This is a genomic window from Ochrobactrum sp. BTU1 (assembly GCA_018798825.1).
Classification (GTDB): domain Bacteria; phylum Pseudomonadota; class Alphaproteobacteria; order Rhizobiales; family Rhizobiaceae; genus Brucella.
Window position 1 is genome coordinate 115344 of sequence record CP076354.1, and the last position, 230686, is coordinate 346029.

A 230686-nucleotide genomic window follows, 5' to 3' on the forward strand; every position below is an offset into this window, starting at 1 on the left:
GCCTGCTGCACAGTGGCTTCTCGACAACCACTATCAGATTGACAAAACCGTCCAGCAGACCCGCCGGGATTTGCCACGCAAGTTTATCCGCCAGCTGCCGACTTACGCAGCCATGAAGGACATGCCGCGTATTTTCGCGCTCGCCTGGCTTTATGTGGCGCATACAGACAGCAACTTTTCTCTTAAGTCTCTGACTGCGCTTGTGCAGGGTTTCCAGACCGTCGAGCCGCTGAAGATTGGTGAATTGTGGGCGCTGCCATCAGCTGTGCGCTATTTTCTAATTGAAAATGCGCGTCGTCTGGCGCTGCGCGTTGATCGCGCACGCAACATGCGCAATCTCGCTAACACTGCGGCCGACCGCATTGTGATTGCTGCAAATGAGGCAGAACTGGAAACGGTTCTCGCGCAATACAATCAAGCCGCGCGCGACAGCACCTTTGCCACGCATCTGCTTTATCGCCTGCGCAGCGCCTCAACCGATACGTCGGCAGCTTCAAGCTGGCTTGAACGTATTCTCGATCAGGAAGGCAGCAACGCAGAAGACGCCATCGTAGAAGAACATGCCCGCCAGTCCACTGGCGGCGTGACGATGGGCAATGTCATCACCAGCCTCAAGAGAATTGACGATATCGACTGGGAGACCTGGTTTGAAACCGTCAACGAGGTCGATGCGATCCTGCGCGATCATAGCGATTTCGAGCTGCTCGATTTCCGCTCGCGCAATGCGTATCGCGTGACGATTGAAAAGCTCGCTCGTTTCTCGAATATGAGCGAAATCGATATCACATGGGCCGCACTCAAGCTTGCAGAAGACAGCAAGGTTGGTGAGGCTCAGGCGGAAGGCAAAGGCTCGATTGCCTATTACCTTTCCGGCGACGGTCGGAAGGAACTCGAACAGCTTTGTGGATATAAAGCGCCCTTTGGCGTGAAAGCCCTGCGTTGCTATCGTGGTCTTGGCTTGCTCGGTCTTTTCATTCCGACCGCCATCTTCACGATCCTGATCCTGACAATCGTCAATTACTGCATGATGAAGGCGGGGCTTTCTGCGGATCTGCGCACGCTGTTCACGCTGCTTGCGCTTTTCCCGGCAATGGATGCTTCCTATTCACTGTTCAACGCGCTTGTGCCGTGGTTCGTGCAGCCAACACGTCTGATCGGATTTGAATATAAGGAAGGCTTGCCAGCCGAAGCACGGACACTGGTTGCCGTGCCGACCTTGATCACGTCTCGAGATTCTATCGACGAGCAGATCCGCAATCTGGAAGTCCATTATCTGACCAATCCGCGCGGCGAGATCTATTTCTCGCTTGTCAGCGACTGGACGGATGCCAAGCAGGAAATCACGCCTGCTGACATGGAAATCTATGAATATGCGCGTGAAGAAATCGCCAAGCTCAATGAGCACTATACCGGCAATGACCAGCCTCGTTTCTTCCTGCTTCACCGCCGCCGCCTTTATAATGAAAAGCAGGGCTGCTGGATGGGCTGGGAGCGCAAGCGCGGTAAGCTGCATGAGCTGAATCTGCTGCTGCGCGGCGATCAGGATACGAGTTATTTCCCTGCCGACGCTCGCCTGCCGAAAGACATCAAATATGTGATGACGCTCGACGCTGATACGCGTCTGACGCCGGAATCCGTCACCCATCTTGTGGGTAAGCTCAGCCATCCGCTGAACCGCCCTGTTTTCGATGACAAGACTGGTCGCGTTGTTCGTGGTTATGGCATTTTGCAGCCACGCGTTACGCCATCGCTGACCACTGGCGACGAAGCTTCGTTCCTGCAGCGCGTCTTCTCGGTCAATCGCGGTATCGATCCTTACGTCTTTGCCGTTTCTGACACCTATCAGGACTTGCTGGGCGAAGGCACATTCACCGGCAAGGGCCTTTACGATATCGATGCCTTTGAAGCAGCGCTGAAAGATCGCGTGGCTGAAAACACGCTGCTCAGCCACGACCTTCTCGAAGGCGGCTATGCGCGTGCAGCGCTTGTCAGCGATGTTGAAGTCGTTGAAGATTACCCGACCGGATACAATGTCGACGTATCGCGCCATCATCGTTGGGCGCGTGGTGACTGGCAGCTTCTGCCGTGGCTGTTCTCGGCAAGCCGCGGCGTCAGCACCATTACGCGCTGGAAGATGATCGACAATCTGCGTCGCTCGCTCAATCCGATCATGTGGCTGCTCGCTTCGGTGATCGGCTGGAGCATTCTGCCGCTTGGTGTGGCTGCCGTCTGGCAGGCCTTCCTGATCGTGAGCATGTTCGTGGCGCCGACTTTCGGTATCGTCACCAATCTCATTCCGTCGAATATGGACTATTCGCTGAAGGGCCATGCGCAATCGGTTCTGACTGATATCGCACTTGGCACGGCTGATGTCGCGCTGCGCACAACCTTCATCGCCCATTCGGCATTCCTTATGGCCGATGCAATCGTACGCACGATTTATCGTCTGTTCGTATCGCATCGCGATCTGCTCGAATGGAAAACAGCAGCGCAGGCAAAATCGTCGCCTGATACGCTCCTCTATTATTTCCAGCTCATGTGGCCTGCTATGGTCATCGCCGGCCTTGCGGTCTTTATCCCGCTCGGTGCCGACAGCCATGCAGCGCTGATTGCAGCACCGTTTGCTGTGATCTGGTTTGCCTCGCCACTGATTGCCTGGCTCGTCAGCCGGTCGGCCAAGCCGCAGGATACGCTGGAAGTGCTGTCTTCCGACAAGTCGGATCTGCGCCGCTATGCGCGCCGCACATGGCGCTACTTCGCCGAATTTGCGAATGATGAGAATAACCATCTGCCACCGGACAACTTCCAGGAAGACCCGGCACCTATTGTGGCGCAGCGCACCTCGCCAACCAATATCGGTGTCTATGTTCTGTCTGTTGTTGCTGCGCGCGATTTCGGCTGGATCGGCTTTGACGAAACGCTGAACCGCATTGAATCCACCGTCACCACGCTTGAAAAGATGGAGAAGTATCAGGGCCATCTCTACAACTGGTATGAAACAAACACGCTGACGCCGATGCGTCCGCTCTATGTTTCTGCGGTCGATAGCGGCAATCTTGCCGGTCATCTCGTGACACTATCTTCGGCATTGGAAGAATGGGCGGAAGCGCCGAGCGTCTATGTTCAGGGCGATCTCGATGGCATCCTCGATGTCAACGATATCCTTGAAGAATGCATCGCGCAGATTCCGGATGATCGCCGAATCCTGCGTCCGCTTCGTCGTCGCCTGGAAGAGCGGATTGCCAATTTCCGCCGTGCGGTCCGCACCATCAAGGAAGAGCCGGAAACAGCATCTTTCCGCACAATCAATCTGTCGCTGTTTGCGACCGACATTGTGCGCCTGATGGAAGAACTCGACAGCGAGATCGAAACACCGGCAAGCGCCGAGGCCAAGGAATGGGCCAATATTCTGGTCGATACTTGCAAGGCGCATACCGACGATTCCGTTGGTGAACACAACACGGACGATCTGCGTGAACGTCTGCGCAATCTGGCAGGACGTTCGCGTCAGCTGGCGTTCGACATGCAGTTCGGCTTCCTTGAACGCAAAGAGCGTCGCCTTCTCTCCATCGGCTTCCGCGTGCAGGAAAACGAGCTGGATGAAAGCTGCTACGACCTTCTGGCTTCCGAAGCCCGTCTTGCCAGCTTGTTTGCAATTGCCAAGGGCGATGTGCCGGTCGAACATTGGTTCAAGCTCGGTCGCCTTCTGGTGCCTGTGGGCTGGAAGGGCGCTCTGCTCTCCTGGTCCGGCTCGATGTTTGAATATCTGATGCCGCCGCTGGTCATGTCCGAGCCGCTTGGCTCGCTGCTTGACCAGACCAACAAGCTCGTTGTGCAGCGCCAGATCGATTATGCCACCTCGCGCGGTCTGCCATGGGGTATCTCGGAAGCTGCCTTCAATGCGCGCGACGCGCATATGAATTACCAATATTCCAACTTTGGCGTGCCAAATCTGGGCCTTCAGCGCGGCCTGTCGCGTAATGCTGTTATCGCGCCTTATGCAAGCTTGCTTGCAGCGCAGTACCAGCCAGCAGCAGCCGTCGCGAATTTGAAGCGTCTGGCAAAGCTCGGTGCGCTTGGCCGCTATGGCTTCCACGATTCGGTAGACTTCACACCATCGCGTGTTCGCGAAGGCGAAACCTGCGCAGTCGTGAAAAACTACTATGCTCACCACCATGGCATGGCGATCATCGCGGTCAACAACGTGATTTTCGAAGGCCGTATGCGTGAGCGTTTCCATTCCGATCCGGTGATCGAAGCGGCCGAGCTTCTGCTGCAGGAAAAGGCACCACGCGAAATCCCGATGATCTACGCCAAGACGGAAAATCCGATGCGTGTGGATTCGGGCGGCTTCGACGATGCACCAATGCGCATCATCGATGTGCCTTTCAAGGCACCGCGCACAACGCATATGATGTCCAATGGTCAATATGCGCTGATGGTCACGGCCAACGGTTCCGGTTACAGCCGCTGGCATAATTGGGACATCACGCGTTTCCACGCCGATGCGTCGGAAGACCTTCAGGGCAGCTTCCTGTTCCTGCGCGATATGGAAAGCGGTTACTGGTGGTCGGCGACCGGCGAGCCGGTGCGCAATCCGGAAGAAGAAACCAAGACCGTCTTCACTGAAGACAAGGCCGAGTTCTACAAGACTGCCGGCGACTTCAAGACAGTCGTGGAAGTGATCGTGTCATCGGAATCCGATGGTGAAGGCCGCAGGCTCGATATCATCAACACCTCTGCGCGTGATCGCGTCATTGAAGTGACGTCCTATTCCGAACTGGTGCTGACTGACAGCGACAGCGATGCCGCACATCCAGCCTTCGCTAAGATGTTCGTCGAAACGGAAATCGCGGATAATGGCTCAACCATCTATGCGAAGCGTCGCAAGCGCGCACCGTCCGATCCGGATATTCATATCGCACATTTCGTTACCGATCTGTCCGGTTCGATCCGCGAAACGGAAGTCGAAACCGATCGTCGCGCATTCATCGGTCGCGGCCGTTCGCTGCGCGATGCGGCGGCCTTTGATGAAGGTGCAACTTTCACCGGCAGCCAGGGCTGTGTGCTTGATCCGATTGCATCGGTGCGCACGCGTGTCCGCGTTCCGGCTCATAAAAAGGTAAGCCTTGTTTTCTGGACCTTCGCAGGCGGTAGCCGCGATGCGGTGGAGCATGCTGTTGCAACTCATCGTCATCCGGAAACCTTCGTCCGCGAATACTCGCTGTCATGGACGAGCTCGCAGGTGCAGCTCTACCATATCGGCATCAAGCCAGCGGAAGCAGCCGACTATCAGAAGGTTGCCGCCTATCTGCTCTATCCGGAGCGGACCATGCGTCAGCCGCCGGAAACTATTGCGGCAGGTCTTGGCAAACAATCCGACCTCTGGCCGATGTCGATCTCGGGTGATTATCCGATCTTTGCCTTGCGCATCGACAATGAAGCCGATCTCGACGTGCTTCGTGGCGTCTTGCGCGCGCAGGAATACTGGCGCAGCAAGGGGCTCACCGTGGATGTGGTGGCGGTAAACGAACGCGCCTTCTCCTATGCGCAGGATACCCAGCGCGCGATTGACTGGATCATCGAGGGCTTCCGTGCCCGCGGTGGCGGTCAGCCGCATATCTTTGCGGTTCGTCGCGATCAGATGAGCGAGGAAAGCTACAACACCCTGCTTGCTTCCGCTCGTATCGTCATGCACGCCCAGAACGGCTCGCTTGCCGAACAGCTTCGTCGCAGTGAAGAACTCACCGTCGATTTGGCTGCACGTAGCGACGCTAAGACACCGGCCACCGCACAGCAGGGGCTGGGTGCTGCCGGTCTCGCGCCTGTAACAATCGAACGAGGTACGGAAGAACGTCGTCTGGTGACGAAGCCAAAACCAGTCGCACGTCCGCTCCCAACCGGCGACGATCTCCAGTTCTGGAATGGTTACGGTGGTTTTGCTCAGGATGGCAGCTATGTGGTGCGCATCAACAACCGCACGACCACGCCGCATCCTTGGATCAACGTCATCGCCAATCCGAATTTCGGCTTCCATGTTTCGGCAGAAGGTTCGGCCTTCACATGGGCGGGCAACAGTCGCGATTATCAGCTCACCCCTTGGGCGAATGATCCGGTCACAAACCGTCCGGGTGAAGCGATCTATATTCTCGACCGCGAAACCGGACGCAGCTTTGCCCCAACAGCAAGCGTACTCCGTGACGAGGCCGTGACATATGAAGCACGCCACAGCCACGGCTACAGCACTTTTGCGGCTCAGCATGGCGAACTGGCACTCGAACTCACCCATATCGTCGATGCTGAAAAGCCTGTTCGTCTTTCACGCCTGACGATCACCAATAAGGGACGTTCGAAGCGTAAGCTGCGTGCCTATGGTTATGTCGAATGGGTGCTGGGCAATGCCCGCTCCAAGAATGTGCCGTTCATCGTGCCATCGCAGGATGAAGAACTGGGCGCGCTCTTTGCAGGCAATCCATATCATCCGGACAAGTCCGGTCAGGTGGCCTTCTTTGCGGCAACGGAAAAGCCGCAATCGGTAACGGCTGACCGTGGCGAGTTTATCGGCTCGACGGGCTCGGTCGACCGTCCTGAAATCGTGCTGGCTGGCAAGGCGCTTTCCAACACGGTTGAAGCTGGGCGTGACCCGTGTGCCGCTCTCGCTATCGACGTGGAAGTGGGACCGGGTGAAAGCCGCGAAGTGGTCTTCCTGCTTGGCAATGCTGCCGATCAGCAGCAGGCAAAAGCGTTTGTCGCGGAAAGCCGCAAGGCTTCGTTTGAAGAAAAGCTCAATGCTGCACGCCAACATTGGGAAGGTCTCTTCAACCGCGTACAGGTCAAGACACCCGATCCGGCATTTGATCTCTTGATCAATGGCTGGTTGCCATATCAGGCGATTGCCTGCCGCATCTGGGCCCGTGCTGCCTTCTATCAGGCCAGCGGTGCCTTCGGCTTCCGCGACCAGTTGCAGGATACGCTGTCGCTTCTGCTGATTGATTCATCGTTGGCTCGTGCGCAGATCCTTAATGCCGCTTCGCGTCAGTTCCCGGAAGGTGATGTTCAGCATTGGTGGTTGCCAGCAACGGGTGCAGGTGTCCGCACGCTGATCTCCGACGATGTGGTCTGGCTCGGCTATGGCACCTCGCTTTATGTTCAAACGACTGGCGATCATGCAATTCTCGACGAAAAGCTGGCTTTCCTGAAGGGACGCACGCTTGAAGAGGGTGAACATGATGCATTCTTTGAGCCGGAGATTTCCGACCAAACTGTGAGCCTCTACGAGCATTGCGCGCTGGCGCTTGATCTTGCGATTGAGCGTACCGGCAAGCATGGCCTGCCACTGATCCTCGGTGGTGACTGGAACGACGGCATGAATCTTGTCGGCGTGAAGGGTGAGGGCGAAAGCGTGTGGCTCGGCTGGTTCCTCGCCTACACATTGCGTCAGTTCATCCCGATTGCTGAATCCCGCAAGGATGCAAAGCGTGCAAAAGCATGGGCCGCGCATCTTGAAAGCCTGACCAAAGCGCTTGATCGCGATGGTTGGGACGGCGAATGGTATCGCCGTGGCTTCTTCGACAATGGCGCGCCGCTTGGCTCAAAAGACAGCGACGAATGCCAGATCGATGCGATTGCGCAGTCGTGGAGCGTGTTGTCTGGCGTTGCCGATCCAAAGCGTTCGGAACAGGCCATGGCTTCGCTCGAGAAATATCTGCTCGATGATCAGGGCGAATTGCTGCGCCTCTTCACACCGCCTTTTGACAAGACGGTTCAGGAGCCGGGTTACATCAAGGGCTATCCGCCGGGCGTTCGTGAGAACGGCGGCCAATACACCCATGGTGCAACATGGGCCATTCTGGCGCTCGCCCGCATGGGTAAGGCCGAAGAAGCATGGCGCTTGTTCTCGCTGATCAGCCCGGTCAGTCATGGCCGCAATCCGGATGTCTATCGCGTTGAACCTTATGTGATCGCAGCCGACATCTACTCCGTAGAGCCGCGTCGCGGACAGGGTGGCTGGACCTGGTACACGGGTTCTGCTGGCTGGTTCTATCGTGTTGCAACGGAAGGCATTCTGGGCGTCACCAAACGCGGCGACCGTCTGCATCTTGATCCGGCCCTGCCGCCGGAATGGGATGGTTATGAAGCGGAACTTCGTTTCGGCGAAGCACTCTATCGTGTGAAGGTCGTAGTGGGTGCCAAAGACAAGGTAGTCAAGCTCAATGGCCGCAAGGTGGGCAAGCCGGATGAAGGCGTGCCGATCAAGCCCGATGGTGAACACGACATCATAGTAGAGCTTCCCAAATCTGAATGAAGCATTTAAAAAGGCGGGTGAAAACCCGCCTTTCTTTTTGCTGCAGTCGCTTTGGGGTGATTGCAGAACATGCTCATGCAATGGAGGCCGTGATGGCCAAAACCGATATCGCGCGGCGCGTCTTTAACCACGCATGGAAGCTCGATCCGATTGTCCGCAGTTTGCTGGATACGGATTTCTACAAACTTCTGATGTTGCAGATGATCTGGGGGCTCTACCCCAAGGTGGATGCAACCTTCGCGCTAATCAACCGCACGACGTCTGTGCGCCTTGCCGATGAGATTGATGAAGGCGAATTGCGCGCGCAGCTCGATCATGCACGCACGCTGCGCTTCACCAAAAAAGAGATGATCTGGCTGGCGGGTAACAGTTTTTATGGCCGCAAGCAGATTTTCCAGCCGGAGTTTCTCAACTGGCTGCATGATTTCCAGCTTCCTGAATATGATCTGCGCCGGAAGGACGGCCAGTATGAACTGCATTTCCATGGTCCGTGGTCGCACACGACCATGTGGGAAATTCCAGCACTGGCCATCATCAATGAGCTTCGCTCGCGTGCAGCGATGAAAAACCTCGGGCCTTTCTCGCTCGATGTTCTTTATGCCCGCGCCAAAGCCAAGATGTGGAGCAAGGTCGAGCGACTGCGCGAACTGCCTGACCTCAAGATTTCAGATTTCGGCACACGTCGTCGCCATTCATTCCTGTGGCAGCGCTGGTGCGTGGAAGCACTGAAGGAAGGTATCGGCGATGCCTTTACCGGAACCAGCAATGTACTTTTGGCCATGGACAATGACCTCGAAGCGCTTGGCACCAATGCGCATGAATTGCCGATGGTGCTGGCAGCGCTTGCCAACACCGATGATGAACTGCGCACTGCACCTTATCGCGTGTTGCAGGACTGGAACCGCTATTATGGCGGCAATCTTCTCATCGTTCTGCCGGATGCCTTTGGCACGGCTGCTTTTCTGCGCAACGCACCGGATTGGGTTGCCGACTGGACCGGTTTCCGTCCAGACAGCGCCCCACCCATTGAAGGTGGCGAACGCATCATTGAATGGTGGAAATCGCGCGGCAAAGATCCGCGTGAAAAGCTACTGATTTTCTCGGATGCGCTCGACGTCGATACGATTGAGGAAACCTATCGCCATTTTGAAGGCCGCGTCCGCATGAGCTTTGGCTGGGGCACGAACCTCACCAATGACTTTGCCGGTTGCGCGCCGACAACGATCCATGGCCTCAAGGCAATATCGCTCGTTTGTAAGGTGATTGACGCCAACGGACGCCCGGCGGTTAAACTTTCGGACAATCCGCAAAAGGCAACCGGAGATCCAAAAGAAGTCGAGCGTTATCTGAAATTCTTCGGAAACGAAGAGCGGGTGGAGCAGCTCGTTCGCGTGTAACGAGCTGCGGTTTCACTATTCCATCAGGCGTGCTGTACCCGAAAGGCGGATTGAGCCGCCGCGTTCATTTCCGATATCTGCGCGCAGATGCGATGGCGAACCCATATCCTCGCCCTGAATGACTTCAATAGAGCCACCATGCGGCCAGCCGAGATCGCGTAAATAAGCCGCGAAAGCGGCAGTTGAAGCACCCGTTGCCGGGTCTTCATAAACCCCGCCCGAGGCAAAAGGATTGCGGCTGTGGAAGCGCGTCGGCGTTTCGGAATTGATCAGCAGGATTGTCGTCCAGCCCTGACGGTTCATCAGCACGCGACCGCGCGAAAGATCGTAATGCATCGAGGCGAGCTTTTCGCGTGAGCGCAAAGGCAGCACGATGTGGTCGGCTCCGGCATGGATCAGCGCCGGCGCAATGCCCGGCGCAAGATCATCCTTCTCATAATTGAAAAGGGCCAGTGCCTGCTCGATTTCGACTTCCGTGGCAGCCCTGTTGCGCGTACCCGGCGATTGCAGGCTGGCGGCAAACAGCTCGCCTTCCTTGCGGCCTTCGACGCTGATTTCGGCGTGGTTAAGCTTTAAGGAAAAGCGTCCGTCACCCTCGCGCATGGCGAGCGCTGCACCCAGTGCAATCGTGGCATGGCCGCAGAAGGGTATTTCTGTTTCAGGCGCAAAATAGCGCACACGCCAGTTACCGGCTTCGGGCATGGCAAAGGCCGTTTCCGAAAAGCCAACATCCTTGGCAATTTTTTGCATTTCCTCGGCTGAGGGAAGTTTTTCAGAAATCAGGACACCGGCAGGATTGCCGCCCTGATTGCCTTGCGAGAAGGCTGCTATGCGCAAGACGTCCAATGAATTGTCCTTCGCCTATATTCGATTCGCTCCCGCCCCTGTCCAATAGAAGACGCTAAATGCGTCCGGTCAAGGGCAGGGGAGCCTTGAGTTGTTTCCTTGCCCGGCTATTTATTTGCCGAGACGATGAGTAGCATCGGTCTTTCCAGCTCGTCTACTAATGCGGGCCAGGCTGCGATCTGCTCTTCGCTCGGGCGCCATTCTTCAAGGTTGGCGATTGCAAAGCCAGCCTTTATCAAGGCATTGACGGTCGTGCTAAGGCGACGGTGATATTTAATGACGCCATCAGCAAGCCAATCCGTGCGCCGTTCACCTTCAACGGCATAGTGATCGATGGGCCAGTGTTTCTGCCCATTTTCGCCTTCCATCCAACCGGGTTTAGCGGGTGCCATGAAAATCGGATGTTCTATTGTGAAAATGAATTGGCCGTTTGCACGCAAGGCGCGGCTGATCGTGGTCAGGAGACGCGGAAAATCCCGGATATAGTGAAAGGCCAGCGAGCTATAAACAAGATCGAAACGGCCTTCCGGCAGTTCCAAAGCTTCCATATCCGCCTGCACGTAGCGGATAGCCTCGTCTCGCGTTTCCTTGCGCGCACGTTCAAGCATATTCTCTGAAAGATCATATCCGGTGACAGACGCGGCACCCTGTTCACGGGCAAAACGTGAAAACCAGCCGAAGCCACAGCCGAGATCGGCAATGTCCAGGCCATTAAGATCTGGCAGGATTGATCGCACATAGGGCCATTCGGGCGCGCCATCCAGACCATACACAGAGCGCGGCAGCTCGCTATAGGCGGTGAAAAAGTCCGCACGATCATAAATGTTCTGAGCCATGTTGTGCCTTCCTGTTATGGAAATGCAGAATCGGCCCCTAACATCGGGAAATCAATCCCGCATTTCCGCCGCCCACGGTGGATTGGCACCTGCGCGAGAAACCGTAACCGCGGCTGCTCGCACACCAAGCGCAACGGCTGCATGAATCTGATCTTCGTCGAGTTTTGCGATTGCTTGCTTGTTCAACAAGCCCTGATCGTTGAGGCTTGCGAGAATACCCGCATTGACCGTGTCGCCAGCGCCAACCGTATCCACCACATCCACTTTAACGCCGGGCACGCGAACAGTCGCGTTTGCCGTGTAGGCATCCGCACCATGGGCACCTTTGGTGATGACGATCAGTTTGGGCCCAAGCTCAAGCCAACGCGACGCAATCTCGTCATGGCTGCCTTTTTCGCCAAACCAGTCGAGATCTTCATCCGAAAGCTTCACGATATCGGAAAGGGCAATCATTCGTTTCATGCGAGCAAGATGCTTTTCACGGTCCGTGATAAAGCCGGAGCGGATATTCGGATCGAGGAACATCACACGGTTCTTGGCTTCCCGCGTCATCAGCGCTTCATAAACGCTGCCGCACGGCTCTGAAATCAGACTGATACAGCCGAACAGCATGGCGTTGATATTGTCGTCGATCAGCGGGATGTCGCCCTCGGAAAGCATCCGCAGCGCCGTGTTTTCATCATAAAAGGCGTAGCGGGCCTGTCCGTCCACCAGTCGTACGAAAGCGAGTGTCGTCGGACGGTCTGAAATGGCGGAATAGGAATAATCAACGTTGGAGCGCGCAAGCGTGTCGCGCAGCACTTCACCGAAAAAATCCGACGAAAGCCCGGAAAAGAAACCCGTCGGGACATTCAATCGACCGAGCGCGATGGCTGAGTTGAAAACAGAGCCACCCGCGAGTGGTAAAAAGGCTGTCTCTCCCGCCGCAGTTTCGCGTGGCAGCATGTCAATCAGGGCTTCACCGCAGCATAGGATCATGGGTCAACTCAGCTGTTAAATCGATTGAAGAGAAAATAAGCACAAAAGCGCGGTGTTATTCAACGCCGCGCTTTTGAAAAATCATCAGACGTGCTGGCCGCCATTGATATGGATTTCCGATCCTGTCACATAAGACGAGGCTTCGGAGCAAAGATAGTAGATTGTCTCGGCCACTTCTGACGTCTTGCCAAGACGACGCATCGGCAATTGTTCGACAAGTTTATCCGTACCGGGTGATAGAATGGCGGTATCGATCTCACCCGGAGCAATCGCATTGACGCGAATGCCATGCGGACCGAAATCCGACGCCATTTCACGCGTGAGCGCTGCAAGAGCTGCCTTCGAGGTCGCATAAGCCGTGCCAGCAAAAGGATGAACGCGACTTCCGGCAATCGACGTCACGTTGACCACCGAGCCTTGCGCAGCTTCAAGCTCCTTGAACAGGCCACGCGCCAGCATGATGGGCGCCATGAAGTTCACCTGAAACACGTCGCGCCACACAGCCATCGGCGTTTCAATCGAGTTCAGGCGCTTTCCACCCTCTGCCTTTGGCGAAATACCTGCATTGTTGACGAGCGCGTGCAGCTTGCTGCCATTGGCCTCAAGGCGGCGGCGGATTTCAGCAATGGCTTTGCCCACGTCTTCCTGATCGGCAAGGTCAACCTTGATGTGATCTTCCGGTCCCGCTGGCCATGGACAATTCTCAGCGAAATCCTGACGCGAGCAGGTGATGACGCGCCAGCCAGCGCGCGAAAAACGTTTGACCGTCGCATGACCAATGCCACGGCTTGCCCCTGTCAGAACAAGGGTTTTACGTTCCGCATCTGCCTTGGGAGTATCAGACCGGGACGTATCGGTTGGGGAAACTGTAGACATGACAACCTCACTCTCAATCTTTGAATAGACTAAGCCGCTCAGGATTTCGAGCGGATTTAAACAATCAGACTGTCGGCTGCTTCACTTGATCGCGATGAGGGCCGGTTACAGTTAAGCCGGCCCTACAGCATAATTCCTTAAACCTGGATCAGTTTAAGGTAAAATTATGCTGTAAATATAAAGTTTTAGAGCGACCATTGTGCGCCCGGAAGGGCGCACGGCTCTCTAAGAATATACTACTGCGAATTGCCCATGATGATATCGAGAAGCGTGGTTGAATCACGGTTCTGTTGTGGCTGCTGTCCGCCAACATCGCCCGGAGGCAATGGTGCGCCATTGTCATTGACCGGATAATTGGCCGGTGTGCCGGGCTGCTGACCTTGCTGAACCGTGTTTCGGGCAGGGGAGTCGGGTGCTGGTGGCCAATAGCCATCATCGCCATTGCCAGCCATTGGCTGGTCGCCATAGCCACCCTGCGGAATCATACCCGGTTCATATGGGTTGTTCGGATCGATGCCGTCGCTGCCACCCGGTACGATGTTCTGAATGTCGTAATGGCCGGGCAGTTCTGCAACAGGCACGCCCTTATGGGCTTCCTTCATAAAGGTTTTCCATGCGGCGACAGGCAATGTCGAGCCGAAGACGCGCTTCATGCCCTTGCCGTCATCATTGCCGAACCAGACACCTGTGGTGAGATTGGCGGTATAGCCGACAAACCAAGCATCGCGGAAATTCTGGCTTGTCCCGGTTTTGCCTGCAGCTGGCCAGCCGAAAGCTGCGCGTTTTGCGGTGCCATCTTCCACTGTCTTGCGCAGCATTGCATTCATCATGCCGACATTGCGCTCATCAATCACACGCGGGCCGACGCCATCCTGTCTTTGATAGAGAACCTTACCTTCCGAATCCGTGATCTTGGTGATGAAATAGACCGGCGCACGATAGCCACCATTGGCGAACGGCACATAGGCATCGGCCAGCTCAAGCAAAGAGACTTCCGAAGTACCGAGTGCGAGCGAGGCATTGGGTTCGAGCTTCGACAGCACGCCGAGGCGATGGGCAGTGTCGATCACGGTCTGTGGGCCGACTTCCATCACGAGCTGTGCTGAAACGGAATTAAGCGAGTGGGACAATGCGGTCGCCAGTGTCACTTCGCCCATATATTTGCCGTTGTCGTTGCTCGGCGTCCATTTACCAATACGCACTGGCGCATCATTGCGCACGGAATCCGGTGTGCGGCCCTGCTCCAGAGCGGTTAGATAGACGAAAGGCTTGAAGGAAGAGGCGGGCTGACGACGCGCATCGGTAACGCGGTCGAACTGGCTGGCGGCATAATCATAGCCACCAACCAATGCGCGCACTGCACCCGTACCATCGATGGAAACGAGCGCTCCCTGGCTCACATTCATCTTCTTGCCGTTTGCAGTAATTTGATCCTTGATTGCTTCTTCACCGGCGCGTTGCAGATTGAGATCAACGGTGGTTTCAACGGTGATGTCGGTTTTAGTCTCGCCGATGAGCGCTGGAATTTCGGCTACAACGCGGTCGGCAAAATAGTTTTCAGAACCCTGCCAGTAAGAGGCGGCGCGCGCCAGTGGCTCGCTTTCCGCAATTGCCACCTGACGGTCATCGATCATGCCTTCTTCACGCATGGCACCAAGCACAAGCTTGGCACGAGCGCTTGCTGCTTCCGGGTCGCGTGCGGGCGAGAGGCGTGAAGGCGCCTTGAGAAGACCGGCAAGGGTTGCCGCTTCCATTAGATTTACGTCCTTGGCGGACTTTCCGAAATAGCGGCGTGACGCAGCATCGACGCCATAGGCTCCAGAACCGAGATAAACCCGGTTCAGATACATCTCCAAGATCTGCTCTTTGGTATATTTATGCTCAAGCCAGAGAGCGAGCATCACTTCCTGCACCTTACGTTCCAGTGTGCGGTCCGGTGAAAGGAACAGGTTCTTGGCAAGCTGCTGGGTCAGTGTCGAGCCACCCTGAACCGCGCGGCCGGAGGTCACGTTGGTTACAATTGCACGCGCCAGACCGATTGGATCGATACCGAAATGTGACATGAAACGGCGATCTTCGATCGCCATGACGGCTTGCGGAATAAATGGCGACATTTCATGCAGGCCGACGGCTTCACCGCCGGTGGTGCCACGATTGGCAATCAGATTGCCTCCGACATCAACGATACGCACATTCGGCGGACGATCCGGAATAGTCCAGTCGGTTGTCGGTGGCATCTTGGCCGCAAAATAGACAAGCATACCGGCGAATGCGATGCCACCCCATAGGCCGAGCACCAGACACCAGTAGAAAGCGCGGCGAACAAAGCCGAAAAAGCCGCCACGCTTTTTTGGCTTGCGGCTTGACCCGCGTGGTTCGCGATCTTTCGATGGCTTGCTTTTCCGTTGCGGGCGGGCCATGCGCTCCTCCTCGTCGACGCGAAACACGTCCTCTTCCTTTTCCTCCGGCTTGCCGAAGGAAGGTTCGATGCGTCCGTTTCTGCCGTCTCGCGATGCCATATCGTTCTTGATCCGCCCACCTGTTCGTCGGGTACTGGTTTGTAACCCGCTTAAATCATCAACCCGTATATATCGAGGACGTTTATCGCCTGAAGGGTAAATGCGGCAGTTTAAAGGGGGGTAAATTTGTCATTAACAAAAAAGCACTGAATTGAGCGCAAAAAGAAAAGGCCCCGCATTGCGGAGCCTTTCCAGAAAAGTCGATCTGAATAAATCAGATTAGAACTTGTATGCGACGCCGAGACGAACTTCGTTGGTCTTGAACTTGTCGCGAGCCGAAAATTCATAAACATCGTTGCTTGCGCTGAAATCCTTATGACCGTAATCGGTATAACGATATTCAAGACGTACAATCACGTTATCGGTGGCAGCGTAGTCAATACCAGCACCAGCGGTCCAACCGGTAAGGGTCTTGCTCTGTGATGCTTCAAACGAGTCGCCGCCGATATTAGCTGATACGGAGTTCTTAACGCTGCCGAATGCTACACCGCCAGCAATGTAAGGCAGGAAGCGATCAACTGCATAACCTGCACGAGCACGGACAGCACCCGACCAACGAAGCTTGCTTTCCAAGCCGAAGGTATCACCGTTCAGTGCGGTTTCGGAGTAGCTATCCTTGAGGTTGTTGTAGGTTACGTCGCCGTCGATACCCAGGACAACGCTGTTGCCGAGATCAAAGTTGTAGCCTGCATAAAGACCGCCGAGGAAGCCATCTGGCTTAACCTTGATATAGGAATCAGCGTCGCTAAATTCCGACTTACCCCAGCCATAACCAATCTGGCCACCAATATATGCACCGTTCCAGGTAAAGGTCGGAGCGACGATAACCGGAGCTGGTTCTTCGGCGATGATAGCGTCAGCTGCCTTTGCGCCAGTTGCAGCAAGCAGAGCAACAGTTGATGCGAGAAGAAGAGACTTGAGCTTCATAATAAACCTCCAATGGAGAACGGGGAGTTCTAACATCTGTTGAATTTAATATAAGCCATTGCTCACAAGAGTCTGTAGCAAGAAGGCCACAGTCGCTTAATTGTCGCAAAAGTTGCGCACATAAACGTGATTGCTATGAAAAGCTGCGTATTAAGGTTATCAAAATCTTACGGCTCGCAACTGTGTTTAAAGTCGTGATATCTGATTATCGGCTGCAGCATTCCGGGGCGCAGAGAATAGAATGGGTGGGGCTATGGGTGCAGGGCAGCGGATCGATTGGGTCGATATAGCCAAGGGCATATGCATCATCTTCGTTGTCATGATGCATTCAACGCTGGGTGTTGAAAAGGCAGCAGCGGAGCAGGGCTGGATGCATTACGTCGTAGCATTCGCTAAGCCGTTCAGAATGCCCGACTTTTTCATGATATCCGGTTTGTTTCTGAGCCTCGTCATCGACAGACCATGGATGCGCTATCTTGACCGCAAGGTCGTGCATTTCCTTTATTTCTATGTTCTTTGGCTCTCGATCCAGTTTGCATTCAAGGCACCAGCTATTGCGAGTGAGGCGGGGGCTTCCGGCGTCATCGAAGCCTATCTGATGGCTTTCATCGAGCCGTTCGGAACGCTTTGGTTCATTTATATTCTGCCAGTGTTCTTCATCGCAACGCGTCTGTTAAAGCGGGTCCCTATCGGCGTGACATTTGCAATTCTGGCGGTCTTGGAGATTTTACCAATTCACACTGGCTGGGTGATGATTGACGAGTTTTGCTCTCGATTTGTCTATTTTTTTGCGGGCTATGCTTTCGCACCTTGGATTTTTCGCATTGCCGACTGGCTGCGTCAGCGCCCCCTCGTGGGCGTAGTTGGGCTGCTGATCTGGGCGCTCATAGAATATAAGCTGGTCTTCATGCCTGTGCCGGAAAGCCTCGCATCGCTTATCACACCTGCTGGTGATCTTTTGAACGAGCGAGGAGCGGTCAGTGATCTTCCCATTGTTTCGCTCCTGCTTGGTTTGATAGGAGCGCTGGCGATTATTTCGACTTCATCGCTTCTAAGCCTGCTTTCCGGTCAAAACTGGCTGCATCGTGGATTGAGCTGGCTCGGAGCGCATTCAATTGTCGTTTACCTGGCCTTCTTCTTGCCTATGGCGATTGCGCGCACTGTTCTTCTGAAGATCGGCTTTCTTGATGTGGGAACCGTTTCGCTGCTGACAACGGCAAGCGGTGTGATTGGCCCGGTTATTCTTTATGGGCTCATTCAATGGACTGGCTACGGTCAGTTCCTGTTCCGGCGTCCGGCATGGGCTTATATTGATCGCGCCCCGCAGAAGAAAACGGCGGCTCAAGCGCATCCCGAAAAGTGTGAAACGGCTTTCGGGCAGGATGCGCGTTAAAGAAAATGGCATGAGAGAGCTATCTCTCATGCCACTGTCTGATGCTTTATGAGTGAGCGAAGATATCCTGCTCTGGCCAGCCCATCAGATCGAGTTCGGCCCGCGTTGGCAGGAATTTGAAACAGGCTTCAGCCTGCTTTGCACGCCCATCGCGTTCCAGACGCTTTTCAAAGACGGCTTTTAATCGATGCAGATAAAGCACGTCAGAGGCTGCATAATCCAGTTGAGCCTGCGAAAGCATTTCCGCTGCCCAGTCGGATGATTGTTGCTGCTTGGAAATCGAAACATCGAGAAGTTCGTTGCAGATTTCTTTCAGACCATGGCGATCCGTATAGGTGCGTGTCAGTTTCGACGCGATCTTCGTGCAGAAAACCGGCTGCGGCATCGTTCCAAACGCATGCGCCAGCACCGCCAGATCAAAGCGTCCATAGTGAAAGATCTTGGTGATCGAGCGATCTTTCAGAAGCTTGACCAGATTAGATGCCTTCTTCTGACCAGCTTCAATTTGGATCACGTCTGCCGTGCCGTCACCGGGTGAAATCTGAACCACGCAAAGTCTGTCGCGATGCGGATTAAGACCGAGCGTTTCAGTGTCGATAGCAACAGCATCAACCTGATAATTATCTAGATTGGGCAGGTCGTGCTTGTGAAAACGGATGGTCATTTGGTCTTCCTTATTTGGCGGCTTTCGCCGCCATAAGCATCTGTCTTACTTGGCAGCGATAGCCGCCATAATTCTTGCCCACGAGCGCTGGCCCTTATGGAAAGAATTCAGCTCATATTTTTCGTTCGGCGAATGAATACGGTCATCTTCAAGACCAAAGCCAACGAGCAGGGATTCCATGCCGAGGAACTTATCGAAGTCACCGACAATCGGGATCGATCCGCCCATGGCGATCAGCACTGCTGGCTTCGGCCATTCATCGGAAAGCGCATCCTTGGCTTTGGAAACCAGTGGCGAGTCATAAGGCAGCTGAATGGCTGGCGAGCCACCATGCGGGTGGAACTCGACCGAGCAATCGGCTGGCAGACGTTCCTGCACGAAAGCTCGGAACGCTTCGCGGATTTTCACCGGATCCTGCTTGTGGACGAGACGGAACGAAACCTTGGCCGAAGCCTCTGCCGCGATTACCGTCTTGAAACCTTCGCCGGTATAGCCGCCGGTGATGCCGTTGACTTCCGCAGTTGGGCGCGCCCAGGTCAGTTCGAGAACGCTGCGGCCTTTTTCGCCCGAAGGGACCGAAAGACCAATTGGGCCAAGGAAGTTTTCAGCCGTGCGGCCAAGGCTTTCCCATGACTGCAAAATCTGCGATGGCGTTTCTTCAACGCCTTCATAGAAACCAGGCACCGTGACACGGCCGTTTTCATCATGCAGATCAGCAAGGATTTTTGCGAGAATATGGATCGGGTTGGCAGCAGCGCCGCCAAAGAAGCCCGAATGCAGATCGCGGTCAGCAGCCTTGATGACGATTTCCTCGCCAACCAGACCGCGAAGGCCGACGCTGATTGCGGGTGTTTCTTCGTTCCACATGGCGGTGTCGCAGACCAGTGCCACGTCGGCTTTTAACTCTTCTTTGTGAGCGTCGAGGAACGGCTTGAGCGAAGGCGAACCGGATTCTTCTTCGCCTTCAAACAGCAAGGTCACTTTGACAGGCAGGTTGCCGTTGACGGCCTTATAGGCGCGGCAGGCTTCAACAAAGGTCATCAACTGACCCTTGTCGTCGGATGTGCCACGGCCGGTCAGGATTTTGCGACCATTACCGACATCTTTGATGGCTGGCTCAAACGGATCGTTTTCCCAAAGGTTTAGCGGATCAACCGGCTGCACATCATAATGACCGTAAAAGAGCACATGTGGCGCATCAGCCGTAGCACCGTCATGATGAGCAACGACCATCGGGTGGCCCGGCGTGTCGCGTACACTCGCATCAAAACCAATGGACTTGAGGTCCTCGACCAGCCATTCGGCAGCCTTACGGCAATCGGCCTTGTAAGCCGGATCGGTCGAAATCGACTTGATACGCAGAAGATCGAACAGATGATCGATGCTTTTGTCGAGATTTGTGTCGAGATAATTGAGGACTTTATCGAGTGATTGCGCGGACATGGATACTTCCTGACGAGTCGTAAAACTGATCGCACACTACAACCAGCAACCCGAAGAAGAAACCCAATTTGAACGCAAAACTGAGAGCTGAAAATGAATTGGCCGTTGTGGTGAGGGGGTTACCACAACGGCCATATCACTACACTCAGAAGCTACAGCCCGGAGAGGGGAATGAGGCTGTAGCCAACAACCGGTATCCAACGGGGGACGGGTCAGAAAACCGGCGACCGACGTACTGTCGATGAGTGAGATTTGGCCCTTCAACTGTGGCTATTCAAGGGCATTAAAGATTACAAATTCGTAACATAAACGTTACCTTGTCGTGTGTAATCCGTTATCCGTATTAATCGGAAATTGCGTGAGGATGGAGACACTTATGACCAAGATTACAATGCTCAGCAAGAAGGACTGGGAGAAGACGCCGGGCAAGTGGCACGGCGAGTTTGAAGGCAATGTGTTCGGTGCAGGCGCTTCGGTCATGTTCTATGCGACAGAAGAGGCAGGACGAGGACCAAGACTGCATCGTCATCCCTATGATGAGATTTTTATCGTCCGCAAAGGCCGGGCTCTATTTACGGTTGGCGAAGAGCAATTCGAGGCCGATGAAGGCAGTGTCGTATTTGGCGGAGCCAATATTCCGCACAAATATGTGAATGTCGGTCCCGGTCTGCTGGAGATGATAGACATTCATGTGTCTGGCACGTTCATTCAGGAAGATTTGGAATAGCTTCGTGCAAGAAAACCGGCTTGTCAGCAATCCAACGGTGGACACTTGTTTCTCCTGACACAAGGCCGGTTTTCATTACGCTTGGTTTCCTTTAATTCTAAGCCATGAAAAAAGGCGATCATCTCTTCCTCGTTGACGGCTCGGGCTATATTTTCCGCGCCTATCATGCCCTGCCACCGCTGACCCGTAAGACGGACGGCTTGCCGGTCGGGGCCGTGTCTGGTTTCTGCAACATGCTGTGGAAGCTGTTGAAGGATGCGCGCAGCACCGATGTCGGTGTGGTGCCAACGCATTTTGCGGTCATTTTCGATTATTCGTCGCAGACCTTCCGCAAGGAAATCTACCCCGAATATAAGGCCAACCGCACCGCGCCGCCGGAAGATCTGATCCCGCAATTCGGCCTGATCCGTCAGGCAACGCGTGCCTTCAATCTGCCTTGCATCGAAAAGGAAGGTTTTGAGGCCGACGATCTGATCGCGACCTATGCCCGTATTGCTGAGAAAGCAGGCGGCGATGTTACAATCATTTCGTCCGACAAGGACCTCATGCAGCTCGTCACACCGAGCGTGTCCATGTATGACAGCATGAAGGATAAGCAGATTTCGATCCCGGAAGTGATCGAAAAATGGGGTGTCCCGCCGGAAAAAATGATCGACCTGCAATCGCTGACCGGCGACAGTACCGATAATGTTCCGGGCATTCCGGGCATCGGCCCGAAGACCGCTGCGCAATTGCTGGAAGAGTTTGGCGATCTTGATACGTTGCTCGCGCGCGCTTCCGAGATCAAGCAGAACAAACGCCGCGAAAACATCATCGCCTTTGCCGATCAAACCAAGATCGCGCGTGAGCTTGTCACGCTCAAGACTGACGTGCCGCTCGATGTCGATCTCAGTGGTCTCGTGCTTGAACCACAGAATGGTCCCAAGCTTATTGGCTTCCTGAAAGCCATGGAGTTTACAACACTCACCCGTCGCGTGGCTGAAGCAACGGATACGGATGCGTCGGCTGTTGAACCGTGCCATATCGAAACCGAGTGGGGTTCTGGGGCACATGGTCCGGATGTCGATGTACCGGCAAAATCAGAAGCCAAGCTGTCTGAAAACTCTTCCACCACCGCTGCGGTTGAGACGCAAGATGCAAGTGGCTACACGCCGAAAGCGCTGGCTGTAAGCCGAGCAGCGACGGCGCTTGCACAGAAGATCGACACCACGGCCTATACCTGCATTCGCGATCTTCCGACGCTGAATAAGTGGCTCGCAGAGGCTGTCGAGACTGGCCTTGTCGCTTTCGATACCGAAACCAATTCGCTTGATCCGATGCAGGCCGAACTGATCGGTTTCTCGCTGGCGCTTGCGCCCGGTAAAGCCGCCTATATCCCGCTCCAGCACAAATCCGGCGCAGGCGATCTGCTTGGTGGCGGCATGGTTGAAGGTCAGATACCGCTCGATAAGGCGCTGGCAGCTTTGAAGACCGTTCTTGAGGACAAATCCGTTCTCAAAATCGCACAGAACATGAAATATGACTGGCTGGTCATGCGCCGTCACGGCATCAACACCGTGTCTTTTGATGATACGATGCTGATTTCCTATGTGTTGGATGCGGGCACCGGCGGTCATGGCATGGACCCGTTGTCCGAGCGTTGGTTGGGCCATACGCCAATCGCTTATAAGGATGTGGCGGGCAGCGGCAAAAGCGCTGTTACCTTTGATATGGTCGATATTGATCGTGCGACAGCCTATGCTGCAGAAGACGCTGATGTCACGTTGCGTCTATGGCAGGTGCTGAAGCCGCGTCTGGCCGCAGAAGGATTGGCCTCGGTTTATGAGCGTCTTGAACGTCCGTTGGTCGATGTGCTTGCCCGCATGGAAGAGCGCGGCATCTCGGTTGACCGTCAGGTTCTCTCGCGCCTGTCGGGTGATCTCGCACAATCTGCTGCACGCTATGAAGACGAAATTTACGAACTTGCCGGTGAAAAATTCAATATCGGCTCGCCCAAGCAGCTTGGCGATATTCTTTTTGGCAAGATGGGTTTGCCGGGTGCATCCAAGACTAAAACCGGTCAATGGTCGACCTCTGCGCAAGTGCTGGAAGATCTGGCTGCTGAAGGTCTGCCTTTGCCGCGCAAGATTGTTGACTGGCGCCAGCTGACGAAGCTCAAATCCACCTACACGGATGCGCTGCCGGGATATATTCACCCGCAGACAAAGCGCGTGCATACGTCTTATGCAATGGCGTCCACCTCGACCGGACGCTTGTCTTCATCTGAGCCGAACCTGCAGAATATTCCGGTTCGTACAGCCGAAGGCCGCAAGATCAGAACGGCTTTTATTGCAGAACCGGGCAACAAGCTTATCTCTGCCGATTACAGCCAGATCGAATTGCGTGTGCTGGCACATGTCGCCGATATTCCGCAGCTGAAACAAGCTTTTGCCGATGGCATTGATATTCATGCCATGACCGCTTCTGAAATGTTCGGTGTGCCGGTTGAAGGTATGCCGTCCGAAGTGCGCCGCCGTGCCAAGGCGATCAATTTCGGTATCATCTACGGCATTTCGGCTTTTGGTCTTGCCAACCAGCTTTCCATTCCGCGTGAAGAAGCAGGGCAATATATCCGCACCTATTTCGAACGCTTCCCCGGCATCAAAGACTATATGGAAGCGACCAAGGCTTTCGCGCGCGAACATGGCTATGTCGAAACGATTTTCGGCCGTCGGGCGCACTATCCTGATATTCGGGCTTCCAATCCGCAGGTGCGCGCCTTCAATGAACGGGCGGCAATCAATGCACCTATTCAGGGTTCGGCTGCCGATGTCATTCGCCGGGCCATGATCCGTATGGAAAATGCACTGGCAGATGAGAAGCTTGCAGCCCGTATGCTTTTGCAAGTCCACGATGAATTGATCTTTGAAGTACCTGAAAACGAGGTCGAAAAGACAATTCCTATCGTGCGCCATGTTATGGAAAATGCGGCCATGCCTGCAGTGGCGCTTTCTGTGCCATTACAGGTGGATGCAAGGGCTGCACATAACTGGGATGAGGCGCATTAAAAGCGCATTCCGAAAAGTGTGAAACTGTTTTCGGGTCAAATGCGCGTCAAAAAAGACTAGAGCGCCGTTCCGGTTTGATCGGATCGAATTGCGCTCTAGAGCGCTCACCCTGTTGACCTGAGAGGCGCAAGCCTATAGGTAAGCGCTAATTATGGTGCTTCGTTAGTCGTCAGGAGAGTTGTGGACAGATAGGTTCACGACCGTTGGGTATGCGGCTTGAGAAGCTTTTTTCGTGAAAGTTATTCATGTCCCTGCCTGATACAATCGCTCCGGCTCTTTCCGGAGCATTAGCCGCTCGTGGTTACACTACACTCACTGCTGTTCAGGAAGCCGTTCTGGCTCCAGAAACGCTGGATGCAGATCTTCTCGTTTCCGCACAGACCGGATCGGGCAAGACGGTAGCGTTTGGCCTTGCTATGGCCAATACGCTTCTCGAAGGTGAACTGCGCTTTAGCCGTCCAGAAGCACCTCTTGCCATGATTATTGCACCTACGCGTGAACTGGCATTGCAGGTTCGTCGCGAACTGGAATGGCTTTATGCAGACACCGGCGCAACCATCGCATCCTGCGTTGGTGGCATGGATATCCGTTCCGAACGCCGTGTGCTTGAACGCGGATCGCACATCGTTGTCGGCACCCCAGGTCGCCTTCGCGACCATATCACTCGCAATGCGCTTGATATGTCGCAACTGCGCGTCGTCGTGCTCGATGAAGCTGACGAAATGCTCGACATGGGTTTCCGTGAAGACCTTGAATTTATTCTCGGTGAAGCACCGGAAGATCGTCGTACATTGATGTTCTCGGCAACGGTGCCTAAGCCAATTGCCCAGCTTGCCAAGCGCTTCCAGAATGACGCTCTGCGTCTGACTGTTCAGAGCGAAACCAGCCAGCACGCTGACATCGACTATGTCGCTATGCCGGTGCCGCCACATGAGCGCGACCACGCGATCATCAACGCGCTACTCTATTACGATTCACAGAATTCGATCATCTTCTGCTCGACCCGCGAAGCGGTAAAGCACATGGCAAGCCGCCTTTCCAATCGCGGTTTTGCGGTTGTGGCGCTGTCGGGTGAACTGAGCCAGGCAGAACGCAACAATGCATTGCAGGCAATGCGTGATGGCCGTGCCCGTGTTTGCGTTGCTACCGACGTTGCTGCACGCGGTATTGATCTGCCGAACCTTGATCTGGTTATCCATGCCGATCTTCCGAATAACCCGGAAACCATGCTGCACCGTTCGGGCCGTACCGGTCGTGCAGGCCGTAAGGGCACCTGTGTTCTGGTTGTTCCGTTCTCGCGTCGCCGCACTGCAGAACGTCTTCTGCATATGGCCAAGCTTGATGCGCAGACCATTTCTGCACCAAGCATCGCTGCGGTTCAGGCGAAGACCAATGAACGCATTTTGAATGCAGACGTTTTCAGCCAGCCGGTTGAAGAAGAATATCAGGATCTGCTGAAAGCGCTCACCGAGCGTTACACGCCGGAACAGATCGCAGCTGCGTTCTTGAACCGCGAAGTCGCTTCCTATCCGGCAGCAGAAGAAGTTTCCGATGCACCTGTGCATCCGGTTGGCGGCAAGAAGCCACGCGAACGTTCTGATCGTGGTGATCGTGGCGACCGCTTTGAACGCAGTGATCGCCGTGAACGTGGCGAACCAGGTGAACGCTTTGACCGTAATTCGTCGTTTGATGGCGTGTGGTTCTCCGTTTCCGCCGGTCGCAAGCATCGCGCCGATCCAAAATGGCTTCTGCCGCTCATCTGCAAGGCAGGTGACGTATCGAAGCGTGATGTCGGTTCGATCAAGATTTTCGACAACGAAACCCGTTTCGAAATCACAGCAGCCAAGGCTGATGAGTTCCGCCGCTCGGTCGAAGAACGCGGCACTGGCGAAAAGGGTCTTGTGATCCGTAACGCTGTTGCAGGCGCTGGTGGCGATGCTTCTCCACGCGAAGGCAAGGGCAACTTCAAGCCACGCGGCGACAAGTTCAAGAGCGATTTCCGTGATGGCCCGCGCGATGGCAACCGTGATAATGCCCGTGACGGCGCAAAGGGCAGCTGGTCGAAGCCGAAGGGCGACTTCAAGAAAGATGGTTTCAAGAAGGACGGCAAGAAGTTTGGTGACGGCGGCTTCAGCAAGAAACGTCGCGGCGAATAAACACGCCAACTAGTCAGAAATTCTTTGGAAGGGCCGGGTTGCAAGCAACTACGGCCCTTTCTCTTATATGATCGGTGGTATGTGATAAACGACCGAGCGATACTTTGGATTTTCCCGCCGCTCAGCGATATGTCCACCAAGCGCCTCGGCAATCCGCCTGCTGGGAAGGTTCTCTTCCGCAACCGGATATTCGAAATACTCGACCGGGACGTTTTGGCTTGCCCATGCGGCTACCGCTCCAACAAATTCCCGGCCAAATCCGTTTCCATGAACTTCGCTTCGGAGCCATATTCCAAGCTCCGGCTTGCCTGATTTCATCGCGTGCAGGCCGACGATTCCAAGAAACCTGCCATTAGCTCGGTCTCGCGCCACCAGATGAAGCTCTGAGCGCTCCTCAATAGCGGGCAGCCAAGCCCGCCATATTTCTGCAAAGTCGGCTGCAGTTGATGGCGGCTCCCACGACATAAACCGCGTAATCTCGAGAGAGATACAGGAAAACACTTCGCTCGCATCACTAGGCTGAAACGGCACGATGATCGCACGAGCGGACAAAATACGAATGTCTGGCACTGGGTGGTCCTGCAGTGATGGTTTGTCAGAGTTGAACGTCATAACCAGACTGGGTGGATGGCGGTCAGCCACTTTTATATACTTCTAAAAAAGCCCCGGATTTCCGGGGCTTTTTTATTAGAGCGCATCCCAAAAAGCGCGAAGCGGTTTTCGGAACAAGATGCGCGTAAAAACAAATGGATAGAGCACTTCGATTGACTCAATCAAAACGGGAAATGCTCTAAACGTCCAGATTGGCGACGCTCAGTGCGTTTTCCTGAATGAACTCGCGGCGCGGTTCCACTTCATCACCCATCAGGCGTGAGAATAGCGAATCTGCGTCGGTCGCGTCATTGACCTTAACCTGCAGCAGCGAACGCACATTCGGATCGAGCGTGGTTTCCCAAAGCTGTTCGGCGTTCATTTCGCCCAAGCCTTTGTAACGCTGCAGCGTCAGACCCTTGCGGCCTGTTGCGAAAATCGCATCAAGCAGCGCCATCGGTCCGGAAAGCGTTTCGACCTTGTCCTTGCGGCGCAGAACCGGTGGTTCGGCGAAAACTTCCGTCAGGCGCGAAGCCACACGGTCGATCTGGCGCGCATCGGCAGAGCCGAGCAGGGCCATGTCGAGAATGGCAACGTCCTTCACGCCACGCACCATGCGCTCGAAGCGATAGCCACCGTCTTCCGTCACATGGGAGGTCCAGCCACGCTCGGTTTCTTCCGAGATCATGTCGAGACGCTTGGCAACGATATCGGCGGAAGCCTGCGATGCAGCGTCGTTGGCGGTCGCATTCGGGTTGAGCAGGCCTGCAATCGCAGCCTGTTCAACAACGCGACGATCGTAGCGCGTATGAAGGCCGGAAAGAAGCTGACGCAGCGTGCGTGCATCATCGACGACCGACCGAAGGTCAGGACCGGCGCGCACTTCACCGCTGCCCATTTCAAGGGCGGCTTCTTCAAGACCGGTTTCGATAAGGAAGTCTTCGAAAGCAGCTTCGTTCTTGATGTATTGCGAGGACTTGCCGCGCGATACCTTATAGAGCGGCGGCTGCGCGATATAGATATGGCCGCGTTCAATCAGTTCCGGCATCTGGCGGAAGAAGAAGGTCAACAGCAATGTGCGAATATGCGCGCCGTCGACGTCAGCATCCGTCATGATGATGATCTTGTGGTAGCGCAGCTTGTCAGGATTGAAGCCGTGTGACTCATCCTTGCCGATCGACGTTCCAAGAGCAGTGATCAGCGTTCCGACCTGATCAGACGAGATCATGCGGTCAAAGCGGACGCGTTCCACGTTGAGGATCTTACCGCGCAGCGGCAGAATAGCCTGGTTCTGGCGCGAACGACCGCTTTTGGCCGAGCCACCTGCAGAGTCACCCTCGACGATGAAGATTTCTGACTTCGCCGGATCGCGTTCCTGACAGTCAGCCAGCTTGCCGGGAAGCGACGTCACGCTCAGATTGCTCTTGCGGGTGATATCGCGCGCCTTGCGGGCTGCTTCGCGGGCTGCGGCTGCCTGAATGACCTTTTCGACAATGGTCTTGCCGCCAGCAGGATGTTCTTCCAGCCAGGTCGAAAGCGCTTCATTGACGAGGCTTTCAACGACAGGGCGGACTTCCGAGGAAACCAGCTTGTCCTTGGTCTGCGACGAGAACTTGGGATCAGGAACCTTGACCGAGAGAACAGCAGTCAGACCTTCGCGGCAATCATCGCCGGTCAGGCTGACCTTTTCCTTCTTGGTCATGCCGGATGCATCGGCATAGCCCGTCACCTGACGCGTTAGCGCGCCACGGAAACCGGCCAGATGCGTGCCACCATCGCGCTGTGGAATGTTGTTGGTGAAGCACAGCACTTTCTCGTGGTAGGAATCGTTCCACCACATCGCGACTTCAACGGTCATACCGTCTTTTTCGCTCTTGATATAAATCGGTGTTTCCAGAAGCGACTTCTTGCTCTGGTCGATATACTTCACGAATTCGACAACGCCGCCATCATAGTGGAGTTCCTGTTCGCGAATATCGGCATGGCGACGGTCTGTAAGCTTGATGCGGACGCCTGAATTCAGGAACGCCAGTTCGCGCAGGCGACGTTCCAGCGTGTCGTAATCAAATTCGACCATAGAGAAAGTTTCAGGCGAAGGCAGGAAGCTGACTTCTGTGCCCGTATCGCTGCCTGCATCGCCGGTTATAACCAGCGGAGCGTCGGCCACGCCGTGCGTGAAGGCCATTTCATGGATTTTGCCGGCGCGACGGATCTTCAGCTTCAGCCAGATCGACAACGCGTTCACAACCGACACGCCCACGCCGTGCAGACCACCGGAAACCTTATAGGAGTTCTGGTCGAACTTACCGCCGGCATGGAGCTGGGTCATGATGACCTCAGCCGCCGAGACGCCTTCTTCCTTGTGGATGTCGGTCGGGATGCCACGACCATTATCGGTCACGGTGCAGGAGCCGTCGGCGTTAAGCGTAACAGTGACAAGCGTTGCATGTCCGGCCAGCGCTTCGTCGATGGCATTGTCCACGACTTCGTAGACCATATGATGCAGGCCCGAGCCGTCATCCGTGTCACCGATATACATGCCCGGACGCTTGCGAACTGCGTCGAGGCCTTTCAGAACACGAATGGAATCCGCGCCATATTCGGCGGCGGCTGCGGAATTCATCTCTGGTGTCTCGCTCATGAAAATCTTTCGAAAATGCGCCGCGAAGGCAACCTTAAAGTCTGCCGCAATTGCAGCAATAAAAACCCTGTCGAATCACACGACAAACATGGCTTTAATATAGGCGTTAACGGCGATTTTTCCAAATTTTGGGGCCAAATTTACCGGGGATTCAGCTCTTTTGGCACCAGTTGAAGAATTGGGGTGGCGTGCAATCTCTGGAACCGCCACAATTGAAGCTTATATCTTGTTTGACGGGGGTGTTCTCGATCAAAAGGAGCACTTGATGGAAACCACAATTGCCATGAAAGATGCAGCTCAACCCTTTGTGCCGCCTGCACCGCGTCCGCGCGAAAAGCCGGTTGGACGCTTCGAGATGATGCGGGTGGTTTACAAGAACCCGCTCGAATTGTGGGGCGAGCCTTCCTATAACGAGCGCTGGGTTTCTGTAAGCTGGCTTGGCATCAAAACCATCATTGCCAATGATCCGGGCCTTATCCGTCATGTGCTGGTCGATAATGCCGCCAACTATCCCATGTCCGCCATCCGTCAGCGCGTGCTGCGCCCCATTCTGCGTGATGGATTGTTGACCGCTGAGGGCCAAGTCTGGAAGCGTTCACGCAAGGCGATGGCGCCGGTCTTCACTCCACGCCATATCGGTGGCTTTGCGAATGCCATGCGAAACCGGTCGCTGCAGTTTGTCGAGCGATACAAGACCAATGGCATCATCACCGATGTCGCCCATGACATGACGCTGCTCACCTATGACATTCTGGCTGAAACGCTGTTCTCTGGCGAAATTGCCGGTGATCCCAATGATTTTGCGCATCAGATCGACAAGCTTTTTGAAACCATGGGTCGCGTCGATCCATTTGATCTTCTTGGCTTGCCCGAATGGCTTCCGCGCTTCACGCGCCTTCGCGGCAACCAGTCTCTCGGCTTCTTTCGCGAGCTGGTGTCGAACACGATTGCTCTGCGCAAGGAACGGATGGAGAAGGGCGAAGACGTCCCCAACGATTTCCTGACCCTGCTTTTGCGCGCCGAAGGACCGGATGGTTTGAGCCGTGCCGAGATTGAAGATAACATCATCACCTTCATCGGTGCGGGGCATGAAACAACGGCTCGTGCGCTTGGCTGGACGCTCTATCTGCTTGCCAAGGCACCGCAGGAACGCGAGCGTGTTGAAGCTGAGATCGATGCGTTCTTTGCTGATGGCGGCAATGACCTGCCGCCGCAGGAATGGCTGGCAAAACTACCCTTCACGCGTGCAGCTTTTGAAGAAGCCATGCGGCTTTATCCGCCAGCACCGTCAATCAATCGCGAGGCCGCGACGGATGATACCTATGGCGATCTGAAAATTGCCAAGGGAACGGCTGTTCTGGTCATGCCGTGGGTGATTCATCGTCACAGGCTTTATTGGGATCAGCCGGATGCCTTCATGCCTGAACGCTTCTGGCCCGAAAATCGCGACAAGCTCGACCGCTTCCAATATCTGCCATTTGGCGCCGGTCCGCGTGTCTGCATCGGTGCGAGCTTCGCGCTTCAGGAAGCGGTGATTGCACTTGCAACCTTGCTTGATGGCCGTCGCTTCGACGTGTTGGAAACCACAAAGCCATGGCCTGTGCAGAAACTCACCACCCAGCCGCAGGGCGGTCTGCCGATGAAGGTTGTCAGGCGCTAATTAGTTGGTGCACCAATGGCGATCCGGGCAAGATGCGGATATTCGGGGTCGGCCAGATTGCTGATGCTTTCAAGGTCTTCGGGGCTGTACCATGCAAGCTCAGAATGTTCATCGCAGACATTGCGCGGCTCGCCGCCGCTCCATGAAGTGACCTGAAAAATATGGCAGATGGAATCGCCATAGAGATCCGGCTTTTTCTCATCGATTGCGCCGATCTCACGAAACTTGATCGGGCGAATGCCGAGTTCTTCGCCCATCTCCCGCACCAACGCATCTTCAAGTGTTTCACCACGCTCGACATGGCCACCGGGCGTGTCCCAATGATTGGGCCACGCCTTTTTCCATGGTGAGCGCAGTCCCATCAGAACTTTCTTGTCACCGCTCACCAGTAAGGCGCCGACGGTGACAACTTTCTTTTTCTTGGCCATGGCGTTCCTGTTATAGCGCTATCTATGAACTCAGATTACTGGCTAAATCACAAACGCACATCACCATTTTTTAGTGGGTAAGGCTTCTACTTAGCAAGACGTTCTGAATGCCATTTGAGATGGTCATCCATGAAGGTCGAGATGAAGAAATAGGAATGGTCATAGCCTTCACGCATATTGAGCGTGAGCGGGATTCCAGCTTTGTGGCAGGCCTCATCCAGCAACCAAGGACATAATCCTTCATCAAGGAAAACATCGGCTTCTCCCTGATCGGCCAGAAATTCTGGAAAGCGGTAGCCGTCTTCAATGAGCAGCGTCGCATCATAAGCACGCCATGCGCGTTCTTCTGTGCCCAGATATTTTTCCAGTGCAGGCTTCGACCAGTCGGCTGTTGAAGGCTGCACAATCGGTGCGAAAGCCGATGCCGATTTGAAGCGGTCGGGATTTTTGAGCGCAATCGTAAGTGCGCCATGTCCGCCCATCGAATGGCCGGTGATGCCCTGACGTGACATATCAAGCGGAAACTCAGCCGCCACCAGATCAGTCAGTTCCTTTGTGATGTAGCTATACATCTGGTAGTTCTTAGCAAATGGTTCCTGTGTAGCGTCGACATAGAAGCCCGCACCCTTGCCGAATTTCCAGTTATCCGGTTCATCCGGCACGTCATCACCGCGTGGGCTTGTATCCGGGCAAATAACGGCAATCCCTAGTTCTGCGGCCATTTGCCGATATTCGCCTTTATCCATCACATTCTGATGAGTGCAGGTGAGGCCGGAAAGATACCAGAGTACCGGCACAGGACCATCTTTTGCCTGTGGTGGCAGGAAAACGGCAAAGGTCATATCGCACTGGTTGGTCTCGCTCTTATGGCGATAGACGCCCTGGGTTCCACCAAAGCATTTTGCAGTCGAAATCGTTTCCATGAGAGTTCCTGATTTTTATCCGCTTCCGAGTGCGACCACGACATTCACTGTCGCCGCAACAAGGACCGTATTGAAAAAGAATGACACGACGCTGTGCAGAAGCGTAACTTTTCGCATCGCAGTGGTCGTGACATTGGTATCGGACGTCTGCGCCGTCATGCCGATGATGAAGGCGTAATAGGCGAAATCCCAGCCGGAGGGCTGTGGCGTTTCAGGAAAATTGAAGCCGCCTCTATATCTGCTGGCATGGGCTGAATCGTCGCCTGCGGGTTCGCGTGGCTGCCAATACATGTGTGCGTAATGGATCGCCGTCATCATGTGGATCGTAAACCAGCCGAGAGGCACAGCCGCAAGCGTCATGACGAGCGAAAACAGGTCGGCTTTGGGTTGCTGGTTTATCAGGATGAACAGCGACACCACAGCCACAACAACGGTGGCAAATGTCACCAGAAAGATGATCCAGATCGGCTCATCTGCCGTTGCCGCATGTTTTCTGAGATAGGGCGCGGTGAGTTTGGGTAAAGCCGCAAGCGCCAGAACGAGATACAGCACAAAAAAGCAGTTTGCCCCGATGACCGGGGCAAGCGGGCTTTTAAGAAGCCATGCGATAATGAAGGTTGCAGCGCCACCAATGGCTGCCAGATAAAAGGACATATGGCGGCGCAGCAGAAACATCAGGCCGCACTTTCCTGTGGTGTCAGCCGCATATCGACATGCGGAATGCCATCTTCGAGATATTCTTCCGAAATCGCGACGAAGCCGAACGAGCCATAGAATTTCTGCAAATGGCTCTGTCCCCCAAGCTCAATCGCGATGCCCGGAAAACGTGTCTGAGCAAAGGCGACAGCCTCTTTCATGAGACGCTGACCAAGCTTGTAACCACGATAATCGGCTGCCACGACAACGCGACCGATCTTCACCGGCTTACCATCCTGTTCCGGTGGCAGAACCCGCAGACTTGCTGCAAGTTCTTCACCATCAAGAATGCGTAGGTGAAATGCGTCATAATCCTTGCCGTCGATTTCGGGGTAAGGGCAATTCTGCTCCACCACGAAAACATCCACGCGCAGCTTCAGCATCGCATAAAGCGCGCGCGGGGTCAGGTTATCGATTTCATCCCAATGGGAGGTGAAAAGTTTCTCACTCATCAGTAGACAATCACCGAGCGGATCGACTTGCCTTCATGCATCAGATCGAAAGCTGTGTTGATTTCATCAAGCGGCATGGTGTGGGTGATGAGGCTGTCGATATCGATCTTGCCTTCCATGTACCAGTCCACGATCTTCGGCACATCGGTACGACCGCGCGCGCCGCCAAAGGCTGTACCCTTCCAGACGCGTCCGGTGACGAGCTGGAATGGGCGTGTGGCGATTTCCTTGCCGGCTTCGGCAACGCCGATGATGATCGATTCACCCCAGCCGCGATGGCAGCATTCCAGCGCCTGACGCATGACATCGGTATTGCCGGTGGCATCGAACGAATAATCTGCGCCGCCATCGGTCAGGTCCTGAATGGCCTGCACCACCTTGTCATTGCCGATTTCACGCGGATTGATGAAGTCGGTCATGCCGAACTTCTTCGCCATTTCCACCTTGGATGGATTGATATCGACGCCGATGATCTTGTCCGCACCAACCATGCGTGCGCCCTGAATGACATTGAGGCCAATGCCGCCAAGACCAAACACAACAACATTGGAACCCGGACGCACCTTAGCCGTGTAAATAACCGCGCCAATGCCGGTGGTTACGCCGCAGCCGATATAGCAGATCTTGTCGAAAGGTGCGTCTTCTCGCACCTTGGCGACTGCGATTTCCGGCAGGACGGTGAAGTTCGAGAAGGTCGAGCAGCCCATATAATGGAACACTTCGCCGCCATCGCACGAAAAGCGCGAGGTTTTGTCCGGCATCAGGCCTTGACCCTGCGTTGAGCGGATCGAGGTGCAGAGGTTTGAACGCTGCGACAGGCAGGTTTTGCACTGGCGGCATTCCGGCGTGTAAAGCGGGATCACATGATCGCCCGGCTTCACGGAAGTAACTCCAGCGCCCACTTCGCGCACGATGCCTGCGCCTTCATGGCCGAGAATGGCTGGGAACTTGCCTTCTGAATCAAGGCCGGAAAGCGTGTAGGCATCGGTGTGGCAAACGCCGGTCGCCATGATTTCGACCAGCACTTCGCCAGCGCGTGGGCCGCCGATTTCAACGGTTTCGATGGTGAGCGGCTTTTTTGCCTCCCAGGCAACGGCTGCGCGTGACTTCATGACGATATTCCCTTCAATTTCAGTGTTCGTTTATGCGCCTATTTCAGATAGGTACGCAAAATCCGCATGATTTCGTCGATCTCTGCATCGGGATCTGCCACAGCATCGCGCGCTATCGTCTCACGAGCCTGGCCAAATGTCTCGCGGAAATGGCTTTCCAGCACTTCCGCCATCAATCCGTTGGCAGCCCCGCGCAACGCCGCAATCTGCTGCAAGAGTGCAGCACATTCCGTGCCTGCTTCCACCGCGCGCTCCAAGCCTTCGGCCTGGCCTTTGATGCGGCGCAGGCGCGTCAAAGCGCGCTTTTTGTCTTCCGGTGAATGCGGCATGGAATCTCCCGATTTTCATGAAGCCTATATACTATAGGGGAGTATGTCAATTGCTCCGGAAATGCCTTTTGCGAGAATGGTTTTCTCCGCAATTGGCATGGCCAAGATTTTAAGCCTCAAGCTTGAGATGCAGCAGCGGATAAGGGCGTCCCTGATCATCGGTTTCCGAGCGACCTGTCTCGACAAAACCGACATGGCGATAAAAGCCCACGCCTTGCGTGTTCTGCTCATTCACATCCACGGTCAGAGTGCCCCGCTTTTTCGCGTGCGCAATCATATGTTTGCCAATACCCTTGCCGCGTTGATCAGGCGAAATGAACAGGCTGTCGATATTGTTATCGGTCATGCCCATGAAGCCGACCGGCTTGCCGTCATCCTCAATGACATCGACTTCCACATTCGGCAGATATTGCTCACCGACCAGCTTTTCGATTTCAGCGAAATCTTCGCGGCTTAGAAAGTCATGCGTTGCCAGCACGCTTGCGCGCCAGATGGCAGTGAGGGCGGGGGCATCCGCCGGTTTAGATTTTCGGATATGGATCATAATCGTTCCTTGTGTGATAAGCACCAAAGCAACGCCTTTATAATACGGAATTTCATTTGACGAGTCTGCCCGATCTTCCCGTTACCCGCATTCTGCCGCAACTTGACGCCGCGTTTGCCACCCATGCAAGCGCAGTTCTTGTGGCACCTCCCGGCGCGGGTAAGACGACGCTGGTGCCGCTGCATTTTTTGAATGCAAGCTGGCGCGGTGACGGGATGATTGTGCTGCTCGAACCGCGTCGTCTCGCAGCCCGCGCTGCCGCGCGCCGCATGGCGCAGTTGCTCGGTGAAGAGCCGGGCGAGACGGTCGGCTATCGTATGCGCCTTGAAAGCAAGGTTTCGGCCAAGACCAAAATCCTCGTCGTCACTGAGGGCGTTTTTGCACGCATGATCCTCGACGATCCCGACCTAAAGGGCATTGCCGCTGTTCTGTTCGATGAGTTTCACGAGCGAAGCCTCGATGCGGATTTTGGTCTGGCGCTGGCGCTCGATGTGCAGGCCGCTTTGCGAGACGATTTAAAAATTCTCGTCATGTCGGCAACGCTGGATGGTGCGCGGGTGGCCTCACTTTTGGGCGATGCACCCATCATTGAGAGCGAAGGTCGAGCTTTCCCCGTTGATATTCGCCACCGCGACCGCAAGCCAGACGAACGCATTGAAGATGCGATGGTGAAAGCCATTCGCGAAGCGCTGGTCGATGAAACGGGCAGCATTCTTGCCTTTCTTCCTGGTCAGGGCGAGATCGAACGCACGGCAGGAACTCTGGAAAAGTTTCTGCCTGCCAATATCATTCTGGCCCCGCTTTATGGCGCGATGGAAGGCCGTGATCAGGATGCGGCAATCAAGCCAGCTCCCGCAGGACATCGCAAGGTAGTGCTGGCGACATCGATTGCCGAAACCTCCATCACAATCGACGGCGTTCGGGTGGTGATTGATTCTGGCCTTGCCCGCCTGCCAAAATACGAACCCGCCACCGGCCTGACCCGCCTTGAAACCGTGCGTACTTCGCGTGCGAGTGCTGATCAGCGCGCTGGTCGTGCCGGTCGTACCGAGCCGGGCATTGCCATCCGCCTCTGGCATCAGGGGCAAACGGCGTCACTCCCTGCTTTCTCTCCGCCTGAAATTCTGGAGGCTGACCTCTCCGGCCTTGTGCTTGATGCGGCCGCTTGGGGCGTGACCGATCCGGTAACGCTTTCGCTGCTCGACAAGCCGCCGCTACCGGCGCTCAAAGAAGCCAAAGCATTGCTTAGCCGGCTTGGTGCGCTTGATGAGGCTGGACGTCTGACCGCAGACGGCGAGGCCATGCGCTCGCTGGCACTCCCTGCACGCCTTGCACATATGGTGGCGGAAGCGGGCAAACGCGGCGAGGCTTTGCGGGCGGCGGAACTCGCCATGCTTTTGACCGAGCGTGGCCTTGGCGGCAATGAAACCGACCTCGACACGCGCATGTCGCGGTTCCGCAATGATCGTTCTGATCGCGCTCAGCGCGCCAAAGGTTTGGCGAAACGTCTGGCTGCAAATGTGCCCAGCAAAGGCGAAGCAGCAGGTTCAAGCGTTGGCCGCATACTGATCGATGCCTATCCAGACCGTATCGCCAAGGCGCGCGGCCAAACCGGGCAGTTCCTGCTGGCCAATGGCCGTGGCGGTGAGGTCGATCCCGCCATCAGCCTCAGCCGTGCGCAATGGCTGGTTGTGGCCGATATGTCGGGCAAGGCAGGTCGCGCACGCGTGCTTTCTGCGGCTGAAGTCTCTGAAACAGAAATCCGCACTGCTCTTGGCAACAAGATCGAAAGCGGCCGCCAAGTCGTCTATGACGCGGAAAAGAATGCATTGCGTGCCCGCGAGGCGGTGCGCATTGGCGCCATTGCCCTGTCGGAAAAGCCGCTTGCCGCTCCTTCCGGCGTGAGCGCCGATGAAGGCGTGATCGCTGCGGTGCGCGAGCACGGACTGCAAATCCTGCCTTGGGGCAAAGAGGCTGAAATCCTGCGTCGTCGTCTGGGCTGGCTCTATCGCGGCCTTGGCGATCCTTGGCCGTCTATGGATGACGACAATCTTATTGAGCGTCTTGATGAGTGGCTTTTGCCTTTCCTCACAGGCGAAGCGCAACTTGATCGTATCCCGGCGCATGTGTTGAAAAACGGTTTGATGAGCCTTGTGCCGTTCGATCTGCAACGCCTTGTCGATCAACTAGCACCCACGCATTTTGAAGTTCCGACTGGCTCAAGTATCCCGATCCGCTATGACACGGAGGAGCCGGTTCTCGCCGTCCGCGTGCAAGAGCTGTTCGGCCTTGGCATTCATCCGGCCATTGCCAATGGCAAAGTACCGCTTTTGCTGGAATTGCTTTCCCCCGCTCATCGCCCGATCCAGATCACGCGGGATCTGCCGGGTTTTTGGCAGGGCTCATGGGCCGATGTGCGCTCTGATATGCGTGGCCGCTATCCGCGCCATGTCTGGCCGGAAGATCCAGCCAATGCAGAAGCCACCCGCAGGGCAAAACCACGCGGCACCTGATACCGATCAGGAATGCAGAACGACGTGGACCTCATCCTGATCGCGGATGTTGAGATTTTCACGGATGCGCTTGTCCGAGATCAGCTCAATGCAGTCGTGCATATGTGATCCGATACGTCGGAAAATCCATACATTCATGGAACGGGAATGCGCATAAAGCGTCGCCCGCCATGCCTGGCCAATGCCGCGGCGTGGCTTGAAGAATTTGCGACGCAGACTGTTGTTCAGAATTTCGTGCTGCGGGATAGTGATGCTCGGTGGAACGAGGCCGCGATCCAGCGCCTTTAGCTGCTTGCGACGACTTTTCAGAATGGATGGGTATTCCATGATCTGCACATTCAGCGAGCCGGATGCAAAGTGATCCGGCCAGTCCTTTGGTGAATTATCCAGATGTTGTTTTCCAGGAATGACGAGCTCGGAATGTTTTCCAAGCCCGGACGATATCTTCCCCCTGAAGACAATCACGCGGCGCCCTCCATCGCTTTGCAGACAGTCCTGTTATAATTCCTTCACAAAATTGACACAATTGCTGATTGGCAGGTTTTGCCCATGAGGGGAAACTTGAAAATTCCCCACATAATAGGGCGTTGCGTGTCATGCACGCCAAAGCCTGCGACTGGATGACACAGTTCTGCTTGCGTGAATATGCGCCTTGCCGCATAAGGGGCGGATAGGGGTGATCATGCACGCAGAATTCGACAATCGGGCTTCAAATCTTTCGCGAAAGCCGCGCCTGACCACGTTGGTGCGTCTGCGCTGGCTGGCAATTGCTGGGCAAACCGCGACAGTCATGTTCGTGGCGCTCTATCTGCAATTCAATTTTGCAGTCGGTATCTGCTTCGCGCTGATTGCATGTTCCGCATGGCTCAATCTCTATCTGGCATTTCGCTTTCCCACCAATCACCGTTTAAGCCCGACGGCGGCAAGTATCGTGCTGGCGTTCGATATTCTGCAACTGGCAGGATTGCTTTATCTGACGGGCGGCGTTCAGAATCCCTTCGTTATCCTGATGATTGCTCCAGTCATCATTTCAGCAACGTCGCTTTCCGTGCGTCATACGCTGGCACTCGCATTGCTGGTTGTGCTCAGCACCTCTGTGTTGATGCTCTATTACAGGCCTCTGCCTTGGTATCCGGGCGAACATCTCGATTTGCCGATTTTGTTTGTCTCAGGCATCTGGTGCGCGATCATTGCTGCACTGGGCTTTACCGGTGTCTATGCCTATCGCATTGCGGAAGAAACACGCCAGCTGGGCGATGCTCTTGCTGCCACCGAACTCATCCTGCAACGCGAGCAGCACCTGACGGCACTTGATGGGCTGGCCGCCGCCGCCGCGCACGAACTCGGTACGCCCCTTGCCACCATCACTTTGGTCGTCAAGGAAATGCAGCGTACCTATGCCAAAAAACCGGACAGCGATCCGGGCCTTGCTGAAGACATTGCCCTGCTGCAATCGCAGGCTGCGCGCTGCCGTGAAATCCTCCAGCGGCTCACCAGCCTCTCTTCCGAAAACGAAGAGCATATGTCGAGGCTGCCGTTCTCATCGCTGATTGAGGAAGTGATCGAGCCGCATCGTGATTTCGGCATTTTGCTTGAAGTGGAAAAGCAGGAAGGTCCGAAGCCTGAGCCAGTGGTGCGTCGCAATCCGGGTCTTCTTTATGGTCTCGGCAACCTGGTGGAGAATGCTGTCGACTTTGCGCGCGATAAGGTCAGCGTCACTTGGGGCTGGACTGAAAACACCGTCAGCGTGACGATTCAGGATGACGGTGAAGGATTCAAACCAGAAATTCTGGACCGAATCGGTGAGCCCTATATGACCAGTCGTGACAGTGCACATAACGGTGGCGGCGGTCTTGGATTGGGACTTTTTATCGCGAAAACACTGCTGGAACGCTCTGGAGCGCAGATTAGCTTTAAAAATCGCAAGAATCCGGGGCAGGGTGCTGAAGTAAAAGTCACATGGCCTCGATCCGCTTTCATTGTAAGCTAATGAATATATTGCACAATTAATCTTGGGTTGAAGTGCTGTCGCTTTACGCACGGCGCTTCAATTTCATCAAATTTTCGTGCGCGCGATTAGAAATTGCATTTAATCACAATGCTTTACGCTCTGTTGCAATTTAAATTTTGCTGAGATTGCTTCAATAATTCAATGGCTATTTGACTTTTTGCCGCAGGGATATCAATAAGGAAACAAAAATACAGGCAGGAAGAATCCCGATGGACGACTTGAAGCAGGAAGACACCGAAGCCATAGGCAACGATCCGACCCTCCTTCTGGTTGATGACGATAAGCCGTTCTTGCAGCGCCTTGCACGCGCAATGGAAGGAAGGGGCTTTCAAGTGACCACGGCTGAATCAGTCGAGGAAGGCATCGCTGCCGCAAAAGCTTCCGCACCCGCTTATGCCGTTGTCGATATGCGCCTTGGCGATGGAAATGGCCTCGACGTCATTGAAGCCATCCGCACCCGCCGCACCGATACGCGTGCGATTGTGCTCACCGGCTATGGCAACATCGCTACTGCGGTGAATGCTGTGAAGCTTGGCGCGATTGATTATCTTTCCAAGCCAGCTGATGCTGATGAGGTTTTTGCAGCTCTGACCCGTCGTCCGGGCGAAAAGGTTGCACCGCCGGAAAATCCGATGTCCGCTGATCGTGTTCGCTGGGAGCATATTCAGCGCGTTTACGAGATGTGCGAGCGCAATGTTTCCGAAACGGCGCGTCGTCTCAACATGCATCGCCGTACTTTGCAGCGCATTCTGGCCAAGCGCGCACCGCGCTAAAACTAAGCCTCACAAGCATTTTAGGCTTTAATCTATATCGGTCTCGGGTACATCGAGACCTGCAAGCTCTGCAATCGTCAGACGAGCAGCACCTGCTCTTGCAAAACGCAGCATCAGCGCTTTGCGTGTAGCGCCTGAGAGCTTGTGTTCTGGCGCATCGCGCAGAATTTCCGCGCCATAACCATCCGATAAAATGAAGCCGCAATCTTCCGGAAAGATTTCGCGCGGCACGCTCGGATGCGTTGCAAAAAACAGCCGATCACAAAACGCGCGATAGTCTGGCCATTTCCGATCAGCCTTCCAGTCTTCGATAGAAGATTTGATCTCCACGATCCAGATTTCGCTCTTGCGGCTGACGGCGATCAGATCGGCGCGCCTGCCAGATGCCAGTGGCAGCTCCGGCAAAGTCGCCAGCCCCATTTCCAGGAATAGACGCTGAACACCACGACGCACCAGCATCGCGTTTTCGGATTGTCGTCCGTCAGAAAGTGGGTGTGTTTTGTTGGGAATCACGATCGGCATTTACGCATTTTGCGCCCTCAAATCGCGTTGAGCAATCGAAGAACGCTGATTTCCGACGGCATTCGAGTGGCGAAAATTTGTAAAAGATGGCAAGAAAATGGCTAAAACAGGATTTTTCAATTTACGGTTAACGGCTGGTTAACAATACTGACGCAACTTTGCACATGAATGAGCGATTCGCTCCTGATGATGGAAAATCTCAATCTGGGGGAAATTCATGAAGTCTCGTGTTTTGAAGCTGGCCGCAGCACTTCTTCTTGGTGGTGCACTTGCGGGCTGCTCCACGGTGGGTGGCACTTTTTATACTGCGTCCTATTCGTCGATCAGTGATGCTGGTTATACTATTCCAGCCATCCCGAACGAAAAGATCCCACAGCAATATCGCCGCCAGATCGTGAAGTATCAGACCGATGAAGCTCCGGGCACGATCATTGTCGAGACGCGCGAGAAGTTCCTTTATCTGGTGCAGCCAGACGGCAAGGCCATGCGTTATGGCATTGGTGTGGGCCGTGAAGGCTTCGGTTGGTCAGGAACGGCGCGTGTTGCAATGAAACGCGAATGGCCAACCTGGACCCCTCCATCAGCTATGATCAAGCGCCAGCCTGAACTGGCAAAATACCGCAATGGTATGGAACCGGGCCTTAGAAACCCGCTTGGTGCGCGCGCGCTTTATCTCTTCAACAAGGGCGGCGATACCGGCTACCGCATCCACGGCACGCCAGAATGGTGGTCGATCGGTAAAGCCATGTCTTCAGGCTGCGTTCGCATGATGAATCAGGACATCATCGATCTTTATGAGCGCGCAGAGCAGGGCGCAAAGGTTATCGTGAGGCAGTAATATCAAGGCGCGAAGATGCTGACGCATCACGCCTTGAAAAAGTTCAATCGCCACTCGGGCTTAACCAAAACTCCATGAGTCATACTCATGGAGTTTTAGTATAAAGCCTCCACAAACAAAAAGGCCGCTGAAAAGCGGCCTTTTTGTTAGGAATTATAAAAGCTTAGATTTGCTCGACCTGCTGAACTTCCGGCACGAAGTGGCGCAGAAGGTTCTGGATGCCATGCTTGAGCGTCGCTGTCGACGAAGGGCAGCCCGAGCAGGCGCCTTTCATGTGCAGGAACACGGTGCCGTTTTCAAAACCGCGGAAGGTGATGTCGCCGCCGTCCTGAGCAACTGCAGGGCGCACGCGGGTTTCGATCAGTTCCTTGATGGTTTCAACGATCTCAACATCGGCTTCATCGAAGAATTCTTCTTCGCCATGATCGTCACCGGCATTGGCGGCCGCGTTGCCAGTCATTGCTGGCGCACCGGACATGAAATGTTCCATGATCGTGCCGAGGATTGCCGGCTTCAAGTGCTGCCACTCGCCATCTTCCTTGGTAACGGTGATGAAATCATAGCCGAAGAAAACGCCGGTCACGCCAGGAACTGCAAAGAGCTTGGCAGCAAGCTGCGATGTATTGCCAGCACTTGCCGCATCGCGGAAATCCGCTGTGCCTTCAGGCATCACGACTTTGCCGGGCAGAAACTTCAGGGTCGCCGGGTTTGGCGTGGTCTCGGTCTGGATGAACATATCAGTTCTCCGCTTTCAATATCAGAAGCTTTTCGTAAGCATGGATGCGCATTAAGGCAAGCCTCATCTCAAAGGGCGCATGCGCGTTACGATCAATATAGGGTGATTATGTCACCGCATCAATGTCTTCATCCGAAAGACCGGCTGGAATGACGGTGACGGGAATTTGGAATTGGGCGCGATTGGCCAGAGACTGCACGAGAGGACCGGGGCCTTCATTACCTGATCCAGCTGCCAGCACCAGAATTGCAATGTCCTGATCTTCTTCGATGAGGTTCGGCAGCTCGTCGGAGATGCGACCTTCACGGATGATTAGCTCAGGCTCGATGCCCTGTTCTTCACGCACTTTGGCGGCGAATTTTTCCAGCGTTGAACGCGCGCGCTCTTCAGCTTCGGCGCGCATGATTTCACCCACGCCCAGGATTTGCTGAAAATCTGAATTGTCGATGACGAAAAGCATAACAAGCGCGCCGTTTGAGTTTTTCGCGCGGCGCGCAGCATAGGCAACGGCACGCCCGCATTCGGGCGTCTCGTCAATCACGGCAAGAAACTTGCGGCGGTGGCCGGCTTCCCGGCTAAGTCGTTTTGATACCATGGCGATAATGTGGCATTGCAAAGCGCCGCCCGCAAGCAGGCAGCGCCAGAATATTACAACCGGTTATTATCAGTTCTGCAGCCAGCCGATGATGTCCCGAACATTGCGCATGTTTGCTTCAGCAATCACGCTCGCACGTTCTCCGCCATCTTTCAGAACGCTGTCGATATAGGCAGGGTCAGCCACCAGACGACGCATTTCATGGGTGATTGGCGATAGTTTCGCAACGGCCAGATCAGCAAGTGCTGCCTTGAATTCGGAGAACTGACGCCCACCAAACTCGCCCAGAATATCTTGCTTCGATTTCGATGAAAGCGCTGCATAGATGCCGACGAGATTATCTGCTTCAGGGCGACCGCTCAGACCATCCAGTTCCGAAGGCAGACCGTCGGAATCGGTCTTGGCCTTACGGATCTTCTTATTGATGGTTTCTTCGTCATCAATCAGGTTGATGCGCGACAGATCCGACGGGTCGGATTTCGACATTTTCTTGGTGCCGTCACGCAGCGACATGATGCGCATGGCCGGACCCGAAATCATCGGTTCGGTCAGCGGGAAGAAGCCTGAAACCTGTTCGTCACCAACCTGCATGTCCACTCCGATGCCGAGCGAAGCAATGCGGTCGGAATAGTCGTTGTTGAACTTCTGCGCGATGTCGCGGGTGAGTTCCAGATGCTGCTTCTGGTCTTCGCCAACAGGCACATGGGTCGCGCGATAAAGCAGAATGTCGGCAGCCATCAGGCTTGGATAAGCGAAGAGACCAAGCGACGCATTTTCACGGTCCTTGCCAGCCTTGTCCTTGAACTGCGTCATGCGGCTCATCCAGCCGATGCGCGCCACACAGTTGAACACCCATGCCAGTTCGGCGTGCTGCATCACGCGGCTCTGGTTGAAGACGATGCTTCGCTTGGGGTCGATACCGGAGGCGAGGAAGGCGGCCGTCACTTCACGGGTTGACTGGATCAACTCGGCTGGATCGGGCGAGACGGTCAAGGCATGCATGTCTACCACACAGTAGATGCATTCCTGCGTCTCCTGAACCTCTACCCACCGCTTGATGGCACCCAGATAATTACCAAGGTGAAGGTTTCCGGTCGGTTGAACGCCGGAGAAGACAAGCGGTTTGAACGTGCTCATGATGTAATCCTGATGTTGGCCTTCGCCGGTGGAGAGCGAAGGTGTTTTTAATGGACGTCTTTTCGCAGAGGCATAGCGGCCTTTCAAGAGTGAATTATACTTCGCTCTCAGGCTCTTTCTTCACAGCGCCACGCTTGATGTTGCGGCGGATCATGCCGGTATTTGCACCACCCAGACCAAAGGCCAGCCCGAAATAGACGACCATTGCTGCCACAACCATGGCCGTGACGGTTCCAGCACGCACGCCAAAAGACGATGCCGATGAAAGCTCGTGAGCAAAATAGCCGATAGCAAAATGAATGCCGATGGCCATGACACCGGCTGCAATCAGCAGACGCGGAATACGGGTGAGCAAAGGAATATCGTTGCCCCAATGACCGCGCTTCACCAGCGTGGCAAAAAGCAACGCCGCATTGACCCAGCCAGCGGTGATTTCTGCAATCGCAATACCGCTTGGTCCCATGCGCTGAAACAGTGTTATGGCCAGTGAGACATTCACAACCACGGAAATTGCAGCGAAAATCATCGGTGTGCGTGTGTCTTCGCGCGCGAAGAAACCCGGAATGAAGGCTTTGATCAGCACGAAAGCTGGCAGGCCGATGCCGTAGATCGCCAGAATGTTTGAAACCACAAGTGTTGACTCGGCACTGAACTGGCCGCGTTCAAACAGAAGCCGCACAATCGGTTCCGACATCACCAGAAGGGCCGCGGCTGCAGGAAGCGTGAGGAACAGCGTGAACTCGACCGAGCGGTTTTGCAGGTTTGAGGCTTCCTTCATATGCCCACCGCGCAGTGCGCGCGACAATTCCGGCAGAAGCACGGTTGCAACAGCAATACCCACGACGCCAAGTGGCAGCTGGTAGATGCGGTCGGCATAAACGAGCGAGGAAACCGCGCCCTCCATGCCCGATGCGATGTTGGTGTTGATCAGCAGGTTGATCTGCGTGATGCCGCCGGTGATTGCCGCAGGCAGCGCCAGTATCAGCAGGCGTTTGACATTGGTAGTGAGACGCGGACGGCGAAAGCCGATTTTGATGCCTGCATTGCGCACGGCGATCCAGACGATTGCCAGTTGCACAAGACCCGCAGCCATCACACCCCAGGATAGCCCATAGCCAACTGCCAGCGCGTCATAACCCTTCCACCATGCAAAGGCCAGAACGCCGATCAGGATGATGTTGAGAAAGATCGGTGCGATGGCTGCCGCAAAATAGCGATGCAGGGAATTCAGCATCCCGCCCATCATGGCCGCAAGCGACATACAAGCCAGATAGGGGAACATGATGATCGCGAGCCGCACCGTATTGTCGAACTTCACCGGATCGTCGGTGAAGCCCGGAGCAATGACCGTGCGCACGATAAACGGCATGGAGAGTTCCATCGCGATGGTGATGAAAAGCAGCACCGTGAAAAGAACGCCAAACACCTCTTCAGAAAAGCGACGAGCGCCTTCCATACCGTTCTTTTCAATTTCCTTGGCGAAAAGTGGCACGAAGGCTGCGTTGAACGCGCCTTCGGCAAACAATCTGCGGAACGTGTTCGGGAAACGGAAAGCGGCATTGAACGCATCGGCAACCGGGCCGGTGCCAAGTGCCGCCGCCATGAACATTTCGCGCGTGAAGCCGAAAATGCGGCTCATCAGCGTTCCAGACGCAACGGTTGCGAACTTTTTGACCAAACTCATTTACTGAAAAACCTATGCTGCTGCGCGACCGTTGGTTTTGGCGCCGTTTTCACCGCCCAGCACGGCAAGAAGCTTACGCCTGATATTGCCCTGTCGGGTTGCATTTGAAATCTTGTGTCCCACCAGATCGGTTACATAAAAACTGTCGATCACCTTCTCGCCGAAGGTTGTGATATGCGCCGAAGCAATATCCAGCGAAAGGTCAGAAATAAGGCCGGTCAGTTCCGACAAAAGGCCGGGCCGATCAAGACCTTCCACTTCAATCACCGTAAACTTGTCGGAAAGCGCGTTGTTGATCTCGACACGCGGCTCGACTTTGAAAGCCTTTGCACCGCGCTTGGGCTTTGTCCGCTTGGCAAGTACATCCGGCAGATGCGCTTTGCCTGACAGCACGTCTTCGATCACCTTGCCCACGCGTTCTGCACGGCGGCGCTCGTCTTCATCTGTGTCGAATTCGCGGCTGATCAGGATCGTATCGAGCGCACGCCCGTCGCCGGTGGTGAAGATCTGAGCGTCAACAATGTTGCCGCCAGCCGCCGCACAGGCGCCTGTGATGATCGACAACAGGCGCGGATGGTCGGGCGCAAGCACGGTGATTTCCGTCACTGCTTCAAATGTATGCGGCTTTGCAAGCGTCGCCAGCGCGCGGCCATTCTGGTCGGCATCGCGGATGAAATGCGCATGACGCACCTGATCGTCAAGGCTGACGGTGAGGAAGTAATTGGTGTAATGCAGGCCGAGATAAGCTTCGCGCTCTGCTTCCGGCCAATCGGCAAGCTTTTCGGCAAGGGCTGCGCGTGCCTGCCGGTCGCGATCGGCGCGTGGCAGTTTGGAGAAGCCGCCTGTGAGAACCAGCTCGGTTTCATAGAAAAGCGTGCGCAGCAGCTGGCCTTTCCAGCCGTTCCACACGCCGGGACCGACGCCCTTGATATCGCAGACCGTCAGGATCAGCAGAAGCTTCAGCCGCTCCATCGTCTGCACGGTATCGGCGAAATCGACGATTGTTTTACGGTCGTTGAGATCGCGTGACTGTGCAACCATGCTCATGGTCAGGTGTTCGCGTACCAGCCATTCGACGGTTTCCGTTTCCGACGGCGAAAGGCCGAAACGCGGGCAAAGTTTTTTGGCAATGCGCGCGCCTGCAACCGAATGATCTTCCGGTCGTCCCTTGGCGATGTCGTGCAAAAGCATCGCCACATAAAGCAGATTGCGATCACGTTTGATGGTGGTGATCAAATGGTTTGAAAGCGGGTGCTCATTTTCCAGCTCACCATGCTCAATCTCGGAAAGCACGGCAATGCAACGCAGCAGATGCTCGTCCACCGTGTAGTGATGGTACATGTTGAACTGCATCATCGCGACGATTTTGCCGAAATCCGGGATGAATTTACCGAGCACGCCGGATTCATTCATGCGACGCAAAATGAGTTCCGGATTGCGGGGTGAGGTCAGCACTTCCAGAAACAGCCTGTTGGCTTCCGGGTTCTCGCGCAGTTCCGAATTGATGAGTTTCAGCGAGCGGGTGAGCTGCTGCATGGCATCGGGATGAAATTCCAGCCCGAGCTTGTCGGCAAGGTGGAAGATGCGGATAATATTGACCGGATCGCGTTTGAACACATCTGCATCGGCAATGTTGATGCGATGGTTTTCGGAAACGAAATCATTGCTTCCGGCAAGCTTGCGCTTGCGGCGCGAGAAGGTGAGGAAGATGCGGTTGAAGCCCGGCACATGCTTTGCCTGTTCTTCTTCCAGCGCCGCACAGAGAATGCGCGTCAGATCGCCGACGTCCTTGGCGACGAGGAAGTAGTGCTTCATGAAGCGTTCGACATAGTTCTGGCCGGGATGCGCCGTATAACCCAGACGCTGAGCAATTTCCGGCTGAATGTCGAAGGAAAGGCGCTCTTCTGCCTTCAGCGTTGCAAAATGCATATGGCAGCGCACGGCCCAGAGAAAATCTTCGGCCTTGTTGAACAGGCGCAATTCGGCTCGTGACAGCACGCCGAGCTTGATCAGCTCTTCCTTGCTTTTGACACGATAGAAATATTTGGCAATCCAGAACAGCGTATGCAGATCGCGCTGGCCGCCTTTGCCTTCCTTGACGTTTGGCTCAACCAGATAGCGGGTTTCGCCCGCCTTCTTGTGGCGATTGTCACGCTCGGCAAGTTTGGCCTGGATAAATTCAGGCCCCGTATCCTTGACCACTTCTTCGTCAAAACGAGTGACGAGAGAGCTGAACAGATCGCGATTGCCGATAATAAAACGCGCATCCAGAATGGCGGTGCGGATTGTCATATCTTCGCGCGAAAGACGAATGCATTCGTCGATATTGCGGGTGGAGTGGCCGACTTTCAGCCCCATATCCCAGAGCATGTAAAGCATATATTCGGCGACCTGCTCACCCCACGGCGTCTGCTTATAGGGAAGCAGAAACAGCAGATCGATGTCCGAACCGGGCGCAAGCCCACCACGACCATAGCCACCAACAGCCACAACCGCCATGTTCTCGGCTTTCGACGGATTAAGCATCGGATAGGCTTTGGTGCTGGCAAATTCGAACAATACGCTGATCAGCGTATCCATCAGATAAGACAGGCGCCGCGCGCAAAGCGTGCCGCCGCCATCCTTCATCAGCAGATTTTCGGCATTGGCGCGACCGCGCACCAGAGCATCCTTGAGCGCCTGCAGCACAACCTTGCGAACGGGCATACTTGTGTAGTTTTCGTCGGCCGAATCCGCGAGCTCATTGATCTTGCGGCGGAGTGTTTCGGGATTGACGATTTCATCGAGCTTCAGGTCGTGTGCGCTCATGCGGCTTGTATGTCCGGCTTGCCATAGCGCCGTGCGTCCGTTTGGACGCACAAAGGACGCTATGCATTGTTGAACCTACCTCTCGTGCTTTGCAAAGCACGAGAGGTAGAAGAGAACTGACGGAACTATCCTATAGCCGGTTTTAAATATGGTGAACATTGAAAAGAAAAGGCCGGGCATTGCCCGGCCTTTATCACATTGTCATGCGTCTTTTCAGTTGCCAGCGTTATAAGCTGCAATAGCCGCCATATTGACGATATCGGTATCTTTCGCGCCAATGCTGACAATCTGTGCTGGCTTGTCGAGGCCAACCAGCAGCGGACCGATGATCGTTGCACCGCCCAGCTCCTGAAGCATATTGGCTGCGATCGATGCCGAGTGATTGTCGGGCGTAACGATGACATTGGCCGGGCCCGACAGACGGATGAACGGATAACGCTCCATCAGCTTCGGGTTCAGCGCTACGTCAGCGCTCATTTCGCCGTCAAACTCGAAATCGACGTGACGCGTGTTGAGAATGCGCACGGCTTCCTGAATACGCGTTGCGCTTTCGCCGCCCATATGGCCGAAGGTCGAAAATGCGGTGAGTGCAACACGCGGCACATAGCCCATGCGGCGTGCCATGCCAGCGGCTTCAACAGCGATATCGGCAAGTTCTTCGGCGGTTGGCTTTTCATGGACTGCGGTGTCGGCGATGAACACGGTGCGGCCACGGCAGAGCGCAATGGAAACACCGACGAGACGATGGCCCGGCTTCGAATCGATCACGCGGCGCACATCTTCGAGGCCAGTCGCATAGTTGCGGGTGATCCCCGTTACCATGCCGTCAGCATCGCCAAGGGCAACCATACAGGCCGCAAAATGATTGCGATCATTGTTGATCAGGCGATGGCAATCGCGCGTCAGATAGCCTTTGCGCTGAAGCTTCTCATAGAGATAGTCGGCATAGGCCGAGTTGCGGCTCGACAGTCGCGCATTGATAACTTCAATGCCCGGACGGTTAAGATCGAGACCGGCTTCCTTGGCGGTTTCTGCAACACGCTCTTCGCGGCCAACCAGAATAGCGGTGCCAAGACCCTGATTGACGTAAGAGACAGCGGCGCGCATGACCTGTTCTTCTTCGCCTTCGGCAAAGACGATGCGCTTTGGCTGACGACGCACGCGCTCATAGATGCCGCGTAGTGTGGAGGCAATCGGATCGCGACGGGCGAGCAGTTCCTGCTTGTAGCCCTCAATGTCTTCAATCACACGTCCGGCAACACCGGTTTCAATTGCAGCTTTTGCGACAGCTGCCGAAACGGTTGCCAGCAGGCGCGGATCGAACGGCACCGGAATGATATATTGCGGACCAAAACGCGGGCGGCTGCCCTGATAGGCAGCAACCACATCATCCGGCACGTCCTCGCGTGCCAATTCCGCGATTGCATAGACGGCTGCAATCTTCATCTCGTCATTGATCGTGGTGGCCCGAACATCGAGTGCGCCACGGAAAATATACGGGAAGCCGAGAACGTTGTTGACCTGGTTCGGATAGTCCGAACGGCCGGTTGCAACGATCGCATCGCTGCGCACTTCGGCGACATCTTCCGGCGTGACTTCCGGGTCCGGATTGGCCATTGCAAAGATGATCGGATTTGGCGCCATCGAACGCACCATTTCCTTGGTCAGCGCGCCCTTTGCCGAAACGCCGAAGAAGATGTCGGCATCTTTCATAGCGTCTTCGAGCGTGCGCTTGGAAGTCTTGATGGCATGAGCCGACTTCCACTGGTTCATGCCTTCTCCGCGGCCCTGATAGACAACGCCCTTGGTGTCGCAGAGCGTGACGTTTTCAGATGGGAAGCCGATAGCCTTGATCAGTTCGATACAGGCAATGCCTGCCGAGCCTGCGCCATTACAGACGAGCTTGGTATTCTTGATGTCGCGGCCAGTCAGTTGCAGCGCGTTGATCATGCCGGCTGCGGCGATAATTGCCGTGCCATGCTGGTCATCGTGGAAAACCGGAATATCCATCACTTCGCGCAAGCGCTGTTCGATGATGAAGCAATCCGGTGCCTTGATGTCTTCGAGATTGATGCCGCCGAAGGATGGGCCGAGATAGCGCACAGCGTTGATGAATTCATCAATGTTTGTGGTATCGACTTCCAAATCGATGGAATCCACGTCCGCAAAGCGCTTGAAGAGGACGGCCTTGCCTTCCATGACGGGCTTGGAGGCCAGCGCGCCGAGATTGCCGAGACCCAGAATGGCGGTGCCGTTGGAAATGACCGCAACCAGATTGCCCTTGGCCGTATAATCATAGGCGGTGGCAGGGTTTTCTGCGATTGCCTTGACCGGCACGGCGACGCCTGGCGAATAGGCCAGCGACAGGTCGCGCTGCGTGGTCATTGGCTTGGTGGGATTGATTTCCAGCTTACCTGGGCGGCCCTGAGCGTGAAAGTCGAGCGCTTCCTTCTCACTGGCTGTGGGTGTGCGTTCTGGCGTGTTGCCCTTCGGCGTCGAGACTGGCATGTTCCCTCCGGTTTCTTCTGCGGGACGAATTCGATAGCGTCAGTCTGTGGGAGTGTAAACAGCGCATTTTGGAATAGATATTCATCCAAAAAAGCATGATATCGATATTATTATGTCTTTAAATGGATTTAAATCGCAATAAATGAAGGTTTAGCATGGAAGCGAAGGTCGAAGAGAAACAGTTGGAAGCGGGGGAAAATACCACGCAGGAAACCGCTGTTCGCCTCACGCCCATGATGGAACAGTATATTGAGATCAAAGCCGCGAATGTTGATTCGCTGCTTTTCTATCGTATGGGCGACTTTTACGAGCTGTTCTTCGACGATGCGGTAGAAGCTTCCAGAGCGCTGGGCATCACGCTCACCAAGCGTGGCAAGCACCTGGGCGAAGATATTCCGATGTGCGGTGTGCCGGTTCATGCTTCCGATGATTACCTCCAGCGACTGATCGCTAAAGGTTATCGCGTTGCGGTTTGCGAGCAGATTGAAGACCCGGCGGAAGCCAAGAAGCGTGGCTCCAAATCGGTGGTCCGCCGTGATGTGATCCGGCTTGTAACCCCGGGCACAATCACAGAAGAAAAGCTGCTCGATCCGTCCGAAGCCAATTATCTGATGGCGCTTGGCCGCACCAAGGGCGACGGCGCGCTGGCGCTTGCGTGGATTGATATTTCGACCGGCACATTCCGCGTGTCAGAAACAACTGACGACCGGCTTTTTGCCGATGTTGCACGCATTGATCCGCGTGAATTGGTCGTCGCTGACACGGCGTTTCACGATGCCGATCTGCGTCCGACTTTTGATCTCATTGGCAAGTCTGTCATTCCGCAGCCAGCAACCCTGTTTGACAGTGCGGCGGCTGAGAACCGTATCCAGCGCTACTTCAATGTGGCGACACTGGATGGTTTCGGACAGTTCAGCCGTTCCGAGCTTTCCGCCATTTCCGGTGCGATTGCCTATATCGAAAAGACGCAGATTGCCGAGCGCCCTCCGTTGATGCGGCCTGAACGCGAGCAGGAAGGCGGTACGATTTTCATCGATCCCGCCACCCGCGCAAGCCTCGAACTCGCCCGCACTATGTCGGGCAATCGTGAGGGCAGTCTGCTCAAGGCCATCGACCGCACGGTAACGGGTGGGGGTGCACGGCTTCTGGCAGAACGTTTGACGGCACCCTTGACCGATCCCAAAGCGATTGCGCTGCGCCTTGATGCCGTTTCGTGGTTTCTGAGCGAACAAGCGCTTTGCGAAGGGCTGCGACTGGAACTTAAAGGCGTGCCGGATATGCCGCGTGCCTTGTCGCGTCTGGCGGTGGGTCGTGGTGGTCCGCGTGATCTTGGTGCCTTGCAGCGGGGTTTTGAGGCCGCAAACGGCATTGGCTCGCTTCTCGAAGGCGCACTTCTGCCTGATGAACTGGCTCAGGCACGCGAAGCGATTGAGACCTTGCCTGTCAGCTTTGCTGCCCATATCGACCGCGCACTTGCCGAGGAAATGCCGCTTTTGAAGCGCGACGGCGGCTTCGTGCGTCAGGGCTATAATGCCGAGCTTGATGAAATGCGCGCGCTGCGTGATCAGTCGCGCCGTGTCATTGCCGGGCTTCAGGCCGATTACATCGAGGAAACCGGCATTAAAACGTTGAAAATTAAGCATAACAACGTGCTTGGTTACTTCATCGAAGTCACAGCTAATAATTCAGGCACCATGACCGATACGGTTGAAGCCAAGGGCCGCTTCATCCATCGTCAGACCATGGCCAATGCCATGCGTTTCACCACCACGGAACTGGCAGAGCTGGAAAGCAAGATCGCCAATGCAGCCGATCGTGCGCTCTCCATTGAGCTGGCAATCTTTGAAGAATTGACTGCGGAAGCGGTCAGCCATGCCGATAGTATTCGTGCGGCGGCTGTAGCCCTTTCGGTATTCGACGTTTCAGCTTCGCTGGCAGTTCTTGCGGAAGAGCAGGGCTATTGCCGTCCGCTGGTTGATGACAGCTTGTCTTTCAACATCGTCGCTGGCCGTCATCCGGTGGTTGAGCAGGCATTGCGTCGGCAGGCGGCCAATCCGTTTGTGGCCAATGATTGTGATCTTTCACCGCAAAACGACGGTGGAAATGGTGCGATCTGGTTGCTGACTGGCCCGAATATGGGCGGTAAATCGACCTTCTTGCGCCAAAATGCGCTGATCGCGATCATGGCGCAGATGGGTTCGTTTGTGCCAGCGGGCTCCGCACAAATCGGTGTTGTGGACAGGCTTTTCAGCCGTGTTGGCGCGTCGGATGATCTGGCACGGGGCCGTTCGACCTTCATGGTGGAAATGGTTGAAACTGCCGCCATTCTTAATCAGGCGGGTGAGCGTTCGCTGGTCATTCTCGATGAAATTGGTCGTGGCACGGCAACCTTTGACGGGCTTTCGATTGCCTGGGCGGCAGTGGAATATCTGCATGAGAAGAACCGCTGTCGCGCACTCTTTGCGACCCACTTCCATGAAATGACGGCACTCTCTGAAAAGCTCGATCGGCTGTTCAACGTCACCATGCGGGTCAAGGAATGGGACAATGATGTCGTCTTCCTGCATGAAGTGGCAAAGGGTGCGGCTGATCGCTCATATGGCGTGCAGGTTGCGCGCCTTGCAGGTCTACCGGAAGCTGTCGTTAATCGCGCGCGCGATGTGCTGCATCAGCTGGAAGCCGGTGAAACCTCTGGTAAGGCCGACAAGCTGATTGATGATCTGCCGCTGTTTTCCGTTGTGTTGCAACAGGAAAAGCCCAAGCCACAGGCTGCCGCAAAGGACAGCGAATTGGCAAAGGCTGTGGCAGCGATCAGCCCCGATGAGCTGACGCCGCGTGAAGCGCTTGAACTGGTTTATAAGCTGAAGGAATTGGCTGGCAGGGCGTGAAATTAGAAAAGGCGAAGCTGAGCTTCGCCTTTTCTTTTATACAAACCTGTTAGCGTCCGCGCCGTAATACGTAATGTAGCGGCTGGAAATGCGCTCAATCGGCAGGATGATGAAAACATCGGTCGTGCCGAAAGCTTCATCGATCACTGCGCCATCACCAATCATGGCACCAAGACGCAAGTAACCCTTCACCAGTGGCGGCATTGAGAACAACGCAACCTTGGTGTTGATCGCTTCCTTCGGCATCAAATCCATAGGCTGATAGCGATGTGGCAGCGCGCGCACATCCCAGTCAGGCGTTGCACGGCAGTTCTGATGCAGGAACGACAGTCCCAGCGCATGTGCGGCTGGCACGGCACCATGGAACGATGCACAGCCAAACATCACGTCAATCGAATGACGACGGCAATAAGCCCATGCACCCTGCCACAACAGCTCGACCGTGCGCTTGGAGCGATATTCAGCCTTCACACAGGAACGGCCAAGCTCAAGAAGTTTGAGGTTTGGGCGTGAAAGTGCGAGACGCTGCACATCATATTCGTCTGCTGAATAGAAACCGAGTGCCTTTTCGGCCTGATCACTACGCATCAAGCGATAGGTGCCGACGATCTGCTGATGTTCAGGCACGGGCAATGCAGTATCATAAACAAGAAGATGGTCGCAGATGGCGTCGAAACGGTCGGCGTCTCTTAATTCAACTTCTTCGATGGTTTCCTTGCGGGCGCCCATTTCTTCGAAGAAGACGCGAAAGCGCAATTCCTGCGCCGCTTCGATTGCGTCGCGGGAGTTTGCTAGTCTTACTTCCAGCGATCCGATGCGTCCCAGAATGATAGGGTCGCTTCCAGATGCGAAAAGCGATGGTTGTGCTTCTATGCCCGACATGATCGTATCATCAATGATTTGCTGGTCCATTCCAAGCAGTACTGACATGATGATTCGCTCCTGATCCTGTTGTTCACGCAATCCTGAACGGTGTGCTTGCTGGTATTTCAGCAAATGCTAACCGTTTCCGCTTTTTCCACGGCCTGGTTGCGTGGACATGACGTCCATTCTAACCGAAGCAGTACAGATTCAGTGCTACGCGACGATGACAGAACCGTGTCACCAATGTGTCAATTCAGGCTGTCGAACCTTATCCCCTTAAAATCGCTTTTAAATTCTCAGCTACAAATTATGCGAAAGGCCGAAACTGTTCAAGCCGCCTATCGGCGAGCAGGAAATAGTGACGGCTTCGACGCGCATCCCAATAATGATTGGCGATTTAGCGCGCCGCCTTCTTCTCGCGCCGCCAGCCAAGAAACTCTTCCAGAATGATTAGCGCCGCTCCGATGGTGATAAACGTGTCGGCGAGATTGAAGACCGCAAACGACCATGTCGGCAGGTGGAAAAGGATATAATCGACCACATAGCCATGCATCACGCGATCAATCAGATTGCCGATGGCACCACCCACGACAAGCGCAAAACCATAGCGGGCGAAGACGCGATTGGCCGGATTGGTCCACCAGAGGTACAGCACGAAAAGAATAACGGCAGCGGTGATTGCGACCAGTCCCCAATCGTGCAGCCATGCCAACATCGAAAAAGCGATGCCTTCATTATGCGTGCGGAAGAGTGCCAGGAAGGGCAACAGATCAATCTGCTGCCCGTAGCCCATGCGGGTTTCGACCAGATATTTAACGCCCTGATCGATCAGGACTGCGATAATGACAACGAGAAACGACGACAAAACCGCATGACGCTTCATCCGCTGGACCTTTCATCGAGAGTGAGTGCCTCGCGGCGGATTTCATAAAGCATGACACCGGTGGCAATCGCCAGATTAAGCGAATCTGCGCGGCCTGCCTGCGGGATGCGTGCGAGCTTGTCGCAGCTTTCAGCAAGCGTTTCCGGCAGACCCTGCTGCTCATTGCCCATCATCAGAATAACCGGCTTTTTGGCGTAAGGGATCGTGCGATAGTCGACAGCGCCTTTGAGATGCGTGCCAACGAGAAGACCCGAAAAGCCTTTGCGCCAGTTCAGAAACTCGGTTTCCGTTGTCTTATAGAGCGGCATCGAGAACACCGAGCCCATGGTGGCGCGCACGGTTTCCAGCGAATAAGGATCGGTGGTGTCGCCAATCAGGATGATGCCCTTGGCACCAACTGCATCGGCGGTGCGGATAACAGTGCCGAGATTGCCGGGATCACGCACACGATCAAGCGCTATGTAAACATCGTTGCCTTTTGGCTTGAGGTTTGCAAGCTGCTGATATTGCTGCTCGAAAACACCGACTACCATCTGCGGATTATCGCGGCGGGTGATCGCAGCCATGATCTTTTCGGTCACTTCCAGCACCAGTCCGCCCTTGGCGAAAGTGCGTGCTGCAACCTGCTCGACCATCTTGTTGCCTTTACCGGATTTGGCAAAGACCAGCGTCTTGATGCGCCAATCCTGTTCAAAGGCATCGATGACAAGCTTCAGGCCTTCTGCCAGAAACACGCCCTGCTGATCGCGGAACTTCTTCAGCGCCAGCGAGCGCAGATCTTTAACAATCGGATTGGTGAGGCTGGTGACTTCTTTCACCTGGCCCACGCGTGATCCGGTCTGATGATTGCCGCTTCTGGAGAAATCGTCGTTTCGGCTCATTTTGCTACCCAGCGGCTGAACATGGATGTGGAAAGTGCGCGTTGGCTCGCACGTTCGCGAAGAATAAGTTCGCCCGATTCGACTGTTCCGCCAAGACCGGTGAAACGGTCGCGCACCAGCTCGTGAATGGCGAAGAAGGAAGCGCGGATCGAATAGGCGGTCAGAATGACGGCCAGCGCGTTTGGCGTGAGAATGGAACGACAGGTATCGACCATTGCAGGCAGATGTTCGAACAACTGCCAGACTTCGCCGTTCGGACCACGACCATAGGCTGGCGGATCAAGCAGGATGATGTCGTAGAAGCTGCCGCGGCGTTCTTCGCGCTGCACAAACTTCATAGCATCTTCGCAAATCCAGCGGATCGGCTTGTCGGAAAGATCGGCCATCTCCTGATTTTCGCGTGCCCAGACGATCGCCTTTTTGGAAGCGTCAACATGGGTGACTTCGGCACCTGCGCGTGCTGCAACGAGCGATGCAACGCCGGTATAACCAAACAGATTGAGCACTTTCACCGTGCGGCCCGACTTGGCGGCATCGCGGATCAGATTGTCCATGTAGGACCAGTGCGCGGCCTGTTCCGGGAATACGCCAACATGGCGGAATGACGTGAAGCGGCCATGAAACGATATGCCGTCATGCCGCATAGGCCATGTTTCACCCAGAGTTTCACCAAGCGGCAGTTTCGGGAATGCCCAGCGTCCCATGCCTTCTTCATCGGTGTTGCCGGTAAAGACGGCATCGGCCTTGTCCCATTCGCTTTTCGGCAGGCTTGGGAGCCAGATCGCCTGACCTTCCGGGCGCACAATGCGATAAGGACCATACTGCTCAAGCTTGAGGCCATCACCGCTGTCGAGCAATGCATAATCGTTGGACGGTTCTGTTTCGAGGATGACGGGTGCGCGTTCACCCGGGCGCTCGCCCTGATAAGCTTTGATCTCGCGCTGAGGCGCTGCGATGTGCTTTTCTTCAGCAGGCTTTGGTGTGGCTTTTGCAAATTGCGGACGCGGCTTCTTGAAGAACGAAGCCTTGTTGTCCGGCTTGCTCTCATGTTTGGCAGCCGAGCGCGGTTCGTCGTGCTTTGCGCGACCAAAACCGCGCTGCTCTTTACCGCCCGTTGGCTTTTTGCCTTTTCCTTTTGGCGCCTTCACCCGAAACTCCGTGATTTATTTTGGGTTTAGGTAGGGCAAATGACGCCAGAACGAAAGTGAAAAAGAAAAACGGTCGCTATCAGACGTTGGAAACCGTGTTGGCCACATGGCGCTTTTCAGCAGATTCCGCACGTTCCAGAAGCTGTGAGGCTTCTTTTTTGTAGCGTCGCTCGCGACGGCGATGCTTGCCCTGCGTAAGCCAGGTGACGGCAGCGCCGATCAAAGCACCGAGGATAAGCGCACCAAACAGCCAGATAAACAACGGAGCCTGATAGGTCAGTGCTGGATTTCCGGGGTTGAACGGATCAATTGTCAGGCCAATCGTTTCGCGATTGGCCACCGAAAGGGCGATCAGAATGACCGCCAACGGCACCAGAATAACAATCGTTATGACGCGCTTTGCCACCATGATGGATCAGATGGCGCCGTTGAGGCGGTCACGCAGTTCCTTGCCAGTCTTGAAGAATGGCACCCACTTTTCTTCAACATCCACCGTATCGCCGGTACGTGGATTGCGGCCGCTGCGGGCCGGGCGATTTTTTACCGAGAAAGCGCCAAAGCCGCGCAATTCGACGCGGTTGCCATCAGCAAGGGCATTGGTGATCTCTTCAAAAACCGCGCCGACGATGTTTTCGACATCGCGCTGGAAAAGATGCGGATTACGGCTGGCGATAACCTGAACGAGTTCCGATTTGATCACGGCTTTAAACCCCTGTGTTTCTCTTGTCCGGTGAAAGGACTCATTTATTTGCCGGAGTGACACCCGGCGTTCCGTCAACGTGCCAAACCGAAAGAAGTCCGTCAAGGAAGATACGGTCTTTGGCAATTTCCTTTAACATACCATTGGCTTCCTGTGGCACGCCTAGTAGGCGCGCACCGGCATGAATTATCAGATCACGCAGCGAAAAACCGGTGTCATTGCTGACTGCTTTCCATTCAAGCTTGGGCAAATCCTTGGATACGCCCTTGCTGGTGAGCCACGCAACAGCCTCTTCCTCGCCGCCAAGTCCGTCAATCAGCTTCTTGTCCAGTGCCTGACGGCCGGTAAAGACCGCGCCATTGGCCAGAGCCAGCGCTTCCTCATGCGTGAAAGAGCGGCGTTCCTGAACAATTCCGACAAACCAGTCATAAGAATCCATGATCATATTGCGGATCATGTTTTTGGCTTCATCGCTTGCAGGGCTGAAATAATTCGGTTCTGCTTTGAGCGGCGAGGATTTGATTGTCTCGACTTTCACGCCAATTGTATCGAGAAGCTTGGAAAGGTCGGGATATTGGAACAGCACGCCGATTGACCCGACGATGGAGGTCTGGCGCGCAATAATGTGGTCGGACGCGCTGGCAATCATATAGCCAGCCGATGCTGCGAGCGTGCCAACCTGCGTTACAACAGGCTTCTTCTTGGCGATTTTGCGTACGGCTTCATAGATTGATTCGCCGCCAACGGTGGTGCCGCCCGGTGAATCGAGAATAAGGATCACACCTTTGACTGCATCGTCATCGGCAATCTTGTTGAGGCGCTTGATAAGCTCTTCATTCTCAAAAATCGTGCCTTCGATGCGAACCTTTGCAACGTGAGGGGTCGCAAAATTCGGGCCGCGCATGGAGTAGGACGCAATGGCGGCAATGAGTACTGCCAGCAGAAGCAGAAAGGCGATACGCCATACGGTCAGCTTTCTACGCAGCTTGCGTCTTTCGATCAGTGCCTCGGCGTCCTGAGCCATACTCATCCATCCATAATTCAAGCGAAGTGCTGTCGATGTTTTTACTATCTATGTCCCGCAATAGGCAAAGCGACAAGGTCTATCAATAATTTTGTCGCAAGGAGTTTGCTCGCCGGAGAGCGCTGCTGTAATATAAGCTTATTATATGTTAACAATGAAGTGATCGGCTTTTTACCATTGTTAAGAGGCCTGTAAACGCCAGTTTTGCTGCAGTTCCGCAATGTTCATGTCATTTTTGCATGGCAGGTGCGGTGTTTTGTGCCGTGTATTAGTCTTGAGTGACAGGCTAATGCACCCCAAATAAACCGTATTGATCTAAGATAGCATCGGGTGAAAAATTCATTCTCGATGTTTCTGTAAACAGTTGAGCAATAAAGCGGCACTAAAAGCTGCGTTAACAGATTGAGTAATCGAAAAAGACCATGAGCGCCGACACACCACATATTCATGTTTCGCAGGGAGCTGCCACAACAGCACCGAGTGGCGGTGGCATGCATTTTGGAGCGTCTGAAAAGGCAGCTTCGCTGTTTAAGGCTGCCCAGCGTCATTCGATCCGCGTACGCGTGCTCAAAACCGCTCTGCCGGTTGCGGCCATTGCGCTTGCAGCTGTTTTCTCCTGGTACACGTTTCTCGCAACGCCTGCCGCGCCTGTGAAGGTGGAAGTGAACAATGGCGGGGAGAGCGGCAAGCTCGTCATGAGCAATCCACAGCTCAACGGTTATACCAAGGATAATCGTCCTTATTCCATGATTGCGGCCAAGGCCATTCAGGATGCCAAGAATAGCGGCGCAATCGCGCTGGAAGGCATTTCTGCGGAGTTGCCGGTGGGCGATAATGGCAATGCAAAAGTCGAAGCTGCTTCTGGCGTTTACGATAATGCGAACGGTCGTTTGCAACTTGATAAGGATTTTACTGTTACGACAAATGAAGGCCTGCATGCTGTCATGCGATCCGCTGATGTTAATCTCAAAAGCGGTCAGGTGACGACAGACAAGCCGGTTGAAATTCGTAATGGTAGTACGCAGATCAGTGCCGACACCATGCAGATCAAAGAGAGCGGCAAAGTCGTGATCTTTGAAAACAAGGTGCGTGTTGTCATTGACGGCGGTGCAGTTTCGGGCAACAACACGCCTTAAAGTATGTCGCGGAAAAGTGGGAACCGGTTTTCCGTCAGGGCGTGTTGAAGGCAAAGATTTAAAGAGTCTGCGCTTAGCAGATATCGTTTAACGCAGGTTTCTGCGGGTTCTGGTTTCTTTTCTGCGCAGTCAGATATTTCTATCTGGCTGCGTTAAGTTTAAGATCGGGGCTGATTAATTATAGCTTGAGGTGCTGGCCTGAAAGGTTGATACGCTTTTAGGACAGGTTTATGCGTCGAGCAGGGATTTGATACGCTCGGCCTGATTCCAGGGAATGGGATTTGTAGGGGAGCTCGAGAATGATGGAACGCGAGACCGGCAACATGAACAAGAGCATGAAGACCCGCACATTGCGGATGGGATTTGCAGCTTTGGCGCTGGGCCTTGTTGTTGCGCCGGTTTCTGCTCTGGCTCAGGAAGGCCAGCAGGTGCCGTTTGGCAGCCTCCAGCTTTCCGGCGGCAAGAGCCCGATCAAGATCGATGCTGACAAGCTCGAAATGCTCGACAAGGAAGGCAAAGCCATTTTTACCGGCAATGTTTCGGTGGTTCAGGGCGACGCACTTCTGAAGTCCGGCAAAATGATCGTCTTCTATAACAAAGACTCGCAAGGCCAAGGTGGCCAGCCAGCTGGCGGTACCGCTGGTCTGAGCGGTTCAGGCATTGATCGTCTTGAAATCAGCGGCAAGGTTTACCTCAAGTCCGGCACGCAGGTCGCCACTGGCGACACTGGTACTTATGACGGCAAGAGCCAGGTCATGGTGCTTCAGGGCCAGAAAGTCGTGCTGACCGATGGCGACAATGTTGCGACCGGTTGCAAGCTGACGGCCAATATGGGTACGGGCAAGGCTTTCCTGGAAAGCTGCAAGGGCCAGAGCAAGGGTCGTGTATCGATCATCATGGCTCCCAAGGATCAACAGCAGGGCGGTGGCGCGCCCAAGTCCAATTAACCGGAGCGCGCGTGGGATTGTTCTGGAACAAGAAAGCCGACGAGCAGCAGGCCATTTCTGAAAATGCAGCCGCTACTGAGGGTGCGGATGGTGTGATGCCATCTCAGCCTGGCAAGACGACGCGTCTCAAAGGGACGCTGGTCGCTCGTGGACTTTGCAAGAGCTATCGCGGGCGACAGGTCGTCAACGGTGTGTCTTTTGGCGTACGTGCAGGTGAAGCGGTTGGCATTCTCGGCCCTAACGGTGCCGGTAAGACCACATGCTTCTATATGGTGACGGGTCTTGTCCCGGCTGATGCTGGTGCCATTGAAATCGACGGTTACGATGTGACGTCGATGCCGATGTATCGCCGTTCGCGTCTTGGGATTGGCTATCTACCGCAGGAAGCCTCGATTTTCCGTGGCCTGTCGGTCGAAAACAATATCAAGGCCGTGCTGGAAGTGGTCGAGAAGGACCGCAAGAAGCGCGCGACGGAGCTCGACGCTCTGCTCGAAGAGTTTCATATTTCGCATCTGCGCAAGGCGCCTGCCATTTCCCTGTCGGGTGGTGAACGTCGTCGTCTGGAAATTGCGCGCGCCCTTGCTTCACGTCCGAATTTCATGCTGCTCGACGAACCTTTCGCTGGTGTTGACCCGATTGCGGTGTCGGACATCCAGCAGCTCGTGCGTCACCTGACCAGCCGTGGCATCGGCGTGCTCATCACGGACCACAATGTCCGTGAAACGCTTGGTCTTATTGATCGTGCTTATATTATCCATGCCGGTCAGGTGCTGACACATGGTCGTCCTGCTGAAATCGTCGCCAACCCCGACGTGCGCAGGCTCTATCTCGGCGATCAGTTCACGCTGTAAATTACAGTTCCGGTATTGTTTGCCGGAGCATATTCTCATTTTCGAGTGAAGCTTGCCGCGCTGCTTTTGCAAAGCGCGGCATTCTTGCGACTATTTTCCCCTTTTGTCCGAAAAACGCACATTCTGAATTGACAAGCAAGGTTCATACCAGTTTTGATAATTGGAACGCCTTGGTCGAAAACAATTCATATAAAGGCGACTTTGCTAGCGGCTACAGCATAATTCCTCAAACTTGAATCAGTTTGAGGTAAATTATGCTGTAAATATAAAGTGTTAGAGCGAGCTTTGCGCGCCCAAAAGGGCGAGCGGCGGTCTAACAGGCTGGCACGGGCAAAAAACGGGGAAATAAAACAACGAATGGCACTCTCGCCGAAGCTAGATTTTCGTCAATCGCAATCGCTGGTGATGACTCCGCAGTTGATGCAGTCCATCAAGTTGTTGCAGATGACGCATATCGAGCTGGAGCAGTTCATCGATCTGGAGATCGAGAAAAACCCGCTGCTGGACAGAATTGAGGCAGCGAATGATGATTTTGCAGACGCCGAACCTCCTCGGGACAGCGATGACGGAGCTTCGGCGGAAACCTCATCCGATGAAGACTGGTTCAAGACCGATACGGTTGATGACGCGCAAAATCTCTCGTCGACCTTTGACAGTTCGCTCGAAAACATCTTCCCCGATGACCCCGGTCGCAGTGACGACGCGAGCAGTACACTCGACCCGCAATGGAAAACGACCGGTGGCGAAAGCTTCGGCGCTGGCGGCAGCTACGACATTGATCAGGTCACAGCGAGCCGCCCTTCGTTAAGCACCCATGTAGCCGAACAGATCACCTTGTCTTTCGCCACTGCTGCTGATCGTTTCATCGCAACCGCACTTGCCGATGCTTTGGATGAAAGCGGTTATCTGCGTGCCGACACTTCACTGCTTGCGCAAAATCTCGGCGTTGAAACCGCCCATGTTGAGCGCGTGCTTCACGAGATGCAAAGCTTTGATCCTGCGGGGATTTTCGCGCGTGATCTGCGTGAATGCCTGGCGATCCAGCTGCGCCTCAAGGACCGGTTTGATCCGGCCATGGAGGCGCTGATCAATAATCTTGAACTGCTTGCGCGGCGAGATTTTGCAACGCTGAAAAAACTCTGCGGCGTCGATCAGGCTGATCTCCTGGATATGCTTGGCGAGATCCGGGCGCTTGATCCCAAGCCCGGCACACAGTTTGAAGTGTCGGTCGCAGATGTCATCGTTCCTGATGTACTGGTATCACGATCAAGCGACGATGGCTGGGCGATTGAACTCAACCCCGAAGCAATGCCGCGTCTGATCGTCAACAATGAATATTATGCGGAAGTCAGCACCTCGGTAAAAGCTGAGGAAAAGACATTCCTGTCCGATTGCATGCAGTCGGCCAGCTGGTTGGTACGCAGCCTCGATCAGCGCGCTCGCACGATCCTGAAAGTGACACAGGAAATAATTCGCCAGCAGGACGGCTTTCTGCGCCACGGCGTGACCCATCTCAAGCCTTTGAACCTGCGTATCGTCGCTGATGCTGTGGGGATGCATGAATCCACCATCAGCCGTGTCACCGCAAACAAATTCATGGCGACACCGCGCGGCGTGTTTGAATTGCGCTATTTCTTCACCGCTTCCATCGCTTCGTCGGAAGGTGGTGACGCGCATTCATCTGAAAGTGTGCGCCATCGTATCCGTCAGATGATTGATGCGGAGAAGCCCGATGACGTGCTGTCTGACGATGCCATCGTTGATGCCTTGAAAAAGGACGGTGTGGATATCGCGCGAAGAACAGTCGCGAAATATCGTGAATCGATGAATATTGCTTCATCAGTTCAGCGCAGACGCGAAAAGAAAGCTAGATCGTCTGCAGGTTGAAAAAGACTATCCGTAAGATTGCCGCCACGCATTACAAGAATGCCAATCTGAATTAACGTGATGAAACTGTTCTGAATTTTAGTGAATTCTAATTCGCGAAGACAGGATAATTCATTTTCGACTGGAGGGGGATGAGCAACGCGCGAGGATCGGGCTGGTAAAAGCTGCGATTGACAATTTACGTTTCAGTCAATAGAAGCCCCGCTCGCATTGCGATATGCACCCGTAAAGACCGTTAACCGGTGTCCGATTGTTTAAACGAAAGGCAAGGTAATATTTCGGGAAACGCTTCGGCGTTTTCAGCGTTACATAAGAGAACGATGTGCAGCGATCCTTCCGGCATGTGGTTGAAAACATATGACGGAAAATTATTCGACTGGCCGCGTGGATGGCAATGATCGGGAATGGGGCTTTGGCGCTTTTTCAGACTGCAGGAAACGGGGCTAAAATAAGCACAGGACGAAAAGCAGATTTGATGCTGGTTCGCTTTGCGCTTCGCTCGCCTTATGGTTAGACTACGTCCTGTTGTGTAACGCAAATGAGGTGTACCAAATGACTCTGCGTGTATCTGGAAAGCATATGGACGTCGGTGAAGCTTTCACGACCCGGATTATTGATCGGGTTAACGAAGCGGTCGGCAAATATTTTGATCATGGCTTTTCCGGGCAGGTAACGGTCACCAAGTCCGGGTCGCGATTCAGCGCGGATTGTACCTTGCATCTTGATAGCGGTGCCACTTTGCAGAGCACCGGAGATGCGCAGGATCCGCAACTGGCTTTCGATGCGGCTGCAGACAAGATTGAAACACGCTTGCGTCGTTACAAGCGCCGTTTGAAATCGCGCCCTGCGACCGCACCAAATGCGATCTATGATGATGTGGCATATCGTGTTATGGCACCGCTGCCGGAAGAAGAGGAGGACCTTCCGGTTGATTACGCACCGACTATCGTTGCGGAATCGTCTGTTGCCCTTCGCACCCTCTCGGTAGCGTCGGCGGTTGTGGAACTTGACCTGATCGAAAACCCGGTCCTGGTATTCCGCAATGCAGGCAATGATGAAGTGAATATCGTGTACCGTCGTGCGGACGGCAATATCGGCTGGGTGGACCCATCGACGGTTACCCGCCAGGCCGCTCCCCGCGCTTGACGGCAAACCTGAAGCGCACGCAGTTTTCCGCTGTCGTGCGCTTCCCTAAACCGGGCCTTCGATGGCCTGATTGAAGAAGGAACGGAGAGAATGGATCTTAGTGATCTGATTCAGCCAGGGGCGATTATCCCTGCGCTGAAAGCCAGCTCCAAAAAGCAGCTTTTGCAGATTTTGTCTGAAAAGGCCGCGGAACTGACCGGTCTCCCTGAGCGTGAAGTTTTCGAAACAATTCTCCAGCGTGAACGCCTCGGTTCGACCGGGGTTGGCAATGGCGTGGCCATTCCTCACGGCAAGCTGGCAAGCATTGACAAGATTGCAGGAATTTTTGCGCGCCTTGAAACGCCAGTGGATTTTGAAGCACTGGACGATCAGCCCGTCGATCTCGTCTTCTTGCTCCTTGCACCGGAAAATGCTGGCGCCGATCACCTGAAAGCATTGTCGCGTATTGCGCGCATGTTGCGCGATGCAGATACCGTTGCCAAGCTGCGCGGCACCCATGATGCCCAGGCACTTTATTCATTCCTGACAGCACAGCCTGCGACCAACGCTGCCTGATACTGTCCCGTTTAAACAAGCAAGGCCGCCATTCTTTAGAGAACGGCGGCCTTATGCATTTTATCCGACCGAATTTGCTTCGGAGAAAAGCCCGAAATAGCAGCGGTTTCGGTCGCGAAACTTCTTAATGCAGCATCACGGTGCGCAATTCGTGTTCATGCGCGCCCTGCAACGCGGTGGCGCGTACATCGGAAAGAACGATGGGTTCGCCGGTGGCTCCAAACAGCGCCCAGAGTTCAAGACCTGGAGCGATTGGGGGAAGGGCAGGGAAGCTGCGGGTAAGATCGTCGGAACGAATCTTGCGCACGTAAGCCAATTCACCTTCACCCAGATGAGCGAATTCATGTTCAGTGAGAATGTGTCTGTCCATGGTCTTAGCCTCCAATTTCGCAGCACATCATTTGCGATCATACTGCTTAAGAGCTTAACAATTCCATTATAGCGATTTCAGCATGAACCCAGTCTGAACCGGGATCATTCCTTCACTGCTATATTTATACGTTTGATAAGGCGTTCTGGTTCAGGTCTGTCGAGATCAATGGCAAGCAGGCCATTTTTCAGATCACAACCGACGACCCGCATCCCATCTGCCAGAACAAAGACGCGCTGAAACTGACGGGCAGCAATGCCACGGTGCAGAAACTCGCGTTCGGTATCGTCGCTCTGGCGTCCACGGATTACGAGCTGATTGTCTTCAGTCATGACCTCAAGATCGTCACTGGCGAAGCCTGCTACCGCAAGCGTAATGCGCAACCGTTCAGATCCCGTCTCGCCACGCAGACGTTCAATGTTATAGGGCGGGTAGCCGTCGCCGGATTTGGCAATCCGTTCCAGCGTCTTTTCCATTGTGTCGAAGCCCAGCAATAGAGGGCTCGAAAACGGAGTCATTCTTGTCATTGCATCAGTCCTTGGTAAGAAGCGACCGTTATGGAAAGCACCCTTTCGGCGTATCTTTCACTCAACTGATATGGCTTGTGAAAAGCCGGACTTCAAGGGCCGAAAGTGGATTCCCCTCAAAGCATCCTAAAACTGATGCCCTGGAAGCAAAAGCCGTCAACATATGTGGAAAACTGAGTGCCGATGTCAGCGTCGCGCTTCGCTTAACGCATTGCCGAAAGCCGTGGCGAAGCTCTCACGATCATCGGGATTGAGAAAACCACCGACGAGAACACTGTTCTGACGACTTTCAACATGCATCGTCGTGATGCCGATATCCGGTTTTCTGGCGACATTAAATCGTGTCCAGAACGGATGAAACAGATGGCTGGTCATTTTGCCGGAGGCTTCGTATTTTCGGATGGAGAGTTCTGACCGTGAAACGGATATTTCCTCGCGTGCCTTGGCCGCGTGGTAGTTCCAGCGAAAAGCCAGATAGATTGCCAGCACATCGAGGCCAAAAAAGCCGATGATCGGCCAAGCGCCTATTGACCAGAATAATATGCAGACAAACAGCCAGCAGCAGATCATGGCGCCCATCAACACACGAAAACCCGTTCGTCCCAATGAGCGATAAGGCGTCAGCAGAGCTTCAAAAATTGGGGTATCAAATCTGTCTGGATTTGCGCCGTCTGGATGCTGCATGCACATTTGCTCCGGGCTGCGTCAAGCTGTGAACTGTTTTCCGCGGATGGAGCCAAGTATAGAGACAAAATGGAAAACGCCAAAATCAAATCGCCCGTGAATGACGCAGCGACAACTCGGGTTCGTCGCCCGCGTCGGGTTGCAGGCACGCTCTACACGGCTGATGAAATCCACGAGATTTTCCGCCGCTTTTCCATTTTGCGCCCCGAACCAAAGGGTGAGCTCGAACATGTGAATGCCTTCACGCTTCTCGTCGCCGTCGTCTTGTCGGCACAGGCAACAGACGTGGGAGTGAACAAGGCTACCCGTGCGCTTTTTGCGGTTGCCGACACGCCGCAAAAAATGCTGGCGCTGGGCGAAGACACGGTTGGCAATTATATCCGCACCATCGGTCTTTGGCGCAACAAGGCGAAAAACGTCATTCTATTGTCCGAAGCGCTTATCCGCGATTATGGTGGTGAAGTCCCGGATGATCGCGACGAGTTGGTGAAGTTGCCGGGCGTTGGCCGAAAGACCGCCAATGTGGTGTTGAGCATGGCTTTTGGCCACTCAACCATGGCTGTGGACACGCATATCCTGCGCATCGGCAATCGGATTGGTCTTGCACCAGCCAAGACGCCGGATGCGATAGAAGCTATTCTGATGCGGGTTATTCCGAAAGAATATCTGTTTCACGCGCATCACTGGCTCATCCTGCACGGGCGTTACACCTGTAAGGCGCGCAAGCCTGAATGCGAGAATTGCGTGATCGCTGATATCTGCAAATATCCCGGAAAGACCTGTGACGTACCCGCAGCGCTCATTCCGTTACCGCCGCAGTTTTAAAATTTCTCGCTGCGAAATTGCCTTGTGCAGATGAATCATCATCGCAGCCGCAAACAGCGGCGTCAGCAGATTGACGATCGGGATCGCGAGAAATCCCGCAATGACCAACCCCGCGAGGAAGACCGTCACCCCATATTGCGAGCGTAGTGCCTTGGCCTCGCTCTCGGACCGATAACGCATCGCGGCAAATTCAAAGAATTCCCGCCCCAGCAAATAGGCGTTGATCACAAAAAAGGCGATCAGATTGATGCCGGGTACGAAGAGCAGAAAAAGTGCTGCGATATTGCCGAGAATGACCACGCCCAGAAACTTGAGCGACACCACAACGGAACGGCCCAGCGGCAGGGGCGTGCCTGCGGGCTCACCGGGATAGTCTTCACGTTCAACGACGTCCGCAACATCATCAAGGAAGATACCGGCTACAAGTGCGGTGACGGGTGCAATCATTAAAGCGAGAACGAGCGCCAGTCCAAGACCTGCAACAATGGCTGCAGCAATACCGAGCCAGCCAGCCCATTCGGGCATTCCGGGCAACAATTGGGCCATCCACGGCCAGGCTAAAGTAAAAAATAATTGACGAATTCCGACCCAAAGCCCGATCAGCAACAAGAGCGTCAAACCCAGTGTTTTCCACAAAACCGAACGAAACTCCGGCGTTGGAAGGCGTTTAAGGGCTTTTATTGCCGCTTCAATGATCATTCAGGCTCACTTTCGGTGATCTTATGCGATCAAAATAGGAAGGCCGATGGATCGGTACAATATGCGCTACCCACAGGAGGCAGGCTTAACAGGGTGGTCAAAGCACTTGCAAAAGGCTAAACCGGCCCCACATGACTGCCGCCGTACCGTTGCCTGAATGCCTTGGACAGAGGCGGGCAACAGACAAAAAGGGGAGCCCCAGATCAGCTCATGGCTACATTCGACGTTCTTTGCATTGGCAACGCCATTGTCGATATTATCTCGCGCACGGAAGATGCATTCCTTGAAACAAATGGCATCATCAAAGGCGCGATGAACCTGATTGATGGCGACCGGGCAGAACTGCTCTATGGCCGTATTAAAGGTCAGGTCACGGAAATGTCGGGTGGTAGTGCTGGTAATACCGCTGCAGGCGTTGCGAGCCTCGGTGGGCGTTCCGCCTTTTTTGGTAAGGTTGCAACAGACCATCTTGGCCGGGTTTTTTCCCATGATATTCGCGCACAGGGCGTAGCATTCGATACACGCGCACTGGAAAAAGGCTCACCGACTGCCCGTTCCATGATTTTCGTAACCGCGGATGGCGAGCGTTCGATGAACACCTATCTGGGTGCCTGCGTCGAGCTTGGGCCGGAAGATGTCGAAACCTCCAAAGTTGCCGATGCCCGCGTCACCTATTTTGAAGGGTATTTGTGGGACCCGCCACGCGCCAAGGAAGCCATTGTTCTGGCTTCCAAGATTGCGCATGAGCACGGCCGTCAGGTTGCCATGACCCTGTCAGATCCATTCTGCGTTGATCGCTATCGTGATGAGTTTCTTGATCTTATGCGCAGCCGCACGGTCGATATCGTTTTCGCCAATGAAGACGAAGCCAAGTCGCTCTATCAGACCAAGTCGCTTGATGAAGCTGTAGAAGCCATCCGCAAGGATTGCCCGCTGGCAGTCGTCACACGCTCGGAAAAGGGCGCGATCGTCATCACTGCCGATCAGACGCTGCATGTGCCAGCAATTGAGATCGAAGAGCTGATCGATACCACAGGTGCGGGTGATCTTTATGCCGCCGGTTTCCTTTATGGCTACACCAAGGACCGTTCGCTTGAAGATTGCGCGCGCTTAGGTTCGCTTGCAGCCGGTATGATTATTCAGCAGATGGGACCACGTCCGCTGGTCGATCTGAAGGCTGTAGCGACGCAGGCCAAGCTTATTTGATTAGAGTATTTCCAGCAAAAGTGCGAAGCGGTTTTGCGTGGGATAATTCTATAAAAACAAAGAGATAGATCGGTTTCAATGTTCAGTGTGACCTGGAACCGCTCTACTGATCAATCCGGACAATCCGGTCGCGCTTGAGTTCCTCCTCTGTGCGGCCGGGACGGCTTTTATAGACCGGTAGATTCCAGCCGAAATAAAGCGCACCGCCGCGCACGATAAAGGCTGTGAGTGCGGCCGCAAGCGCTGCAAAAATCGGATCAATCCCCAAGCGTTCTAGCACCACATAAAGACATGCACCGGCAAGAGCTGCGCTGACATAGATCTCGCGCCGCATAAGCACGGATGGCTCGCCTGCCACCATGTCGCGCAAAATGCCGCCAAGCGTTGCCGTAAAAATGCCGGTGACGATGGCAACGGATGGTCCAAAGCCGAGTGCCAAGCCTTTGGCCGCACCCACAACCGTATAGGCTGACAAGCCGATGGCATCGAACCACAGCAAAAGCCTGTAGCGTGATTCGACCAGATGTGCGGTGAAATAGACGATGATGGCGGCAGACGTTCCTGCCAGCAGATAAAACGGCTCAACTACCCAGAAAACCGGTGCGCCCAGCACCAGGTCGCGCATCGTACCGCCGCCGATGCCAGTCACATTGGCGAGAAAGATGAAGCCGATAATATCGAGCTGACGGCGTGATGCGGCGAGAGCGCCGGTGGCAGCGAAGACGAAAACCCCTGCAAAGTTTGCAAAATCAAAGATCGTCACGCACGGCCTCCCAGCTGATAAAGCATGTCGCGGAAAAGTGGGGACCGCCTTCGCAGGGAAATCAGTCCACTGGACTGATTTCTGTTCCCGCTACGATCCGATAACGACATGCGCAAAATAAAGAGATAGAGCGGGTGCAGCAGATACAATTAACAACGACACGCTCTAGTGTGTCGATAGTCCAATGGATAGCGGCAAAAAGAAAGAGCGGCGATGAACACGCCGCTCTTTCTCTTTGTTTTTATCGCATTATCCCACGCATCGCAGCAGGAAAAGAAATCAGTCCGGCGAACTGATTTCCCTGCGGAGGCGCTTCGCGCTTTTACTGGAAATGCTAATCAAGCATTGCTTTCAGGTGCCGTCTCGGCGGCAGCCTTTGGACCGCCCTTGGAAACGCCAACCATCGCCGGACGCAACACGCGGTCACCGATGGCGTATCCGGCCTGCATGACCTGCACGACCGTATTGGCTGGCAGATCAGGGTTAGGCACTTCGAAAATAGCCTGATGGAAGTTCGGGTCGAACTTTTCGCCTTCAGGGTTAAGCTTGGTCACGCCGTGACGCTCCAAAGCCTGAAGCATGGCGCGTTCGGTCATTTCCACACCTTCGGCAAGCGACTTGAGGTTGGCGTCGCTTTCCAGCGCGTCGGCAGGAATGGCTTCGTGTGCGCGGCTCAGATTGTCGGAAACCGAGAGCATGTCGCGGGCAAAATTTGTCACAGCATAGGTGCGTGCGTCCTGCACGTCGCGCTGTGTGCGCTTGCGCAGGTTTTCCATCTCTGCAACGAGACGCAGCATCTGATCTTTCAGTTCTGCATTGTCGGCTTCAAGTGCTGCAATGGTGTTTGCAGCCAGGCTCTCGGTGTCAACAGCTTCTTCTTCGACCTCGGCGCGTGCCTCAGCCTTGCGGCTTTTCAGAAAATCGTCGGCAGCACGCTTCAGCGCATCACGATCACGAGGATTGTTGATATCGCGCTGCTCAAGATCGGGGTTTTCGGGTGTATTCTTTTCATCAGCCATAATGCTTCTTCCGTCTTGAATAGTGTTTGGGCCGGATATCGAGTTTCGCGGCGTTAAAATCAAGGTCTAATTTCTTAGCCTTGGCAAGTCTGACACTTCATATCAGAAATTAGCGCAGCAATCGGGAGACAATCTGCGCGGTGTAGTCGACCATCGGCACGATGCGGGCATAGTTGAGCCGGGTTGGTCCAATGACGCCCAGAGCGCCAACAACACGCTGTTCGCTGTCACGATAAGGCGCGACCACCAGCGATGAACCGGAGAGCGAGAACAGCTTGTTCTCCGAGCCGATGAAAATTCGCACACCAGAACCCGATTCAGCCAGATCGAGGAGCTGGATCATGCCGTCCTTGGTTTCGAGGTCGTCGAACAGGTGGCGCAGGCGCTCAATATCTTCCTGTGCATGAATGTTCTCAAGCAGGTTGGCACGACCGCGCACGATGAGGCGTGCAGGCTGGTCAGAACCCGCACCGCTCCACACAGCCAGTCCCTGTGCAACAAGTTCCTGCGAGAGCTGATCAAGTTCCTGTCTGGTTTCTTCCGACAGCTTTTCCAGCTCCGATTTCGCTTCCGACAGTGTGTGGCCATGAATATGCGCGTTGAGAAAGTTGGAAGCCTCCACCAGCTGCGAAGCGGAGATACCAGCAGGCAGGTTCACAACGCGATTCTCGACATCGCCATTCTGCATCACCAGCACGGCAAGCGCGCGGGTCGGTTCAAGACGCACGAATTCGATATGTTTGAGGGCACCTTCGGCCTTGGTTGCAAGCACAAGGCCAGCACCACGCGAAAGGCCCGAAAGAACCTGACTGGCTTCTGTCAGCACGCTCTCTACCGAATTGTTCATGCCTGCCGAACGCACCTGTGCCTCAATGGAGGAGCGTTCATCAGGCGGCAGGTCGCCCACTTCCATGAAAGCATCGACAAAGAAGCGCAGACCGATCTGGGTTGGCAGACGCCCGGCGGAAATATGCGGTGCATAGATGAGGCCAAGATGCTCAAGGTCGCTCATCACATTGCGAATGGTGGCCGGCGAAAGACTATGCGGCAGCAGGCGCGACAGGTTGCGCGACCCGACCGGATCGCCATCATTGAGGTAACTGTCGACGATCAGCCGGAAAATATCGCGCGACCGCTGGTCGAGTGCATTAAGCAGCTGATGTTCCGGTGACTTGATCATGGTCTCAATGCGAACCCTTTGAATTGCAGACTATAAATATAAGCGAGCAACCCGATGCGTCAAAGGGTTTGGGTTTACAGTTTCACCTCTCTCAACACCTCTGTTGTAAGATACTGCGAAATTCCTTTTCATTCGAGCGCGACAAGCCTAAAAAGCCGCAACGAAAAACGAATTGAGGAAATACGATGCGTCCATCCAAGCGCGCTGCTGATGAAATGCGTGCCGTCTCTTTTGAGCGCGGCGTCTCCAAACATGCGGAAGGCTCGTGCCTCGTCAAGTTCGGCGACACCCACGTTCTGTGCACGGCAAGCCTTGAAGAAAAGGTGCCGGGCTGGATGCGCAATTCAGGCAAGGGCTGGGTCACTGCAGAATATGGCATGTTGCCACGTTCGACCGGCGACCGTATGCGCCGTGAAGCAGCCGCTGGAAAGCAGGGTGGTCGTACGCAGGAAATCCAGCGCCTTATCGGTCGTTCGCTGCGCGCAGTGGTTGATCTTCAGGCACTTGGCGAATTCCAGATCACGGTTGACTGCGATGTCATTCAGGCGGATGGCGGCACCCGTACAGCTGCGATCACCGGCGGTTGGGTTGCCCTTTATGATTGCCTGCGCTGGATGGAAGCGCGGCAGATGATCCGCTTTGAGAAGGTGCTTAAAGATCATATTGCGGCCATTTCCTGCGGCATCCACGAAGGTCAGCCTGTGCTTGATCTCGATTATGTCGAGGATTCGGCGGCAGAAACCGACAGCAATTTCGTGATGACCGGCAAGGGCGGCATTGTCGAAATTCAGGGTACAGCTGAAGGCGCACCATTCTCGGAAGAAGAGTTTGCAGCGCTTATGAAGCTTGCACGCGGCGGCATTAATCAGCTCGTCGAGTTGCAGAAGGCAGCACTTGCCTGATAGTTAAGGCCATCTCCATGAAAGAGGTGGCCGAAAATGCAGGCATCCCGCATTCTTGAAACCGCGCTCTATGTCCGTGATGTTGCTGAGGCGATTTCGTTTTATCGCGATATCATCGGGCTTGAGCCGGTGGGCAAGGTCAGTGAACGCAATGCATTCTTCCGCTGTGGCGACGGTATTTTACTGTTGTTTAAGGCGGAAGAAACTTTGAAGCCACCCGCGCCCGGATCGCTGCCGGTGCCACCGCATGGGACGATCGGTGCAGGGCATGTCTGTTTTGCAGCCACACGTCATGAGCTTGACGACTGGTGCAGCTATCTCGAAAAGCACGGGATTGCTATCGAGTCTGATTTCGAATGGCCCAATGGCGCACGTTCGATTTATTTTCGCGATCCCTCCGGCAATTCGCTGGAATTCGCTGAGCCGAAACTTTGGAGTTAAAAAATGCGGGTGCTTGAAAAAGGCAAACTGATCGTTGCATCGCACAATGCAGGCAAATTGCGCGAATTCGATGGGCTGATCGCCCCATTTGGCTTCGAGGTCAGTTCTGTTGCGGCTCTCGGCCTGCCGGAGCCGGAAGAAACCGGAACGACGTTTGAGCAGAATGCCTATATTAAGGCACTGGCCGCAGCAGAAGCCACAGGTTTGCCTTCTCTGTCTGACGATTCTGGCATGATGGTTGACGCGCTTGATGGCAATCCCGGCGTTTACACTGCTGACTGGGCGGAGACCGAAGACGGCACGCGCGATTTCAATATGGCGATGCAGAAGGTTGAAGATCTTCTGCAGGAAAAGGGTGCTCTCACCCCTGCCGAGCGTAAGGCGCGCTTTGTTTCGGTTATCTGCCTTGCATGGCCGGATGGTGAAGCACAATATTACCGCGGTGAAGTGGAAGGCACACTGATCTGGCCTCCGCGCGGCGATATTGGCTTCGGTTATGATCCGGTATTCAAGCCGGAAGGCTATGAAAAGACCTTCGGCGAAATGACTGCTGACGAGAAGCACGGCTGGACGCCGGGCGACGCGTCCGCGCTTTCGCATCGTGCGCGTGCCTTCAAGCTGTTTGCGGAAAAGGCGCTCGGTGTTGTTTCGGATATGCCCGAATGAACCATCATTTTTCTCCACCTGACGCTTCAGCGAATATTCTACCAATTGCGCGCGCAGATGGAGAAACGGCGTTTGGCGTTTATTTGCACTGGCCGTTCTGTCTGGCAAAATGTCCGTATTGCGACTTTAACAGCCATGTACGCCATCAGCCGGTTGACCAGCCACGCTTCGCGGAAGCTTTCAACCGTGAGATGGACACATTGCGCGCCCGCACAGGCCCGCGCACCGTCACCAGCATCTTTCTGGGCGGCGGTACGCCGTCGCTGATGCAGCCCTCGACGGTTGGCAGCCTGCTTGATGGTATTGCGTCGCGCTGGACTGTCGCGCCCGATATTGAAGTGACACTGGAAGCCAATCCGACAAGCGTGGAAGCTGATCGTTTCCGCGGCTATCGTGCAGCCGGCGTCAATCGCGTTTCGCTTGGCATCCAGGCACTGAACGATCCTGATCTGCGCCGTCTTGGGCGAATGCATTCGGTTGAAGAAGCCAAGGCCGCAATCCGGCTTGCGCGTGAAATTTTCCCGCGTCTGTCTTTCGATCTCATCTATGCACGTCCCAATCAGACGATTGAAGCCTGGCGTGAGGAGCTGAAAGAAGCCATCGGTCTTGCTGCCGATCATCTCTCGCTCTACCAGCTGACAATCGAAGAAGGCACACAGTTCTATAATCTCTGGAAGGCGGGCAAGCTCACCACGCCGGATCCGGATCATGCCGCCGCTCTTTATGAAGAAACGCAAAAGATCACCGCGGAACATGGTCTTCCGGCCTATGAGATTTCAAACCATGCGGTGCCGGGACGTGAATCCCAGCATAATCTGGTTTATTGGCGTTATGGGCAATATGTTGGTATCGGCCCCGGCGCGCATGGACGTTTTGTCGAAAACGGCTTGCGCACCGTTACAATGACCGAAAAGCACCCGGAAACATGGCTGGAAAAAGTGGCAAGTCACGGTCACGGTATTATCGAGGAAGAACATCTCGATGGTGAACCGCAGGGCGATGAATTTCTGATGATGGGCTTGCGGTTGCGCGAAGGCATTGATCTTGCGCGTTATCAGCGTCTGACCGGCCACGATATTGATCGCAAGCGTCTTGAAAGGCTGGTCGCATCGGGCATGATCGAAAAAATGGATGGAAGCTTCATCCGTGCAACGCCAGATGGCGCGCTCGTGCTTGATGCGCTGGTGGCTGATCTGGCGGCTTAGCGCATGTCGCGGGAAAGTGGGAACCGGTTTCCCGATAACGACATGCGTAAATAAGGACTGGTGATGAGTGAATTTTTGGACGAACAGAAACGCGAATTTGTTGTCGGTGGCACCGCCCAGCGTGCACGTCCGATCGAACCTGCGCTCTATATCGTCTCGACCCCGATTGGTAATCTCGGCGACATGACGCTGCGCGGGCTGGAAGTGCTTGCGAGTGCCGACATTGTGGCCTGTGAAGATACCCGCGTGACCCGCGTGTTGCTCGATCGCTATGGCATTTCGCGTCGCCCGATCAGCTATCACGAACATAATGCCGCTGAGGCAGGCGCAAAGCTGATCGCAGCCCTTGAAAGCGGCAAGAGTGTTGCGCTCGTTTCAGATGCAGGCACGCCACTTGTGTCCGATCCGGGCTTCCGCCTTGTGGGCGAGGCCCGTGAGGCAGGCATTCGTGTGGTGCCGGTGCCTGGTGCTTCAGCACTCCTTGCGGCACTGGCTGCTTCCGGACTTCCGACTGATGCATTCATGTTTTGCGGCTTTTTGCCGGTCAAACACGGCCAGAAGACATCCAAGCTCGAAAGCCTCAAGAATATCGAAGCAACGCTTGTATTCTATGAATCGCCCAACCGCACGGCGACAACGCTCGCCGATATGGCGGAGGTCTTTGGCGATGGGCGTGAAGCAGCCCTTTGCCGCGAGCTGACCAAAGCCTATGAAACCATCGTGACTGCAACTCTGGGTGAGTTGAAGCAGCAATTTGATGGCGAAGATCGTATTCGCGGTGAAGTCGTGTTGCTGGTTGGTCCGCCAACAGGAGAAGCCGGTCCGCAGAGCGAAGAGGATATCGACAAGCTGTTGCTGTCATTGTCGCAGGAATTGCCGCCATCAAAAGCTGCAGGCGAGGCAGCAAAGATGACTGGTGGGCAGAAATCAGTGCTGTATCAGCGCCTGATGCAATTGAAGGCGCAGGACTGATGAGTGAACTCCGCGAGAAAAAGCGTGTTGCTTTCTTTCGCGGACACAGCGCCGAGCGACTGGCAGCGTTTGCGCTTATGCTCAAAGGTTTTCGCATCGTGGCACGCCGCTACCGCACGCGGCTTGGCGAAATTGATCTGATCGCCCGGCGCGGCAATCTTGTTCTCATTGTTGAAGTCAAAGCACGGACAAGCGTTGAAGCAGCGCAACTTGCCGTCACGCCGCAGGCCATGCGTCGTATCGAGGCGGCTGCCGATATGTGGCTGCAACGCCAAAAAGACTACGCACAATTATCGCTGCGCTTTGACCTCGTAGCTGTTCTGCCACGTCGCTGGCCAAAGCACTTGCCAGCATTTTTTACGTCGGGCAATTATAGCTAGTCACGCATCGGCCCAAAAATCGAAATCGATTTTTGGAAAGCTCGATGCGCATTTTTAGTGTTTGAGCGTCCTTTGTGCGTCCAATAGGGCGCACGGCGCTCAAATGCTAATCCTACAAAAATTATGGGATATAATTTGAGGCAAACAGGAATTAAAATCCTCATAATGCCTTTTCAGAGAAAAAGTGATGCTCCGCGCGATTTGCGCACGCAAGCCCGTTTCTTATAAAATTTCGCCAGCCCGGGGATAATGCCAGCAGTCTTAAAAAGGATACTGCTGTGGCTCTCGCGTCCCAACGACTTCTTGCTGATTTTCCTGCCTTCTTCCGTGTTTCGGAAGAGGTAGTGGTTATTGTTGGCGGCGGCGAAGAAGCGCTCAACAAAGCGCGGCTCGTGGCACAGACGTCCGCTCGTTTGCGCATCATTGCGCAAGAGCTTGAACCAGCCTTGGCGAGCTTCATCGAAAGCCACAGTTCGGAACATGTTTCTCAAGCTTTTAGCGCCGATCTTCTTGAAGGTGCGAAGCTGGTTTTTGTCGCCACGGGTGATGAAGATCAGGATCGCGCCATTGCAGCATCGGCCAAAGCGCTGAAAATTCCAGTCAACGTTGTCGACCGTCCTGCACTCTGCGATTTCCTGACCCCTGCCATTGTGAACCGAGCGCCGATTGCAATTGCGATTGGCACCGAAGGCTCGGCCCCTGTGCTGGCACAGATGGTGCGTGCGCGCATTGATGCGGCCTTCTCGCCACGCCTTGGTGAGCTTGCACATTATGCCGAAAGTTGGCGTCCGCTGGTCGAAAAGCTTTTGCCAAAAGGTTTGGCGCGCCGCAGTTTCTGGCGTGGGTTCTTCTCCGGCTCCGTAGCGCGTGCTGTTGAAAACGGTGATCGCGAAGAAGCATACAAAGCTGCAAATGAATTAATCGAGCAAAGAGAACATGCTGCCGGTTATGTCTGGCTCGTTGGTGCCGGTCCGGGTGCAGAAGATCTGCTGACCCTGCGCGCACATCGCGTTCTGATGGAAGCTGACGTGATTGTGCATGACGCACTGGTGCCGGAAGGCGTGATTGCCATGGGGCGTCGTGATGCGGAGCGTCTTTCGGTCGGCAAGCGCAAGGGATGCCATTCCAAGAGCCAGAACGAGATCAATGATCTGCTCGTCAGCCTTGGTCGCGAGGGCAAGCGTGTGGTGCGTCTGAAAGCGGGCGATCCGCTGGTCTTTGGCCGTGCGGGCGAAGAAATGGCAGCATTGCGTTCAGCTGGTATCGGCTTTGAAATCGTGCCGGGCATCACGTCTGCTTTTGCAGCTGCTGCCGATATGGAACTGCCGCTCACCTTGCGTGGTGTGGCCTCCTCGCTGGTATTCACGACGGGCCACGACATGGCAGGCGATGTGCTGCCGGGCTGGGCCAAGCTTGCCGTCTCCGGGGCAACGATTGCCGTCTATATGGGCTCAAGCGTTGCAGCCTCGGTTGCTAGCCGTTTGATCTCTGCTGGTCTGCATGAAGATACGGCTGTCGCGGTTGTTGAGAATGCCAGCCGCAAGGATAAGCGGCTGTTTCATGGAACATTGAAAGATCTGCCGTCTCTGGAAGAGCGCAAAGAACTCTCCGGTCGGGTCATGGTCATCATCGGCGATGCTGTTGCAGGCGCCGCTATCGACAAAGCGCAGGCGCTGGCGGTTAGACCCGTTGCAGTCGCGGCTTAAATCAGGAGTCGGAAAAATGGTTGTAAAAGTTCTCACTGCAAACCGGCTCATCGATGGACAGGCTGTGTGGCTTGGCGCTGATGGTTCATGGCAGGAAACGATTGATGGCGCGCTCGTTGCCCGTCATGCGGAAGCTGTCAGCGCACTTGAAGAAGCGGGCAAGGTGGCAGCAAAAGCCAATCTGGTTGTCGACGTGAATGTCATCGATGTCGAAGAGCGTGATGAAGGGCTTTATCCCATTCGCCTCCGCGAACGTATCCGACTCTCCGGGCCCACCATCATTACGCTTGGTCAACCAGCGTTAAAGCAAGCCTCCTGATCTGAATATCGGAAGTAAATATGTATCGTTATGATGAATTTGACCGCGACTTTGTTGCGGCCCGCGTTGCACAGTTCAAGGATCAGGTTGGGCGTCGCCTTTCTGGCGAATTGACGGAAGACCAGTTCAAGCCTTTGCGGCTGATGAACGGCCTTTATCTGCAATTACATGCCTATATGCTGCGTGTTGCGATCCCTTATGGCACATTGTCGAGCCGCCAGCTGCGCAGGCTTGGCTCCATTGCGCGGAATTATGATCGTGGCTTCGCACATTTCACGACGCGTCAGAACATCCAGTACAACTGGCCAGCACTGAAAGACGTGCCGCAAATTCTCGAAGAGCTTGCGGGAGTCGAAATGCATGCGATACAGACTTCAGGCAATTGCATTCGCAATGTGACGGCGGATCATTTTGCCGGCGCTGCACATGATGAAGTAGCCGATCCGCGCCCGCTGGCAGAAATTCTGCGGCAGTGGTCGTCGTTGCATCCGGAGTTTTCCTATCTCCCACGCAAGTTCAAGATTGCGATTGTCGGTTCTGAGCATGATCGTGCTGCCATTCAGGTGCACGACATTGGCCTGCAGCTGAAAAAGAACGAAGCAGGCGAACTCGGTCTCGCCGTCTATATCGGTGGTGGTCAGGGGCGCACGCCGATGATTGCCAAGAAAATCCGCGATTTCCTGCCGCTTGAGGACATGCTGACCTATGTGACGGCTATCGTCCGCGTCTATAATCTCTATGGACGCCGCGATAACAAATATAAGGCACGCATCAAAATCCTCGTTCATGAAACTGGGGTCGAGCCGCTGGTGCAAGAGATCGATGCTGAGTGGGAACAGATCCGTTACGGTGATCTGAAACTGCCGCAGCGCGATATTGATGCGATTGAAAGTTACTTCCGGATGCCGGATCTGCCGCAGCGTCCCGAAGGGTGGGAAATTCTGGCGGTCACGCAGAAATCCGACGCTGATTTTGCGGCATGGATCAAGCGCAATGTTACGCCACACAAGAACCCGGATTATGCCGTTGTCACGATTTCGCTGAAACCCATTGGCGGGATCCCGGGTGATGCCAGTGCGGAGCAGATGGAACTGGTGGCGGATATTGCCGAGACCTATTCTTTCGATGAAATCCGCGTCAGCCATGAGCAGAATCTGGTTCTGCCGCATGTGGCCAAGGCCGACCTCCCGGCGGTCTATGATCTGCTTCAATCAGATGGTCTGGTTACGGCCAATGCCGGTCTGATTACCGACATCATCGCATGTCCCGGCCTTGACTATTGCGCGCTTGCCAATGCGCGCTCGATCCCGGTTGCGCAGCGCATTTCTGAGCGTTTCGGTGATCAGCAGCGCCAGCTTGAAATTGGCGATCTCAAGATCAAGATTTCCGGCTGCATCAATGCCTGCGGTCATCACCATGTCGGCCATATCGGTATTCTTGGCGTCGAGAAAAAGGGCGAAGAGCTTTACCAGATCACGCTTGGTGGTTCGGGTGACGAGCATTCGTCGATTGGCGACATCACCGGACGTGGATTTTCTTCTGAAGAAGTGGTCGATGCGATTGAAACCGTGGTCGATACCTATCTCGGTTTGCGCGCAAACAACGAAGAGACTTTCCTTGCTGCCTATCGCCGGGTGGGCATGGATCCGTTTAAACGCGCGCTTTATGGAGAAGTGAGCCGTGCGGCCTGACCTTGATCCCAATTCAGATCTGAGTGCAGATCAGAGGGCGGAGGCGCAAGCCCGTCTTTTGGAGGGAAGCCATGGGGCTTCCTCTCCGCAAGAGGTGATTGCGCTCAGCACGCGCGAACTCTTTGATGGGGGAATTGCAGTCGTTTCATCATTCGGTGCTGAATCGGTTGTGCTGTTACACATGATTTCCGAGATCGATCCGGCAACGCCGGTTCTGTTTCTCGACACGGGCAAGCATTTCCGCGCAACGCTCGATTATCGGCATGATCTCGTGGATCGGTTGGGACTTCTCGATGTGCAGGATATATTGCCGCTTGTGGAAAACGTGAAAGCCGATGATCCTTTCGGCGCTTTGTCGATGACAGACAAGGACCGCTGTTGCTTCATTCGCAAGGTGGAACCGATGGCGCGCGCTGTCGCCCCCTATCGTGCGTGGATGACCGGCCGGAAGCAGTTTCAGGCTTCGACCCGTAATGCTTTGCCGGTTTTTGAATCGGTCGGCCCGCGTATTCGCATCAATCCGCTAGCGCATATGAGTGCGGAAGATTTGCGTGCCTATGCGCGTGTGCACGATCTCCCCGTCCACCCGCTGACAGAGCAGGGCTATCGATCAATCGGCTGTATGCCCTGCACACGACCGGTCGGCGATGACGAAGATCAGCGAGCCGGACGTTGGGCCGGATCGGAAAAGACCGAATGCGGCATCCATCTGACGGGCCTTGCCGATAGCCTAAAGCGCATACCGAAAAGTGTGTAGCGGTTTTCGGGTAAGATGCGCGTGAAAAAAAGTAATATAGGGGTTTAGGACCAGAAATGAGTGAGACAACAGCTGAAACGAAGCTCTGGTCTGAGCAAGGCTTTCGTGAAGACGACTATATTTTTGCCGACGATCTGGAAATCGCGGGGGATGCGCCCGCAATCATCATCCCTTTGGCCGTCTGGCTGGGACTTGATGAGGAGAAACGCCGCTCTTCCAATCGCCGTATCGGTGTGTCGGTAACACCGGGTGAGAAGATCGAGCCACTGCTTGATCATCTGGCAGGCTTGCCGGTCATTGCCTTAGAGTTTCCGGCCTTCAATGATGGCCGCTCTTATTCAAAAGCAGAAGTTCTGCGTCGTGCAGGTTTTGAGGGCGAATTGCGTGCAACGGGCGATGTGCTGATCGATCAGGCGGCTCTTATGCTGCGCACTGGTTTTGACAGCCTTCAGGTGACAAACAAGGTCGCTCAAAGCCGCCTTGGCGAACAGCGTCTCGTGGATACGCCCGGATATTATCAGCCCGGCCGTGGCTCGGTGCAGCAGGAAGGTGGGTTTGCCTGGCGTCGGGTAAAGGCAGGCTAATTCTTAGCAATCACCTTTTTGTGGTTTTGCTTGTTCGCTTGATGGGGTAGATACGCGTCAAAGCATTTCCAGCAAAAGTGCGAAGCGGTTTTGCGTCGGATAATGCGTCACAAAAAAAGATAGAGCGGTCAAAGGTTTCATAGTGACCCGAACCGCTCTGGATTTGGAGACGAGACGTGATCCGCCACATTGTTTTCTTCAGCGTCAAGCCAGATCAGGACATCGATGTCGTCCGCAAGGGCTTGGAGCAGTTGGGCACCATTCCTTATTCTGACGTGTTTGAAGTTCTGCCGAACTCCAAGGTCGACCCGATGGGCAACGCGATTGATCTTGTTGTCTATGCGGAGTTCAAGGATGAAGAAGCGCTTTTCGCTTACAAAAACCATCCGACCTATGACGCATCCACGCAATATGTGCGTCCTATGCGTGAGCTGCGCTTCTCCGCTGATGTCGTGACCGACAAGGGCTGATTATTCAGCCTCTGGTCGTGCCTGCAAAGGCAGGCCGCCGAACAAATCCGGCTCTAGCGATGTTTTCGCGCGTTCGATGTTGAGCAGGCGTAGCTTGGTCGCCGTGCCACCCGCAGCCGAAAAACCGCCAACCTTGCCATTGGAGCCCAAAACCCGATGGCAGGGGACAATGATCGGAAACGGATTTTTGCCAAGCGCGTAGCCCACTGCCTGAGAAAGACTGACATCGCCAAGCCTGCGCGCGATTGCGCCATAAGTGATGGTCTCGCCCGCTTTCAACTCGAGAAGGATTTCATAGACCTGTCTGTTGAGGTCTGGTACCGAATCAAGCGCCAGCGGTGTTTGCGAGAAATCCGGATCGCCACCATCAAGCAGCACGCGAACCTTGTCTATCGCTTCGCTGACATAGGTGGGTGGGTTCAATGCTTCCGTGTCCGAAAAGCGTGACTGAAGCCGATAGCGCGTTTCGTTTTCGTCGGCATCACCAATCTCCACGCCGATAATTTTACCGGCATGCCAGGCGATCCCGCAGGGGCCAATAGCTGTGTCGAAAGTGCTGATGCCGGTCGAATCCATGAGCGGTAATATAGCACCATCTTCGCGGCTTTGCGGCAACGACTCTGTGATCAGTCGCAACAATTGCAGCGAAATGGTTGAAGAACGGCGAAAATAGTGATTGTGTGAGAACAACCCGCCATGGAACATGACAGCTGGTCATGTCTTCAAATGGCCAAATGATTGAGAGATATCTTCCGTCGCGTATTTGATGTGATCGGAACGAGGAAATTTAGATGGACGATTACGAACGCTATGCCACAGGGCTGATGATCGTTTTTGGTGCGCTGATTGTCGGTGCGCTGATGGCGGCCAATCTTTACCACGGCGACAAGCCCGGTTTCCTTTTCGCGCTGGGTGCGGCGGTGGTGGGCTGGTTCTCTGCTTTTGCCGTGCTTTTCGACAAGCCGCGCGTTTATGGCGTGATGATCGCTGTAGCCATCGGCCTGGTCGCAGCTTCGATCGGCGCTTTCGTAACCTGATTTTCGCGACATATCGTTATGAAAAAGCCCCGGATTTCCGGGGCTTTATTATTTTATTGCATGTCTTCATCCCAAAACCGGTATCACCGTTTGGGAGACATGCTTTAAATATAGGGCGAATAGCACTGGCGACGTGGGCCGTAATTGGGCTGGAACGTATTGTCGTAAGCACGATATGACCGATAACGGTTATAGCACCAGCGTACATGCGCATTGCCACCGCCGCGATATATCGGGGCAGGGCGATAACGCGGTGGGTGATGACGATAGCGTGGTGGTGGCCCCCAATTCCGGTAGTGCGGCCTGTAGTGCCTATAGCCATCGCGATATCGTGGATGATGGTGACGCCAGCCACGTCTGTCTCCACGATAGTCGTAATATTGAACATTTTCGACCGGTGCCTGTGCACCATGGCTGACGGCGGGGGCTATCAGTGCTGCCGGTTGCGCTGCATTGGCGCTAGCGGTTATGGCAGGTACGCCTATGCCAAGTGACAGACACGCTGCGAAGAAGGAAGATGCAAATCTCTTCATTGGTTTCTCCCTAAAATAGTGGCTTTGTTATCAACGTCCCTGAGGCGATTTTGATCCCGCATTGTGGCGGGTAGGTGGCTGGGAAAACTCACTTTTTCTTCGCGCTAGCAACAGTTGGGTGAAGGCGCGAACAGCGATCGAAATTACTCTATCAGAATTGACATAAAGATATGTTTATGTCATTAAGCGGGTCTTGTGCGCTACGCGTTCGCTAAGAGCGATCAAACGTGCGCTCAATAAGGCAATCTGCGCATCGCATTATCAGAAAATCCTTTGCGGATTTCGGGCGGTGCTGTAGCGATGAAGCGTATTGGAGCACATCCCGAAAAGTGTGAAACGGTTTTCGGAACAAGATGTGCGTTGAACAAATAGATAGAGCATTTCCAACGACCCGAAATAAACTGGGAATGCTCTATAATACAGGCGGTAATCCCCTATGACGTCTTCCCTCGATAATCTTTTTGGTTCAACGGCAGCAAAGCCGGACGGTTCGGAAGTGCTTGCAGCACTGACCAAAGCCGCAAGTGAGCGCATTCTGATTCTCGACGGGGCCATGGGTACGCAGATTCAGGGCCTGGGCTTTCACGAAGAGCATTTTCGCGGCGAGCGTTTCGGTTCCTGCGATTGCCAGCTTCAGGGCAACAACGACCTTTTGACGCTCACCCAGCCAAAGGCGATTGAAGAAATTCATTATGCCTATGCTATAGCCGGGGCCGACATTCTCGAAACCAACACATTCTCATCGACGACCATCGCGCAGGCCGATTACGGTATGGAAGATGCCGTCTATGAGCTGAACCGTGATGGCGCGCGCCTAGCCCGTCGCGCAGCAATCCGTGCGCAACAGAAAGATGGTCGCCGCCGCTTTGTTGCAGGTGCGTTGGGGCCAACAAACCGTACCGCTTCGCTGTCGCCGGATGTCAACAATCCCGGTTATCGTGCCGTCACTTTTGACGATCTGCGTATTGCCTATGCCGATCAGATCCGTGGGCTGATCGATGGTGGCTCCGACATTATTCTCATTGAGACGATCTTCGATACGCTGAACGCCAAGGCAGCTGTCTTTGCGGCTGAAGAAGTGTTCATTGAGAAGGGCGTGCATCTGCCGGTGATGATTTCCGGCACGATCACCGATCTTTCGGGCCGCACGCTTTCTGGTCAGACGCCAACGGCGTTCTGGTATTCGCTGCGCCATGCCAAGCCTTTCACCATCGGGCTCAATTGCGCGCTCGGTGCCAATGCAATGCGCGAACATCTCGCGGAAATCGCTGGCATTGCCGATACATTTGTCTGCGCCTATCCGAATGCTGGCCTGCCAAACGAGTTCGGCCAGTATGACGAAAGCCCAGAAGCTATGGCAGCCCAAATCGAGGATTTTGCACGCGAAGGCCTCGTTAATGTGGTGGGTGGCTGCTGTGGTTCGACGCCTGATCATATCCGTGCAATAGCCGCTGCTGTCGCCAAGCATCCACCGCGCAAGCCGGTCAAGGTGCCGCCGCTGATGCGTCTGTCGGGCCTCGAGCCATTCACGCTGACCAAGGATATTCCTTTCGTCAATGTCGGCGAGCGGACGAACGTTACCGGCTCCGCCCGTTTCCGTAAGCTCATTAAGGCTGGCGATTATTCGACAGCGCTTGATGTGGCGCGTGATCAGGTGGAAAACGGCGCACAGATCATCGACATCAACATGGATGAAGGTCTGATCGACAGCCAGAAGATCATGGTTGAATATCTCAACCTGATCGCGGCAGAGCCGGATATCGCGCGCGTTCCGGTAATGATCGACAGCTCCAAGTGGGACGTGATCGAAGCTGGCCTGAAATGCGTTCAGGGCAAGCCGATCGTCAACTCGATTTCGCTGAAAGAAGGCGAAGAAGCCTTCCTGCATCATGCGCGTCTGGTGCGTGCCTATGGTGCTGCAGTTGTCATCATGGCATTTGACGAAACGGGACAGGCCGACACGGAAGAGCGCAAGGTCGAAATTTGTACCCGCGCTTACAAGATTCTGACCGAGCAGGTTGGCTTCCCGCCGGAAGACATCATCTTCGATCCGAATGTCTTTGCGGTCGCGACCGGCATTGACGAGCATAATAATTACGGTGTCGATTTCATCGAAGCGACGCGCAAGATCACCGAAACACTGCCGCACGTCCATATTTCGGGCGGGGTATCAAACCTGTCCTTCTCGTTCCGCGGTAATGAGCCGGTGCGCGAAGCGATGCACGCTGTCTTCCTTTATCATGCCATTCAGGTTGGTATGGATATGGGTATCGTCAATGCCGGCCAGCTGGCGGTCTATGACACGATTGATCCAGAACTGCGTGAAGCCTGCGAAGATGTGGTGCTGAACCGTCGCGATGATGCGACCGAACGGCTGCTCGAAATTGCAGAACGTTTCCGTGACAGCGGCACCAAGGAAGCCAAGGCGCAGGATTTGAGCTGGCGCGAATGGCCGGTTGAAAAGCGGCTTTCCCATGCGCTGGTCAACGGCATTACTGAATATATTGAAGCAGATACCGAAGAAGCGCGTCAGGCGGCTGCGCGCCCACTGCATGTTATCGAAGGTCCGCTGATGGCTGGTATGAATGTCGTGGGTGATCTGTTCGGCTCGGGTAAGATGTTTCTGCCGCAGGTGGTCAAGTCCGCCCGCGTGATGAAGCAGGCTGTTGCTGTGCTTCTGCCTTACATGGAAGAAGAAAAGCGCCTGAATGGCGGTGAAGGTCGCCAGAGTGCCGGTAAGGTGCTGATGGCCACTGTGAAGGGCGACGTGCACGACATCGGCAAGAACATTGTCGGCGTGGTTCTCGCCTGTAACAATTACGAGATCATCGATCTTGGCGTGATGGTGCCAACACAGAAAATTCTCGATACGGCTCGCGCTGAAAATGTCGATGTGATTGGTCTTTCAGGACTCATCACGCCATCGCTCGATGAGATGGTGCATGTGGCGGCTGAAATGGAGCGCGAAGGCTTCAACGTGCCGCTGCTGATCGGTGGCGCTACGACCAGCCGCGTGCATACTGCCGTGAAAATCCATCCGCGTTATGAGCAGGGACAGGCGGTCTACGTGATCGATGCCAGCCGTGCGGTAGGTGTTGTTTCCAATCTGTTGTCGCCTGAAAACAAGGGCGCTTATGTCGAGGGCATCCGTGAGGAATATGCCAAAGTTGCGGCAGCTCACGCCCGCAATGAGGCAGAAAAGAAGCGCCTGCCACTGGCACGTGCGCGCGAAAACGCGCACAAGCTCGACTGGGACGCCTACACACCGCCCAAGCCGACATTCCTTGGCACCAAAACATTCGAGAACTACGATCTCGCAGAGATTGCTCGCTATATCGACTGGACGCCATTCTTCCAGACATGGGAGATGAAGGGCCGTTATCCGGCTATTCTCGAAGATGAGAAGCAGGGTGAGGCAGCGCGTCAGCTTTGGGCGGATGCGCAGGCTATGCTCGCAAAGATCATTGACGAGAAGTGGTTTGCACCGCGTGGCATAATCGGTTTCTGGCCTGCCAATACGGTGGGCGACGATATTCGTCTCTTTACCGATGAAAGCCGCAAGGAAGAACTCGCAACCTTCTTCACGCTGCGTCAGCAATTGTCAAAACGTGATGGTCGTCCGAATGTCGCTATGTCCGATTTTGTTGCACCCGCCGATAGCGGCAAGCAGGACTATGTCGGTGGCTTCGTCGTCACGGCGGGTATTGAGGAAGTGGCAATTGCCGAACGTTTCGAGCGGGCCAATGACGATTACTCGTCCATTCTCGTGAAGGCACTGGCTGACCGCTTCGCGGAAGCCTTTGCCGAACTGATGCATCAGCGCGTTCGCAACGAGTTCTGGGGCTATGCGCCGGGTGAAGATCTGTCGAATGATGATCTGATCCACGAGCGTTATGCGGGTATCCGTCCGGCACCGGGTTATCCGGCGCAGCCTGACCACACCGAAAAGAAGACCTTGTTCGAGCTGCTGGATGCCACAGCGCAAACCGGCGTCGAACTGACGGAAAGCTATTCCATGTGGCCGGGTTCGTCCGTGTCGGGCCTCTATATCGGCCATCCGGAAAGCTATTATTTCGGCGTTGCCAAGGTAGAACGTGATCAGGTCGAAGATTACGCGAACCGCAAGGGCATGAGCGTTGAGGAGGTCGAGCGCTGGCTTGGGCCGATCCTCAACTACATTCCCGGTCAGGCACCGGAGCCGGTTGAAGCTGCTGCATAAATAGTTGCTAAATTACGCTCATATAAAAGCCCCGCATTGCGGGGCTTTTATACTTAATTTACTAAAATTATATTCATTATGAATAAGTATGTGTTTTGTAAAAAGGCCGGATTATCCTGAAATCATTATCGGTGGATGCCCCTGGAATCATGTGTTATGTAATACAGGTGGCTCACGGTTTGGTGGTCGATGATTTGAATTCCCGGATTCCGGCGCCATAGAATCCTTCAAAGTTTATATTTGTTTTTCTGGCAATGTACTGATGCCGGAGTGTGCCTGATTGCTGCGTTTTTCAGAGTAAATATTGCTTCATAGGAACAATGTTGGGATTTATGCAATGAAATGGGAAGATTTATACGAAAGAATACAAATATCCGACAACGCAGATAATTCATTTGAACACGTTTGTTCTTATGCGGAAGCAATCGGGTTTCAGTATGTTTCCTACGTTATGTGTGTGCCCTCATTGAACAGTGTCGCGCGGTGGTTGCGTTTTGAAACATTGCCGGAAGGCTGGCGGGAGCATTATGCCGCAAAAAAATATGCCGAAATCGACCCAATTCTCAAGCGCGGGATGAACAGCATAGATCCGCTCGTTTGGTCGGCACGACAGTTTGCCGATGCTCCGCAAATATGGGCGGACGCACAAGGCTTTGGCTTGAGGGCAGGTATTTCTCAGCCGTGCTGGGCCGCGCAGGGCGTCTTTGGCGTACTCACATTCCTTCGCGATAAACCAGCTTTGTCAGATGGCGAAGTTTCGATGCTGCGTCGGCAGATGCAGATTGTAACCAACCTTCTGCATCTTGCTATGTACGAGCATCTTGATGTTCCGAGCATCAATTGTGTAGCAGAGGTCAATCTCACAGCGCGTGAACGCGAAATCCTGCGCTGGACGAGCGAAGGCAAGACTGCCGAGATTATTGGCACAATTCTCAATATCTCGACCCGGACGGTGAATTTCCATATCAGCAACGTCCTCACCAAACTCGTTGCGGTCAACAAGGTGCAGGCCGTCGCCAAGGCGCGTACTTTTGGCCTTCTGTAGCGCCGATCATTTCTTCGACGGTATGGTTCGAAGGATGCTCCAGCCCTTGTTAGACAAAAGTTTTACCCCTGCAAATTTAGCTTAATACCACAATTTTAGTAGTATTTTCCGTAACTTGGGCGAAAATCGGGCTTTTCGATTTGGCGCAAGTTTCTTCCTCCATCTGGCTTAAAACAGGCAAGTTTTCGCTCAAGCGTTTCGCAATACGCGATAGCATACTTTTCCTTTTGCCCTGCCTTTCATGACAATGCGCGTCATAGCAAACCAGCGATTTAGCCAGTTGAGCTGGCCTCCCGGAGATATCGACGTGCATCATGCATCCCTGAACAAGAACCTGACGCATCTTCAGCGTCTGGAAGCAGAAGCAATTCATATTTTCCGCGAAGTTGCCGCGACCTTCTCCAACCCGGTTATGCTGTATTCGGTGGGTAAAGATTCCTCTGTCATGCTGCATCTGGCGATGAAGGCGTTTTATCCGGCTCCTCCGCCATTTCCGTTCCTGCATGTCGATACGACCTGGAAATTCCGCGAGATGATCGAGTTTCGCGATGCGCAAGCCCGCGAAAAGGGCTTTGAGCTGCTGGTTCATATCAATGAAGACGGTGTGCGCGATGGTGTTGGCCCATTCACGCATGGCTCAAACGTCCATACCCATGTCATGAAGACAGTGGGTTTGCGGCAGGCGCTTGATAAATACAAGTTTGATGCCGCCTTTGGCGGTGCGCGTCGCGATGAGGAAAAATCCCGCGCCAAGGAGCGCATTTTTTCATTCCGCAATGCTCAGCACGGCTGGGACCCGAAGAACCAGCGTCCGGAAATGTGGAAGGTCTATAATACCCGTGTTGCAGCCGGTGAATCGATCCGTGTCTTCCCGCTTTCCAACTGGACCGAACTCGATATCTGGCAGTATATCCTGCAGGAAAACATCCCGATTGTGCCGCTTTATTTTGCCGCTCCCCGCCCGGTGGTGGAGCGCGACGGCATGTTGATCAAACTCGATGATGACCGCATGACGTTGCGTCCCGGTGAAAAGGTGGAAGAACGACTGGTGCGCTTCCGCACACTGGGCTGCTATCCGCTGACGGGTGCTATTGAATCAAGCGCCACAAATCTCTCCGATATTGTCGAAGAAATGCTGATCGCCCGCACCTCCGAGCGGCAGGGTCGTGCCATTGACCGTGATGAAGCGGGCTCGATGGAAAAGAAGAAGCGTGAGGGCTATTTCTGATGAACGCTGTATTGAAACCCTCTGTAACAAGTGCAGCCGTCAGCGATTTTCTCGCCGATCAGGAACGCAAGACGCTGCTCCGCTTTCTCACCTGCGGTTCGGTCGACGATGGTAAGTCCACGCTGATCGGGCGACTTCTCTATGACACAAAGCTGATCTTTGAGGACCAGCTGGCGACGCTGAAGAACGACAGCCGTAAATTCGGCACCACGGATGACGATTTCGACTTTGCGCTGCTGGTCGATGGTCTGGAAGCCGAACGCGAACAGGGCATTACTATCGATGTAGCCTATCGCTTTTTCTCAACCCCACGCCGCAAGTTCATCGTGGCCGACACGCCGGGCCATGCGCAATATACGCGCAACATGGCGACAGGTGCTTCGACGGCCGATCTTGCGGTGGTGCTGATCGATGCGCGGCAGGGCGTGCTGACACAGACCCGCCGCCATAGCTTCATCGCTTCGCTATTAGGCATCCGGCACATTGTCGTGGCCGTCAACAAGATCGATCTGGTTGATTTCTCAAAAGATGCTTTTGATCGTATTGTTGCTGATTATATGAGCTTCGCCAAAGATTTGGGCTTTGCCAGCATTCAGGCAATCCCGCTGTCGGCACGCTTTGGCGATAATGTCAGTAGCCCCTCATCGCGCATTGGCTGGTATGAAGGCCCCTATCTGCTGGAACATCTGGAAACAGTGCGTCTTGAAGCGGATAGTATCGGCAAGCCGTTCCGCTTCCCGGTGCAGTATGTGAACCGGCCAAACCTCGATTTCCGCGGTTTTGCAGGCACGGTTGCCTCAGGGTCGATTGCCGAGGGCGATACGGTCGTGGTTGCAAAGTCGGGCAAGCAATCGAAGGTTAAGCGCATCGCTACCTATGATGGCGATTTGGCTCGCGCAACCGAAGGGCAGGCGGTGACGCTGGTTCTCGAAGACGAGATCGAAGTCTCTCGTGGCAACATGCTGGTGGGTGCAGAAGCGCGCCCGGAAGTGGCGGATCGTTTCAGCGCCAATATTGTGTGGTTCGGTGAAGAGGCCTTGCAGCCGGGGCGCTCCTATCTGCTGCGTACCGAAACCGACCAGACGCCGGTGACGATCAGCGAGATTAAATATCGCACTGACGTCAATACTTTTGCGCGGGAAGAAGCGACACGACTTGACCTCAATGAAGTTGGTCTCTGCCATCTTCAGACAGCGGACCAGATCGTTTTCGATCCCTATTCGGACAATCGCGTGACGGGTGCTTTCGTGCTGATTGATCGGCTCACCAATGCAACGGTGGGTGCTGGCATGATCGATCAGGCACTGCGTCAGGCAACGAATGTGCATTTGCAGGCTTTCGATCTCGACAAACAGGCGCGGGCTGCGCAGAAATTCCAGAAACCGGCTGTGCTTTGGTTCACAGGTCTGTCCGCTTCGGGGAAATCCACCATCGCCAATCGGCTTGAACAGCGGCTTCATGCGCTTGGCAAGCACACCTATCTGCTGGATGGCGATAATGTCCGTCATGGCCTTAACAGCGATCTTGGTTTCTCTGATGAAGACCGGGCTGAGAATATCCGCCGCGTTGGCGAGGTAGCGGGTCTTATGGCCGATGCCGGGCTGATTACGCTGGTTTCGTTCATTTCGCCGTTCCGTTCCGAACGCGATCGTGTGCGGTCGCGTTTGCCGGAGGGTGAATTCATCGAAATCTTCGTCGATACGCCGATTGAGGAATGCATGGCGCGTGATCCAAAGGGGCTTTATGCGCAGGCTCTACGTGGTGAGATCAAGGCTTTCACAGGCATAGACTCACCCTATGAAGCACCGCTTTCGCCGGAGCTGCATCTCAACACTGCAGGTCGTGACATTGACGAACTGGTCGCGGAAGTGGAAAAGTATCTGGCCGAGCGTGGTGTTATCGGCAGCTATGGCAGTGATTCCTGGTCGATTTGAGAAATGACAACAGCAGCCTTCCCTAAAGCCGATCCGAACGGCAAAGCTTTGCTGAGCCTTCTCGAGGATGCAGCCCTTGAGGCTGGTCGCGTCATTATCAAACATTACACGGATGGTTGTGCGGTCCATTCCAAGAAGGATCAGTCGCCGGTAACGGAAGCGGATCAGGCGGCAGAAGCTGTAATCCTAACTGCTCTTGCATCGGTTGCACCAAGCATTCCGGTGGTGGCCGAGGAAGAAGCGGCTGCAGGCCGTCTGCCTGCACATCTGGGCCGGAAATTCTTTCTGATCGATCCGCTTGACGGTACGCGCGAGTTTCTGCTGCGTAATGGCGATTTCACGGTGAATATCGCACTTATTGAGGATGGAGTGCCGGTGCTGGGCCTTGTCTATGCGCCTGTGCGCAACCTGCTTTATGTGGGGAGCCGTGAGGGTGCAAAGGAAGCGGCAACATCTGCCGACCATCAGATTATAAGCAGGCGCCCGATTGCCGCTCGCATCGCGCCATCTGAAAAGGTTGTGGTGTGCAGTCGGTCCCATCTGACATCTGAAACCGAGGAGTTCCTGAAACTCAATCACAGTGGCAAATGCATGTCTGTAGGTTCATCGCTCAAATTCTGCATGATCGCACGCGGGGAGGCGGATCTCTACCCACGCTTTGGCCCGACAATGGAGTGGGATACGGCAGCAGGTGACGCAGTTCTGCGTGCAGCCGGTGGCATGACGACGACTTTCGACGGAAAGCCAATGATCTATGGCGCACGTTCTGACGGAACTGTGAAAGGCTTTTCCAACCCGGATTTCGTTGCATTCGGTGCTGGGGAAGCACCTGTTTTTGCCTGAAATAAGACTGCTTTCGCATCGATAAGCCAGCTAAACACACGATCTTACAAAATAGCTTAAAAAAAGCCGCTTGATCCCCTTGCGGCTTGAAAACAGCGGCGCTATAAGCCGCTCACAGCCGGACCACAGAGTCTCGGTTTTGATGGTCACGGAGCGTAGCGCAGCCTGGTAGCGCACCTGATTTGGGATCAGGGGGTCGGAGGTTCGAATCCTCTCGCTCCGACCATTTTCTCCCTTAGAATAATTGCTTAAATGGATTTTTCGAAGACGGACATTCGCATGAATTGGCCGTCATATTCTGCAATTTCGACCAGCCGTTGCCTGTCGAGAATTTCGACCTTGTAAGATCGAAACATCACCAGACCTTCCTCTCGAAGCTCACGCATCATCCGATTAAGGTGAATTGGCGTCAGGCCCAGTGCGTCTGCAAGCTGGTACTGGGTCAGTGGGCAATAAAACGAGTCTGCATCACCCATTCCGCATGATTTAACGCGGTCAGACAGCTCCAGCAAAAGATGTGCAGTACGGACAAAAGCACTTCGGCAGCCAATATTTGTCAGATGTTCAATGAGCATGGAGCGTTGTCGTGAAAGCAGCTCAATGAAAATCATGCTCAGGCGCGGGATTTGCCAGATTGTTTCTTCGAGAGATGACAGTGGTATTTCATAAAGCGACATCGGGGTAATCGATTTGATCGTGTTGTAGCTGTAACCGTCGCCGGTTCTCAGTCCCACGAAATCGCACCGCATGGGAAAGTCTATAATTTGACGTTCCCCGCTCGACAGGTCTCGATAAACACAGCCCCATCCCGAACGAACCAGATGGATGCTCCTGATGGTGGCTCCCTGTTCGATAATCACGGCATCGGCGGGATAGCTACTCTCGGAAAGAACGAGAGATTGTAGGGACTGTTTTTCCTGCGCGTTTAATTTGGCCAGAATTGGAGGGGATTCCAATAAACTAACCAGGCCGTCGATCATCAGGGCGGTGGTGTTCTGATTACCACTATGCATTCGCTGCCTATGCCCAACGAAAGTTATAGACTCTATAACCTTCTGTTCCCGAAGTCGTTCTTATGGCGAGTACATTTTTTTATAAAGTGCTAACATAAGTTAATGACACGTTTATTTGATGATAGCAATATTTAGACCAGTGTTCATCGGGATTAGCAATAAAATTCCTAATAAACTAGCGCAGTTTTTGGCATGACTAGTGTTTTGTGTTGAATACAAACCTGAGTAACAGGGGATACTAAGCAATGTTGGAAATGAGAGAACGGTACTCATGGGCATCACCTAGCGGTGTGAGCGATGGATCTGCCATTGTGGCAAATGAACGGATGCAGGGCGGAGAATATGCAGCCGGATTGCCTTTGCAGGATGAGCCTCATCTTATGCTTGTCTGTAAAAGCAATCTGGAGCGAGAGTGTATCTTTAACGGGCTCATGATGAATGGGCTTAAACTGCCCGTTGTGAGCTTCGCGTCAGTCGATAGAAACATGCCGCTGAATGGCGCTATTGTTGTGCTCATGCATATCGGTTCCAAACGTTTGGCAGATCCCTTCTTCTCGGATGAAGTGGAAGCGGCAATCAAGGCCTGGGCTCCGATCCCGTTGGTATTGCTGGCAGAGCGGGAGGAGTGGTCGCAGGTTTTGCGCGCGATGGAGATCGGTGCGCGTGGCTATATTCCAACATCAGTCGATATCAAGATCTGCGTTGAAGCCATTCATTTGGCACTTGCAGGTGGGATGTATGTGCCAGCGTCCATGCTGATGAAACCTCCTTCGGAGGACATGAGCGACGATGTACTGGGCGAACTGTTGACCATGCGCGAGATCGAAGTGGTTCATGCGATCCGGGTGGGGAAGTCGAACAAGATCATCGCTTTTGAACTTGGCATGAGCGAAGGCACAGTCAAAGCCCATGTTCATAATATTATGAGAAAGATAGGTGCAGCAAATCGCACAGAAGTCGCCTGTAAGCTTCACAAGATGTACGGCAATAAGTTCAGCGGAGAATAACGTAATCAGCATGCATATATGTGATTTTTGGGATCTATGAAGCGTCGGACTGACATGATCAGCCGGCGCTTCATAGTTTTCAAGGCGCATATAATGCACAGCCGGCGGCATATTCAGAAGAAAGGGTAGGGGCAGATTTTCACCTGCCCCTACAGAATGAGAGCGGGTATCCTTTGAGGGGACTCTCATTCTTTTCTGAGCGGAAGAACGCGGCGTAACGGTCTTCCGCTGCTGTCATTTGAGTTGGTTGAATAGTCTGTCGAGCCTTTGGAACGATGGTTTTCGCTCAACAGGTATGTGATCCAACTCCATTCATGGGCGAAGGCTAATGCTGCCGGACGACCCACCAGAGGTGGTGCCAAAGGCGGTGCCCGCTGAGCTGCCACCGAAAAACCCGGTTCCCGACTGCGCCATGGCCGCAGTCTGACCGCCGGAGCCGGAAGTGAAATAGCCCGAACCAATACCGGCGCTTGCGCCGTAATGACCCATCTTGCCGCCAAGCCCGACGACTGTGCCTTTTCCTTCCGCCCAGCCTGTTGTTGCAGCCTGTCCTGCCGCAGTCGAACCTGCACCAAACGCGAAGCCGCCAGTTACGCCAGAACCTGCGCCACTGGCGCCCCCAAAACTACCATTCCAGTTGACCGTTTGTGCTGCAGCGGGCAAGGCGCCAGCCGCGAGAAGTGCAATAGATGCGATGATGATTTTCTTCACGATGAACTCCTCCTGTTCTGACAAAATCGGGTCAAACCCCTTCTGCCAGGCATATCCCGACGATATACCCCGCTACCCATTCGGTGACGGGTCATTGCATATGAGTAAAAGGCTGTATCGGCGATGTGTGTTCGCGTGGAGCAATCATTGGTTCGTGAATAAGCATCGGTTCAAAAAAGCTTCAAACCGATGCTTTAAGTCGCTCCAGATCTACATAATCGGTCCCGGACAATGCCAGGCCCGGCTATTGCCTTCTGTTGTACGCAGAACGCATCCTTTGGCGCGCAGTTGATCGGAACTCAAGCCAAGTGCCTTTGCCGAGTAAGTACGCTTGCGGCTGGCAATTGGTGGTGATGCCGTCGTTCCGGTTGAGCTTGCGGGGATTGCCGCTGGCTCTTCGTTGGAAACAGACGCCAAAAGCGATGCCTGCCGTGTTTGTCGTTGTACCGATGCTGAACGGGCTGCAGCGCCCTGTGATGGACAGTAAACGCCCGTCGCATTCAGGGATGCTCTGACCTCTTTGTTGAGGCAGATCAGGTCCAGTGCGGCAGCATTTTGCCCCATTCCGAGAAGTGCTGCCGCATAGGCCCGCCGGTTGCATTCACGCATTTCATATGTTGTGCCAAAGCCCAGGCCCCAGCCTGTTGCGCCGACGCCGGCACTTGTTGAGCCTGCGCAGGAATGTACACCCGCTGCAACAAGTCCCGGCGCGAAGGCAGGTACCGTCGTTTTAATCTTACTTGGCGAGTCGGAGCCGCCTCCAACGGCGATGGCGGTAGCACCGGCCTGCGATGACGAGTTTGTATTGTTGTCCACATTCACAGTTTGAGCGAACGCACCCCCTCCGAAGAGGATAAATGCGCCAGATAAGCAAAGGATACCCAGTTTAGACATAGCCAACCCCTTCGACTTTTATTTCATTTCACATGCTTTGATTATGATAAGGGCGCCATTATCATTTATTTTGTTATTGCCATTTTGCGTGCAAAAAGGATTATTTCTATATTATTGAAAAATAAGATTCTTGAAATATAAATATTGCATGACCTTTTACGTACAATGTGTAAGGTTTTTGTTGTTGATAATCTATATTGTTATCGTTTGTATATTTCGATCTCTGAAACCATTTCCTTAGTTTTGCTTCTAAACCAAAGTTTATGGCGTCTTGCTCAAGTTGAAGAATCTCGGGCGTTAAATGTGAGATGGTGCAGCGCGCAATCCGGAAGCTATGATGAAAATTGCTACATTGGATCAGCGCTTCTGGCTGTTTTGTCATCAAGCGGTTGCTTTCTCTTGCAAAACAGCGAAATTACGAAATTGTTGTTAGAATAATTCCATTGCCGGGAACAAAATGCAGCTTACCCCTCGTCACAACGCAATTCTGGATATCGCCCGCCGACAGGGGCAGGTTCTCGTCGATGATCTTGCGAGCGCGTTCGATGTAACGCCGCAGACTGTGCGCAAGGATCTCAACGATCTTTGCAAGGCGCGTCTGTTGCGCCGTATTCATGGCGGGGCGCTCTATCCGTCCGGTGTCGAGAACATGGAGTATGAGGCGCGCCGCCGCATTGCTGCGCATGAAAAGGAACTGATCGGTCGGGCTGCGGCTGAAATGATCCCTGACGGTGCATCGCTGTTCATCAATATAGGCACGACAACTGAGGCCGTCAGTCATGCCCTCATCGACCATAACAACCTAATGGTCATCACCAACAACATCAATGTCGCCAATACTTTGCGTGTCTATCCGGAGATCGAGGTCGTCATCGCTGGCGGTGTGGTACGCGCGTCTGATGGCGGTATCGTGGGTGAGGCCGCCGTCGATTTCATCCGGCAGTTCAAGGTCGATTACGCAATCATCGGTGCATCGGCGATGGATGAGGATGGTGCGCTGCTCGATTTCGATTTCCGCGAAGTGAAGGTGGCACAGGCGATCATCGCAAATGCGCGCCACGTCATTCTCGTTACCGACTCAACCAAACTTGAACGGACCGCTCCTGTCCGTCTTGGCCATATCTCGCAGGTTCATACCTTTATTACCGACCGCTGCCCATCGCAGCAATTGCGTGAATTATGCCGCGAAAACGAGGTCGAACTGATTGAGACGGCTGAGGACGAACCGAACGAAAAGAAAGAATCATAGTTTCGTTTCATTTTCGTTTCACTTTCGTATGAAATGACTTATATTCGCTTTGGTGGTTGGAGAGGTCTTCAGGTTTAGCCATGGCGCAGCATAAAATTTTTGATATTTTCGTAATCGGTGGCGGCATCAATGGATGCGGCATTGCAAGAGACGCGGTTGGCCGTGGCTTTTCGGTCGGTCTTGCCGAGATGAACGATCTGGCAAGCGGCACCTCGTCGCGTGCCACTAAGCTTATACATGGCGGATTGCGCTATCTGGAGCATTACGAATTTCGCCTGGTGCGCGAAGCGCTGATGGAACGCGAGGTACTTTGGGCTAATGCCCCGCATCTGATTCATCCGATGCGCTTTGTGCTTCCCTTTCACAAGGGTGGCGTGCGCCCTGCCTGGTTACTGCGCCTTGGCCTGTTCCTTTATGACCATCTCGGTGGCCGCAAGAAGCTGCCAGCCACGCGTACGCTCGATATGCGCACCGATCCTTCGAGCGCACCGCTCAAGCCACTTTTCACAAAGGCTTTCGAATATTCGGATTGCTGGGTGGACGATGCGCGCTTTACTGCGCTGACGGCACGAGATGCTGCTGATCGTGGCGCGATGATCCGCACCCGTACCAAGGTTATCTCTGCCCGCCGTGACCATGAAGCATGGACGGTAACGCTCGAAAACATCGATACAGGTCTGCGCGAAGAGTTTCGCTCGCGTCTCCTGGTCAATGCAGCCGGCCCATGGGCTGATAAGGTGCTGGAGGGTGTCGAAGGCGATCGTCAGTTGCATAATGTGCGTCTGGTGCAAGGCAGCCATATCGTGGTGCGCAAAAAGTTCTCCGATCCGCGCTCCTATTTCTTCCAGAACAATGACGGGCGCATCATCTTCGCTATTCCTTACGAAGATGATTTTACGCTGATTGGCACCACCGACCAGGATTATAAAGGTGATCCCGCCAAGGTTGCGATCAGCGACAAGGAAACCGATTATCTCTGCGCTGCGGCAAGCGAATATTTCCGCGAGCCGGTGCGGATTGAAGATATTGTCTGGACCTATTCTGGCGTGCGTCCGCTCTATGATGACGGTGCAAGCAAGGCGCAGGAAGCAACCCGCGATTATGTGCTCAAAGAAGATGCGCCGCAGGGAGCTGCACCGCTCATCAATGTGTTTGGTGGTAAGCTGACCACCGCGCGCAGGCTGGCCGAGCATATGCTTGAGAAGATCGAGCATCATCTTGGCAAGAAAGGTGCACCATGGACCCATGCCGCGTCTCTGCCAGGTGGTGATTTTGAGGCAACCGCTTTTGATCAGGAACTGGAAAAGCTGAAAGCTGATTATCCGTTCCTGTCGCACGCCCATGCCCGTCGTCTGTTCAAGCTCTACGGAACACGCGCACGCATTTTGCTGGGTAAATCCAAATCTTTGGAAGAGCTTGGACGACATTTGGGCAGTGATCTTTATGAGGCGGAAGTGCGCTATCTTATGGAGCATGAATGGGCACATACGGCAGAAGATATTCTCTGGCGCCGAACCAAGCTCGGCCTGCGGATGAATGCGATTGAAGTCTCTTCGCTTGAGACTTTCGTCCAACCTGCCAAAGTCGCGTAATGGTCCGCTTGCAACCGGTCCGATAAAAAGTCATTATCTTTCCAGTGGGCCGTTTCCAGCCTTTCTGGGAGGAAAACATGGTTGCGCCGCAAGACCGGATACACGCAGATCGTATCCATTCCGAGATTGAGACGGGAGGAGCCGCCCGCTCAGCGCTGGTTGCTTCATGGCGTCGCTCAGCGCGTCTTTATGGACTTGATCCCGCAGAAACAGGCTCTGTTCAAACGCTCTCTGATCATGAACTGCGAACCGCCCGCCAGCGTATGGAACGGGTGGTTAGCATTGCACAAGCCAGCATGGATCGCCTCTATATGGCGGTTGGGGGTGTTGGTTGTTGCGTGCTTTTGGCCGACAGTGAAGGCGTACCAGTCGAGCGTCGGGGGGCAGCAGGTGATGACGATACGTTTTACGATTGGGGTCTGTGGACCGGTGCCGTCTGGAGTGAAGCGGTTGAAGGCACCAATGGCATTGGCACCTGCATTGCCGAACAACGTGCGCTGACCATCCATCGCGACCAGCATTTTCATACACGCAATATTGGGCTTTCCTGCACGGTCGCGCCCATTCATGATCATCAGGGCCGCTTGATGGCGGCACTCGATGTCTCGTCTTGCCGCAGCGATCTGACCGAGGCCTTTGTACAGCTGATTTCGGTCGCGGTGATTGATGCCGCGCGCCGCATTGAGGCTGAGAATTTCCGGCAGGCATTTCCTGATGCGCGTATCGTATTGGCACCAAGTGCCGACCGTACCGGCGGAGCGCTGATTGCTGTCGACAAGGACGACCTTGTGATCGGTGCCACGCGTGCCGCACGCCTTTCGCTCGATCTGACTGATGAAGCACTTCTGACAGCCTTGCCTGCGGCTGATCTTCTCGGCTGGAACGCTGATCCGCGCGAGGATATGGCGGAGTCCGAGCGAGGCGTTATTCTGCGCGCCATTGCGCGCGTGGACGGCAATGTTTCGTCCGCTGCCAAGCTGCTGGGCATCAGCCGGGCCACGCTCCACCGCAAGCTCAACCGCCTCAAGATCATCCGGCCAAATTAAGTATATCTCCCGAATTAGGGGCTAATTTTTGGGAAAAGACACGCGCTGCAAGCAGGCTTAAACTGGGTGGTGCGATAAAATCTGAATTCGGTTTTGCAAACTGTCTCATTATTGAGACACATTGATACTGCATACTATAAAGCGCTGGATGACTCCTCCCAAGAGCCGCGCCAAATTATGTTTGAAACGCCGTAGGAGCGGCGTTGTCTTTGGGAGGAATGTCATGAACAAAGTTGAATTTCATCGCTCCGTAAAGCCGGAGTTTGCCAAACGTTATGGCAATTTCATTGGCGGCAAATGGGTTGAACCCAAGTCTGGCCGCTATTTCGACAACACATCGCCGGTCAATGGTCAGGTACTCTGCGAAGTCGCGCGTTCCGATGCGGCCGATGTCGATGCAGCACTTGATGCAGCCCATGCAGCGAAAGAAGCATGGGGCAAAACCAGCCCGGCAGAACGCGCTGTGATCCTCAACAAGATCGCAGACCGCATTGAAGAAAACCTGCCAAAGCTTGCTGCTGCTGAAACATGGGACAATGGCAAGCCAATCCGCGAAACGACCCATGCCGATCTGCCACTGGCAATCGACCATTTCCGCTACTTTGCGGGTGCAATCCGCGCGCAGGAAGGTGGCATTTCCGAAATCGATCACGACACGGTTGCCTATCACTTCCACGAGCCACTTGGCGTTGTTGGCCAGATCATCCCTTGGAACTTCCCGCTGCTGATGGCTGTGTGGAAGCTGGCACCAGCACTTGCCGCTGGTAACTGCGTGGTGCTGAAGCCTGCAGAACAGACACCTGCTTCCATTCTTGTTCTGATGGAAGTGATTGGCGATCTTTTGCCAGCAGGCGTCATCAACGTGGTCAATGGCTTTGGTCTTGAAGCAGGCAAGCCGCTGGCATCGAGCCCGCGCATTGCCAAGATCGCCTTTACCGGTGAAACGACGACGGGTCGTCTCATCATGCAATATGCCAGCCAAAACCTTATTCCAGTCACGCTGGAACTGGGCGGCAAGTCGCCAAATATCTTCTTCTCCGATGTGACGGCCGAAGATGACGATTTCTTCGACAAGGCTATCGAAGGCTTCGTCATGTTTGCGCTTAATCAGGGCGAAGTCTGTACCTGCCCGAGCCGTGCACTGGTCCATGAAAAGATCTACGACAAGTTTATGGAACGCGCATTGAAGCGCGTTGAGGCTATCGTTCAGGGCGATCCGCTTGATCCGGCAACCATGATCGGTGCGCAGGCATCCAGCGAGCAGCTCGAAAAAATTCTGAGCTATATCGACATCGGCAAGCAGGAAGGCGCGGAAGTGCTGACGGGCGGTGGGCGCAATGAGCTGGCCGGTGATCTGGCAGGCGGCTATTACGTCAAGCCGACTGTGTTCAAGGGCACCAACAAGATGCGAATTTTCCAGGAGGAAATCTTCGGTCCTGTTGTTTCGGTTACAACGTTTAAGGACGATGCCGAAGCGCTCTCGATTGCCAATGACACGCTTTATGGTCTGGGTGCCGGTGTGTGGACGCGTGACGGCACGCGCGCCTACCGCTTCGGTCGCGCCATTCAGGCCGGTCGTGTCTGGACCAATTGCTACCACGCCTATCCGGCCCATGCGGCGTTCGGTGGCTATAAGCAGTCGGGTATCGGTCGTGAAAACCACCTCAAGATGCTCGACCATTACCAGCAGACCAAGAACATGCTGGTGAGCTACAGCCCGAAGAAGCTCGGCTTCTTCTAAAAAACAGGGTGGTCCGTGGCTTTCGAGTCTCGGACTGCCGCTTTCCTTGCAGTTTCATCGATACAGTACGACCTCCATCGCACTTTCGATCAGAGGTCGTTTCCCCCGCTGTTTCCTCCCAGGAAAGGGTCGGGTCGGCAGGACTTCGCGCCTGCCAATCCGGCCCATTACAGCGCATCCCAAAAAGTGCGAAGCGGTTTTTGGGTAAGATGCGCGCAGGAAAAGTGCCGCATCCCAAAAAGTGCGAAGCGGTTTTTGGGTAAGATGCGCGTAAAACAGAAGGATGTTTTCGTAATGGCTAAAACAATGAAGGCTGCCGTGGTTCGCGAATTCGGCAAACCACTGACCATCGACGAAGTGCCGATCCCAGTGCCCGGCGATGGCCAGATTCAGGTAGCAATTCAGGCCTCTGGCGTATGTCACACCGATCTCCACGCCGCCGAAGGCGACTGGCCGGTAAAACCCAATCCTCCATTCATCCCGGGTCACGAAGGCGTCGGTTTCGTTTCGGCAGTCGGTCGCGGCGTCAAGCATGTGAAAGAAGGTGACCGCGTTGGGATTCCTTGGCTCTACACGGCTTGTGGTCATTGCGTGCATTGCCTTGGTGGTTGGGAAACGCTTTGCGAAGAGCAGCAGAACACCGGCTATTCGGTGAACGGCGGTTTTGCCGATTTTGTAGTGGCCGATCCGAATTTCGTTGGCCACCTGCCAAAGAACATCGAGTTCAATGAAATTGCGCCCGTCCTTTGCGCAGGCGTGACGGTCTATAAGGGGCTTAAGGTGACGGACACCAAACCGGGTGACTGGGTGGTGATTTCCGGCATTGGCGGCCTAGGTCATATGGCTGTGCAATATGCCAAGGCCATGGGGCTGAATGTTGCTGCCGTCGATATTGACGACAAGAAACTCGATCTCGCCCGCAAGCTTGGTGCGACAGTCACGGTCAATGCCAAGACGCATAATGATCCGGCAGCCTATATCAAGAAGGAAACTGACGGTGGCGCGCAGGGCGTGCTGGTGACGGCTGTGTCGCCGAAAGCCTTTGAACAGGCGATCGGCATGGCAGCACGCGGCGGGACGATTGCGCTGAACGGTCTTCCGGCTGGCGAGTTTCCGCTGTCGATCTTCAACATGGTGCTGAACGGCGTGACCGTGCGCGGTTCGATTGTCGGCACGCGTCTTGATCTGCAGGAGTCTCTTGATTTCGCAGCGGACGGCAAAGTTAAAGCAACGATCCGCACCGACAAGATCGACAATATCAATGCTATCTTTGACGAAATGCGCGCAGGCCAGATCGAAGGCCGTGTCGTGATGGACCTGACGCAGTAATCGGTCCATACTATTATTAGAGCCGCCGTAGTGATGCGGCGGCTGTTGCGATGGGAGGAGGAACCATGCCGCAAGTCGCTCAACAAGAGCAGGTTACTGCTACCGATGCAGCGCTGGAGCTGATCGCAGAATTGCAGGACGAGTACGGCCCGATTATGTTTCACCAGTCTGGCGGCTGCTGTGATGGCTCATCGCCGATGTGCTATCCTCAGGGAGATCTGCTGTTGTCTGATGCGGATGTGAAGCTGGGTGAAATCGGCGGCGCACCGTTCTATATCAGCGGTTCTCAGTATGAGGCCTGGAAACATACCGAACTCATCATCGATGTCGTGCCGGGGCGCGGCGGTATGTTCTCGCTCGATAATGGCCGCGAGAAGCGCTTTCTCACCCGTTCCAAGATATGTTCCATTTGAAGCATGTTTCCCAAAAGTGGATGCTGGTTTTGGGGATAAAGACAAGCGTAAGAACAATAGCTAAAGCGCATCGCGCTTTAGAGCTTTGCGCTTTAGAGCAAAGCAGCTAGTAAATTATGCATATCACTGGGGAGAGAGTGCATAACGGCCATGGCCGCATCCAATAAGAGAGCGACGATCCATGATGTGGCGCGCCTGGCGGGCGTGTCGATCAAGACAGTTTCACGCGTTTACAATGACGAGCCGAATGTCCGCGATACGATCCGTGAGCGGGTGAAAGAGGCGGGTGCTGAATTACGCTATCGCCCCAATGCCGCGGCGCGCAATCTGGTCGAGCGCCGCTCGCATCTCATCGGATTATTCTTTGAAAATCCAAGCCACAGCTATGTCACGGAATTGCAGGTTGGGGCGCTGGATCGTCTGCGAGGCACGCGTTATCGACTGCTGATATTTCCAGTCGAGAACCGTGCGGATATTCGCGGATCGCTGATCGAAACGGCCCATGCTTCCGGCCTTGATGGCATTATCGTAACACCGCCCATGTCGGATGATCCCGAGATTCTGCAGGAGCTGATTGCGTCAGCCATGCCTTTTGCGCGTGTGGCGGGTGATTTCAATGTGCATCCGACTGACAGCGTTGCCATTGATGATGAGGCGGCCACGCTCGATCTGATGAAGTATCTGCTCGATATGGGGCATCGCCGGATTGCGATTGTGATCGGCGATCTGACCCACCGCTCGGCGCAGCAGCGTCTGGCAGGCTATCGCCGTATGCTTGATGAAGCGGGGATTGATCACAATCCCGATTATGAATTTGAAGGCGGCTTCAGCTTTTCAAGCGGTCTGGCTGCAGGCAGAAAACTGCTATCGCTGCAAAACAGGCCGACTGCCATTTTTGCGTCGAATGACGACATGGCGGCTGCTGTTCTGCAGATTGCCTATGATTACAAGATTGATGTGCCGGCCGAACTAACGGTTGTTGGCTTCGATGACAGTGCGATTGCCAGCATGGTGTCGCCACAGATTACGACGGTGCGTCAGCCAATCCGCGAAATGACGCGTGATGCCGTGGATATGCTGCTCCACCAGATTGATACCAACAACACATCGCCGTCGCGCCATATCGAATATAAGCTGATTATCCGCCAGTCTTCGGGCAAGGTGGCGGAATAAAGCATGTCTCCCAAAAGCGGGAACCCTGTTTTGAGTTAAAGACATGGGTAAAAACATGAGTTTAAAACGGGGCCGGTATTTCCGGCCCCGTTTTATTTCTTACGATGGAAGAACGTCTTCCAGTCCCTTGGTCAGTTCCAACGCCTGACGTTCGAACATGCGGCGATAGATGCCGCCCGGTTTGCGGATGAGCGCATCGTGATCACCTTCTTCAAGGATTTTACCCTTGTCGAAGACCAGCAAGCGGTCAAGCGCACGAACCGTTGAAAGCCGGTGTGCAATGACAAGCGTTGTACGGCCGATCATCAGCCGTTCCATTGCCTGCTGGATCAGCACTTCCGATTCTGAATCAAGGCTCGATGTTGCCTCGTCCAGAATGAGAATTGGCGCATCAGCCAGAAACGCCCGGGCAATCGCTACACGCTGACGCTCGCCACCCGAAAGCTTCACACCGCGTTCACCAACGAGCGTTGCATAACCCTTCGGCAGACGCATGATGAAGTCATGCGCACTGGCAAGCATGGCTGCATGTTCGATCTCTGCCTGTGTCGCACCGGGGCGAGCATAGGCGATGTTTTCGGCCAGCGTCCGGTGAAACAGGATTGGTTCCTGCTGCACGATAGCAATCTGCGATCTGAGCGAAGCCTGTGTGACTTCGGCAATGTTCTGTCCATCAATCTTGATGGCGCCGCCACTCACATCGTAGAGACGCTGGATGAGCTTGATGAAAGTCGTCTTGCCCGAACCCGAATGACCGACCAGACCAACCCGTTCACCGGCTTCAATCCTGACCGAGAAGTCGCGATAGAGAGCCGTGTCGTGACTGCCATAATGGAAGGTGACGTTCTCAAACGTGATCTCGCCATTTCCGATCTTGATCGCGTTCGCACCTTGCCTGTCGGCAATGCCGTAAGGCTCGGCCTCAATCTGAACCAGCTCCTCCATATCGTTGACCGAACGCTGCAGGTTGCGGATATGCATACCTACATCACGCAGATAGCCCTGCAACATGAAGAAGGCCGTCAGAACGAAGGTGATATCACCTGCCGTTGCCTTGCCCTGGCTCCAGAGATAGAGCGCAAAAGCAATGACCACGCCGCGCATCACCAGCAGGTTTACACCCTGAATAAAGCCGTTCAGCGTGCCGATCAGCCATGTGCGGCGCGTACGCGAGCGCCACTTGGTGACGACCTTGGCAAGACGTCCATCTTCCCGACCTTCCGCACCGAATGCCTTGACAACTGCGTTGCACGAAATGGCATCGGCCAAAGCGCCGCCCATACGTGTGTCCCAGCTGTTGGCAAGCGTTGCAGCAGGCGCAACAAAGCCCAGCGAAATCACAATCGTACAGACGATGAAAAGCACCGAGCCGATTGCAACCAGCAGGCCCATCATCGGCCAGTACCATGCGAGAAGTGCTACTGAGCCGAAAAGCATGAGGATAGACGGCAATAACGCAATCAGCAGCGTGTCATTGAGCAGGTCAAGCGCCCACATGCCGCGCGAAACCTTACGCACGGTCGATCCGGCAAAAGCATTTGCATGCCAGTCGGTCGAAAACCGCTGTAGCTTGCGAAACGAACTGGCTGCCATGTCACTCATGATCTTCAGCGTGAAGTCGGTGATGACATAGAAGGTCAGCTGACGCGTGATCAGCGCCAGTGCGCCCAGCGCAAGCAGGATAATCAGCGCGTGAATGGCAGCATCCCATGCGCCATCCTGACCGATCGAAAGCGCATCGACCAGCCGCCCTGAATAGAGTGGTGTGAGGACGTCTGCGGCCGTTGCAAGCAGCATGCTGATAATAATCAGCGTCAGCCGCAGAGGCTGACTTCGCCAGTGGCTGAAGGTGTAGCCGAGGACATTGCGGAAAGCAGGTCCCCGGAAATTGATACGAAACCGAGTCATATGAATAATACCAGGCCGCGCGAAGACGGATTCTGGTTCCTTTAAAATCATTTTCATTAAAAGCACGAAGCGGTTTTGCGTCGAACGATGTTTGAAAACGAAGACAAAACAAACAGCTGCTGAGAGCTGCGGCAAATTTGGAAGTTGTTAGGAATATGCCCTTTTAGGGAGGGCGATCAGGCCTTAGCCTGCAACACGGGCCAAAGACCTAAAGCTTGGATGCGCCCGCGTTAACACCGGGCACCGACGGAAATGGATAGACACGCATCTCATACCTCTTGCCAGTGTTTCAGATGGCTGCACAATAAATGAGCAAATCTATTTGCCAAGTGGCAAAATGCAGAAACTTAATTTCAATCTATTGAGTGTGGCAAAAATGCTGCCTTACAGCTTTCGCGGCCATGCGGCGAGCTTGCGCGAAAAATGCGAGATGGTTGCATGTAAAAGCATGGTGAAGGCCGCCAGCACGAACAGGCTTGCGAACATCAGATCGACCTTGGCGCGACCATTGGCGAGCAGCATCAGATAACCAAGACCTTTTGATGCTCCGACCCATTCGCCCACTACAGCCCCAATTGGGGCGTACACGGCAGCAAGACTTAACCCCGAAGCAAGTGACGGGAAAGCTGCGGGAATGCGCACGCGAAAAAGAATCTGCATTGGCTTGGCGCCAAGGTTTTCGGCGGCATTAATCAGCGTCTGATCCGTCCGTTGCATTCCATCCAGAAAGGTGGAGACGACCGGAAAGAAGATCATCAGAATGGTGACGGCAATTTTCGATGCCGGTCCATAGCCGAGCCAGAGTGTTAAGATCGGAGCGAGTGCAAATATCGGAATCGCCTGGCTGAACACCATCACTGGCATGACCAGCCGTTGTGCAAGCGGCGACATCATCAGCCCTATGGCTGTGAGAACGCCAATGGCAGAGCCGAGAAACAGCCCGCCCAGCACTTCGCCAAATGTCACGACTGCATTATCGGCGATCAACTGTGCATTGGTGATGAGCGATTGCACGACGTCGAGCGGGCCGGGCAGGATGAAGCGCGGCATCTGCCAGATGCTCACCACAGCCTGCCAAAGTGCCAGCACAGCAAACGCCGACAGAAACCCGTCGGCGATGCGTTTTTTGCGCGAGCGAGGAGCGATGCTCGTCATGCTCCTTTGAGACCCATGCTCCAGAAGTTCGCTTCAAGCCTGCTTGCGGTTGCAAAAATCTGGCAGAGCTTTGGCCAGCGCGGGCTGTTTTCGAAATCCGTGCCGATGCGGTCTTTTGCAGCCTGATCAAAAAGCTTGCCAACCGTGTGGCACATCTCCTGATAGTCAGCGCCCGCATAGGTGTCGATCCACTCCTGATAGGGTGTGCCGGTATGGGCGGTGGCTACCAGATTGACCCCGATTTCGCCATAGCCATGCGCGCAGGGAACCAGTGCGGTCAGCAGGTCGAGAAAATCGCCTGCCTGCCCGCAATCGAGTACATAACGCGTATAGGCGAGGTTTTCCGGCTCTTCTTTTGTGTTGTAAAGATCGTCTTCGGTTATGCCTTCGCGTGCGCAGATGCCAACATGCAGCGGCAGTTCTGTGACCGCCAGCCCATGCATAATCTCGGCGCAGAGCCGCGTTTCCTGCAAGCTGCCTGCCTTCACGACACCCAGCGCAAAGGCGCGGGCATAGTGATGCAGATAGACGTAGTCCTGCCTGAGATAATGCAGGAACGCTGATTTCGGCAGCGTGCCATCGCCAAGCCCGCGGACAAATTCATGATCGATATAGGGGTTCCAGTCATCAAGCGTTGCGGCACGCAGGCGGGTGAATAATTCGGATGAATAAAGCGTGTCACTCATGACTTATTTCCTTCCGCGTTGACATCGATTGCAAATTTCTCGACAGGCAGGATCGAAGGCACGAGACCGTTATCCTTGAGATAGGTTTCGTAGCGGCTCCAGCGTCCATAATCGAGGCTTGCGGGTGAGCGCGAGAAACGGGCGACCGTGTCTTTCCAGGCGCGTTGGTTCAGCTCGTCTTTGAGTTCAGAACTATAAGACGCGAACATGTCGTAGCTTTGCTCTGGATGATTGACGATATATTGCGCGGCTTTTTCGGTAGCTGCTAGAAAGCGCGAAATCCGTTCTTTTTCGTTCACATCCAGCTTGTTTGAGTTGGCGACATAAACCAGCTCGTCATAGACCGGCACGCCTTCCTCCTCGACGAAGAAGCATTTGCCCGCAACCCCTTCAACCGCCATCTGGTTGAGTTCAACATTGCGATAGGCACCCATCACCGCATCAACCTGTTTCGACATCAGCGATGGTGCGAGCGAGAAGTTCACATTGATGAGTTCGACATCGGACAGCTTTATGTCGTGGTTTTTGAGAATGGTGCCAAGCACCGTTTCTTCAACACCAGCGACAGAGAAGCCGATCTTCTTGCCCTTGAGATCGGCAATTGAATTGACCGAACCATCGTCACGCACCATCAGGCAATTGAGCGGGGAATCGACCAGAGTGCCGACGCGGATCAGCGGAATATCGGCATGAACATCGAGATGCACCTGCTGCTGATATGAAATTGCCAGATCAGCCTGTCCAGCCGCAACCATTTTGGGCGGCACGGATGCATCCGCAGGGGCGACGATTTCGACATCAAGACCCGCGTCCTTGAAGTAACCGAGCTTGTCGGCCACGATAATCGGCCCGTGATCCGGGTTCACATACCAGTCGAGTATGAGTTTGAATTTATCGTTCGCCTGAGCTGCCTGAGCTGACATCAGGGCGAACGAAGCCGTGGCGCTGAAAAGCGCAGCAAAAATCAGTTTTTTCAATGTTTCCTCCGGTTAGAGCGCATCCCGAAAAGTGTGAAGCGGTTTTCGGACAAGATGCGCGTTAAAGCGAATATTAGGTCTACTTTACATAGGGGCGTGTAACTTCGATCCATTGCCGCACGCGGGCTTCGGGATCGGGGTTGAGAGTGATGTCGGTGACGACGGATACAATGTCAGCTCCGGCTTTAAAGACGCCCGGCGCGCGATCGACATTCATGCCGCCAATGCCAACAAGCGGAATATCACCAAGGGTGGCTTTCCATTGACTGACGCGGTCCAGTCCCTGTTCATGCCATTTCATCTTTTTGAGAATGGTCGGATAGACAGGGCCGAGCGCGATATAGGCTGGCTTTAGCGCTAATGCGCGATCAAGTTCAGCCTCATCATGGCTGGATACACCGAGCTTCACGCCGCTCTCGCGGATTGCATCAAGATCAGCATCATCAAGGTCTTCCTGACCGAGATGTACGAAGTCGCAGCCTTCCTCAATCGCCAGTTTCCAGTAGTCATTGACGATGAGCTGGCAATCATATCGCGCGCAAATTTCGCGGGCTGCGCGGATTTCTGCGCGCAGTTCAGCGTCGTTCTTATCCTTGATGCGCAGCTGCACGAGTTTGATGCCAAGCGGCACCATGCGCTCACACCAGTTGGCGCTGTCAAAGATCGGGTAGAACGGATCAAGGGCCATTACAAAAATGCCTTTCCGAGTAATGGAGTGGAGGGGGCAGCCATGTCGCGGGCTTCAATCGGATCGGCTTCATAGGCGATGCGGCCAGCTTCAACAGCGAGCGCAAAAGCGCGGGCGATAGCGGCTGGATCACCTGCTTTGGCAACCGCAGTGTTGATCAGCACGGCATCAAAGCCAAGTTCCATGGCGGTTGCAGCGTGCGATGGCACGCCAATACCGGCATCCACGACCAGTGGAATATCGGGGAAATGCGCGCGCATGGTTTTAAGCGCATAAGGATTGTTGAGGCCACGACCAGAACCAATCGGCGCGCCCCATGGCATCAACACCTTGCAGCCTGCCTCAATCAGCTTTTCCGCAACCACCAGATCGTCATTCATATAGGGAAAGACCTCAAAGCCTTCATCGCAGAGAATACGGGCTGCTTCGACCAGCCCGAAAGGATCGGGCTGCAACGTGTCGTGATCGCCGATGACTTCAAGCTTGATCCAGTTGGTGCCGAAAACGTCACGCGCCATTTTTGCCGTGGTGATTGCTTCGCGTGCGGTATGGCAACCGGCAGTATTGGGCAAAACCGAAACACCCAGATCTTTGATCAGTGTCCAGAAGTCCTGACCAGCACGCATATTCCCGCTCTCGCGCCGCAGCGAAACCGTCACGATTTCCGACTGTGATGAGCGGACGCTGTCAGCAAGAATAGAGGGGGACGGATATTGCGCCGTGCCCAATAGCAGGCGGCTTTCAAATGTTTTTCCGTAAAATTCCAGCATCTTAGCCTCCCTGCATCGGTGCGAGCACTTCGATGCGGTCACCTTCACCGATGAGAGTTTCCTCGCGTTCATCGCCTGCAATGAATTCGCCATTGAGCGCGGTTGCGACCACCGCTTCATCAAGTTCGATTTCTGCAAGCAGAGCCAAAAGATTGGCGCTTTTGGTCTCAAAGACCTCGCCATTTAAAACGATGGTCATGCCAGGTTCTCCAGAAGTTCAGGTTGTTGTTCGGTCTCGGTTGTTGCCGCAACCGCCATGCGTGCAACCGCAGGCGAGAGCAGAAAGCCGTGCCGGTAAAGCCCGTTGACATAGATTATTTGTCCACGCTTGCGCACACGCGGCAGATTGTCGGGGAAGGCAGGGCGGGCATCGACGCCGGTTTCCAGAATTTCCGCCTCGCCAAATGCCGGATGCAGCGCATAGGCGGCGCTTAACATTTCCAGCGTCGAGCGAACGCTGATGCCGCCTCTCTCATCGCTTTCGATCATGGTTGCGCCGATCATATGAATGCCGTCACCGCGCGGCACGATGTAGAGCGGAATGCGCGGATGCAGCAGGCGCACAGGGCGCGAAAGATTGATGTCGCGGGAGCGAACCACCAGCATTTCGCCCTTTACGCCGCGCAGATCCTGCAATTGATCGCGCGCTGCCAGACCACGCGCATCGACGGTGATATCGGTGTCGATTTTTACATCTTTCGCATCTTGCCCGAGATGAAAGACGACGCCTTTCTTTTGCAGGTTTTCGGCAAGTTCGATCAGTGTATTGCGCGGATTGAGGTGGCCTTCCTCAGTAAAGAAAAGCCCCTGCCGGAAACGGCCTGCAAGGTCCGGCTCCAGTGCATCAATCTGTTCGGAATCAATTGTGTCGAAGGCTTGCGTGCGGCGGGCAAAGCGGCGCAGCTCAGTCGTATCGCGTGTGTGTGAAATGACAAGTGTGCCCTTGCGGTGGACTGTTGAAACATGCCGTTCCCACCAGCTAATCGCTTCTTGCCCCAGCCTTACGACGGGTTCTTCCGCACTCTCGCCTTCGCACCACGGGGCTAGCATTCCCCCCGCAAACCACGAACAGCTGTCGGAGCCGATTGCGGTGCTTTTGGCAATGACGGTGACAGCGTGGCCTTGGTCACTAAATTCTGCGGCACAGGCAAGACCTGCAACACCTGCGCCGATGATGGTGACGCGCATTATGCAATCTCCCACAAGGCGTGGAAGTGATGCACGGGGCCGTGCCCGCTTCCGACCTGCAATGTGTTGGCAGAGCGGATGGCTGCTTGCAGATAGCTGTGCGCTTCACGAAGGGCTTTTTCCAGCGAAAGCCCTTTGCCGAGACCCGCTGCAATTGCTGATGAAAGCGTGCATCCAGTTCCATGGGTGTTTTGCGTGTAGATGCGCTGCGCTTCCAGACGGATTGTCGGTAGATTGGCACGGATGAGAAGGTCGGTGCAGATGTCGCCCTCCGCATGGCCCCCCTTCATCAGCACGGCTTTCGCGCCGAGCTTGAGCAAAGCGCGCCCTTGTTCTTCTGCTTCATCATCATTACGCGCGATGGCACAATCGAGCAGGCAGGCAGCTTCTGGCCGGTTTGGCGTCAGAACGCTGGCAAGCGGGATCAGCTTTTCGCGCAATGTCGAGATTGCGGCTTCGCTTAAAAGTCTGTCGCCGGATTTCGCCACCATCACCGGATCAAGAACCACCGGGCCAGAGAAATGCCTAAGGCCTTTGGCGATTGCCTGAATGGTTTCCGGCACCGACACCATGCCGATCTTGACCGAGGCCACATTGAGATCGCTGAAGACTGCATCGATCTGTGCTGCAACGATTTCAGCCGGAACATCGTGGACTGCTGTGACCGTTAATGTGTTCTGTGCGGTGATCGCTGTAATGACGCTCGCGCCATAGACGTTCAGTGCTGAAAAAGTTTTGAGATCAGCCTGAATGCCAGCACCGCCGCCGCTGTCGGAGCCAGCAATAGTCACGCAAATAGGCACGGACGCACCATTGCTGTTGCTTGCTTTTGTTCGGGAGAGGCTTTGTCTTAAGTCCATCATGTCGTCTCTCATTCCGAACGGAAAATTGAGACGTCATGAACGGGTTTTGGGGCTTTGCCCCACGGAGGATGAAATCCTCCTTGTTCGCGACGCGCCAAACTCCGTTCCCTACGCAGGTATTACCCGGATCAGGTTCAATGGGTTAACGCGGTCAGCGTCTCTCAGCCTTTTGTGTCGCAAGGTCGGATGGAAAACCGTTTAGCGCTTTTCCTGATCTTGCTTCGAAGGCACCCCAACGAATTTTGTGTCTTAGGCATAGGCCGGAACAGCAGGCCGGTCAAGAGACTGTAAAACGACAAATTGCAGGCGCTAAATTAGGGATTTTGATAATTTGTATATAATTTGTTAAAATTCTAGACTGTAAGCTATCCACCGGATTGCATCGTCCTGCTACAGACAGTTTGATCTGATTCTCCGGGTTAACTCTCGCATGAGAGCGGAAAACATCCAGTCAGGATTTGTCTGATGAGGGACCAATGATGAGGAAGCGGGAAGCCGGTGAGGCTCACTCGGGTGATGCGATGGTGCGCACATCCGACGAGGATTTCCGTATTCTTTTTACAACTCATCCGACACCCATGTGGGTCTATGATCCTGAAACGCTAGCATTCATTGTCATGAATGAAGCGGCCCATGCGCTTTACGGCTATTCTGCAGACGAAATCCCCGGCATGACAGTGCTTGATATCCGTCCGCAGACCGAGCGGGAGCGGATGTTTGCAGCCGTGCGCGACAGGAGCGATCTGGAGCGTCCCGAACGCTGGCAGCATCTCAAAGCCAACGGCGAAACCATCGAGGTTCTCACTTACGGACGCCAGGTCGTCTTCGACGGCAAGCAGGTCATTCTGGCAATCGTTCAAGACATGACCGAACTGGCAGAGGCGACACGGCAGGCAAGTCATGTGCAGTCTCTGCTTGATGGACTGGTCAACAACATGCCGCTTGGTGTTTTCGTCAAGGATATGCAGGACGAAGGCCGATATGTTCTCTACAATCAGGCAGCGTCCACGATCAGCGGTCACAATGTCGACCATGTAGTTGGCTCGATCGATGCCGAAATTTTCCCAAGCGAGGAAGCAAAGCTTCTGACGCAGCAGGATCGGCTGGCAATGCGCCGCGGCGATGTGTTGACGATTGAGCGGGATATTCGTTGCGCTGACGGCACACCGCGCCGGATGCGGATCATCAAACGTCCCATTCCACCTGTTGAAGGCGATAAATCGCGTTACCTGATCGGGCTTGTCGAAGATATTACTGAGCGACGCGAGACTGAACAGCGCATGACGCATATCGCCATGCACGACAGTCTGACGGATCTGCCGAACCGTGCCTATTTCTCGCAATATATTGAAAATATTCTGAAAAAGGGCGACAGTGCTCCGGCGTTTGCGCTGTTCTATCTCGACATCGACCACTTCAAGACCATTAATGACAGCAGGGGGCACCAGATAGGTGATCTGCTGCTCAATCAGGTGGCGACGCGTCTTAAGAACATCACGACTTGCGATCAGTTTCTCGCGCGACTTGGTGGCGATGAGTTTGCCATCATCTATCGCAGCGATGCGATTTCGCAGATTGCCATGTTTGCGGACCGCCTTCTTTCAGCCTTTCAGGACCCGTTTGATCTCGGTGATACGACGGAATTCGTGTCTTGCAGTCTTGGCATCGCTCAGGCGCCTCTGCATGGTGAAGATACCGACGTGCTGATGCGCAATGCTGATTTGGCGCTTTATGCCGCCAAGGCGGATGGTCGGCGAACGTTCCGCTTCTACCAACATTCGCTGCGACTGGCTGTTGAGAAACGCCATGCGATGACAACTGATCTGCGGGTGGCCTTGGCCGCGAAGCAGTTCGAGCTGCATTACCAACCGATCTTCAATCTGGAATCAGGTCGTATATCCGGCTTCGAAGCCCTGCTGCGCTGGCGTCATCCATCGCTGGGCATGGTCTCGCCGGTTGAGTTCATTCCGATTGCAGAAGAAGCCGGGCTTATCGGCCCCATCGGCGATTGGGTGCTGAGACAGGCTTGTTGTCAGGCAGCTTCCTGGCCGGATGAGATCAAGGTTTCGGTCAATCTTTCTCCGGTACAGTTCAATCAGACAACGCTGCTCGATTCTGTCACGGAAGCGCTTGAGGAGGCAGCCCTGTCTCCGGACCGTCTCGAACTTGAAATTACGGAATCCGTATTCCTGCAAAACAGCAAACACAATATCGAACTGCTGTTTGAGTTGCGCCGCCTGGGCGTGCGGATTGCCATGGATGATTTCGGCACTGGCTATTCATCGCTCAGCTATCTGCGCTCGTTCCCGTTCGACAAGATCAAGGTTGACCGCAGTTTTGTATCGGGCATCGAAGTCGATACCCGTGATCTTGCGATCATTCAGGCGGTCGCCACGCTGGGCGCTGGTTTCCGGATTGTAACGACTGCTGAAGGCGTGGAAACCACGCAGCAGCTTGAATGCCTGCGCAAGCAGAATTTCGGCGAGGTGCAGGGCTTCCTGATGGGGCGTCCAATGCCTGCAGCTGAGGTGCCAGAATTCATCCAGACCCGCTGCGGATCAATCCTCGCTGCAATGCAGCCGCAGAACGAAATGGCCATCTGAAAATCATTTATGAATAAGGCTTGACCTTCCAACGGTGGGAAGGGTTACTTATGATGCAACTCAGTATCTAGCCCTTTAAAAAGGGGCTGCAGCATCGGCTCAAAAATCGGCAACGATCTTCGGAAAGCACGATGCGCAGAAGAAGGGATTGCCATGAACAAGCCAGTCAAATCCGAAAACACAAGTTTCGCCATTCCCGTCGAGGGCATGAGCTGTGCCTCTTGCGTGTCATCTGTTGAGAAGGCTGTCGCGAAAGTACCGGGCGTTGACAAGGTGTCTGTCAATCTTGCGACCGAGCGCGCCGATGTGACCTTCAAGGCCGCACCCGACATGCCAGCCGTCATCGATGCGATCCGCAAGGCAGGCTATGACGTGCCGTCGGGAAGTGCCGATCTCGCCATTGAAGGCATGAGCTGTGCTTCCTGTGTGAGCAAGGTTGAAAAGGCATTGAATGCCGTACCGGGCGTAACCCGCGCCAGCGTTAATCTCGCGACCGAACGCGCTCATGTCCAATTGGCTGGCCAGGTGCCGCTTGGTGATCTTATCAAGGCGGTTGAAACCGCGGGCTATGAAGCGCGTTCTCTTGAAGAGGCACGCAGCGATGCCAAGCAGGAAACGCAATCTGACAAGCGCGATGCGGAAGCGCTTGAGCTGAAAAAGAACGTCATCCTTGCTGCGGTTCTGACTCTGCCGGTTTTCATTCTTGAAATGGGATCGCATATCGTTCCAGCGGTGCACATGTTCGTCATGGACACGATTGGAATGCAGAACAGCTGGTATTTCCAGTTTGTGCTGACAACACTTGTCCTCTTCGGCCCGGGTATGCGCTTTTTCAAGAAAGGCATTCCGGCCCTTCTGCGTGCCGCACCCGACATGAACTCGCTGGTGGTTGTCGGAACAGCCGCCGCATGGGGCTTTTCGGTCGTTGCAACCTTCTGGCCGGATATTCTGCCGGCAGGAACAGTCAACGTCTATTTTGAGGCCGCTGCTGTCATTGTCACGCTGATCCTGATTGGCCGTTATCTGGAAGCTCGTGCCAAGGGCCGAACCTCGGCTGCGATCAGCCGTCTCGTTGGCTTGCAGGCCAAGTCGGCCCGCGTGCTGCGCAATGACGACGCGATCGATGTGCCGCTTGAAGATGTGCGCGTTGGCGATATCGTTCAGGTGCGTCCGGGCGAGAAAGTTCCCGTCGATGGCGAGGTGATCGAAGGCTCGTCCTTTGTGGATGAATCGATGATTACCGGCGAACCCGTACCCGTTGCCAAGGAAGAGGGCGCGGAAGTCGTCGGCGGCACGATCAACAAAACCGGCGCCTTCACATTCCGTGCAACCAAGGTTGGCCGTGATATGGTCATCTCGCAGATCGTGCGGATGGTTGAGGACGCGCAGGCTGACAAGCTGCCCATTCAGGCCAAGGTTGATAAGGTCACTGGCTGGTTCGTGCCTGCAGTTATGGCTGCTGCGGTCCTTACTTTCATTGCATGGCTGGTTATCGGCGGCACAGCCATGATGGGCTACGCGCTGGTCAATGCTATTGCGGTTGTCATTATCGCCTGCCCATGTGCCATGGGGCTTGCAACGCCGACCTCGATTATGGTGGGCACGGGTCGCGCTGCAGAATTTGGCGTTCTGTTCCGTCGTGGCGACGCGCTGCAAACCCTGCGTGATGCATCAGTGATTGCAGTCGACAAAACCGGCACGCTGACACAAGGTAAGCCGGCTTTGGCGCATTTCGCTGTTGTCGATGGCATCGATAAGGATGAAGCCCTGGCGCTGGTTGCAGCGGTGGAAGCACGTTCCGAGCATCCAATTGCTGATGCGATTGTGACGGCTGCAAAGGAAAAGGGACTGAAACTTGCCGATGTTTCGGCCTTTGAATCCGTTCCCGGTTTCGGGCTTAAGGCCAGCGTTTCAGGCCGTGAAGTTGCCATTGGTGCTGATCGCTATATGGCGAAGCTCGGTCTGGATGTAGCGGTGTTTGCGGATGATGCGAGCCGTCTTGGCGATGAAGGCCAGACCCCACTTTATGCAGCAATCGACGGCAAGCTCGCTGCCATTATCACGGTTGCCGACCCGATGAAGGAAACCACGCCCGCCGCCATTGCTGCCATGCATGAGCAGGGTCTCAAAGTCGCGATGATTACCGGCGACAACCGCCGCACTGCTCAGGCGATTGCCAAGCGCCTTGGCATTGATGAAGTGGTTGCGGAAGTGCTGCCGGACGGCAAGGTCGAAGCTTTGAAGCGCCTTTCGGCTGGGGGCAAGCGCATTGCCTTTGTGGGTGACGGCATCAATGATGCACCAGCTTTGGCTTCCGCCGATGTGGGTATTGCGATTGGCACAGGCACGGATATTGCGATTGAAAGCGCTGATGTTGTGCTGATGTCAGGTGATCTGCGTGGCGTGGTCAATGCGATTGCAATCTCAAAGGCCACAATCCGCAACATCAGCGAAAACCTGTTCTGGGCTTTTGCCTATAACGTGGCGTTGATTCCGGTTGCCGCTGGTATTCTTTATCCGTTTACCGGCACGCTTCTTTCGCCGGTGCTGGCAGCAGGTGCGATGGCGCTTTCGAGCATCTTCGTGCTGAGCAATGCTTTGCGCCTGCGCAGTTTCAAAAGCCCGATGGCCTGATTATTGGGTTATCCTGTCGGCAGTCTTCTCGCTGCCGACAGGCGATATTGCTTTTAAACATTTGCCACTGGATTTTTTATTTTGCCGCCTATGTGGATGAGCAGGCAAGCCGTGTTGCGCAGCAATCAATTTGCTGCGACACTTCTACCAATATGAGGCCTACCCAAATCAGAAATGCATCGAATTCGGTTTAATCCGTGCATCTTTGTTTCAAGTAACAGTCATGCACGGCGGGACTGCAGTCACTACTTGAAGGGGGTAATGTCTTGCTTGTTTCTCTGACGTCTATTCTGTTTTTACTGATTGGTCTTGCGCTCGGCGCAGCCGGTATCTACCTCGCCACATTGGGTGGCAGCTGGGCCTTCATAGCGATTGCTGTAGGCTTTCTGCTGACCGGCTTCTTTCTTCTCAAACGAAGCTCTCTGGCGCTCTGGATTTACGCGCTGGTCATCCTTGGAGCGCTCGGCTGGGCGGTTTATGAAGTTGGCTTCGATTGGTGGCGGCTTGGCTCAACCGGCGGCATCATTGTTCTGCTTGGCCTTTGGCTGCTCACGCCATGGGTCAGAAAGCCGCTGAACGGCGGTGGCTTGCCACTCACGATAGCGACGCTCGCAGCACTTGTTGTTGCCGGCTATTCGATGACGCAGGACCCAACCAGCATCAATGGCAACCTACCAACGGAAAAGGTTGCCGCAACGCCTGATCTCGGTGGCAATGTGCCTGATGGTGAATGGCACCAATATGGGCGCACACCTTACGGACAGCGCTACTCGCCGCTTGCACAGATAACGCCTGAAAATGTCTCCAAACTTCAGGTCGCCTGGCAATACCAGACCGGTGATGTGAAGCAGCCGGAAGATGTGGGTGAAACCACCTATCAGGTGACGCCACTCAAAATCGGCGACTCGCTCTTCCTTTGCACGCCGCATAACTGGGCTATCGCCCTTGATGCTGCGACCGGCAAGGAAAAGTGGAAGTTCGATCCGAAGGTCGGCTTCAACACCGATCGCCAGCACCAGACCTGCCGTGGCGTCAGCTACTGGAAGGATTCGACTGCAACTGCTGGTGCGAAATGTTCAGAACGCGTTTATCTGCCGACGTCTGACGCTCGTCTGATCGCGCTGGATACGCAAAGCGGCGAGATCTGCACCGATTTCGCCAATGGCGGTACGCTCGATCTCAGCCACGGCATGAAATATAATCCGGCAGGTTACTACTACTCAACCTCGCCACCGGCGGTCGTGGGTGACAAGATCATTGTCGGCGGTGCCGTCAATGATAATTACTCGACTGAAGAACAGTCTGGCGTCATTCGCGCCTTCGATATCCGTACCGGAGAGCTGCTGTGGAACTGGGATTCGGGAAATCCCGATGTCACCACACCTCTGCCGGAAGGCCAGCACTATACGACCAATTCTCCGAACAGCTGGTCGGTATCGAGTGTTGATGAAAAGCTTGGTCTGATCTTCATTCCACTTGGCAATCAGGTGCCGGATCAGCTCGGCATGGGCCGCAGCGAAAATGTCGAAAAATATTCGTCGTCCATCGTGGCGCTGGATGTGAACACAGGGCAGGTGAAGTGGGTTCGCCAGACCGTCCATCACGATCTGTGGGACATGGACGTGCCAGCACAGCCGGTCCTGCTTGATATCAATGGCGTTCCCGCACTGGTTGGTCCGACCAAGCAGGGCGATCTCTATGTGCTCGACCGCCGCACTGGCGAGCCGATCATCCCGATCAGTGAGATGGCGGCACCGACCGGCGCAATCCCGGAAGATCACACATCACCAACGCAACCGATCTCTGATCTGACATTCAGTCCGCCACCGCTCAGGGAAAGCGATATGTGGGGCGTGACATTGTTCGATCAGCTCGCTTGCCGCATTGCGTTCCACAAGCATTTCTATGAGGGACGTTACACGCCGCCTTCTCTCAAAGGCACGATTGTCTATCCGGGCAATTTTGGTGTCTTCAACTGGGGCAGCGTGGCGGTCGATCCTGAGCGTCAGGTGATGTTCGGTATGCCGACCTATCTCGCTTTCACCTCGCGCCTTGTGCCGCGTGCGGATATTCCGCCGCGCGGTCAGGACGAGAAGGGCAGCGAACAGGGTCTGAACCGCAATGATGGTGCGCCTTACGGCGTGTTCATGGGGCCATTCCTGAGCCCGCTTGGCATTCCGTGTCAGTCGCCGCCATGGGGCTATGTCGCGGGTGTCGATCTGCGCACAGGCAAGACGGTCTATAAGCACCGCAACGGTACGATCCGTGACATGGCACCGGTTCCGCTGCCATTCAAGGTGGGCGTACCGGGCATTGGTGGTCCGATGATCACCGCTGGTGGCGTAGCCTTCCTGGGTGCTGCGGTGGATGATTATCTCCGTGCTTATAATCTCACCAATGGTGAGGTTCTGTGGGAAGCGCGTCTGCCTGCAGGCGGTCAGTCCACACCAATGACCTACACCGTTGGTGATCAGCAATTCGTGCTGATGGTCGCGGGCGGTCATGGTTCGGTCGGCACCAAGCCGGGCGACTATGTGATTGCCTATACGCTGCCGAAATAAGCCGTGTCTTTCGGACCGAGATGCGCGTAATATCAAAACTCCATGAGTATGACTCATGGAGTTTTGGTTAAGCCCGAGTGGCAATTGAACTTTTTCAAGGCGTGATGCGTCAGCATCTTGAGCCGCCTTGGTATAAAAGTAATCGACAGCGCACATCAAACAGAAACGCCGGGAAATTCTCGGCGTTTTGCTTATATGCTCTTATCTCTCAAAGGCGCCCGTCAGATTTTTCCGTGCAGCAATTCGCCTTTGCGCGGGGCTGGGCGAACGGCCTTCGGTGCGCTGTGGCTGGCAAGCTCATGGATGATCGGGCAATCGGGCCGGTTGTCGCCATGGCAATTATGGGCGAGGTGACGCAGCGTATCAGCCATGTTCTGCAACTGCTTCATCTTGGCTTCGAGGTCTTCGACATGCTGCAATGCGACCTTCTTCACATCGGAAGACGCACGGTTGCGGTCGCGCCAGAGGGCAAGCAGTTCCTTGATCTGTTCGACCTGAAATCCAAGATCACGACTTGATCGGATGAAACGCAGCGTTTCGACATCATTTTGCGTATAGACGCGATAGCCCGAGCTGGTTCTGTCGGCAGCCTCGATAAGCCCGATGGTTTCATAATGGCGGATCATTTTCGCCGATATGCCCGATGCTTTGGCGGCTTGCCCGATATTCATCCCATTCCTCGCTGTTTCATGATTTTACAGGATATAGGAACGGTGAGGCGCTATTCAAAGAGTCTTTTGGGCAAGTATTATACGATTGTCAGACTGAAAAATTGTGATGGTTAGAAATTCCCTCCTGTCAGATAGCTGACAGGAGGGCCGTCTCGAAATATATAATCAGGCAGAGAAATAATTCTGCGTGCCGTGCGCCTCGATAGCCTGTGCAAGGCGTTCCAGCGCATGAACATAGGCTGCTGAGCGAACAGTTACCTTGTGCTGCTTGGCATGGTTCCAGATGGCGCGGCCTTCACGTTCCATGATGGTCTTCAGGCGCTCATGGATTTCTTCAAGCGTCCAGTAATAGCCTTGGCGGTTCTGAACCCATTCAAAATAGGAAACCGTCACGCCACCGGCATTGGCCAGAATATCCGGCAGAACGATAACGCCCTTTTGCTCGAGAATTTTGTCGGCTTCTGGCGTCACAGGACCGTTTGCCAGCTCAACAATCAACTTGCTCTTGATGGAAGCGGCGTTGTCGACATGGATCATGTTTTCCATGGCGCTTGGCGCAAGCACATCGCAATCAACTGCAAGCAGTTCATCAGCGCTGATCGCTTCATGACCGTTGCTGCCAGCGGTGGAAACAACCGACTTGCCCTGATCCTTGGCTTTCAACAACAGGTCAAGATCAAGACCGTTTGCGCAATAAACAGCACCCGACGAATCCGAAACGGCAACGATCTTATGGCCGTCGCTGGCCATCAGTTTTGCAAAGAACTGACCGGCATTGCCGAAGCCCTGAACGGTGACGCGAAGCTGCGACGCAAGGCCAAGATCATGCGCCAGATGGCGAACGAGATAGAAGCCGCCGCGTGCGGTCGCATCATTACGACCCAGTGAACCGCCGAGTGCTAGTGGCTTGCCGGTGATAACCGCAGGCGAAGACTGACCGACGATCTGCGAATATTCGTCTGCCATCCAGCCCATAATCATGGAGTTGGTATAGACGTCTGGTGCCGGAATATCGCGGTCCGGGCCGATAATGCCGGAGAAAGCCTGAATATAGGCGCGCGAAAGGCGCTCAAGTTCTGCCTTGGAAAGCTTGCGAGGATCGACCTGGATTGCGCCCTTGCCGCCGCCGTAAGGCAGATTCATGACGGCGCACTTGAAGGTCATCCAGAAAGCGAGAGTTTCGACTTCTTCAGCCGTTGATTCGGGATGGTAGCGAATGCCGCCCTTGGTTGGTCCGCGGGTGTCGTCATAACGGCAGCGCCATGCAAGAAAGGATTTGCGCGAACCGTCATCCATACGGATCATCAAGCGCACTTTCATCGTTTCACGGGCGTATTTCAGCTTCTCGATAACATCCGGATCGATATTGATGTGGCTTGCCGCCTCGTCCAGACGAACGAGTGCGCTTTCGAGTAGATTCTCCTTAGTCATCAAATCACCTTTCTTGCTTTTACCCCTCTTTAAAGAGGCGTTTATGAACGCTTGAGTAGCGCTTCACGCAATAAAAGAAAAGAGAAAAGGACAACAATATTGTCCTATTATGATAAAAACTATTTGGAAGCTTTCTAATATTATTAGTTACTAATATTAAGGACTTGGCGGTTCCATCTGGTTGTCGTCTCGGACAACCAGAAATCTGCCAAACCCAAGCTTGACCAATCAGGCGCTGGTCAGCTCTGCTTTAAAAATCCGCGCTCAACACCTTCCGCGATAATCCGCTGTGCAGCTTCCCAAAGCGTGTCTGATGCATGGGAAATCGGTGACTTCCGGTCAAGCACCACAGGCGCAGTTACGCCCGGCGTATGCCAGGTGCCGCCACTTGTGAAGAAGTTGTGCAGGAGTGGCTGCAGCCGATCCATCGCGCGGGCAAACTGCGCTTCTGCTGTTTTGCGTGCCTCGAACTCATCCCAAAGGGCGCGGAATTCCAGCGCCTGATCTTCGGGCAGAATGCCGAATATCCGGGTGGCTGCCTGCATTTCACGCTCTTCCTGGTCGAGCGCACCTGCATCGTCATAGATAAAGGTGTCGCCTGCATCGATCTCAACGATGTCATGGATGATCAGCATCTTGAGCACACGCAGCAGATCAACGTTCTCATTTGCATGTTCCTGTAAAACCATTGCCATCAGCACCAGCTCCCAGGTGTGTTCGGCATCGTTTTCGCGGCGCGACGCATCCAGGAGCGGTGTCCGACGAATGACCTGCTTCAGCTTTTCGACTTCAAGAATGAACTGGAACTGTTGCCGCAATCTGGCATTCGGCACGAGACTCGCGAATTCGTTTTCAGGCAGGTCGAGCGGCTTGAGCGGCAGTGTGTCGGTCATTGGCAATCCAGTCGTAGCGTTGGTCGAAACAATCAAATGCCCGGCTACTACTGGCTTGCTGCCGATTGAATTGCAACGCCTAATCATCCATGAAACATCATGTCGCGAAATGGTGCCGATGTCGTATTTATGACGTCTTTTGACGCAAGCCTGCTGTCGATATCGTCCGCGACCCAATACAAATATCTACAGAGGTTTTTCATGCGCCACATGGGAGCGTGAACCGTAAGACTGGTGGTTTGTATATGTCCCGCTTTTCGTTAGCTTCTATCGTTGGCAACGCGCTTTCCGGTAACAAGAACTGGAAGCCGCAATGGCCGAATGCCGAACCCAAGGCCGAATATGATGTGATCATTGTCGGCGCTGGCGGGCATGGTCTGGGTGCCGCCTATTATCTGGCCAAGGAGCATGGCATAACCAATGTTGCGGTCATCGAAAAAGGCTGGCTTGGCGGCGGCAATACCGGGCGCAACACCACCATTATCCGTTCCAACTATCTCTATGATGAGAGCGCACATCTCTACGAACATGCGATGAAGCTGTGGGAAGGCTTGAGCCAGGACCTCAACTACAATGTCATGTTCTCGCAGCGCGGGGTGATGATGCTGGCGCATACGGTGCATGATGTGCAGAGCTTCAAGCGTCATATCCATGCCAATCGTCTCAATGGCATCGACAATGAATGGCTGACTAAGGAGCAGGCGAAGGATTATTGCCCGCCGCTCGATATTTCGGCCAATGCGCGTTATCCGGTTGTTGGTGCCACCTTGCAGCGGCGCGGTGGCGTGGCCCGTCACGATGCGGTTGCATGGGGCTATGCACGCGGTGCGACGGAGCGCGGCGTTGATATCATCCAGAATTGCCCGGTTACGGCCATTCGCCGCGATGCTTCGGGTCGCGTGACAGGCGTTGATACGCCACGCGGTTTCATCAAGGCGAAGAAAGTGGCGGTTTCCGCTGCTGGCAGCACGTCGATTGTCATGGATACGGCAGGCGTGCGCATGCCGCTTGAAAGCTTCCCGTTGCAGGCGCTGGTGTCCGAGCCGGTCAAGCCGATCTTCCCTTGCGTGGTCATGTCCAACACGGTCCATGCCTATATCAGCCAGTCTGACAAGGGCGAGCTGGTGATCGGCTCCGGCACCGACCAGTATGTGTCCTACAGCCAGCGCGGCGGTCTGCCGTTGATTGAGCATACGCTTGCGGCCATTTGCGAAGTCTTCCCGATCTTCACCCGTATGCGGATGCTGCGCAAATGGGGCGGTATTGTTGACGTGACGCCGGATCGTTCGCCGATCATTGGCAAGACGCCGGTTCCGGGCCTGTTTGTGAATTGCGGCTGGGGCACGGGCGGCTTCAAGGCAACACCGGGTTCGGCGCATGTCTTTGCGCATACAATTGCCCGCGACGAACCGCACTGGATCAACGCACCGTTCACGCTTGAACGCTTCACCACCGGTCGTCTGATCGATGAAGCGGCTGCTGCCGCTGTTGCGCACTAAGGGAGATAAAACATGCTTCTTATCCGTTGCCCTTATTGCGAGATGGAACGTCCAGAGCTTGAGTTCGCCTATGCGGGCGAAGCGCATATTGCGCGTCCAGCCGACCCATCGACGCTTTCCGATGATGAATGGCGTGATTTCCTGTTCACGCGTTCCAATCCACGCGGCACTCATTATGAACGCTGGCGGCATATCAATGGCTGCGGTCGCTTCTTCAATGCGGTGCGCGACACGGTGAGCGACAAGTTCGTCACCACCTACAAGGCTGGTGAACCCCGTGCTGCTTTGGCAGAAACTCCGGCTGCGGAGGCGAAATAATGACCGATATGCGCATTCATAACAAAGGCCGTGTCAACAAGGCCAAGTCCGTGCGGTTCAGCTTCAACGGCAAGACCTATTCCGGTTTTGAAGGCGATACCCTGGCCTCCGCCTTGCTTGCCAATGGCGAACATCTGGCCGGTCGATCATTTAAATATCACCGCCCGCGCGGCATTCTTTCTGCCGGTTCCGAAGAGCCGAATGCACTGATGGGCGTCTCAAGGGGACCGGGTCGCTATGAGCCGAACACCCGCGCAACGGTGCTGGAACTCTATGACGGCTTGAAGGCCGAAACCCAGAACCATTGGCCGTCACTCAAGCACGATGTCGGCGCCATCAATGATGCGCTCTACATGTTCTTCTCGGCAGGTTTTTACTACAAGACCTTCATGTGGCCCAAAAGCTTCTGGAACAAGGTCTATGAGCCTTTCATCCGTGGCGCTGCCGGTCTTGGTAAGTCGCCATCTGAACCAGACCCGGACACCTATGCCAGCCGCTATGCTTTCTGCGACGTGCTGATCGCTGGCGGTGGACCTGCCGGTCTGGCGGCTGCTTTAGAGGCCGCAAAGAGTGGTGCGAAAGTTATCCTCGTTGACGAACAGGCCGAATTTGGCGGCTCACTTCTGTCGGAACCAGAGCCGGTCATCAATGGCCGCGCAAGCTGGGATTGGCTGAATGAGACCATCGCTGAACTCAAAGCCAATCCGAATGTCACGCTTTTGCCGCGCACAACGGCCATTGGCTATTACCATCAGAACATGGTCGGCCTTTGTGAGCGCCTGACCGATCATCAGGCCAAGCCCGCCACCAATGCGCCGCGTGAACGCATGTGGCGCGTGCGTGCAAAGCAGGTGGTGCTGGCGCAGGGCGCGATTGAAAAGCCGCTGGTCTTTGCAGGCAATGACCGTCCCGGCGTGATGCTGGCGTCCGCTGCACGCACCTACCTCAACCGTTACGGCGTCAAGGTCGGAAATCAGGCTGTCGTTGTCACCTCGCACGACAGCGCATGGCTCGCGGCTTTCGATCTAGCGGTTGCAGGCGTCAAGGTTCCAGCCATCATCGATGTGCGTTCAAGTGTTGCCGACAGCCTTATCAATCGTGCAAAAATGCTCGGCATTGAAACACTGACCGGCTGGACTGTGACGGACACATGCGGACGCCATCGCGTGTCGTCGGTCCGCGCTAATCCGGTTTCTAACGGCTCGGTCGGTGCTGCCCGCACGATCTCGTGCGATGTGCTTTTGATGTCTGGCGGCTGGAATCCGAGCGTGCATCTGTTCTCGCACACGAAAGGCTCGCTTGTCTGGGATGAGGCACGTCAGATCTATCTGCCGGGCGAACGCACTGAGGAAAGCCGTTGTGCCGGTGCAGGCAATGGCAATTTCGATTTGCAGGCCGCATTGCGTGAGGGTGCGGAAGCGGGTGCTGCTGCCGCCTCGGATGCCGGGCATAAGTCCAAGGCGTCTGAATATGCAGTCGCCGGTGATTTTGTCTGCGATGGTGTGAGCTGTCGCGAATTGCCAACTGATCGCGATCCGGGCAAGGCCAAGGCTTTCATCGATTTCCAGAACGATGTGACCGCCAAGGATATTCGTCTGGCCGTGCGCGAGGGTTTCCATTCCATTGAGCACGTCAAGCGTTATACCACCAATGGCATGGCGACCGATCAGGGCAAGACCTCGAACATCAACGGTCTGGCTGTTGCAGCCGATGCGCTCAAGCGCCCGACACCACAGGTTGGTCTCACGACCTTCCGTCCGCCTTACACACCGACGACCTTCGGTGCCTTCTGCGGTTATAATCGCGGCAAACTGTTTGATGTCACGCGCAAGACGCCAATTGATAGCTGGGCCGAACAGCATGGTGCAGCCTTCGAGCCGGTCTCGCTGTGGCGCCGCGCATGGTACTTCCCAAAAACTGGCGAAGACATGCATCAGGCCGTGGCGCGTGAATGCAAGGCGACCCGTCAGTCGCTGGGCATGTTCGACGCCTCCACGCTCGGCAAGATCGAAGTGGTCGGCCCGGATGCAGCGGAATTCATGAACCGCATGTACACCAACCCATGGACAAAGCTTGGTGTCGGGCGCTGCCGTTATGGTCTGTTGCTTGGAGAAGATGGCTTCATCCGCGATGACGGTGTTGTCGGTCGTCTGACGCAGGATCGTTTCCATGTGACGACCACAACCGGCGGTGCCGCGCGTGTTCTCAATATGATGGAAGACTATCTGCAGACCGAGTGGCCGGACCTGAAAGTGCGGCTGACCTCGACCACCGAACAGTGGGCCGTGGTCGCAATCAATGGCCCGAATGCGCGTAAGCTCATCGAGCCAATGGTTGAAGGTCTGGATATTTCTGACGAAGCTTTCCCGCATATGTCGGTTGCGGAATGCAAATTCCTGGGCGTTCCAGCGCGTCTCTTCCGCATGAGCTTTACCGGCGAGCTGGGCTATGAAATCAACGTGCCCGCCCGTTACGGTCTGTCGCTGTGGAAGGCGCTTTATGAGGCCGGTCGGCAATATGATATCACGCCTTACGGCACCGAAACCATGCACGTTCTGCGCGCGGAAAAAGGCTATATCATTGTCGGTCAGGATACGGACGGCACAGTAACGCCTGATGATGCAAGCCTTGGCTGGGCCGTCGGCAAGCAGAAGCCGGACTTCGTTGGCAAGCGTTCGCTGGCCCGTCCGGATATGCTCAAATCAGATCGTAAGCATCTTGTGGGTCTGTTGACCAACGATCCGAAGCTGGTGCTGGAAGAAGGCGCGCAGATTGTCGTTGATCCAAAACAGACGCTGCCTATGACCATGCTTGGTCATGTCACTTCGTCCTATTGGAGCGAGGCGCTTGGCCGGTCTATCGCGATGGCCGTGGTCTCTGGCGGCAAGGATCGCATGGGCGAAACGCTTTATATGCCGATGCCTGATGGTACAGTGCATGAAGCGGTTGTTTCGGGCATGGTCTTCTATGACCCCGAAGGTAAGAAGCTGAACGGATAAGGATTGAACCATGCTTGTTGAGACAAAACCTTATTCGAACCGCAAGGTCGTCATTCCCGGTCGTCTGGAAATCCATGCAGCCGATGACGCTGCCCGCTTTATTCTGCGCATTGCTCCGGAAAAACTGGCCCTGGCTGAAAAGGCGCTGGGTGCAAAGTTCCCCGCTAAGATCGGTGGCCTTACGCGCAGTGGCGATATTGCTGTTGCCTGCATCGGACCGGATGAATGGTATATCTGGGCAGATGAAAGCAAGGCGGACGCCATTACACAGGCCTTTGCCAAGCTCTACGAGAGTGAGCCGCACAGCCTGACGGAAGTCAGTCACCGTGAAACCGGCATCGACATTTCTGGGCCCCAAGCCGAATGGCTGTTGAATGCTGCTTCCCCGCTTGAACTCTCAAAGATGAGCTTTCCGGGTGCTGCTCGCACGATCTTCGATCATGCCCAGATCATTCTGTTGAAGTGGGATGCCGATCATTACCGGATCGAAGTGTGGAACTCATTCGCTGATCACGTCTGGACCTTGCTGGAACTGGCCAGCAATGAAGTCGAATTGACACTCTGATTGATCCCTTATTTCCTTAAAAACGCCGCCCCACTGGGCGGCGTTTTTGCATTAGAGCGCATCCCGAAAAGTGTGAAACGGTTTTCGGAAAAAGATGCGCGTCAAAATAAGAGATTAGAGCGCCGATCTGATCCAATCAGATCGAAATGCGCTCTAATACCCCAATTTCAGTCTTGCCTTCTATAAATCCATATGTGAAGACTATATTTACATAAGAAATTCATGAGGAGGGAATTTCCCGATGTCGGAAAGCGAACTGCCGCTGAGCGGGCTTGTCGTTGTCGATATGAGCCAGTTTCTGTCGGGGCCTTATTGCTCGTTGCGTCTGATGGATCTGGGCGCGCGCGTCATCAAGATTGAACGGCCTGATGGTGGCGATCTTTCGCGCAGACTTTATCTGAGCGACACGGAAATCGGTGGCGATTCCACGATTTTTCATGCCATTAATCGTGGCAAGGATAGCCTTGCGATTGATCTGAAAAATCCCGATGATCTGGCTGCGTTGAAGAAGCTTCTCACGCAGGCCGACGTGGTTATTCAGAATTTCCGTCCCGGTGTCATCAAGCGCCTTGGCCTCGATTACGAAGCCGTGCAGCAAATCAATCCGCGTCTCGTCTATGCATCGATCAGCGGCTATGGCGAAGAAGGTCCATGGGTCGGTCGTCCCGGACAGGATTTGCTTGCGCAGGCGCGCTCGGGCCTCATGTGGCTCAATGGTGATGAAGGGCAGGGGCCGGTTCCATTCGGTCTGGCGGTTGCCGATATGCTGGCAGGGGCTGCGGCCGCTCAGGGAATTCTCGCAGCGCTGGTTCGCCGCGGCATCACCAACAAAGGCTCGCATGTCGAAACCAGCCTTCTCGAAGCGCTGGTTGATTTCCAGTTTGAAGTGTTGACCACCCACCTTAATGATGGTCGTCGCCTGCCAAAGCGTTCCGATTTCCGCAGTGCCCACGCCTATCTCGCAGCACCTTATGGTGTTTATCCGGCAGCGGATGGTTATCTCGCAATCGCCATGATGCCGATTGCGAAACTGGCACCACTGCTTGAAACAGATACGCTTGCGCCATTCATTGCCGATCCGAAAGTTGCTTTCGCAAAACGCGATGAGATTAAGCGGCTGATTGCTGCCCGCATTGCCGAGAAAACCGTCGATGAATGGCTCGCCATTCTGGAACCGGCTGATATTTGGTGCGCCCGCGTTCTCAACTGGGAAGAACTGCTCGCAAGCGAAGGTTTCTCAACCCTCGACATGCTCCAGACGGTGACGCGTGAAGATGATGTTTCCATCACCACCACACGTTCCCCACTGCGCATCAACGGACAGCGCCCAAAGGTGGCACGCGCCGCGCCGCGCATTGGCGAGAACAGCAAAGAAATTCGCGAGGAGTTCGGTCTATGAGCACTATCAAGCTTAAAGGCATGACCTGGAGCCACCCGCGCGGCTATGATCCGATGGTCGCAGGCGCCGAACAATGGCTTGCTGACAAGGGCGTCGAAATCGAGTGGGAAAAGCGGTCGCTACAGGATTTCGAGACCTTTCCGGTTGAGGAACTGGCACTCAATTTCGATATGATCGTAATCGACCATCCACATGTGGGCCAGATCACCAAGGAAGGTTGTCTGCTGCCGCTTGATGTGCCGGGCCGCGAAACGGAACTGAAAGAGCTTGCCGATGGCTCTGTGGGCCAATCCTTCCCAAGCTATAACTGGCAGGGGCGGCAATGGGCGTTTCCGCTCGATGCAGCAACACAGGTTCAGGCATGGCGTCCAGACCTGATGGACAAGCCTGCCACCTCATGGGGCGAGGTGCTGCGTCTGGCGCGCGCCGGGAAAGTTCTGCTGCCACTGCGCTCGCCGCATTCGCTGATGTGCTTTTATACACTCGTTGCCAATGCCGGAACGCCTTGCGCGGTTGAAGGCGAGCTGATCGCTGTTGAGGATGGCGCGAAAGCTTTTGAGCAACTGCGCGAGGTTGCTTCGCTGGTTAAGCCTGAATGTTTCGGCATGGACCCGATTGCGGTGTTTGAGGAAATGGCAGAGCCAGAATCCGAAATCGCCTGTTCACCGCTGATTTACGGCTATGTGAATTATGCCATGCCGGGCTTCCGCGATCGCCTGATCCGTTTTGCCGATATTCCATCGGGTCCAGCAGGCGTGGCAGGATCGGCTCTGGGTGGCACGGGTATTGCGGTTTCAGCCTTCAGCAAGCATCCGGAAGCGGCAATCGACTTCGCCTATTGGATTGCAAGCGGTGAGGTGCAGAAAGGGCTTTACGCGGCGTCCAACGGTCAGCCGGGACATGCGGATGCATGGGAAGACGATACCGTAAACAACGCAACATCGGGCTTCTATCGCGATACGCGCGCAACGTTGGAAGGGGCATGGGTGCGTCCGCGTCACGATGGCTATATGCCGTTTCAGGAAGCGGCTTCCGAGCGTATCAATAAGGGCTTGCTAAACAATGAGAAGGCGGAGATCGTCGTCGCCGATCTCAACCGGCTTTTCCGCGAAAGCTTTTAATTCAACAAATTGGCTGGCGAGAAACTCGCCAGCCTTGAGGTTTAAATCTTCCAGATGCGCTGCGCATTGTCGGCAAGAAGCAGTGCCTTTTCGTCTTCGCTGCATCCTTTAAGCAGCGCATGGGTTGTCGCCACCCATGTGGAAAGCCCGGCATCGACGTTACTCGCTAAGGTGCAGACCGGCCAGTCGCTTCCCCATACAATCCGCTCCCAGCCGAATGACTGAATCACATGCTCCACATAAGGGCGCAGTGTGTCGACGGTCCAGCTTTCAGCGTCAGCATAGGCCACCACGCCAGAGATTTTGGCGACCACATTGTCGCGTTGCGCAATCTCGGTAATCCCCTTCTGCCAGACTTCCAGCGCACCTGATTTGATGTCCGGAACGCCGCAGTGATCAAGCACGAACTGCACGTCCGGGGCGAGATCTGCCAGCGCCAGCACCTTGTCGATCTGGTGCGGGAGTGTGCAGAGATCAAAGGTCAGGCCGGTGCCTTCCAGCCGCTTGATATTCTCCCGAAACAGAGCGCCCTCAGAGACATTATCGGGTACGACATGCAGCACACGGCGAAAACCTTTGATGAAAGGATTGCTGCGGCTCTGTTCCAGATATTCGGCAAATCCCGGTTCTTCCGGGCGGCAAGATGCAATCGCGCCCTTGATATAGCCATTATTTTGACGCGAGATTGCCATAATGTGAGCGGTCTCTGCCACAATTTCAGGGGCAGAAACGTCCACTTCCATGTGTAATGCTGCTTTAATGCCGCAACGTTCGGCCTGCTTCCGATAGGTCTCAAACAGAAAATCGCGGTTCAAAGCTGGTACGTCTCCCAGCCATGGATAGTTGAGCGCGCTTTTGTCTATCAGATGCAGATGGGTATCGATAATCATGAAAACTCTCCTCCGATGTCATACTTTCAAAAAAGAAGAGAGTTTTCAAATAAGAATTATCGGTCTGGATTAATCTGTTGTTCCGATATCGGAACCGACCAGCTTTGAGAGGTCTTTGACGGTCTTTTGCAGCAGGCTGATGGTCTGTGTGATGTCAGGTGCGAACGTCGAATTGACGAGCGTGACATAAGGACAGGTGAGGGCTGCGATGCATGAGCCGTCAGGACCGAGAATCGGTGCAGAGAGGTTGTAGACGCCAGCCACCTGCGCACTTGGCATCATTTCGTAGCCGCGTTCGCGAATCTGATCGAGTCGCTCATAGAAGCTTTCATCGAGATTGCCGCTCTCGCCGTCTTTGACATATTCGGCAATCATCATCTTGCGTTCTTCCGGCGTGCGGAAGGCGAGAAGCACATGGCCGGAACCCGTGTCGAAAAGGCTGATATGCGAACCGACGCGGATCGAAATCCCCCAGTAATCCGGGGCTTCCTGCTGTGCAATCACCACGACAGAACCACGATCAAACACAGCAAGCTGATTGGCCTGCTTCGAGCGATCAGCAAGTTCGCGCATGAAAGGCGTGGCAAAGGAAGCAAGTCTGCGCACCGGCGCATGAAGATGCGCAAGGCCGAACAGCTTGAGCGTCAGCGAGTAACGGTCACCTTCGAGCTTGGTCACGTAACCGCGCTTCACCAGACGATCGAGCATCCGGTAAAACTCGTTGGGGCTGCGGTCGAGGTGCTTGGCAATCTCGGCCTGGCTTAGTCCACCATCGACACTGGCCAGCAGTTCGAGAATATCCAACCCCTTGTCCAGCGCAGGCGCGCGATAACGATCATCTGTTTCCAAACTGGTCCCCTTCGTGAATAGCATACTTCATATACGAACATCGCAAGTGATGAAAGTAGTGAAGCCATCGAAATCGCCTTGACCGATTGTGAATAGTATGTTTGCATATAAATATAGGAAGCACAATCGGGTGCGGACTGGGGAGTTGTCCGTAAAAGCGTCGGCCTGAAGCCAGATTGGAATTTCGGGAAACACGATGATCGGGCTCAAGGAGGTTAGAGCGCCGTATGGGGCGTCCAAAAAAGGGCGCGCGGTGTTCTAGTAGGAGGAGAAGCATGAGGAATTTCACGACATCTGTGCTGGCAGGTTCTGTTCTGCTGGCTGCAGGAATGGTTTCCGCGGGGGCTGCGGAACTTCCGGGTAAATTTGAAGGCGTCACCATCAATGCCAAGCTCATTGGCGGTCAGCAGTATGAAGCGCTGTATTCGCGCATTGCTGAATGGGAAAAGGCGACCGGTGCCAAGGTCAACATCCTGTCCAAGAAGAACCACTTCGAGCTGGACAAGGAAATTAAGTCGGACATCGCTTCGGGTTCGATCAACTGGTGCGTTGGCTCCAACCACTCGTCTTTTGCGCCGCAATATCCTGATCTCTATGCCGATCTGAATGGTTTGCTTCCAAAAGAAGAAATCGAAGGCTTCGTGCCATCGGTGATCAAGGCTTCGACGCTTAACGACAAGCTGGTCATGCTGCCACGCGCGCAGTTCGACGTCTCGGCGCTCTATTATCAGAAGAGCCTTTACGAAGACGACGCCAAGAAGACCGCATTCAAGGAAAAATACGGCTACGATCTGGCACCGCCAAAGACCTGGAAAGAAGTTTCCGATCAGGCTGTGTTCTTTGCCGATCCGCCGAATTTCTACGGCACGCAGTTTGCGGGCAAGGAAGAAGCCATCAACGGCCGCTTCTATGAAATGCTGGTCGCTGAAGGCGGTGAATATCTCAAAGACGGCAAGCCAGCTTTCAATTCTGAAGCCGGTGTCCGTGCGCTCGACTGGTTCGTCAATCTTTACAAGGCCAAGGCCGTTCCTGCAGGCACCACCAACTATCTCTGGGATGAGCTGGGCGCTGGCTTTGCATCCGGCACCATTGCGCTCAATCTGGATTGGCCGGGCTGGGCGACCTATTTCAACGATCCAAAGTCGTCGAAAGTCGCAGGCAATGTCGGTATCGTTCCTCCGCCGACAGGTTCTTCCGGAAAGCGCACCGGCTGGTCGGGTCATCACGGCTTCTCAGTCACTGAATCCTGCGGCACGAAAGAAGCTGCTGCTTCGCTCGTCTGGTTCCTGACCAACGAGGATTCGCAGAAGCAGGAATCGGCTGCCGGCACTTTGCCAACCCGCACCGCTGTCTGGGATTATGTCATCGAGCAGGCTGCTTCCGATCCGTATAAGAAGGAAGTGCTGTCGGTGTTCCAGGAAACGGCAAAGACCGCTTTCCCTGTTCCGCAGACCCCGTCATGGATCGAAATTTCCAACGCTGTCTATCCTGAACTTCAGGCAGCGATCCTTGGTGACAAGACCTCGCAGCAGGCGCTTGATGATGCAGCCAAGAAGGCAACGCAGATCCTTGAGGATGCTGGCGAACTCTAGGCCTATCGCCTCATTTAAACTGTGACTTCATGGCCCGCTCTGAACGGGGCGGGCCAATTTTGCGCTTAATGACCGCTTCGGAAGAACAATGTTTAAACGAATTTCCCCGCCGGTTTTGCTTTTGCTTCCGGCCTTCATCATCCTAGCAGCGGTGGTCCTGTTTCCCCTCGCGCTTTCGCTTTATTCAAGCTTCACGCCATTCCGGCTGACGCGTCCTGACAGCCTGTTCAACTTCATCGGTCTGCGAAATTATCAGCGCATCATGGGTGATTGGGTGTTCTGGGCTGCATTCATTCGCACGGTGATCTTCCTCACCATCGCGCTCAATCTGGAAATGCTGCTCGGACTTGGTCTGGCGCTGCTCATCAATAAGGCCACCCACGGCCAGCGCGTTTTGCGCACGCTGATGATGTTCCCGATGATGTTTTCGCCGGTTTTGGTTGGCTTCCAGTTCAAATTCATGTTCAACGACAATATCGGTCTTGTGAACAATGCGCTGCAATCGCTGGGTATCACCGACACCGCTATTCCATGGCTGATCGACGGCAATCTGGCGCTGTTTGCCATTCTGATGGCAGAAGTCTGGATGTCGACCTCGGTGTTTGCAATCCTCATTCTGGGCGGTCTTCTGTCCATGCCGCAGGATCCGGTTGAGGCCGCGCGCGTTGACGGTTGCACGCCATGGCAGACATTCCGCTATGTCATCTGGCCTTATCTGATGCCATTTGCCTTCATCGCGATGACCATTCGTTCGCTCGATGTGGCGCGTGCCTATGACATTGTGAAGATCATGACCGATGGTGGTCCGGCACGGCGAACCGAGCTGATCTGGACGCTGGTCGGGCGCACCGCCTATTCGGATGCGCAGATGGGACTGGCCAATGCAATGGCCTATATCGCGATCCTGCTCTCGATCCTCTTCACCGTAATGTTCTTCCGTAAGCTTGCAGCCGCACGCGCGCAAATCGGAGCGGAGTGGTAATCATGGCTTCCAAAACCCTCTCTAATGATCAGCATCGCCTGCTGCGCCGCGTCAAGAAAGTCGCCTACCTCATCGGCCTGTTTCTTGCGATGACGATCATCTGCCTGCCCGGTCTGTGGATCGTGCTGTCCTCGCTGCGTCCGCCGGTTGAAATCATGGCAAAGCCGCCGGTCTGGATACCGCACGAAATCACGCTCGACGCTTATTATGCAATGTTCTCTGGTGCTGGCGGCGGCGGCATTCCGGTCTGGGATTATTTCCGCAACTCGCTGATTATCTCGGTCACATCCACCATCATTGCGCTGATTGTCGGTGTTTCAGGTGGCTATGCCTTTGCGCGCTTCCGCTTCTGGGGCAAGTCGACGACATTCCTCGGTCTTATGCTAACGCGCTCGGTGCCGGGCATCGCCTTGTCGCTGCCGCTCTTCATGCTCTATTCACGCATTGGCATTATCGACACGCATTTCGGTCTGATCGTCACTTATGTGGCGCTCAATGTGCCATTCACGATCTGGCTGATCGACGGCTTCTTTCGTCAGGTACCGAAGGATCTGGCGGAAGCAGCCCAGATCGACGGTTGCACGCGCTGGCAGGCTTTCTGGCAGGTGGAATTTCCGCTGGCCGGTCCCGGCATCGCGACTGCTGGCATCTTCGCCTTCCTCACTTCATGGAACGAATATGCGCTGGCTTCCCAGCTCACCCGCTCGGTCAATTCCAAGACCCTTCCTGTCGGTCTTCTCGATTACACCGCTGAATTCACCATCGACTGGCGTGGCATGTGCGCGCTGGCGGTCGTGATGATTATTCCGGCGCTGACCCTCACATTCATCGTTCAGAAGCATCTTGTTGCTGGTCTGACGTTCGGCGCGGTTAAAGGTTGATATTACAATGGCTCAGCTTTCCATTAAAAATCTCGTCAAGCGCTACGGCACAATCGAAGTGGTGCATGGCATCAATCTCGAAATCGCCGACAAGGAATTTGTAGCGCTTGTTGGCCCGTCCGGCTGTGGCAAGTCCACGACGCTGCGCATGATTGCCGGTCTTGAAAGCATTTCCGACGGCGCGTTGGAAATCGGCGGCAAGGTCGTCAACGATCTGCCGCCGCGTGATCGCAACATCTCCATGGTGTTCCAGTCCTATGCGCTTTATCCGCATATGTCGGTGCGCGAAAACATGGGTTTCTCGCTCAAAATAGCCAAACAGCCACAGGCGGAAATTGACCGTCGCGTCAATGAAGCATCAGCCATTCTTGGCCTTGAAGCCTTGATGGAACGCCGTCCGGCACAGCTTTCAGGTGGTCAGCGCCAGCGCGTTGCCATGGGCCGCGCCATCGTGCGCAATCCGGAAGTTTTTCTGTTCGACGAGCCACTGTCCAACCTCGATGCGAAGCTGCGCACGCAGATGCGCACGGAGATCAAGAAGCTTCATGCCAAGGTGCAGTCCACAGTCGTTTATGTGACGCATGATCAGGTCGAAGCCATGACACTGGCCGACCGCATCGTCATCATGCGCGATGGGCATATCGAGCAGGTCGGAACACCGGATGAAGTGTTCAAGCGTCCGGCAACCCAATTCGTTGCGGGCTTTATCGGCTCGCCGCCAATGAATATGGCGGAGGCAACTGTGCAGGGTTCGGAACTGGTCTTTGCCAGTGGCGATCGTCTGCCAGTGCCTGCACAATTTAAGGCCAAGGTTACAGATGGTGCCAAGGTGACATTCGGTTTGCGCCCGGACGATCTTTTCCCGACTGGCCACGGCCTGTCGTCGGGTGGTGCCGGTACATCGCATGAGCAGGATCTGCGCGTTTCGATCACCGAGCCGCTTGGCAATGAAACGCTGGTCTTTGTCGAGTTCGCCGGCAAGGAATGGGTAGCGCGTATGCTCAACCCGCGCCCTCTCAATTCCGGTGAAGCAATCTCCATGCATTTTGATCTGTCGCAGGCGCATCTGTTTGATGCGGCGAACGGCAAGAGCTTGGCGGTATAGATATGGCACGCATTGAAAAAGTTGAACTGCGCATGGTCGACCTTCCGCCGAAGGTCAAGCGCACCGACGCGATCCAGAGTTTTGTCAGTCAGGAAACGCCTATCGTCACCATCACGGATAGCGATGGGGCGGTTGGGACGGGCTATAGCTACACCATTGGCACCGGCGGCTCGTCCGTCATGCGCCTGTTGAACGACCATCTGGTGCCGCTGATTATCAATGAGGATGCAGATTGCATTGAGGCGATCTGGCGTAAGCTCGAATTTGCGACCCACGCCACAACCATTGGCGCGATTACCGCTTTGGCGCTTGCTGCCATTGATACAGCTCTTTGGGATTTGCGTGCGAAGAAACAGAACCTGCCGCTGTGGAAGCTCGCAGGTGGTGCCAAGGATCGTTGTTCGCTGTACACGACCGAAGGCGGCTGGCTGCATATCGAGAAAGAAGCGCTGGTCGAGGATGCTCTAGCCGCCAAAGCCAAGGGGTTCTCCGGCTCCAAGGTGAAGATCGGTAAGCCGCATGGTTCGGAAGATTATGCGCGTCTTTCGGCTGTTCGTGCAGCCGTGGGTGATGGCTTTGAAATCATGACCGATTGCAATCAGGGCTTTACGGTGGATGAAGCGATCCGTCGCGCCGAGCGTCTGAAAGAACTTGATCTGGCATGGATCGAAGAGCCGCTTCCGGCTGATGATCTTGATGGCCATATCCGCCTGACCCGTTCCACGCCGACACCGATTGCGGTGGGTGAATCGATCTATTCGATCCGCCATTTCCGTGAATATATGCAGAAGGGCGCTTGCTCTATCGTCCAGGTGGATGTGGCGCGCATCGGCGGCATCACGCCTTGGCTGAAAGTGGCACACGCCGCCGAAGCCTTCGACATTCCGGTTTGCCCTCATTTTCTGATGGAACTGCATGTCAGCCTCACCTGTGCCGTGCAGAACGGGCGCTATGTCGAATATATCCCACAGCTTGATGATCTGACCACCAAGGGTATGGAAATTCGTGATGGCCACGCCATTGCGCCGTCTGAGCCGGGCATTGGTATCGAGTGGGATTGGGATGCCGTGTGCAGTCGGTCGGTTTCCGAATTTACCCGCGAGATCGTGAGGTCGTAATGGCGCAACGCCAGAAACAAAGAATGGGCATGGTGATCGGGCTGAAGCCTGAAAAGATCACAGAATACAAGAAGCTGCACGCGAGCGTATGGCCGGAAATTCTGGCGCTCATTTCCGAGTGCAACATCACCAATTACACGATTTTTCTCAAAGAGCCGGAAAACCTGCTGTTTGGCACATGGGACTATGTCGGCACCGACTTTGAAGCCGACATGAAGAAGATGGCTGATAATCCTAAAAATCAGGAATGGTGGTCAGTCTGTATGCCATGCCAAAAGCCGCTTGAAACCCGAAAAGAGGGTGAATGGTGGGCGATGATGGAGGAGGTTTTTCATCATGACTGAGGCTTTTGATCCGAAAAGCCTGCGCCAGTGGTGGGCGAAGCCCACGCAGCCAAAACCGATTGTCATTTTCGGTGCGGGTAGCATTGTCGGCGACGCACATCTGCCTGCCTACAAGAAGGGCGGCTTCCCGGTTGCGGGCATTTTCGATCCTAATTTCGAGAAAGCATCGGCACTTGCTGACCAATGGGGCGTGAAGGCTTTTGCAAGTTTTGAAGAGGCGCTAGCCGTTGGAAGTGCGATCTTCGATCTGGCCACGCCGCCCTCAGCCCATGCCTCGATCCTCTCGCAATTGCCCGAAGGCGCTGCCGTCCTGATCCAAAAGCCGATGGGCAGCGATCTTGCCGCAGCAACGGAAATTCTGAAAGTCTGCCGTGCGCGTAATCTCAAAGCTGCGGTGAATTTCCAGCTACGTTTCGCGCCGATGATGCTCGCTCTTTACGACGCCGTCGATAAGGGCTTGCTTGGCGAAGTGGTGGATTTCGACGCATGGCTGGCGCTTGCGACCCCTTGGGGTCTGTGGCCGTTCCTCAAAGGCCTGCCGCGCATCGAGATCGCCATGCATTCGATCCATTATCTGGATTTCGTGCGTGGTCTGCTTGGCAATCCGCAAGGCGTTCACGCCAAGACGCTTGGGCATCCAAACCACGAAGTCGCACAGACCCGCACGGCTGCAATTCTTGATTATGGCAATCGCGTGCGCTGTGCGCTGTCGATCAATCACGATCATGATTTCGGCCGCAAGTTTCAGGCCTGCGAGTTCCGCATTTGCGGGACTGAGGGTGCAGCCTATGTGAAACTCGGCGTCAATCTCGACTATCCGCGAGGCGAGCCGGACCAGCTTTGGATCAAGCCAAAGGGTGGCGACGACTGGGTGCAGGTTGCACTTCAAGGCGCATGGTTTCCGGATGCATTCTTAAACCGCATAGCGCAGTTGCAGCGTTTCGCGACTGGCGAAGATGCCGAGCTTATCGGCTCGGTTGAAGATGCATGGCACACCATGGCGCTGGTTGAGGCGGCCTATCAGTCAAGTGCTGCGCCCGCCACGCCGCTTGCTGCAAAACCGGAGTTTTGATCATGTCTGAACAGGTAATCTATTTTGAAGACTATGAATTGGGCCATCAGCGCATAACCTATGGCCGCACGATCACTGAAACGGATTTTGTGGTTCACGCCGGTCATACGGGCGATTTCTTTCCGCACCACATGGATGCGGAATTTGCAAAAACCCTGCCAGGCGGTCAGCGTATCGCGCATGGCACGATGATCTTTGCAATCGGCGTCGGTCTGACCGCGACGCTGATTAACCCTGTTGCGTTTTCCTATGGCTATGACCGCCTTCGGTTCGTGCGTCCGGTGCATATCGGCGATACGATCCGTACGCGCGTGACGATCAGCGCAAAGGAAGACGACCCGAAGCGGGCAAATATGGGCCGCGTTACCGAGCGGTGCGAAGTGCTTAATCAGCGGGACGAAGTGGTGCTTGCTTGCGACCACATCCTGCTTGTTGAACGGAAGGCATGACTATGACGATACGATTTGATGGAAAAACAGCGCTGATCACAGCTGCCGCTCAGGGCATTGGTCGTGCAAGTGCACTGGCTTTTGCGGAAGCAGGCGCCAAGGTCTATGCGACTGATATCAACGAGAGCGCACTCAAGGAACTCGAAGGCGTTTCGGGTATCATCACCCGCAAGCTCAACGTGCTTGACGAGGCTGCAGTGAAGGCGCTCGTTGCCGAGATCGGTCAGGTCGACATCCTGTTCAACTGCGCAGGCGTTGTCCATGGCGGTTCGATTTTGGAAATGAAGGACGAAGACCTCGACTTCGCCTTCAATCTCAACGTCAAGGCGATGATCCGCACCATTCAGGCCGTGCTGCCGGGTATGCTGGAGCGCAAGGATGGTGCCATCGTCAATATGGCGTCCGTTGCTTCGAGCGTTAAAGGCGTGCCGAACCGCTTTGCTTATGGTGTCACTAAGGCGGCTGTCATCGGTCTGACCAAGGCTGTTGCTGCCGACTATGTTGCCAAGGGCATCCGCTGCAACGCCATCTGCCCCGGTACGGTTGAAAGCCCGTCGCTGCAAGACCGTCTGCGTGCGCAGGGCGATTATGAAGAGCAGCGCGCTGCCTTCATCGCGCGTCAGCCTATTGGCCGTATCGGCCAGCCGGAAGAAATTGCCGACCTCGCGGTCTATCTCGCAGGCGCCACTTACACGACCGGTCAGGCCTACAACATCGACGGTGGTTGGACGATCTAGGGCAGTCGATATTCAGGCTCTGGCGGCCTGCAAATGGCATTTTCGGCACGCCATAACCAGAATCTCAACCACCCTTATTCGCCCCATCGTTACCACTTCAAATCCCCACAAGGAGTAAACTCATGAAATTTCTTCGCTATGGCGAAACCGGTCAGGAAAAGCCGGGCCTTCTCGATGCCGACGGCAATATCCGTGATCTCTCTGCCCATGTCAGCGATCTGTCGGGTGCCGTTCTCAACCCTGAAGCACTCGTCAAGCTCGGTTCGCTGGACGTCAATGCGCTGCCAAAGGTCGAAGGCAACCCACGCCTTGGCCCATGCGTTGCAGGCACCGGCAAGTTCATCTGCATCGGTCTCAACTATGCCGATCACGCAGCAGAATCCGGCATGGCTGTACCACCAGAGCCGGTCATCTTCATGAAGGCAACCTCGGCCATCGTCGGCCCGAATGATGATCTGCTGATCCCCCGCGGTTCGGAAAAGACCGACTGGGAAGTCGAACTCGGCATCGTCATCGGCAAGACCGCGAAATATGTCTCGGAAGATGATGCGCTTGATTATGTTGCTGGCTACTGCACGCTGCATGACGTTTCGGAGCGCGCTTTCCAGATCGAACGCGCCGGCCAGTGGACCAAGGGCAAGTCTTGCGACACATTCGGCCCGACCGGCCCATGGCTGGTGACAAAGGACGAAGTTGCTGATCCGCAGGATCTCAAAATGTGGCTCACTGTCAACGGCGAAACCATGCAGGACGGCTCGACCAAGACCATGGTCTATGGCGTGCGTCATCTGGTTTCCTATCTCTCTCAGTTCATGTCACTGCAGCCGGGCGATATCATTTCCACCGGTACGCCTCCGGGCGTTGGCATGGGCATGAAACCACCGCGCTACCTCAAGGCTGGCGATGTTGTCGAACTCGGCATTGAAGGCCTCGGTTCGCAGAAGCAGAACGTGCGCGCGGACGTTTAATTTTCTTGAGCATGATCTCTAAAACCGATCTCCATTTTTGGGGATCATGCTCAGATCACGGAATCAAACATGACGAAAATTACTGATCTGCGCGTCTTCGATCTGCGCTTCCCGACTTCGCAAAGTCTGGACGGTTCCGACGCGATGAATCCGGACCCGGACTATTCGGCAGCTTATGTTATCCTCGATACGGATGACGAAGCGCTGAAGGGCCATGGCCTCACCTTCACCATTGGTCGCGGCAATGACATTTGCTGTCAGGCCATTCTCGCCATGCGCCATCTGGTTGTCGGCTCCTCGATGGATGATTTCCTCGCGGCTCCCGGCAAGTTCTGGCGTTACCTGACCGGAGATAGCCAGTTGCGTTGGATCGGCCCGGACAAGGGCGCGATGCATCTCGCCACCGGTGCCGTCGTCAACGCCTTCTGGGACCTCGCTGCAAAGCAGGCGGGCAAGCCGGTATGGCGGCTCGTGGCCGATATGTCGCCGGAAGAAATTGCCGATATCGTCGATTATCGCTATCTCACCGATGCTCTGACCCGCGATGAAGCCGTCGAAATTCTGCGTAAGGCGGAAAGCGGCAAGGCTGAGCGTATAGCTTCGCTGGAAGCCACCGGCTATCCTTGCTACACGACCTCGGCGGGCTGGCTCGGCTATGGCGACGACAAGCTGCGTCGTCTTTGTCAGGAAGCGATTGACGAAGGCTTCAACCACATCAAGATGAAGGTTGGCCGTGATCTTGAAGACGATATTCGTCGTCTCACTATCGCGCGTGAAGTGATCGGTCCGGATCGTTATCTGATGATCGACGCCAATCAGGTGTGGGAGGTCGATCAGGCGATCGAGTGGGTCAACAAGCTTGCTTTCTCCAAGCCTTTCTTCATCGAAGAACCGACCAGCCCGGATGATGTTGCAGGTCATCGTAAAATCCGCGAAGCCATTGGCGATGTGAAGGTTGCGACCGGCGAAATGTGCCAGAACCGCATCATGTTCAAGCAGTTCATCGCGGAAGGCGCTATCGACATTGTTCAGATCGACAGCTGCCGTATGGGTGGCCTGAATGAAGTGCTGGCCGTGCTGCTGGTTGCTGCGAAATACAACAAGCCGGTCTGGCCACATGCAGGCGGTGTTGGCCTGTGTGAATATGTGCAGCATCTTTCGATGATCGATTATGTTGCCGTTTCCGGCACCATGGACGGTCGTGTGATCGAATATGTCGATCATCTGCACGAGCATTTCATCGAGCCATGCATCATCAAGGATGCGGCCTATATGCCGCCATCGCTGCCGGGCTTCTCGATTGAAATGAAGCCACAATCGATTGCGGAATACACCTTTAAGGGTTGATAAAAAGCCGCGCTGGAAGCACTTCCAGCGCGGCTTTTGTTTGACGCTTCGTCCGAAGCAAATTTGCTTTACGCTTTTGCTGGAAATGCCTCAGAGAAAGCGGATCATCAGCGCGCCGGTGAGAAGCAGGACCGCGCCTGCGATGCGTCCCGCAGTGATCTCCCGCACAGCAACGCCCATGAAACCAATGCGGTCTGCAGCCAGTCCGGCCATCAATTGGCCAGCGACCGCAAGGCCCATCACGGCGGCAGCCCCGATACGTGGTGTCAGCAAAACCGATGTCGTGACATAGATGCAGCCGAGTGCGCCGCCAGCCACAAACAACCAGCCCGCTGGCACATTGAACGCTGGAATTGCGCCGGTAACACGCGCCGTTACGGCTGCGATCATACCAAGAATGACCGCACCCGACAGAAACGATATTGCCGCGGCGGTGACTGGCGATCCAAGCCCGCGAGCCAGTGCGGCATTGATGGGAGCCTGAATGGCGATACAGGCACCCGAAAGAATGCCGAACAAGGTCCAGAGCATGGAAAATCCTCGCTAAGATGTTGAATAAGTCATGTGATGATAAGCGCAATGCGCTGAAACCCGAAAGATAACATTCCCAATTATCTGCAGGGTGCAGTGGTCGCAGAAGAAGCGCTGCAGATCAATCGCAGCAAGGCGGTACGCCGCAATCTCACTGAAAAGTGAAGCTGATTGGCGCGTTGGAAAAGCTTATTTCTGTTCGCCTGCGGAAATCAGATTCTTGCCACGGCGCTTGGCGTCATAGAGCAGAGCATCTGCCGCATAAAGCGCTGCGGTCACATCGGCAGGCGCAACAGTGAAGCTCACAAGGCCCATCGAGAAACTGACATTGAAGCCTTCACGCGCAACGGCATCATCAAGCAAAGCCTTGATTTGCTGTGCTTCTGCAAGGTCGCTTGCCTTGGTGCCGCCCAATCGCAGCACAATGAACTCATCGCCGCCAGGACGCGCGCTGACCTCATCCGGCCGATTGCGCCCGGCAAGCACTTCTCCGATCAGCCGCAGCAATTCGTCGCCTGCAGAGTGACCGCGCTCGTCATTGACCTGTTTGAAACGATCAACATCGAAATAGAGCAGCGAGAATGTCAGCCCATGATTACGGAGCGCTAAAATGGCCTTCTCGATTTCCAGCTCGATGCCTGTGCGATTGGCAATGCCGGTCAGACCGTCGACAAGCGCCAGCTTGCGGGCATCACGCATGATGCGGCGCATACTCAGGATTTCGACGGCGGTGCTCGCAAGATTGGTGAGTTTCAGTATTTCTTCAGAGGTACAGGGCCGCGATTTTGTATCGAGCGCACAGATCGCACCCAGCGTCGAGCCGTCTGGAGCAATCAGAGGTGCGCCAAGATAAAAGCGGATACCCGGCGCATCTTTCACGAAGGGATTGGCGGCAAAGCGATCATCGGATGTCGCGTCTTCCACCAGAAAGGGCACTTGGCTTTCGATGGTTCGTGAGCAGAAGGTGTTCTCATTGGGCACATCGCCAAAAGTGCAGCCAGCCATGCCAATATGATGCGTGACGCGTTCATCGACCAGAGAGACCGCTGCCATCGGCACACCAAACGTCGATAGGACGAGATTGCAGAGCGCATCCAATGTGCGATCTTGCCCCATCTCGATCGTGTTGTAGGAAGTGAGAACAGCGAGCCGATGTTTGTCGTGTAGAAGCATGGGGCATCATTAAGCAAATTGGAATGTATCAATCAACTATCAAATACGCCCAAAAGCGCCATGTGGACACTCCTAACCAACGACTGGTTGCGCTCTAGGTTTTGTCCCAACGAAGGGTCGTATTTTGCTGCCAGCCGTTTTCATGCAGAAGTGGCGTATCGCTCTCGAAACATGGCCAGCCGATACAGAGATAGAAACTAAAGCGCCAGTGTTCTGGTACCTGAAACAGCCTCTTCATGGCGTCCGGTTCAAGAATCGAAACCATGCCAACGCCAAGACCGAGAGAGCGGGCAGCGAGATTGAGGTTCTGCACAGCCATTGCCGTGCTTTGTTCAAGCGTTGATGCCATGGTCTGCCGACCAAGCCCATGGCCCTCCACAGGGTCGGTCTCGGTGAAGCCAGCCAGTTGCACAGGGGCGGTGCGAATGGCTTCGAGTTTGAGTTGCTGATATTTGTTGGCACGAGCTTCATCATAGATGTGTGCGGCCTGCCGGTTTGATGCTTCAAACAGACTATAGACGGCTTCACGCTTCTGAGTGCTTTCAACCTGGAAGATTCGCCATGGCCGCGAATTGCCGACAGATGGCGCATAATGCATCGCCTCGTGCAGCTTTGTGAGCAGTTCGTCTGGTATGGGATCTGTCAGGAAATGCCTTACGTCTCGCCGCCAGCGCATAATATTGAAAAGCGCGTTCTGATCGGCTGGGGAGAATTTCATAAGTCCTCTGAACGCAAGACATCAAATGCCAAGGCTATAAGAGCAAAAAATATGTTTTGGAACATCATCTGGAGAAGAGTGGTGCCCGGAGACGGATTTGAACCGCCGACACGCGGATTTTCAATCCGCTGCTCTACCAACTGAGCTATCCGGGCATCCTGCAGGTGATTTCTCACCGTGTGGCGGTGTTGGTGTCCGCCGGAAGTGGGTGCGTTATAGCATTAAATTTCGCGCTGTCCAGCACCCTATCGCACTTTTTATAAGATTTCTTATAAACATGCTAAAGCACCGATTTCACTGTGGAAATCTGAGCCAATAAGGCTCAGTTGTCGTTCTCTTCCTCTTCTTCGATGGTTTTTCCCGGGATGACATAGCTTCCCGAAAGCCAACGATTGAGGTCGATGCTTTTGCAACGCGGTGAACAGAAGGGATAAGAATCGCGAGACGAAGGCTTGCTGCATTCCGGGCAGGGACGAGTAGGCCGTAACGGCGTTACGCGTGCATCCGGTGCGGTGGATATGTCTTTCTTGTCACTCATGGGATTTTCAGACCTTGCCGCTTTCCCAATTAGCATAGACCGGATAGTCACCATCGGCCAGCAGGCTCACAGTTTCCTGCAATGGCAGGCCCACCACATTGGTGTAGGATCCAACCAGCTTGACCACGAAACTGCCCGCAAGGCCTTGGATGGCATAGCCACCAGCCTTGCCGCGCCACTCACCGGAAGCGAGATAGGCGTCAATCTGTTTGCGTGACAGGCGCTCGAAACGCAAACGCGTTTCAACGAGCGTCTGGCGCAGATTGCCATTGGGCAGAACAAGGCAAACGCCGGTGAAAACCTTATGCGTACGCCCCGACAGAAGACGCAGGCATTCCCGCGCTTCGTCGGTGATTTCTGCCTTGGGCAGAACCCGTCGTCCCACGGCAACAACCGTGTCAGCCGCCAGAACAAAAGCACCGGAATAATTCTCGTCGCTCTTGAGTTGTTCCTGGGCGGCCTTTGCCTTCTCACGCGCAAGACGACGCGCCAGCGAACGCGGATGTTCCGCGCGCTCAGGCGTTTCGTCGATATCAGCCGGCTGAATATGATCCGGCTCAATGCCAGCTTGCCCCAGAAGCTCGATCCTGCGGGGAGAGCCGGAGGCAAGAACCAGCTTATGTTGCGCGATCATAGACACCAGTTTTCCTGAGAAGCGAGTTGAGGCTTACTTGAAGCGGTAGGTAATACGGCCCTTGGTCAGGTCGTAAGGGGTCATTTCGACCAGAACCTTGTCGCCAGCGAGAACACGGATGCGGTTCTTGCGCATACGACCAGCAGTGTGGGCGATGATTTCATGGTCGTTTTCGAGCTTTACGCGGAACATTGCATTTGGCAGCAGTTCCGTAACAACGCCTGGAAATTCTAGGACTTCTTCTTTCGGCATACGATACCTGTTTCTTTCTTTGATAAAATGGCCCGAAACCGGGCCGCAGCTTTAAATTTGGCCGGAACCTATATGATTAGGCGGCATTTGTGAACAACCGAATTGGGTGATGTTAATTCGGGGCCAATCTAGCCGTGATTTGGCGCTTTAAGCGGTCTCGCACATCACGATAAGCGTTCATGATCTGCTCGCGACTGCCGGTAACAAGGGTCGGGTCCGGTGTCGGCCAATATTCTACATCGACCGAAAAACCGCGCATTCGTTCAAGCACAGTATGATGCGCAAGCGGGGTCAATGTAATGATAAGGTCGAAATAACCGTCCGCCAGCTCTTCCAGTCCGCGCGGTTGCCGATTGTCGAGCGACAGCCCTTCTTCATTCAGAACCGCATCGACAAAGGGGTCGCGCTCGCCGCGTTGCACGCCCGCAGAGGCTATATACATATTGGGTGGCAACAGCTTTCTTGCAAGAAGCTCGGCAATTGGTGAGCGGATCGCATTCTTGCCGCAGACGAAAAGTACGGAAGTTGGCCGTTTCTGGACCTCTGTTTCTTCCGGTGTGGCGATCACGTCCTCAACACGCATTAAGGATCAGCCCCGCCAGTGCAACACGCAGACGAGCGTGAAAAGCCGCCGAGCGGTTGTAAAATCGACTTCGATCTTGCCGTTCAGTCGTGTTTGCAGAACTTGTGACCCTTCATTGTGCAAGCCACGCCGTCCCATATCGATAGCTTCGATCTTGCTGGGAGTCGCTGAACGGATCGCTTCATAATAACTTTCGCAAACCATGAAATAATCACGCACCACACGGCGAAGTGGCGTCAGCGATAGAATGTGAGTCGCAACCACATCGCCACTTTCCCGCATGATGGAAAAAATCAGGCGCGATTCCATCAAGGAGAGCTTTAGTTTGTATGGCCCACCCATATCGTCTCCGACCGGGTGGAAAGCGTTTTCTTCAATCAGATCAAAAATAGCGACCGCGCGTTCATGCTCGACATCAGGCGTCGAGCGGCCGATGGATTCATCCAGCTCGATGTCGATCAATCGGGCATTAGGAACGCCGGCGGTCATGATCCCTCATAGATTGAGCCGGATGGCGACGGATTGCGCGTGGGCATCAAGGCCTTCTGCGCGGGCGATTTCAATGGCTGCTGGCCCAAGCGCACGCAGCTGGTCGGGGCCGAGCTTCAGAAGCGACGTGCGCTTCATGTAATCCAGAACCGAGAGGCCGGACGAGAATCGCGCTGAACGTGCCGTTGGCAGAACGTGGTTGCAGCCGCCGACATAATCGCCGATCACTTCCGGCGTATAGGCTCCGATAAACACCGAGCCAGCATTGCGGATTTTTGGCAAAAGCGCTTCCGGATCGGCGGTCGCGATTTCCAGATGCTCGGCAGCAATGCGGTTGGCCAGTGGAATGGCTGCTTCAAAATCATCAACCAGAATGACCGCGCCAAAATCGCGCCAGCTTGCGGCCGCTGTTTCAGCGCGCGGCAAGGTTTTGAGCTGGCGTTCGACAGCTTCCTCGACAGCTGTTGCGAAAGGCTCGTCATTGGTCATCAGGATAGACTGCGCAGCCGTGTCATGTTCAGCCTGCGCAAGAATGTCTGCGGCCAGCCAGTCTGGATTGTTGTCCTTGTCGGCAATCACCAGCACTTCCGAAGGTCCGGCGATCATGTCGATGCCGACCGTACCGAAAACAATGCGCTTGGCGGCTGCAACATATGCATTGCCTGGACCAACGATTTTCGCAACCGGCGCAATCGTTTCCGTACCATAGGCCAGAGCTGCGACAGCCTGCGCGCCGCCAACACGATAGATTTCTGAAACACCGGCAAGACGCGCGGCAACCAGAACCAGCGGGTTCAGCTTGCCATCGGGCGAGGGAACAACCATCACGATGCGCTCGCAACCGGCAACCTTCGCAGGCACAGCATTCATCAGCACTGAGCTTGGGTAGCTTGCGGTGCCGCCCGGCACATAAAGGCCGACAGCTTCAATCGCCGTCCAGCGTGAACCGAGTTCAACGCCGAGCGCATCGGTGTAGCGGTCATCTTTCGGTAATTGCCGCGCATGATGTTTTTCAATGCGCTCATGAGCGAGCTTCAGCGCTTCAATGGTCGAAGCTGGCGCTTCATCGAAAGCCGCATCAATTTCAGCTTCCGTCACACGGATGCCGGTCTTGTTCAGATCAATACGGTCGAAACGCAGGGAATATTCAATGAGTGCGGAATCGCCTTCACGGCGCACACGATCGACGATTTCGCGGGCAGCACGATCCACATCTTCAGAAACTTCGCGCTTACCCGCAAGGAGAGCTGCAAAGTTCTTTTCAAAATCGGCATCGGCTTGTCTGAGCGTCGTAACCACGCTGGTATTCCTTTAATTTTCAGTCTGGGCGGTGCCCGTCAGGTATGTGAAGCGGTTTCGAGCAGCAATCAGGCGTCGTGTCGCGGCAGGGAATTTGTTTCCCATGCAGGCCCCAGGTCCGTTAGCTGCGCTTCAATGCATTCTACATCCAGACGGATAGCCGCATTTGCCGAGAAAGTCAGTTCCAATGTTCCGGCGGGTGCTTCGCCGGGAACAAAGCGAATGGCGAGCAGCGAAAGAACGTCTTCCGTCTTCTGCCGGTCGATGCCGCTGCCTTTGACTGCGGTTACGCGATTGAAATGCAAAGTGGTGCGGCGACGCTGATATTGCGGTTTGCGGAACAGTTTGGGCTTCGACTCTTCCCACGCAAAGCGATTGGCAGTGAGAACGAAGCGCTTATCCGCGGCCAGATATTGCAGGTCTGATACTTTCAGAACCGCATCCTGAAGATGGGCGGACAGGACCTGCAAATCTTCTTCATCCAGCGCCACAAGCTTCAACATTTCCATATCTTACGTTGTTCCCTGCTATTTTCAGATGTTGTAAGTGCCACTTTACATGCCAGCACAAAAAAATCGACAGGCTTTTCAGCCTGTTGATTAATAAGCCCGGAATGAAAGAAAAGCCGGAATGCTTTTGGCAAATCCGGCTTTCAGCTCTTCAGAGCGGTTCCAGTTAATATTGAATCGTTGGAACCGCTCAATTTTTTTGTTTTTACGCATTATCCTTATGCAAAACCGCTTCGCACTTTTGCTGGAAATGCTTTAACCGCTGATACGCTCAACATTCGCGCCGCAGCGCGAGAGCTTTTCTTCCAGACGTTCAAAACCGCGATCAAGGTGATAGACGCGGTTGACGATGGTTTCGCCTTCTGCAGCAAGGCCCGCGATAACAAGTGAAACAGATGCACGCAGATCGGTAGCCATAACCTGTGCGCCCTTGAGGCGTTCCACGCCTTCAACAGTTGCAGTCTGGCCGGAAAGCGAAATCTTCGCACCAAGACGTGCCAGTTCCTGAACATGCATGAAACGGTTTTCGAAAATCGTTTCAGTAATGCGCGAGGTGCCCTTTGCTTTTGTCATCAGACCCATGAACTGAGCCTGAAGATCGGTCGGGAAGCCAGGGAATGGATCGGTGGTCACATCAACCGGGTGAATGCCGTGTCCATTACGAACAACACGCAGACCGCTATTGGTTTCGGTGATTTCGGCACCAGCCTGACGCAGCGTGTCGAGTGCTGCGGTCAACTGGCTTGCTTCTGCACCTTCGAGCAGCACATCGCCGCCAGTCATCGCAACAACCATGGCATAGGTGCCGGTTTCGATACGATCAGGAATGACGCGAACGCGTGCGCCAGAAAGGCTGGTCACGCCCTGAACATGGATCGTTTCGGTGCCTGCACCGGTGATTTTTGCACCCATGGCGTTGAGGCAGTCAGCCAGATTGACCACTTCCGGTTCGCGCGCAGGATTTTCAATAATCGTTTCGCCCTTGGCAAGCACGGCTGCCATCAGCATGACGTGGGTTGCGCCGACCGAAACCTTCGGGAAGCGATAGCGTGCGCCGATAAGGCCGCCCTGTGGCGCGCGCGCCTTGGCATAACCATTTTCGATGTCGATCTGAGCGCCGAGCGCCTGAAGGCACTCAAGAAGGAGGTCAACCGGACGCGTGCCGATGGCGCAACCGCCTGGCAGAGAAACGGTTGCTTCGCCCATACGCGCCAGAAGTGGCCCGATGACCCAGAAGCTCGCGCGCATCTTGGAAACCAGCTCATAAGGAGCAACGGTATCGACAATATTGCGGGCTGTGAAATGGATGGTGCGCGAGTAGGCGCCGTTCTGATGTTCACGGCGGCCGTTTACCGAATAATCGACACCATGATTGGAAAGAATGCGGATCAGCTGCTCGACATCGGCGAGGTGCGGCACGTTTTCAAGCGTCAGCGTATCGTCGGTGAGGAGGGAGGCGATCATCAGAGGCAGCGCTGCATTTTTCGCGCCAGAGATAGGAATGACGCCATTGAGCTTGTTGCCGCCGACGATTTTGATGCGATCCATGCTGTTTCACCTTTTGGGCCGAAGCTATTGCCCGGCAATCGATATTTGCAAGTGCCGCGACTCTGAGGCCCGCGGTGCTGCTGTATGAAATGACTGTTCTTACGGCGGAATTACGTCGGTCACGAATCATAGTCGTGCGGCAACGCCAGCAAGATTGAATTGCGCTTTTACCGCAGCTGCTCCCTATCTTCAAGGAAGGCTTTGCCGGCTGCGTTTTCGTTCCGCCTGATATGCTAATCCGGAAAATTGAATCGCACGTTAATCGGTGTCGTCTTTGCCAGCGGTAATACCGGTGTTGCGTTCATCGGCATCGCCGGAACGACGCGAACGGGTTTGCGCTTTGCGACGCATCAGATTCGCCCGAAGCTCCTCTGCAAGCCGCTTTTTGCGCCTGTCCGCCTGATTTTTCTTCTCGTCGTGGGTGTTATCTTCGCTCATGAGGGGTGTTTACTACGGCAAAATGCGCGGGAAAAGCGCCTTCTGTGGCGGTTGACAGGGGATTTCCACATTATGTGAAAATAATTGCGATTGGTTGCTTGCGATTTGCGTAATGATGTGTCAGAAGTCCGCCGCGTTCAAGAGAATGCTGCGGTAGCTCAGTGGTAGAGCACTCCATTGGTAATGGAGAGGTCGAGAGTTCAATCCTCTCTCGCAGCACCAGTCTTCTCCCCAAAGTGGGAACAAAAGCGCGTCTCCCCACACACAAAAATCAAACTAAAACTTGACGATCTGATGCGTTCATTCGCGCATTGCTGCAAATGCATTCGAGCGCGTTACACACGAACTTTCTCGAGCAAAGAACTGCGGCATCTCAAATGTCGGGATGTTTTGGGATAAGCGGACCAAAGCCGCAAATCATTGAAATTAAACAGAAAGCCTGTTGGCTAACTGTTACAATTTCTATCTTATTTTCTTTGAAGAAGAATGGCGCACCCGAAAGGATTCGAACCTCTGACCCCCAGATTCGTAGTCTGGTGCTCTATCCAGCTGAGCTACGGGTGCTTGCCTGTGCCGCGTCTGCTGCGGCGATGGGCGGTTGATAATCGGACAGATTGCTAAATGCAAGCGTCTTCTGAGAAAAAAATGAAGTTCTGTGAAGTTTTCTTGTCAAAGCCCGGATTTCCGGGCTTTTCCTCTGTGTATTAGAGCGTGGAAAACTAACTCATAGCGGGAAAAGCCCGCGCCGCACTCGTATGAAGACAGTCGCAGGCAGGAATCACATGCTGCAACATTCTGATTTCACGCACATTTTTTTGGCTACGCTGTAAAAAATCAGGCGACTTCGCTCTCAGATCGGCTGCTTCGTCTGTCATTCCAGTTTGGAAGGTCGGGAAGGCGAATCTCGAAATGTGCACCGATCGGACGATCTTCGCGCAATTCGATCGTGCCACCATGCGCACGAACCAGTTCCTGCGCGATTGCCAGGCCAAGACCCGTGCCGTCGCTGCGTGTTGAGCCCTTGAAGGCGGTAAAGAGATTGTCGCGCGCCTTTTGCGGCAGGCCGGGACCGGTGTCTTCCACGCCGATGATTGTCGTGGTTCCGATTCTGCCTGCAGAAAGGGTGAGGCGCTTTACGGTGGACACATCGCTGCGCTGATCGCGCTCCATTGCCTGCACTGAATTCCGGCACAGATTATGCAGCACACGGAAGAGCTGCTCGGAATCGACATTCAGTTCGAAATCCCCCGGAATGAGGTTTTCGAACTCGATGCCGCTCTCCTTGTTGAGATTAAGTGTTTCCTGCACATCGAGAATGACAGTGGCAAGCTGTACGCGGCGCGGCGCAGGCGGTGCTTCCTGCGAGCGGCCATAGGCCATCACGCTCTCCGAATAGTTGATGGCGCGGCTCAGCGTGTGAATGAGCTTCGGCGCAAAGCGCTGCACCATCGGGTCTCTGGTATCAGCAAGACGGTCCGACATGAGCTGTGCGGAGGCCAGAATATTGCGCATGTCATGATTGATCTTGGAAACAGCGAGACCGAGATCGGCCAGATGTTTCTGCTCTTTCAGGGTGCGCTGCAGATCACTTTGAATATGCGCGATCTGCCTTTGTGCAATGCCGAACTCATCCTTGCGGTTTTCGGGCACAAGGATTCGCGTCGGATTGTCAGGCGCCGATGCAAAATCGATCATATTGCGATGCATCAGACGGACGGGACGCAGCAGCATCTCATGGATTATGAGATAGATGAGGCTTGCGGCAATGACCGAGATAAGAAGCGAGATGATTGCAACATTGGTTGCATAGCTCAGCATGGCATGGCGAAGCGGCGCATCGGAAGTGACGATTTCGATGATACGTCCCGGATTGGCGGATGGCGGGTTTGAGCCATATATGCGCAAAGTGCGATTACCACCGTTAAAGAGCGTTCCAAACGCGTCCCAGATTGCTGCAGCTTCACTTATATTATTGAGATCGACCACCTGATCGATATTGCCGGGCATTTCACTCATTGCCAGAAGATGCGATGCGCCCGCTTCACGCAAAGCAATTGCCTTGGTGCCGGTCGCAAGCAGCACCTTATCCTGCACTTCGCGCGGAATATTGATGTTGCCGCTGGCAATCAGCACTTCGCTGACAGCATCCACTGTATCAAGGCGCGAACTCATCCAGCGTACGCGCATATTCGCGATGGATGGAACAAAGATCAGCACTTCTGCAATGAGAACGGCAAGTGCGGTGAGAATGAGAAGCTTGCTCGAAAGCCGGTTACGCCAGCGCAGACGCGTAAAATGGATCGGTGAGGTCTTGTCATCCTGTGGTGAAGCCATAGTTGGTGAATGTGTGGCCGCATCCGCGACGACACCAGCCGTATCCATGGTCTTTTCAACAGCCGCCATACGTTAAATCCAAATTGACAGGCTGTCTGGCTGCAATGCGGCCGTGCCCAATCTCAGTAAGCTCACACAATGCGATACATATAAATGTCGTCTTCTATATATGGAGGCGCAAGTTAATTCCAACGGCCTTTGTCTAAATTGATTGAAAGAAGTTGGCCGCAAGCATTACCGAAATTTAACTCGACGTGCTGAATCGGTCTGTGCAAACTCGCAAATGGGAAAATCCGTGACGCTTCGATTGTTGCAATTCCGATGCAACCTATTGGGGCGATCATTATTTTGATACTGTTTGCTGCATATCCTGCGCCCAACCTGAATATGAATGATTTGAATGAGAGGCGCGCTGCCTAAGCGACAATGCCTTGCCGGAGAGTTGAATGAAGTCTTGGAAGCAGATTGTTCTGTGCCTGCTTATCATTATTGTCGCCGGTGGCGGCTGGTACATATATAAAAACAAAGACTCTTCGACACAGACGGCTTCGGGTGAAGCCTCTGGGCAGCAGAAGCATGGTGCACAATCGGGTGGATCTTCCGGTCGTGCAGCTCCGCTGGTCGTGGTTGAGCCAGCAGGCGAAGAGACAATCAACAATCGTCTGACGGCCATCGGTTCAGCCCGCGCTCTCAGCACGGTTTCTGTCACACCTTATTCGAGCGGCTATATGAATGAGCTGCTCGTTAAGGCAGGCGATGCCATCAAGGCAGGTGATCCGATTGCGATCCTCGACAATGAGACCGAAACGATTGCAGTCAATAAAGCGCAGATCGCACTGAAAGATGCTGAAACCACCCGTCAGCGTATTGCACGGCTGCGCTCCACAAATACCGCAACCGTCGTACAGGAAGTTGAAGCCGATCTGGCCCTGTCCAATGCCAAGCTCGCTCTTGATGATGCGCAGCTTGCGTTGAGCCGCCGTACCGTGCGCGCACCAATTACTGGTATAGTCGGTATTCTCCCGGTAAACGCCGGTAACTATGTCACTGCACAGACATCCATTGCCCGAATTGATGACCGCTCCAAAGTGCTGATCGACATCTGGGTGCCTGAACGTTTTGCTCCGCAAATCAAGGTCGGCCAGCCGCTTACTGCAGAATCTACCGCTTTTCCGGGCGTAACGGATAAGGGCGAAATCAACGCCGTGGACAACATGCTTGATGAGGCAAGCCGAACGCTGCATGTGCGCGCCGAAATCAACAATGAACAGGACCGCTTGCGTGCGGGCATGTCATTCTCGGTCACTGTTCTTTTCCCGGGCAACAGTTATCCTTCTGTTGATCCGCTGGCCATTCAGTGGGGCGCAGATGGATCTTATGTCTGGCGCGTTGAAGAAGGTGTTGCAAAGAAAGTATCCGCGCGCATCGTGCAGCGTAACTCGACCAATATCCTGATCGATGGCGCCGTTAAAGAAGGCGACATGATTGTTACGCAGGGCGTGCAAACCGTACGCGATGATGCGCCGGTGCGTCTGCAGGACGAGCAGGGGACAGCCCGCATTGATCCCGCCGCCAAAAGCCGCGTTGCAGGGTGAGGATAAAGCGTGAGCAATCCTAATTCGAAATCCGGAAACAATGGCGGATCGACGGCGCTTTTCATCCGCCGTCCGGTCTTTGCCTTCGTCATCAACGTTCTGATCATTGTCGCGGGTATGGCGGCCTTCACTGGCGTCGATATTCGTGAATTGCCCGATGTGGACCGTCCTGTCGTTACCATCAGTACTGATTTTAGTGGTGCTTCGGCGGAAACGATCGACCGACAGCTCACGCAGGTTCTCGAAAACGCGGTCGCCCGCGTATCGGGCGTTAAAACGATTTCTTCTTCTTCGTCTTTCGAGCGCAGCCGTGTCACAGTCGAGTTCAACGACGGTGTTGATCTCAATGTCGCTGCCGCCGACATGCGCGACGCGATTTCGCGTGTTGCCAACGACGTGCCGGAAGAAGCCGACCCGTCCCGCATCATCAAAGCCGACTCCAATGCCGATCCGGTAATGCGCCTCGCTGTCACCTCCGACACGATGGCCGTCGACGATATGACGGTGCTGGTGGAAGACCAGATCCAGGATGTCCTTTCAGCTGTTCCTGGCGTGGCCGATGTGCAGATCAATGGTGATCGCGACAAGATTTTCCGCATTGATATCAATCAGGCGCGCCTTGCAAGCTATGGCCTGACCATTGCGGATCTATCCAGCGCACTGTCTTCCATGGGGCTTGATGCGCCTGCAGGCTCGCTGCGCAGTTCAGATCAGTCAATTGTGGTTCGTGCAACGGCCAATCTTGAACGGCCTGAGGATTTTGAAAACGTCTATATCAAAGGCCGCACGCAAATCCGCGATGTGGCAACAGTAACGCTTGGTCCGGATGTGGAAAGCTCCGCTGTTCGTTCCAACGGGAAGACAGCAATCGGCCTGGGTATCGTGCGTCAGGCACAGTCGAATACGCTCGATATTTCCGAAGGCGTTCGCGCCGCTGTTGCAAATTTGAAGAACACCTTGCCACCGGGTGTGGACGTGACCGTCACCAGTGATGATGCCAGCTTCATCAATGGCGCTATCCATGAGGTTGAAATCGCGCTGATTGCTTCGGTCATTATCGTTGTCGTGATTATTTTCATGTTTCTGTGGGATATCCGCGCAACGCTTATCCCCGCTCTGGCCATGCCGGTCGCCCTTATCGGTACGATTGCCGCGATTTATCTGACGGGTTTCTCGGTCAATATTCTCACGCTGCTCGCGCTGGTGCTCGCCACAGGCCTTGTGGTGGATGACGCGATTGTCGTGCTCGAAAATATTGTCCGACGACGCAATCAGGGCATGGGGCCGCGTGCAGCAGCTGTGCTTGGCACACAGGAAGTGTTCTTTGCGGTTATCGCGACGACATTGACGCTGGTTGCCGTTTTCGTGCCGATTTCTTTCCTGCCGGGGCAGGCGGGTGGTCTGTTTCGCGAATTTGGTTTCGTGCTGGCGATTGCAATTCTGTTGTCATCGATTGTGGCACTGACGCTCTGTCCGATGCTTGCATCGCGCTTCCTCAAGGAAGGTGCGGAGGCTACGGAAGGCGGCGGTCACGGCCCGAAGTTCCTGCGCCGCATCGGCAGCGGTTTGGCGAATTTCTATCGCCGGAGCCTCCATGCCTGTCTTTCGGCTCCATATATCGTGGTGCTGGTGGCGGTGCTCTTCGCTGGCGCATCCTATGTCGGTTTCGGTATGCTCAGACAGGAACTGACGCCGACCGAAGATCGTGCTGTAGCGCTTCTTCGCATCAACGGCCCGCAAGGTATCAGCGTAGAATATCTTCAGTCGCAGCTCGACAGAATCGAAACCGCTATCCAGCCTTTGCGCGATAGCGGTGAGATCCAGACGACTTACGCAATTGCCGGTTCTGGTGGTTCTTCAAACAACGGCTTTGTCGTGCTGACACTTGCACCTTGGAAAGAACGCAGCCGCACGCAGCAGGAAATCATGGCCGACATCACCGCGCGCGTAAGCGGGATTACAGCGGTCCGCATTTTTACTGTTCAGCCAAATAGCCTTGGCATTCGCGGTGCAGGTAACGGCTTGCAGTTTGCCGTTCTTGGCAGTGATTACGCCAAGCTTCGTCCAGCGACGGATGCGATAGTTGCAGCGCTCGAAAAAGATCCGCGTTTTGTGCAGCCGCGCCTGTCAGTCGAGCCAACGCAACCGCAGCTTTCCGTCGAAATCAACCGCGAACGCGCGTCCGATCTCGGCATCGATATTACCGGTCTTGCCAATGCAGTTCAGTCTGTTCTTGATGGTCGCAAGATCGGCTCGGTTTACGTGGGCGACAGAAGCTTCGACGTGAAGCTTGTTTCGACCACCAACCCGATCAACGATCCGACCGATCTTGAAAACGTCTTCCTCAAGACGACTGACGGTCGCTATGTGCCGATGTCTTCGATTGCAACTGTCGTTGAAAAGGCTGTTCCGCCCCAGTTGAACCGTGAAGAGCGCCTGCGCTCGGTTGCAATCACGACCGACCTTCGCAGCGACTTTGCCTTGGGCGATGCCTATGCTGCAGCGTTGCAAATTGCTGCACCACTTCTGCCGCCCGGCGCGCATATCATTCCATTAGCAGAAGCCTCGACATTGAGCGAAACCTCAACGGGTATTGCACTCGTCTTCGGCTTTGCGATCATCATTATCATGCTGGTGCTTGCAGCTCAGTTTGAAAGCTTCATCAGTGCGCTGATCGTTATGGCGACGGTGCCTTTGGGCCTCGGCTGTGCTGTGTTTGCGATGATCCTCACCGGCACAAGCCTTAACGTCTATAGCCAGATCGGGCTTGTGCTACTGGTCGGCATCATGGCCAAGAACGGTATTCTGATCGTCGAATTTGCCGATCAGTTGCGCGATAAGGGCATGAATGTTCGTCAGGCCATCGAGGAAGCAGCCAATATCCGACTGCGTCCGGTCTGTATGACGATGATCTGTTCGGTTCTGGGTGGTGTGCCGCTGGTGCTGGCAAGCGGTGCGGGCGCAGAAGCGCGTGTCGCACTCGGCTGGGTTATCGTTGGCGGTCTTGGCCTTGCAACGATTGCCACGCTTTTCGTGACGCCGGTTGCCTATCTTCTGCTCGGACGCTTCACCAAGCCAAAGGTTGAAGAAGAAGCACGGCTTGAACGCGAGCTGGTCAGGGCTGTCGCTTTGGAAGAGAAGCTGAAATAAAGCACATCCCGAAAAGTGGGTACCGGTTTTCGGAACGTGATGTGCGGAAAAGGACTAGAGTATTTCTGGACAGAAATACTCGTTAAAAGCCCGGTCGTGAGACCGGGTTTTTCAGAGCATAATTCCTTAAACTTGGATCAGTTTAAGGTAAAATTATGCTCTGGTTTTAAAGAGACAGAGCGACCTTTGGGCGTCCAATAGGACGCCCGGCGCTCTAATTGCCTTGATTACTTTTTCATCGCGTCCGTTACCTTTGCGGACCATGCACCTTCCGGCTTCTTGGTAATGACAGGATCAGAGCCGCCCCCAAGCAAAGTTTCGACGGTGCGGTCGGCAGCAGCTACATCAAGCGTGCCGTCAGAACCGTCAATCAGCTTGGCGATTTCCTTCACCATGCGCTCCTGAACTTCCTGTGTCTGAGCACCGGAAGAGTCGTTTTCGAGAATGATCTCGGCGGCTTCATCAGGATGTTCTGACGCATATTGCCAGCCCTTCATCGAAGCGCGGACAAAGCGGGCAAGCTTGTCGACCATTGCAGGGTCTTCAAGGCTCTTATCGAGCACGTAGAGCCCGTCTTCAAGCGTGGCGACGCCTTGTTCTTCATAGGGGAACACGACGAGCTGATCCGCCGGAATACCGGCATCAATCACCTGCCAATATTCATTATAGGTCATGGTGGAAATGCAATCGGCCTGCTTCTGGATCAGCGGATCCACGTTAAAGCCCTGCTTGAGCACGGTCACGCCGTCCTTGCCGCCTTCGGTCGGGATTTTCAGATGACTCATCCACGACAGGAACGGATATTCATTGCCGCCGAACCAGACGCCAAGCGTGCGGCCCTTGAAGTCTTCCGGCTTGGTGATGTTGGTGTCCTTGCGGCAGGTCAGCATCATGCCGGATTTCTTGAATGGCTGCGCGATGTTAACGAGCGGAACGCCCTTTTCGCGGGTGGCGAGCGCAGACGGCATCCAGTCCACCACTACGTCAGCACCACCACCGGCGATCACCTGAGGTGGAGCCACATCCGGGCCACCCGGCTTGATGTCCACGTCGAGATTTTCGGCTTCATAAAAGCCTTTATCCTTGGCAACGTAGTAGCCCGCAAACTGTCCCTGCGTCACCCATTTGAGCTGCAAGGTCAGCTTGTCAGCTGCCATTGCCGAGCTGTTCATGAGCGCCAGTGCCAGTCCGGCTGTTCCAAGGCATAGAGAAATTGCCTTTTTCATTTCAGTTCTCCTCTGGTTAGGGCTCTGCCTTATTTTTGCAGATGCCGAATATTCAAGCTAATCCTCTCCTGTAAGAAGGGTGCCAGAATGTCATTCTGCGCTCGATCAGCGCGATCAGCCCATAAGAGAGCGACCCCGCAAGAGCGGCAACAAAGATTTCGGCCCAGACCATGTCCACATTCATGCGCCCGATTTCTGCTGAAATGCGAAAACCCATGCCGACAATCGGCGTGCCGAAAAACTCGGCCACAATGGCCCCGATCAGCGCCAGCGTTGAATTGATCTTGAGTGCATTGAAGATGAAAGGCATGGCTGCTGGCAGGCGCAGCTTAATGAGCGTTTGCCAGTAGTTAGAACCATAGGTCTGCATCAGATCGCGCTCCATCGAGCCGCTTGCCGCAAGTCCCGCAACCGTGTTCACGAGCATCGGGAAGAAGGTCATGATGATGACGACCGCTGCCTTTGACTGCCAGTCGAAGCCAAACCACATCACCATGATGGGAGCCACGCCGACAATCGGAAGGGCAGCAGCAAGGTTTCCAAGCGGCAGCAGGCCTTTGCGCAGGAACGGTATGCGATCAGCGATGATCGCCGTAATGAAACCCAGTCCGCAGCCCGCGATATAGCCGATGATGACGGCCTTCATGAAGGTCTGCTGGAAGTCGGCCCACAGGATCGGAACCGAACTCGTAATCCGCGCCCATATGACTGACGGGGCAGGCAAGAGCACCTGCGGCACGGCAAACAATCGAACGGTGACTTCCCAAAGGAGAAGCATCGCTATGCCGAAGAGGGCAGGGACGGCAATGTCCAGCAGCTTTTGGGCGTGTGGGTTGCGCGCCTTAAGGCTTGCCACCCAGCCCACAATTGCCCAGGAAACGGCAATCAGCGCGATAATGATTATGACGTTCATCATCATGCAGCTGCCCTTTCTGGTCGTGCACCCATACGTCGGTTGACGATGCGTGCGATCAGCCCGACAAGTGCAACAAGCAACCCCGCCATGATGGCTGCTGCGATGAGGGCGGCCCATATCTGAACCGTCTGCCCGTAATAAGAACCCGCCAGCAAACGCGCGCCAAGACCTGCAACCGCACCGGTTGGCAACTCGCCGACGATAGCCCCCACCAGACTGATAGCCACTGCAATCTGCATCGATGTGAACAGGAACGGCATAGCCGCAGGCCAGCGTAGTTTCCAGAACACCTGATTGCGCGATGCATTGTAAGTCCGCATCAGATCAAGATGCATCACATCGGGCGAGCGCAGGCCCTTGACCATGCCCACCGCAACGGGGAAGAAGGAGAGATAGGTCGATATGATGGCCTTTGGCAACAGGCCCGAAATACCAATCGCATTCAGCACCACAATAATCATCGGTGCGATGGCGAGGATGGGGATTGTCTGCGAGGTGATGATCCACGGCATCAGGCTTTTGTCGAGTGTGCGCGAATGTACAATGCCGACCGCGAGCAACACACCAAGCGCCGATCCCAGCACAAAACCGAGCAATGTCGATGAGAGCGTCACCCAGCCATGATAGACAAGGCTGCGCTTGGAGCTTGGTTTCACATCAAACACGGTTTTCCAGATTTCTTCCGCGACCTGATGCGGCGCAGGCAGGACCGGGCGATCCTGATGCATCGTATTGGCCGCAATTGTCGAGAATGAAATCTCGGTTCCGGCCCGCTCTGCCTGATCGCGCTCAAACGGCGCATTGAGGAACACAGCCAGCGCATACCATAGCCCAATGATGATGAGCAGAACGGTCGTTACCGGAATAAATTTGTCGTGAAAAAAGGCTCTCATGTCAGCCCCCTTTCATCTAATTTTTGCCCCCGCTGTTTAGTCGTGCCCCCTGATTTAATCATGCCCCTCGATTTAATCATGGATGTGCCCCAGCCGCAGGCCTTCGCGCACACGATGGGCGATTTTGAGAAACGCTTCCGATTCACGAATATCCAGTGTGCGATCCGGCCCGAGATCACAGTCGATGATTTCATGAATGCGGCCCGGGCGCGGGCTCATCACGACGATCTTGGTCGAAAGAAAAACGGCTTCCGGGATCGAGTGGGTTACAAAGATGACAGTCTTTTGCGTTGCGGCCCAGAGCTTGAGAAGCTGTTCGTTGAGGTGATCGCGAACGATCTCATCCAGTGCGCCGAACGGCTCGTCCATCAGCAGCATATCCGGATCGAATGACAGCGCACGGGCAATCGATGCTCGCTGCTGCATTCCACCGGAAAGCTGCCATGGAAACTTCTTGCCGAAGCCGGAAAGGTTCACCAGTGCAAGGTTCTTTTCGATCCGCGCTTTGCGATCGGCCGCGCTATATCCCATCACTTCCAGCGGCAGGCTGATATTTTCTTCAATGGTGCGCCACGGAAACAGTGCCGCCGCCTGAAAGACATAGCCGTAAGAGCGATCAAGCCGCGCCTGTTCAGGCGTCTTGCCGTTAACGGTTACAGAGCCGGATGTGGGCTGTTCAAGATCAGCCACCACACGCATCAAGGTGGTTTTGCCGCAACCAGACGGACCAATGAAAGAAACAAACTCGCCACGTTGAATGGCGAGATTGATGTCGGACAGGGCATGAACCGGACCGTCATTGGTTTCAAACACCAGCGACAGGTCTTTAATGTCGATGACTGTCTCAGCAGTCTTCAGGCCCCTTTCCGGGGCAACGCTGTTTTCTGAATTCATGCGCATTTCCCGAAATTGAGCCAGAGCCATGGTTCAGACCCCTATCGGCATATGTTCGGCGCTGCGTTCCACTTTGCGTGGCGCGACGATTTCTTTCCACTGCGACAGGGCCCGGTTGACCGCGCCGTTAGGCTCGCGTTCAATGAAACGTCCATCACCCGGCTGCGCCGTCACATGCCCCTTGTCGAAAGCAAGACGACCGCGCGAGAATGTCTTGACCGGCAGCCCTTTCAGCTCAAATCCTTCAAAGACATTGTAATCAATGGAAGAGTGCTGCGTCTTGGCGGAGACCTTCTTGGTCGCCTCCGGGTCCCAGATGATGATATCGGCATCAGCACCCGGCAGGATCGCACCCTTTCGCGGATAGATATTGAGGATCTTCGCAATATTAGTTGAGGTGACAGCCACGAATTCATTGGGAGTGAGACGACCAGTCCGAACACCACGCGTCCAGAGCACAGGCAACCGTTCTTCAAGCCCGCCCGTACCATTCGGAATCTTGGTGAAATTGCCGATACCATGGCGCTTTTGTTCGGATGTGAAGGCGCAATGATCGGTTGCAACACATTGCAGACTGCCTGCAGCTAAGCCTGCCCAGAGACTATCCTGATTGACCTTGTCGCGGAATGGCGGCGACATCACGCGGCGCGCAGCATAATCCCAGTCGCGATTGTGATACTCACTTTCATCGAGCGTCAAATGCTGGATGAGCGGCTCGCCATAAACGCGCATCCCTTTCTGGCGTGCGCGGCGGATTGCTTCATGCGCCTGCTCGCAGGATGTGTGCACCACATAAAGCGGCACACCGGCCTGATCGGCAATCATGATGGCGCGGTTGGTTGCTTCGCCTTCCACTTCCGGCGGGCGTGAATAGGCGTGCGCCTCCGGTCCGTCATTGCCAGCGGCCAGCAGCTTTGCCTGCAATTGCGCAACGATGTCGCCGTTTTCTGCATGAACAAGCGGCATAGCACCAAGCTCAGCGCAGCGCTGGAACGATGCGAACATCTCGTCATCATTGACCATCAACGCGCCCTTATAGGCCATGAAGTGCTTGAAGGTGTTGATGCCGCGTTTCACCACTTCCGGCATTTCATTGAAAGCGCGTTCGCTCCAGCCGGTGATCGCCATATGGAAAGAATAGTCGGTGCGGGCCTTGCCTGCCTTCTGGAACCATTCCTGCAACGCGTCGAGCAGATTGCCTTCCGGTCCGGGCAGCACGAAATCCACAACCATCGTCGTGCCGCCTGCAAGCGCTGCAGCGGTGCCGGTGTCGAAATCGTCGGATGAATAGGTGCCCATGAAGGGCATCTGCAAATGCGTATGCGGATCGATGCCGCCGGGCATGATGTAACAGCCCGAAGCGTCGATGGTTTCATCGCCGGTCAGATTATCGCCCACGGCAACAATCTTCTCGCCTTCGATGAGAACGTCGGCTTTAAAGGTGCGGTCTGCCGTAATGACGGTGCCGCCTTTGATAACCTTATTTGCCCCAGAACTAACCATGTTCGCGTTCCCCTTTTTGGTTTTGTTTCGAACATTAAGCAGTATTGGATGGGCTGAAAACTAACTTACAATTTCAGCAGTCTCCAATACGGCATGAAGAAGCACATCAGCGCCAGCCGATGCCCATTCTTTGGAAATATCTTCGTCTTCGTTGTGGCTGAGACCATCCACGCATGGACACATGACCATGGCGGTAGGCGCTACACGATTGATCCAGCAGGCGTCGTGACCGGCGCCTGAAACGATGTTGCGATGGCTGTAACCAAGCCGTTCGGCTGCATTGCGAATAGCCGTGACGCAGCCCTCGTCGAAAGTGACGGGATCGAAATGTCCGGCCACTTCGATTTCAATCCCGATGCCAAGTTCTTCAGCGATTTTTGGCGCTTCAGTTTCAAATCGCACTTTCATTGCATCGAGGGTTTTTTGATCCGGCGAACGGAAATCGACGGTGAATACGATTTGGCCTGGAAGCACATTGCGTGAGTTTGGCGAGACTTCAATATGGCCCACGCCGCCAACAGCATCAGGCTGATGCGACATGGCGATCTCGTTGACGAGCTGCAGCATCTTGCCCAGCCCTACGCTTGCATTCTTGCGCATCTTCATAGGCGTCGAGCCAGTATGCGCTTCCTTGCCGGTTAATGTTACCTGCAACCACCACAGTCCCTGACCATGGGTGACAACGCCAATGTCCTTGTTCTCAATCTCAAGAATCGGGCCTTGTTCGATGTGCAGCTCGAACATGGAATGAATTTTGCGCTTGCCGACCGGTTCGTCGCCCTTCCAGCCAATACGCTCCAGCTCATCAATGAATTTCTTGCCTTTGGCGTCGGTGCGTTCATAGGCCCAATCCTGTTCATGCACACCGGCGAAAACGCCGGAAGCGAGCATTGCAGGCGCAAAACGCGTGCCTTCTTCATTGGTCCAATTGACCACGACGATAGGGCGCTTTGTCTTGATATTGGTGTCGTTCAATGTGCGCATGACTTCAAGTCCGCCAAGCACACCGAGCACGCCGTCATATTTGCCGCCTGTCGGCTGCGTGTCGAGATGGCTGCCCATGTAAACCGGATCAGCATCCGCATCTTTGCCGGGGCGAAGGAAGAACATATTGCCCATCGTGTCGACGGTCATCGACAATCCGGCTTTTTCACACCACGACTGGAAAAGCTGGCGGCCTTCGCTGTCTTCATCGGTCAGCGTCTGGCGGTTATTGCCGCCACGAATACCAGGGCCAATTTTGGCCATATCCATCAAGCTGTCCCATAGCCGATCACCATCGACCTTGAGATTGCTGAAACTGGGATTGCTGCTGAGCGCCATATGCTCTGCCTCCACATTTCAAGCATGCATAAGCTGTGGCATTGCTGCCAGCGCTTCGCATGTTATGTTGTTCCCGCGACCCGGCTCTTTGGCCTCAATCTTCTTGCAGTATTTGCAAAAACTTGACTAGTTGGTCAAAATGCAGGCTAGAAGAGCGTTCGACAACGGTCAAGCGGTTTTAAGAAATTTTGCTTCGTCAGAAGGTGTTAAATGGTCACAGATGCGACAGCTCCCGCCGAAGCAGGTGCAAACGAGAAGGCGGAAGGTGCGACGCGCATACAGGCGATCAACCGCAGGCTTATTCTGGATGCAGCGCTTGATGTCTTTTCCGCCTATGGCTTTCGTGGTTCGACAGTCGATCAGATCGCCGAAAAGGCAGGGATGTCGAAGCCAAACCTGCTTTATTATTTTCCGCGCAAACAGAATATCTATGTGACGGTTCTTGAAGAGACACTCACAGAATGGCTTGGCCCGTTTGAGAGCATCAACCCGCAAGGTGATCCGCTTGAGGAGTTGCGAAACTATATCGCGCAAAAGCTTGAGCTTTCGGCCAAACGGCCAGAAGCATCGCGGCTGTTTGCCAATGAAATTCTGCATGGCGCACCGGCAATTACCGAGTTTCTGAAAGGCCATCTGAAAGATCTGGTCGATGAAAAAGCGCGGGTCATTCATCGCTGGATTGAGGAGAAGCGCATTGCGCCGATTGATCCCTATCACCTGATTTTCACGATCTGGGCGGTGACGCAGCATTATTCCGACTTCTCGGTTCAGGTCGCAGCCATACTTGGCAAACGCACGGAAGAACCGGATTTTTACGAGCAGACGGCACGCTCCATTGCGGCAATCATTCTTGACGGTGTGCGTGTTCGCGACGATGTTTCGTCATCATGAAAACGATTCTTATTGCAGCAGCCATTGTCCGTGATGAAGCGGGCCGTTTCCTCCTCGTGCGCAAGCGCGGCAGCGAGATTTTTTTCCAGCCCGGTGGCAAGATTGATGCAGGCGAAGCGCCTGAAATAGCCCTAATCCGCGAGATCAAAGAAGAGCTTGGCATTCGCATTGACGAAAGCCAGTTAAGCTATGCTGCGAAAATGTCAGCGCCTGCAGCCAATGAACTTGATTCCACGGTTGAAGCCGAGCTGTTTCATCTCACTCTGAAAGAAGGGCAGGTGCCTGCCGCTTCCAGTGAGATTGAAGAGCTGATCTGGCTCAAGGCTGGTGATCAAAGCCGCCCCGTTGCCCTGCTTTCGCAGAGCATTCAGGCGCGGTTTTCGGATGCAGTTTAAGCGCTCTCGACGCGATTTCCTTCGCCATCGAACAGATGGAGATGCTGTGCCGGGAAGCTCACCTGAACAGAACCCTGCGCATGAAGAGCATCGCGATCCAGCGTGAAAATCTTGAACGGCAATCCGTGGAGGCTGAGATGCAGGATAATGCCGAAACCGGTCGGCTCGACCAGATCGACATCAGCCGTCAGGCTTGCTGAATTCTCGATATGCACATGCTCTGGACGAATGCCTAGCGTGGCGTTCGCGCCGTCCTTGAGTTTTACCGGCTGCGGCAGCGCGATGAGCGTGCCGTCTTTGAGCTTCAGACGCGGGCCACCATCCTTTTCAAGATAGGTAACTTCGAGAAAATTCATGGCGGGTGAGCCGATGAAACCTGCCACGAAGAGATTGGCCGGGCGGTCATAAAGCTCCAGTGGAGAGCCGACCTGTTGCACCACACCACCATGCATGGCGACGATACGGTCGGCCAGAGTCATGGCTTCGATCTGGTCATGTGTCACATAGATGGATGTGGCTTTCAGCTCACCATGCAGCTTCTTGATTTCAGCACGCATCTGCTCGCGCAGGCGGGCATCGAGGTTGGAAAGCGGCTCGTCAAAGAGGAAGGCCTTGGGCTGACGCACAATGGCGCGGCCCATGGCAACACGTTGACGCTGGCCGCCTGAAAGCGCCTTCGGGCGACGTTCCAGCAAAGGATCTAGCCCAAGTTTGGCGGCGGTCGATTTGATGGCGCTTGCAATCTTTTCTTTAGGCGTTTTGCGCAGCCGCATACTGTAGCTCATATTGTCGGCGACACTCATATGCGGGTAGAGCGCATAGGACTGAAACACCATAGCAATATCGCGGTCTTTGGGTGCCAGTTCATTGACGCGCTTGCCACTGATTTGCACCTGGCCGGCGGTGATGTCTTCAAGGCCCGCAATCATGCGCAGCAATGTGGATTTGCCACAGCCTGACGGGCCGACCAGCACAATGAATTCGCCATCCTTGATCTCAAGATCAACGCCGTGCAGAACAGCATGTTCGCCATAGCTCTTGCGGACTGACTGAATATCGATGGAAGCCATAGGGAAAAATCCTTTCAGCCTTTGACCGCGCCAGCCGTGAGGCCCTGCACGAGATATCGTTGAATGAGGAAGAAGAAGAGACAGGCCGGGATCAGCGCGAGCACGCCCGCTGCCATCATCTGTCCGAAATCGACCGAGAATTTTGAGACGAAGCTCAAAAGCCCGACCGGGAACGTGGCTGAATCATTGCCGGAAATCAGCATCAGCGCGAACAGAAGCTCGCTCCACGCTGCGGTGAAAACAAAGCCTAGCGTTGCTGCAATGCCGGGCAGAGTCAGCGGCAGAATGATCTGGCGAAAAGCCATGAACTGCGTTGCGCCGTCGATCTTTGCGGCTTCTTCGAGGTCCTTCGGAATGCCGTCGAAGAACGACTGCATCAGGAAGGTGGCAAAAGGCACATTGAATGCCGAATAGACGATGATAAGGCCGATCAGGCTATTGGTGAGACCGAGCGGTGCCATGATTTTGTAGATCGGCGCGATCAGCATCACGAGCGGAAACATCTGCGTCAGCAGCATCAGCGCCACAATCCAGTATTTGGCGCGGAAGTTGAAACGTGACAGCGCATAGCCTGACAGCGATGCCAGCAACGTAACAATAATGGCAGTTGAGCCGGACACGATCAGGCTGTTGCGGAAAAACAGCGGAAACGAGCTGTTATTCAACACATGGCTGAAATGATCGAACGTCATACGCGATGGCCATAGTCGCACGCCTTCGCTGTAAAGCAGATCATTGGGTGTGACGGAAACCTTCACCAGCCAGAAAATCGGAAACAGTGCAAACAGGACGAATAGCAGAATGGCAATGCGGTGCGCGCCAACAAGGAGGATTTTACGGTTGGTCATGGCCTCAATCCTTGTTCAGAAGCGTCTGGCGCAACAGCACGATGAGCATCGAATAGACCATCAGCAGCACAAGCAAGACCATCGCAATCGCCGAAGCATAGCCGAAATCAAGCCGTTTGAAGGCCTGCGTGAAAATATAGCTGGCGACGATTTGGGTCCGGTCGGCAGGACCGCCGCCGGTCATCACGACAATCAGATCGGCACTGTTGGCAATCCAGACGGTGCGCAGCAAAATGGTGATAGCCATGGTTGGCGCAAGGTAGGGAAGAGTGATTGAGAGAAAACGCTGGAAGGGGCCAGCACCATCGATCGCTGCTGCTTCATAAAGGTCGCGCGGGATAGCCTGCAAGGCGGCCAGCATGGTGATGGCAAAGAACGGAATACCCCACCACACACCGGCGGTAATGATGCCCCACATGGCCAGATTAGGGTCGGACAGGATGTTGTCTGGTGCGCTCAGAATACCGATTGCATGTAGCCAATGCGGCAGCGGGCCGATAACCGGATTAAAAAGCCATGCAAAGTTAAGACCTGTGAGGAAAGTCGGCACAGCCCATGGCAGGAAGATCAACGCCTGTGCCAGCCCACGTCCGGCGAATGGCTTGTCGAGCAACAGGGCGAGAATAAGCCCGAACACGAATTGCAGCAGCACCGAGCAACCGGTCCACCAGAGTGTATTTTTTAAGGAACGATAGAAAGCCTGATCGGTCGCAAGTTCGCGGAAATGATCAAGCCCCACATAGCCACCCGAAAACGGGTTGAGCAACTGAATGTCGCGAAAGGCATAGGAGACGCCGAGGATCAGCGGAACCAGCATGACGGCGCCGATGAGGATCAGTGCGGGGGCACTGTAGAGATAAGGTTCGGAGGCGTGCGCAAGTCGCTGCAGAAAACTGCGGCGATCCTGCTTTGGCACGTCGTTGCGCACCGGGGCCTTTATGGAAGCGGTGTCGTTCATCATTTTTCCCTTCGCGGGGCTGCATCATTCGCTTTGCAGGCGTGGCTGTTCCACGCCTGCAAGCTGTTCATGTTGCTATTGCTTTGAAAGGTGCTTCTGCTGTGCCTTGGTCAGATATTCTGCCCACTGGTCGGCCAGCTGATCTGGCGTGATGTCGCCGAGAAGCGCTTCCTGCGAGGTCTTGATGACGAGCGAATCCTTGAAGAATGCAAATTCTTCCAGATAGGTCGGCATGACGGTTGGAACGACGTTCTTGTCAGCCAGTTCATCGAACCAGCCCTTGAACTGCTCGCCGCTATAGAACGGATCGTTCTGAGCGGATTTGAGAACCGGCAAGGCACCGGTGCGCTTGTTCCATTCGATGTTGCCTTCCGGGCCTTCAAGCATCGAGATCAGCTTCCAGGAGAGGTCCTTGTTCTGGCTGCCGCTCATCATCGACCAGCCGGCAAAGCCGATGGTTGGGAAGGTCTTGCCAGCCGGGCCCTTTGGCATGATGGCAACGCCGAAATCTTCCGGCTTCATGCGTTCGGCAATGGCGATCAGCGCATCCGGGTCTTGGTTGAGGAAGGCGCAGGTGCCGCTATAGAAACCGGCAACGGTTTCGTTGAAGCCCCAGTTGACGCTGTCCTTCGGTGCAAGGCCGTTCTTGTAGAGATCGACCATCCAGGTGATGCCCTTTTTCCAACCTTCGCTGTTCATGGTCGAGGTGCCGTCTTCGTTGAAGAACTTATTGTCACCGGCCATGGATGCAGCAAAAATCACCCAGCCATTGAGGCCGCCGGGGCCACCACGCATACAGAACCCGGACTTGCCGGGAAGAGCGGCAATCTTCTTGGAGGCTTCGACAAATTCGTCCATCGTCTTCGGTGGCTCGGACACACCAGCCTCAGACAGCAGCTTCTTGTTGTAGAACATGGCGTTCAGATAGAAGCCGTAAGGCAGCGTATAGGCTGTGTTCTTGACGCTGCGGCCAAGTTCAAGCGCGCGCTCGGTCAGGTCTGGTGTGGTTTCCCACTTTTCAAGATATGGCTCGAGGCTTTCCAGCATCCCGTTATTGGCATAGAGCGAAACCCAGGTGTCTGGCATTTCCATGACGTCAGGAATTTCACCAGCCGAAACCATGGTTGCGAATTTCTGGAAGGATTCGCCCCATGGCAGCGAGATGATCTCAACCTTGGTGCCCGGATTGGCTGCCTCAAACTTGGCAACGATGGATTCAAGCGTCTTGGTGCGCTCCGGGCTGGTAATGACTTCAACAAGCTTTAGAGTGGTATCGGCAAGTGCCGTACCGCTCAAAAGCATGGTTGCGAATGCGGCTGCTATTAGTTTTTTCATTGCAGTTCCCCTTATTGCTCCTCACTAGATTTTCGTTATTCGGTCGATGCTGTGAGCGCTCCTTCAATATCCCGCCACAGCGCTTCCGTTCCTTCCAGTCCGACATGCAGACGCACGGAGTGCGGGTCGATGCCGAACGTATGTGCTGAATTTGGCTGTGCTTTCTGCTGCAGCACGACTTCGCCTGGCACGATCAGGCTTTCATGTCCGCCCCAGCTCACGCCGAGCTTGAACAAATCGAGATGATTGCAGAATTCGCGAATGTTCACGCCTTCCCGGAAGATGACCGAGAACAGACCGGACGTACCCTTGAGGCCCGCAGGCAGACGATTGGCAAGTGCCGGGTGGCAGACGGTCTCAACCACATCCAGCGCCTGAAGACGCTTTGCAATTTCCAGTGCCGAAGCCTCATGCGCCTTCATGCGCGTCGGCAAGGTGCGCATACCACGTACCAGAAGCCACGCATCAAATGGTGAAAGCTTGCCGCCGAGATATGGATAGGTTTCTGCGCGGATTGCATTGATCAGCTCTTTCGAGCCGGTCACGACGCCGGCGACGACATCACTATGGCCGCCAAGATATTTCGATGCCGAATGCACGACAAGGTCAACGCCAAGCGACAGCGGGCGCTGGAAGATCGGGCTGGCCCAGCTGTTATCGATGATGCTCAACACGCCATGCTGCTTGGCAATGGTTGCCAAGGCGCCGACATCATGGGCTTCCATAACCCAGCTCGTCGGGCTTTCCATATAGAAGAGCTTTGCACCGGGCAGGGCTTTTGCGACCGCTTCCTCGTCGCGGCCGTCGACGTAGTCTACCTGCACCTGCATGCGCTTCATAATGGTGCCGAACAGGCGGAACGCATCTGGATAGACATGGCGCACGGCAACAATGCGATCACCCGGCTTAACAAATGCCAGAACACTTGAAGAAATCGCAGCCATGCCGCTGGCAAACCCCAGCGCGTCTTCGCCGCCTTCAAGCTTTGCCAGCATTTCTTCAAATGCCCGCACGGTCGGGTTCAGGCCGCGCGTATAGATCGGGCGAACCTTTTCGCCGCGGTAGGAGGCGACCATGTCGTCATAGCTTGGGAAGGTGAAAAGCGAAGTCTGCACGATGGGCGGAACCACGGCGTCGTATGCATTGCCTTCATCATGGGCAACCGTAAGCGCTGCGAAATCCAGCGGATCCATCCCGTCGGTCATTTGGACATTTCCTTGATGTCTTCCTCGACAATGTCGAGGATCTTGAGTGTTTCCTGCCGAGCGGCTTCAGGGTCCTGAGCCACGATGGCGTTAAAGAGCGTGCGGTGAAACGGAAAGGTTCGCCGCGCGAAGTCGATCCGCTCGAACGGATGATCCCAGAAGTGCAAGAAGGCTTCGCGCATCTGTTCGAGCAATTGTCTGAAAAGCGGATTATGGGTCGCGTCGTAAATGGCCAGGTGAAACGCCAGATCTTCCGGGCCAGACGTGCCTTCCGCGATATGAACGCGCTCCATCTCATTGAGATTGCGTTCGATGATGACGAGGTCTTCAGCCGTGCGTTTGCGGGCGGCGACCATGCTGGCTTCGGCTTCGATGCCACGGCGTACTTCAAGCGATTGCAGCAAAGCATCACGCAATTGCGCAGGATCGAATGAAAGCGGCATATGAATGGTTGCCGCCGAAACGGGCTTGAGCAGATAGGTGCCGCTGCCTTTGCGGGCTTCGATCACACCCAGCGCCTGAAAGTGTCGGATTGCTTCGCGAATGGTGGAGCGCCCCACGGCCAGCGCGGTCATCAATTCACGTTCGGCGGGAAGGCGATCTCCGGCCTGAAGCTGAGCGGTCTGGATATAGGTTGCGAGCGCATCCGTTACCTGCCGGGCGCGATCCATCGGCGGTAGTGGTGCAATCTGCAGCAGCCTGCGATCTTTCATTCCGCCATCTCCCACTGGCTTCGTGCATCGGAATTTGCCGCATTGCTCTGAGTTTTCATTTTTCAGTTATGCGGCAGTTCGAATGACGTCAGGCCGCATCCCCTTATTGGTTCTAAAATTGGTCTGACATCATACTAATATCGACGGGAAATCGGCGTTGTCAAGCGGGTGATGATTAAGGTTTTTACGGGATAGTGGTCGGGGTTTGTGAATTATCCTATTGATATTAAATGCAGAATTTCTGCACCGTCCTGCTTTTATGCCCAGGTAAATGATCTATTTGTGCGTGAATATGCTGTTTGCATGTGTATGCTTTTCCGATTGCGCTTCGGCAAACTTGCTCCTATCAATCGCGAGAAGAGGCGGCGCGTCCCAAAAAGTGCGAAGCAGTTTTTGGATAAGGCGCGCTGAAAAAGGCAGAGCGTCCCAAAAAGTGCGAAGCGGTTTTTGGATAAGACGCGGTGAAAATGGAGTACGGCACGTTGCGTGCTGTGATTGAGGAGATACCCATGCATCTGAAGGCATCCGAGAAGCGGACGCTTGGCCGTACTGGTCTGACGGTAACCGCGCTTGGTCTGGGAACAGCACCTTTGGGTGGACTTTATGCGCCTGTTTCGCGTGCTGACGCAGACGCATTGCTGGAAGCTGGTTGGGACAGCGGTGTTCGCTATTTCGACAGCGCACCGATGTATGGCTATGGCCGTTGCGAACATTTGCTTGGCGATATGCTGCGCGAAAAAAGCGAACGTGCGGTTGTCTCCACCAAGGTCGGACGCCTGATGACCAATGAGCGCGCTGGTCGCACTTTGCCGCCAGCGCCGCCAAAGAATCCACTCGATTCGGGCTGGCATAATGGCCTCAATTTCCGTGAGGTCTTTGACTATAGCTATGACGGCGTCATGCGCAGCTTCGATGACAGCCAACAGCGTCTGGGCTTTCCTGAAATTGATCTTCTCTATATTCACGACATTGGCCGCGTGACCCATGCCGACAGACACGAGTTTCACTGGAACGCGCTGACCAAGGGCGGTGGTTTCCGTGCGCTGACTGAGTTGCGCGCGGCAGGCAATATCAAGGGCTTCGGTCTTGGTGTGAATGAATGGCAGATCATTCGCGATGCGCTTGAAGAGGCTGATCTTGATTGCTCGCTGTTGGCCGGGCGTTATTCGCTGCTCGATCAGGTGTCGGAAAAAGAATTTCTGCCGCTGGCGCAAAAGCGTGGCATGGCGCTGGTGATTGCTGGTGTGTTCAACTCCGGCATTCTGGCCGCGCCACGCGGCGGCGAACAGAAGTTCGATTATGCCGACGCGCCTGCTGAAATCATTGCTCGCACCAATCGCTTGCATGATATTTGCGATGCGTATCATGTGCCGCTCGCCGCTGCCGCTATGCAGTTCCCGATGATGCATGAGGCCGTCAGCTCCATTCTGATCGGTGTGCGTTCGCCAGAACAGATCAGGCAGAATGTCGTCTGGTTCGAGCAGTCGATTCCGCACGAATTCTGGACGACGCTTCGCTCGGAAGGTCTCATTTCCTAATCATGACTTCCAAAATTCTCTGTGTTGGTGCCCTCACTATGGACACCATTCTCCGCCTTGATGAACTCCCACTCGCGGCAGGCAAATATCTACCGCGTGAAGCCGTCGAGATCGCAGCTGGCATGGCTTCAAGTGCAGCGGCTGCGATTGCCCGGCTTGGCGGCAACGTGGCGCTATGGGCTTCTGCGGGGATTGATTCAGTAGGCGACCGCGCTGTCGCAGAGCTTTCAGCCGAAGGCATCGATTGCGCTTATATCCGGCGGCTGGAAGGCGCGCGTACGGCATTTTCTTCGATCCTCGTCGATGCGAATGGCGAACGCATCATCGTGCCGTTTTATGATCGCAGGCTTGCAAGTCCGTCTGATCCGGTGCCGCCGATTGCAGCGGGAACCTATGCGGCTGTTATGACCGATGTACGCTGGCCGTGGGCTGCTGAAACAGCACTAAGTGCTGCGCGCGATGCAGGTATTCCGGCCATTCTGGATGCCGATACCGCACCCGTCGAATTGCTGGAAACACTGCTGCCGCTTGCAACTCATATTGTTGCATCGGAGCCTGCTGCCATAAGCGTCACGGGCACGACGGATTTGCGTGAATGTGTCCGTATTCTCAGCAATCGCTATGATGTTTTCACATCTGTCACGGCTGGCGCAGATGGCTGCTATTGGGCGGAAGGTGCTGGCAAGCCTGTTTCCCATGTGTCGGGTTTCAAAGTCGATGCGGTGGATACGCTCGCTGCGGGCGATGTCTTCCACGGTGCTTTTGCGCATGGTCTTGTTGAGGGCAAGGAGATGACTGACATCATCAGCTTTGCCAATGCCGCTGCCGCCATCAAATGCGCGCGCTTTGGTGGACGTGCCGGTTCTCCAAGCCAGGATGAAGTTGTTTCCTTCATCGAAACCGGTATTGTTCCAGCCCGATAAGCTGGGTTTCAAACGTCGATCTTCCTCATTCTGAACCAGTGTGAAGTGCTGTCTGAAAGGGTGAGGGCAGCGCATGTCGGCGCTCCGGACCGAGCCAAACTTACCGAACTCCGAGTTCTCCCACGCTTTACCAAAATCATCCGAATGCACACTGAACACGAATTGACTCTTTACTGACATGTTAGTATGTGCAAACTTAAAGTTCAAACTTGGGAGGAGCCAGTTTTGGCACATAATCATTCTGGGCAGGGGCGCTTCGGGCTCTCTGCAGCGCTTACCACGCCATTCGATGCTGATGGCAAAATCGATGTCAGCCGTGCGCTGAAACACGCTCGCGCGCGCCTCGATAATGGCTGCTCAAGCGTCACCTTGTTTGGCACCACTGGCGAAGGTTCGTCGATTGCCGATGCTGAACGCGCTGCTCTTCTCGATGCATTTATCGCAGGCGGCTTCCCGGCTTCCAACATTGTTGTCGGCGTCATGGAAAATTCGGTTGCCGACGCGGTCCTTCAGTCGGCCGATGCGCTGCGTCGCGGTTGCAAGGCCATTCTTCTGGCTCCGCCTTCCTATTTTAAAAACCTCTCCGACGAAGGTCTGTTCAACTGGTTCTCGTCTGTCTTCAAAGGTTTGGGCGAAGATGCGCGCAGCATCATTCTCTACAATATTCCATCGGTGACAGCGGTTGAGTTGTCGGTCGATCTCATCAGCCGTCTTCGTGCAGCTTTTGGCGGCATCATCACCGGCGTGAAGGATTCTTCCGGCACCTGGGCCTATACGGAAAAGCTGCTTGCAGCCCACAAAGATATTGCGATCCTTATCGGCGATGAACGTGATCTTGCTGCCGGTGTACGGCTTGGTGGACAGGGTGCGATTTCAGGCATGGCCAATCTGTTCCCGGATCGTCTTTTGCGCATGGTCAATGACGGTCAGGATGATGCTGAACTCGTCGGTGCCGTGCAGCAGCTGCTGAACTATCCGGTAACGCCTGCGGTCAAGGCCATGGTTGCGCGTCATACGGGTGACAAGGAATGGCGTCGCGTGCGCGCACCGCTGATTTCACTCAATGACGCGGATTTCGATGCAATTGGTAGTGTATTCGACCGTTTGCATCTGGCAAAAGCGGCTTAATCGCGGCATAAGCCTCGATAACAAAAAAGGGAATGGCTTTGGTGGACGATCACAACGAACCGGTAAAATTGCGGGATAAGGCTTATCAGAGCTTCACCCAGCATTTGCTGGCGCGTGATTTTCATCCGGGCCAGTTCGTTTCGCAGCGCCAGCTCGTCACCATGACGGGTTTGCCGCTGGGCGCGATCCGCGAACTGATCCCGCGTCTTGAAGCGGAAGGTCTAATCAAGACCGTGCCGCAGCGCGGGCTCCAGATCGCGCATATCGATCTTAATCTGATCCGTGAAGCGTTTCAGTTTCGTCTTTTCATCGAAAAGGAGTCGATCGCGATTTTCTGCCAGTCGGCTTCCGATGAATTGCTGCGCTCGCTGCGTGCTGCTCATGAAGATACGCTCAACCGCGCGATGAGCGAAGGTGAAACGCCGGAGCTTGAAGAGCAGGCGCAGAATATCGACTGGAGCATGCATGATACGATTGTCGGCTCACTCGATAATGAAATTATCTGGCGTGCCTATCAGACCAATACGATCAAGATGCGTCTGATCAATCAGGAGCGCTTCCGCATCACCGGACGCGTTATCCCGGTCATGCAGGAACATCTTTCTGTGCTGAGTGCAATCGAAACCCGAGACCCGCAGACCGCCATGGATGCCATCGCCGTTCACATCAATAATGCACGGAAGCTGGCTTTGCAGATTTAACAACCGAGACCGGGCAAGAGGAGTTGCCGGGTTGAAGGAATCAATGGGCCAGGAAGGCCTAAGGGGAGGAGCATGTAATGAATCTATTACGTCCAACACGTCGCCAGTTTTTGGCAGGCACAGCGGCCATCGCCGCCTCAGGTGTAACAGGCATCAGCCCATCTTTCGCGCAGTCGGGTGTCGACTGGAAGAAATATGCGGGCACAACCCTCGAAGTTAATCTCATTAAGAGCCCGCGCGGTGAAATCCTTCAGAAATATCAAAAGGAATTCGAAGAGCTGACTGGTATCAAGGTTAATTCCGAACAGATGCCAGAACAGCAGCAGCGCCAGAAGGCCGTGATCGAGCTGACTTCGGGTCGTCCGAGCTTCGACGTTATCCATATCAGCTATCACGTTCAGAAGCGCCAGTTTGAAAAGGGCGGCTGGCTTGCCGATCTCAATCCGTTCCTGAAAGACCCGACGCTGACTGATGCGTCGCTCACAGAAGATGATTTCGCAAGCGCCGGCCTAACTTTCGCTAAGGATGCCAATGGCCGCTTCGGCGCACTGCCATTCTCGGTCGATTACTGGATCATCTACTGGAACAAGGAACTCTTTGCCGCCAAGGGCATCGAATTCCCGAAGACCTTCGAAGAGCTGGTTGCAGCCGCAGAAGCACTTACCGATCCATCGACCAATACTTACGGCTTCGTCGCGCGCGGCATGAAGAATGCCAATGCACCGGTCTATACCAGCCTTCTGCTCGGCTATGGCAAGCAGTCGGTTGATGCGGACGGCAACCTGCAGACGGATTCGGCCGAAGGTATTGAAGCAGCCAAGCTCTATCAGCGTCTGATGACCAAATCGGCACCTCCCGGTGTTGCAGGCTTCAACTGGGCTGAATGCCAGTCGAACTTCCTGCAGGGTCGCGTTGGCATGTGGCTCGACGGTATTGGTTTCGCACCGCCGCTTGAAGATCCGAACAAGTCGCGCGTTGTCGGCAAGGTTGGCTATGGCGTCATGCCAGCAGGCCCGAATGCACAGGCAGCGCCAACGACAGGTGATGGCATCGGCGTGACCGAAGCCTCCAAGAACAAGGAAGCCGCATATCTTTACTGCCAGTGGGCCATTTCCAAGGAAATGGGTGCTCGCCTGTTGCAGTCGGGATCGGGCGTTCCGTTCCGCAAGTCGATCATCGACGATGCAGATGTGCGTAAGGGTGTCACCATGCCGGAAGGCTGGGTTGAAGCTCTCTCGAAATCTGCACCAATCAGCCAGCTCTGCCTGCCGGTCATCGTGCCTGTCACGGAATTCCGCGACATTATCGGTGTTGGCCTCACCAATCTTCTCAATGGTGCAGACGCAGAAGCTGAAATGAAACGCGCGACGGAAGAATTCCGTCCGGTCCTCGCACGGAGCGAAGGAAAATGACATCTGCCGCCCCGATAGGAGCAAAAACGGGAGCTGCTGCCAAAGCAGCTTCCTCCACCAAGACGGCCACAAACCGTCTGCGGCCAAGTTACTGGCCGTTTGTTCTTCCTGCCTTGATCACTGTCGGGGCGGTGATCGTCTTCCCATGGGTGTTTACACTCTGGATGAGTACCAACCAGTGGCAGCTTGGCGGCGAGCAGAGCTTTGTCGGTTTTGACAATTATCTGCGTCTTGCGACCGATATGCGCTTCTGGGAATCCATGTGGCACACGGTTGTTTACACGGTTCTGTCCGTCGTGGCCCCGATGATATTGGGTACGATTGCAGCGCTGGTGTTTGACAGCAAACTGCCCATGCGCGGGCTGCTGCGCGGTATCTTCGTCATGCCAATGATGGCAACACCGGTGGCGGTCGCGCTGGTTTGGACGATGATGTATCACCCACAGCTGGGTGTGCTGAACTATCTCCTGTCGCTGATCGGCATTCCGCCGCAGGAATGGATCTTCAATCAGAGCACGGTTATCCCGTCGCTGGTAGCTGTTGAAACCTGGCAGTGGACGCCGCTGGTCATGCTGATCGTGCTGGGTGGCCTTGCGTCCATGCCGCGTGATCCGTTTGAAAGTGCGGAAATTGATGGTGCCAATGGCTGGCAGAAATTCCGTTACATCACGCTTCCGATGATCCTGCCATTTATCATGGTTGCCGTTATCATCCGCTCGATTGATGCGCTGAAAAGCTTCGACATCATCTTTGCAATGACGCAGGGCGGTCCGGGAACGGCATCGGAAACCATCAATATCTATCTCTATAATGTGGCGTTTTCTTACTATGACATTGGTTACGGCTCGGCGATTGCTGTGGTGTTCTTTGTTGTCATTATCGCCATGTCGATGATCCTTCTGGCGCTGCGCCAGCGGACCAAGTGGAACAGCTGAGGATAGGTCATGGCAAGCAAGTCTATTCTTTCAAAGCTTGGCACGGCACTCGTGGTGTTCGTCATCGTGTCGCCTGCAATCTTCTTCTTCGTCTGGATGCTGTCGCTTTCCTTGAAATATGAAATCGACAATGGCGCTTATCCGCCCATCCTGATCCCTGACCGCATAGCATGGTCAAACTATACCGGGATTTTCGAAACCAATGACTTCCTGCTCTATTTCTGGAACAGTCTTCTGGTCACAGGAACCGCGACCCTGCTGGCATTGATTGTCGGCGTTCCGGCAGGCTACGGCATTGCGCGACTGCGTGCCAACAAGTCGGCAATCGTCATCATGATTGCGCGTATGACACCGGGCCTGTCTTATCTGATCCCGCTGTTCCTGTTGTTCCAGACGCTGGGTCTTCTCGGCACGCTCTGGCCGCAGATCATCATTCATCTGGTCGTCACCGTTCCAATCGTGATCTGGATCATGATCGGCTATTTCGAGACAACACCGATGGAGCTTGAAGAAGCAGCCATTATCGATGGTGCTTCCTCGTGGCAGGTGTTCATGAAGGTGGCACTCCCGATCGCCAAGCCCGGCGTTGTGGTGTCGCTCATCCTCGCGGTGATCTTCTCGTGGAACAATTTCGTTTTCGGCATCGTGCTTGCAAGTCGCGAGACACGCACCCTGCCGGTCGCAGTTTACAACATGCTGTCCTTTGAACAGGTCAGCTGGGGTCCGCTTGCAGCTGCAGCCCTTGTGGTCACATTGCCGGTCCTGTTGCTAACCGTATTCGCACAGCGCCAGATCGTTGCAGGTCTGACAGCAGGCGCCGTCAAATAAGAGTTGAGGTTTAAGATGGCATCTGTATCCATCCGAAATGCAATCAAGAAATATGGCAATGTCGGCGTTCTGCATGGCGTGTCAGTCAATATTGAAGACGGCGAATTTGTCGTACTCGTCGGCCCTTCGGGCTGCGGAAAATCCACGCTCCTGCGCATGATCGCAGGACTTGAGGAAATCAGCGATGGTGAAATCGCCATTGGTCCGCGTGTGGTCAATGACCTGCGCGCCAAGGAACGCGATATCGCCATGGTGTTCCAGAATTATGCGCTCTATCCGCATATGACGGTTGCCGACAATATGGGCTTCGCGCTCATGCTGAAAAACGCGCCGAAAGAAGAACGCGACAGCCGCGTTAATCGTGCAGCCGAAATCCTCGGCCTCAATAAGCTGCTCGACCGCTTTCCGCGCCAGCTTTCCGGCGGTCAGCGTCAGCGTGTAGCCATGGGCCGTGCGATTGTTCGCGATCCACAGGTGTTTCTGTTTGACGAACCGCTGTCCAATCTCGATGCCAAGCTGCGCGTGCAGATGCGCGGCGAGATCAAGGGGCTGCATCAGCGTCTGAAGACCACCACGATTTATGTGACCCACGATCAGATCGAAGCCATGACCATGGCAGATAAGATCGTCGTCATGCGCGATGGTCTGGTGGAGCAGATCGGTGCGCCGCTCGATCTCTATGATCGTCCTGCCAATATGTTTGTCGCGGGCTTCATTGGCTCGCCATCGATGAACTTCGTCAATGGCAAGATCGAGGAAGGTTCGTTTGTGGCAGATGGCGGCTTCCGTATGCCGCTTCCTGAAGGCGATTATGCAAGTCTTTCGGGCAAGGCTGTTTATGGTATGCGCCCTGAGCATATGAAGATTGCCGATAACGGCGTGCCGGTCACAGTTGAAATTGTTGAGCCGACAGGTTCGGAAATCATGGTCATGGGCAAGCTCGGCGACCAGCCAGTCACCTGCCTGTTCCGTGAACGCCTGACAGTGCGTCCGGGCGATATGCTGACCATTGCGGTTGATCCAGCAACGAGCCATGTGTTCGAGCCGGAAAAAGGCATGCGCGTTAGTCGCTAATACCGAACAACACAAAACAAAACGCCGGGGTTTTCCCCGGCGTTTCTGTTTTACTCTGCAGCTTCCTTGACGGCCATCGGGTTATTCGGATGGGTCGTCCAATTGGCATATTGTGCCGGGATCGGTGCCTTGGTGCGCGGATCGAAATCACCGATCTGCTCCATGGTGATGCAATCCTCGACCGGGCAGACATTGACGCAAAGATTGCAGCCAACGCATTCCTCATCGATCACCTCAAAGTGCCGCGCACCATTCACCAGATTGGTGATTGCCTGATGCGAGGTATCTTCGCAGGCAATATGGCAACGACCGCATTTGATGCAGGAATCCTGATCGATGCGTGCCTTGGTGACATAATTGAGGTTGAGATACTGCCAATCGCTGACATGTCCCACGGCCATGCCGCGGAAATCATCAAGCGTCTGATAACCCTTGCTGTCCATCCAGTCAGAAAGACCATCGATCATTTCCTCAACGACCTTGAAACCATAGGTCATTGCAGCAGTACAGACCTGAACGGTGCCGCAGCCGAGCGCGATAAATTCAGCCGCATCGCGCCATGTGGTAATGCCGCCAATGCCTGAAATCGGCAGGCCATAGGTTTCTGGGTCGCGTGCAATTTCCGCCACCATGTTCAGCGCAATCGGCTTGACCGCTGGTCCGCAATAACCGCCATGACTGCCGCGCCCATCAATCGACGGAACCGGCGACATGCTGTCGAGATCGACCGACACAATGGAATTGATCGTGTTGATCAGCGATACAGCGTCGGTGCCATTGGCCTTTGCGCCGCGTGCAGGTTTGCGGATGTCGGTGATGTTTGGCGTCAGCTTGGTGATTACCGGCATCCGGCTATATTGCTTGCACCATTTCACGACCATGCCGACATATTCCGGCACCTGACCGACGGCCGCACCCATACCGCGTTCGCTCATGCCGTGCGGACAACCGAAGTTCAGCTCAATACCGTCAGCGCCGGTTTCTTCCACCAGTGGCAGAATGGCTTTCCATGCTTCTTCTTCGCACGGCACCATGATCGAGGCGATCAATGCGCGGTCGGGCCAACGCATCTTCACTTCTTTCATTTCGCGCAAGTTCACTTCGAGCGGTCGGTCGGTGATCAGCTCGATATTGTTAAGACCAAGCAATCGCCGGTCAGCGCCATGGATGGCGCCATAGCGCGGACCATTAACATTGACCACCGGTGGGCCTTCGGAGCCCAGCGTTTTCCAGACCACGCCACCCCAGCCAGCCTTGAAAGCGCGCTCGACATTGTAAGCTTTGTCAGTCGGCGGAGCCGAAGCCAGCCAGAACGGGTTTGGCGACTTGATGCCGAGGAAGTTCGTTGAAAGATCAGCCATGTTTACTCTCCTCAGCCCTGTTCCTGGCCCAAAGGCACGCTGCGGTCACGATGAGTAGACGGAGTTGGCGCATGAAGCGCGCCGCCCGACAGCACCGCATCGGCAAAGCCTTCAATCGCTTCGGGACGTTTCGTCAGCGTCGCATGGATGGATTCAGCGGCAACCTTGCCGTCTTCCACCGATGCAACGGTCAGATCCTGTCCACCTGCAACGCAGTCGCCCCCCGCCCAAATGCCCTCAACGGATGTGCGACGTTCATCATCGACGCTAATGCGTCCTTTGGAGAGTCCGATGCCTGAACCTGCAATTGGCTCCGGTTCAAACTTCTGACCGATAGCCTTGAAGACCTGATCGGCTTCAAGAATGAGATACTCGCCGGTGCCGGAAAGCTTGCCGCTATCGGCATTGGTATATTCAAACACAACCGCATTCACCGTGCCGTCTTCGCTCCGCTCAAGTGCATGTGGCTGCAACCAGTGACGGATCACCACTCCATGAATCTGCGCCAGTTCCTGTTCATAGGCGCTGGCATTCATGCTTTCCTGACCGCGACGATAAACGATTGTCACGTTTTCAGCGCCGAGCTTCTTGGTCTGGATGGCAACGTCCACTGCGGTCATGCCGCCACCGATAACCACAACATTACGGCCAACAGGCAGAGACGCGAGGTCTTTTGCCTGACGTAGATTGGCGATGTAATCAACGGCATCGATCACGTTGGGCGCGTCTTCGCCAACAAGTCCCAGATCATTCACGCCGGGCATTCCCATGCCGAGGAACACCGCATCATAGCCGGCCCTGAGCGCTTCAATCGTGATGTCCTGACCGAGTGTCTGGTTATACTCGATGTTGATCGCGCCGATTTTCAGCACAAATTCCAGTTCGCGCTGGGCAAAATTATTGACCGTCTTATAGGCGGCAATACCATATTCATTGAGACCGCCGCCTTTGGGGCGCGCTTCAAAAACCGTCACCTGATGGCCATGCATTGCAAGGCGGTGCGCCGCAGAAAGGCCCGCTGGACCTGCGCCAACAATGGCGATGTGCTTGCCGGTATCAGCTGCGCGCTTGAATGGGTGATTGCCGGTTTCCATCAAAACATCGGTGGCATAACGCTGCAATTCACCAATCTTGACCGGCTTACCTTCCGAAGTTTCGCGAACACACACTTCTTCGCACAGCGTTTCGGTCGGGCAAACGCGGGCGCACATGCCGCCCAGAATGTTTTCTGAAAGAATGGTCTTTGCCGCACCAATTGCATTGCCGGTATTGATCTGGCGAATGAAACGCGGAATGTCGATGCTGGTCGGACATGCATTCATGCAAGGCGCATCATAGCAATAATAGCAGCGGTCGGATTCAACGAGGGCTTCATGCTTGTTGAGCGGCGGATGCAGATCATCGAAAACATGCGCATAGTCGGCCTTTTCCAGCCGCGAGCCATGGATATCAGGCCCGTTTGCGTGTCCCGGATTATCAATTGCATCAATAGGTGAATTCTCTGCTGATCTCATCGATCGCATCTCCCATTTTTGCTTGTTAAGGCGCGGGTTCCCTTTGCGCACCTTGAACTCTGTTCCGGGCTGCGATCTTTATCGTCGCGTGATGCCCGTTAATGACAGGATGACAGATTTTTACGGAAGGTCAAATTTTTTATCATCTGGTCAATTTATGACTTTTAGGCACTACAAATGTAGAAAAGGCCCGGCTTTGGAAGCACGGGCCTTTGTAACTTGATGGGAGCATAAAATCAGATTGTCTCTGACTTGATAATATTGTTGTCAGAGGTTTCGTCTGTCTCAGCGCCCGGGAAAGCTTCAGCTTCTTTAGGAAGGGCAGGGCGTGAGCTTAGCACCAGCGCACAGCCAGCAATGATGACGGCCGCTCCGACAAATTGGATGATGGAGAGCTGTTCTTTCAGGAAAACCGCGCCCACCAGAACCGCAATCACGGTGACTGCAAATTCTACGCTAATGGCTTTTGTTGGTCCGACGTTTCCGACCAGTCTGAAATAAAGCACATAGGTGAGGGCGCTCATCACACAGGCCGAAATCAGCAGGTAGATGAAGTCAACAAGTCCCGGCATAACTGGTACAGGGATGGCAACGATCAGTGGCAAAGTGAGGATGCCGCCAAAGACGAATGCGCCAATGGTGGTTTCCCATGAGCCTGTGGTTGAAAGGCGGCGGCTGGCATAATTGCTGCCGAAAGCTGCCGAGAAGCAGGAGAAAAGCACAGCAACACAGCCCATGATAAATTCAGGCGTAACCGCAACTGCCGGGAAGCCGACCAGAAGCACGATGCCGGTGACACCAAGCAGCAGGCCGATCAGGCCGCGTGATGTAATGCGCTCAAGCCCCCAGAGCTGGCTGATGACCATCGAGAAAAGCGGAATGGATGCAACGCAGATCGCGGCCATCGCTGTTCCGATCAGTGGCGTGCCATAGGAAAGGCCGATCAACTGGCCCGCAACGGTGGTTGCACCAACAACGGCAAAGGGTTTCCAGCCAGCCTGAAAATCAAGCTTACGCCCGGAAAGTTTGGCGATTGCAAACAGTGTTCCTGCGGCAATGAAGGAGCGGAAGGCAACCGCACCAACCCACCCAAAGGCCTCGACCACGCGCAGCACCACGAGGAACGATAGCCCCCATGCTATGGCTAGGAAAATATAGGTCGCGGTGTCTCTGGGCTTCATGTCGATAGGCCTTCATCATGCTGCTGGATTATCGACTATCTGATAGGAGCGACAAGCGAAACCTCTTTCGCATCCACTCTCATACCATCTTGGAATGAAATTATGCCGTTTTTGCAGCGGCATTTTGTGCCGCTTTTTGTGCCGCCGCAGCACCGATATTGGCAAAGAAGCGATCCGCAATCTTGCGTGCGACCGAACCGAGAAGTTTCGACCCAAGTTGCGCGATCTTGCCACCGGCATCGCCACGGATCACGTAGCTCAGGATCGTGTCATTACCATCTTCAGTCAGAGTTACGTCGGTGTCGCCATGCGCAAAGCCGGCAATAGAGCCTTCACCGCGCCCCGAGATCGTATAGGAGGCGGGCGGGTTCATGTTGGAAAGCTCAAGCATTCCGTGGAAACGCACTTTGATCACTCCGAGGCTGACTTTCAGCGCGGCTCGAATTTCTGTTTCAGTCAGACGCTCCAGATCTTCGCAGCCGGGAATGCAGTTTTTCAGCGTTTCGATGTCGTTGAGTGCGTCCCAGACGGCCTGCCGGGGTGCGCTAATTCTCTCTTCTCCGACGAGGTCCATGCTTTGACTAAACTCCTGATCAACCTAAATTGATGCATATGCATATATGGAACCACATCAAAAGGAAAATTTCTGTAATTTAACGGATGCATTTCTCGAATAAACTGCTTAATTATCCGCAATTAAATCGATTTGATTGACTGGGAGTACCATCATGGCAAGAGACACGGCGAAGCTTGAAGCAACGGTCGCAAAGCTGAAGAAACATTGGGCGGAATCTGCACCAAAAGACATGCGTGCCGCATTCAAAGCCGATCCAGGCCGTTTTGAGCGCTATTCGCTGTCGCTTGACGATCTGCTGTTTGACTGGTCGAAGGCCCGCGTCAATGATGAAACGGTTGCACTTCTGACCGAACTTGCTGAGGCTGCTGATGTTGAAGGCCGCCGCGCTGCAATGTTTGCAGGTGAGCACATCAACAACACTGAAGACCGCGCCGTTCTGCATGTGGCGCTTCGCGACACGACTTCGAAGGAAGTGCTAGTCGATGGCCACAACGTCCTGCCGGATGTGAAGGAAGTGCTCGACCGTATGGCTGCCTTCTCCGATGGCATCCGTTCAGGTTTTGTCACAGGTGCAACAGGCAAGAAGATCACCGACATTGTCAATATCGGGATCGGCGGTTCCGATCTCGGCCCGGTCATGGCGACGATTGCGCTTTCGCCTTATCATGATGGCCCACGCGCACATTATGTGTCGAACATCGATGGCGCGCATATTGCCGACACGATCAATGTGCTTGATCCGGCAACGACACTGATCATCGTCGCGTCGAAGACCTTCACAACCATCGAAACCATGACCAACGCGCAGACTGCACGCAAATGGATTGCAGATGCGCTGGGCGAAGATGCCGTTGGCGCACATTTTGCTGCCGTCTCGACCGCGCTTGATAAGGTTGCCGCATTCGGTATCGGCGAAGAGCGCGTCTTTGGTTTCTGGGATTGGGTCGGCGGTCGTTATTCGGTCTGGTCGGCGATTGGTCTGCCAGTGATGATCGCTATCGGTGCAGATAATTTCCGCAAGTTCCTTGCGGGCGCACATTCGATGGACGTGCATTTCCGTGATGCACCGCTGGAAAAGAACCTGCCAATCTGGCTCGGCCTTATCGGCTATTGGCACCGCGCTATCTGCGATTATTCGAGCCGCGCAGTCATCCCTTATGATCAGCGTTTGGCGCGTGTTCCAGCCTATCTCCAGCAGCTCGACATGGAATCGAACGGCAAGAGCGTGACGGTTGATGGCAAGCCGGTTTCCGGCCCAACAGGCCCGGTTGTTTGGGGCGAGCCTGGTACCAATGGTCAGCACGCTTTCTTCCAGCTGCTGCATCAGGGCACTGACACCATTCCGCTTGAATTCATCGTTGCGGCAAAGGGCCATGAAAAGCATCTCGATCATCAGCACGAAATGCTGCTCGCCAACTGCCTTGCGCAGTCGGAAGCCTTGATGAAGGGCCGCACGCTTGATGAAGCCCGTGCTCAGCTCGAGTCTAAGAAGTTGCCCGAAGCGGAAGTCGAACGCATTGCACCGCATCGCGTATTCTCCGGCAATCGTCCGTCGCTCACCCTTGTTCACGACAAGCTGGACCCGTTTGCCTTTGGTCGCCTGATCGCTCTTTACGAACATCGCGTGTTCGTGGAAGCGCAGATTTTCGGCATCAATGCGTTTGACCAGTGGGGCGTGGAGCTTGGCAAGGAACTTGCAACCGAGCTTCTTCCAGTTGTTTCGGGTGCTGAGTCTGCCGAAGGCAAAGACGCTTCGACAGTGGGTCTCGTTGCGCATTTGCATGCACGCCGCAAAGCCTGATATTACAAACAGGTGGATAAGGATAAAGCCGGGTTTCACACCCGGCTTTTTTTCCGTCTAGGTATGAAGTGCTGAATGAAAATGGGAACTGAAATGAAGACCGAGATTATCGAGTTTGCCGGCGATGTACCGGGTAACGCCATTGAACTGCGTGTGCTGCGCTTTGCAGGCAAAGACAGCGATGCACCGACCGCCTATCTGCAATCGTCGCTGCATGGCGGTGAATTGCCGGGACAGGCTGCCCTGCATTTTCTCGTTCCGATGCTGAAAAAAGCATCTGAAGAAGGCCGCATTCTCGGCAATATCACGGTTATCCCACAGGCAAATCCGATTGGCTCGAACCAGTGGCAGGCACATCAGCATCTGGGCCGTTTCGAGTTTTTCTCGGCGGTTAATTTCAATCGCGCTTTCCCGCTGCTGCCGGATTTCGACACGTCTGAATTGCCCGGCCCGGACGCGCCGGTAGCGCTTGCACAGCGTTTGAAAAGCACACTTCTGAAGCTTGCTCTCGAAAATGATATTGTGCTCGATCTTCATTGCGATGATGAAAGCGAAAACTACGTCTATATCGCCAAGGAATTTGTGGAAGACATGAAGGATCTGGCCGTGGCGCTCGGCTCGACCGCGATCCTCGCATGGGACACGACAGCGGACGCAGCCTTCGAGGAAGCCTGCGCACATCCTGTTCTTCAATTGCCTGCCGACAAGCGCAACATGAAGCGCCGCGCCGTCACTACGGTTGAATTCCGGGGCTTAAGCGATGTCTATGCTGACATGGGCAAAGGTGATGCCGAAGGCCTTTACAAGTTCCTCGTCCATCGTGGTGTCATTGTCGACGAAAGCGTAAAGCTCGATCTCGACTACAAGGGCCTCATCACGCCGCTTGAAAATGTAGAGATGCTGCGCGCGCCGGAAGGCGGTATGGTGCTTTATCATGTGGTTCCGGGCGATGTGGTGGAAGCGGGTGCAAAGCTTGTGACCGTCGTGACCCGTCCGGGTGAACCGGAAGGCGACATTACGCTGACCGCGCCGCAGGCAGGCCGTATCCTCACCCGCCGCACACTGCGTTATGTGCGCCGTGGCGACGATCTGCTGAAACTGCTTGGCTCAAAGCCATCGGCAGTCAAGAAGCGTTCCGGTGCGTTAGAGGCATGAGTGCATCCCTTTCCTCCGAAAAGTTGAAATCAATCCGTGCCATCCTGTTCGATAAGGATGGCACATTGATCGATTTTGACCGCACATGGTTTACCGTGTCTTGGAACCTCGCACAGCGCACCGCCAATGGCGATGAGCATCGTGCACGCTCGCTGCTCGACGCTGGCGGTTATGACTGGGAAGCATCGCGTTTTCGCGCCAATTCGGTGATTGCTGCCGGTACGGTCGAAGACATCGTTCAGCTCTGGCACCCGGAAATTGACGAGGCTGGTTTCAAAGCCAAAATCGCTGAGTTTGATAGTTATACGGTTGCTGAAGGTGCGCGTTCTGCGGTTGCAATTGAAGGCTTGAAGGAAACCTTGGAAACCCTTCGCGAGATGGGTTTTATCCTTGGCATTGCGACTAACGATTCAGAAGCGGGCGCCCATGCCACAGCCAAGGCGCTGGGGATCGACCATTTGTTTGACGTCGTGATCGGGTATGACACGGCAGAGCGCCCAAAGCCATTTGCAGACCCATTGATCTATTTTGCGAAAAAAGTGGGCCTCGAACCGGGCGCAATCGCCATGGTGGGCGACAATCTGCACGATCTTGAAACGGCACATGCTGCAAAAGCTGGTCTCGGCGTTGGCGTTCTGTCTGGCAACAGCCCACGCGAAGCGCTTGAGCCTCATGCCGATGTGGTGCTTGGTTCCATCGCTGACTTGCCAGCTTTGTTCAAATGATCCTGGCTGGATGGTAAAACTCCATCCAGCAACCATTCTGTCATTTCCGGCCAAAGACTTTGAGAAAATCGCGAGCGGAAAAAGCCGAGATGACCGATTGGCTGGCCGCCAGTGTTGGCTGGTGAATACCAGCGCTGCTCAATCGGCGCGCTGGTATGATAGCTTAAAAAGTGACTGACGGCGCGCCGCGTTCCCCATGGATCATCTTCCAGTCCGACTGCAAGAACAGGCGTTTTGACCTTGGCCAAAAGCTCAGCTGCGCCAAGCTGCGGATCGTCAAAGAAATAGTTCTTCATCCGGCACCACCGCGCCCAATCGCGGAATACCGATCCGGGGATCGGCTCACCATTCATCCAGCGCGGCATACTAGGTGTGAGGTAGGAGACAGGCACGCCAACGATATTCATGCGTGGCCAGAGCCATTTATCGTCCAGAAGATGCACTGCACCCGACATGGTTGCCACCATGCCATAACGTGAGAAACCGCTGGAACAATCAGAAATGCCCAATGCCTGTCCGCCAAACGATTGGCCGATGCCAACCGTCTCATGTCCTGGCGCAACTGCCTGCAAACAGCGGAGTGCGGCAGGAAAATCCTTAACGGCCCAATCTTTGAAACGGATTTCGGGCACTGCCTTGCGGGCACGGCGGGAAGCGGCGACGCCACGATAATCGTAAGTTAGAACCGCGCGCGCACCGTTGGCGACGAGGTGCTTGGCAAAGGCGGAATAAAAGCCTTGCGGCACGGCGGTTGCCGATGAAATCAGCACAAGGGGCTTTCTGCCTTCGCCGTGAAACAGCTGCCCACAAAGTGGAAAGCCGTCGCTGGCTTCAAAGGTGACTTCTTCAATCATCAGCCCATTCTCTTTGACACAATGCTCTACCGTCTGCGGCTCAGCAGAGCCGCAGTTTGTCATCCTTAATGATTGAGACTGTTTAGTCTCTCAGTTCACGACGCAGGATTTTGCCGACATTGGTTTTCGGCAGTGCGTCACGGAATTCGACTTCACGCGGACGCTTATAGTTGGTGAGGCGCTGGGCGCAGAAGGACTTCACATCTTCCTCCGTCAGGTTAGGATCGCGGCGCACCACGTAGAGCTTCACGACTTCACCTGAATGTTCGTTTGGAATGCCAACGGCTGCCGATTCCACGATGCCGGGATGTTCCGCAGCCGCTTCCTCGATTTCATTCGGATAGACGTTGAAGCCGGAAACAAGGATCATGTCCTTCTTGCGGTCAACGATCTTGGTGAAGCCGTTTTCGTCCATGAAGCCCATATCGCCGGTACGGAAGAAACCGTCTGGCATGATAGCGCGGGAAGTTTCATCGGGGCGGTTCCAGTAACCCAGCATCACCTGCGGACCGCGAACACAAATCTCGCCCACTTCACCAAGCGGCTGATCCTTGCCGTCATCATCACGAATGACAATATCGGTCGATGGCATCGGAAGACCAATGGTCCCGCTAAACTCGGTCGCATCAAGCGCATTGGCTGAAGCAACAGGCGAGGTTTCGGAAAGGCCATAGCCTTCCGTTATGTGACAACCGGTCATTTGCTGCCAGCGTTCAGCCACAGGGCGTTGCACCGCCATACCGCCACCCAGTGTGAGAATAAGCGGTTTGAAATTCAACGCTTTGAATTCATCATTGTTCATCAGGGCATTAAACAGGGTGTTGAGGCCCGGAAAAATATGAAACGGATATTTCTGCAGTTCTTTGACGAATGCAGGAATATCGCGCGGGTTGGGAATGAGGATATTGCGCGCGCCAAGCTTCATGCCGATCATCGCGTTCACGGTCAGCGCGAAGATATGATAGAGCGGCAATGCGCAAACGAAGTTGAGTTCCTTCGGTTTGCCCTTGTTCTGGAAGGCTACATCCATCCAGAGCTGCATCTGCTCAACATTGGCGAGAATATTGGTGTGGCTGAGCATTGCGCCTTTGGAAATGCCTGTGGTGCCGCCGGTATATTGCAGGAAGGCGAGGTCGGAATTGCCGACCGGAACCGGGTTGAAGGATTTGCCGCGCCCCTGCGCCAGCGCATCCTTGAAGCGCACATGGCCCGGAATATTCCATGCTGGCACCAGCTTCTTTACCTTGCGCACCACCAGATTGATGATGTGGCCTTTAAAGCCATGCATATCACCCATCGTGGCAACAATAATGTTCGGTACATGGATGGAAGCCAGTGATTTTTGAACCGTCGCTGCGAAGTTTTCGAGCACAACCAATGCTTTTGCACCAGAGTCGTTTAGCTGATGCTGAAGCTCGCGCGGTGTATAAAGCGGGTTGACGTTGACGACGACCAGACCGGCACGAAGAATTGCAGAGATAGTAATAGGATATTGCAGAATATTTGGCATCATGACGGCGACGCGGTCGCCCTTGACCAATCCACGCGACTGAAGCCAGGCAGCAAGCCCGCGCGAGTTTTCGTCCAGATCCTTATAGGATAGATCCTTGCCCATGCAGGTGAATGCCGATCTGTCTGCAAACTGACGGCACGCATTGGAGATCATGTCGCCAATCGAAGTGGCTTTGCTCAGATCAATCTCATGCGGAACGCTTTTCGGATAGGATTTCAGCCAAATCTTATCCAGTGCAGGTGATGCTTCAGCTGCAGTGCCCACTGCTGAGCTCGACGTGGTTTTGGTTTCTGTTGCCTTTTTTACCATGCCTTCTCCCCGGATTGCTCCGTCCGTTGTTTGAGCAGCAAGCCCGCCACCCTTCTCCCAATGATGCCAGATCCTCAATAAAGGAAAGGCACGCTCCTCAAAAATTAATGTGGTCGACTTTCGTCGTAATCGCAAGAGTTACATTGACGTAAGCGTAAATTAAAATTTGAGAGAACGTCTCTCCCAATAATTACGGAGAGGGGTTCACGATGCGGTGAGGGAATGTCTATTGGAGATACAAAGTGCAGCTTTACGCGACAGGAACCGGCTCGCGGCGCATGGATTTCATCATGGTTTTGATGGTTTTTCCGCCATCGCTGACCAGATCGAACCCGCGTTCACTTCTGAGCCATTCATTGAGCAGGCCACCCAATACGGCGAGCAGGATTTGTGCGGCTGAAAGGGATGTCCATTCGCTGGAAAGCTCTCCGCGTCGTTCTGCAACTTCGAGCAGTCCTGTAAAAAGCGAAAGCACATTCGCGCGTGCTTCTTTTAGATGCTCAACAAGCGGAGCGATCTCGCCGACATATTCACAACGTTGGTGGATGATCGTGAATAGATTCTGCTGCCGCTCATTGGTGATGAACAGTTCAAGTGCTGTCAGGATCGACTGTTCAAGAACATAAAGAGGATTGGGATGGTCACAGGCCGCCGCCTGTAGCATAATCTCTTCATGTGGGAAGCGAGTGCGGTTGATTAGCGCTTGAAAAATGTCGAGCTTGTCGTGAAAATGGAAGTAGATCGCACCGCGTGTCACACCAGCATGACCCGCAATCTCCATCAGAGTAGATTGCGTTAAACCGCGTTCCAGAAAGACATGCTCGGCGGCCGTCAGAATAGCATCACGGGTTTCCGCGGCCTCGGCTTTGGTCCTGCGCATTCGGGTTCTTTCGATATTCCAAGGTGAATAAAAACCCCAAAGCCGTCTCGGGATTTTACTTCACAATTGGGATAAATCATTCGTGATATGTAACATTAGGTGATTGACTATAACACGGTAATTCGTATTTACAAACATTCGTGTATGTTTATTCGGCCGCACCGTGCGACATCAAGGGCAACTCCCATTATGACCATGAACCGTTCTATTCGGCTTTTTGCGGCAGGAGCCGCATTTTTCATTATTGCAGGACAGTCTGCCTATGCGCAGGCACCAGGAGGGGCTACGCCACCACCTCCGCCGGTCACTGTTACAGAACTCAAGGCGCAGAACGTTTCAGTCCCTTATGAATATGCCGCTCGCGTGAGCGCATATCGTGATGTTCAGGTGCGTGCTCGCGTTGGCGGCATTCTTTTGCATCGCAACTTTATTGAAGGCACGGAAGTCAAAGCAGGCGACGTGCTTTTCGAGATCGATCCGGCACCATATGAGGCGGAAGCTGCTCGCGCACAGGCGCAGGTTGCGCAGGCTGAGGCAACCTATCAGCAGTCGATCCGCGATGCGGAACGGGCTGAGCAGCTCGTTCAGCAGAAGGTGCAGAGCACAGCCGTCCGTGATACTGCCCTGGCGACACGAGACCTTAACAAGGCTGCAGTTGCGGCTGCCAAGGCGCAGTTGCGCACGGCAGAACTGAACCTGAGCTATACCAAGGTTACAGCGCCCATCAGCGGCATCACGAGTCTCGAACAGGTTTCCGAAGGCAGTCTGATCGGTACGGATGCTTCGTCGAGCCTGCTGACATCGATCACCCAGATCAATCCGGTTTACGTCAACTTCTCCTTCACGGACTCGGAAGCTGCGGAAATCCGCAAGCTGCGTGAAGCACGCGGAGCGACGGGACAGGATGCGGATCGTCTGCGCATTCGGATTCTGTTTGGTGACGGCGATGCCTATGACCATGAAGGCACCATCGACTTCACATCCTCATCGCTCGATACGGAAACCGGAACACTTGGTGCCCGTGCTGTCGTTGACAATCCTGATCAGCGCTTGATCCCAGGTCAGTTTGTCCGCGCATCGATCCTTGGCGTAACCATCGACAACGCAATTCTGGTTCCAAAAGCAGCCCTGATGCAAAGCCCGCAAGGTCAGTTCGTCTATGTTGTGAACAAGGAAAACGTTGCGGAAGTTCGGCCAGTTACGGTTTCCCGCGAACTGACGGATGCATGGCTTGTGAGCAAAGGCGTTCAGGCTGGCGACCGTATCATCACCGAAGGCGTGATCAAGGCGGCCCCGGGCAAAACGGTTCAGCCGGTTGAAGCTTCAGCTGAGAAGGCTGCAGGCGAAGCTGGAGCAGAGGCCGGAAAAGAACAGGCGGCAGACAAGCAATGAATAGATTCTTCGTCGACCGTCCGGTTTTCGCGGCGGTCATCTCCATCATCATTGTGCTGGCAGGCCTCATTGCGATGCGGATCCTGCCTGTCGCGCAATATCCCGAGCTGACGCCGCCCCAGGTTGTCGTTAGCGCGACCTATCCGGGCGCAAGTGCTGAAACGGTCACGCAAACCGTTGCGGCACCGCTTGAGCAGCAGATCAATGGCGTCGAGAACATGCTTTATATGCAGTCCTCGAGCCTTGGCAGCGGCACCATGCAGCTGACCGTGACCTTTGCTCTGGGCACCGATCCGGATCAGGCAACGATCAACGTCAACAACCGTGTGCAGCGTGCAACTTCGTCTCTGCCGCAGGAAGTGCAGCGTCTCGGCGTGACCGTCGATAAGCGCTCCAGCACCATTCTCGGCATGGTGGCGATGTTCTCCACCACGGATCGCTATGACCGTACCTATGTTGGTAACTACGCGCTTTTGAACGTCATCGACGACCTCAAGCGCCTTACTGGTGTGGGCGATGTTCAGCTTCTCGGCAACATCGATTATTCGATGCGCGTCTGGCTGCGTCCGGACAAGCTTGCACAGTATAATCTGACACCAACCGATGTTCAGACGGCAATTCAGGAACAGAACGCACAGTTTGCGGCAGGTCGCTTTGGCGATCAGCCTGATCCGCAGGCAGGGCCGTTTACTTACACGGCAACAACGCAAGGCCGTTTGCCGGACGCATCAGCGTTCGAAAACATCATTCTTCGTTCCGACAAGAATGCTGCAACGCTGCGTCTTAAGGACGTTGCCCGTGTGGAACTGGGTACAGAAAGCTATCTGGTAGATAGTGCCCTCAATGGCACTCCAGCTGTTCCGATTGCGATTTATCTGCAGCCGGGCGCCAACGCGCTCAACACGATGGAGCTTATTCAGAACCGCATGGCGGAGCTGAAGGCAAGCTTCCCTGAAGGCATCGACTATTCGGTTCCATTCGATACGACCAAGTTCATTAAGGTCTCTGTCGAGGAAGTGATCCATACTTTCATCGAGGCTATCATCCTCGTTGTTCTGGTGGTCTTCATCTTCCTTCAGAACTGGCGTGCAACGCTTATTCCAGTCATCGCGGTTCCGATCTCGATTATCGGTACATTCGCGGGAATGTATGTGCTTGGCTTCTCCATCAACCTGCTGACATTGTTCGGCCTGGTTCTGGCGATCGGTATCGTCGTGGACGACGCCATCGTGGTGTTGGAAAACGTCGAACGCATTATGACGACCGAGAAACTGCCGCCGCGCGAAGCTGCCATCAAGGCAATGAGTGAAGTGACGGGGCCGGTTATCGCGATTGTTCTGGTGCTCTGCGCCGTGTTCATTCCGGTCGCCTTCATGGGCGGTCTGGTTGGCGAAATGTATAAGCAGTTCGCTGTTACGATTGCGATTTCCGTGACGATCTCCGGTATCGTGGCTTTGACGCTGACGCCCGCACTCTGCGCGCTGATCCTGAAGCCCGGCCATCATGAGCCGATGCTGCCATTTCGTATCTTCAACCGCTTCTTCGACAGTTTGACGCGCGGTTATACCAACGGCGTGCGCTTCTTCCTGAAACGCGCTGCTATTGGCTTGCTGATTTTTGCAGGTCTGTTGGGCGGTACATATTATCTCTTTGAGAAAGTACCGGGATCGCTTCTGCCAGACGAAGATCAGGGCTTCCTGTTCAGTGTGGCCATCCTACCGCCAGCGGCATCGCTGGAGCGCACAAGTGCGGTTCTTCATGAGGCCAGCGAAAATATTCGTAAGCATCCCGCGGTAGAAAGCGTGTTTGAAGTCTCCGGCTTCGACCTGCTCTCGGGTGGTCTTAAGACCAGTGCCGGTACGATGTTCATCATGCTCAAGGACTGGAAAGAACGCACGACGCCGGATCTCGACGCGCGCAATCTGCCCGGTGCAATCATGGGTATGAATGCGGGCATTCAGGATGGTCTGGTTCTGGCATTCAACCCACCTCCGATCATGGGTCTCAGCACGACCGGCGGTTTCGAACTTTACGTGCAGGATCGTACGGGTGGCGGTGTTGAATCGCTGACTAATGCGACCAAGCTTCTGACAGATGCCGCGGCCAAGCGCCCGGAACTGACGGGTGTGCGCACAACGTTTGATCCGAACGTGCCGCAGTATGATATCCAGCTTGACCGTGAAAAAGCCAAGGCGATGGGCGTGCCGATCAATTCGGTCTTCACCGCCATGCAGGCGACCTTCGGTAGCGTTTACGTCAACGACTTTACGCTTTATGGCCGCAACTATCAGGTCAATCTGCAGTCGGAAGCCGAGTTCCGCCGCGACCCGAGCGATTTGAAGCATGTGTTTGTGCGCGCCGATTCTGGCAGCATGATCCCGCTGAGCGCACTGGTAACGGTCAAGCGCGTTGTTGGCCCTGATCAGCTTGAACGTTTCAACGCGTTTAATGCGGCTAAGGTCACGGGTAATCCGGCACCGGGTTACACGTCGGGTGACTCGATCAAGGCGATGCAGGAAGTGGCTGCTGAAGTGCTCCCGCAGGGCTATCAGATTGCATGGACTGGCTCTGCCTATCAGGAAGTCACGACAAGCGGCAGCGGTAGTCAGGCTATGATCTTCGGCTTGCTTATGGTGTTCTTGATCCTTGCCGCCCAGTATGAACGCTGGAGCCTGCCACTGGCAGTCATTACCGCTGTGCCTTTCGCGATCTTCGGTGCGTTGCTGGCAACTGATCTGCGTGGTCTGACCAACGACGTCTACTTCCAGATCGGTCTGGTGACGCTCATAGGTCTCGCGGCAAAGAACGCGATTCTGATCGTGGAATTTGCAGTGTTGCAACGCGAAGAGGGTAAGTCAGCCATCGAAGCTGCTGCTGAGGCTGCTCGCCTGCGCTTCCGTCCGATTGTGATGACGTCGCTGGCGTTCATCCTTGGTGTGGTTCCGCTGGCAATCAGCTCTGGTGCAGGTTCGGCAAGCCGTCACTCGATCGGTACCGGCGTTATCGGTGGTATGTTGGCTGCGACCTTCATCGCGACCTTCTTCATTCCGATGTTCTATAGCCTGATCGCACGCAAGCCGCCTAAAAAGCGTCCTGATGATGTAGCTGGAGCGCCAGCGCCTGTGCAGCAGCAGGCAGCACATGGCGACGAGAGCGGTGCGACGCACTAAAAGTGATCAGCCCCGGCATATTCCTACGGATGTGCCGGGGTTAGAGAATAAGAAAAAGCCCCGCTCTCAAGCGGGGCTTTTTGTTGAATGCCGTAAGGCGCCAACGGAGCATCTGATGACTCAAGCGCATCCTATGGCCCATCATTATTTGGAAGCTTATGTGCGAAGTCTACCAAGCGCTATCCGCACCTGTTCGCTACGCTTCGTCAAAATCCATCGCCATCTACAGGCTCGTGACCGACAATCTATCTCGGGATCACCTGACTTTCTTAGAAATGCGTCATTATGCTTTGAGCAATCGCCCAAAGGATAATTGCTGCAGGAACAGTCAGGCACGCCAGAAAAATCCCAAAGAACACATAGGTTGCTTCATTCGGCGACCGCTGGGTCTGTGCAGGAGACTTGTGCCAATGAGTGCTGATGCCTTGGTACATGTATAATTCCTCCTTCTCCTCGATTTTGATTATCGATTAAAAGAAGAATTCTTCAAGAACAAATAAACATATGGATTTATTGGGAAAATGTGATATAAGGCGACACGAAATTACATAATAAGACGCGATTTAGCGCTTTATTTTCCTGAAAATCTAATTCAATATTTTGATTTCAAATAATTTTACTTATGTACTGTAAGTATCGAATGGTCGGAAATTTCAATAATCACTGAAAATTCGCGGTGCTGCGTTCCCGTTGATGCGACAAAATGGCACGAAATTCTGCGGCGTACGTCGGTCAAAGAGTTGGCATGAACGGGCGTAATCCGCCGCACAGATGATTCTGCCACGCGATTCATGCGCAGCTGTTGCAGGTCTTAATCAATAGAAGCTGGTTGGGAAGTAGCGCAGATAGAGCTCTGTGAGTTTGCCCTGCTGCTGTAATGACTGCAACGCACTGTTAAAAGCGATTGCCAGAGCAGCATTCTTTTGAGCGACAGCAATTGTCAGACCTGAGCCAAGATATTGCGGTGCCAGATATGGCCCGTCTGTGAAGACGCAGCAATCATGAGCCTGATCACTTTCAAGCCAGAATGACAGCGACATGCCGTCATCAAAAGCAGCGGTGATCTCACCTTTTTGCAGTGAAGCTAAGAGAGCAGCTCGGTCGGGAAATGATTTGGCAACGGCTTGTGGAAAATATGCTTTTAAAAGCTGTTCATGCGCAGAGCTTGCTACAATGCCAATGTCTTTGCCGCGTGTTGAAATCGCCGCAGGTTCGGAAAAGCTATTTGCTTTTTTGGTTATGAAGCGTGCGGGAAAGCGCATATAGGCGCGGGTGAAAACGAATTTCTGCTGGCTTTGTGCATTGACACTCAAGCCTGCGATGATTGCTTCCGCTTCACCACTTTCCAGTTTGGCTTCAAGTTCATTCCAGGGCACAGCCTCGATCTGGCATATGTCGCTCAATCCCATCTGACTGCAGAGCGCTTTCGCAAGGTCAATATTGTAGCCTGAAAGTTGTCCGGCTTCGTTAAGTGCATTGAAGGGCGGGAAATCGAGCGTCGTCACGAAGCGCAGTCGATTAAGTCCCTGAAGGGATGGCAAGGCCAGCCTTTCCTTCTGGTTGAAGAAGTCAGGTGCCTTGGGCGCGGGCTGGGCGCCGACGGAGATGCCGCTGGCAAGCCAGCAAGCTGCAACCGCTATGCTCAAAAGGTGCCGTTTCATTGGAGCCTTGTGTAAGCAATATCTGATAATTTCACGTTAATAGAGCCTATGTGGAAAACTATGCAATGAATTTGAATGGGTTGGCATTAATTTGACCGTAAAGATCCTGAATATAGTCAGAGTTAAATAATTCTGTTTCAATTTAAAATAGAATGAAATAAATATCTATATAGAGGGGTTATTTTCTAAATACATAATTTAGTTAAATAAATAATCCTCATAGAGCATTATAATAAATATTAGTGAAAAATAAAAATAGTCCATTAGTAGTGCGGGGGTACTATGAGTAACGGATCGATTGCTTCCGATCTGGGGATATGCACGGCCATATCTGCCAGATTGGAGCGACGCGGTGTGTCGCGTGATTGCCTGACGAAAGCCTATGAAGCATCCATCATCAACGGGACAAGCTTTTGCGCCGAAATTTCGCATCAGCGGGGTGTTTCAGAGACGTTGTTGTTTGAAGCAATAGCCGACTATCTCGAATTGACATTCACAGAGGAGGTCCTCTCGTCACGCGTCATTGTTACGGGTGAAGAGACATCGGCGATTTTTACGGAGCCGGGACAATTGACGGTGCTCGGAAAGGACGGCACTTCCTATCTTTATCTCGCCCCTACTGAAAGTCGTATTGCAAAACTGCGCGACCATATTCAGCAAACACCAGAACTGCGAGAGCGGATTAGAATTTCCACACCGTCGGTCATCAAGAAGATTCTTCGCCAGCGCCATCAGAAGGATTTGATCGCGCGGGCGCATGGAATGACACCACAGCTGTTTTCAGCAGCCCGGGTCCTTGAAACGCCACAGGCTTTCATCATTGCAATGGGGCTTTATGCGTTTATTGCAAGTTTCGTGAATTGGCCGTCAAAAACTATTCTATTCCTGCACGTCTGTCTGACATTGTTCTTTTTCGGCTGTGTACTCATCCGCCTCTTCGCAGCGGTTTCAAGCCGTCGTCTGCGTTTTCCAGAAATCGTGCCGTTTAATCGACGCGACTTGCCGGTCTACTCTGTTCTGGTACCGCTCTATCGTGAACAAGCAGTTGTGGGGCAACTAATTGCTTCGCTGGAGAGGCTTAACTGGCCGCGCAGCAAACTCGATATCAAACTTGTCTGCGAGAGAGACGATTTTGATACCATCGGGGAAATCAGGGCGAGGGCTCTTCCATCAAATTATGAGCTGGTTCTTGTTCCAACAGGCGGTCCGCGCACCAAGCCGAAGGCGTTGAACTATGCGCTTCAATTTGCACGCGGCGAAATCATAGCCGTCTTCGATGCAGAGGATCGTCCTCATCCAGATCAGCTGCTTGAGGCATGGCAGGCGTTTCAGCGGGGTGGCGATCAGCTTGCTTGCGTTCAGGCGCCTTTGATTATCGGAAACTTCCGGCAAAACCTGCTCACGCGTATGTTTGCATTTGAATATGCCACACTGTTCCGTGGGTTGTTGCCATGGCTTGCTTCCCAAGGATTGGTTATCCCACTGGGCGGCACATCCAATCACTTCCGCCGTTCATGCCTTGACCAGGTTGGTGGGTGGGACGCCTATAATGTCACCGAGGATGCCGATCTTGGAATGCGGCTCGCTCGCTTTGGTTACGGTATCGATGTTATCACGCGGGGCACCGTCGAAGACGCGCCGGTTGACTATTCGGTCTGGCATAAGCAGCGCACGCGCTGGATCAAAGGCTGGATGCAGACATGGCTCGTTCATGGACGTAATCCATATGCCACCTGGCGCGAGCTTGGCTGGTGGCGCTTCGTCGTCAACCAGATTTACACCTTGGGTATTATCGGTTCGGCGCTTCTGCATCCATTCATGCTGGTGACCGTGCTGGTTCTTGCAGGGTTTATGCTGTTTGGCCCTCTCGATTCCCAAAACCAGTGGCTGTTGCGCATTGATATGATCAATATCATGCTGGCCTACCTGAGTTTCTATGTGCTTGGATCGAAGACTATGGAGCCGACGGAATTAGGCGGTTATGCCTATATTCTCGCCATCCCAGCCTATTGGGTCTTGATCTCAGTTTCGGCATGGCGAGCTCTGTGGCAGCTGGTGTGGAAGCCGCATCTCTGGGAGAAAACACCACACCAGCCAAGCACGTTCTATTTGCCGGAATCGGATGCCGCCGGTGTTTTGGAAGCAAGAAACTCAGCGCCTCGTCCGATAATGGATTGATCTTCGGGGCCGATGGCTTCGAGATCACGCCCTTCATAAGGCAAACTCAGGAGAATGCGCCGGATTGCAGCCAATCTGGCGCGTCTCTTATCGTTGGATCGAATAATCGTCCATGGCGCGTAACCGCTATCTGTGCGCTCGAGCATGACATACAGCGCTTTGGAATAGTCATCCCAGCGTGAAATGCCCGCAACATCCATCGGTGAGAATTTCCAGCTTTTCAGTGGGCTGTGGCGGCGCTCATGGAAACGCTTGAGCTGCATTTCCTGTCCGATATCCAGCCAGAACTTGAACAGGTGGATACCTTCGGTGACGATCATCCGCTCGAAATCAGGCGTTTCCGTCAGAAACGTTTCAAGTTGCTCGGGCGTACAGAACTGCATGACGCGCTCAACACCTGCACGGTTATACCAGGAACGGTCGAAGGTGACGAATTCACCGGACGTGGGGAAGAGCTGTACGTAGCGCTGAAAATACCATTGACCGCGCTCGGTTTCAGTGGGCTTTGGCAAGGCGACATTGCGCGCAGTTCTGGGGTTCATGAACTGCCGGATGGTGAAGATTGTTCCACCTTTGCCAGCAGCATCCCGCCCTTCAAAGACGCTGATTACCCGTCCACCGGTACTTTGCAGCCAGTATTGCATTTTGACGAGCTCGATTTGAAGCCGCTCCAGCGTTTCCTCATAATCCTTCGATTTCATTTTATCAGGATAAGGATATCCGCCAGATTGCAGAGCCTGGTCATCAATCCAGTCCGGAAGCTTGGGATCGTTGATATCGAACTTGTGGGTGTCGCCTTCGATTTTGATCTTCAGAGGCTTGTCGCCGGATTTTGAATTGTCTTTTTCCGCTTTCTTTTTGTTAGCTGTCTTTGAACTGTCACCCACGGCAAGCTCCTTTGGTTTATATAAAGGCACGTTTACGCAGTGCCCGCCGAACCTAGTGCATGCCGCAGAAATTGGGAAACCGTCTTCGCGGGGAAATCAGTTTACTGGGCTGATTTCTAATCCCGCTACGATCCGGTGACGACATGCGCAAGAACAAGGACTTAAAGCGCATCATTTGGAAATGATAAAATGCGATACGCTTTAATGCATGATATGGGCTGTTTATAAGCCGCGTAAAGGATCGTTGACCCGCTTTCGGGACAATTACATGCGTAAGGTAAATGGCTTGCGCGCTGTCTGAATTGAGAGATTTGAGAATGAGTGAAAGCAGCAACCAACCTTCTCCCGGTTCCGAGCCAGAGGAAACCCTCTTTGCTCCGCTTCTCAGGGTCAAGGGTGTGCTTATTGCCAGCATGGTGTTGGTGGTTTGCATCATGGTGCTGGAGTTGCCCTTGTGGTTTCGCATCCTTTTGATGGTTCTGGTCGTCGTTGGCGCCATCTGGGTCGCAAGCGCCACGCGCGATGACCCTGTTGAGGAAAAGCTGCAGGATGAACATCCCGTCAATGAAATGGCTGGTGTTTCCGGTGAGCGGCTTGCCGATCTTTTGACCGATCCGATGATTGTATTTGATCAGCGTGGAACTGTGCTGTTCGCAAATGCTGCAGCGCTCAGTGCCTTCCAGTCACTTGAAAAAGATACAGGTCTTTATCTGCGGTTTCGTGCTCCGGAAATGCACGCACTTATTCAAGGCGTGATTGCTGACGGTGAGCCGCGCAGCATAGATTATTTCGAGCGTGTGCCGATTGACCGCTGGTATAAGGCGATGGTGAAGGCTCTAAGGGATGCATCGGGCCAACCGGAACTTTTCGTTCTTTTGTTCCGCGATCAAAGCGAAACACGTCGCATCGACCGTATGCGTTCGGACTTTATCGCTAATGCAAGCCACGAGTTGCGCACGCCGCTTGCCTCACTGCTTGGGTTCATCGAGACGCTGCAAGGCCCGGCTCGCAATGACGCAGGCGCACGCGAGCGCTTTCTGGGTATCATGCAGAAGCAGGCCGAGCGCATGTCGCGTCTGATTGACGATCTGCTTTCTCTCTCACGTTTGGAGATGCGCGCGCATTTGGCTGTGAGCGAATGTGTGGATATGACCGCTGTGCTCAATCACGTAGCCGACACGCTGACACCTCTCGCCGCGGGTCTTGATGTCGTCATTGAGCGGCACTTCCCGGATCATCCGGTGAATGTGACTGGCACCAGAGATGAACTTATCCAGGTTTTCCAGAACCTCGTTGAAAATGCCTGTAAGTATGGGCAGGGCGGCAAACGTATCATTCTAAGCCTGGACGAAGAGAGTAGCGAAAATGCCTCGGAAGTTGTAGCTTCGGTGCAGGATTTTGGTCCGGGCATTGCTGCCGAGCATCTCCCGCGTCTGACCGAACGCTTTTACCGCATCGATGTCGAAACAAGCCGCGCTCAAAAGGGAACAGGTCTGGGACTTGCTATCGTCAAGCACATCCTCGCTCGCCATCGCGCCCGCCTTGTTGTGCGCTCGCAGCTTGGCGAAGGTTCTACCTTTATGGTCCGTCTGCCCAAGCGGGCGTAGGCAGATCATCCATGCTTCTTATAGCATTTCCAGCAAAAGTGCGAAGCGGTTTTGCGTAGGATAATGCGTAAAAACAAATAGTTACAGCGGTTCCAACGATTCTTTCTTAACTGGAACCGCTGTAACGGACAGTTGGTAGCCGCCTTGAGCAGAGAGAGAGCAAAGAAAAAACCCCGGAGCGGAAACGCTGTCGGGGTTTAAATTTATTGGACGCTGGTAAAGGAGATTAGCGCGCGCGACGACGTTCCGCCGTCGGCTGGAAAGCCAACTTCGAATGATAGCTGCAATATGGGCTGGATTCACCGGATTCACTGCCGCAGAAGTGGAAATCTTCATTGAGCGGATCGCCAATCGGCCACTTGCAGGTGCGCTCGCTGAGCTGCAGAAGCGTCAGCTTACGGGAGATTGGAACAACAACGTCTGACGCTGGGCGTACGACGCGTTCTGTTACGGCATCTGCAACGTACTCCATCTGAAGCGCGGTTGCGCCGACGGTCTGCGTGACAGTTGCTGTGCGAATGGTTGTGGTCGCCTGTGGGCGGCTTGCACCATTGCTATGGGTGGTTGCTGCAGGACGCGGGGTCGCTGCAACGGTATTTACTTTTTTACTGCGTGGGGCTGCGGTCGTGGTCTTACCACGACCCGAAAGCTTCAGGCGGTGCACTTTGCCGATCACTGCATTGCGGCTGACGCCGCCAAGCTGCGCTGCGATCTGGCTTGCACTCAAGCCTTCGTTCCATAATTTCTTTAGCAGTTCGACGCGCTCATCTGTCCAGTTCATCGCCCTGGGCTCCAATCAGTTTTCGTTATCCGGAATCCACCAGCGTCCCCGGATTGCTCCAGGCACAAACACTATATCTATCCGGGTGACTAGGTCCGCCGTACGAAATGTAGTTTTTTACTTTAAATAGAAACTACAATACCGAACGACTCCATGACAAGGGATAGCCTTGCCAGGCGGATTCCATTTTTATGGTTTTCCCCAACTTGGGTGCTAAAGACGGTTTTTCTGAGTCAGCTACGCGTATTTCGCGGTGCATTTCAGAGGGGTTTCCCGTCGGGGAAGACATCTGGCGTCTATATATCGACCCGATCTGCAAAATGCCACCCCTGCAACTGCATAGGTGCCATCTTAATCCCGCTCTTTATAATGTGAGCTTCCCGCATGAACTCATGCATAAAGATGCATGATTATCCGGGTGGGCTTTGATTGACATTTTTTTTGCGAGCGCCAATATACGCGCGGGATTAAATATTGCCGCCCTGAGGGCGGTTTTTTATTTCCGCCGGGAGGACCATGCAAAGACATGTGATCCCCGAACCCGCCAGTGAACGATTGCGTTCATGTGCGGGACATCAACACAATGGGAAACGCTGCCTGACCGGCCCTAGCCGGAGGCGCTGCATTTAAAAGGCTAATGGAGGCCTGACTGCAATGACCGACGTTACGACTGTGCAACCGCTCTACGACACTTACAATCGTGCGGCTCTGCGCTTCGAGCGAGGTGAGGGCATCTGGCTTATTACCGAAGGCGGCGACCGTTATCTCGATTTCGCAGCTGGCATCGCGGTTAACTCGCTGGGCCACTCCCATCCGCATCTGGTTAATACGCTTAAAGAGCAGGCTGACAAGCTCTGGCACCTGTCGAACCTCTATGAAGTTCCTGGTCAGGAAAAGCTTGGCAAACGTCTCGTAGATGCGACTTTTGCGGACAAGGTATTCTTCACCAATTCCGGTGCTGAAGCGCTGGAATGCGCGATCAAGACCGCGCGCCGCTATCATTATGTAAACGGCAATCCTGAGCGCTTCCGCGTCATCACCTTTGAAGGCGCGTTCCACGGCCGTACGCTGGCAACGATCGCTGCTGGCGGTCAGGCTAAGTATCTCGAAGGTTTTGGCCCGAAGGTCGAGGGCTTCGATCAGGTTCCATTCGGCGATGAAGCGGCGCTGCGTGCCGCAATCACCGAAGAAACTGCAGCAATTCTGCTTGAGCCTGTGCAGGGCGAGGGCGGTCTGCGCGGCTTCCCTGAAGAATTCATGCGTCTTCTGCGCAAGATCTGCGACGACAAGGGTCTTCTTCTGATCCTTGACGAAGTGCAGACCGGCGTTGGCCGTACCGGCAAGCTTTTTGCCCATGAGTGGTCGGGCATCACGCCAGACATCATGGCAGTCGCAAAGGGTATCGGCGGTGGCTTCCCAATGGGCGCTTGCCTTGCAACAGCAGAAGCTGCCAAGGGCATGGTGGCTGGCGTTCACGGCACGACCTACGGCGGCAACCCGCTTGCTATGGCTGTTGGCAATGCCGTGCTGGATGTCGTGCTGGCTGACGGCTTCCTTGAAAACGTGCAGGAAACTGCGCTGGCCATGAAGCAGGGCCTTGCCTCGATCATCGATCGTTTTCCGAACGTTATTTCGGAAGTACGCGGTCGCGGCCTGTTGATGGGCATCAAGTGCGTGGTTCCTAACGTGAACCTTATTCAGGCTCTACGTGATGAGCATCTGCTCAGCGTTGGCGCTGGCGACAATGTCGTTCGTATCCTGCCTCCGCTGGTTACGACGCCTGAAGAGGCCCGTGAAGCACTGGCACGCATTGAAGCGGCCGTTGAACGGCTTTCCGTCGCAAATCCGATCAGCAAGACGGCATAAAATCATGGCGAACAACGGTATCAAGCACTTCATCGATTTATCGACAGTTCCATCATCGGAACTGCGTGTCATCATGGAAGACGCCAAGGCCCGCAAAGCACGTCTGAAGGCTGGCGAGATCGAAAAGCCTTTCGCTGGCAAGGTTCTGGCGATGATTTTCGAAAAGCCGTCCACCCGTACCCGCGTATCGTTTGACGTCGGTATGCGTCAGCTCGGCGGTGAGACGATCATGCTCACGGGGTCGGAGATGCAGCTCGGTCGCAGCGAGACGATTGCGGACACCGCTAAGGTGCTTTCGCGCTATGTTGACGCGATCATGATCCGCACGACATCGCATGATCGTATGCTGGAATTGGCCGAATACGCGACTGTTCCAGTGATTAATGCACTGACCGACGACACACACCCTTGTCAGATCATGGCTGACGTTCTTACATATGAGGAACATCGCGGCTCGATCAAAGGCAAGACCTTTGCCTGGATGGGGGACGGTAACAACGTCCTGCATTCGCTTGTGGAAGCTGCGGCGCGTTTTGATTTCAACGTCAATATCGCAACGCCGGAAGGCAGCGAGCCGAAGCAGCAATATATTGATTGGGCAAAGGCAAACGGCGCGAAAATCCTGTCCACAGTAGACCCGGACAAGGCAGTGAACGGTGCAGATTGCATCGTCACAGACACCTGGGTTTCGATGGGGCAGGAAGATCACGCTCGCGGCCATAATGTTTTCATGCCCTATCAGGTCAATGCGCATCTGATGGCTAAAGCTGACCCGAAGGCGCTTTTCATGCACTGCCTGCCCGCACATCGCGGCGAGGAAGTGACCGACGAAGTGATCGACGGCCCGCAATCGGTCGTATTCGATGAAGCTGAAAACAGGCTCCACGCCCAGAAGGCCATTCTGGCATGGTGCCTGCAAGGAGCATAATTTGGCTGACAAGACCAGCATTGAGCATAACGAAGAAGAAGTCGTTCAGATCGACCTGAATAACTTCGACTTCGCGGGCGATGACGCCGTTGTGCCCTTCCAGGTGGAAGGGCTCGACGTGCGCGGTCGCGCCGTTCAGTTGGGTGCAAGCATCGACGCTATTCTCAAGCGTCATAACTATCCGGAAACAGTTGCACGCCTGCTGGCAGAAGCGACTGTGCTCACGGTTCTGCTTGGCACGTCTCTGAAATTCGAAGGCAAGTTCATCTTCCAGACCCAGTCCGACGGACCTGTCGATATGCTGGTCGTGGATTTCCGTACACCGCGTTCGGTGCGTGCTTACGCGCGTTTTGATGCCGAGCGCGTCGCGGAGGCGGTGAGCGCAGGCAAGACACGTCCGGAAGAACTGCTTGGACGTGGCACGCTTGCTTTTACGGTTGACCAAGGTTCCCACACGCAGCGCTATCAGGGCATTGTGGCTCTCGATGGATCGACGCTGGAAGAGATCGCACGTACCTACTTCCGCCAGTCGGAGCAGATTGCAACCGATATGAAGCTAAGCGTTGCAAAGCTCGTTGAGCGCGGCAGCGACGGCAAATTGGTCGAACGTTGGCGCGCCGGTGGCTTGATGATCCAGTTCCTGCCGGAATCCGAAATTCGGTCACGCATGCCGGACCTTCCGGGTGGCGATGGCGACGAAAACACAGTTGTTCTCGACCTTGAAGACGACGGCTGGGATGAAGCGCGCTCGCTGGTTGGCACGATTGAAAGCTCGGAACTGACCGACCCGCAGGTTGGCTCGGAACGTCTGCTTTATCGTCTGTTCCATGAGCGTGGCGTTCGCATCTATGAGGCGATCCGGGTTGTCGATGATTGCGCTTGTTCGCGCGAGAAGATCGAAGGTGTCTTTTCAAACTTCTCGGCTGAAGAAATTCAGGATAGCGTCGAGGATGGCAAGATTTCGGTTACGTGCGAATTCTGCTCCAAAACCTATGAGTTTGATCCTGCACAGTTTGCGAAATAAACAAGCGCATCCCGAAAAAGCGCGACGCGGTTTTCGGGATATGTGACGAATGAAAAAGGCGCTTCAATAGAAGCGCCTTTTTTAATTCAGCGTGCGGCGGGCTTCTGGAATATCCAGCGAGAAAGCCGGAATATCGACTTCAAAGGCATTCCCGTCGGAAGCCTGCATTTGATATCGCCCAACCATGACACCGGATGTCGTGCTCAAGGGGCAGCCTGAAGAGTATTGATAAGAGTCGCCGGGATTAAGCGTCGGCTGTTCGCCGATAACGCCTGCGCCCTGTACTTCTTCAATATGGCCATTGCCGTCTGTGATCTGCCAGTAACGCGAGCGCAACTGTACAGTCTGAGATGAATTGTTGGCGATTGTGATCCGGTAGCCCCAGACATAGCGGTTGTCTTCTGGCTCGGACTGGTCTTCGAGATAAAACGGTTCAGCCGTTACTTCGATACCCCGCGTTACCGCTTTGTACATACGCACCCGCCTTTGAATCGCATCAAGTCTACTTGTCTCACCTATCGCTAAAGTTGCGCGGGAGGTCAACGAGTTGATGCCGACAAAAGCAGCGCAATTGCCGAAATGTTCCGGCAATTGCGTCGTTTATGAATCGTTTTGCGGTCGAAAGCTGCAAAATTAGTCGATTTTTGTTATCGAGCGGCAGCTAGCGCTTCCAGTACATCCTCAACCAGATCATCCTGATCTTCGAGACCAACAGAGATACGCAACATACCGTCAGAAATACCGAGTTCCGCGCGGGCTTCGTCTGTGAGGCTCTGATGCGTAGTTGTGGCGGGATGAGTGATGATGCTTTTTGCATCGCCCAGATTGTTGGAAATGCTGAAGACCTGCAGCGCATTTTCAAACTTGAACGCAGCCTCCTTGCCGCCTTCGAGTTCCAGCGCGATTAGCGTCGAGCCGCCGGTCATCTGCTTAGCGATGATATCGGCTTGTGGGTGATCAGCGCGGCCCGGATAAATGACCTGTTTCACACCTGCCTGACCGGCAAGCGCATCGGCAACGGCTGCAGCCGACTGTGTCTGCTGACGCACGCGAACACCGAGCGTTTCGAGGCCTTTGAGCATGATCCATGCATTAAATGGGCTCATACCCGGGCCGGTATGACGGAAGTAAGGCTGGAGAACTTCTTCAGTCCACTCCTGATCGGAAAGAATGATCCCGCCAAGACAACGGCCCTGACCATCAATATGCTTGGTGGTCGAATAGACGACGATATGCGCGCCGAGCTCCAGTGGCTTCTGGTAAAGCGGCGTCGCAAACACGTTGTCGACGATCAGCTTTGCGCCGATTTCATTGGCAATGTCAGCAACAGCAGCAATGTCTATCACTTCGAGCGTCGGGTTCGACGGGCTTTCGAGCAGCATCACTTTGGTGTTTGGGCGAACAGCTGCTTTCCAGTTTTCGATCTTCGAGCCGTCGATAATTGAGAACTCAACGCCATAGCGCGGCAGCAGCGTTTCAATAATGTAACGCGACGACCCAAAGACGGCGCGTGCGCAGATGACGTGTTCTCCAGCCTGTACCTGACAGAGAATGGAGGCGGCGACCGCCGCCATACCAGAGGTGAAGGCGCGCGCATCTTCGGCACCTTCAAGCGCACACATGCGCTTTTCAAACATGTCTGTGGTTGGGTTGGCATAACGCGAATAGATGAAACCCGGGTCTTCGCCTGTGAATCGCGCTTCAGCGGCTTCTGCCGTCGGGTAAAGAAAGCCCTGCGTCAGATAGAGGGCTTCGGACAACTCTGCAAAGCCCGAACGCAGCGATCCTGCATGAACGAGCTGAGTTGCCGGGCGTAACTTACGGGTAGTCTTATTCGTCATTTTTTCCAACCTGTCGAAAGCTGGTCGGCCGGGGCCTGGAAATGCCTCGGCGGCCAATAAAAAACCGGCCTCGCGAACACGCAAAAGGCCGGTAACGAACCGCGGCCTTATTTTAGCGAATTCTTTAACGTGGCTGCAAGCCGGCCGGCCAAATCACCACGGAACACTTTTTCCTTATGCCTCTTGGGCAGGGTCGTCAATGCTTGGAAGGTCAGTTTTCAGGAAAAGAGCTGCCGGTGAAAGGTGCTTGGCCTCTGATTCCTGCGGAAAACCCCGAAACCAAGGGCTTTGAGGGTTGGCATCGGTGCTTAGAGCGGTCAATGGTCTTAGACCAACTTTAAGTAATTTACGGAGTTCAGTGGTATGACACAGAGGGAAGCAGGAATTCTGGCAGATGCGGATATTGCCGCGCTGTTTGAAAGCGGTTTGCTCAAATCTGCGCGTCCATTGGATGCCGATCAGATTCAGCCTGCAAGTCTCGACCTGCGATTGGGTGTGAAAGCCTATCGTGTGCGCGCATCCTTCATGCCCGGTCCGGGAACGCCGGTTATAGACAAGCTGGAACGTCTCAAGCTTCACGAGATCGATTTGACCGCAGGCGCGGTGCTTGAAACCGGCTGCGTCTATATCGTGCCATTGCTTGAAAGCCTGTCGCTTTCGCCGGAATTGTCTGCTTCCGCTAACCCGAAAAGCTCGACGGGCCGCCTCGATATTTTCACCCGCGTTATCGCCGATGGTGCGCAGGAGTTCGACAAGGTGCCTGCTGGCTATAATGGCCCGCTTTATCTCGAAGTCAGCCCACGTACTTTCCCGATTGTTGCACGCACTGGCTCGCGCCTGTCGCAAATCCGTTTTCGACAGGGACGTGCCCAGCTGACTGAAGCAGAACTTGCAGTCCTGCATCAGAGCGAAACGCTGGTTGCTGCCGAAATGCCGAATATTTCCGGCGGCGGCATCGCACTTTCGGTTGATTTGTCGGGTGGCGAAGACAAGCTGATTGGTTATCGCGGTAAGCATCATACGGGCGTTGTCGATGTCGATAAGCGAGCTGCCAATGACGTTCTCGACTTCTGGGAGCCGATCTATGATCGTGGGTCGCGTGAACTGGTGCTCGACCCGGATGAGTTTTACATCCTCGTTTCGCGCGAAGCGGTGCATGTGCCGCCGCTTTTCGCAGCGGAAATGACGCCTTTCGACCCGCTGGTCGGTGAATTCCGTGTGCATTATGCAGGCTTCTTTGATCCGGGCTTCGGTCACACCGCTGCTGGTGGAACGGGAAGCCGTGCGGTTCTGGAAGTGCGCAGTCATGAAGTCCCGTTCATTCTCGAACATGGCCAGATTGTCGGCCGTCTTGTTTATGAGCATATGTTGAATCGCCCGAAGGCGCTCTATGGCATCGATTTGGGATCGAACTATCAGGCGCAGCAACTTAAGCTCTCCAAGCATTTCAGGTGATTGCGTTCTTCCTGATCCCGTTCGTATAAAGTGGGATGTGGTGGAGGACTGCTTAGGTGAGAAATGGGAAGGATGAGGTTCGGGAAATCATAACGGATGTGCCATCGCGCCGTCTGTCCGTGGGCATCGTTGCGTTGCCCGGTTTTACGCTGACGGCCCTCAGCCTGTTTCTCGACCCATTTCGCCTTGCAGCCGATGATCGTGATAAAAGCCGCCAGATCCGGTGTGCCTGGAAAATCTGCACATTGTCGGGCGATCCGGTCACATCCAGTTCCGGTATGGTGATTGAACCGACAGCACCCATCGGTGAGCTGGATGAGTGCGATTATGTGGCAGTTGTCGGCGGTTTGCTTGCGCAGTACCGCCCGCGTCAACAGGCTTTGATTGACCTTATCAAACGTGCCGATAAGCGTGGCAAGACCGTTGTGGGCCTTTGCACAGCAGCCTTTCTGCTGGCTGAGGGCGGCTTGCTTGATGACCGAAACTGTTGTGTCAGCTGGTTCCATCGTGATGATTTTCTCGATCTTTTCGATGGCCATACCGCTGATACGACAAGCCTTTTTCATCGCAGCGGACGGCACTATACCTGTGCGGGCGGCCTGGGCGCGGCATCGCTTTCACTTTCGATCATCCAGAATGAAATCTCCGAGGAACTGGCACGTAAAAGCGCGTCCATTCTGATGATCCCTTATGAACTGGTGCGTTCTGAACAGCCGGCATTAAGCTTCAATGGTGTTCGTTCGCCGATGATCCGCAAGGCGATCCGCATTTTTGAGGAAACGCTGGAAGAGCCGGTGCCGATGATCGATGTTGCGCGCAAGCTGGGCATATCGGTGCGTCAGATGGAGCGCGGTTTTCGTATGGCGGTGGGGCGCACGGCTTTTGAGGTACGCGAAGAATTGCGCGTTAAAAAGGCGCGGGAGCTGCTGTCTGAAACCGGGCTATCGTTGTTGGAAGTGGCAGTCGCCAGCGGATTTACGGACACACGTAGCATGAACCGCTCGTTCGTGCGCCAGAAGCAGAAGCCGCCACGCGATTATCGCAAGGAACGCTGAATTTATGAGCTTACTTGCGAATCCTGCGCCGACGACCTATTTTCCGCGGCGAAACTGCCACTTTGGCAGGCGACCAAATACTGGAGATTTGCATGTCTGATGGTGTGAACCGTTTTCTTGGCGATACGCCTGCACGCGTGCTGATCAAGCTTGTGCTGATCTCGCTGGTGGTTGGCGTGGTGATGAGCGCGTTCCACTGGACGCCTTATGATATCCTCTATGGCATCCGTGATTTCGTTCTGCGCCTTTGGAATATGGGCTTCTCTGCCATTGCAGGTTTTGCCGATTATCTCATCCTCGGTGCAGCCGTCGTCATTCCTGCCTTTATTTTGCTCCGTATCCTGAGCTACCGGAAATAATCAGAGCATTTCCTGCGAAAGTGCGAAGCGGTTTTGCATAGGATAATGCGTAGTAAAAAGCCTTTCGGAAGCGGGAAATGCAAGACAACGACACTTTTAACCTTACCCGGCGTGGGTTTCTGATCCTCGCCGGTGGCGCTCTGGCTTTCGCGGCTTTGCCCGCGGGTTTTGCAAACGCTGCAGCAGACGTTGACCCGACCGAGCTCTTCAATCAGATCCGCAAGTCCAACGGTCTACCGCTTATGGCAACCAACGGCAAGCTTGAGCAGGCAGCGCTTTATCAGGCACGTCGTATGGCGAGCCATGGCAAAATCGGCCACTCGGTCGGCTGGGGCAATGGGTTTGTTTCGCGGCTCAAACAGGCTGGTATTCGCGGTCCCGCTGCAGAAAATGTGGCGTCTGGTCAGCCCAATACGCAGGCTGTTTTCGATGCCTGGATGAAATCACCAGGGCATCGCAAGAATATGCTTGATCCGACCTTCGAGCATTATGGCCTTGCATGGGCGACGCCTGAAAACAATCCGCGTCGCCTCTACTGGGCGATGATGCTCGGCCTCTGAATATTGTTGAACGCGCTCCTGACATAAGGCTGTCAGGGCTGCGACAATACGGTGGCCGAATTCACTGTCGTTTTGAATGATTCCAGAATAGAGCTTACCGATATTGCGACCGATATTCGAGGAAAGCCAGGGATCAGATGCTGCACGATCAGAGCATTGTTTCCAGACCGTTTGAAGTGACCCATCGCATGGTGATGATGATCGCCGTGCCGATGACACTCGCCGCCGTCACCACGCCCTTGCTTGGGCTGGTGGATATGGGTGTGGTCGGTCAGATGGGGCAGGCCGAATTGATTGGTGGCCTCGCTATCGGCGCACTGGTTTTTGACTTTCTGCTGACCATGTTCAGCTTTCTGCGCTCCGGAACCACCGGGCTTGTCGCACAGGCGATGGGGGCAGGCGACAAGGCAGAAGAACAGGCAATCTTCTGGCGGGCTATCATTATAGCGATTGCTGCTGGCTTGCTGATGATCCTGAGCCTGCCGCTCGTGCTAACCGTTGCGTCTGATTTCATTCACCCGACACCTGCCACTCAGGAAGCGATGGTGACTTATGTGTCAATCCGGATGCTTTCGGCACCGGTGGCGCTTATTAATTATTCCGTTCTGGGTCTGCTGCTTGGACGGGGGCAGGGTATTCTGGGCCTCAGCCTTCAGGTGCTAATTAACGGTATCAATATTATTCTCTGCATTGTGCTCGGGCTGGAACTTGGCTGGGGTGTGGCCGGTGTTGCATGGGCCACGGTGACGGGCGAAACTGTTGCGGCAATCATTGGCCTCACGCTTGTTGCGCGCCACTTCAATCGCACGACAGGACGCAGGCCTGATTGGGCGCGCATCTTTCAGAAAGAAGGTCTTGTGCGGATGGTCGCGCTTAACCGCGACATTATGATCCGCTCCATTCTGCTTTTGACTGCCTTTGCATTCTTCACCCGCGCGGGCTCAGAGCTCGGTCCGGTGACGCTGGCGGCAAACGCGGTTTTGATGAATTTCTTCCTCGTCTGCGGTTTCTTTCTCGATGGTATGGCCGCAGCGGTCGAGCAGATCGTAGGCCGCTCGGTCGGGGCGCGCTATAGCCCGGCATTTGTTCGCGGTGCGAAACTCACCTTCGTTTGGGGGCTGGTCATGGCCAGCTTGATTGCATTCACTTTGCTGGTTTTTGGTGATGCGATTATCGACCTTCTGTCGAAGGCTTCCGATGTGCGCGATGAGGCGATCAAATATCTGCCATGGGCGGCATTAACCGGGCTCACCGGCCTGCTCGCATTCCATATGGACGGCGTTTACATCGGCGCAACATGGTCGCGCGATATGCGCAACATGATGTTCTTCTCGCTGATATTCTTTTTGGCTGTGCTTTATGCAGTAAAGCCCGTGATGGGAAATCACGGGCTTTGGCTGGCAATCAATCTGTTCCTATCGATCCGCGGCATCACGCTTCTGGCGTTGCTGCCGCGCAGATACAGAACAGAGTTTTTTTAAAGCATGACCCCGAAAAGTGGGAACCAGTTTTCGGGGTCATGTTCAGGAGAAGTTTAGTCAGGCAGACGGCGCGCGGCCCACTCCTTCGTGTCGCGGTCGCGCAGATCGGAAATGCTTGCCACGCCTTCTGTTTTGACGGCGTCTGAAAGTCCGCGCACGATTTCGGATGCGAGACCGGGACCGCGATAGATCATGCCGGTGTAAAGCTGGATGAGATCAGCACCCGCCTTGATTTTCGCAAGGGCGGTTTCAGCACTGTCGATACCACCAACACCGATCAGCGGCATGTCAGCGCCGATCCGCTCGCGCATACGTGCCAGAATAATCGTCGAACGCTCAAATAGCGGTGCGCCCGAAAGGCCACCCGTTTCTTCGCGGTTCTCTGTGCTGTTCAGACCGTTGCGCGAAAGCGTTGTGTTGGAAACAATAATACCGTCAAGCTTCTGCTCAAGCGCTTCTGCAGCAATATCGTCGAGTTCTTCGTCGCTCAGATCAGGCGCGATCTTGAGGAAAACCGGACGCTTCAGCGTGCACATCTTGCCTTCTTCATCGCGGGCAGCAAGAACACGCGAGAGCAGCTCGCGCAGCGCATCGCGGGATTGCAAATTGCGCAGGCCCGGCGTGTTGGGCGAAGAGATGTTGACGGTGAAATATCGTGCCAGCTGATAGAACTTGCGAATACCGGCTACATAATCGCCGATACGGTCTTCAGCATCCTTGTTGGCACCGATATTGACGCCGACAATACCGCTCTTTCCAGCGCGCTGCGAAAGGCGCTTGAACGCTGCATCGTGGCCTTCATTGTTGAAGCCAAGACGATTGATCACAGCACGATCATCCACCAGACGGAAAATACGCGGACGCGGATTGCCGCTCTGCGGACGCGGCGTGATGGTGCCGACTTCGGTAAATCCGAAGCCGATCTTCAAGAGTGCATCAGGGACTTCGGCATTCTTGTCATAACCGGCTGCCATGCCGACTGGATTTGGAAACTGCAGACCTGCAATCTTAACCGAAAGTGCGGGGTCATGTGGACGGCTGCAGGTGACAATACCAGTTTTCAGCCCTGCGATGGACAGACCATGCGCTTGCTCGGCGTCGAACGTAAACAATGCACGTCGCCCAAAAAGTTCAAAAAGCCCGCTCATTTGTCCTCAAGCTCCGGGAAGATATGGAGACCATCTTTGTCGAGCAGCAATGGCTCGACCTTAACCACTGCCGATAGTGGCAGCACTGCATAAAGATGCGGAAACAATGCCCCGCCGCGCGAGGTTTCGAATTTCAGCGCATCGCCCAAGGCGACTGTATCTACGCTTACCAGCAGCAGATCCGTTTGCCCGGCAAAATGTTTGGCGGCTGTTTCGCGCACCTGTTCACTGGTGGAGAAATGGATATAGCCCTCGGCAATATCAACGGGTGCCCCGGTAAAATTGCCAGCCTCTTCTGCCTGCGCCCAGAGATCGCGCGGGGCGATCTTGTAGATGGTCGTTTTGGTCATGGCGGCTCTCTAGCCCGAATTTATCAGAAAATCAAAGCATGACTTGTTCGTTTTTCGCGCATAGCTCCCATATGATGGGGGTAGGCTCAAGCGCATCCCGAAAAGTGCAAAGCAGTTTTTGGATAAGATGCGCGAAGAAATAGAGTGCATCCCGAAAAGTGTGAAGCGGCTTTCGGACGGGATGCGCTTAAACAGGCTATTAGGGAGACAGAACCATGTCTGGCAAAAACATGCCGTTGTTTCGCACACTCGCCACGGTTTCACTTCTTGGGACCGGCTTTATTGCCAGCAGTGCTTATGCGCAGGAAAATGGCCGCTATCGCCTTGAAGGCACGGAAACCGGCTATGTGCGGCTCGATACGCGAACGGGTGCGCTTTCAGTCTGCAATGAGCATCAGGGGCAGCTTGTCTGCAAGATGGCAACCGAAGACCGCGAGGCTTATGAGAACGACATTTCCGATCTGCAGGACCGCGTGAAAAGGCTTGAGGATAAGCTTGCAGCAGTTCAGTCGGGTGCTGCATCTGCTATGCCGTCAAAGCTGCCGTCCGATGCAGAGTTCGAACAGTCGCTTGGTTATATGGAACGCTTCATGCGTCGCTTCATGGATGTCGCAAAGAGTTTTGACAGTGAGCCTGAGAAGCCGGCGAATGGTGCACAACAGTAGGCCTGTCGTTATTTAGTAGTGCTTGCGTGTTTTGCCTGAAAATGCTTGCCTTGCCTAGTCTACTTTACCAATAAAGGGGGGTGGCAGGGGAGGAAAGTCCGGCAATGCAGGGCTGGGGAATTATAGGCGTCGCATTTCTGTATCTGTTGATGCTGTTTGCGGTGGCAAGCATCGGTGACAGACGTGCTGCGCGCTGGAGTAGTGCCCCGCGTCCCTATATTTACGCACTCAGCCTTGCTGTTTACTGCACTTCGTGGACCTTCTTCGGCTCGGTCGGTTTATCAGCCCAGCGCGGGCTTGAATTCTTAGGCATCTATATCGGGCCTATTCTGGTTTTCACGCTTGGCAATCGTCTGCTGCGTCATATCGTGCGGCTTGCAAAGGCCGAACATATCACTTCCATCGCCGATTTTCTGGCAGCGCGCTATGGCAAGAGCTTTGGCGTGGCGTCGCTGGCAACCTGTATCGCAGCGGTCGGGTCCATTCCTTATATCGCGCTACAGCTCAAAGCTGTTTCCGGCAGTGTCGGTCTGGTGATGGAGCATTACGGCTCTGCCTTCGATCCTTCGTCCTTTGTGTTTGGCGATATTTCGCTGCCCGTGGCAGCGGTTCTGGCGGTCTTTGCGATCCTGTTCGGTACGCGCCACACGGATGCGACCGAGCACCAGAATGGGCTTATTCTGGCGGTTGCGCTCGAATCAGTGATCAAACTCTCCGCATTCCTTGCTGTGGGACTAGCCTGCACTTTCTTCGTGTTTGGGTCGCCCGGTGAACTGATAGAGAAGATCTCGCAATCGCCCGCAGCACTTGATGCATTTCACTACGAAACATCCATCGGCACATGGATTGTGCATACGATGCTGAGTGCAGCGGCTATCATCATGCTGCCGCGACAGTTTCATGTAACGGTCGTGGAAAGCCGCAGCGAAAAAGAACTGCGCACGGCTTCGTGGCTGTTTCCGCTCTATCTGATCTTGATCAATATCTTCGTTTTCCCGATTGCGCTGATTGGCGTGATGACGCTTGGAAATACGGTGAGCGGCGATCTTTATGTACTAGCTTTACCACTTTCAGCCGGTGCACACTGGCTGGCACTGATTGCGTTTTTAGGTGGGCTTTCGGCTGCGACCGCGATGGTGATTGTTGCCTGCGTGGCGCTCTCGATCATGATCTCCAACCACCTTGTTCTGCCGCTGATCATCCGCAGATTGGCCGTGCGCCATCCGACAGAGCAGCGTGATCTGACGATGATCATTCTCAATACCCGGCGGCTGACGATTATCGGTATTCTGGCACTGGCCTTCGCCTATTACCGCATGGCGTCGAATAATATTCATCTCGCATCCATTGGCCTCATATCCTTTGCGGCCATTGCGCAATTCGTGCCGTCTTTTATTGGCGGCCTGTTCTGGCGCAATGCCAATGGGCGCGGGGCAATGCTGGGCCTTTCGGCGGGCTTTCTGATCTGGGCCTACACCCTGTTGTTGCCGACGGTTGCGCCTGAAAATGCTGCCATTTTGCGGGATGGATTTCTGGGGTTCACGGCTCTGCGGCCAGAAGCGCTGTTTGGCACTGATATGCTACCGCTCACCAATGGCGTGGTCTGGAGCCTGGCCGCTAATACGTTGTTCTATCTTCTTGGCTCGCTGTCGCGTGCCTCGACGCCGCTTGAACGTATTCAGGCCAGTATTTTCCTGCCACGCTATTTTATTGGCACCCCCACGCTCAAGCGTTTCCGCACAACCGTTACCGTTGCCGAACTCAAAGCAACCATGGCCCGTTATCTCGGTGCCGAACGTGTAGAGCGCGCTTTCCTGCGTTTTGAAGGGCGTGAGCAGCGCAGGCTTGATCCGGGCATGACGGTCGACACGCCGCTCATCCGCTACGCAGAACAATTGCTTGGCACGGCCGTTGGCTCTTCGTCGGCACGTCTGGTTCTGTCGTTGATGCTCAAGCGCAATGATGCATCAGCACGCGATGCGCGGCAGTTACTGGATGATGCTTCCGTTGCTCTGCAACAAAACCGCGATCTTTTGCAGATCGCTCTCGACCAGATGGACCAGGGTATCACGGTTCTCGACAAGGACTTGCGGCTAACCTGCTGGAACCGTCAGTTTCGCAGGCTGTTCGATCTGCCTGATGAAGTGATGCAGGTGGGCATACCGGTATCCGAGATTGTGGAGCATCTTGCGCGCAGCGGCGATCTCGCAGCCAATGCACAGAACGCCGCCATTCGTTCGCTGGCGACATTGCGTAAACCATGGCGTCTGACGCTGAAATCGACGGGCAAGGTGCTGGAAATCAACTCCAATCCGATGCCAGATGGCGGGCTTGTGGCGACCTATACTGATATTACTGATGAGGTCGAGGCGGATATCAGCCGTCAGCGGGCCGCGGAAGTGCTGGAGCAGCGCGTTGCTGATCGTACGGCAGAACTAACCCATGTGAACCAGAAACTTGCCAAGGCGCAGAGCGTCGCCGAAGAAGCCAATCTGGGCAAGACGCGCTTTCTTGCTGCGGCTGGTCACGACATTCTGCAACCTCTCAATGCTGCACGGCTTTACAGCACCGCACTGGCTGAGAAACTCGGCCGTGCAGAAACAAGCCAACTTGCAAGAAACATCGATTCTTCACTTGAATCGGTGGAAGCCATTCTCGGAATGGTCCTCGATATATCGCGACTTGATACGGGTGCGCTGAAGCCTGAAGTTTCGGCCTTCCGGCTCGATCGGCTTTTGAGCCAGATCGCCACTGATTTCACGCCGATGGCACGCAAAAAGGGGCTGAAACTGCGCGTGGTTCCATCGAGTATCGTGGTCAAAACTGATCGCAACATGCTGCGTCGTCTTATCCAGAACCTCGTTTCCAATGCTATCAAATACAGCCGTAAAGGCGGCATTCTCTTAGGCGTCCGTCGTCGCGGCAATTTTGTGGAATTGCAGGTGCTTGATACAGGTATCGGTATCCCGAAGCCGAAGCTTAAACTGGTTTTCCGCGAATTCACGCGCCTCGATGAAGGAATGCGCGAGGCAGAAGGCCTGGGGCTTGGTCTTTCGATCGTCGATCGTATTGCACGGATGCTCGAACTACCGCTGACGGTTTCATCGGACCCGGGCAAGGGTAGCGTTTTCACGCTCTGTCTTCCGATCAGCGATGAAGCAGTCCCGGTTGAGGAAATCGCCAGCCGCAAGGGCGTGAAACGTGCCTCCAGTCTGACGGGGCTTGACGTGCTCTGCATCGACAACGACGCTAATATTTTGGCCGGAATGGAAACCCTGCTCAATGGCTGGGGCTGCAATGTGACAACGCTGCGCGGTGGTGCCGGGCTGAAAGTGTTCTGTGTGGAGCGTGAAGTGGCGCCGGATATTATCGTGGCTGACTATCATCTCGATAATGAGAACGGGCTGGATATGATCGGTTTCACGCGCGAGACTTTCGGGCATGAGATTCCGGCTATTCTGCTGACGGCTGATCGTTCCAAGGAAGTTCGCAAACGAGCCGACGACGAGAACGTCACGGTACTAAACAAGCCGCTGCGTCCCGCAGCCCTGCGCTCGCTTTTATCGAGCGCACTGCATCAGCGCCAATCAGCAGCGGAATGAATTATCAGAGTGGCTCTGAGCTCAACGCATCATTACCAATGCGTGACAGAAGAATGACCGCCTGTGTGCGGCTGTCGACCCCAAGCTTCTGCAAAACAGCGGAGACATGTGCCTTGACGGTGGCTTCCGAAACATTCAGCTCATAGGCGATCTGCTTGTTGAGCAATCCCTCGGCGAGCATGGTGAGAACCCGCGTTTGCTGCGGTGTAAGCGTTCTGATCTTGTTGATCAGCGCTTCGATTTCCGGATCATGTGCCTGATCAAGATCGATGTCCGATGGTGTCCAGATGTCGCCAGCAAGAACGGCATGTACGGCTTCACCAATGGCTTCCATACTGGCCGATTTGGATATGAAACCCGATGCACCGAGTTCGACCGCGTGGCGGATTGTTGCGGCATCGTCGGTCGCTGATACAATGATGATCGGGAGAGCAGGCTGAAGCGCTTTAAGCGTGACCAGACCGGAAAGGCCCGTGCCCCCAGGCATGGTAAGATCCAGCAGCAGCAGATCAATATCGTCGCGTTCTACGACCAGTTTTTTCGCGGCATCGAAATCGCCGACTTCGATGATTTCAGCCTCTTCAGGCAAACTGGACAGAACCTGCCGCAACGCGCCTCTGAAAAGCGGATGGTCGTCAGCGATGATAAACTGCATAAGCCTCGCACGCCATTTTCTATGTCCTCCCCGAGCGATGCATTATTACATGCAACTCTTTTGTTTTATGCCGATTTTCAATCCGGGCAACCAAAAATAGCGGTATTTGGCCTGAACATATGTCGCATTGCCGCCTTCTGGCCGCATTATGTGCTAATTTCACATATGAACGAGAGCAACCCGGCAAAGATGGGGACGGCTCTAACGGGAACGAAAAGGCACTTTATGACGCGCAATACGCTTTATCCTGAAATCCATTCCTTCAAGGAAGAGATGCTGCAGGTTTCGCCTCTGCACCGCATCCATGTCGAACAATGCGGCAATCCTGATGGCAAACCCGTTATCATGATTCATGGCGGTCCCGGCGGCGGCATCACACCTGCCATGCGTCGTCTGCACGATCCCGAGAAATATCGTATCATCCTTTTCGATCAGCGCGGTTGCGGACGCTCCACGCCTCATGCTGAACTACGTGAGAATACCACCTGGGATCTCGTGGCCGATATGGAGCATATCCGCGCTCATCTCGGTCTAGATAAATGGCAGGTATTCGGCGGCTCCTGGGGCTCGACACTGGGGTTGGCCTATGCCGAAACTCATCCTGAGCATGTCTCGGAAATAATTCTGCGCGGCATTTTCATGGTGCGCCGGTTTGAAGTCGATTGGATGTACTCCAATGGTGCAAGCATCATCTTCCCGGATCACTTCGAAGCCTATCAGGAGCATATTCCGGAAGATGAACGCGGCGATATGATCGCAGCTTACTACAAGCGTCTGACGGACCGAGATCCGCAGGTGCAGCTTGCTGCGGCTCGTCTGTGGGCGCGCTGGGAAGGATCGGTGTTGTCGATCCAGCCTGATCCGGCGCGTGTCGAAGCCTTCGGCGAAGACCTCTACGCGGTCGCTTTCGCCCGGATCGAATGTCACTATTTCCAGAACCGTGGCTTCCTAGAAAGCGATGACCAGCTTCTTCGGAATGTTGAGCGTATCCGGCAGATTCCGGGCGTCATCGTTCATGGGCGGTATGATATCTGCACGCCATTCATCAATGCATGGCAACTCAAGAAGATGTGGCCCGAAGCCGATCTGAAGATCGTTGAAGACAGTGGGCATTCCGTTACTGAACCGGGCATCACCCACGAATTGATTGAAGCAACAAAACGCTTTGCAGCATAAGATCAAAAATAAGAGGCGCATTTTCTGCGCCTCTTTCTTTCGCTAGTTTAAAAAAAGACGCCTCTAATTGGTGCTTTTTGAAAGTTCATCTTTTCTTTGAATATTTTCGCCTACAATCTAGCGAGCGAACAATTGTGATCGTGGCTGATCGCAGGAGTTCATCGTAGTGATTTATCTGGCGAAGCTTATCCGCAGCAAAGACGGCCCCGGTTAAGCTCGTGTTTGAGAGGGATACTGGCTAATGTTGAAAGAATTCAGAGAATTTGCTCTCAAGGGCAACATGGTCGATCTGGCCATCGGTGTTATCATCGGCGGGGCATTTGGTGGTCTCGTTAACTCCATCGTCAATGACATCATCATGCCGGTCATTGGTTTGATCACCGGTGGTATCGACTTCTCCAACATGTTCATCCAGCTTGCTGGCGATCCAAAGTCCACGCTCGCTGCTGCTCGTGAAGCTGGCGCGACCATTGCTTATGGTAACTTCGTTACCCTGCTCATCAACTTCCTGATCGTTGCCTGGGTTCTCTTCATCGTGGTCAAGGCGATGAACCGCCTCAAGAAGAAGGAAGAAGCCAAGCCGGAAGCTGCAGCAGAGCTGCCACGCGATGAAGTTCTGCTGGCCGAAATCCGCGATCTTCTGGCAAAGCAGAGCAAAGCCTGATTACTTTCAGAATATTTTATCAAGAGCGGAGCCTTCTGGCTCCGTTTCTCGTTTGATCCATCAATAAGGCTGATCGGATCATCACAAAATACCACATGATTTCATGTGTGCTCCTTGCTAATCAGGTGCAAGCACAACCGGATTTTATGTGGGAACAAATGACGCTTATCGCCAAACTTCGACCTGAAGCAGCCCAGTCACCCGAAAGCGGCATTGTTGCCGTTGCCAATCATGGCCGGGGTAAGCCGGGACTAATTCCGCTGTGGGTTGGAGAGGGCGATCTGCCCACTCCTGATTTCATCCGTGAGGCGGCCCAGAAGGGTATCGCAGATGGTGAAACCTTCTATACGTGGCAGGCTGGCATTCCTGAACTCCGTGAAGCGCTTGCCCGTTATCACGCGCGTCATTTCCCGCAATCCTTCAAGCCTGAAAACTTCTACGTCACTGGTTCGGGAATGCACGCCATTGAAATGGCGCTGAAGGCAACAACCGGTGCGGGTGAAGAAGCAATCTATCTTTCGCCTGCCTGGCCTAACTTCGTTGGCGCGGCAGGGCTTGCAGGGGCAGTTCCTGTGCCGGTCGAGCTAGAATTCGGCGCCAATGGCTGGGTTCTTGATCCTGAGAAGATTGCTGCGGCGATTACACCACGCACCCGCGCCATGTTCATCAATACGCCGTCCAATCCGACTGGCTGGACTGCCGATGTTGAGACGCTGCGCTTCATCCTCAATCTGGCCCGTGAGAAGGGCATCTGGATCATTGCCGACGAGATTTACACCCATTTCTATTACGGCGGTGGGCGTGCGCCATCCTTCATGGATATCATGGAGCCGGATGACCGTATCATCTTCGTCAATTCCTTCTCAAAGAACTGGGCGATGACCGGCTGGCGCGTGGGTTGGATGACGGTACATCCGTCCATCGGCCCTGTTGTCGAGAACATGATTCAGTATTCCAATTCCGGTGTGGCGCAGTTCATGCAGCGCGGTGCGGTTGCGGCACTTGACCATGGAGATGACTTCATTGCCATGCTGGTGGAGCGTGCGCGTTCAACGCGGGACCGTCTCTGCGCGACGTTGCAGGAAACTGGCAGGGTGCGTTTGGCGCCGCCACAGGGTGCTTTCTATTTGTTCTTCGGCGTCGAAGGTGTGACGAATTCGGTCCAGGCTGCGATCGATATGGTCGATAATGCAAATGTCGGTCTCGCACCGGGCAGCGCATTTGGTCTGGGCGGTGAGGGCTTCTTCCGTCTTTGCTTCTGTCGCGATCCGCAGCAGGTGGATGAATCTGCAGCAAGGCTGGTACAGTGGATCAATCAGAGATAAGCGGTTAGCTCCGGACAGGGCTTTATCGCCCAAATCAACCCTGCTGCCACTATCTGGCAGTAGGGTAATGCGATACATCTCAGATTATGTCCCGATCAGAACGTCTTTTTGAACTCTTGCAGGCATTGCGCCGTCACCGTCGGCCGGTTAGTGGCAAAACGCTTGCCGCGGAAACCGGTGTCAGTATCCGCACGCTGTATCGCGATATTGCAAGTTTGCAGGCGCAGGGGGCAGAGATTGAGGGCGAACCGGGTATTGGTTATGTACTCAAACCCGGCTTTCTGTTGCCTCCATTGATGTTTCGTCCCGAAGAGATCGATGCGCTGGTATTGGGTGCGCGGTGGGTGGCGGAGCGAACCGACCACAAGCTTCAGGATGCTGCAAAAGGCGCACTTGCACGCATAAGCGCTGTCTTGCCCGATGAATTGCGGGCAACGCTTGATACCTCAACGCTCCTTGTCGGTCCGAGTGCAAAGCTGCCGACCGATGGCATCGATACTGCAATTCTTCGCGAAGCGATCAGGGCTGAACGCAAAGTACTGCTCGATTATCAGGACGGCAATGGCCAGGTGACAAAGCGCGTAATCTGGCCGTTTGCACTTTCATTTTTTGATGATGCGCGCGTGCTCGTTGCGTGGTGCGAATTGCGTGAAGGCTTCCGGCACTTTCGCACGGACAGAATTGCTGCGGTTGACGTTGTGGAACAGCGTTATCCGAAACGCCGTCAGATTCTGTTGCGTGAGTGGCGTGAGACACAAGGAATTAAACCACGCGAATTATGATGCTGCCAAAAACTGGCAATGTGTTGCTGTAGATCGAGGATGTCACAATTTTACAGAGGACATTTTGATGATCGACAAGAACAGTATCCTGCTTTTCGTCACCGACACAGACGCTAGCATTCGCTTTTATACAAAGCTGCTCGGGCAGGAGCCGGTAGCAGCCAGCCCGACATTTGGTATGTTCATTTTGCCTTCTGGTCTTGGCCTGGGCCTTTGGAAAAAAACTGGCGTTGAACCGGCACCAACCGCCGCAGGCGGGGCGGCGGATCTTGGCTTCCGCGTGAATGAACCGGGAATGGTCGATTCAATGTATGTTGATTGGAAGGCGAAGGGGGCTTCCATCCTCATGCTGCCGACCGACCTTGATTTTGGACGCAGTTTCGTTGCTGCCGATCCGGATGGGCATCGCCTTCGGGTCTACACAGTCGATGATGAATAGCAAAAAGGCCGGTGAAAACCGGCCTTTTTTGATGCTTTATTGCTGAACTTATCAGCCACCCGCTTTGGAAACCATCAGCGGAATGATGCGGTCTGAATTAGCAGCTTTCGGTGCATCCGGTTCTGCAAATGGGATGCCGAGAGTGTTCCAGACTTCCAACAATGCATCCTTGAGACCATCAATCAGCAGGTCGTCATGCAATGGTGATGGCGTGATGCGCAGGCGCTCGGTGCCGCGTGGCACAGTCGGATAGTTGATTGGCTGAATATAGATGCCATGCACGTCGAGAAGACGGTCGCTGGCTTTCTTGCAAAGTTCCGGATCGCCAACCAGAATTGGTACGATGTGTGTTTCCGAAGACATGACGGGGAACCCGGCGGCCGACAGAACGTCCTTGGCGCGCTGCGCCTGACGCTGCTGGCCATCGCGTTCGACCTGCGAAACCTTCAAGTGACGGATCGCAGCGGTCGCGGAAGCAGCAACCGCTGGCGGAAGCGACGTTGTGAAGATGAAGCCCGGCGCATAAGAGCGCACGGCATCGATGATTGCGCGAGAGCCGGTGATATAGCCACCCAGCGCACCAAATGCCTTGGCAAGCGTGCCTTCGATAATGTCGATGCGATCGGCAAGGCCGTCACGTTCGGTGATGCCACCACCACGGGCGCCATACATGCCAACTGCATGGACCTCATCGATATAGGTCATGGCGTTATATTTGTCGGCGAGGTCTGCAATCTTTTCGATAGGCGCAATGTCGCCATCCATCGAATAAACGGATTCAAACACGATCAGCTTGGCGCGGGAATGGTCCGCAGCTTTCAGAAGCTGTTCGAGATGCTCGACGTCGTTATGGCGGAAAATCTTCTTTTCTGCACCAGAGCGACGCACGCCTTCGATCATTGAAGCGTGGTTCAATTCGTCAGAAAGGATCAGGCAATTTGGAAGCAGCCGTGCAATTGTCGAGATCGATGCTTCGTTAGAAACGAAACCTGATGTGAAGACGAGACCGGCTTCCTTGCCATGCAGATCGGCAAGTTCTGCTTCCAGCTCTACAAGCGGATGGTTGTTACCCGAAATATTGCGGGTTCCACCTGCGCCGGAGCC

198 protein-coding genes, 4 tRNA genes, 1 pseudogene and 2 riboswitches (2 of these 205 only partly in view) are annotated in these 230686 nt (G+C 54.5%); of the genes and pseudogenes, 102 read left to right on the forward strand and 101 right to left on the reverse strand.

What is annotated here, in order from left to right; translation table 11 throughout:
• Together KMS41_00555 and pncB are read left to right on the forward strand one after the other, a co-directional pair.
• Positions 1 to 8305: the 3' portion of a DUF3131 domain-containing protein gene (locus tag KMS41_00555; GenBank protein ID QWK77774.1), read on the forward strand. The gene continues 275 nt to the left of window position 1, outside the view; the window shows 8305 of its 8580 coding nt (coding positions 276-8580); its start codon lies off the left edge, out of view; the stop codon is at positions 8303 to 8305.
• A gap of 92 nt (positions 8306 to 8397) precedes the next feature.
• On the forward strand, positions 8398 to 9702 hold the full coding sequence (gene pncB / locus KMS41_00560) for a nicotinate phosphoribosyltransferase (GenBank protein ID QWK77775.1): 1305 nt from the start codon (positions 8398 to 8400) through the stop codon (positions 9700 to 9702).
• 15 nt (positions 9703 to 9717) lie between these two features.
• Here pncB and KMS41_00565 read toward each other — a convergent pair whose 3' ends face one another.
• From KMS41_00565 to KMS41_00590, 6 genes are all read right to left on the reverse strand, one after another.
• A complete protein-coding gene (locus KMS41_00565) occupies positions 9718 to 10548 on the reverse strand; it encodes a PhzF family phenazine biosynthesis protein (protein ID QWK77776.1) in 831 nt (276 codons plus the stop codon).
• 107 nt (positions 10549 to 10655) lie between these two features.
• On the reverse strand, positions 10656 to 11384 hold the full coding sequence (locus tag KMS41_00570; protein ID QWK77777.1) for a class I SAM-dependent methyltransferase: 729 nt from the start codon (positions 11382 to 11384) through the stop codon (positions 10656 to 10658).
• Between the two features lie 51 nt (positions 11385 to 11435).
• Positions 11436 to 12362: a carbohydrate kinase gene (locus KMS41_00575; protein ID QWK77778.1), complete on the reverse strand. Its 927-nt coding sequence runs from the start codon at positions 12360 to 12362 to the stop codon at positions 11436 to 11438.
• A gap of 84 nt (positions 12363 to 12446) precedes the next feature.
• The gene (locus KMS41_00580) at positions 12447 to 13238 is read right to left on the reverse strand and encodes an SDR family oxidoreductase (protein ID QWK77779.1); all 792 of its coding nucleotides are present in this window, start codon (positions 13236 to 13238) and stop codon (positions 12447 to 12449) included.
• 236 nt (positions 13239 to 13474) lie between these two features.
• A complete protein-coding gene (locus KMS41_00585) occupies positions 13475 to 15757 on the reverse strand; it encodes a penicillin-binding protein (GenBank protein ID QWK77780.1) in 2283 nt (760 codons plus the stop codon).
• Positions 15758 to 15976: 219 nt separating this feature from the next.
• Positions 15977 to 16684, reverse strand: coding sequence for a porin family protein (locus KMS41_00590; protein ID QWK77781.1), 708 nt, complete (start codon positions 16682 to 16684; stop codon positions 15977 to 15979).
• Positions 16685 to 16937: 253 nt separating this feature from the next.
• Between KMS41_00590 and KMS41_00595 the strand changes: the two genes are divergently transcribed.
• On the forward strand, positions 16938 to 18077 hold the full coding sequence (locus KMS41_00595) for an acyltransferase family protein (protein ID QWK78726.1): 1140 nt from the start codon (positions 16938 to 16940) through the stop codon (positions 18075 to 18077).
• A gap of 46 nt (positions 18078 to 18123) precedes the next feature.
• On the opposite strand, the gene KMS41_00600 is transcribed toward KMS41_00595, so the two are convergent.
• Positions 18124 to 18741: a ribonuclease D gene (locus tag KMS41_00600; GenBank protein QWK77782.1), complete on the reverse strand. Its 618-nt coding sequence runs from the start codon at positions 18739 to 18741 to the stop codon at positions 18124 to 18126.
• A 45-nt stretch (positions 18742 to 18786) separates the two neighbouring features.
• Positions 18787 to 20184: a dipeptidase gene (locus KMS41_00605; protein QWK77783.1), complete on the reverse strand. Its 1398-nt coding sequence runs from the start codon at positions 20182 to 20184 to the stop codon at positions 18787 to 18789.
• Between the two features lie 376 nt (positions 20185 to 20560).
• Between KMS41_00605 and KMS41_00610 the strand changes: the two genes are divergently transcribed.
• The 3 genes from KMS41_00610 to KMS41_00620 all read left to right on the forward strand — a co-directional run bounded on the left by KMS41_00610 (position 20561) and on the right by KMS41_00620 (position 26114).
• On the forward strand, positions 20561 to 20911 hold the full coding sequence (locus KMS41_00610) for a cupin domain-containing protein (GenBank protein QWK77784.1): 351 nt from the start codon (positions 20561 to 20563) through the stop codon (positions 20909 to 20911).
• A gap of 104 nt (positions 20912 to 21015) precedes the next feature.
• Positions 21016 to 23958, forward strand: a complete 2943-nt coding sequence (gene polA, locus KMS41_00615; protein QWK77785.1) for a DNA polymerase I — start codon at positions 21016 to 21018, stop codon at positions 23956 to 23958.
• A gap of 245 nt (positions 23959 to 24203) precedes the next feature.
• Positions 24204 to 26114: a DEAD/DEAH box helicase gene (locus KMS41_00620; GenBank protein QWK77786.1), complete on the forward strand. Its 1911-nt coding sequence runs from the start codon at positions 24204 to 24206 to the stop codon at positions 26112 to 26114.
• Positions 26115 to 26177: 63 nt separating this feature from the next.
• Here the strand turns inward: KMS41_00620 and KMS41_00625 are convergent, their stop codons facing one another.
• Positions 26178 to 26726 (reverse strand): GNAT family N-acetyltransferase, encoded by a 549-nt coding sequence (locus KMS41_00625; protein ID QWK78727.1) that lies wholly within the window; start codon positions 26724 to 26726, stop codon positions 26178 to 26180.
• Between the two features lie 178 nt (positions 26727 to 26904).
• Positions 26905 to 29346 (reverse strand): DNA topoisomerase (ATP-hydrolyzing) subunit B, encoded by a 2442-nt coding sequence (gene gyrB, locus KMS41_00630; protein QWK77787.1) that lies wholly within the window; start codon positions 29344 to 29346, stop codon positions 26905 to 26907.
• A gap of 283 nt (positions 29347 to 29629) precedes the next feature.
• Here gyrB and KMS41_00635 point away from each other — a divergent pair, with 283 nt between their 5' ends.
• Positions 29630 to 31006, forward strand: a complete 1377-nt coding sequence (locus KMS41_00635) for a cytochrome P450 (protein ID QWK78728.1) — start codon at positions 29630 to 29632, stop codon at positions 31004 to 31006.
• On the opposite strand, the gene KMS41_00640 is transcribed toward KMS41_00635, so the two are convergent.
• The 7 genes from KMS41_00640 to KMS41_00670 form a co-directional block, all read right to left on the reverse strand.
• Complete coding sequence (locus KMS41_00640; protein ID QWK77788.1) at positions 31003 to 31434, reverse strand: NUDIX hydrolase; 432 nt, start codon at positions 31432 to 31434, stop codon at positions 31003 to 31005. The two genes, KMS41_00635 and KMS41_00640, sit on opposite strands and share 4 nt — an antisense overlap.
• 86 nt (positions 31435 to 31520) lie before the next feature.
• Entirely contained in the window at positions 31521 to 32357 is an 837-nt protein-coding gene (gene fghA / locus KMS41_00645) for an S-formylglutathione hydrolase (GenBank protein QWK77789.1), read from the reverse strand.
• Between the two features lie 15 nt (positions 32358 to 32372).
• Positions 32373 to 33032, reverse strand: coding sequence for a DUF1345 domain-containing protein (locus tag KMS41_00650; GenBank protein QWK77790.1), 660 nt, complete (start codon positions 33030 to 33032; stop codon positions 32373 to 32375).
• A complete protein-coding gene (locus KMS41_00655; GenBank protein QWK77791.1) occupies positions 33032 to 33505 on the reverse strand; it encodes a GNAT family N-acetyltransferase in 474 nt (157 codons plus the stop codon). The genes KMS41_00650 and KMS41_00655 overlap by 1 nt, the downstream gene beginning before the upstream one ends.
• A complete protein-coding gene (locus KMS41_00660) occupies positions 33505 to 34617 on the reverse strand; it encodes an S-(hydroxymethyl)glutathione dehydrogenase/class III alcohol dehydrogenase (GenBank protein QWK77792.1) in 1113 nt (370 codons plus the stop codon). The genes KMS41_00655 and KMS41_00660 overlap by 1 nt, the downstream gene beginning before the upstream one ends.
• Positions 34618 to 34655: 38 nt before the next feature.
• Positions 34656 to 34946: a metal/formaldehyde-sensitive transcriptional repressor gene (locus KMS41_00665; GenBank protein QWK77793.1), complete on the reverse strand. Its 291-nt coding sequence runs from the start codon at positions 34944 to 34946 to the stop codon at positions 34656 to 34658.
• A 109-nt stretch (positions 34947 to 35055) separates the two neighbouring features.
• Complete coding sequence (locus tag KMS41_00670; protein ID QWK77794.1) at positions 35056 to 35490, reverse strand: acetyltransferase; 435 nt, start codon at positions 35488 to 35490, stop codon at positions 35056 to 35058.
• 56 nt (positions 35491 to 35546) lie between these two features.
• Here KMS41_00670 and hrpB point away from each other — a divergent pair, with 56 nt between their 5' ends.
• Entirely contained in the window at positions 35547 to 38003 is a 2457-nt protein-coding gene (gene hrpB / locus KMS41_00675; GenBank protein ID QWK77795.1) for an ATP-dependent helicase HrpB, read from the forward strand.
• A gap of 6 nt (positions 38004 to 38009) precedes the next feature.
• Here the strand turns inward: hrpB and KMS41_00680 are convergent, their stop codons facing one another.
• On the reverse strand, positions 38010 to 38468 hold the full coding sequence (locus KMS41_00680) for a DUF120 domain-containing protein (protein ID QWK77796.1): 459 nt from the start codon (positions 38466 to 38468) through the stop codon (positions 38010 to 38012).
• A gap of 217 nt (positions 38469 to 38685) precedes the next feature.
• Between KMS41_00680 and KMS41_00685 the strand changes: the two genes are divergently transcribed.
• Positions 38686 to 39993, forward strand: coding sequence for an ActS/PrrB/RegB family redox-sensitive histidine kinase (locus tag KMS41_00685; protein ID QWK77797.1), 1308 nt, complete (start codon positions 38686 to 38688; stop codon positions 39991 to 39993).
• 230 nt (positions 39994 to 40223) lie between these two features.
• A complete protein-coding gene (gene regA, locus KMS41_00690; GenBank protein QWK77798.1) occupies positions 40224 to 40787 on the forward strand; it encodes a global response regulator transcription factor RegA in 564 nt (187 codons plus the stop codon).
• Between the two features lie 27 nt (positions 40788 to 40814).
• Here the strand turns inward: regA and KMS41_00695 are convergent, their stop codons facing one another.
• Positions 40815 to 41309: an MmcB family DNA repair protein gene (locus KMS41_00695; GenBank protein QWK77799.1), complete on the reverse strand. Its 495-nt coding sequence runs from the start codon at positions 41307 to 41309 to the stop codon at positions 40815 to 40817.
• A gap of 217 nt (positions 41310 to 41526) precedes the next feature.
• Between KMS41_00695 and KMS41_00700 the strand changes: the two genes are divergently transcribed.
• Positions 41527 to 42147 (forward strand): L,D-transpeptidase, encoded by a 621-nt coding sequence (locus KMS41_00700; protein QWK77800.1) that lies wholly within the window; start codon positions 41527 to 41529, stop codon positions 42145 to 42147.
• Between the two features lie 163 nt (positions 42148 to 42310).
• Here the strand turns inward: KMS41_00700 and KMS41_00705 are convergent, their stop codons facing one another.
• From KMS41_00705 to KMS41_00730, 6 genes are all read right to left on the reverse strand, one after another.
• Complete coding sequence (locus KMS41_00705) at positions 42311 to 42883, reverse strand: NifU family protein (protein QWK77801.1); 573 nt, start codon at positions 42881 to 42883, stop codon at positions 42311 to 42313.
• A gap of 106 nt (positions 42884 to 42989) precedes the next feature.
• Entirely contained in the window at positions 42990 to 43478 is a 489-nt protein-coding gene (locus tag KMS41_00710; protein ID QWK77802.1) for a universal stress protein, read from the reverse strand.
• Between the two features lie 69 nt (positions 43479 to 43547).
• The gene (gene trpS / locus KMS41_00715; GenBank protein ID QWK77803.1) at positions 43548 to 44615 is read right to left on the reverse strand and encodes a tryptophan--tRNA ligase; all 1068 of its coding nucleotides are present in this window, start codon (positions 44613 to 44615) and stop codon (positions 43548 to 43550) included.
• 94 nt (positions 44616 to 44709) lie between these two features.
• Positions 44710 to 46299 (reverse strand): murein biosynthesis integral membrane protein MurJ, encoded by a 1590-nt coding sequence (gene murJ, locus KMS41_00720; GenBank protein QWK77804.1) that lies wholly within the window; start codon positions 46297 to 46299, stop codon positions 44710 to 44712.
• A 12-nt stretch (positions 46300 to 46311) separates the two neighbouring features.
• Positions 46312 to 49107 (reverse strand): [protein-PII] uridylyltransferase, encoded by a 2796-nt coding sequence (locus tag KMS41_00725; protein QWK77805.1) that lies wholly within the window; start codon positions 49105 to 49107, stop codon positions 46312 to 46314.
• Positions 49108 to 49320: 213 nt separating this feature from the next.
• Positions 49321 to 51615, reverse strand: coding sequence for an NADP-dependent malic enzyme (locus KMS41_00730; protein QWK77806.1), 2295 nt, complete (start codon positions 51613 to 51615; stop codon positions 49321 to 49323).
• 155 nt (positions 51616 to 51770) lie between these two features.
• Here KMS41_00730 and mutS point away from each other — a divergent pair, with 155 nt between their 5' ends.
• On the forward strand, positions 51771 to 54503 hold the full coding sequence (gene mutS, locus KMS41_00735) for a DNA mismatch repair protein MutS (protein ID QWK77807.1): 2733 nt from the start codon (positions 51771 to 51773) through the stop codon (positions 54501 to 54503).
• A 36-nt stretch (positions 54504 to 54539) separates the two neighbouring features.
• Here mutS and KMS41_00740 read toward each other — a convergent pair whose 3' ends face one another.
• The 7 genes from KMS41_00740 to sppA form a co-directional block, all read right to left on the reverse strand.
• Positions 54540 to 55433, reverse strand: coding sequence for a GNAT family N-acetyltransferase (locus KMS41_00740; GenBank protein QWK77808.1), 894 nt, complete (start codon positions 55431 to 55433; stop codon positions 54540 to 54542).
• A 331-nt stretch (positions 55434 to 55764) separates the two neighbouring features.
• Complete coding sequence (locus KMS41_00745) at positions 55765 to 56250, reverse strand: signal peptidase II (GenBank protein QWK77809.1); 486 nt, start codon at positions 56248 to 56250, stop codon at positions 55765 to 55767.
• The gene (locus tag KMS41_00750) at positions 56247 to 57131 is read right to left on the reverse strand and encodes an RNA methyltransferase (protein QWK77810.1); all 885 of its coding nucleotides are present in this window, start codon (positions 57129 to 57131) and stop codon (positions 56247 to 56249) included. Before KMS41_00750 ends, KMS41_00745 begins: the two co-directional genes overlap by 4 nt.
• Entirely contained in the window at positions 57128 to 58279 is a 1152-nt protein-coding gene (locus tag KMS41_00755) for a class I SAM-dependent methyltransferase (GenBank protein ID QWK77811.1), read from the reverse strand. Before KMS41_00755 ends, KMS41_00750 begins: the two co-directional genes overlap by 4 nt.
• Before the next feature lie 79 nt (positions 58280 to 58358).
• Positions 58359 to 58688: a LapA family protein gene (locus tag KMS41_00760; protein QWK77812.1), complete on the reverse strand. Its 330-nt coding sequence runs from the start codon at positions 58686 to 58688 to the stop codon at positions 58359 to 58361.
• Positions 58689 to 58694: 6 nt separating this feature from the next.
• On the reverse strand, positions 58695 to 58979 hold the full coding sequence (locus KMS41_00765) for an integration host factor subunit beta (GenBank protein QWK77813.1): 285 nt from the start codon (positions 58977 to 58979) through the stop codon (positions 58695 to 58697).
• Between the two features lie 40 nt (positions 58980 to 59019).
• Entirely contained in the window at positions 59020 to 60003 is a 984-nt protein-coding gene (gene sppA, locus KMS41_00770; protein ID QWK77814.1) for a signal peptide peptidase SppA, read from the reverse strand.
• A 422-nt stretch (positions 60004 to 60425) separates the two neighbouring features.
• On the opposite strand from sppA, the gene lptC reads away from it, so the two are divergent.
• The 6 genes from lptC to ptsN all read left to right on the forward strand — a co-directional run bounded on the left by lptC (position 60426) and on the right by ptsN (position 66525).
• A complete protein-coding gene (lptC, locus tag KMS41_00775) occupies positions 60426 to 61139 on the forward strand; it encodes an LPS export ABC transporter periplasmic protein LptC (GenBank protein ID QWK77815.1) in 714 nt (237 codons plus the stop codon).
• A 302-nt stretch (positions 61140 to 61441) separates the two neighbouring features.
• Positions 61442 to 62086, forward strand: coding sequence for an LPS ABC transporter substrate-binding protein LptA (locus KMS41_00780; GenBank protein QWK78729.1), 645 nt, complete (start codon positions 61442 to 61444; stop codon positions 62084 to 62086).
• Positions 62087 to 62097: 11 nt separating this feature from the next.
• A complete protein-coding gene (gene lptB / locus KMS41_00785; protein ID QWK77816.1) occupies positions 62098 to 62937 on the forward strand; it encodes an LPS export ABC transporter ATP-binding protein in 840 nt (279 codons plus the stop codon).
• Positions 62938 to 63294: 357 nt separating this feature from the next.
• Positions 63295 to 64824 (forward strand): RNA polymerase factor sigma-54, encoded by a 1530-nt coding sequence (gene rpoN, locus KMS41_00790; GenBank protein QWK77817.1) that lies wholly within the window; start codon positions 63295 to 63297, stop codon positions 64822 to 64824.
• A 552-nt stretch (positions 64825 to 65376) separates the two neighbouring features.
• The gene (raiA, locus tag KMS41_00795) at positions 65377 to 65970 is read left to right on the forward strand and encodes a ribosome-associated translation inhibitor RaiA (GenBank protein QWK77818.1); all 594 of its coding nucleotides are present in this window, start codon (positions 65377 to 65379) and stop codon (positions 65968 to 65970) included.
• Between the two features lie 90 nt (positions 65971 to 66060).
• Positions 66061 to 66525 (forward strand): PTS IIA-like nitrogen regulatory protein PtsN, encoded by a 465-nt coding sequence (gene ptsN, locus KMS41_00800; GenBank protein QWK77819.1) that lies wholly within the window; start codon positions 66061 to 66063, stop codon positions 66523 to 66525.
• Positions 66526 to 66649: 124 nt separating this feature from the next.
• On the opposite strand, the gene KMS41_00805 is transcribed toward ptsN, so the two are convergent.
• From KMS41_00805 to KMS41_00815, 3 genes are all read right to left on the reverse strand, one after another.
• Positions 66650 to 66895 (reverse strand): DUF1150 family protein, encoded by a 246-nt coding sequence (locus KMS41_00805; GenBank protein ID QWK77820.1) that lies wholly within the window; start codon positions 66893 to 66895, stop codon positions 66650 to 66652.
• A gap of 104 nt (positions 66896 to 66999) precedes the next feature.
• Complete coding sequence (locus KMS41_00810; GenBank protein ID QWK77821.1) at positions 67000 to 67422, reverse strand: Hsp20 family protein; 423 nt, start codon at positions 67420 to 67422, stop codon at positions 67000 to 67002.
• 186 nt (positions 67423 to 67608) lie between these two features.
• The gene (locus KMS41_00815) at positions 67609 to 68106 is read right to left on the reverse strand and encodes a DUF2244 domain-containing protein (GenBank protein QWK77822.1); all 498 of its coding nucleotides are present in this window, start codon (positions 68104 to 68106) and stop codon (positions 67609 to 67611) included.
• A gap of 69 nt (positions 68107 to 68175) precedes the next feature.
• On the opposite strand from KMS41_00815, the gene nth reads away from it, so the two are divergent.
• On the forward strand, positions 68176 to 68931 hold the full coding sequence (nth, locus tag KMS41_00820; GenBank protein QWK77823.1) for an endonuclease III: 756 nt from the start codon (positions 68176 to 68178) through the stop codon (positions 68929 to 68931).
• On the opposite strand, the gene KMS41_00825 is transcribed toward nth, so the two are convergent.
• A complete protein-coding gene (locus KMS41_00825) occupies positions 68914 to 69630 on the reverse strand; it encodes a sulfate transporter family protein (GenBank protein ID QWK77824.1) in 717 nt (238 codons plus the stop codon). The genes nth and KMS41_00825 overlap by 18 nt on opposite strands.
• Before the next feature lie 210 nt (positions 69631 to 69840).
• On the opposite strand from KMS41_00825, the gene KMS41_00830 reads away from it, so the two are divergent.
• Positions 69841 to 70836 (forward strand): adenosine kinase, encoded by a 996-nt coding sequence (locus KMS41_00830; GenBank protein QWK77825.1) that lies wholly within the window; start codon positions 69841 to 69843, stop codon positions 70834 to 70836.
• A 103-nt stretch (positions 70837 to 70939) separates the two neighbouring features.
• Here KMS41_00830 and KMS41_00835 read toward each other — a convergent pair whose 3' ends face one another.
• The 3 genes from KMS41_00835 to hrcA all read right to left on the reverse strand — a co-directional run bounded on the left by KMS41_00835 (position 70940) and on the right by hrcA (position 73798).
• Positions 70940 to 71599 (reverse strand): trimeric intracellular cation channel family protein, encoded by a 660-nt coding sequence (locus KMS41_00835; GenBank protein QWK77826.1) that lies wholly within the window; start codon positions 71597 to 71599, stop codon positions 70940 to 70942.
• A 338-nt stretch (positions 71600 to 71937) separates the two neighbouring features.
• A complete protein-coding gene (gene grpE, locus KMS41_00840) occupies positions 71938 to 72618 on the reverse strand; it encodes a nucleotide exchange factor GrpE (protein QWK77827.1) in 681 nt (226 codons plus the stop codon).
• Positions 72619 to 72727: 109 nt separating this feature from the next.
• Positions 72728 to 73798, reverse strand: a complete 1071-nt coding sequence (gene hrcA, locus KMS41_00845) for a heat-inducible transcriptional repressor HrcA (protein QWK77828.1) — start codon at positions 73796 to 73798, stop codon at positions 72728 to 72730.
• Between the two features lie 185 nt (positions 73799 to 73983).
• Between hrcA and rph the strand changes: the two genes are divergently transcribed.
• From rph to KMS41_00905, 12 genes are all read left to right on the forward strand, one after another.
• Entirely contained in the window at positions 73984 to 74700 is a 717-nt protein-coding gene (gene rph / locus KMS41_00850) for a ribonuclease PH (GenBank protein ID QWK77829.1), read from the forward strand.
• A gap of 36 nt (positions 74701 to 74736) precedes the next feature.
• The gene (locus KMS41_00855; protein ID QWK77830.1) at positions 74737 to 75141 is read left to right on the forward strand and encodes a VOC family protein; all 405 of its coding nucleotides are present in this window, start codon (positions 74737 to 74739) and stop codon (positions 75139 to 75141) included.
• A gap of 3 nt (positions 75142 to 75144) precedes the next feature.
• Positions 75145 to 75807 (forward strand): RdgB/HAM1 family non-canonical purine NTP pyrophosphatase, encoded by a 663-nt coding sequence (gene rdgB, locus KMS41_00860; GenBank protein QWK77831.1) that lies wholly within the window; start codon positions 75145 to 75147, stop codon positions 75805 to 75807.
• Entirely contained in the window at positions 75804 to 77012 is a 1209-nt protein-coding gene (gene hemW, locus KMS41_00865; GenBank protein ID QWK77832.1) for a radical SAM family heme chaperone HemW, read from the forward strand. The genes rdgB and hemW overlap by 4 nt, the downstream gene beginning before the upstream one ends.
• 63 nt (positions 77013 to 77075) lie before the next feature.
• Positions 77076 to 77984 (forward strand): 16S rRNA (cytidine(1402)-2'-O)-methyltransferase, encoded by a 909-nt coding sequence (gene rsmI, locus KMS41_00870; GenBank protein ID QWK77833.1) that lies wholly within the window; start codon positions 77076 to 77078, stop codon positions 77982 to 77984.
• Entirely contained in the window at positions 77984 to 78364 is a 381-nt protein-coding gene (locus KMS41_00875) for a YraN family protein (protein QWK77834.1), read from the forward strand. Before rsmI ends, KMS41_00875 begins: the two co-directional genes overlap by 1 nt.
• A 278-nt stretch (positions 78365 to 78642) precedes the next feature.
• Positions 78643 to 80070, forward strand: a complete 1428-nt coding sequence (gene cysG / locus KMS41_00880) for a siroheme synthase CysG (protein ID QWK77835.1) — start codon at positions 78643 to 78645, stop codon at positions 80068 to 80070.
• Positions 80071 to 80086: 16 nt separating this feature from the next.
• Positions 80087 to 80389, forward strand: a complete 303-nt coding sequence (locus KMS41_00885; GenBank protein ID QWK77836.1) for a DUF2849 domain-containing protein — start codon at positions 80087 to 80089, stop codon at positions 80387 to 80389.
• Positions 80390 to 80409: 20 nt separating this feature from the next.
• Entirely contained in the window at positions 80410 to 82080 is a 1671-nt protein-coding gene (locus KMS41_00890; protein QWK77837.1) for a nitrite/sulfite reductase, read from the forward strand.
• Positions 82070 to 82837 (forward strand): phosphoadenylyl-sulfate reductase, encoded by a 768-nt coding sequence (locus KMS41_00895; protein ID QWK77838.1) that lies wholly within the window; start codon positions 82070 to 82072, stop codon positions 82835 to 82837. The genes KMS41_00890 and KMS41_00895 overlap by 11 nt, the downstream gene beginning before the upstream one ends.
• Positions 82838 to 82893: 56 nt before the next feature.
• Positions 82894 to 83421, forward strand: a complete 528-nt coding sequence (locus KMS41_00900; protein ID QWK77839.1) for a DUF934 domain-containing protein — start codon at positions 82894 to 82896, stop codon at positions 83419 to 83421.
• 176 nt (positions 83422 to 83597) lie between these two features.
• The gene (locus tag KMS41_00905) at positions 83598 to 83891 is read left to right on the forward strand and encodes a Dabb family protein (GenBank protein QWK77840.1); all 294 of its coding nucleotides are present in this window, start codon (positions 83598 to 83600) and stop codon (positions 83889 to 83891) included.
• On the opposite strand, the gene KMS41_00910 is transcribed toward KMS41_00905, so the two are convergent.
• Positions 83892 to 84467: a methylated-DNA--[protein]-cysteine S-methyltransferase gene (locus KMS41_00910; protein QWK78730.1), complete on the reverse strand. Its 576-nt coding sequence runs from the start codon at positions 84465 to 84467 to the stop codon at positions 83892 to 83894.
• Positions 84468 to 84682: 215 nt separating this feature from the next.
• Here KMS41_00910 and KMS41_00915 point away from each other — a divergent pair, with 215 nt between their 5' ends.
• On the forward strand, positions 84683 to 84928 hold the full coding sequence (locus KMS41_00915) for a hypothetical protein (GenBank protein ID QWK77841.1): 246 nt from the start codon (positions 84683 to 84685) through the stop codon (positions 84926 to 84928).
• A 104-nt stretch (positions 84929 to 85032) separates the two neighbouring features.
• Here the strand turns inward: KMS41_00915 and KMS41_00920 are convergent, their stop codons facing one another.
• Positions 85033 to 85461 carry a BA14K family protein gene (locus KMS41_00920; GenBank protein ID QWK77842.1) on the reverse strand — a complete coding sequence of 143 codons (429 nt, stop codon included), beginning with the start codon at positions 85459 to 85461 and terminating at the stop codon, positions 85033 to 85035.
• Positions 85462 to 85897: 436 nt separating this feature from the next.
• Here KMS41_00920 and metH point away from each other — a divergent pair, with 436 nt between their 5' ends.
• The 6 genes from metH (at position 85898) to KMS41_00950 (ending at position 94956) form a co-directional block, all read left to right on the forward strand.
• Positions 85898 to 89680: a methionine synthase gene (gene metH, locus KMS41_00925; protein QWK77843.1), complete on the forward strand. Its 3783-nt coding sequence runs from the start codon at positions 85898 to 85900 to the stop codon at positions 89678 to 89680.
• Between the two features lie 337 nt (positions 89681 to 90017).
• Positions 90018 to 90725, forward strand: a complete 708-nt coding sequence (locus KMS41_00930; GenBank protein QWK77844.1) for an autoinducer binding domain-containing protein — start codon at positions 90018 to 90020, stop codon at positions 90723 to 90725.
• Between the two features lie 307 nt (positions 90726 to 91032).
• Complete coding sequence (gene cysD, locus KMS41_00935; GenBank protein ID QWK77845.1) at positions 91033 to 91953, forward strand: sulfate adenylyltransferase subunit CysD; 921 nt, start codon at positions 91033 to 91035, stop codon at positions 91951 to 91953.
• Entirely contained in the window at positions 91953 to 93887 is a 1935-nt protein-coding gene (gene cysN, locus KMS41_00940; GenBank protein ID QWK77846.1) for a sulfate adenylyltransferase subunit CysN, read from the forward strand. The genes cysD and cysN overlap by 1 nt, the downstream gene beginning before the upstream one ends.
• A gap of 3 nt (positions 93888 to 93890) precedes the next feature.
• On the forward strand, positions 93891 to 94730 hold the full coding sequence (gene cysQ, locus KMS41_00945; GenBank protein ID QWK77847.1) for a 3'(2'),5'-bisphosphate nucleotidase CysQ: 840 nt from the start codon (positions 93891 to 93893) through the stop codon (positions 94728 to 94730).
• Positions 94731 to 94879: 149 nt separating this feature from the next.
• Positions 94880 to 94956: transfer RNA gene (locus KMS41_00950), tRNA-Pro, on the forward strand.
• 22 nt (positions 94957 to 94978) lie between these two features.
• Here KMS41_00950 and KMS41_00955 read toward each other — a convergent pair.
• Positions 94979 to 95743, reverse strand: coding sequence for a Crp/Fnr family transcriptional regulator (locus KMS41_00955; protein ID QWK77848.1), 765 nt, complete (start codon positions 95741 to 95743; stop codon positions 94979 to 94981).
• 245 nt (positions 95744 to 95988) lie between these two features.
• Between KMS41_00955 and KMS41_00960 the strand changes: the two genes are divergently transcribed.
• A complete protein-coding gene (locus tag KMS41_00960; protein ID QWK77849.1) occupies positions 95989 to 96750 on the forward strand; it encodes a response regulator transcription factor in 762 nt (253 codons plus the stop codon).
• 312 nt (positions 96751 to 97062) lie between these two features.
• Here the strand turns inward: KMS41_00960 and KMS41_00965 are convergent, their stop codons facing one another.
• Positions 97063 to 97461 (reverse strand): hypothetical protein, encoded by a 399-nt coding sequence (locus KMS41_00965; GenBank protein ID QWK77850.1) that lies wholly within the window; start codon positions 97459 to 97461, stop codon positions 97063 to 97065.
• Between the two features lie 210 nt (positions 97462 to 97671).
• Positions 97672 to 98355: a hypothetical protein gene (locus KMS41_00970; protein QWK77851.1), complete on the reverse strand. Its 684-nt coding sequence runs from the start codon at positions 98353 to 98355 to the stop codon at positions 97672 to 97674.
• A gap of 457 nt (positions 98356 to 98812) precedes the next feature.
• On the opposite strand from KMS41_00970, the gene KMS41_00975 reads away from it, so the two are divergent.
• The 7 genes from KMS41_00975 to KMS41_01005 all read left to right on the forward strand — a co-directional run bounded on the left by KMS41_00975 (position 98813) and on the right by KMS41_01005 (position 106898).
• Positions 98813 to 99604, forward strand: coding sequence for a DeoR/GlpR family DNA-binding transcription regulator (locus KMS41_00975; protein ID QWK77852.1), 792 nt, complete (start codon positions 98813 to 98815; stop codon positions 99602 to 99604).
• Between the two features lie 80 nt (positions 99605 to 99684).
• Complete coding sequence (glpD, locus tag KMS41_00980; GenBank protein QWK77853.1) at positions 99685 to 101196, forward strand: glycerol-3-phosphate dehydrogenase; 1512 nt, start codon at positions 99685 to 99687, stop codon at positions 101194 to 101196.
• 77 nt (positions 101197 to 101273) lie between these two features.
• Entirely contained in the window at positions 101274 to 102242 is a 969-nt protein-coding gene (locus KMS41_00985; GenBank protein ID QWK77854.1) for a GAF domain-containing protein, read from the forward strand.
• Between the two features lie 223 nt (positions 102243 to 102465).
• Positions 102466 to 103983, forward strand: coding sequence for an aldehyde dehydrogenase family protein (locus KMS41_00990; protein ID QWK77855.1), 1518 nt, complete (start codon positions 102466 to 102468; stop codon positions 103981 to 103983).
• 294 nt (positions 103984 to 104277) lie between these two features.
• Positions 104278 to 105312 (forward strand): alcohol dehydrogenase AdhP, encoded by a 1035-nt coding sequence (adhP, locus tag KMS41_00995; protein ID QWK77856.1) that lies wholly within the window; start codon positions 104278 to 104280, stop codon positions 105310 to 105312.
• Positions 105313 to 105377: 65 nt separating this feature from the next.
• Entirely contained in the window at positions 105378 to 105725 is a 348-nt protein-coding gene (locus tag KMS41_01000; GenBank protein ID QWK77857.1) for a DUF779 domain-containing protein, read from the forward strand.
• Positions 105726 to 105875: 150 nt separating this feature from the next.
• The gene (locus KMS41_01005) at positions 105876 to 106898 is read left to right on the forward strand and encodes a LacI family DNA-binding transcriptional regulator (GenBank protein QWK77858.1); all 1023 of its coding nucleotides are present in this window, start codon (positions 105876 to 105878) and stop codon (positions 106896 to 106898) included.
• A 99-nt stretch (positions 106899 to 106997) separates the two neighbouring features.
• Here the strand turns inward: KMS41_01005 and KMS41_01010 are convergent, their stop codons facing one another.
• The 9 genes from KMS41_01010 to thiD all read right to left on the reverse strand — a co-directional run bounded on the left by KMS41_01010 (position 106998) and on the right by thiD (position 115130).
• Positions 106998 to 108806, reverse strand: a complete 1809-nt coding sequence (locus tag KMS41_01010) for an ABC transporter ATP-binding protein/permease (protein QWK77859.1) — start codon at positions 108804 to 108806, stop codon at positions 106998 to 107000.
• Positions 108807 to 109190: 384 nt separating this feature from the next.
• The gene (locus tag KMS41_01015; GenBank protein ID QWK77860.1) at positions 109191 to 109961 is read right to left on the reverse strand and encodes an ABC transporter permease; all 771 of its coding nucleotides are present in this window, start codon (positions 109959 to 109961) and stop codon (positions 109191 to 109193) included.
• Positions 109958 to 110647 carry a thiaminase II gene (gene tenA, locus KMS41_01020; GenBank protein ID QWK77861.1) on the reverse strand — a complete coding sequence of 230 codons (690 nt, stop codon included), beginning with the start codon at positions 110645 to 110647 and terminating at the stop codon, positions 109958 to 109960. The genes KMS41_01015 and tenA overlap by 4 nt, the downstream gene beginning before the upstream one ends.
• Positions 110644 to 111624 carry an ABC transporter substrate-binding protein gene (locus KMS41_01025; protein ID QWK77862.1) on the reverse strand — a complete coding sequence of 327 codons (981 nt, stop codon included), beginning with the start codon at positions 111622 to 111624 and terminating at the stop codon, positions 110644 to 110646. Before KMS41_01025 ends, tenA begins: the two co-directional genes overlap by 4 nt.
• A 79-nt stretch (positions 111625 to 111703) precedes the next feature.
• Complete coding sequence (locus tag KMS41_01030) at positions 111704 to 112312, reverse strand: thiamine phosphate synthase (GenBank protein ID QWK77863.1); 609 nt, start codon at positions 112310 to 112312, stop codon at positions 111704 to 111706.
• Positions 112312 to 113082 (reverse strand): thiazole synthase, encoded by a 771-nt coding sequence (locus KMS41_01035; GenBank protein ID QWK77864.1) that lies wholly within the window; start codon positions 113080 to 113082, stop codon positions 112312 to 112314. The genes KMS41_01030 and KMS41_01035 overlap by 1 nt, the downstream gene beginning before the upstream one ends.
• 1 nt (position 113083) lies before the next feature.
• The gene (gene thiS / locus KMS41_01040; protein ID QWK77865.1) at positions 113084 to 113281 is read right to left on the reverse strand and encodes a sulfur carrier protein ThiS; all 198 of its coding nucleotides are present in this window, start codon (positions 113279 to 113281) and stop codon (positions 113084 to 113086) included.
• Positions 113278 to 114270, reverse strand: coding sequence for a glycine oxidase ThiO (gene thiO, locus KMS41_01045; GenBank protein QWK77866.1), 993 nt, complete (start codon positions 114268 to 114270; stop codon positions 113278 to 113280). The genes thiS and thiO overlap by 4 nt, the downstream gene beginning before the upstream one ends.
• Positions 114270 to 115130: a bifunctional hydroxymethylpyrimidine kinase/phosphomethylpyrimidine kinase gene (thiD, locus tag KMS41_01050; GenBank protein QWK78731.1), complete on the reverse strand. Its 861-nt coding sequence runs from the start codon at positions 115128 to 115130 to the stop codon at positions 114270 to 114272. The genes thiO and thiD overlap by 1 nt, the downstream gene beginning before the upstream one ends.
• A gap of 91 nt (positions 115131 to 115221) precedes the next feature.
• A riboswitch (TPP riboswitch) is annotated at positions 115222 to 115378 on the reverse strand.
• A 276-nt stretch (positions 115379 to 115654) separates the two neighbouring features.
• Here thiD and KMS41_01055 point away from each other — a divergent pair.
• The 3 genes from KMS41_01055 to KMS41_01065 all read left to right on the forward strand — a co-directional run bounded on the left by KMS41_01055 (position 115655) and on the right by KMS41_01065 (position 122931).
• Entirely contained in the window at positions 115655 to 117736 is a 2082-nt protein-coding gene (locus KMS41_01055) for an EAL domain-containing protein (GenBank protein ID QWK78732.1), read from the forward strand.
• 153 nt (positions 117737 to 117889) lie between these two features.
• A complete protein-coding gene (locus tag KMS41_01060; GenBank protein QWK77867.1) occupies positions 117890 to 120370 on the forward strand; it encodes a heavy metal translocating P-type ATPase in 2481 nt (826 codons plus the stop codon).
• Positions 120371 to 120636: 266 nt separating this feature from the next.
• Positions 120637 to 122931: a glucose/quinate/shikimate family membrane-bound PQQ-dependent dehydrogenase gene (locus KMS41_01065; GenBank protein ID QWK77868.1), complete on the forward strand. Its 2295-nt coding sequence runs from the start codon at positions 120637 to 120639 to the stop codon at positions 122929 to 122931.
• 221 nt (positions 122932 to 123152) lie between these two features.
• On the opposite strand, the gene cueR is transcribed toward KMS41_01065, so the two are convergent.
• From cueR to KMS41_01080, 3 genes are all read right to left on the reverse strand, one after another.
• The gene (gene cueR, locus KMS41_01070; protein QWK77869.1) at positions 123153 to 123602 is read right to left on the reverse strand and encodes a Cu(I)-responsive transcriptional regulator; all 450 of its coding nucleotides are present in this window, start codon (positions 123600 to 123602) and stop codon (positions 123153 to 123155) included.
• Positions 123603 to 123767: 165 nt separating this feature from the next.
• Positions 123768 to 125033 (reverse strand): Glu/Leu/Phe/Val dehydrogenase, encoded by a 1266-nt coding sequence (locus tag KMS41_01075; protein QWK77870.1) that lies wholly within the window; start codon positions 125031 to 125033, stop codon positions 123768 to 123770.
• A 239-nt stretch (positions 125034 to 125272) separates the two neighbouring features.
• On the reverse strand, positions 125273 to 125926 hold the full coding sequence (locus tag KMS41_01080) for an HD domain-containing protein (protein ID QWK77871.1): 654 nt from the start codon (positions 125924 to 125926) through the stop codon (positions 125273 to 125275).
• A gap of 245 nt (positions 125927 to 126171) precedes the next feature.
• Here KMS41_01080 and KMS41_01085 point away from each other — a divergent pair, with 245 nt between their 5' ends.
• The 6 genes from KMS41_01085 (at position 126172) to KMS41_01110 (ending at position 133827) form a co-directional block, all read left to right on the forward strand.
• The gene (locus KMS41_01085) at positions 126172 to 127425 is read left to right on the forward strand and encodes a sarcosine oxidase subunit beta family protein (GenBank protein QWK77872.1); all 1254 of its coding nucleotides are present in this window, start codon (positions 126172 to 126174) and stop codon (positions 127423 to 127425) included.
• 12 nt (positions 127426 to 127437) lie between these two features.
• Entirely contained in the window at positions 127438 to 127743 is a 306-nt protein-coding gene (locus KMS41_01090) for a sarcosine oxidase subunit delta (protein QWK77873.1), read from the forward strand.
• Positions 127743 to 130742, forward strand: a complete 3000-nt coding sequence (locus tag KMS41_01095) for a sarcosine oxidase subunit alpha (GenBank protein ID QWK77874.1) — start codon at positions 127743 to 127745, stop codon at positions 130740 to 130742. The genes KMS41_01090 and KMS41_01095 overlap by 1 nt, the downstream gene beginning before the upstream one ends.
• Positions 130743 to 130752: 10 nt before the next feature.
• Positions 130753 to 131307, forward strand: coding sequence for a sarcosine oxidase subunit gamma (locus KMS41_01100; GenBank protein ID QWK77875.1), 555 nt, complete (start codon positions 130753 to 130755; stop codon positions 131305 to 131307).
• Positions 131308 to 131548: 241 nt separating this feature from the next.
• Positions 131549 to 132706 (forward strand): CoA transferase, encoded by a 1158-nt coding sequence (locus tag KMS41_01105; protein QWK77876.1) that lies wholly within the window; start codon positions 131549 to 131551, stop codon positions 132704 to 132706.
• A complete protein-coding gene (locus KMS41_01110) occupies positions 132703 to 133827 on the forward strand; it encodes an extracellular solute-binding protein (protein QWK77877.1) in 1125 nt (374 codons plus the stop codon). The genes KMS41_01105 and KMS41_01110 overlap by 4 nt, the downstream gene beginning before the upstream one ends.
• 41 nt (positions 133828 to 133868) lie before the next feature.
• Here KMS41_01110 and KMS41_01115 read toward each other — a convergent pair whose 3' ends face one another.
• Together KMS41_01115 and KMS41_01120 are read right to left on the reverse strand one after the other, a co-directional pair.
• Entirely contained in the window at positions 133869 to 134717 is an 849-nt protein-coding gene (locus KMS41_01115; protein ID QWK77878.1) for an amidohydrolase, read from the reverse strand.
• A 69-nt stretch (positions 134718 to 134786) separates the two neighbouring features.
• The gene (locus KMS41_01120) at positions 134787 to 135590 is read right to left on the reverse strand and encodes an IclR family transcriptional regulator (protein QWK77879.1); all 804 of its coding nucleotides are present in this window, start codon (positions 135588 to 135590) and stop codon (positions 134787 to 134789) included.
• Between the two features lie 251 nt (positions 135591 to 135841).
• On the opposite strand from KMS41_01120, the gene KMS41_01125 reads away from it, so the two are divergent.
• The 11 genes from KMS41_01125 (at position 135842) to KMS41_01175 (ending at position 146161) form a co-directional block, all read left to right on the forward strand.
• Positions 135842 to 137158, forward strand: coding sequence for a sugar ABC transporter substrate-binding protein (locus tag KMS41_01125; GenBank protein QWK77880.1), 1317 nt, complete (start codon positions 135842 to 135844; stop codon positions 137156 to 137158).
• A gap of 88 nt (positions 137159 to 137246) precedes the next feature.
• Complete coding sequence (locus KMS41_01130) at positions 137247 to 138140, forward strand: sugar ABC transporter permease (GenBank protein QWK77881.1); 894 nt, start codon at positions 137247 to 137249, stop codon at positions 138138 to 138140.
• A 2-nt stretch (positions 138141 to 138142) separates the two neighbouring features.
• Complete coding sequence (locus KMS41_01135) at positions 138143 to 139021, forward strand: carbohydrate ABC transporter permease (protein ID QWK77882.1); 879 nt, start codon at positions 138143 to 138145, stop codon at positions 139019 to 139021.
• A 7-nt stretch (positions 139022 to 139028) separates the two neighbouring features.
• Positions 139029 to 140126 carry a sn-glycerol-3-phosphate ABC transporter ATP-binding protein UgpC gene (ugpC, locus tag KMS41_01140; protein QWK77883.1) on the forward strand — a complete coding sequence of 366 codons (1098 nt, stop codon included), beginning with the start codon at positions 139029 to 139031 and terminating at the stop codon, positions 140124 to 140126.
• A gap of 2 nt (positions 140127 to 140128) precedes the next feature.
• Complete coding sequence (locus KMS41_01145) at positions 140129 to 141244, forward strand: mandelate racemase/muconate lactonizing enzyme family protein (protein ID QWK77884.1); 1116 nt, start codon at positions 140129 to 140131, stop codon at positions 141242 to 141244.
• Positions 141244 to 141588 carry an L-rhamnose mutarotase gene (locus KMS41_01150; GenBank protein QWK77885.1) on the forward strand — a complete coding sequence of 115 codons (345 nt, stop codon included), beginning with the start codon at positions 141244 to 141246 and terminating at the stop codon, positions 141586 to 141588. The genes KMS41_01145 and KMS41_01150 overlap by 1 nt, the downstream gene beginning before the upstream one ends.
• Positions 141581 to 142660: a Gfo/Idh/MocA family oxidoreductase gene (locus KMS41_01155; protein QWK77886.1), complete on the forward strand. Its 1080-nt coding sequence runs from the start codon at positions 141581 to 141583 to the stop codon at positions 142658 to 142660. The genes KMS41_01150 and KMS41_01155 overlap by 8 nt, the downstream gene beginning before the upstream one ends.
• Positions 142661 to 142662: 2 nt before the next feature.
• Positions 142663 to 143109: a dehydratase gene (locus KMS41_01160; GenBank protein ID QWK77887.1), complete on the forward strand. Its 447-nt coding sequence runs from the start codon at positions 142663 to 142665 to the stop codon at positions 143107 to 143109.
• A gap of 2 nt (positions 143110 to 143111) precedes the next feature.
• A complete protein-coding gene (locus tag KMS41_01165) occupies positions 143112 to 143846 on the forward strand; it encodes an SDR family oxidoreductase (protein QWK77888.1) in 735 nt (244 codons plus the stop codon).
• A gap of 122 nt (positions 143847 to 143968) precedes the next feature.
• Complete coding sequence (locus KMS41_01170; GenBank protein ID QWK77889.1) at positions 143969 to 144814, forward strand: fumarylacetoacetate hydrolase family protein; 846 nt, start codon at positions 143969 to 143971, stop codon at positions 144812 to 144814.
• Between the two features lie 69 nt (positions 144815 to 144883).
• A complete protein-coding gene (locus KMS41_01175) occupies positions 144884 to 146161 on the forward strand; it encodes an L-fuconate dehydratase (GenBank protein QWK77890.1) in 1278 nt (425 codons plus the stop codon).
• 90 nt (positions 146162 to 146251) lie between these two features.
• On the opposite strand, the gene KMS41_01180 is transcribed toward KMS41_01175, so the two are convergent.
• The 13 genes from KMS41_01180 to KMS41_01240 form a co-directional block, all read right to left on the reverse strand.
• Complete coding sequence (locus tag KMS41_01180) at positions 146252 to 146692, reverse strand: DMT family transporter (protein ID QWK77891.1); 441 nt, start codon at positions 146690 to 146692, stop codon at positions 146252 to 146254.
• Between the two features lie 189 nt (positions 146693 to 146881).
• Positions 146882 to 147865: a sensor domain-containing diguanylate cyclase gene (locus tag KMS41_01185; GenBank protein QWK77892.1), complete on the reverse strand. Its 984-nt coding sequence runs from the start codon at positions 147863 to 147865 to the stop codon at positions 146882 to 146884.
• 94 nt (positions 147866 to 147959) lie between these two features.
• Positions 147960 to 148583: a 5,6-dimethylbenzimidazole synthase gene (bluB, locus tag KMS41_01190; protein ID QWK77893.1), complete on the reverse strand. Its 624-nt coding sequence runs from the start codon at positions 148581 to 148583 to the stop codon at positions 147960 to 147962.
• 79 nt (positions 148584 to 148662) lie between these two features.
• A tRNA-Phe gene (locus KMS41_01195) sits at positions 148663 to 148738 on the reverse strand.
• Between the two features lie 167 nt (positions 148739 to 148905).
• Positions 148906 to 149121: a DNA gyrase inhibitor YacG gene (gene yacG, locus KMS41_01200; GenBank protein ID QWK77894.1), complete on the reverse strand. Its 216-nt coding sequence runs from the start codon at positions 149119 to 149121 to the stop codon at positions 148906 to 148908.
• A gap of 7 nt (positions 149122 to 149128) precedes the next feature.
• Positions 149129 to 149755 carry a Maf-like protein gene (locus KMS41_01205; GenBank protein QWK78733.1) on the reverse strand — a complete coding sequence of 209 codons (627 nt, stop codon included), beginning with the start codon at positions 149753 to 149755 and terminating at the stop codon, positions 149129 to 149131.
• Positions 149756 to 149788: 33 nt separating this feature from the next.
• The gene (infA, locus tag KMS41_01210) at positions 149789 to 150007 is read right to left on the reverse strand and encodes a translation initiation factor IF-1 (GenBank protein ID QWK77895.1); all 219 of its coding nucleotides are present in this window, start codon (positions 150005 to 150007) and stop codon (positions 149789 to 149791) included.
• 112 nt (positions 150008 to 150119) lie between these two features.
• Positions 150120 to 150590 carry a low molecular weight phosphatase family protein gene (locus KMS41_01215; protein QWK77896.1) on the reverse strand — a complete coding sequence of 157 codons (471 nt, stop codon included), beginning with the start codon at positions 150588 to 150590 and terminating at the stop codon, positions 150120 to 150122.
• A 6-nt stretch (positions 150591 to 150596) separates the two neighbouring features.
• On the reverse strand, positions 150597 to 151079 hold the full coding sequence (locus KMS41_01220; GenBank protein ID QWK77897.1) for a UPF0262 family protein: 483 nt from the start codon (positions 151077 to 151079) through the stop codon (positions 150597 to 150599).
• Positions 151080 to 151085: 6 nt separating this feature from the next.
• The gene (hisD, locus tag KMS41_01225; GenBank protein ID QWK77898.1) at positions 151086 to 152378 is read right to left on the reverse strand and encodes a histidinol dehydrogenase; all 1293 of its coding nucleotides are present in this window, start codon (positions 152376 to 152378) and stop codon (positions 151086 to 151088) included.
• 68 nt (positions 152379 to 152446) lie between these two features.
• Positions 152447 to 152887, reverse strand: a complete 441-nt coding sequence (locus KMS41_01230; protein QWK77899.1) for a DUF2948 family protein — start codon at positions 152885 to 152887, stop codon at positions 152447 to 152449.
• Between the two features lie 255 nt (positions 152888 to 153142).
• Positions 153143 to 154435 carry a UDP-N-acetylglucosamine 1-carboxyvinyltransferase gene (murA, locus tag KMS41_01235; protein ID QWK77900.1) on the reverse strand — a complete coding sequence of 431 codons (1293 nt, stop codon included), beginning with the start codon at positions 154433 to 154435 and terminating at the stop codon, positions 153143 to 153145.
• Positions 154436 to 154693: 258 nt separating this feature from the next.
• Positions 154694 to 154873 carry a hypothetical protein gene (locus tag KMS41_01240; protein QWK77901.1) on the reverse strand — a complete coding sequence of 60 codons (180 nt, stop codon included), beginning with the start codon at positions 154871 to 154873 and terminating at the stop codon, positions 154694 to 154696.
• Between the two features lie 147 nt (positions 154874 to 155020).
• Between KMS41_01240 and KMS41_01245 the strand changes: the two genes are divergently transcribed.
• A tRNA-Thr gene (locus tag KMS41_01245) sits at positions 155021 to 155095 on the forward strand.
• A gap of 265 nt (positions 155096 to 155360) precedes the next feature.
• On the opposite strand, the gene KMS41_01250 is transcribed toward KMS41_01245, so the two are convergent.
• Positions 155361 to 155437 (reverse strand) — tRNA-Arg (locus KMS41_01250).
• 270 nt (positions 155438 to 155707) lie between these two features.
• Positions 155708 to 157276, reverse strand: a complete 1569-nt coding sequence (locus tag KMS41_01255; GenBank protein ID QWK77902.1) for a HAMP domain-containing histidine kinase — start codon at positions 157274 to 157276, stop codon at positions 155708 to 155710.
• A 377-nt stretch (positions 157277 to 157653) separates the two neighbouring features.
• Between KMS41_01255 and KMS41_01260 the strand changes: the two genes are divergently transcribed.
• Both KMS41_01260 and KMS41_01265 read left to right on the forward strand, forming a co-directional pair.
• Positions 157654 to 158802, forward strand: a complete 1149-nt coding sequence (locus KMS41_01260) for an efflux RND transporter periplasmic adaptor subunit (protein ID QWK77903.1) — start codon at positions 157654 to 157656, stop codon at positions 158800 to 158802.
• Between the two features lie 9 nt (positions 158803 to 158811).
• Entirely contained in the window at positions 158812 to 161952 is a 3141-nt protein-coding gene (locus KMS41_01265; protein QWK77904.1) for an efflux RND transporter permease subunit, read from the forward strand.
• 227 nt (positions 161953 to 162179) lie between these two features.
• Here the strand turns inward: KMS41_01265 and KMS41_01270 are convergent, their stop codons facing one another.
• From KMS41_01270 to KMS41_01295, 6 genes are all read right to left on the reverse strand, one after another.
• Positions 162180 to 163178, reverse strand: a complete 999-nt coding sequence (locus tag KMS41_01270; GenBank protein QWK77905.1) for an ABC transporter substrate-binding protein — start codon at positions 163176 to 163178, stop codon at positions 162180 to 162182.
• Between the two features lie 52 nt (positions 163179 to 163230).
• Positions 163231 to 164097 (reverse strand): ABC transporter permease, encoded by an 867-nt coding sequence (locus tag KMS41_01275; GenBank protein QWK77906.1) that lies wholly within the window; start codon positions 164095 to 164097, stop codon positions 163231 to 163233.
• The gene (locus KMS41_01280; protein QWK77907.1) at positions 164094 to 164987 is read right to left on the reverse strand and encodes an ABC transporter permease; all 894 of its coding nucleotides are present in this window, start codon (positions 164985 to 164987) and stop codon (positions 164094 to 164096) included. Before KMS41_01280 ends, KMS41_01275 begins: the two co-directional genes overlap by 4 nt.
• Positions 164988 to 165059: 72 nt before the next feature.
• The gene (locus tag KMS41_01285) at positions 165060 to 165881 is read right to left on the reverse strand and encodes an ABC transporter ATP-binding protein (GenBank protein QWK77908.1); all 822 of its coding nucleotides are present in this window, start codon (positions 165879 to 165881) and stop codon (positions 165060 to 165062) included.
• Positions 165882 to 165914: 33 nt separating this feature from the next.
• Positions 165915 to 167384, reverse strand: coding sequence for a dihydropyrimidinase (hydA, locus tag KMS41_01290; GenBank protein QWK77909.1), 1470 nt, complete (start codon positions 167382 to 167384; stop codon positions 165915 to 165917).
• Between the two features lie 60 nt (positions 167385 to 167444).
• Positions 167445 to 168707 (reverse strand): Zn-dependent hydrolase, encoded by a 1263-nt coding sequence (locus tag KMS41_01295; GenBank protein QWK77910.1) that lies wholly within the window; start codon positions 168705 to 168707, stop codon positions 167445 to 167447.
• 210 nt (positions 168708 to 168917) lie between these two features.
• Here KMS41_01295 and KMS41_01300 point away from each other — a divergent pair, with 210 nt between their 5' ends.
• Together KMS41_01300 and KMS41_01305 are read left to right on the forward strand one after the other, a co-directional pair.
• Entirely contained in the window at positions 168918 to 169598 is a 681-nt protein-coding gene (locus KMS41_01300; GenBank protein ID QWK77911.1) for a TetR family transcriptional regulator C-terminal domain-containing protein, read from the forward strand.
• On the forward strand, positions 169595 to 169993 hold the full coding sequence (locus tag KMS41_01305) for an NUDIX domain-containing protein (protein ID QWK77912.1): 399 nt from the start codon (positions 169595 to 169597) through the stop codon (positions 169991 to 169993). Before KMS41_01300 ends, KMS41_01305 begins: the two co-directional genes overlap by 4 nt.
• Here the strand turns inward: KMS41_01305 and ugpC (KMS41_01310) are convergent.
• The 6 genes from ugpC (KMS41_01310) to KMS41_01335 all read right to left on the reverse strand — a co-directional run bounded on the left by ugpC (KMS41_01310) (position 169990) and on the right by KMS41_01335 (position 176122).
• Entirely contained in the window at positions 169990 to 171063 is a 1074-nt protein-coding gene (ugpC, locus tag KMS41_01310; GenBank protein QWK77913.1) for a sn-glycerol-3-phosphate ABC transporter ATP-binding protein UgpC, read from the reverse strand. The genes KMS41_01305 and ugpC (KMS41_01310) overlap by 4 nt on opposite strands.
• Before the next feature lie 14 nt (positions 171064 to 171077).
• Positions 171078 to 171911 carry a carbohydrate ABC transporter permease gene (locus KMS41_01315; GenBank protein ID QWK77914.1) on the reverse strand — a complete coding sequence of 278 codons (834 nt, stop codon included), beginning with the start codon at positions 171909 to 171911 and terminating at the stop codon, positions 171078 to 171080.
• Positions 171912 to 171915: 4 nt separating this feature from the next.
• Complete coding sequence (locus tag KMS41_01320; protein ID QWK78734.1) at positions 171916 to 172869, reverse strand: sugar ABC transporter permease; 954 nt, start codon at positions 172867 to 172869, stop codon at positions 171916 to 171918.
• Between the two features lie 75 nt (positions 172870 to 172944).
• Positions 172945 to 174204, reverse strand: a complete 1260-nt coding sequence (locus tag KMS41_01325; protein QWK77915.1) for a sugar ABC transporter substrate-binding protein — start codon at positions 174202 to 174204, stop codon at positions 172945 to 172947.
• 35 nt (positions 174205 to 174239) lie between these two features.
• On the reverse strand, positions 174240 to 175409 hold the full coding sequence (locus KMS41_01330) for a PLP-dependent transferase (GenBank protein ID QWK77916.1): 1170 nt from the start codon (positions 175407 to 175409) through the stop codon (positions 174240 to 174242).
• Positions 175406 to 176122, reverse strand: coding sequence for a FadR family transcriptional regulator (locus tag KMS41_01335; protein QWK77917.1), 717 nt, complete (start codon positions 176120 to 176122; stop codon positions 175406 to 175408). The genes KMS41_01330 and KMS41_01335 overlap by 4 nt, the downstream gene beginning before the upstream one ends.
• A 509-nt stretch (positions 176123 to 176631) precedes the next feature.
• On the opposite strand from KMS41_01335, the gene KMS41_01340 reads away from it, so the two are divergent.
• From KMS41_01340 to ugpC (KMS41_01375), 8 genes are all read left to right on the forward strand, one after another.
• Positions 176632 to 177660 (forward strand): aldo/keto reductase, encoded by a 1029-nt coding sequence (locus KMS41_01340; protein ID QWK77918.1) that lies wholly within the window; start codon positions 176632 to 176634, stop codon positions 177658 to 177660.
• Between the two features lie 2 nt (positions 177661 to 177662).
• Positions 177663 to 178583 (forward strand): sugar kinase, encoded by a 921-nt coding sequence (locus KMS41_01345; protein ID QWK77919.1) that lies wholly within the window; start codon positions 177663 to 177665, stop codon positions 178581 to 178583.
• A 225-nt stretch (positions 178584 to 178808) separates the two neighbouring features.
• On the forward strand, positions 178809 to 179711 hold the full coding sequence (locus tag KMS41_01350) for a dihydrodipicolinate synthase family protein (protein QWK77920.1): 903 nt from the start codon (positions 178809 to 178811) through the stop codon (positions 179709 to 179711).
• A gap of 32 nt (positions 179712 to 179743) precedes the next feature.
• Positions 179744 to 180412: a GntR family transcriptional regulator gene (locus KMS41_01355; GenBank protein QWK77921.1), complete on the forward strand. Its 669-nt coding sequence runs from the start codon at positions 179744 to 179746 to the stop codon at positions 180410 to 180412.
• A gap of 77 nt (positions 180413 to 180489) precedes the next feature.
• On the forward strand, positions 180490 to 181824 hold the full coding sequence (locus KMS41_01360) for a sugar ABC transporter substrate-binding protein (protein ID QWK77922.1): 1335 nt from the start codon (positions 180490 to 180492) through the stop codon (positions 181822 to 181824).
• The gene (locus KMS41_01365) at positions 181821 to 182759 is read left to right on the forward strand and encodes a sugar ABC transporter permease (GenBank protein QWK77923.1); all 939 of its coding nucleotides are present in this window, start codon (positions 181821 to 181823) and stop codon (positions 182757 to 182759) included. Before KMS41_01360 ends, KMS41_01365 begins: the two co-directional genes overlap by 4 nt.
• A 9-nt stretch (positions 182760 to 182768) precedes the next feature.
• Positions 182769 to 183587 (forward strand): carbohydrate ABC transporter permease, encoded by an 819-nt coding sequence (locus KMS41_01370; protein ID QWK77924.1) that lies wholly within the window; start codon positions 182769 to 182771, stop codon positions 183585 to 183587.
• Positions 183588 to 183602: 15 nt separating this feature from the next.
• Entirely contained in the window at positions 183603 to 184661 is a 1059-nt protein-coding gene (ugpC, locus tag KMS41_01375) for a sn-glycerol-3-phosphate ABC transporter ATP-binding protein UgpC (GenBank protein QWK77925.1), read from the forward strand.
• 50 nt (positions 184662 to 184711) lie between these two features.
• Here ugpC (KMS41_01375) and preA read toward each other — a convergent pair whose 3' ends face one another.
• The 4 genes from preA to KMS41_01395 all read right to left on the reverse strand — a co-directional run bounded on the left by preA (position 184712) and on the right by KMS41_01395 (position 189291).
• The gene (preA, locus tag KMS41_01380; GenBank protein ID QWK77926.1) at positions 184712 to 186022 is read right to left on the reverse strand and encodes an NAD-dependent dihydropyrimidine dehydrogenase subunit PreA; all 1311 of its coding nucleotides are present in this window, start codon (positions 186020 to 186022) and stop codon (positions 184712 to 184714) included.
• Positions 186023 to 186033: 11 nt separating this feature from the next.
• On the reverse strand, positions 186034 to 187545 hold the full coding sequence (locus KMS41_01385) for an NAD(P)-dependent oxidoreductase (protein QWK77927.1): 1512 nt from the start codon (positions 187543 to 187545) through the stop codon (positions 186034 to 186036).
• A gap of 227 nt (positions 187546 to 187772) precedes the next feature.
• Positions 187773 to 188717, reverse strand: a complete 945-nt coding sequence (locus tag KMS41_01390) for an EamA family transporter (GenBank protein ID QWK77928.1) — start codon at positions 188715 to 188717, stop codon at positions 187773 to 187775.
• Positions 188718 to 188817: 100 nt separating this feature from the next.
• Positions 188818 to 189291, reverse strand: a complete 474-nt coding sequence (locus KMS41_01395; GenBank protein QWK77929.1) for a carbon monoxide dehydrogenase subunit G — start codon at positions 189289 to 189291, stop codon at positions 188818 to 188820.
• A 154-nt stretch (positions 189292 to 189445) separates the two neighbouring features.
• Here KMS41_01395 and pgi point away from each other — a divergent pair, with 154 nt between their 5' ends.
• From pgi to KMS41_01410, 3 genes are all read left to right on the forward strand, one after another.
• The gene (pgi, locus tag KMS41_01400; protein QWK77930.1) at positions 189446 to 191095 is read left to right on the forward strand and encodes a glucose-6-phosphate isomerase; all 1650 of its coding nucleotides are present in this window, start codon (positions 189446 to 189448) and stop codon (positions 191093 to 191095) included.
• 93 nt (positions 191096 to 191188) lie between these two features.
• Positions 191189 to 192250 (forward strand): succinylglutamate desuccinylase/aspartoacylase family protein, encoded by a 1062-nt coding sequence (locus KMS41_01405; protein QWK77931.1) that lies wholly within the window; start codon positions 191189 to 191191, stop codon positions 192248 to 192250.
• Positions 192247 to 192975 (forward strand): HAD family hydrolase, encoded by a 729-nt coding sequence (locus KMS41_01410; GenBank protein QWK77932.1) that lies wholly within the window; start codon positions 192247 to 192249, stop codon positions 192973 to 192975. The genes KMS41_01405 and KMS41_01410 overlap by 4 nt, the downstream gene beginning before the upstream one ends.
• An 11-nt stretch (positions 192976 to 192986) precedes the next feature.
• On the opposite strand, the pseudogene KMS41_01415 reads toward KMS41_01410, so the two are convergent.
• The 3 genes and pseudogenes from KMS41_01415 to KMS41_01425 form a co-directional block, all read right to left on the reverse strand.
• Positions 192987 to 193829: pseudogene (locus tag KMS41_01415) on the reverse strand (esterase).
• An 82-nt stretch (positions 193830 to 193911) separates the two neighbouring features.
• Entirely contained in the window at positions 193912 to 195576 is a 1665-nt protein-coding gene (locus KMS41_01420) for a long-chain fatty acid--CoA ligase (protein ID QWK78735.1), read from the reverse strand.
• Positions 195577 to 195901: 325 nt separating this feature from the next.
• Complete coding sequence (locus tag KMS41_01425; protein QWK77933.1) at positions 195902 to 196531, reverse strand: TetR family transcriptional regulator; 630 nt, start codon at positions 196529 to 196531, stop codon at positions 195902 to 195904.
• 189 nt (positions 196532 to 196720) lie between these two features.
• Here KMS41_01425 and KMS41_01430 point away from each other — a divergent pair, with 189 nt between their 5' ends.
• Both KMS41_01430 and KMS41_01435 read left to right on the forward strand, forming a co-directional pair.
• Positions 196721 to 197923, forward strand: a complete 1203-nt coding sequence (locus KMS41_01430; GenBank protein QWK77934.1) for an efflux RND transporter periplasmic adaptor subunit — start codon at positions 196721 to 196723, stop codon at positions 197921 to 197923.
• The gene (locus KMS41_01435; protein ID QWK77935.1) at positions 197920 to 201093 is read left to right on the forward strand and encodes a multidrug efflux RND transporter permease subunit; all 3174 of its coding nucleotides are present in this window, start codon (positions 197920 to 197922) and stop codon (positions 201091 to 201093) included. The genes KMS41_01430 and KMS41_01435 overlap by 4 nt, the downstream gene beginning before the upstream one ends.
• 815 nt (positions 201094 to 201908) lie before the next feature.
• On the opposite strand, the gene KMS41_01440 is transcribed toward KMS41_01435, so the two are convergent.
• The gene (locus KMS41_01440) at positions 201909 to 202754 is read right to left on the reverse strand and encodes a transporter substrate-binding domain-containing protein (GenBank protein ID QWK77936.1); all 846 of its coding nucleotides are present in this window, start codon (positions 202752 to 202754) and stop codon (positions 201909 to 201911) included.
• Between the two features lie 282 nt (positions 202755 to 203036).
• Here KMS41_01440 and KMS41_01445 point away from each other — a divergent pair, with 282 nt between their 5' ends.
• A complete protein-coding gene (locus KMS41_01445; protein QWK77937.1) occupies positions 203037 to 204932 on the forward strand; it encodes a glycosyltransferase in 1896 nt (631 codons plus the stop codon).
• Here the strand turns inward: KMS41_01445 and ppk2 are convergent.
• Positions 204860 to 205819 (reverse strand): polyphosphate kinase 2, encoded by a 960-nt coding sequence (gene ppk2, locus KMS41_01450; protein QWK77938.1) that lies wholly within the window; start codon positions 205817 to 205819, stop codon positions 204860 to 204862. The genes KMS41_01445 and ppk2 overlap by 73 nt on opposite strands.
• Before the next feature lie 317 nt (positions 205820 to 206136).
• Between ppk2 and KMS41_01455 the strand changes: the two genes are divergently transcribed.
• A complete protein-coding gene (locus KMS41_01455) occupies positions 206137 to 207426 on the forward strand; it encodes a PAS domain-containing protein (GenBank protein ID QWK77939.1) in 1290 nt (429 codons plus the stop codon).
• A gap of 226 nt (positions 207427 to 207652) precedes the next feature.
• On the opposite strand, the gene KMS41_01460 is transcribed toward KMS41_01455, so the two are convergent.
• Entirely contained in the window at positions 207653 to 208207 is a 555-nt protein-coding gene (locus KMS41_01460; protein ID QWK77940.1) for a GcrA family cell cycle regulator, read from the reverse strand.
• A gap of 654 nt (positions 208208 to 208861) precedes the next feature.
• Here KMS41_01460 and KMS41_01465 point away from each other — a divergent pair.
• The 3 genes from KMS41_01465 to KMS41_01475 are packed head-to-tail and all read left to right on the forward strand — an operon-like array spanning position 208862 to position 212025.
• On the forward strand, positions 208862 to 210073 hold the full coding sequence (locus KMS41_01465; protein QWK77941.1) for an aspartate aminotransferase family protein: 1212 nt from the start codon (positions 208862 to 208864) through the stop codon (positions 210071 to 210073).
• 4 nt (positions 210074 to 210077) lie between these two features.
• Complete coding sequence (argF, locus tag KMS41_01470; protein ID QWK77942.1) at positions 210078 to 211001, forward strand: ornithine carbamoyltransferase; 924 nt, start codon at positions 210078 to 210080, stop codon at positions 210999 to 211001.
• Between the two features lies 1 nt (position 211002).
• On the forward strand, positions 211003 to 212025 hold the full coding sequence (locus tag KMS41_01475) for an Hsp33 family molecular chaperone (GenBank protein ID QWK77943.1): 1023 nt from the start codon (positions 211003 to 211005) through the stop codon (positions 212023 to 212025).
• A gap of 81 nt (positions 212026 to 212106) precedes the next feature.
• Here KMS41_01475 and apaG read toward each other — a convergent pair whose 3' ends face one another.
• Together apaG and KMS41_01485 are read right to left on the reverse strand one after the other, a co-directional pair.
• On the reverse strand, positions 212107 to 212499 hold the full coding sequence (gene apaG / locus KMS41_01480) for a Co2+/Mg2+ efflux protein ApaG (GenBank protein ID QWK77944.1): 393 nt from the start codon (positions 212497 to 212499) through the stop codon (positions 212107 to 212109).
• Between the two features lie 173 nt (positions 212500 to 212672).
• Positions 212673 to 213866, reverse strand: a complete 1194-nt coding sequence (locus tag KMS41_01485) for an O-succinylhomoserine sulfhydrylase (GenBank protein ID QWK77945.1) — start codon at positions 213864 to 213866, stop codon at positions 212673 to 212675.
• An 89-nt stretch (positions 213867 to 213955) separates the two neighbouring features.
• Positions 213956 to 214036, reverse strand: a riboswitch (SAM riboswitch).
• A 193-nt stretch (positions 214037 to 214229) separates the two neighbouring features.
• On the opposite strand from KMS41_01485, the gene KMS41_01490 reads away from it, so the two are divergent.
• The 5 genes from KMS41_01490 (at position 214230) to KMS41_01510 (ending at position 218776) form a co-directional block, all read left to right on the forward strand.
• Positions 214230 to 215321 (forward strand): 2'-deoxycytidine 5'-triphosphate deaminase, encoded by a 1092-nt coding sequence (locus tag KMS41_01490; GenBank protein ID QWK77946.1) that lies wholly within the window; start codon positions 214230 to 214232, stop codon positions 215319 to 215321.
• A 56-nt stretch (positions 215322 to 215377) separates the two neighbouring features.
• Positions 215378 to 216376 carry a GlxA family transcriptional regulator gene (locus KMS41_01495; protein QWK77947.1) on the forward strand — a complete coding sequence of 333 codons (999 nt, stop codon included), beginning with the start codon at positions 215378 to 215380 and terminating at the stop codon, positions 216374 to 216376.
• 92 nt (positions 216377 to 216468) lie between these two features.
• Positions 216469 to 216735, forward strand: a complete 267-nt coding sequence (locus KMS41_01500) for a hypothetical protein (GenBank protein ID QWK77948.1) — start codon at positions 216469 to 216471, stop codon at positions 216733 to 216735.
• 77 nt (positions 216736 to 216812) lie between these two features.
• Positions 216813 to 217295, forward strand: coding sequence for a CAP domain-containing protein (locus tag KMS41_01505; protein QWK77949.1), 483 nt, complete (start codon positions 216813 to 216815; stop codon positions 217293 to 217295).
• 137 nt (positions 217296 to 217432) lie between these two features.
• Positions 217433 to 218776: an MATE family efflux transporter gene (locus tag KMS41_01510; GenBank protein ID QWK77950.1), complete on the forward strand. Its 1344-nt coding sequence runs from the start codon at positions 217433 to 217435 to the stop codon at positions 218774 to 218776.
• Between the two features lie 53 nt (positions 218777 to 218829).
• On the opposite strand, the gene KMS41_01515 is transcribed toward KMS41_01510, so the two are convergent.
• Together KMS41_01515 and KMS41_01520 are read right to left on the reverse strand one after the other, a co-directional pair.
• Positions 218830 to 219924: a quinone-dependent dihydroorotate dehydrogenase gene (locus tag KMS41_01515; protein QWK77951.1), complete on the reverse strand. Its 1095-nt coding sequence runs from the start codon at positions 219922 to 219924 to the stop codon at positions 218830 to 218832.
• On the reverse strand, positions 219921 to 220274 hold the full coding sequence (locus KMS41_01520) for a DUF952 domain-containing protein (GenBank protein ID QWK77952.1): 354 nt from the start codon (positions 220272 to 220274) through the stop codon (positions 219921 to 219923). Before KMS41_01520 ends, KMS41_01515 begins: the two co-directional genes overlap by 4 nt.
• A 215-nt stretch (positions 220275 to 220489) precedes the next feature.
• Between KMS41_01520 and KMS41_01525 the strand changes: the two genes are divergently transcribed.
• Both KMS41_01525 and KMS41_01530 read left to right on the forward strand, forming a co-directional pair.
• Entirely contained in the window at positions 220490 to 220939 is a 450-nt protein-coding gene (locus tag KMS41_01525) for a hypothetical protein (protein QWK77953.1), read from the forward strand.
• 104 nt (positions 220940 to 221043) lie between these two features.
• Positions 221044 to 224541, forward strand: coding sequence for a hybrid sensor histidine kinase/response regulator (locus tag KMS41_01530; protein ID QWK77954.1), 3498 nt, complete (start codon positions 221044 to 221046; stop codon positions 224539 to 224541).
• Positions 224542 to 224545: 4 nt separating this feature from the next.
• Here KMS41_01530 and KMS41_01535 read toward each other — a convergent pair whose 3' ends face one another.
• The gene (locus KMS41_01535) at positions 224546 to 225196 is read right to left on the reverse strand and encodes a response regulator transcription factor (GenBank protein QWK77955.1); all 651 of its coding nucleotides are present in this window, start codon (positions 225194 to 225196) and stop codon (positions 224546 to 224548) included.
• Positions 225197 to 225421: 225 nt separating this feature from the next.
• On the opposite strand from KMS41_01535, the gene pip reads away from it, so the two are divergent.
• The 5 genes from pip (at position 225422) to KMS41_01560 (ending at position 229582) form a co-directional block, all read left to right on the forward strand.
• Complete coding sequence (pip, locus tag KMS41_01540; GenBank protein ID QWK77956.1) at positions 225422 to 226372, forward strand: prolyl aminopeptidase; 951 nt, start codon at positions 225422 to 225424, stop codon at positions 226370 to 226372.
• Between the two features lie 241 nt (positions 226373 to 226613).
• On the forward strand, positions 226614 to 227036 hold the full coding sequence (gene mscL / locus KMS41_01545; GenBank protein QWK77957.1) for a large conductance mechanosensitive channel protein MscL: 423 nt from the start codon (positions 226614 to 226616) through the stop codon (positions 227034 to 227036).
• Between the two features lie 158 nt (positions 227037 to 227194).
• The gene (locus KMS41_01550; protein QWK77958.1) at positions 227195 to 228361 is read left to right on the forward strand and encodes a pyridoxal phosphate-dependent aminotransferase; all 1167 of its coding nucleotides are present in this window, start codon (positions 227195 to 227197) and stop codon (positions 228359 to 228361) included.
• Positions 228362 to 228447: 86 nt separating this feature from the next.
• On the forward strand, positions 228448 to 229143 hold the full coding sequence (locus KMS41_01555) for a YafY family transcriptional regulator (GenBank protein QWK77959.1): 696 nt from the start codon (positions 228448 to 228450) through the stop codon (positions 229141 to 229143).
• A gap of 67 nt (positions 229144 to 229210) precedes the next feature.
• Complete coding sequence (locus KMS41_01560) at positions 229211 to 229582, forward strand: VOC family protein (protein ID QWK77960.1); 372 nt, start codon at positions 229211 to 229213, stop codon at positions 229580 to 229582.
• 51 nt (positions 229583 to 229633) lie between these two features.
• On the opposite strand, the gene hemA is transcribed toward KMS41_01560, so the two are convergent.
• Positions 229634 to 230686, reverse strand: the 3' portion of a protein-coding gene (gene hemA, locus KMS41_01565; protein QWK77961.1) for a 5-aminolevulinate synthase. It continues 225 nt past the right edge of the window; only the last 1053 of its 1278 coding nucleotides appear in the window; the start codon falls outside the window, past its right edge; its stop codon occupies positions 229634 to 229636.

Coding starts and splice junctions, on each gene's coding strand:
- KMS41_01490 (QWK77946.1), top strand. CDS start 214,230: ATGACACAGAGGGAAGCAGGAATTCTGGCAGATGCGGATATTGCCGCG.
- KMS41_01455 (QWK77939.1), top strand. CDS start 206,137: ATGAGTGAAAGCAGCAACCAACCTTCTCCCGGTTCCGAGCCAGAGGAA.
- KMS41_00730 (QWK77806.1), bottom strand. CDS start 51,615: ATGCCAGTCTCGACGCCGAAGGGCAACACGCCAGAACGCACACCCACA.
- KMS41_01300 (QWK77911.1), top strand. CDS start 168,918: ATGGTCACAGATGCGACAGCTCCCGCCGAAGCAGGTGCAAACGAGAAG.
- KMS41_01160 (QWK77887.1), top strand. CDS start 142,663: ATGTCTGAACAGGTAATCTATTTTGAAGACTATGAATTGGGCCATCAG.
- adhP (QWK77856.1), top strand. CDS start 104,278: ATGGCTAAAACAATGAAGGCTGCCGTGGTTCGCGAATTCGGCAAACCA.
- KMS41_00705 (QWK77801.1), bottom strand. CDS start 42,883: ATGTTCATCCAGACCGAGACCACGCCAAACCCGGCGACCCTGAAGTTT.
- KMS41_00955 (QWK77848.1), bottom strand. CDS start 95,743: ATGCATAGTGGTAATCAGAACACCACCGCCCTGATGATCGACGGCCTG.
- KMS41_01180 (QWK77891.1), bottom strand. CDS start 146,692: ATGCTCTGGACCTTGTTCGGCATTCTTTCGGGTGCCTGTATCGCCATT.
- KMS41_00600 (QWK77782.1), bottom strand. CDS start 18,741: ATGACCATCCGTTTTCACAAGCACGACCTGCCCAATCTAGATAATTAT.
- KMS41_00760 (QWK77812.1), bottom strand. CDS start 58,688: ATGGTGGCAAAGCGCGTCATAACGATTGTTATTCTGGTGCCGTTGGCG.
- KMS41_01500 (QWK77948.1), top strand. CDS start 216,469: ATGTCTGATGGTGTGAACCGTTTTCTTGGCGATACGCCTGCACGCGTG.
- KMS41_01255 (QWK77902.1), bottom strand. CDS start 157,276: ATGGCGGCTGTTGAAAAGACCATGGATACGGCTGGTGTCGTCGCGGAT.
- mutS (QWK77807.1), top strand. CDS start 51,771: ATGGAAGCGAAGGTCGAAGAGAAACAGTTGGAAGCGGGGGAAAATACC.
- KMS41_00825 (QWK77824.1), bottom strand. CDS start 69,630: ATGATCATTGAAGCGGCAATAAAAGCCCTTAAACGCCTTCCAACGCCG.
- yacG (QWK77894.1), bottom strand. CDS start 149,121: ATGAGTGACAAGAAAGACATATCCACCGCACCGGATGCACGCGTAACG.
- polA (QWK77785.1), top strand. CDS start 21,016: ATGAAAAAAGGCGATCATCTCTTCCTCGTTGACGGCTCGGGCTATATT.
- KMS41_01355 (QWK77921.1), top strand. CDS start 179,744: ATGGCTTTGGTGGACGATCACAACGAACCGGTAAAATTGCGGGATAAG.
- KMS41_00780 (QWK78729.1), top strand. CDS start 61,442: ATGGAACGCGAGACCGGCAACATGAACAAGAGCATGAAGACCCGCACA.
- lptC (QWK77815.1), top strand. CDS start 60,426: ATGAGCGCCGACACACCACATATTCATGTTTCGCAGGGAGCTGCCACA.
- KMS41_01125 (QWK77880.1), top strand. CDS start 135,842: ATGAGGAATTTCACGACATCTGTGCTGGCAGGTTCTGTTCTGCTGGCT.
- KMS41_01030 (QWK77863.1), bottom strand. CDS start 112,312: ATGGCCCTTGATCCGTTCTACCCGATCTTTGACAGCGCCAACTGGTGT.
- KMS41_01105 (QWK77876.1), top strand. CDS start 131,549: ATGTCGGAAAGCGAACTGCCGCTGAGCGGGCTTGTCGTTGTCGATATG.
- thiO (QWK77866.1), bottom strand. CDS start 114,270: ATGCGCGTCACCATCATCGGCGCAGGTGTTGCAGGTCTTGCCTGTGCC.
- metH (QWK77843.1), top strand. CDS start 85,898: ATGACGTCTTCCCTCGATAATCTTTTTGGTTCAACGGCAGCAAAGCCG.
- KMS41_00585 (QWK77780.1), bottom strand. CDS start 15,757: ATGGCATCGCGAGACGGCAGAAACGGACGCATCGAACCTTCCTTCGGC.
- KMS41_01170 (QWK77889.1), top strand. CDS start 143,969: ATGAAATTTCTTCGCTATGGCGAAACCGGTCAGGAAAAGCCGGGCCTT.
- KMS41_01055 (QWK78732.1), top strand. CDS start 115,655: ATGGTGCGCACATCCGACGAGGATTTCCGTATTCTTTTTACAACTCAT.
- KMS41_00900 (QWK77839.1), top strand. CDS start 82,894: ATGAGTGAGACAACAGCTGAAACGAAGCTCTGGTCTGAGCAAGGCTTT.
- KMS41_01230 (QWK77899.1), bottom strand. CDS start 152,887: ATGGAAATGTTGAAGCTTGTGGCGCTGGATGAAGAAGATTTGCAGGTC.
- KMS41_01060 (QWK77867.1), top strand. CDS start 117,890: ATGAACAAGCCAGTCAAATCCGAAAACACAAGTTTCGCCATTCCCGTC.
- trpS (QWK77803.1), bottom strand. CDS start 44,615: ATGAGCACGTTCAAACCGCTTGTCTTCTCCGGCGTTCAACCGACCGGA.
- KMS41_00665 (QWK77793.1), bottom strand. CDS start 34,946: ATGCCGCATTCACCGGAAGACAAAAAGCGCGCTTTGACGCGCCTGCGC.
- KMS41_01335 (QWK77917.1), bottom strand. CDS start 176,122: ATGAAAGATCGCAGGCTGCTGCAGATTGCACCACTACCGCCGATGGAT.
- KMS41_01155 (QWK77886.1), top strand. CDS start 141,581: ATGACTGAGGCTTTTGATCCGAAAAGCCTGCGCCAGTGGTGGGCGAAG.
- pgi (QWK77930.1), top strand. CDS start 189,446: ATGGCAAGAGACACGGCGAAGCTTGAAGCAACGGTCGCAAAGCTGAAG.
- KMS41_00620 (QWK77786.1), top strand. CDS start 24,204: ATGTCCCTGCCTGATACAATCGCTCCGGCTCTTTCCGGAGCATTAGCC.
- KMS41_00815 (QWK77822.1), bottom strand. CDS start 68,106: ATGCAGCATCCAGACGGCGCAAATCCAGACAGATTTGATACCCCAATT.
- KMS41_00960 (QWK77849.1), top strand. CDS start 95,989: ATGTTGGAAATGAGAGAACGGTACTCATGGGCATCACCTAGCGGTGTG.
- KMS41_01430 (QWK77934.1), top strand. CDS start 196,721: ATGACCATGAACCGTTCTATTCGGCTTTTTGCGGCAGGAGCCGCATTT.
- KMS41_01305 (QWK77912.1), top strand. CDS start 169,595: ATGAAAACGATTCTTATTGCAGCAGCCATTGTCCGTGATGAAGCGGGC.
- ugpC (QWK77925.1), top strand. CDS start 183,603: ATGGCATCTGTATCCATCCGAAATGCAATCAAGAAATATGGCAATGTC.
- KMS41_01080 (QWK77871.1), bottom strand. CDS start 125,926: ATGACCGACACACTGCCGCTCAAGCCGCTCGACCTGCCTGAAAACGAA.
- KMS41_01220 (QWK77897.1), bottom strand. CDS start 151,079: ATGACCGCCGGCGTTCCTAATGCCCGATTGATCGACATCGAGCTGGAT.
- KMS41_01165 (QWK77888.1), top strand. CDS start 143,112: ATGACGATACGATTTGATGGAAAAACAGCGCTGATCACAGCTGCCGCT.
- KMS41_01130 (QWK77881.1), top strand. CDS start 137,247: ATGTTTAAACGAATTTCCCCGCCGGTTTTGCTTTTGCTTCCGGCCTTC.
- KMS41_01550 (QWK77958.1), top strand. CDS start 227,195: ATGACGCTTATCGCCAAACTTCGACCTGAAGCAGCCCAGTCACCCGAA.
- hrcA (QWK77828.1), bottom strand. CDS start 73,798: ATGATCAAGTCACCGGAACATCAGCTGCTTAATGCACTCGACCAGCGG.
- KMS41_01320 (QWK78734.1), bottom strand. CDS start 172,869: ATGAACGACACCGCTTCCATAAAGGCCCCGGTGCGCAACGACGTGCCA.
- KMS41_00580 (QWK77779.1), bottom strand. CDS start 13,238: ATGTCTACAGTTTCCCCAACCGATACGTCCCGGTCTGATACTCCCAAG.
- KMS41_00650 (QWK77790.1), bottom strand. CDS start 33,032: ATGTTTCTGCTGCGCCGCCATATGTCCTTTTATCTGGCAGCCATTGGT.
- KMS41_01435 (QWK77935.1), top strand. CDS start 197,920: ATGAATAGATTCTTCGTCGACCGTCCGGTTTTCGCGGCGGTCATCTCC.
- KMS41_01505 (QWK77949.1), top strand. CDS start 216,813: ATGCAAGACAACGACACTTTTAACCTTACCCGGCGTGGGTTTCTGATC.
- hydA (QWK77909.1), bottom strand. CDS start 167,384: ATGGTTAGTTCTGGGGCAAATAAGGTTATCAAAGGCGGCACCGTCATT.
- KMS41_01555 (QWK77959.1), top strand. CDS start 228,448: ATGTCCCGATCAGAACGTCTTTTTGAACTCTTGCAGGCATTGCGCCGT.
- KMS41_00920 (QWK77842.1), bottom strand. CDS start 85,461: ATGAAGAGATTTGCATCTTCCTTCTTCGCAGCGTGTCTGTCACTTGGC.
- KMS41_01530 (QWK77954.1), top strand. CDS start 221,044: ATGCAGGGCTGGGGAATTATAGGCGTCGCATTTCTGTATCTGTTGATG.
- KMS41_00985 (QWK77854.1), top strand. CDS start 101,274: ATGGTTGCGCCGCAAGACCGGATACACGCAGATCGTATCCATTCCGAG.
- KMS41_00740 (QWK77808.1), bottom strand. CDS start 55,433: ATGTCAGTACTGCTTGGAATGGACCAGCAAATCATTGATGATACGATC.
- murA (QWK77900.1), bottom strand. CDS start 154,435: ATGGATCGCATCAAAATCGTCGGCGGCAACAAGCTCAATGGCGTCATT.
- KMS41_01360 (QWK77922.1), top strand. CDS start 180,490: ATGAATCTATTACGTCCAACACGTCGCCAGTTTTTGGCAGGCACAGCG.
- cysN (QWK77846.1), top strand. CDS start 91,953: ATGAACGCTGTATTGAAACCCTCTGTAACAAGTGCAGCCGTCAGCGAT.
- nth (QWK77823.1), top strand. CDS start 68,176: ATGGAAAACGCCAAAATCAAATCGCCCGTGAATGACGCAGCGACAACT.
- KMS41_00970 (QWK77851.1), bottom strand. CDS start 98,355: ATGTCTAAACTGGGTATCCTTTGCTTATCTGGCGCATTTATCCTCTTC.
- KMS41_01340 (QWK77918.1), top strand. CDS start 176,632: ATGCATCTGAAGGCATCCGAGAAGCGGACGCTTGGCCGTACTGGTCTG.
- KMS41_01205 (QWK78733.1), bottom strand. CDS start 149,755: ATGATCGCGCAACATAAGCTGGTTCTTGCCTCCGGCTCTCCCCGCAGG.
- KMS41_00640 (QWK77788.1), bottom strand. CDS start 31,434: ATGGCCAAGAAAAAGAAAGTTGTCACCGTCGGCGCCTTACTGGTGAGC.
- KMS41_01120 (QWK77879.1), bottom strand. CDS start 135,590: ATGCTATTCACGAAGGGGACCAGTTTGGAAACAGATGATCGTTATCGC.
- KMS41_00830 (QWK77825.1), top strand. CDS start 69,841: ATGGCTACATTCGACGTTCTTTGCATTGGCAACGCCATTGTCGATATT.
- KMS41_00575 (QWK77778.1), bottom strand. CDS start 12,362: ATGATCCTATGCTGCGGTGAAGCCCTGATTGACATGCTGCCACGCGAA.
- KMS41_01035 (QWK77864.1), bottom strand. CDS start 113,082: ATGCTGGAATTTTACGGAAAAACATTTGAAAGCCGCCTGCTATTGGGC.
- KMS41_00855 (QWK77830.1), top strand. CDS start 74,737: ATGCAGGCATCCCGCATTCTTGAAACCGCGCTCTATGTCCGTGATGTT.
- KMS41_00655 (QWK77791.1), bottom strand. CDS start 33,505: ATGAGTGAGAAACTTTTCACCTCCCATTGGGATGAAATCGATAACCTG.
- KMS41_01510 (QWK77950.1), top strand. CDS start 217,433: ATGCTGCACGATCAGAGCATTGTTTCCAGACCGTTTGAAGTGACCCAT.
- KMS41_00750 (QWK77810.1), bottom strand. CDS start 57,131: ATGAGCCGAAACGACGATTTCTCCAGAAGCGGCAATCATCAGACCGGA.
- KMS41_01100 (QWK77875.1), top strand. CDS start 130,753: ATGCTTGTTGAGACAAAACCTTATTCGAACCGCAAGGTCGTCATTCCC.
- thiD (QWK78731.1), bottom strand. CDS start 115,130: ATGGACTTAAGACAAAGCCTCTCCCGAACAAAAGCAAGCAACAGCAAT.
- rph (QWK77829.1), top strand. CDS start 73,984: ATGCGTCCATCCAAGCGCGCTGCTGATGAAATGCGTGCCGTCTCTTTT.
- KMS41_00810 (QWK77821.1), bottom strand. CDS start 67,422: ATGACAAGAATGACTCCGTTTTCGAGCCCTCTATTGCTGGGCTTCGAC.
- KMS41_00710 (QWK77802.1), bottom strand. CDS start 43,478: ATGGTATCAAAACGACTTAGCCGGGAAGCCGGCCACCGCCGCAAGTTT.
- KMS41_01295 (QWK77910.1), bottom strand. CDS start 168,707: ATGGCGCTCAGCAGCAATCCCAGTTTCAGCAATCTCAAGGTCGATGGT.
- KMS41_00590 (QWK77781.1), bottom strand. CDS start 16,684: ATGAAGCTCAAGTCTCTTCTTCTCGCATCAACTGTTGCTCTGCTTGCT.
- apaG (QWK77944.1), bottom strand. CDS start 212,499: ATGTACAAAGCGGTAACGCGGGGTATCGAAGTAACGGCTGAACCGTTT.
- KMS41_01015 (QWK77860.1), bottom strand. CDS start 109,961: ATGACGAGCATCGCTCCTCGCTCGCGCAAAAAACGCATCGCCGACGGG.
- KMS41_01520 (QWK77952.1), bottom strand. CDS start 220,274: ATGACCAAAACGACCATCTACAAGATCGCCCCGCGCGATCTCTGGGCG.
- tenA (QWK77861.1), bottom strand. CDS start 110,647: ATGAGTGACACGCTTTATTCATCCGAATTATTCACCCGCCTGCGTGCC.
- KMS41_01270 (QWK77905.1), bottom strand. CDS start 163,178: ATGAAAAAGGCAATTTCTCTATGCCTTGGAACAGCCGGACTGGCACTG.
- KMS41_01005 (QWK77858.1), top strand. CDS start 105,876: ATGGCCGCATCCAATAAGAGAGCGACGATCCATGATGTGGCGCGCCTG.
- KMS41_01000 (QWK77857.1), top strand. CDS start 105,378: ATGCCGCAAGTCGCTCAACAAGAGCAGGTTACTGCTACCGATGCAGCG.
- hemW (QWK77832.1), top strand. CDS start 75,804: ATGAACCATCATTTTTCTCCACCTGACGCTTCAGCGAATATTCTACCA.
- gyrB (QWK77787.1), bottom strand. CDS start 29,346: ATGAGCGAGACACCAGAGATGAATTCCGCAGCCGCCGCCGAATATGGC.
- ugpC (QWK77883.1), top strand. CDS start 139,029: ATGGCTCAGCTTTCCATTAAAAATCTCGTCAAGCGCTACGGCACAATC.
- KMS41_01515 (QWK77951.1), bottom strand. CDS start 219,924: ATGAGCGGGCTTTTTGAACTTTTTGGGCGACGTGCATTGTTTACGTTC.
- KMS41_01275 (QWK77906.1), bottom strand. CDS start 164,097: ATGATGATGAACGTCATAATCATTATCGCGCTGATTGCCGTTTCCTGG.
- raiA (QWK77818.1), top strand. CDS start 65,377: ATGACTCTGCGTGTATCTGGAAAGCATATGGACGTCGGTGAAGCTTTC.
- KMS41_01135 (QWK77882.1), top strand. CDS start 138,143: ATGGCTTCCAAAACCCTCTCTAATGATCAGCATCGCCTGCTGCGCCGC.
- KMS41_00885 (QWK77836.1), top strand. CDS start 80,087: ATGGTTGTAAAAGTTCTCACTGCAAACCGGCTCATCGATGGACAGGCT.
- KMS41_01440 (QWK77936.1), bottom strand. CDS start 202,754: ATGAAACGGCACCTTTTGAGCATAGCGGTTGCAGCTTGCTGGCTTGCC.
- KMS41_00745 (QWK77809.1), bottom strand. CDS start 56,250: ATGAAGCGTCATGCGGTTTTGTCGTCGTTTCTCGTTGTCATTATCGCA.
- fghA (QWK77789.1), bottom strand. CDS start 32,357: ATGGAAACGATTTCGACTGCAAAATGCTTTGGTGGAACCCAGGGCGTC.
- KMS41_01330 (QWK77916.1), bottom strand. CDS start 175,409: ATGACCGACGGGATGGATCCGCTGGATTTCGCAGCGCTTACGGTTGCC.
- KMS41_01115 (QWK77878.1), bottom strand. CDS start 134,717: ATGATTATCGATACCCATCTGCATCTGATAGACAAAAGCGCGCTCAAC.
- KMS41_01535 (QWK77955.1), bottom strand. CDS start 225,196: ATGCAGTTTATCATCGCTGACGACCATCCGCTTTTCAGAGGCGCGTTG.
- KMS41_00915 (QWK77841.1), top strand. CDS start 84,683: ATGGACGATTACGAACGCTATGCCACAGGGCTGATGATCGTTTTTGGT.
- KMS41_01485 (QWK77945.1), bottom strand. CDS start 213,866: ATGACGAATAAGACTACCCGTAAGTTACGCCCGGCAACTCAGCTCGTT.
- pncB (QWK77775.1), top strand. CDS start 8,398: ATGGCCAAAACCGATATCGCGCGGCGCGTCTTTAACCACGCATGGAAG.
- ugpC (QWK77913.1), bottom strand. CDS start 171,063: ATGGCTTCCATCGATATTCAGTCAGTCCGCAAGAGCTATGGCGAACAT.
- rpoN (QWK77817.1), top strand. CDS start 63,295: ATGGCACTCTCGCCGAAGCTAGATTTTCGTCAATCGCAATCGCTGGTG.
- KMS41_01150 (QWK77885.1), top strand. CDS start 141,244: ATGGCGCAACGCCAGAAACAAAGAATGGGCATGGTGATCGGGCTGAAG.
- KMS41_01370 (QWK77924.1), top strand. CDS start 182,769: ATGGCAAGCAAGTCTATTCTTTCAAAGCTTGGCACGGCACTCGTGGTG.
- KMS41_01395 (QWK77929.1), bottom strand. CDS start 189,291: ATGGACCTCGTCGGAGAAGAGAGAATTAGCGCACCCCGGCAGGCCGTC.
- KMS41_01145 (QWK77884.1), top strand. CDS start 140,129: ATGGCACGCATTGAAAAAGTTGAACTGCGCATGGTCGACCTTCCGCCG.
- sppA (QWK77814.1), bottom strand. CDS start 60,003: ATGGCTCAGGACGCCGAGGCACTGATCGAAAGACGCAAGCTGCGTAGA.
- KMS41_01410 (QWK77932.1), top strand. CDS start 192,247: ATGAGTGCATCCCTTTCCTCCGAAAAGTTGAAATCAATCCGTGCCATC.
- argF (QWK77942.1), top strand. CDS start 210,078: ATGGCGAACAACGGTATCAAGCACTTCATCGATTTATCGACAGTTCCA.
- KMS41_01260 (QWK77903.1), top strand. CDS start 157,654: ATGAAGTCTTGGAAGCAGATTGTTCTGTGCCTGCTTATCATTATTGTC.
- KMS41_00725 (QWK77805.1), bottom strand. CDS start 49,107: ATGAGCGCACACGACCTGAAGCTCGATGAAATCGTCAATCCCGAAACA.
- KMS41_00910 (QWK78730.1), bottom strand. CDS start 84,467: ATGGATTCGACCGGCATCAGCACTTTCGACACAGCTATTGGCCCCTGC.
- KMS41_00805 (QWK77820.1), bottom strand. CDS start 66,895: ATGGACAGACACATTCTCACTGAACATGAATTCGCTCATCTGGGTGAA.
- KMS41_01460 (QWK77940.1), bottom strand. CDS start 208,207: ATGAACTGGACAGATGAGCGCGTCGAACTGCTAAAGAAATTATGGAAC.
- KMS41_00570 (QWK77777.1), bottom strand. CDS start 11,384: ATGGCTCAGAACATTTATGATCGTGCGGACTTTTTCACCGCCTATAGC.
- KMS41_01010 (QWK77859.1), bottom strand. CDS start 108,806: ATGACTCGGTTTCGTATCAATTTCCGGGGACCTGCTTTCCGCAATGTC.
- KMS41_00695 (QWK77799.1), bottom strand. CDS start 41,309: ATGCCGATCGTGATTCCCAACAAAACACACCCACTTTCTGACGGACGA.
- mscL (QWK77957.1), top strand. CDS start 226,614: ATGTTGAAAGAATTCAGAGAATTTGCTCTCAAGGGCAACATGGTCGAT.
- pip (QWK77956.1), top strand. CDS start 225,422: ATGACGCGCAATACGCTTTATCCTGAAATCCATTCCTTCAAGGAAGAG.
- KMS41_01215 (QWK77896.1), bottom strand. CDS start 150,590: ATGCGTGTTGAGGACGTGATCGCCACACCGGAAGAAACAGAGGTCCAG.
- glpD (QWK77853.1), top strand. CDS start 99,685: ATGGCGCAGCATAAAATTTTTGATATTTTCGTAATCGGTGGCGGCATC.
- KMS41_01175 (QWK77890.1), top strand. CDS start 144,884: ATGACGAAAATTACTGATCTGCGCGTCTTCGATCTGCGCTTCCCGACT.
- KMS41_01110 (QWK77877.1), top strand. CDS start 132,703: ATGAGCACTATCAAGCTTAAAGGCATGACCTGGAGCCACCCGCGCGGC.
- KMS41_00700 (QWK77800.1), top strand. CDS start 41,527: ATGAAGTCTCGTGTTTTGAAGCTGGCCGCAGCACTTCTTCTTGGTGGT.
- KMS41_01390 (QWK77928.1), bottom strand. CDS start 188,717: ATGAAGCCCAGAGACACCGCGACCTATATTTTCCTAGCCATAGCATGG.
- rsmI (QWK77833.1), top strand. CDS start 77,076: ATGAGTGAATTTTTGGACGAACAGAAACGCGAATTTGTTGTCGGTGGC.
- KMS41_00685 (QWK77797.1), top strand. CDS start 38,686: ATGCACGCAGAATTCGACAATCGGGCTTCAAATCTTTCGCGAAAGCCG.
- infA (QWK77895.1), bottom strand. CDS start 150,007: ATGCCGAAAGAAGAAGTCCTAGAATTTCCAGGCGTTGTTACGGAACTG.
- KMS41_00670 (QWK77794.1), bottom strand. CDS start 35,490: ATGATCCATATCCGAAAATCTAAACCGGCGGATGCCCCCGCCCTCACT.
- KMS41_00610 (QWK77784.1), top strand. CDS start 20,561: ATGACCAAGATTACAATGCTCAGCAAGAAGGACTGGGAGAAGACGCCG.
- ptsN (QWK77819.1), top strand. CDS start 66,061: ATGGATCTTAGTGATCTGATTCAGCCAGGGGCGATTATCCCTGCGCTG.
- KMS41_01405 (QWK77931.1), top strand. CDS start 191,189: ATGAAGACCGAGATTATCGAGTTTGCCGGCGATGTACCGGGTAACGCC.
- KMS41_01315 (QWK77914.1), bottom strand. CDS start 171,911: ATGACCAACCGTAAAATCCTCCTTGTTGGCGCGCACCGCATTGCCATT.
- KMS41_01425 (QWK77933.1), bottom strand. CDS start 196,531: ATGCGCAGGACCAAAGCCGAGGCCGCGGAAACCCGTGATGCTATTCTG.
- KMS41_00990 (QWK77855.1), top strand. CDS start 102,466: ATGAACAAAGTTGAATTTCATCGCTCCGTAAAGCCGGAGTTTGCCAAA.
- cysQ (QWK77847.1), top strand. CDS start 93,891: ATGACAACAGCAGCCTTCCCTAAAGCCGATCCGAACGGCAAAGCTTTG.
- regA (QWK77798.1), top strand. CDS start 40,224: ATGGACGACTTGAAGCAGGAAGACACCGAAGCCATAGGCAACGATCCG.
- KMS41_01385 (QWK77927.1), bottom strand. CDS start 187,545: ATGCGATCGATGAGATCAGCAGAGAATTCACCTATTGATGCAATTGAT.
- KMS41_01075 (QWK77870.1), bottom strand. CDS start 125,033: ATGACTAAGGAGAATCTACTCGAAAGCGCACTCGTTCGTCTGGACGAG.
- KMS41_01090 (QWK77873.1), top strand. CDS start 127,438: ATGCTTCTTATCCGTTGCCCTTATTGCGAGATGGAACGTCCAGAGCTT.
- KMS41_01325 (QWK77915.1), bottom strand. CDS start 174,204: ATGAAAAAACTAATAGCAGCCGCATTCGCAACCATGCTTTTGAGCGGT.
- KMS41_01240 (QWK77901.1), bottom strand. CDS start 154,873: ATGAGCGAAGATAACACCCACGACGAGAAGAAAAATCAGGCGGACAGG.
- KMS41_00875 (QWK77834.1), top strand. CDS start 77,984: ATGAGTGAACTCCGCGAGAAAAAGCGTGTTGCTTTCTTTCGCGGACAC.
- thiS (QWK77865.1), bottom strand. CDS start 113,281: ATGACCATCGTTTTAAATGGCGAGGTCTTTGAGACCAAAAGCGCCAAT.
- KMS41_00975 (QWK77852.1), top strand. CDS start 98,813: ATGCAGCTTACCCCTCGTCACAACGCAATTCTGGATATCGCCCGCCGA.
- KMS41_01095 (QWK77874.1), top strand. CDS start 127,743: ATGACCGATATGCGCATTCATAACAAAGGCCGTGTCAACAAGGCCAAG.
- KMS41_01085 (QWK77872.1), top strand. CDS start 126,172: ATGTCCCGCTTTTCGTTAGCTTCTATCGTTGGCAACGCGCTTTCCGGT.
- KMS41_00625 (QWK78727.1), bottom strand. CDS start 26,726: ATGACGTTCAACTCTGACAAACCATCACTGCAGGACCACCCAGTGCCA.
- rdgB (QWK77831.1), top strand. CDS start 75,145: ATGCGGGTGCTTGAAAAAGGCAAACTGATCGTTGCATCGCACAATGCA.
- preA (QWK77926.1), bottom strand. CDS start 186,022: ATGGCTGATCTTTCAACGAACTTCCTCGGCATCAAGTCGCCAAACCCG.
- KMS41_01465 (QWK77941.1), top strand. CDS start 208,862: ATGACCGACGTTACGACTGTGCAACCGCTCTACGACACTTACAATCGT.
- murJ (QWK77804.1), bottom strand. CDS start 46,299: ATGAGTTTGGTCAAAAAGTTCGCAACCGTTGCGTCTGGAACGCTGATG.
- KMS41_00635 (QWK78728.1), top strand. CDS start 29,630: ATGAAAGATGCAGCTCAACCCTTTGTGCCGCCTGCACCGCGTCCGCGC.
- grpE (QWK77827.1), bottom strand. CDS start 72,618: ATGGCTGATGAAAAGAATACACCCGAAAACCCCGATCTTGAGCAGCGC.
- KMS41_01185 (QWK77892.1), bottom strand. CDS start 147,865: ATGCTTCTACACGACAAACATCGGCTCGCTGTTCTCACTTCCTACAAC.
- KMS41_01365 (QWK77923.1), top strand. CDS start 181,821: ATGACATCTGCCGCCCCGATAGGAGCAAAAACGGGAGCTGCTGCCAAA.
- bluB (QWK77893.1), bottom strand. CDS start 148,583: ATGAAATTCTCCCCAGCCGATCAGAACGCGCTTTTCAATATTATGCGC.
- KMS41_01560 (QWK77960.1), top strand. CDS start 229,211: ATGATCGACAAGAACAGTATCCTGCTTTTCGTCACCGACACAGACGCT.
- KMS41_01280 (QWK77907.1), bottom strand. CDS start 164,987: ATGAGAGCCTTTTTTCACGACAAATTTATTCCGGTAACGACCGTTCTG.
- KMS41_01285 (QWK77908.1), bottom strand. CDS start 165,881: ATGAATTCAGAAAACAGCGTTGCCCCGGAAAGGGGCCTGAAGACTGCT.
- KMS41_01345 (QWK77919.1), top strand. CDS start 177,663: ATGACTTCCAAAATTCTCTGTGTTGGTGCCCTCACTATGGACACCATT.
- KMS41_01525 (QWK77953.1), top strand. CDS start 220,490: ATGTCTGGCAAAAACATGCCGTTGTTTCGCACACTCGCCACGGTTTCA.
- KMS41_00660 (QWK77792.1), bottom strand. CDS start 34,617: ATGAAGTCACGCGCAGCCGTTGCCTGGGAGGCAAAAAAGCCGCTCACC.
- KMS41_01445 (QWK77937.1), top strand. CDS start 203,037: ATGAGTAACGGATCGATTGCTTCCGATCTGGGGATATGCACGGCCATA.
- KMS41_00890 (QWK77837.1), top strand. CDS start 80,410: ATGTATCGTTATGATGAATTTGACCGCGACTTTGTTGCGGCCCGCGTT.
- KMS41_00605 (QWK77783.1), bottom strand. CDS start 20,184: ATGTCCGCGCAATCACTCGATAAAGTCCTCAATTATCTCGACACAAAT.
- cueR (QWK77869.1), bottom strand. CDS start 123,602: ATGAATATCGGGCAAGCCGCCAAAGCATCGGGCATATCGGCGAAAATG.
- KMS41_00595 (QWK78726.1), top strand. CDS start 16,938: ATGGGTGCAGGGCAGCGGATCGATTGGGTCGATATAGCCAAGGGCATA.
- KMS41_00930 (QWK77844.1), top strand. CDS start 90,018: ATGAAATGGGAAGATTTATACGAAAGAATACAAATATCCGACAACGCA.